The sequence below is a fragment of the Xenorhabdus poinarii G6 genome (assembly GCF_000968175.1).
Taxonomy (GTDB): domain Bacteria; phylum Pseudomonadota; class Gammaproteobacteria; order Enterobacterales; family Enterobacteriaceae; genus Xenorhabdus; species Xenorhabdus poinarii.
Genome location: NZ_FO704551.1, coordinates 1,903,160 through 2,133,845 on the forward strand (window position 1 = coordinate 1,903,160; position 230,686 = coordinate 2,133,845).

The 230,686-nt window shown below is 43.7% G+C and carries 217 protein-coding genes, 8 tRNA genes and 17 pseudogenes (1 of these 242 only partly in view); 91 read left to right on the plus strand and 151 right to left on the minus strand.

Annotated features, from left to right (window positions below; genetic code table 11):
* Window positions 1-117: 117 nt before the first annotated feature.
* Window positions 118-642: a hypothetical protein gene (locus XPG1_RS08735; RefSeq protein WP_045958749.1), complete on the plus strand. Its 525-nt coding sequence runs from the start codon at window positions 118-120 to the stop codon at window positions 640-642.
* An 89-nt stretch (window positions 643-731) separates the two neighbouring features.
* Complete coding sequence (gene hppD / locus XPG1_RS08740) at window positions 732-1,805, plus strand: 4-hydroxyphenylpyruvate dioxygenase (RefSeq protein WP_045958750.1); 1,074 nt, start codon at window positions 732-734, stop codon at window positions 1,803-1,805.
* Between the two features lie 315 nt (window positions 1,806-2,120).
* Here hppD and XPG1_RS18425 read toward each other — a convergent pair whose 3' ends face one another.
* The 5 genes and pseudogenes from XPG1_RS18425 to XPG1_RS08755 form a co-directional block, all read right to left on the minus strand.
* Entirely contained in the window at window positions 2,121-2,267 is a 147-nt protein-coding gene (locus XPG1_RS18425; protein ID WP_157879467.1) for a hypothetical protein, read from the minus strand.
* Window positions 2,268-2,278: 11 nt separating this feature from the next.
* Window positions 2,279-3,262 carry a zinc-binding dehydrogenase gene (locus XPG1_RS08745; protein WP_045958751.1) on the minus strand — a complete coding sequence of 328 codons (984 nt, stop codon included), beginning with the start codon at window positions 3,260-3,262 and terminating at the stop codon, window positions 2,279-2,281.
* Between the two features lie 413 nt (window positions 3,263-3,675).
* Window positions 3,676-4,042: pseudogene (locus tag XPG1_RS18955) on the minus strand (DDE-type integrase/transposase/recombinase); the annotation flags it as partial.
* Between the two features lie 37 nt (window positions 4,043-4,079).
* Window positions 4,080-4,853, minus strand: coding sequence for a meso-2,3-butanediol dehydrogenase (gene budC, locus XPG1_RS08750; protein ID WP_045958752.1), 774 nt, complete (start codon window positions 4,851-4,853; stop codon window positions 4,080-4,082).
* 79 nt (window positions 4,854-4,932) lie between these two features.
* Entirely contained in the window at window positions 4,933-6,138 is a 1,206-nt protein-coding gene (locus XPG1_RS08755) for an MFS transporter (protein WP_045958753.1), read from the minus strand.
* Window positions 6,139-6,263: 125 nt separating this feature from the next.
* Here XPG1_RS08755 and XPG1_RS08760 point away from each other — a divergent pair, with 125 nt between their 5' ends.
* Window positions 6,264-6,905: a TetR/AcrR family transcriptional regulator gene (locus XPG1_RS08760; protein ID WP_045958754.1), complete on the plus strand. Its 642-nt coding sequence runs from the start codon at window positions 6,264-6,266 to the stop codon at window positions 6,903-6,905.
* Here XPG1_RS08760 and XPG1_RS18960 read toward each other — a convergent pair.
* Window positions 6,888-7,074 (minus strand): annotated as a pseudogene (locus XPG1_RS18960) (IS110 family transposase); the annotation flags it as partial. The gene XPG1_RS08760 and the pseudogene XPG1_RS18960 sit on opposite strands and share 18 nt — an antisense overlap.
* Before the next feature lie 61 nt (window positions 7,075-7,135).
* Between XPG1_RS18960 and XPG1_RS18430 the strand changes: the two are divergent.
* Window positions 7,136-7,246 (plus strand): annotated as a pseudogene (locus tag XPG1_RS18430) (IS6 family transposase); the annotation flags it as partial.
* A gap of 36 nt (window positions 7,247-7,282) precedes the next feature.
* Window positions 7,283-7,629: pseudogene (locus XPG1_RS17570) on the plus strand (Tn3 family transposase); the annotation flags it as partial.
* A gap of 6 nt (window positions 7,630-7,635) precedes the next feature.
* Here XPG1_RS17570 and tyrP read toward each other — a convergent pair.
* The 11 genes and pseudogenes from tyrP to XPG1_RS08810 all read right to left on the minus strand — a co-directional run bounded on the left by tyrP (window position 7,636) and on the right by XPG1_RS08810 (window position 15,106).
* A complete protein-coding gene (gene tyrP / locus XPG1_RS08765; protein ID WP_045958755.1) occupies window positions 7,636-8,865 on the minus strand; it encodes a tyrosine transporter TyrP in 1,230 nt (409 codons plus the stop codon).
* Window positions 8,866-9,102: 237 nt separating this feature from the next.
* Window positions 9,103-9,312, minus strand: a pseudogene (locus XPG1_RS08770) (transposase); the annotation flags it as partial.
* Window positions 9,313-9,419: 107 nt separating this feature from the next.
* Window positions 9,420-9,578 carry a hypothetical protein gene (locus XPG1_RS18755; RefSeq protein WP_197541097.1) on the minus strand — a complete coding sequence of 53 codons (159 nt, stop codon included), beginning with the start codon at window positions 9,576-9,578 and terminating at the stop codon, window positions 9,420-9,422.
* Between the two features lie 21 nt (window positions 9,579-9,599).
* Entirely contained in the window at window positions 9,600-9,803 is a 204-nt protein-coding gene (locus XPG1_RS18760; RefSeq protein WP_197541098.1) for a hypothetical protein, read from the minus strand.
* A 150-nt stretch (window positions 9,804-9,953) separates the two neighbouring features.
* The gene (locus XPG1_RS08780) at window positions 9,954-10,334 is read right to left on the minus strand and encodes a structural protein (RefSeq protein ID WP_045958756.1); all 381 of its coding nucleotides are present in this window, start codon (window positions 10,332-10,334) and stop codon (window positions 9,954-9,956) included.
* Window positions 10,334-10,597: pseudogene (locus XPG1_RS08785) on the minus strand (phage holin family protein); the annotation flags it as partial. The pseudogene XPG1_RS08785 and the gene XPG1_RS08780, both read right to left, overlap by 1 nt.
* A 94-nt stretch (window positions 10,598-10,691) precedes the next feature.
* Window positions 10,692-11,414 carry a Thoeris anti-defense Tad2 family protein gene (locus tag XPG1_RS08790; protein ID WP_045958757.1) on the minus strand — a complete coding sequence of 241 codons (723 nt, stop codon included), beginning with the start codon at window positions 11,412-11,414 and terminating at the stop codon, window positions 10,692-10,694.
* 417 nt (window positions 11,415-11,831) lie between these two features.
* Window positions 11,832-12,287 carry an IS200/IS605 family transposase gene (gene tnpA / locus XPG1_RS08795; protein ID WP_045958758.1) on the minus strand — a complete coding sequence of 152 codons (456 nt, stop codon included), beginning with the start codon at window positions 12,285-12,287 and terminating at the stop codon, window positions 11,832-11,834.
* Window positions 12,288-12,493: 206 nt separating this feature from the next.
* The gene (locus tag XPG1_RS17055) at window positions 12,494-13,279 is read right to left on the minus strand and encodes a DUF2829 domain-containing protein (protein WP_052708281.1); all 786 of its coding nucleotides are present in this window, start codon (window positions 13,277-13,279) and stop codon (window positions 12,494-12,496) included.
* Window positions 13,280-13,630: 351 nt separating this feature from the next.
* A complete protein-coding gene (locus tag XPG1_RS17060; RefSeq protein WP_052708282.1) occupies window positions 13,631-14,380 on the minus strand; it encodes a Thoeris anti-defense Tad2 family protein in 750 nt (249 codons plus the stop codon).
* A gap of 285 nt (window positions 14,381-14,665) precedes the next feature.
* Window positions 14,666-15,106 carry a GNAT family N-acetyltransferase gene (locus XPG1_RS08810; protein WP_045958759.1) on the minus strand — a complete coding sequence of 147 codons (441 nt, stop codon included), beginning with the start codon at window positions 15,104-15,106 and terminating at the stop codon, window positions 14,666-14,668.
* 217 nt (window positions 15,107-15,323) lie between these two features.
* On the opposite strand from XPG1_RS08810, the pseudogene XPG1_RS08815 reads away from it, so the two are divergent.
* Window positions 15,324-16,692: pseudogene (locus XPG1_RS08815) on the plus strand (IS4 family transposase); the annotation flags it as partial.
* Between the two features lie 278 nt (window positions 16,693-16,970).
* Window positions 16,971-17,746: pseudogene (locus tag XPG1_RS08820) on the plus strand (IS110 family RNA-guided transposase); the annotation flags it as partial.
* Window positions 17,747-17,758: 12 nt separating this feature from the next.
* Here the strand turns inward: XPG1_RS08820 and XPG1_RS08825 are convergent.
* The gene (locus XPG1_RS08825) at window positions 17,759-17,989 is read right to left on the minus strand and encodes a hypothetical protein (protein ID WP_045958760.1); all 231 of its coding nucleotides are present in this window, start codon (window positions 17,987-17,989) and stop codon (window positions 17,759-17,761) included.
* Window positions 17,990-18,101: 112 nt separating this feature from the next.
* On the opposite strand from XPG1_RS08825, the gene XPG1_RS18015 reads away from it, so the two are divergent.
* A protein-coding gene (locus XPG1_RS18015; RefSeq protein WP_157879552.1) for an IS5 family transposase occupies window positions 18,102-18,943 on the plus strand; the annotation gives its coding sequence in 2 pieces (ribosomal slippage) (window positions 18,102-18,444 and window positions 18,444-18,943; 843 coding nt in all).
* Here the strand turns inward: XPG1_RS18015 and sbnA are convergent.
* The 8 genes and pseudogenes from sbnA to XPG1_RS08875 all read right to left on the minus strand — a co-directional run bounded on the left by sbnA (window position 18,932) and on the right by XPG1_RS08875 (window position 24,853).
* Window positions 18,932-19,771: a 2,3-diaminopropionate biosynthesis protein SbnA gene (sbnA, locus tag XPG1_RS08840; RefSeq protein WP_231852987.1), complete on the minus strand. Its 840-nt coding sequence runs from the start codon at window positions 19,769-19,771 to the stop codon at window positions 18,932-18,934. The genes XPG1_RS18015 and sbnA overlap by 12 nt on opposite strands.
* A 195-nt stretch (window positions 19,772-19,966) precedes the next feature.
* Window positions 19,967-20,298 (minus strand): annotated as a pseudogene (locus XPG1_RS08845) (IS1 family transposase); the annotation flags it as partial.
* Window positions 20,299-20,390: 92 nt separating this feature from the next.
* Window positions 20,391-21,776, minus strand: a complete 1,386-nt coding sequence (locus XPG1_RS08850; RefSeq protein ID WP_045958763.1) for an MATE family efflux transporter — start codon at window positions 21,774-21,776, stop codon at window positions 20,391-20,393.
* Between the two features lie 622 nt (window positions 21,777-22,398).
* On the minus strand, window positions 22,399-22,743 hold the full coding sequence (locus tag XPG1_RS19160) for an enoyl-CoA hydratase-related protein (protein ID WP_084717285.1): 345 nt from the start codon (window positions 22,741-22,743) through the stop codon (window positions 22,399-22,401).
* A complete protein-coding gene (locus XPG1_RS08860) occupies window positions 22,673-23,215 on the minus strand; it encodes an N-acetyltransferase (protein ID WP_197541099.1) in 543 nt (180 codons plus the stop codon). Before XPG1_RS08860 ends, XPG1_RS19160 begins: the two co-directional genes overlap by 71 nt.
* 350 nt (window positions 23,216-23,565) lie before the next feature.
* Window positions 23,566-23,751 (minus strand): hypothetical protein, encoded by a 186-nt coding sequence (locus XPG1_RS08865; protein ID WP_045958764.1) that lies wholly within the window; start codon window positions 23,749-23,751, stop codon window positions 23,566-23,568.
* A gap of 75 nt (window positions 23,752-23,826) precedes the next feature.
* Window positions 23,827-24,366 carry a hypothetical protein gene (locus tag XPG1_RS08870; RefSeq protein WP_045958765.1) on the minus strand — a complete coding sequence of 180 codons (540 nt, stop codon included), beginning with the start codon at window positions 24,364-24,366 and terminating at the stop codon, window positions 23,827-23,829.
* Window positions 24,367-24,574: 208 nt separating this feature from the next.
* The gene (locus XPG1_RS08875; protein WP_045958766.1) at window positions 24,575-24,853 is read right to left on the minus strand and encodes a hypothetical protein; all 279 of its coding nucleotides are present in this window, start codon (window positions 24,851-24,853) and stop codon (window positions 24,575-24,577) included.
* Between the two features lie 758 nt (window positions 24,854-25,611).
* Here XPG1_RS08875 and XPG1_RS18440 point away from each other — a divergent pair.
* Window positions 25,612-26,010 (plus strand): hypothetical protein, encoded by a 399-nt coding sequence (locus XPG1_RS18440; protein ID WP_157879470.1) that lies wholly within the window; start codon window positions 25,612-25,614, stop codon window positions 26,008-26,010.
* Here the strand turns inward: XPG1_RS18440 and XPG1_RS08885 are convergent.
* The 5 genes and pseudogenes from XPG1_RS08885 to XPG1_RS08900 form a co-directional block, all read right to left on the minus strand.
* Complete coding sequence (locus XPG1_RS08885; RefSeq protein ID WP_084717286.1) at window positions 26,007-26,912, minus strand: IS481 family transposase; 906 nt, start codon at window positions 26,910-26,912, stop codon at window positions 26,007-26,009. The two genes, XPG1_RS18440 and XPG1_RS08885, sit on opposite strands and share 4 nt — an antisense overlap.
* Window positions 26,913-27,604: 692 nt before the next feature.
* Window positions 27,605-27,865, minus strand: a complete 261-nt coding sequence (gene lysC, locus XPG1_RS19285) for an Rz1-like lysis system protein LysC (RefSeq protein ID WP_071825361.1) — start codon at window positions 27,863-27,865, stop codon at window positions 27,605-27,607.
* Entirely contained in the window at window positions 27,753-28,133 is a 381-nt protein-coding gene (locus XPG1_RS08890; RefSeq protein ID WP_045960611.1) for a DUF2570 family protein, read from the minus strand. Before XPG1_RS08890 ends, lysC begins: the two co-directional genes overlap by 113 nt.
* An 8-nt stretch (window positions 28,134-28,141) precedes the next feature.
* Window positions 28,142-28,537: pseudogene (locus XPG1_RS08895) on the minus strand (structural protein).
* Window positions 28,534-28,863 carry a phage holin, lambda family gene (locus XPG1_RS08900; protein ID WP_045960613.1) on the minus strand — a complete coding sequence of 110 codons (330 nt, stop codon included), beginning with the start codon at window positions 28,861-28,863 and terminating at the stop codon, window positions 28,534-28,536. The pseudogene XPG1_RS08895 and the gene XPG1_RS08900 overlap by 4 nt, the downstream one beginning before the upstream one ends.
* Window positions 28,864-29,129: 266 nt before the next feature.
* Here XPG1_RS08900 and XPG1_RS08905 point away from each other — a divergent pair, with 266 nt between their 5' ends.
* Window positions 29,130-29,324: a hypothetical protein gene (locus XPG1_RS08905; RefSeq protein ID WP_045958769.1), complete on the plus strand. Its 195-nt coding sequence runs from the start codon at window positions 29,130-29,132 to the stop codon at window positions 29,322-29,324.
* A 134-nt stretch (window positions 29,325-29,458) separates the two neighbouring features.
* Here XPG1_RS08905 and XPG1_RS08910 read toward each other — a convergent pair whose 3' ends face one another.
* Window positions 29,459-30,178 carry a Thoeris anti-defense Tad2 family protein gene (locus tag XPG1_RS08910; RefSeq protein WP_045958770.1) on the minus strand — a complete coding sequence of 240 codons (720 nt, stop codon included), beginning with the start codon at window positions 30,176-30,178 and terminating at the stop codon, window positions 29,459-29,461.
* 360 nt (window positions 30,179-30,538) lie between these two features.
* Window positions 30,539-30,934 carry an antitermination protein Q gene (locus tag XPG1_RS17585; protein WP_071825362.1) on the minus strand — a complete coding sequence of 132 codons (396 nt, stop codon included), beginning with the start codon at window positions 30,932-30,934 and terminating at the stop codon, window positions 30,539-30,541.
* 62 nt (window positions 30,935-30,996) lie between these two features.
* On the opposite strand from XPG1_RS17585, the gene XPG1_RS17590 reads away from it, so the two are divergent.
* Both XPG1_RS17590 and XPG1_RS19165 read left to right on the plus strand, forming a co-directional pair.
* The gene (locus XPG1_RS17590) at window positions 30,997-31,827 is read left to right on the plus strand and encodes an IS630 family transposase (protein WP_071825363.1); all 831 of its coding nucleotides are present in this window, start codon (window positions 30,997-30,999) and stop codon (window positions 31,825-31,827) included.
* Window positions 31,820-32,005 carry a transposase gene (locus XPG1_RS19165; protein WP_052708285.1) on the plus strand — a complete coding sequence of 62 codons (186 nt, stop codon included), beginning with the start codon at window positions 31,820-31,822 and terminating at the stop codon, window positions 32,003-32,005. The genes XPG1_RS17590 and XPG1_RS19165 overlap by 8 nt, the downstream gene beginning before the upstream one ends.
* A gap of 516 nt (window positions 32,006-32,521) precedes the next feature.
* Here XPG1_RS19165 and XPG1_RS08935 read toward each other — a convergent pair.
* From XPG1_RS08935 to XPG1_RS08980, 11 genes and pseudogenes are all read right to left on the minus strand, one after another.
* Window positions 32,522-33,428: pseudogene (locus XPG1_RS08935) on the minus strand (DNA primase family protein); the annotation flags it as partial.
* 309 nt (window positions 33,429-33,737) lie between these two features.
* A complete protein-coding gene (locus XPG1_RS18445; protein ID WP_071825364.1) occupies window positions 33,738-34,007 on the minus strand; it encodes a hypothetical protein in 270 nt (89 codons plus the stop codon).
* A gap of 561 nt (window positions 34,008-34,568) precedes the next feature.
* Window positions 34,569-34,832 carry a helix-turn-helix domain-containing protein gene (locus XPG1_RS08940; protein ID WP_045958771.1) on the minus strand — a complete coding sequence of 88 codons (264 nt, stop codon included), beginning with the start codon at window positions 34,830-34,832 and terminating at the stop codon, window positions 34,569-34,571.
* Window positions 34,833-35,109: 277 nt separating this feature from the next.
* Window positions 35,110-36,771: a terminase large subunit gene (locus tag XPG1_RS08945; protein ID WP_045958772.1), complete on the minus strand. Its 1,662-nt coding sequence runs from the start codon at window positions 36,769-36,771 to the stop codon at window positions 35,110-35,112.
* Window positions 36,772-36,782: 11 nt separating this feature from the next.
* A complete protein-coding gene (locus XPG1_RS08950; RefSeq protein WP_038262351.1) occupies window positions 36,783-37,142 on the minus strand; it encodes a phage terminase small subunit P27 family in 360 nt (119 codons plus the stop codon).
* A 277-nt stretch (window positions 37,143-37,419) separates the two neighbouring features.
* Window positions 37,420-37,854, minus strand: coding sequence for an HNH endonuclease signature motif containing protein (locus XPG1_RS08955; protein WP_045958773.1), 435 nt, complete (start codon window positions 37,852-37,854; stop codon window positions 37,420-37,422).
* Between the two features lie 79 nt (window positions 37,855-37,933).
* On the minus strand, window positions 37,934-38,482 hold the full coding sequence (locus XPG1_RS08960; protein ID WP_045958774.1) for an HK97 family phage prohead protease: 549 nt from the start codon (window positions 38,480-38,482) through the stop codon (window positions 37,934-37,936).
* A gap of 44 nt (window positions 38,483-38,526) precedes the next feature.
* Entirely contained in the window at window positions 38,527-39,678 is a 1,152-nt protein-coding gene (locus XPG1_RS08965) for a phage major capsid protein (RefSeq protein ID WP_045958775.1), read from the minus strand.
* Between the two features lie 124 nt (window positions 39,679-39,802).
* Entirely contained in the window at window positions 39,803-40,198 is a 396-nt protein-coding gene (locus XPG1_RS08970; protein WP_045958776.1) for a DUF1240 domain-containing protein, read from the minus strand.
* The gene (locus tag XPG1_RS08975; protein WP_084717288.1) at window positions 40,195-41,160 is read right to left on the minus strand and encodes a hypothetical protein; all 966 of its coding nucleotides are present in this window, start codon (window positions 41,158-41,160) and stop codon (window positions 40,195-40,197) included. The genes XPG1_RS08970 and XPG1_RS08975 overlap by 4 nt, the downstream gene beginning before the upstream one ends.
* 505 nt (window positions 41,161-41,665) lie before the next feature.
* Window positions 41,666-42,106, minus strand: a pseudogene (locus XPG1_RS08980) (primase-like DNA-binding domain-containing protein); the annotation flags it as partial.
* Between XPG1_RS08980 and XPG1_RS08985 the strand changes: the two are divergent.
* The 3 genes and pseudogenes from XPG1_RS08985 to XPG1_RS08995 form a co-directional block, all read left to right on the plus strand.
* Window positions 42,107-43,171, plus strand: a pseudogene (locus XPG1_RS08985) (DUF2800 domain-containing protein); the annotation flags it as partial.
* A gap of 22 nt (window positions 43,172-43,193) precedes the next feature.
* The gene (locus XPG1_RS08990; RefSeq protein WP_045958779.1) at window positions 43,194-43,751 is read left to right on the plus strand and encodes a DUF2815 family protein; all 558 of its coding nucleotides are present in this window, start codon (window positions 43,194-43,196) and stop codon (window positions 43,749-43,751) included.
* 49 nt (window positions 43,752-43,800) lie between these two features.
* Entirely contained in the window at window positions 43,801-44,427 is a 627-nt protein-coding gene (locus tag XPG1_RS08995) for an Nmad5 family putative nucleotide modification protein (RefSeq protein WP_045958780.1), read from the plus strand.
* A gap of 43 nt (window positions 44,428-44,470) precedes the next feature.
* Here the strand turns inward: XPG1_RS08995 and XPG1_RS09000 are convergent, their stop codons facing one another.
* On the minus strand, window positions 44,471-45,091 hold the full coding sequence (locus XPG1_RS09000; protein WP_045958781.1) for a hypothetical protein: 621 nt from the start codon (window positions 45,089-45,091) through the stop codon (window positions 44,471-44,473).
* A 179-nt stretch (window positions 45,092-45,270) separates the two neighbouring features.
* Here XPG1_RS09000 and XPG1_RS09005 point away from each other — a divergent pair.
* The 12 genes and pseudogenes from XPG1_RS09005 (at window position 45,271) to XPG1_RS09055 (ending at window position 52,982) form a co-directional block, all read left to right on the plus strand.
* Window positions 45,271-47,336 (plus strand): annotated as a pseudogene (locus XPG1_RS09005) (DNA polymerase).
* Between the two features lie 5 nt (window positions 47,337-47,341).
* Window positions 47,342-47,614, plus strand: a complete 273-nt coding sequence (locus XPG1_RS18635) for a hypothetical protein (protein ID WP_162197111.1) — start codon at window positions 47,342-47,344, stop codon at window positions 47,612-47,614.
* A 10-nt stretch (window positions 47,615-47,624) separates the two neighbouring features.
* Complete coding sequence (locus tag XPG1_RS09010; protein WP_045960622.1) at window positions 47,625-47,876, plus strand: ANR family transcriptional regulator; 252 nt, start codon at window positions 47,625-47,627, stop codon at window positions 47,874-47,876.
* On the plus strand, window positions 47,827-48,093 hold the full coding sequence (locus XPG1_RS09015) for a PDDEXK family nuclease (protein WP_045958782.1): 267 nt from the start codon (window positions 47,827-47,829) through the stop codon (window positions 48,091-48,093). The genes XPG1_RS09010 and XPG1_RS09015 overlap by 50 nt, the downstream gene beginning before the upstream one ends.
* Window positions 48,090-48,284 carry a PerC family transcriptional regulator gene (locus XPG1_RS09020; RefSeq protein ID WP_045958783.1) on the plus strand — a complete coding sequence of 65 codons (195 nt, stop codon included), beginning with the start codon at window positions 48,090-48,092 and terminating at the stop codon, window positions 48,282-48,284. Before XPG1_RS09015 ends, XPG1_RS09020 begins: the two co-directional genes overlap by 4 nt.
* 32 nt (window positions 48,285-48,316) lie before the next feature.
* A pseudogene (locus XPG1_RS09025) lies at window positions 48,317-49,318 on the plus strand (DNA cytosine methyltransferase); the annotation flags it as partial.
* Between the two features lie 18 nt (window positions 49,319-49,336).
* Window positions 49,337-49,810: a class I SAM-dependent methyltransferase gene (locus XPG1_RS09030; protein ID WP_045958784.1), complete on the plus strand. Its 474-nt coding sequence runs from the start codon at window positions 49,337-49,339 to the stop codon at window positions 49,808-49,810.
* Window positions 49,811-49,812: 2 nt separating this feature from the next.
* On the plus strand, window positions 49,813-50,049 hold the full coding sequence (locus tag XPG1_RS09035; RefSeq protein ID WP_045958785.1) for a hypothetical protein: 237 nt from the start codon (window positions 49,813-49,815) through the stop codon (window positions 50,047-50,049).
* Entirely contained in the window at window positions 50,046-51,428 is a 1,383-nt protein-coding gene (locus tag XPG1_RS09040) for a DEAD/DEAH box helicase (RefSeq protein ID WP_045958786.1), read from the plus strand. The genes XPG1_RS09035 and XPG1_RS09040 overlap by 4 nt, the downstream gene beginning before the upstream one ends.
* A 5-nt stretch (window positions 51,429-51,433) precedes the next feature.
* Window positions 51,434-51,667, plus strand: a complete 234-nt coding sequence (locus tag XPG1_RS09045) for a hypothetical protein (protein ID WP_045958787.1) — start codon at window positions 51,434-51,436, stop codon at window positions 51,665-51,667.
* Between the two features lie 75 nt (window positions 51,668-51,742).
* Window positions 51,743-51,973 carry a DUF4224 domain-containing protein gene (locus XPG1_RS09050; RefSeq protein WP_045958788.1) on the plus strand — a complete coding sequence of 77 codons (231 nt, stop codon included), beginning with the start codon at window positions 51,743-51,745 and terminating at the stop codon, window positions 51,971-51,973.
* Window positions 51,966-52,982 (plus strand): tyrosine-type recombinase/integrase, encoded by a 1,017-nt coding sequence (locus XPG1_RS09055; protein WP_045958789.1) that lies wholly within the window; start codon window positions 51,966-51,968, stop codon window positions 52,980-52,982. The genes XPG1_RS09050 and XPG1_RS09055 overlap by 8 nt, the downstream gene beginning before the upstream one ends.
* Window positions 52,983-53,115: 133 nt before the next feature.
* Here XPG1_RS09055 and XPG1_RS09060 read toward each other — a convergent pair.
* The 11 genes from XPG1_RS09060 to putP form a co-directional block, all read right to left on the minus strand.
* A tRNA-Leu gene (locus tag XPG1_RS09060) sits at window positions 53,116-53,202 on the minus strand.
* A gap of 6 nt (window positions 53,203-53,208) precedes the next feature.
* Window positions 53,209-53,282, minus strand: a tRNA-Cys gene (locus XPG1_RS09065).
* A 4-nt stretch (window positions 53,283-53,286) separates the two neighbouring features.
* Window positions 53,287-53,362 (minus strand) — tRNA-Gly (locus XPG1_RS09070).
* Window positions 53,363-53,506: 144 nt separating this feature from the next.
* Window positions 53,507-54,055, minus strand: a complete 549-nt coding sequence (gene pgsA / locus XPG1_RS09075; RefSeq protein WP_045958790.1) for a CDP-diacylglycerol--glycerol-3-phosphate 3-phosphatidyltransferase — start codon at window positions 54,053-54,055, stop codon at window positions 53,507-53,509.
* A gap of 55 nt (window positions 54,056-54,110) precedes the next feature.
* Window positions 54,111-55,943, minus strand: a complete 1,833-nt coding sequence (gene uvrC, locus XPG1_RS09080) for an excinuclease ABC subunit UvrC (protein WP_045958791.1) — start codon at window positions 55,941-55,943, stop codon at window positions 54,111-54,113.
* Between the two features lie 17 nt (window positions 55,944-55,960).
* A complete protein-coding gene (gene uvrY, locus XPG1_RS09085; protein WP_045958792.1) occupies window positions 55,961-56,623 on the minus strand; it encodes a UvrY/SirA/GacA family response regulator transcription factor in 663 nt (220 codons plus the stop codon).
* A gap of 365 nt (window positions 56,624-56,988) precedes the next feature.
* Complete coding sequence (locus XPG1_RS09090) at window positions 56,989-57,390, minus strand: GFA family protein (protein WP_045958793.1); 402 nt, start codon at window positions 57,388-57,390, stop codon at window positions 56,989-56,991.
* A complete protein-coding gene (locus XPG1_RS09095; protein ID WP_045958794.1) occupies window positions 57,390-57,755 on the minus strand; it encodes a hypothetical protein in 366 nt (121 codons plus the stop codon). Before XPG1_RS09095 ends, XPG1_RS09090 begins: the two co-directional genes overlap by 1 nt.
* A gap of 289 nt (window positions 57,756-58,044) precedes the next feature.
* Window positions 58,045-58,458, minus strand: a complete 414-nt coding sequence (locus XPG1_RS09100; protein WP_045958795.1) for a hypothetical protein — start codon at window positions 58,456-58,458, stop codon at window positions 58,045-58,047.
* A gap of 449 nt (window positions 58,459-58,907) precedes the next feature.
* Window positions 58,908-60,314: a D-serine/D-alanine/glycine transporter gene (cycA, locus tag XPG1_RS09105; protein ID WP_045958796.1), complete on the minus strand. Its 1,407-nt coding sequence runs from the start codon at window positions 60,312-60,314 to the stop codon at window positions 58,908-58,910.
* A gap of 233 nt (window positions 60,315-60,547) precedes the next feature.
* The gene (gene putP / locus XPG1_RS09110; protein WP_045958797.1) at window positions 60,548-62,032 is read right to left on the minus strand and encodes a sodium/proline symporter PutP; all 1,485 of its coding nucleotides are present in this window, start codon (window positions 62,030-62,032) and stop codon (window positions 60,548-60,550) included.
* A gap of 505 nt (window positions 62,033-62,537) precedes the next feature.
* Between putP and putA the strand changes: the two genes are divergently transcribed.
* Window positions 62,538-66,518: a trifunctional transcriptional regulator/proline dehydrogenase/L-glutamate gamma-semialdehyde dehydrogenase gene (putA, locus tag XPG1_RS09115; protein WP_045958798.1), complete on the plus strand. Its 3,981-nt coding sequence runs from the start codon at window positions 62,538-62,540 to the stop codon at window positions 66,516-66,518.
* Between the two features lie 134 nt (window positions 66,519-66,652).
* Here putA and fliZ read toward each other — a convergent pair whose 3' ends face one another.
* From fliZ to XPG1_RS09130, 3 genes are all read right to left on the minus strand, one after another.
* The gene (gene fliZ, locus XPG1_RS09120) at window positions 66,653-67,165 is read right to left on the minus strand and encodes a flagella biosynthesis regulatory protein FliZ (protein WP_045958799.1); all 513 of its coding nucleotides are present in this window, start codon (window positions 67,163-67,165) and stop codon (window positions 66,653-66,655) included.
* 54 nt (window positions 67,166-67,219) lie between these two features.
* A complete protein-coding gene (locus XPG1_RS09125; protein WP_045958800.1) occupies window positions 67,220-67,942 on the minus strand; it encodes an RNA polymerase sigma factor FliA in 723 nt (240 codons plus the stop codon).
* A gap of 254 nt (window positions 67,943-68,196) precedes the next feature.
* Complete coding sequence (locus tag XPG1_RS09130; RefSeq protein WP_045960626.1) at window positions 68,197-69,279, minus strand: flagellin FliC; 1,083 nt, start codon at window positions 69,277-69,279, stop codon at window positions 68,197-68,199.
* Window positions 69,280-69,555: 276 nt separating this feature from the next.
* On the opposite strand from XPG1_RS09130, the gene fliD reads away from it, so the two are divergent.
* From fliD to fliT, 3 genes are read left to right on the plus strand one after another with little or no spacing between them, the layout of a single operon-like run.
* Entirely contained in the window at window positions 69,556-71,028 is a 1,473-nt protein-coding gene (gene fliD, locus XPG1_RS09135; protein WP_045958801.1) for a flagellar filament capping protein FliD, read from the plus strand.
* An 11-nt stretch (window positions 71,029-71,039) separates the two neighbouring features.
* Entirely contained in the window at window positions 71,040-71,450 is a 411-nt protein-coding gene (gene fliS / locus XPG1_RS09140) for a flagellar export chaperone FliS (protein ID WP_045958802.1), read from the plus strand.
* Window positions 71,450-71,824: a flagella biosynthesis regulatory protein FliT gene (gene fliT, locus XPG1_RS09145; protein WP_045958803.1), complete on the plus strand. Its 375-nt coding sequence runs from the start codon at window positions 71,450-71,452 to the stop codon at window positions 71,822-71,824. The genes fliS and fliT overlap by 1 nt, the downstream gene beginning before the upstream one ends.
* A 219-nt stretch (window positions 71,825-72,043) precedes the next feature.
* On the opposite strand, the gene XPG1_RS09150 is transcribed toward fliT, so the two are convergent.
* The 3 genes from XPG1_RS09150 to fliE all read right to left on the minus strand — a co-directional run bounded on the left by XPG1_RS09150 (window position 72,044) and on the right by fliE (window position 74,139).
* On the minus strand, window positions 72,044-72,586 hold the full coding sequence (locus tag XPG1_RS09150) for an Ail/Lom family outer membrane beta-barrel protein (protein ID WP_045958804.1): 543 nt from the start codon (window positions 72,584-72,586) through the stop codon (window positions 72,044-72,046).
* A 172-nt stretch (window positions 72,587-72,758) separates the two neighbouring features.
* Window positions 72,759-73,481: a Thoeris anti-defense Tad2 family protein gene (locus XPG1_RS17065; RefSeq protein WP_052708287.1), complete on the minus strand. Its 723-nt coding sequence runs from the start codon at window positions 73,479-73,481 to the stop codon at window positions 72,759-72,761.
* A 346-nt stretch (window positions 73,482-73,827) separates the two neighbouring features.
* Window positions 73,828-74,139, minus strand: coding sequence for a flagellar hook-basal body complex protein FliE (fliE, locus tag XPG1_RS09160; RefSeq protein WP_045958805.1), 312 nt, complete (start codon window positions 74,137-74,139; stop codon window positions 73,828-73,830).
* A 283-nt stretch (window positions 74,140-74,422) separates the two neighbouring features.
* On the opposite strand from fliE, the gene fliF reads away from it, so the two are divergent.
* From fliF to fliR, 13 genes are all read left to right on the plus strand, one after another.
* Complete coding sequence (fliF, locus tag XPG1_RS09165) at window positions 74,423-76,135, plus strand: flagellar basal-body MS-ring/collar protein FliF (protein ID WP_045958806.1); 1,713 nt, start codon at window positions 74,423-74,425, stop codon at window positions 76,133-76,135.
* Window positions 76,132-77,124, plus strand: coding sequence for a flagellar motor switch protein FliG (gene fliG, locus XPG1_RS09170; protein WP_045958807.1), 993 nt, complete (start codon window positions 76,132-76,134; stop codon window positions 77,122-77,124). Before fliF ends, fliG begins: the two co-directional genes overlap by 4 nt.
* Window positions 77,117-77,821, plus strand: coding sequence for a flagellar assembly protein FliH (gene fliH / locus XPG1_RS09175; protein ID WP_045958808.1), 705 nt, complete (start codon window positions 77,117-77,119; stop codon window positions 77,819-77,821). Before fliG ends, fliH begins: the two co-directional genes overlap by 8 nt.
* The gene (gene fliI / locus XPG1_RS09180) at window positions 77,821-79,185 is read left to right on the plus strand and encodes a flagellar protein export ATPase FliI (RefSeq protein WP_045958809.1); all 1,365 of its coding nucleotides are present in this window, start codon (window positions 77,821-77,823) and stop codon (window positions 79,183-79,185) included. The genes fliH and fliI overlap by 1 nt, the downstream gene beginning before the upstream one ends.
* A 121-nt stretch (window positions 79,186-79,306) precedes the next feature.
* The gene (gene fliJ / locus XPG1_RS09185; RefSeq protein ID WP_045958810.1) at window positions 79,307-79,753 is read left to right on the plus strand and encodes a flagellar export protein FliJ; all 447 of its coding nucleotides are present in this window, start codon (window positions 79,307-79,309) and stop codon (window positions 79,751-79,753) included.
* Entirely contained in the window at window positions 79,750-81,201 is a 1,452-nt protein-coding gene (locus tag XPG1_RS09190) for a flagellar hook-length control protein FliK (protein WP_045958811.1), read from the plus strand. The genes fliJ and XPG1_RS09190 overlap by 4 nt, the downstream gene beginning before the upstream one ends.
* 204 nt (window positions 81,202-81,405) lie before the next feature.
* Window positions 81,406-81,882 (plus strand): flagellar basal body-associated protein FliL, encoded by a 477-nt coding sequence (gene fliL / locus XPG1_RS09200; RefSeq protein ID WP_045958813.1) that lies wholly within the window; start codon window positions 81,406-81,408, stop codon window positions 81,880-81,882.
* Window positions 81,883-81,887: 5 nt separating this feature from the next.
* Complete coding sequence (gene fliM, locus XPG1_RS09205) at window positions 81,888-82,895, plus strand: flagellar motor switch protein FliM (protein WP_045958814.1); 1,008 nt, start codon at window positions 81,888-81,890, stop codon at window positions 82,893-82,895.
* Window positions 82,888-83,295 carry a flagellar motor switch protein FliN gene (gene fliN / locus XPG1_RS09210; RefSeq protein WP_045958815.1) on the plus strand — a complete coding sequence of 136 codons (408 nt, stop codon included), beginning with the start codon at window positions 82,888-82,890 and terminating at the stop codon, window positions 83,293-83,295. Before fliM ends, fliN begins: the two co-directional genes overlap by 8 nt.
* Window positions 83,296-83,297: 2 nt before the next feature.
* A complete protein-coding gene (gene fliO, locus XPG1_RS09215; RefSeq protein ID WP_045958816.1) occupies window positions 83,298-83,792 on the plus strand; it encodes a flagellar biosynthetic protein FliO in 495 nt (164 codons plus the stop codon).
* 76 nt (window positions 83,793-83,868) lie between these two features.
* Window positions 83,869-84,585: a flagellar type III secretion system pore protein FliP gene (gene fliP, locus XPG1_RS09220; RefSeq protein ID WP_157879554.1), complete on the plus strand. Its 717-nt coding sequence runs from the start codon at window positions 83,869-83,871 to the stop codon at window positions 84,583-84,585.
* A gap of 72 nt (window positions 84,586-84,657) precedes the next feature.
* Window positions 84,658-84,927, plus strand: coding sequence for a flagellar biosynthesis protein FliQ (gene fliQ / locus XPG1_RS09225; RefSeq protein ID WP_045958817.1), 270 nt, complete (start codon window positions 84,658-84,660; stop codon window positions 84,925-84,927).
* A gap of 2 nt (window positions 84,928-84,929) precedes the next feature.
* Window positions 84,930-85,718 carry a flagellar biosynthetic protein FliR gene (gene fliR, locus XPG1_RS09230; protein ID WP_045958818.1) on the plus strand — a complete coding sequence of 263 codons (789 nt, stop codon included), beginning with the start codon at window positions 84,930-84,932 and terminating at the stop codon, window positions 85,716-85,718.
* Here the strand turns inward: fliR and XPG1_RS09235 are convergent.
* The 12 genes from XPG1_RS09235 to flgB form a co-directional block, all read right to left on the minus strand.
* Complete coding sequence (locus XPG1_RS09235) at window positions 85,710-85,889, minus strand: hypothetical protein (RefSeq protein ID WP_045958819.1); 180 nt, start codon at window positions 85,887-85,889, stop codon at window positions 85,710-85,712. The genes fliR and XPG1_RS09235 overlap by 9 nt on opposite strands.
* Window positions 85,890-85,908: 19 nt before the next feature.
* Window positions 85,909-86,874: a flagellar hook-associated protein FlgL gene (gene flgL / locus XPG1_RS09240; RefSeq protein ID WP_045958820.1), complete on the minus strand. Its 966-nt coding sequence runs from the start codon at window positions 86,872-86,874 to the stop codon at window positions 85,909-85,911.
* A 36-nt stretch (window positions 86,875-86,910) separates the two neighbouring features.
* Window positions 86,911-88,551 carry a flagellar hook-associated protein FlgK gene (flgK, locus tag XPG1_RS09245; protein ID WP_045958821.1) on the minus strand — a complete coding sequence of 547 codons (1,641 nt, stop codon included), beginning with the start codon at window positions 88,549-88,551 and terminating at the stop codon, window positions 86,911-86,913.
* 135 nt (window positions 88,552-88,686) lie between these two features.
* A complete protein-coding gene (gene flgJ / locus XPG1_RS09250) occupies window positions 88,687-89,673 on the minus strand; it encodes a flagellar assembly peptidoglycan hydrolase FlgJ (protein ID WP_045958822.1) in 987 nt (328 codons plus the stop codon).
* Window positions 89,673-90,791, minus strand: coding sequence for a flagellar basal body P-ring protein FlgI (locus tag XPG1_RS09255; RefSeq protein WP_045958823.1), 1,119 nt, complete (start codon window positions 90,789-90,791; stop codon window positions 89,673-89,675). Before XPG1_RS09255 ends, flgJ begins: the two co-directional genes overlap by 1 nt.
* Before the next feature lie 15 nt (window positions 90,792-90,806).
* Window positions 90,807-91,586, minus strand: a complete 780-nt coding sequence (locus XPG1_RS09260) for a flagellar basal body L-ring protein FlgH (protein WP_045958824.1) — start codon at window positions 91,584-91,586, stop codon at window positions 90,807-90,809.
* 85 nt (window positions 91,587-91,671) lie between these two features.
* Window positions 91,672-92,454: a flagellar basal-body rod protein FlgG gene (flgG, locus tag XPG1_RS09265; RefSeq protein WP_045958825.1), complete on the minus strand. Its 783-nt coding sequence runs from the start codon at window positions 92,452-92,454 to the stop codon at window positions 91,672-91,674.
* A gap of 21 nt (window positions 92,455-92,475) precedes the next feature.
* Window positions 92,476-93,231 carry a flagellar basal body rod protein FlgF gene (locus XPG1_RS09270; RefSeq protein WP_045958826.1) on the minus strand — a complete coding sequence of 252 codons (756 nt, stop codon included), beginning with the start codon at window positions 93,229-93,231 and terminating at the stop codon, window positions 92,476-92,478.
* A gap of 21 nt (window positions 93,232-93,252) precedes the next feature.
* Window positions 93,253-94,449, minus strand: coding sequence for a flagellar hook protein FlgE (gene flgE, locus XPG1_RS09275; RefSeq protein WP_045958827.1), 1,197 nt, complete (start codon window positions 94,447-94,449; stop codon window positions 93,253-93,255).
* A gap of 15 nt (window positions 94,450-94,464) precedes the next feature.
* Window positions 94,465-95,160: a flagellar hook assembly protein FlgD gene (locus XPG1_RS09280; RefSeq protein WP_045958828.1), complete on the minus strand. Its 696-nt coding sequence runs from the start codon at window positions 95,158-95,160 to the stop codon at window positions 94,465-94,467.
* Between the two features lie 13 nt (window positions 95,161-95,173).
* Complete coding sequence (flgC, locus tag XPG1_RS09285) at window positions 95,174-95,578, minus strand: flagellar basal body rod protein FlgC (protein ID WP_045958829.1); 405 nt, start codon at window positions 95,576-95,578, stop codon at window positions 95,174-95,176.
* A 5-nt stretch (window positions 95,579-95,583) separates the two neighbouring features.
* The gene (gene flgB / locus XPG1_RS09290) at window positions 95,584-96,000 is read right to left on the minus strand and encodes a flagellar basal body rod protein FlgB (RefSeq protein ID WP_045958830.1); all 417 of its coding nucleotides are present in this window, start codon (window positions 95,998-96,000) and stop codon (window positions 95,584-95,586) included.
* 216 nt (window positions 96,001-96,216) lie between these two features.
* Here flgB and flgA point away from each other — a divergent pair, with 216 nt between their 5' ends.
* The 7 genes from flgA to XPG1_RS17070 all read left to right on the plus strand — a co-directional run bounded on the left by flgA (window position 96,217) and on the right by XPG1_RS17070 (window position 103,189).
* Entirely contained in the window at window positions 96,217-96,888 is a 672-nt protein-coding gene (gene flgA / locus XPG1_RS09295) for a flagellar basal body P-ring formation chaperone FlgA (RefSeq protein WP_045958831.1), read from the plus strand.
* A 121-nt stretch (window positions 96,889-97,009) separates the two neighbouring features.
* The gene (gene flgM / locus XPG1_RS09300; RefSeq protein ID WP_045958832.1) at window positions 97,010-97,309 is read left to right on the plus strand and encodes a flagellar biosynthesis anti-sigma factor FlgM; all 300 of its coding nucleotides are present in this window, start codon (window positions 97,010-97,012) and stop codon (window positions 97,307-97,309) included.
* A 26-nt stretch (window positions 97,310-97,335) separates the two neighbouring features.
* Window positions 97,336-97,776: a flagella synthesis protein FlgN gene (locus tag XPG1_RS09305; RefSeq protein WP_045958833.1), complete on the plus strand. Its 441-nt coding sequence runs from the start codon at window positions 97,336-97,338 to the stop codon at window positions 97,774-97,776.
* Window positions 97,777-98,284: 508 nt separating this feature from the next.
* The gene (locus XPG1_RS09310) at window positions 98,285-98,851 is read left to right on the plus strand and encodes a fimbrial protein (RefSeq protein WP_045958834.1); all 567 of its coding nucleotides are present in this window, start codon (window positions 98,285-98,287) and stop codon (window positions 98,849-98,851) included.
* A 124-nt stretch (window positions 98,852-98,975) separates the two neighbouring features.
* Complete coding sequence (locus XPG1_RS09315; protein ID WP_045960633.1) at window positions 98,976-99,647, plus strand: fimbrial biogenesis chaperone; 672 nt, start codon at window positions 98,976-98,978, stop codon at window positions 99,645-99,647.
* Window positions 99,648-99,721: 74 nt separating this feature from the next.
* Window positions 99,722-102,205: a fimbria/pilus outer membrane usher protein gene (locus XPG1_RS09320; RefSeq protein ID WP_045958835.1), complete on the plus strand. Its 2,484-nt coding sequence runs from the start codon at window positions 99,722-99,724 to the stop codon at window positions 102,203-102,205.
* A 9-nt stretch (window positions 102,206-102,214) separates the two neighbouring features.
* Window positions 102,215-103,189, plus strand: a complete 975-nt coding sequence (locus XPG1_RS17070) for a fimbrial protein (protein ID WP_084717291.1) — start codon at window positions 102,215-102,217, stop codon at window positions 103,187-103,189.
* A 97-nt stretch (window positions 103,190-103,286) separates the two neighbouring features.
* Here XPG1_RS17070 and flhA read toward each other — a convergent pair whose 3' ends face one another.
* The 20 genes from flhA to cspE all read right to left on the minus strand — a co-directional run bounded on the left by flhA (window position 103,287) and on the right by cspE (window position 126,545).
* A complete protein-coding gene (flhA, locus tag XPG1_RS09330; RefSeq protein WP_045958836.1) occupies window positions 103,287-105,374 on the minus strand; it encodes a flagellar biosynthesis protein FlhA in 2,088 nt (695 codons plus the stop codon).
* Entirely contained in the window at window positions 105,367-106,518 is a 1,152-nt protein-coding gene (gene flhB / locus XPG1_RS09335) for a flagellar biosynthesis protein FlhB (protein ID WP_045958837.1), read from the minus strand. Before flhB ends, flhA begins: the two co-directional genes overlap by 8 nt.
* A gap of 270 nt (window positions 106,519-106,788) precedes the next feature.
* Window positions 106,789-108,165, minus strand: coding sequence for an alanine/glycine:cation symporter family protein (locus XPG1_RS09340; protein WP_045958838.1), 1,377 nt, complete (start codon window positions 108,163-108,165; stop codon window positions 106,789-106,791).
* A 210-nt stretch (window positions 108,166-108,375) separates the two neighbouring features.
* Window positions 108,376-109,200, minus strand: a complete 825-nt coding sequence (locus XPG1_RS09345) for an alpha/beta fold hydrolase (protein ID WP_157879471.1) — start codon at window positions 109,198-109,200, stop codon at window positions 108,376-108,378.
* A 194-nt stretch (window positions 109,201-109,394) separates the two neighbouring features.
* Complete coding sequence (cheZ, locus tag XPG1_RS09350; RefSeq protein ID WP_045958839.1) at window positions 109,395-110,051, minus strand: protein phosphatase CheZ; 657 nt, start codon at window positions 110,049-110,051, stop codon at window positions 109,395-109,397.
* A gap of 9 nt (window positions 110,052-110,060) precedes the next feature.
* Window positions 110,061-110,450 (minus strand): chemotaxis response regulator CheY, encoded by a 390-nt coding sequence (gene cheY / locus XPG1_RS09355; protein ID WP_045958840.1) that lies wholly within the window; start codon window positions 110,448-110,450, stop codon window positions 110,061-110,063.
* 66 nt (window positions 110,451-110,516) lie between these two features.
* The gene (locus XPG1_RS09360) at window positions 110,517-111,569 is read right to left on the minus strand and encodes a protein-glutamate methylesterase/protein-glutamine glutaminase (protein ID WP_045958841.1); all 1,053 of its coding nucleotides are present in this window, start codon (window positions 111,567-111,569) and stop codon (window positions 110,517-110,519) included.
* Window positions 111,562-112,449, minus strand: coding sequence for a protein-glutamate O-methyltransferase CheR (gene cheR / locus XPG1_RS09365; RefSeq protein ID WP_045958842.1), 888 nt, complete (start codon window positions 112,447-112,449; stop codon window positions 111,562-111,564). The genes XPG1_RS09360 and cheR overlap by 8 nt, the downstream gene beginning before the upstream one ends.
* 6 nt (window positions 112,450-112,455) lie before the next feature.
* Window positions 112,456-114,087, minus strand: coding sequence for a methyl-accepting chemotaxis protein (locus tag XPG1_RS09370; RefSeq protein WP_045958843.1), 1,632 nt, complete (start codon window positions 114,085-114,087; stop codon window positions 112,456-112,458).
* A 56-nt stretch (window positions 114,088-114,143) separates the two neighbouring features.
* Window positions 114,144-115,847: a methyl-accepting chemotaxis protein gene (locus tag XPG1_RS09375; protein WP_045958844.1), complete on the minus strand. Its 1,704-nt coding sequence runs from the start codon at window positions 115,845-115,847 to the stop codon at window positions 114,144-114,146.
* A gap of 147 nt (window positions 115,848-115,994) precedes the next feature.
* Window positions 115,995-116,492 carry a chemotaxis protein CheW gene (gene cheW / locus XPG1_RS09380; RefSeq protein ID WP_045958845.1) on the minus strand — a complete coding sequence of 166 codons (498 nt, stop codon included), beginning with the start codon at window positions 116,490-116,492 and terminating at the stop codon, window positions 115,995-115,997.
* A gap of 92 nt (window positions 116,493-116,584) precedes the next feature.
* Window positions 116,585-118,813: a chemotaxis protein CheA gene (gene cheA / locus XPG1_RS09385; protein WP_045958846.1), complete on the minus strand. Its 2,229-nt coding sequence runs from the start codon at window positions 118,811-118,813 to the stop codon at window positions 116,585-116,587.
* A 6-nt stretch (window positions 118,814-118,819) separates the two neighbouring features.
* On the minus strand, window positions 118,820-119,833 hold the full coding sequence (gene motB / locus XPG1_RS09390; RefSeq protein WP_045958847.1) for a flagellar motor protein MotB: 1,014 nt from the start codon (window positions 119,831-119,833) through the stop codon (window positions 118,820-118,822).
* A gap of 2 nt (window positions 119,834-119,835) precedes the next feature.
* Entirely contained in the window at window positions 119,836-120,717 is an 882-nt protein-coding gene (motA, locus tag XPG1_RS09395) for a flagellar motor stator protein MotA (RefSeq protein ID WP_045958848.1), read from the minus strand.
* Between the two features lie 130 nt (window positions 120,718-120,847).
* Window positions 120,848-121,429 (minus strand): flagellar transcriptional regulator FlhC, encoded by a 582-nt coding sequence (gene flhC, locus XPG1_RS09400; RefSeq protein WP_045958849.1) that lies wholly within the window; start codon window positions 121,427-121,429, stop codon window positions 120,848-120,850.
* Between the two features lie 2 nt (window positions 121,430-121,431).
* Window positions 121,432-121,785 (minus strand): flagellar transcriptional regulator FlhD, encoded by a 354-nt coding sequence (gene flhD, locus XPG1_RS09405; RefSeq protein WP_045958850.1) that lies wholly within the window; start codon window positions 121,783-121,785, stop codon window positions 121,432-121,434.
* 2,345 nt (window positions 121,786-124,130) lie between these two features.
* The gene (locus XPG1_RS09410) at window positions 124,131-124,352 is read right to left on the minus strand and encodes a hypothetical protein (RefSeq protein WP_071825365.1); all 222 of its coding nucleotides are present in this window, start codon (window positions 124,350-124,352) and stop codon (window positions 124,131-124,133) included.
* Between the two features lie 128 nt (window positions 124,353-124,480).
* Window positions 124,481-124,624 (minus strand): hypothetical protein, encoded by a 144-nt coding sequence (locus XPG1_RS18450; protein WP_157879472.1) that lies wholly within the window; start codon window positions 124,622-124,624, stop codon window positions 124,481-124,483.
* A gap of 74 nt (window positions 124,625-124,698) precedes the next feature.
* Window positions 124,699-125,397, minus strand: coding sequence for an MgtC family protein (locus XPG1_RS09415; RefSeq protein ID WP_045958851.1), 699 nt, complete (start codon window positions 125,395-125,397; stop codon window positions 124,699-124,701).
* A gap of 935 nt (window positions 125,398-126,332) precedes the next feature.
* The gene (cspE, locus tag XPG1_RS09420) at window positions 126,333-126,545 is read right to left on the minus strand and encodes a transcription antiterminator/RNA stability regulator CspE (protein WP_045958852.1); all 213 of its coding nucleotides are present in this window, start codon (window positions 126,543-126,545) and stop codon (window positions 126,333-126,335) included.
* 511 nt (window positions 126,546-127,056) lie between these two features.
* On the opposite strand from cspE, the gene XPG1_RS09425 reads away from it, so the two are divergent.
* The 7 genes from XPG1_RS09425 (at window position 127,057) to bssS (ending at window position 130,606) form a co-directional block, all read left to right on the plus strand.
* On the plus strand, window positions 127,057-127,566 hold the full coding sequence (locus XPG1_RS09425; RefSeq protein WP_045958853.1) for a YlaC family protein: 510 nt from the start codon (window positions 127,057-127,059) through the stop codon (window positions 127,564-127,566).
* Between the two features lie 131 nt (window positions 127,567-127,697).
* Window positions 127,698-127,773 (plus strand) — tRNA-Asn (locus XPG1_RS09430).
* Window positions 127,774-128,197: 424 nt separating this feature from the next.
* Window positions 128,198-128,273 (plus strand) — tRNA-Asn (locus tag XPG1_RS09440).
* Window positions 128,274-128,540: 267 nt separating this feature from the next.
* Window positions 128,541-128,616 (plus strand) — tRNA-Asn (locus XPG1_RS09445).
* A 154-nt stretch (window positions 128,617-128,770) separates the two neighbouring features.
* Window positions 128,771-128,846 (plus strand) — tRNA-Asn (locus XPG1_RS09450).
* Window positions 128,847-129,066: 220 nt separating this feature from the next.
* Window positions 129,067-130,119: a dihydroorotase gene (pyrC, locus tag XPG1_RS09455; RefSeq protein ID WP_045958855.1), complete on the plus strand. Its 1,053-nt coding sequence runs from the start codon at window positions 129,067-129,069 to the stop codon at window positions 130,117-130,119.
* Between the two features lie 235 nt (window positions 130,120-130,354).
* A complete protein-coding gene (gene bssS / locus XPG1_RS09460; RefSeq protein WP_045958856.1) occupies window positions 130,355-130,606 on the plus strand; it encodes a biofilm formation regulator BssS in 252 nt (83 codons plus the stop codon).
* A gap of 123 nt (window positions 130,607-130,729) precedes the next feature.
* Here bssS and trhO read toward each other — a convergent pair whose 3' ends face one another.
* On the minus strand, window positions 130,730-131,788 hold the full coding sequence (gene trhO, locus XPG1_RS09465) for an oxygen-dependent tRNA uridine(34) hydroxylase TrhO (RefSeq protein WP_045958857.1): 1,059 nt from the start codon (window positions 131,786-131,788) through the stop codon (window positions 130,730-130,732).
* A gap of 442 nt (window positions 131,789-132,230) precedes the next feature.
* Here trhO and XPG1_RS09470 point away from each other — a divergent pair, with 442 nt between their 5' ends.
* The 3 genes from XPG1_RS09470 (at window position 132,231) to XPG1_RS17600 (ending at window position 135,034) form a co-directional block, all read left to right on the plus strand.
* Complete coding sequence (locus tag XPG1_RS09470; RefSeq protein ID WP_045958858.1) at window positions 132,231-133,175, plus strand: Kdo(2)-lipid IV(A) acyltransferase; 945 nt, start codon at window positions 132,231-132,233, stop codon at window positions 133,173-133,175.
* 94 nt (window positions 133,176-133,269) lie between these two features.
* Entirely contained in the window at window positions 133,270-134,244 is a 975-nt protein-coding gene (locus XPG1_RS09475; protein ID WP_231852990.1) for a LysR family transcriptional regulator, read from the plus strand.
* A 163-nt stretch (window positions 134,245-134,407) separates the two neighbouring features.
* Window positions 134,408-135,034, plus strand: coding sequence for a LysE family translocator (locus XPG1_RS17600; RefSeq protein ID WP_045958859.1), 627 nt, complete (start codon window positions 134,408-134,410; stop codon window positions 135,032-135,034).
* Between the two features lie 254 nt (window positions 135,035-135,288).
* Here the strand turns inward: XPG1_RS17600 and XPG1_RS09485 are convergent, their stop codons facing one another.
* Window positions 135,289-135,723 carry a hypothetical protein gene (locus XPG1_RS09485; RefSeq protein WP_231852991.1) on the minus strand — a complete coding sequence of 145 codons (435 nt, stop codon included), beginning with the start codon at window positions 135,721-135,723 and terminating at the stop codon, window positions 135,289-135,291.
* A gap of 181 nt (window positions 135,724-135,904) precedes the next feature.
* Between XPG1_RS09485 and XPG1_RS09490 the strand changes: the two genes are divergently transcribed.
* Window positions 135,905-136,693, plus strand: a complete 789-nt coding sequence (locus XPG1_RS09490; RefSeq protein ID WP_045958861.1) for a PhzF family phenazine biosynthesis protein — start codon at window positions 135,905-135,907, stop codon at window positions 136,691-136,693.
* A gap of 75 nt (window positions 136,694-136,768) precedes the next feature.
* Here XPG1_RS09490 and lldD read toward each other — a convergent pair whose 3' ends face one another.
* The 8 genes from lldD to XPG1_RS09530 form a co-directional block, all read right to left on the minus strand.
* Window positions 136,769-137,911 carry an FMN-dependent L-lactate dehydrogenase LldD gene (gene lldD / locus XPG1_RS09495; RefSeq protein ID WP_045958862.1) on the minus strand — a complete coding sequence of 381 codons (1,143 nt, stop codon included), beginning with the start codon at window positions 137,909-137,911 and terminating at the stop codon, window positions 136,769-136,771.
* Between the two features lie 39 nt (window positions 137,912-137,950).
* Window positions 137,951-139,543: an L-lactate permease gene (locus tag XPG1_RS09500; protein WP_045958863.1), complete on the minus strand. Its 1,593-nt coding sequence runs from the start codon at window positions 139,541-139,543 to the stop codon at window positions 137,951-137,953.
* Window positions 139,544-139,963: 420 nt separating this feature from the next.
* Window positions 139,964-140,884: a LysR family transcriptional regulator gene (locus XPG1_RS09505; protein ID WP_045958864.1), complete on the minus strand. Its 921-nt coding sequence runs from the start codon at window positions 140,882-140,884 to the stop codon at window positions 139,964-139,966.
* Window positions 140,885-141,163: 279 nt separating this feature from the next.
* Window positions 141,164-141,775: an RBBP9/YdeN family alpha/beta hydrolase gene (locus XPG1_RS09510; RefSeq protein WP_045960644.1), complete on the minus strand. Its 612-nt coding sequence runs from the start codon at window positions 141,773-141,775 to the stop codon at window positions 141,164-141,166.
* Between the two features lie 114 nt (window positions 141,776-141,889).
* Window positions 141,890-142,315, minus strand: coding sequence for a riboflavin biosynthesis intermediates N-glycosidase (gene ybiA, locus XPG1_RS09515; RefSeq protein WP_084717294.1), 426 nt, complete (start codon window positions 142,313-142,315; stop codon window positions 141,890-141,892).
* Window positions 142,305-143,435 carry an ISAs1 family transposase gene (locus tag XPG1_RS09520; protein WP_045958865.1) on the minus strand — a complete coding sequence of 377 codons (1,131 nt, stop codon included), beginning with the start codon at window positions 143,433-143,435 and terminating at the stop codon, window positions 142,305-142,307. Before XPG1_RS09520 ends, ybiA begins: the two co-directional genes overlap by 11 nt.
* A 474-nt stretch (window positions 143,436-143,909) precedes the next feature.
* Complete coding sequence (locus XPG1_RS09525) at window positions 143,910-144,362, minus strand: DUF2335 domain-containing protein (RefSeq protein WP_045958866.1); 453 nt, start codon at window positions 144,360-144,362, stop codon at window positions 143,910-143,912.
* Between the two features lie 86 nt (window positions 144,363-144,448).
* Entirely contained in the window at window positions 144,449-144,670 is a 222-nt protein-coding gene (locus tag XPG1_RS09530) for a Cro/CI family transcriptional regulator (protein WP_045958867.1), read from the minus strand.
* Window positions 144,671-144,769: 99 nt separating this feature from the next.
* Here XPG1_RS09530 and XPG1_RS09535 point away from each other — a divergent pair, with 99 nt between their 5' ends.
* Window positions 144,770-145,483 carry a LexA family protein gene (locus XPG1_RS09535; protein WP_045958868.1) on the plus strand — a complete coding sequence of 238 codons (714 nt, stop codon included), beginning with the start codon at window positions 144,770-144,772 and terminating at the stop codon, window positions 145,481-145,483.
* Window positions 145,484-145,726: 243 nt separating this feature from the next.
* Here the strand turns inward: XPG1_RS09535 and XPG1_RS09540 are convergent, their stop codons facing one another.
* The 3 genes from XPG1_RS09540 to XPG1_RS09550 all read right to left on the minus strand — a co-directional run bounded on the left by XPG1_RS09540 (window position 145,727) and on the right by XPG1_RS09550 (window position 148,558).
* Entirely contained in the window at window positions 145,727-146,281 is a 555-nt protein-coding gene (locus XPG1_RS09540; protein ID WP_045960648.1) for an Ail/Lom family outer membrane beta-barrel protein, read from the minus strand.
* A gap of 445 nt (window positions 146,282-146,726) precedes the next feature.
* Window positions 146,727-147,056 carry a winged helix-turn-helix transcriptional regulator gene (locus XPG1_RS09545; RefSeq protein WP_045958869.1) on the minus strand — a complete coding sequence of 110 codons (330 nt, stop codon included), beginning with the start codon at window positions 147,054-147,056 and terminating at the stop codon, window positions 146,727-146,729.
* A gap of 287 nt (window positions 147,057-147,343) precedes the next feature.
* Window positions 147,344-148,558 (minus strand): MFS transporter, encoded by a 1,215-nt coding sequence (locus XPG1_RS09550; protein ID WP_269450567.1) that lies wholly within the window; start codon window positions 148,556-148,558, stop codon window positions 147,344-147,346.
* A 269-nt stretch (window positions 148,559-148,827) separates the two neighbouring features.
* On the opposite strand from XPG1_RS09550, the gene XPG1_RS09555 reads away from it, so the two are divergent.
* Complete coding sequence (locus XPG1_RS09555; protein WP_045958870.1) at window positions 148,828-149,712, plus strand: LysR family transcriptional regulator; 885 nt, start codon at window positions 148,828-148,830, stop codon at window positions 149,710-149,712.
* A 46-nt stretch (window positions 149,713-149,758) separates the two neighbouring features.
* Here the strand turns inward: XPG1_RS09555 and XPG1_RS09560 are convergent.
* A pseudogene (locus XPG1_RS09560) lies at window positions 149,759-150,064 on the minus strand (transposase); the annotation flags it as partial.
* Window positions 150,065-150,175: 111 nt separating this feature from the next.
* Here XPG1_RS09560 and XPG1_RS09565 point away from each other — a divergent pair.
* The gene (locus tag XPG1_RS09565; protein ID WP_045958871.1) at window positions 150,176-150,415 is read left to right on the plus strand and encodes a hypothetical protein; all 240 of its coding nucleotides are present in this window, start codon (window positions 150,176-150,178) and stop codon (window positions 150,413-150,415) included.
* A 45-nt stretch (window positions 150,416-150,460) separates the two neighbouring features.
* Here the strand turns inward: XPG1_RS09565 and XPG1_RS09570 are convergent, their stop codons facing one another.
* The 3 genes from XPG1_RS09570 to XPG1_RS09580 all read right to left on the minus strand — a co-directional run bounded on the left by XPG1_RS09570 (window position 150,461) and on the right by XPG1_RS09580 (window position 151,926).
* Complete coding sequence (locus XPG1_RS09570) at window positions 150,461-150,937, minus strand: DUF2846 domain-containing protein (RefSeq protein WP_197541100.1); 477 nt, start codon at window positions 150,935-150,937, stop codon at window positions 150,461-150,463.
* Window positions 150,938-151,078: 141 nt separating this feature from the next.
* A complete protein-coding gene (locus XPG1_RS09575) occupies window positions 151,079-151,438 on the minus strand; it encodes a hypothetical protein (RefSeq protein WP_045958872.1) in 360 nt (119 codons plus the stop codon).
* Between the two features lie 400 nt (window positions 151,439-151,838).
* Window positions 151,839-151,926 (minus strand) — tRNA-Ser (locus tag XPG1_RS09580).
* Window positions 151,927-152,108: 182 nt separating this feature from the next.
* Here XPG1_RS09580 and tusE point away from each other — a divergent pair.
* Window positions 152,109-152,438, plus strand: a complete 330-nt coding sequence (gene tusE, locus XPG1_RS09585; RefSeq protein WP_045960657.1) for a sulfurtransferase TusE — start codon at window positions 152,109-152,111, stop codon at window positions 152,436-152,438.
* 15 nt (window positions 152,439-152,453) lie between these two features.
* Here tusE and yccX read toward each other — a convergent pair whose 3' ends face one another.
* Window positions 152,454-152,732: an acylphosphatase gene (gene yccX, locus XPG1_RS09590; RefSeq protein ID WP_045958873.1), complete on the minus strand. Its 279-nt coding sequence runs from the start codon at window positions 152,730-152,732 to the stop codon at window positions 152,454-152,456.
* Between the two features lie 224 nt (window positions 152,733-152,956).
* Between yccX and hspQ the strand changes: the two genes are divergently transcribed.
* A complete protein-coding gene (gene hspQ, locus XPG1_RS09595; RefSeq protein WP_173425870.1) occupies window positions 152,957-153,277 on the plus strand; it encodes a heat shock protein HspQ in 321 nt (106 codons plus the stop codon).
* A 60-nt stretch (window positions 153,278-153,337) separates the two neighbouring features.
* Here the strand turns inward: hspQ and XPG1_RS09600 are convergent, their stop codons facing one another.
* Both XPG1_RS09600 and helD read right to left on the minus strand, forming a co-directional pair.
* Entirely contained in the window at window positions 153,338-153,751 is a 414-nt protein-coding gene (locus XPG1_RS09600) for a CoA-binding protein (RefSeq protein ID WP_045958874.1), read from the minus strand.
* A 47-nt stretch (window positions 153,752-153,798) separates the two neighbouring features.
* Window positions 153,799-155,853, minus strand: a complete 2,055-nt coding sequence (gene helD, locus XPG1_RS09605) for a DNA helicase IV (protein WP_045958875.1) — start codon at window positions 155,851-155,853, stop codon at window positions 153,799-153,801.
* A 67-nt stretch (window positions 155,854-155,920) separates the two neighbouring features.
* Between helD and yccS the strand changes: the two genes are divergently transcribed.
* The 3 genes from yccS to XPG1_RS17080 all read left to right on the plus strand — a co-directional run bounded on the left by yccS (window position 155,921) and on the right by XPG1_RS17080 (window position 159,447).
* Entirely contained in the window at window positions 155,921-158,116 is a 2,196-nt protein-coding gene (gene yccS, locus XPG1_RS09610) for a YccS family putative transporter (protein WP_045958876.1), read from the plus strand.
* A 240-nt stretch (window positions 158,117-158,356) separates the two neighbouring features.
* Window positions 158,357-158,779, plus strand: a complete 423-nt coding sequence (locus tag XPG1_RS09615; protein WP_052708290.1) for a GNAT family N-acetyltransferase — start codon at window positions 158,357-158,359, stop codon at window positions 158,777-158,779.
* A 50-nt stretch (window positions 158,780-158,829) separates the two neighbouring features.
* A complete protein-coding gene (locus XPG1_RS17080; RefSeq protein ID WP_071825368.1) occupies window positions 158,830-159,447 on the plus strand; it encodes a histidine phosphatase family protein in 618 nt (205 codons plus the stop codon).
* Window positions 159,448-159,691: 244 nt separating this feature from the next.
* Here the strand turns inward: XPG1_RS17080 and XPG1_RS09620 are convergent, their stop codons facing one another.
* On the minus strand, window positions 159,692-160,315 hold the full coding sequence (locus XPG1_RS09620; RefSeq protein WP_045958877.1) for a TfoX/Sxy family DNA transformation protein: 624 nt from the start codon (window positions 160,313-160,315) through the stop codon (window positions 159,692-159,694).
* Between the two features lie 239 nt (window positions 160,316-160,554).
* Between XPG1_RS09620 and sulA the strand changes: the two genes are divergently transcribed.
* Together sulA and ompA are read left to right on the plus strand one after the other, a co-directional pair.
* The gene (sulA, locus tag XPG1_RS09625) at window positions 160,555-161,130 is read left to right on the plus strand and encodes an SOS-induced cell division inhibitor SulA (protein ID WP_231852993.1); all 576 of its coding nucleotides are present in this window, start codon (window positions 160,555-160,557) and stop codon (window positions 161,128-161,130) included.
* Between the two features lie 372 nt (window positions 161,131-161,502).
* The gene (ompA, locus tag XPG1_RS09630) at window positions 161,503-162,609 is read left to right on the plus strand and encodes a porin OmpA (RefSeq protein WP_045958879.1); all 1,107 of its coding nucleotides are present in this window, start codon (window positions 161,503-161,505) and stop codon (window positions 162,607-162,609) included.
* A gap of 76 nt (window positions 162,610-162,685) precedes the next feature.
* On the opposite strand, the gene matP is transcribed toward ompA, so the two are convergent.
* Window positions 162,686-163,135, minus strand: a complete 450-nt coding sequence (matP, locus tag XPG1_RS09635) for a macrodomain Ter protein MatP (protein ID WP_045958880.1) — start codon at window positions 163,133-163,135, stop codon at window positions 162,686-162,688.
* A gap of 375 nt (window positions 163,136-163,510) precedes the next feature.
* On the opposite strand from matP, the gene XPG1_RS09640 reads away from it, so the two are divergent.
* Together XPG1_RS09640 and fabA are read left to right on the plus strand one after the other, a co-directional pair.
* A complete protein-coding gene (locus XPG1_RS09640) occupies window positions 163,511-165,250 on the plus strand; it encodes an AAA family ATPase (protein WP_045958881.1) in 1,740 nt (579 codons plus the stop codon).
* Window positions 165,251-165,335: 85 nt separating this feature from the next.
* Window positions 165,336-165,854, plus strand: coding sequence for a bifunctional 3-hydroxydecanoyl-ACP dehydratase/trans-2-decenoyl-ACP isomerase (gene fabA, locus XPG1_RS09645; protein ID WP_045958882.1), 519 nt, complete (start codon window positions 165,336-165,338; stop codon window positions 165,852-165,854).
* Window positions 165,855-165,962: 108 nt separating this feature from the next.
* Here fabA and pqiC read toward each other — a convergent pair whose 3' ends face one another.
* From pqiC to rlmKL, 5 genes are read right to left on the minus strand one after another with little or no spacing between them, the layout of a single operon-like run.
* Complete coding sequence (gene pqiC, locus XPG1_RS09650; protein ID WP_045958883.1) at window positions 165,963-166,583, minus strand: membrane integrity-associated transporter subunit PqiC; 621 nt, start codon at window positions 166,581-166,583, stop codon at window positions 165,963-165,965.
* Window positions 166,583-168,232 (minus strand): intermembrane transport protein PqiB, encoded by a 1,650-nt coding sequence (gene pqiB, locus XPG1_RS09655; RefSeq protein ID WP_045958884.1) that lies wholly within the window; start codon window positions 168,230-168,232, stop codon window positions 166,583-166,585. Before pqiB ends, pqiC begins: the two co-directional genes overlap by 1 nt.
* A 1-nt stretch (window position 168,233) precedes the next feature.
* Window positions 168,234-169,502: a membrane integrity-associated transporter subunit PqiA gene (pqiA, locus tag XPG1_RS09660; protein ID WP_045958885.1), complete on the minus strand. Its 1,269-nt coding sequence runs from the start codon at window positions 169,500-169,502 to the stop codon at window positions 168,234-168,236.
* 49 nt (window positions 169,503-169,551) lie between these two features.
* Complete coding sequence (locus tag XPG1_RS09665) at window positions 169,552-171,462, minus strand: ABC transporter ATP-binding protein (RefSeq protein WP_045958886.1); 1,911 nt, start codon at window positions 171,460-171,462, stop codon at window positions 169,552-169,554.
* Window positions 171,463-171,466: 4 nt separating this feature from the next.
* Window positions 171,467-173,602: a bifunctional 23S rRNA (guanine(2069)-N(7))-methyltransferase RlmK/23S rRNA (guanine(2445)-N(2))-methyltransferase RlmL gene (gene rlmKL, locus XPG1_RS09670; RefSeq protein ID WP_045958887.1), complete on the minus strand. Its 2,136-nt coding sequence runs from the start codon at window positions 173,600-173,602 to the stop codon at window positions 171,467-171,469.
* 123 nt (window positions 173,603-173,725) lie between these two features.
* Here rlmKL and XPG1_RS09675 point away from each other — a divergent pair, with 123 nt between their 5' ends.
* Window positions 173,726-174,838 carry a YcbX family protein gene (locus XPG1_RS09675; protein ID WP_045958888.1) on the plus strand — a complete coding sequence of 371 codons (1,113 nt, stop codon included), beginning with the start codon at window positions 173,726-173,728 and terminating at the stop codon, window positions 174,836-174,838.
* A 9-nt stretch (window positions 174,839-174,847) separates the two neighbouring features.
* On the opposite strand, the gene XPG1_RS09680 is transcribed toward XPG1_RS09675, so the two are convergent.
* The 3 genes and pseudogenes from XPG1_RS09680 to XPG1_RS19170 form a co-directional block, all read right to left on the minus strand.
* A complete protein-coding gene (locus XPG1_RS09680) occupies window positions 174,848-175,405 on the minus strand; it encodes a cell division protein ZapC (protein ID WP_045958889.1) in 558 nt (185 codons plus the stop codon).
* A 158-nt stretch (window positions 175,406-175,563) separates the two neighbouring features.
* Window positions 175,564-176,574, minus strand: a complete 1,011-nt coding sequence (pyrD, locus tag XPG1_RS09685) for a quinone-dependent dihydroorotate dehydrogenase (protein ID WP_045958890.1) — start codon at window positions 176,572-176,574, stop codon at window positions 175,564-175,566.
* Between the two features lie 165 nt (window positions 176,575-176,739).
* Window positions 176,740-176,850: pseudogene (locus XPG1_RS19170) on the minus strand (integrase core domain-containing protein); the annotation flags it as partial.
* Between XPG1_RS19170 and XPG1_RS19175 the strand changes: the two are divergent.
* Window positions 176,823-177,035, plus strand: coding sequence for a hypothetical protein (locus XPG1_RS19175; RefSeq protein ID WP_173425871.1), 213 nt, complete (start codon window positions 176,823-176,825; stop codon window positions 177,033-177,035). The pseudogene XPG1_RS19170 and the gene XPG1_RS19175 overlap by 28 nt on opposite strands.
* A 562-nt stretch (window positions 177,036-177,597) precedes the next feature.
* On the opposite strand, the gene XPG1_RS09695 is transcribed toward XPG1_RS19175, so the two are convergent.
* Complete coding sequence (locus XPG1_RS09695) at window positions 177,598-178,815, minus strand: YbfB/YjiJ family MFS transporter (protein ID WP_045958891.1); 1,218 nt, start codon at window positions 178,813-178,815, stop codon at window positions 177,598-177,600.
* 107 nt (window positions 178,816-178,922) lie between these two features.
* Here XPG1_RS09695 and XPG1_RS09700 point away from each other — a divergent pair, with 107 nt between their 5' ends.
* Window positions 178,923-179,798 carry a LysR family transcriptional regulator gene (locus XPG1_RS09700; RefSeq protein WP_045958892.1) on the plus strand — a complete coding sequence of 292 codons (876 nt, stop codon included), beginning with the start codon at window positions 178,923-178,925 and terminating at the stop codon, window positions 179,796-179,798.
* Window positions 179,799-180,163: 365 nt separating this feature from the next.
* Here XPG1_RS09700 and XPG1_RS09705 read toward each other — a convergent pair whose 3' ends face one another.
* Window positions 180,164-181,162, minus strand: a complete 999-nt coding sequence (locus XPG1_RS09705) for an MBL fold metallo-hydrolase (RefSeq protein ID WP_045958893.1) — start codon at window positions 181,160-181,162, stop codon at window positions 180,164-180,166.
* A gap of 439 nt (window positions 181,163-181,601) precedes the next feature.
* Between XPG1_RS09705 and XPG1_RS09710 the strand changes: the two genes are divergently transcribed.
* Window positions 181,602-182,240 (plus strand): DsbA family oxidoreductase, encoded by a 639-nt coding sequence (locus XPG1_RS09710; protein ID WP_045958894.1) that lies wholly within the window; start codon window positions 181,602-181,604, stop codon window positions 182,238-182,240.
* Window positions 182,241-182,348: 108 nt separating this feature from the next.
* Here the strand turns inward: XPG1_RS09710 and XPG1_RS18020 are convergent.
* A protein-coding gene (locus tag XPG1_RS18020) for an IS3 family transposase (protein WP_436286809.1) occupies window positions 182,349-183,559 on the minus strand; the annotation gives its coding sequence in 2 pieces (ribosomal slippage) (window positions 182,349-183,217 and window positions 183,217-183,559; 1,212 coding nt in all).
* A gap of 598 nt (window positions 183,560-184,157) precedes the next feature.
* On the opposite strand from XPG1_RS18020, the gene XPG1_RS09725 reads away from it, so the two are divergent.
* Genes XPG1_RS09725 through XPG1_RS09745 form a run of 5 tightly spaced genes read left to right on the plus strand, consistent with a single transcriptional unit; the run spans window position 184,158 to window position 188,846 of the window.
* On the plus strand, window positions 184,158-184,856 hold the full coding sequence (locus XPG1_RS09725) for a FadR/GntR family transcriptional regulator (protein ID WP_045958897.1): 699 nt from the start codon (window positions 184,158-184,160) through the stop codon (window positions 184,854-184,856).
* Window positions 184,853-185,737 (plus strand): 2-dehydro-3-deoxygalactonokinase, encoded by an 885-nt coding sequence (locus XPG1_RS09730; protein ID WP_045958898.1) that lies wholly within the window; start codon window positions 184,853-184,855, stop codon window positions 185,735-185,737. Before XPG1_RS09725 ends, XPG1_RS09730 begins: the two co-directional genes overlap by 4 nt.
* Window positions 185,721-186,338 carry a 2-dehydro-3-deoxy-6-phosphogalactonate aldolase gene (locus XPG1_RS09735; protein ID WP_045958899.1) on the plus strand — a complete coding sequence of 206 codons (618 nt, stop codon included), beginning with the start codon at window positions 185,721-185,723 and terminating at the stop codon, window positions 186,336-186,338. The genes XPG1_RS09730 and XPG1_RS09735 overlap by 17 nt, the downstream gene beginning before the upstream one ends.
* Complete coding sequence (gene dgoD / locus XPG1_RS09740; RefSeq protein WP_045958900.1) at window positions 186,335-187,483, plus strand: galactonate dehydratase; 1,149 nt, start codon at window positions 186,335-186,337, stop codon at window positions 187,481-187,483. The genes XPG1_RS09735 and dgoD overlap by 4 nt, the downstream gene beginning before the upstream one ends.
* 52 nt (window positions 187,484-187,535) lie before the next feature.
* A complete protein-coding gene (locus XPG1_RS09745; RefSeq protein ID WP_045958901.1) occupies window positions 187,536-188,846 on the plus strand; it encodes an MFS transporter in 1,311 nt (436 codons plus the stop codon).
* Between the two features lie 119 nt (window positions 188,847-188,965).
* Here the strand turns inward: XPG1_RS09745 and pepN are convergent, their stop codons facing one another.
* Window positions 188,966-191,584: an aminopeptidase N gene (gene pepN, locus XPG1_RS09750; protein ID WP_045958902.1), complete on the minus strand. Its 2,619-nt coding sequence runs from the start codon at window positions 191,582-191,584 to the stop codon at window positions 188,966-188,968.
* Window positions 191,585-192,028: 444 nt separating this feature from the next.
* Here pepN and pncB point away from each other — a divergent pair, with 444 nt between their 5' ends.
* Together pncB and asnS are read left to right on the plus strand one after the other, a co-directional pair.
* Window positions 192,029-193,243, plus strand: coding sequence for a nicotinate phosphoribosyltransferase (gene pncB, locus XPG1_RS09755; RefSeq protein WP_045958903.1), 1,215 nt, complete (start codon window positions 192,029-192,031; stop codon window positions 193,241-193,243).
* A gap of 209 nt (window positions 193,244-193,452) precedes the next feature.
* Window positions 193,453-194,853: an asparagine--tRNA ligase gene (gene asnS, locus XPG1_RS09760; RefSeq protein ID WP_045958904.1), complete on the plus strand. Its 1,401-nt coding sequence runs from the start codon at window positions 193,453-193,455 to the stop codon at window positions 194,851-194,853.
* Window positions 194,854-194,948: 95 nt separating this feature from the next.
* On the opposite strand, the gene XPG1_RS09765 is transcribed toward asnS, so the two are convergent.
* Both XPG1_RS09765 and XPG1_RS09770 read right to left on the minus strand, forming a co-directional pair.
* Entirely contained in the window at window positions 194,949-195,881 is a 933-nt protein-coding gene (locus XPG1_RS09765) for an IS3 family transposase (protein ID WP_157879560.1), read from the minus strand.
* Window positions 195,791-196,297: a helix-turn-helix domain-containing protein gene (locus XPG1_RS09770; protein ID WP_045959034.1), complete on the minus strand. Its 507-nt coding sequence runs from the start codon at window positions 196,295-196,297 to the stop codon at window positions 195,791-195,793. The genes XPG1_RS09765 and XPG1_RS09770 overlap by 91 nt, the downstream gene beginning before the upstream one ends.
* 305 nt (window positions 196,298-196,602) lie before the next feature.
* Here XPG1_RS09770 and XPG1_RS09775 point away from each other — a divergent pair, with 305 nt between their 5' ends.
* Together XPG1_RS09775 and XPG1_RS09780 are read left to right on the plus strand one after the other, a co-directional pair.
* Entirely contained in the window at window positions 196,603-197,718 is a 1,116-nt protein-coding gene (locus XPG1_RS09775; protein ID WP_045958905.1) for a porin, read from the plus strand.
* A gap of 242 nt (window positions 197,719-197,960) precedes the next feature.
* Window positions 197,961-199,151 carry an amino acid aminotransferase gene (locus tag XPG1_RS09780; RefSeq protein WP_045958906.1) on the plus strand — a complete coding sequence of 397 codons (1,191 nt, stop codon included), beginning with the start codon at window positions 197,961-197,963 and terminating at the stop codon, window positions 199,149-199,151.
* Between the two features lie 74 nt (window positions 199,152-199,225).
* On the opposite strand, the gene XPG1_RS09785 is transcribed toward XPG1_RS09780, so the two are convergent.
* The 9 genes from XPG1_RS09785 to cmoM form a co-directional block, all read right to left on the minus strand.
* Window positions 199,226-200,158 carry an IS3 family transposase gene (locus tag XPG1_RS09785; RefSeq protein ID WP_157879533.1) on the minus strand — a complete coding sequence of 311 codons (933 nt, stop codon included), beginning with the start codon at window positions 200,156-200,158 and terminating at the stop codon, window positions 199,226-199,228.
* Window positions 200,068-200,574 (minus strand): helix-turn-helix domain-containing protein, encoded by a 507-nt coding sequence (locus XPG1_RS09790; protein ID WP_045957803.1) that lies wholly within the window; start codon window positions 200,572-200,574, stop codon window positions 200,068-200,070. The genes XPG1_RS09785 and XPG1_RS09790 overlap by 91 nt, the downstream gene beginning before the upstream one ends.
* 103 nt (window positions 200,575-200,677) lie before the next feature.
* Window positions 200,678-201,310 (minus strand): MBL fold metallo-hydrolase, encoded by a 633-nt coding sequence (locus XPG1_RS09795; RefSeq protein WP_045958907.1) that lies wholly within the window; start codon window positions 201,308-201,310, stop codon window positions 200,678-200,680.
* Window positions 201,311-201,355: 45 nt separating this feature from the next.
* Entirely contained in the window at window positions 201,356-201,904 is a 549-nt protein-coding gene (gene mepK, locus XPG1_RS09800) for a peptidoglycan L,D-endopeptidase MepK (protein WP_045958908.1), read from the minus strand.
* 406 nt (window positions 201,905-202,310) lie between these two features.
* The gene (gene ldtD, locus XPG1_RS09805; RefSeq protein WP_045958909.1) at window positions 202,311-204,011 is read right to left on the minus strand and encodes a L,D-transpeptidase; all 1,701 of its coding nucleotides are present in this window, start codon (window positions 204,009-204,011) and stop codon (window positions 202,311-202,313) included.
* A 261-nt stretch (window positions 204,012-204,272) separates the two neighbouring features.
* Window positions 204,273-208,736 (minus strand): chromosome partition protein MukB, encoded by a 4,464-nt coding sequence (mukB, locus tag XPG1_RS09810; protein ID WP_045958910.1) that lies wholly within the window; start codon window positions 208,734-208,736, stop codon window positions 204,273-204,275.
* On the minus strand, window positions 208,733-209,455 hold the full coding sequence (mukE, locus tag XPG1_RS09815; protein ID WP_045958911.1) for a chromosome partition protein MukE: 723 nt from the start codon (window positions 209,453-209,455) through the stop codon (window positions 208,733-208,735). Before mukE ends, mukB begins: the two co-directional genes overlap by 4 nt.
* On the minus strand, window positions 209,436-210,758 hold the full coding sequence (gene mukF, locus XPG1_RS09820; RefSeq protein WP_045958912.1) for a chromosome partition protein MukF: 1,323 nt from the start codon (window positions 210,756-210,758) through the stop codon (window positions 209,436-209,438). Before mukF ends, mukE begins: the two co-directional genes overlap by 20 nt.
* Window positions 210,759-210,768: 10 nt before the next feature.
* Window positions 210,769-211,539 (minus strand): tRNA uridine 5-oxyacetic acid(34) methyltransferase CmoM, encoded by a 771-nt coding sequence (cmoM, locus tag XPG1_RS09825; RefSeq protein WP_045958913.1) that lies wholly within the window; start codon window positions 211,537-211,539, stop codon window positions 210,769-210,771.
* 169 nt (window positions 211,540-211,708) lie between these two features.
* Here cmoM and elyC point away from each other — a divergent pair, with 169 nt between their 5' ends.
* The gene (elyC, locus tag XPG1_RS09830; RefSeq protein ID WP_045958914.1) at window positions 211,709-212,575 is read left to right on the plus strand and encodes an envelope biogenesis factor ElyC; all 867 of its coding nucleotides are present in this window, start codon (window positions 211,709-211,711) and stop codon (window positions 212,573-212,575) included.
* Here elyC and XPG1_RS09835 read toward each other — a convergent pair.
* The 12 genes from XPG1_RS09835 to ansB all read right to left on the minus strand — a co-directional run bounded on the left by XPG1_RS09835 (window position 212,572) and on the right by ansB (window position 226,945).
* The gene (locus tag XPG1_RS09835) at window positions 212,572-213,456 is read right to left on the minus strand and encodes an IS982 family transposase (protein ID WP_045960131.1); all 885 of its coding nucleotides are present in this window, start codon (window positions 213,454-213,456) and stop codon (window positions 212,572-212,574) included. The two genes, elyC and XPG1_RS09835, sit on opposite strands and share 4 nt — an antisense overlap.
* A 232-nt stretch (window positions 213,457-213,688) precedes the next feature.
* The gene (kdsB, locus tag XPG1_RS09840; protein WP_045958915.1) at window positions 213,689-214,447 is read right to left on the minus strand and encodes a 3-deoxy-manno-octulosonate cytidylyltransferase; all 759 of its coding nucleotides are present in this window, start codon (window positions 214,445-214,447) and stop codon (window positions 213,689-213,691) included.
* 3 nt (window positions 214,448-214,450) lie between these two features.
* Window positions 214,451-214,630 carry a Trm112 family protein gene (locus XPG1_RS09845; protein ID WP_045958916.1) on the minus strand — a complete coding sequence of 60 codons (180 nt, stop codon included), beginning with the start codon at window positions 214,628-214,630 and terminating at the stop codon, window positions 214,451-214,453.
* 127 nt (window positions 214,631-214,757) lie between these two features.
* Window positions 214,758-215,753, minus strand: coding sequence for a tetraacyldisaccharide 4'-kinase (gene lpxK, locus XPG1_RS09850; protein WP_045958917.1), 996 nt, complete (start codon window positions 215,751-215,753; stop codon window positions 214,758-214,760).
* Window positions 215,750-217,498, minus strand: coding sequence for a lipid A ABC transporter ATP-binding protein/permease MsbA (gene msbA / locus XPG1_RS09855; RefSeq protein ID WP_045958918.1), 1,749 nt, complete (start codon window positions 217,496-217,498; stop codon window positions 215,750-215,752). The genes lpxK and msbA overlap by 4 nt, the downstream gene beginning before the upstream one ends.
* Window positions 217,499-217,533: 35 nt before the next feature.
* Window positions 217,534-219,879, minus strand: a complete 2,346-nt coding sequence (locus tag XPG1_RS09860) for a ComEC family protein (protein WP_045958919.1) — start codon at window positions 219,877-219,879, stop codon at window positions 217,534-217,536.
* Window positions 219,880-220,115: 236 nt separating this feature from the next.
* A complete protein-coding gene (gene ihfB / locus XPG1_RS09865) occupies window positions 220,116-220,406 on the minus strand; it encodes an integration host factor subunit beta (RefSeq protein ID WP_045958920.1) in 291 nt (96 codons plus the stop codon).
* 74 nt (window positions 220,407-220,480) lie between these two features.
* A complete protein-coding gene (gene rpsA, locus XPG1_RS09870) occupies window positions 220,481-222,154 on the minus strand; it encodes a 30S ribosomal protein S1 (protein ID WP_045958921.1) in 1,674 nt (557 codons plus the stop codon).
* A gap of 191 nt (window positions 222,155-222,345) precedes the next feature.
* Window positions 222,346-223,032 carry a (d)CMP kinase gene (gene cmk / locus XPG1_RS09875; RefSeq protein ID WP_045958922.1) on the minus strand — a complete coding sequence of 229 codons (687 nt, stop codon included), beginning with the start codon at window positions 223,030-223,032 and terminating at the stop codon, window positions 222,346-222,348.
* 165 nt (window positions 223,033-223,197) lie between these two features.
* The gene (gene aroA, locus XPG1_RS09880) at window positions 223,198-224,484 is read right to left on the minus strand and encodes a 3-phosphoshikimate 1-carboxyvinyltransferase (protein ID WP_045958923.1); all 1,287 of its coding nucleotides are present in this window, start codon (window positions 224,482-224,484) and stop codon (window positions 223,198-223,200) included.
* A gap of 108 nt (window positions 224,485-224,592) precedes the next feature.
* Window positions 224,593-225,681, minus strand: a complete 1,089-nt coding sequence (gene serC, locus XPG1_RS09885) for a 3-phosphoserine/phosphohydroxythreonine transaminase (protein ID WP_045958924.1) — start codon at window positions 225,679-225,681, stop codon at window positions 224,593-224,595.
* A 220-nt stretch (window positions 225,682-225,901) separates the two neighbouring features.
* Entirely contained in the window at window positions 225,902-226,945 is a 1,044-nt protein-coding gene (ansB, locus tag XPG1_RS09890) for an L-asparaginase 2 (RefSeq protein ID WP_045958925.1), read from the minus strand.
* A gap of 146 nt (window positions 226,946-227,091) precedes the next feature.
* Here ansB and ycaO point away from each other — a divergent pair, with 146 nt between their 5' ends.
* The 3 genes from ycaO to pflB all read left to right on the plus strand — a co-directional run.
* On the plus strand, window positions 227,092-228,855 hold the full coding sequence (gene ycaO / locus XPG1_RS09895; RefSeq protein WP_045958926.1) for a 30S ribosomal protein S12 methylthiotransferase accessory factor YcaO: 1,764 nt from the start codon (window positions 227,092-227,094) through the stop codon (window positions 228,853-228,855).
* Between the two features lie 343 nt (window positions 228,856-229,198).
* Window positions 229,199-230,059 carry a formate transporter FocA gene (focA, locus tag XPG1_RS09900; RefSeq protein ID WP_045958927.1) on the plus strand — a complete coding sequence of 287 codons (861 nt, stop codon included), beginning with the start codon at window positions 229,199-229,201 and terminating at the stop codon, window positions 230,057-230,059.
* 50 nt (window positions 230,060-230,109) lie between these two features.
* Window positions 230,110-230,686, plus strand: partial view of a formate C-acetyltransferase gene (gene pflB / locus XPG1_RS09905; RefSeq protein WP_045958928.1) — the 5' end (the start) only. It continues 1,706 nt past the right edge of the window; the window shows 577 of its 2,283 coding nt (coding positions 1-577); its start codon is at window positions 230,110-230,112; its stop codon lies beyond the right edge, outside the window.

A 230,686-nucleotide genomic window follows, 5' to 3' on the forward strand; every position in this document is an offset into this window, starting at 1 on the left:
GAACAATATAATAACTAAAAATACCACTTCTTCTTTGGTATATGTGAGCACGGTATCTGAATTGCAACAAGCAATATCTAACCCCTCTGCTCATATTATTATTGAAAAATCTCTTTTTTGATTCAGAAACCTATTGGAAGAATAACCATCAAAGGTAATATTGAAACATTTGGTAATGAAGCAGAGTCATTATCATCGGGTAGGATGTATCTACAACCATCAGCAGGTATTCGTTTTAAAGGAGGCTCTGCTAAAAGCAGCATCGTTGACGGTAATATTGTTACCCGAGGTAAAGCAAGTGCAGCAGTTGAATTAATAAACTCCGAAATCGAGTCATTTCGTGTTTCCGGAAAAATATGGACAAATGGTGAAGAATCAAAGGCATTGATAATATCTAATAGCAGAATTCCCTTAGTAAATATTGATGCCAGTTCTTATCTTGCTGAGTCAGTTTTTCTCGACGATTTCACTATCACACAATTAGTTAAGGTCAAATTATTCGGGAAAACAGGGGGAATGTTCATCGAAACCGATTCAAAAGTAATAACTACAGCAAAAAATATTGAACAGTTATCTACTCTATTTGGTAATCATTTCTCTATATCGAATAGTGAAAAAATAACTCTAAAAAACTCTATTTAATCTTACCAGAGGAGTTAATATACTTTCTTATAATTATCAATAACAACTTTAAACTTATAGATATCCAATTTTCTATTTAGGAAAAGGCAATGACTGATATTTTTGAAAATCCAATGGGGTTAGATGGATTTGAATTTATTGAGTTTTCATCACCCAAACCAAATTTACTCGAACATACTTTCGAATTATTGGGGTTCACCGAAATAGCACGACATCGCTCTAAAAATGTCTCTTTATACCGCCAAGGAGATATTAATTTCATTATCAATAGGGAACCTCAAAGTGCTGCTGCCTATTTTGCTGCCGAACACGGACCAGGTGTCTGTGGCTTAGCTTTCCGCGTTAAAGATGCCAAGCAAGCTTTTAATAGAGCTATAGAATTAGGAGCACAGCCCGTCGAAATTCCGATTGGTCCTATGGAACTTCGCCTACCCGCTATTCGGGGTATTGGTGGTACAATATTATATTTAATTGATAAATCTCAAAATAAAACATCAATATATGACATTGATTTTCAATATCTAGATGATATTGATCTCCATCCCAAAGGTCATGGTTTCACCGTAGTCGACCATCTTACTCATAATGTTTATCGTGGTCGCATGACCTTTTGGGCAAATTTTTACGAGAATTTATTTAATTTTCGTGAAATTAGGTACTTCGATATCAAAGGCGAGTATACTGGCCTAGTGTCCAAAGCCATGACTGCACCTGATGGTAAGATCAGAATCCCTCTTAATGAAGAATCAGATAAAGGAGCAGGTCAGATAGAAGAGTTTTTGATGCAATTCAATGGAGAAGGTATCCAACATATAGCCTTGCTTACTGATGATATTTTTCATAGTGTGGATAAACTAATTGAAGCAGGGGTGCCACTCATGAAAGCACCTCCAGAAAGTTATTATCAAATGCTTGAGGAACGTATACCCGGTAACGGTGAAGACCCCAATCAACTTCAAACTAGAGGAATTCTACTTGATGGTTCAGCTGAAAATGGAACCCCTCGCCTATTATTACAAATATTCTCCGCCAATTTATTAGGTCCAGTGTTTTTTGAATTTATCCAACGCAAAGGGGATCAAGGATTCGGTGAGGGTAATTTCAAAGCCTTATTTGAATCTATCGAAAGAGACCAGATTGAGCGTGGTGTTTTAACTACTTAATGTTCAAAATATCCTACTAATCTTAATTCTTGGCCAATTTAGATTGGCCACTATTGTTATTCTATTATCTATAACTTAATTTACAAGGAAATACCTTCTCGCACATTTTGTCATGGCGATATTCTGCTGTACTTAGAAATCAACCTTGTGGCGTTTGTAAGTAAAATCTATAGATATCATTCGCCCCCACCGGGGAGATATTTAATTACCGGTATGATAACAGCAAATACTGAACGCAAACTCACAGATATTGTTCTTTCAAAATCTTCCAGGATGAGATTTTCTATAGTATTCACTAGAAAATTTCCGGCATTATTAAATATCTAAGCGACCAAACACATTCGCAGTTTGTTTCACCGCTGAAATCACTTGAGTAACATCAGACACATCCGCCACTATTGCCGCCCCAGTACTACGGTGGCCTCCCGTAATCAACACCACTTTTCCTGCCAACGAACTCACAATATAACGCCTTAAAGGCGTACAACTATTTTTCCAACTGCCTGATTGCTAGACATTAACTCATGGGCTTGAATAATTTGGTCAAAATCAAAGGAGTGGGCACGGATAGAGGGAATGGCCCCCATTGCCCTTTGTTGAGCTATGTGTGCCAAAGGTGCTTTATCTAGTCGTAGCTCCGGGGTGCCAAGCATCTGAGTTGAAAAAAAACGTAATCCGACGGCATTGGGCAGATCACTCAGTAGATCTAATTGTTCAATCACTCTTCCACTTAACAGACCAATTACAACTACTTCTCCAAACGCTCTGACAGATTGGAGAGAATCGCGCACAGTCTCTCCTCCTGTGATTTCAAGAACTGCATCAACTCCTTGAGGATATTGTTGACGTACTTGTTCTGCTATTGTTCCTGTATCAACGAGAACAGAATCTGCACCTAATTCAATTAACCTTTCGCATTGAGAATGTCTGCGAGTAGTTGCTATTACCTTCGCTCCTCGATATTTTGCATAAACAATTGCTGCTTGACCAACCGAAGACGTTGCTCCTCGAATTAGTAATCTCTGACCTTCACTTAATCCCAATGTAGGGGTCAATGCTCCCCATGCGGTCAAAAAAGCTTCAGGCAATGCGGCTAATTCTTCCCAATCTAAGTTAACATCACCAAATGGAATAACATTATCACGCCGTACAACCACTTGTTCAGCATAGCTGCCAGTTCTATCAAACCCCAATCCCCCCATTGCAGTGGCAACACGTTGACCAGGAAAGAAAGCACCTGAATTATCCTCAATAACTTCTCCTACCGCCTCGATACCCAACACAGTGGGAGCCGCTAGAGGGCCATAAGAACCAGAACGGATATCAACCTCTAACCGATTAATACCAAAAGCGTGTACGCGGATACGCACTTCTCCCTCGCGGGTAATGGGTTCAGGAATATCTTGCAATTTCATAACGCCGGGAGCACCAGTATTATTAATAACGTATGCTTTCATGACTATGTCTCTTTTTTATATAAATAACGTATATGCTGATAAAACTATTTTTTTGAAAATAGCTAATAATTTAATATAACCATACCAATTGATACAATTGTAAGTATTAAACCCAGATGTTGTCAATAATTTTTATATCAATTAGTACATATATTTTTAATTAAAGAAATCAGATATGACTAGAAGGTTCTATTACATTAATGGAGAGATCGCGAGCAAAATTATTTTGAGTGATTTTATGCAGAAAGTTGATTGAAAAAATCGGCAGATGAAATTGGGTATTCCGATTCTTGAGGGGATTATCTTCTACGTAAGATACTAACCAATATAACCTCATCTAACAGGGTCTGAGTCGTCTGAAGTTTTTGAACCTCAGCGTAGGACATATCCTGTTTAACGTATTCATCGCGGCTTTCGGGTTGTTCGTGCTGGCATATTGCTTTCCTAAAGAAACGTAATGTTGCTTTTTTATCCCGATGAATTGTCAACGAAAAATCAACCGTATGCCGTCTGAATCCACAGCACGGTAAGGATAACGCTATTGTCCTTTGATTTTGATAGTGGTTTCGTCCATTCGACATTGACATCCAACCGCAGGCTGACTCCGCCGATAGCGTTTGACCATCAACGGGTCAGATGAACCCAGCGGGAAAGAGTGGATGCTCGACGGTTATCCCCGCCTACGCTCGGACACAACGCGTAGGCTAGATAACAGCGAATACGCAAGGCAATAATATCAACAGGACATCGTCGGGGTGAACAAATGATGTAACAACCTATTGTAACTACATAACATTAACACCACTAACATTTCCAATTATACTCCTAATAAGTTAGGCTGCCCGCTGGATGCAGTGACACCACCGTCTACAGGAAGATTCACACCGGTAATAAAACGGGCATCTTGGCTGGCGAGGAAAATAATAACATCAGCGACTTCTTGTGGTGTTCCACCGCGTTTCAGCGGGATGCGTTCGGCAAATTTTGCTACTAGATCTGGATTGGCTGTAACGAACTGTGACATGTCTGAAACAATATATGTTGGGCATACTGCATTCACTCGAATACCTTGGCTACCATAGTCTAGAGCTAAAGCTCGAGTCAAGTTGGATACTGCCCCCTTAGAGGCATTGTAAATACTCATTCCCCAATCCCCTCCCAGCCCTGTGACCGACGAAACGTTAACAATTGCGCCACGAGTTTTGCTCAGGTGGGGTATTGCGGCACGGCAAGCATAGAATACGCCATTAGCATTTGTTGCAAAAACATTTTGCCAATCACTCAACGCGCTTTCATCTGTAATTTGGCCTTCCCAACCTACCCCAGCGTTATTCACTAAGACGTCCAGACGACCAAAGTGTACGATTGTAATTGAGATAAGTTTTTCAACATCAGCCCATTGAGAGACGTCAGTTGGTACAATCAGTATGCGTTGAGGATCTAATTTCTGAGCAGAGTGTTCGAGTTTTTCCTTATTACGGCCAGAAAGGACAATCATTGCACCTTCCTCATAGAAACGTTGTACCGTTGCAGCACCTATACCAGAACCCGCACCTGTGACAATTACAACTTTTGAGTTAAAACGATTCATTTCATGACTCCTACAATGCAGTCTCCAATAAAACTATATTTTTATTTCACCTAATATAAATTTATCCAACTAAGAGCACTCAGCGTGATGAGACTTGCCGGCTATGAGGAAAACCATGTTTTTTTGCCTGCCAAGCCACAAATAATCCGATCAACAGCAAAATACATATAGCCCAAGGGAATGAGGATACCCCATTGGTTTCCAGTAGTATTCCCCCAATAATACCCCCGCCAGCAATAGCAAGGTTCCAGGCTGTAACAACCATAGACTGTGCCACATCAGCACCATCCCCAGCCGCATCTGCGGACGCGGTTTGCAGTAATGTAGCTGCACCACCAAAAGTTAACCCCCACAGAGCAACACTCAGATAGATAACAGCTGAGACTTTTCCGCCAAAACCAAGCATGATTGCAATTAAGGCGAATACGCTGAGGCTGAGCAATACCAGCCTTCGTAGATAACGATCAACCAGCAGACCGATTATCCAAATACCAAGCAACGCCGCTACTCCAAATACCAGTAGAATAAAATCAACACGATCCGACAGTCCTGCGGGTACGAGGAAAGGTGCGATATAGGTATAAAGAATGTTGTGTGCCAACATCCAAAGCAGGATGACAAACAAGACCGGACGTACACCTGCTGTAGTAAAGACTTTATGAACAGGGATTCGACGATCTGAATTTTGGCCAGGAAAATCAGGCAATTTAAGCATGACCCACACCACCAGCATCAACGTCAAGCCAGACATAATCGCGAAGGTTCCTCTCCAACCAATGAGATTACCGATCCAAGTTCCGACAGGAACCCCCAGCGACAGTGCAATTGGTGTTCCTACCATCGCTACCGCCATCGCACGACCCTGCAATGAGACAGATACCATCCGGCGTGCGTAACCTGCCAAAAGTCCCCAGGCAAGACCCGCAGCAACGCCAGCCAGAAAACGCGCAATCAACGTCAGAAAATAATTGGTAGACAATGCGGTGATGGTGTTGAAAATTAGGAAGCCGCCGATAGCGAGTAATAAGACTGGTCGCCGGCGCCAACCACGTGTTGCTGCCGTAAGGGGAATTGCAGCCAATAGAGAGCCCAGAGCATAAAGTGTGACTAGCTGGCCAGCTAATGCTTCTGAAACACCAAGACCCATACCAATTTGTGGTAACAGACCTGCGGGAAGCGTCTCCGTCAGAATGGCGATAAAACCCGTCATTGCAAGTGCCAATAGTCCAGAAATCGGTAAGCGCTCACTCTCCGCTCCAAGTGCCTTAGAAGTTTTTTCGTTCATCAAAATAGCCCCTTTAATATATCGATTGATACATAACTTAATGGTGATGAGGACATCTTGTCAATAACTTTTATATTGACTAGTATATAAATTTGTTTTAAACGAAGAAATGCGAGGAAATGATCATGGCTAAGCTGGGGCGCCCACGTAGTTTCGATCGTGACGAAGCGATCAATCAAGCAATGCTGCTGTTCTGGGAGCATGGCTATGAATCAACGTCTCTAAACCTACTCAAGTCTGGAATGGGAGATATTTCCGCCCCTAGTTTCTATGCTGCCTTTGGTTCCAAAGAGATATTATTTAAAGAAGTAGTCACCCGTTATCTCAATACGTATGGCCAAGTAACTGCTAGCCTTTGGGATCAAACCCTACCCCCCAAAGAGGCTATTGAGTTAGCTCTACGTTGTTCAGCAAAAATGCAAACGGAATGTAACCATCCTCCAGGCTGCTTGCTGGTACTATCAGCTAGCGTCTGTTCTCCGGAGCACGCCCACATTCAAAAACTGCTGATCGATGCCAGAAGACGAGTACGAAAAGGTTTCACGTCCTGTATCCAGCGCGCTATAGATAATGGTGAATTGGCTGGAGAAAGCGATCCTACAGTAATGGCAGCAATGTTTGACAGCTTCTTGTTGGGATTTTCAACTTTGGCTAGGAATGGAGTTCCTCTAAAGGTTTTTGAGTCATCCATTACACAAATAATGAAAGTTTGGGATACTAGGGGCTGTAATGAGCAACCGTCTTCCACTTTAAACTGTATGGAATGATTCGCCCCATGGTTTATTTGTTTTTATCATTACATTGGGAATGACCAGTAATTTACGCATACAAGCAAGCAACGGTGATGGCTTTGTTTGGCTTGCCTGTTGTCGTCAATCTCCTGTAGAAAGCACGGAGAACGGAATTAAATCTAATTGCCGCTAATGTGGTCATATAGGGTTCTGTCTCATTAAGCGGTCATCAAGTAATCCCCCTGTTTTTGAGCAAATCCAGAGCAATGTCCTTTATCCGAAAAGCGTTCAAACGTCTGCACTATCCCGTTGATATTATTGCCTTGTGTGTTCACTGCTATCTAGCTTACACGCTGAGCCTGCGTAATTCGGAAGAACATGATCCTCACTCGTACTTTATTTGTTAATGTGACAGAACCCATGCAGGGTTGAATAAAGGTGAAGCCCGCAATGCGCTGGCGCGGGCTGTGTTTTTCAATCGTCTCGAGAAAATTCATGACAGAATTTTTGAGCAGTAACGCTATCGAGCCAGTGGTTTAAATCTTGTTACAACAGCAATAGTGTTATGGAACACGGTTTACTTGGAACAGGCAATAAAGAGTCTGCGGGAGCATGGATACCGTGTGATGAATCATTACTTGAAGACCTGTCCACTCTCGGTTGGGAACATATCAATTTAATCGGCGAGTATGTGCGGAGCTGTCGAACCAGAATTGGAGATGGAAAATTCAGGCCGTTGCGACAACTCAAATTATCTTAGTGTGCTTTAAATTCTGTTTTCTGAGGCACCCCCTATTTCAGGAAAAATACCAACCATAACCCCTAGTTGAATAAAAATGATAAAAATACCTAAAAGGAAAACTGAAACCAACATAGGAGTACCACCAATAACCCGATACTGACCTGTATTTTTTTTGCGTGCTTTGAATGCTAAAAGACTCGGTAATAATAGGGCTAAGATAGATAATGCCACTGCTGCATAGCTTAAAGCTATTACAAAACCGTTCGGGTAGAAGCATGAAAAAGATAACGGAGGTAAAAATGTCAGAAATCCGGTTTGTAAACGACCCGATATACTATCGTGACGTTTGAATAAATCCGCCAAAAAGTCGAATAACCCTAATGCTACTCCTAAAAAAGAAGTTATCAAAGCTAAGTTAGCGAACATTTGTATAAAAAACTCTGATTCAGGCGATATAACTACATCATGGATGGAGCGCAATAATCCCTCCAAACCAGATTTCTCAATCAAAATACCAGAAAGAACTCTTGATTCAAGGCTTCCTAACATTGCAAGCTGCCACATAATATATGATATTAACGGAATTGAGCTACCTATTATAAATATACGCCTCAATTTTTTTATATCTCCATTCATATATCGCACAATGCTAGGAACACATCCATGAAAACCAAATGATGTAAAAATTACTGGAATGGATGAAATAATGATTCCTTGCCCTATCGGCATAGATAATAAATTTACATGATCTATGTGGGGTGTTATCATTGCCAACATTAAAATAAAAAAAATAAATTTGATACTAAATACAATTCGGTTTATAAAATCTACTGCATTCGTTCCAACACAAACAATACACCCGGTAATCAAAGTAAATAAAACACTTCCTAATGAAATAGGAAATGACAGATTTAACCATTTATTTAGATTACTCACTAGTAACTCACCGGCCCCACTAATATAAGCTGCAATTAAAGCATACATAAGAAAGATCATACTTCCGCCTGCAACAATCTTTCCGGAATGACCTAAGTATTTTGAAACAAGTGTTCCAAATCCAATATTGGAAGTACTGTATTGATAAACTTCAACTAATAACAATGCTGTGTAATTCGTTAATCCCCATAACCCGATCAAAATAATCATGCTCGTAAAGAAACCAACACCCATTGTAGCTAACGGCATCGCTAACATCCCTGCTCCAATTGTTGTACCAGCAACAATAAAAACACTTCCAAAAGTTCGATTTTTCACCAAGATTATCCTTTAAAAGAGAACGCCTCTTTAACATATATCAATATATATATATTATTTTCAATAAAAAATTAACAAAAAATTTATGTTTCCACATCATTCTAGAAACAATAACCAAATACAACTATATTTAATTAATTAATTGACGAAAAATTATTCCCATAGAAAGTGACATTAGGTTAGCACTAAAATCATTTAAAAAATTCTTGTATTCACATAGTAAGTACAACACAGTTATTAACAAAGTAAACAAGTTCGTATATCCTTGAATAATTCATTAGGTGTTTTGTCATCATGCGTTTTTCTAGGATGTTTATTTAAGAGATTGACCACAATATTTATCTCCAGATCTGATACCTTATTAATATCTGTCTCTTTTGGAAAGTAGTCTCTAATTAATCTATTTGTATTCTCATTTATTCCTTTTTTCTGAGGAGAGTAAAAGTGGGGTAAATTACCTAAGTGAAAATCAATCGCTTTTTCTTCACTCGTACTTTCTTTGTTAATGAGAAAAAACCGTTTTTCTACCTGTCTAATTTGTTCATTGATTTCGTTCAAACGGTAATGTAATAATACTCTTCAAGAAGTCCAAGCAGGAACGGATCCCGTTTTTCCCTTAATCGCTCAAACACCTCCGACATCGCTTTATTCAGTGAGGCTCTTCCCTTATGCTCGCCTTTCACTAAATCCCAGTAGCAAATCATGCAACGCATTGATTTGCTAGGTACTGAATTTCACAACGAGTCGCGCATCCGGTGTAATGACAAAATAGCCTGTTGTTCTTCGTTTTTGGCGGCAACAGATTTACCCGGCTGTTGAACTACCAGGCCAATGATCCGGGCATCCTGAACATCGTTTTTGTTTCCTATCTGGAATGCCCTAATAAACCGGATTTGAAGCAAACACACCTCATTGCTCCAGGCTAAAAGTTTTAGCATTGACGTCAGAATGCTGGCCCAGATGGGAGAAGTTCTTAATCACCATCCAGACAGAGAACAATTTATTCGCCCCCTACCGGAGCGGTTCCGGTTTTCGCTATTAATTCGTGATCAGCCCTATACCAACAATCGCAGCTATCAATTTCAATTTCATAGCAACTCAAATGCCCGCGTGAAAACATCATCAGAATACGGTTGTTGACCGTTTTCCATCCAGATCATCGCCGTAATCAGTACTGTCATGGTGCGTTGATGGTTCACACCAATCACTGCATCACTGGCAATACCAACCAACCTGCTCACATAATTAATGTATGCCTCAGTGTCGTTTTCAACTGGTGGCGCCCAGCGGGAAATAAACTGACGGATCGTATTATCGCCATATTTGCGTTCATAATTACACAGAATTTTCAGCATGGCCCGTATGCCATATTCTGGTGATACAAACTGACAAAATGATTTATCTGTTTGTGTATCTCTCAACCCCAGCCATTTATCACCGTGGCGAATGTTGCGTATGCCTCTACGCATCAGTTCACCCCAAATTTATTTTTGAGAAAAATGAATACAGATTCGATAATCGCCCCAATTTTTTTGGTGCCTAAAAATCCAATGAACACACCAAAAAACTGCGCCAGACTGAGCGGCAGATTCGCATATTCCAGCGCGGTAATAATCCCGATACTGATAAACGAACAAATCGCCGCTTCAGCCAATGACGCCATCCAACCCGCACCGTCTCGTTTCTCACGCGTAAATGCGGTTACCGCCGCTAGCAGCATTCCCGCAATGCGTGGATACGGATGTACTGGAAGTGATTGTGGTGGTAAATATAAAAAAGGCCACGCCGGAGAGCAGCCTTAGATTTTGTGTATAAATTTAACTGACCTAATTATTATCCCATTTGACACAGAAACGTTTAGTTTTACCTGTTTGCTTCAATATTTCACTCAATTTTTGAGCGTCATCATTTTGATAATTAATAGAAAGACCATATTTATCAAAGGAGCTAAAATACGTACCTAGACCGAGCTTGTATTTCACATTGTCGACTATTACTTGAAGATTTTTGTTTTCAAATAATTCCTTTATTTTTTGAAGACTTTCACTATTTTCAGATGTGACTACATCAAACATAAATTCACTACCATTCCAAAAAAAACCTTCTATTTTTTGTATTTCCATCTCATTATTTTTGATTAGATTTAATTCTCCGTAAGAGATACTAACATCACTTGAATATCCCCAATTTGATCCATACCTCCCTAAAACAATATCAAAAACTAGCACGCTATCTTCTGGGCATCCTGATACTGATTTAATCAACTCCCAATCACACGCCATCAAGTCTTCCGGCGTTGGTTCCCAGGACTCCGAAATGCCATCTTTATTATGCTTTTCAATGTGGATAGGACCACTTCCATCGTTTTTAGTCGAGAGGTGTATATATTCAGCAAGTGAATTCCATTCAGTACGACCTACTGCTTTCCCTTCATATACCTGAATGATTGCCCATGGAACAGAACCTACAGGAGCCACCACATCATTACTTTTGTATTTACTGAGATCAAACGGGCATTTTTTATTATCCAGCTTATTAACGTCAGACACAAATCCCTCACTTTATTATTCGTTAAAGGTCATTTCGTCCTACTGCCAACTAGTCAGTTAATATTACTTAGGTTATGTTTTTATCTCAATTTAATATCCGCTAACAGAATTAATACGCATTAAAATAGGGTTTCGTATTATAAAGTATGACTATTAGTCGAGTGCGTAATTCAGTGAGTTGTAAATTCAAAATTTACTGCTAACTCTGAATACGGCTTTACCCAGCACCGTTTTTAAGGCGTCAAAATCGATTTTTCCCTCAGAAAATACTTCCGGGAAAAGCTGTTTTAGTTGGTTGAAATCATCACCACCCGCATAGCGGGTGGTTTGCTCTAGCCCTATAAGGGCGTGTTACCGACCGCGCCTAAATGACGCTGCTTTCTCTTCGTTCAAGCTAAGTGTCTTTGCTACTTTAGCTCACCCCTTGAAGGGGTCCACATGTTCCTTCGTACTTAACTTATCTTCGATTAAATCTGATTTTTCTTGCTCTCTGATATATTTCTGAATGGTTGCTTCATTCAGCCCTACCGTACTCACGTAATACCCTTCTGACCAAAACTTCCTATTGCCAAATTTGTATTTTAAGTTTGCATGCTTATCAAAGATCATCAGCGAACTTTTGCCTTTCAAATATCCCATAAAACTTGAAACACTTAATTTTGGAGGAATACTCACTAACCTATGAACGTGATCTGGCATCAGATGTCCTTCGATTATTTCAACACCTTTATACTTACAAAGATCTCGTAAAATCTCACCAACACTTGAACGAATACCATTAAAAATCACTTTCCGTCTATATTTCGGCGAAAAGACGATAGGGTATTTGCACAGCCACTTTGTATGCGCTGAGCTTTGTGCTTTAATGCCCATAAACACCTTTCCTTATTCGAGTTACGACAATTAGCTTGAACATCTATATCGTAACGGAAAGGTGTTTTTCTTGGTATAACCCTTTGACTCCACCCGCAAAGCGGGTGGTTTTATGTTTAAGACGCTAATGCGACTTAAACTGGCTAAAGCCATAATAAAAAAGGCCGCGCCACGCGCAGCCTTGAATTTAGGGGGGTAGATTGGGATTATTTCCAGTTGAAGCAAAAATGCACTGTTTTACCTACGTTTTGTTTCAATAGAGCACCTAGTTGTTTTGAATCAGTGTTAGTGTACATCCCAACGAATTCGTATGGTTTTTGACCGGTTTTATTTCCTTCTGTAGCCTGCCCAAGAAAATAAGATACACCATTGGAAGTTACAGTGAGGTTTTTCCCAAATAATTCTTTCATCTTCTGATAACCATCTTGAGTCTTATCAGAGGAAACTCTAATGTCAAGCTCTGGATGATTAGCCCACCATACAAATAATGAGAATTCCTTAATATCTGTTTTATTTTGGAAGTTAGTTAAATCACCAAAAGAATACTCACCGATAGAAGTCCATTCCTCGTCAGCAAGGTATCCCCAATTTTGCCTGCCATCATCAAACTTGCCAGTTCCTATCGTAAGATCAAAAGACAACATACCATTATCTATCTTTGGCTCCCCATTATCTGTCTTTGGCACCGACTTTAACAGCGTCCAATCATGGGCCATCATGTCGTCTTGCGCAGGCTGCCATGATATCAGTATGCCGTGTTTATCACGCATTTTAACTTCGGGTGCAATATCATTACCATCACCAGCTACAAGGTATATATATTCACCAGAAGCAGACCAATCCTTGCGATATACTTGCCCTCCTGAATACACTTTTATTATTGCCCACGGGAAAGAACCGGCGGGTGCTATATTATCAATTGCAATATTTTTTCTATATTGCTCAGGATCAAACAGAAATTGTTTATTATCCAGCTTATTAACGTCAGACATAAATCCCTCACTTTATTATTCGTTAGTGGTCATTTCATCCTACTGCCAACTCGTCAGCCAATATTACTTAGATTGTATTTTTATCTCAATTTAATGTCCATTAGCAAAATTAATACACATTAAAATAGGGTTTCGCATTATAAAGTATGACTATTAGTCGAGTGCGTGATTCAGTGAGTTGTAAATTCAAAATTTACTGCTAACTCTGAATACGGCTTCACCCTGCACCGCTTTTAAGGCGTTAAAATCGATTTTTCCCTCAGAAAATACTTCCGGGAAAAGCTGTTTTAGTTGGTTGAAATAAAAAAGGCCACACCATGCGCAGCCTTGAATTTAGGGGGTAGATTGGGATTATTTCCAGTTGAAGCAAAAATGCACTGCTCTACCTACGTTTTGTTTCAATAAGTCGCCTAGTTTTGTTGCATCAGTGTTAGCGTAGCTCCCAGCGAATTCGTATTGTTTTGCACCATTTTGTTGACTTCCTTCACTAATTTGCCCAAGAGAATAAGATACGCCATTGGAAGTTACAGTGAGGTTTTTCCCAAATAATTCTTTCATCTTCTGATAACCATCTTGAGTCCTATCAGAGGAAACTCTAATGTCAATCGCATTCACATGATCCCACCATATGAATAATGAGAATTCCTTAATATCTGTTTTAGTTTGGAAGTTAGTTAAATCACCAAAAGAATTCTCACCGAGAAATGCCAATTCCTCGTCAGCAAGGTATCCCCAGTTGTACCCACTATTACCATAATTCCTGACAACTTCTATCTTAAGATAAAAAGACAACATGCAATCCATTGCAATCCAATCACAGGCCATCATGTCGTCTTGCGTAGGCTGCCATGATGTCAGTATGCCGTGTTTATCACGCATTTTAACTTCGGGTGCAATATGATCACCATCACCAGCTACAAAGTATATATATTCACCAGAAGCAGACCAATCCTTGCGATATAATTGCCCTCCTAAATACATTTTTATCATTGCCCACGGGAAAGAACCGGCAGGTGCTATATCATCAATTTCAAACTTTTCCTTATATTGCTCAGGATCAAACGGGCATTGTTTATTATCCAGCTTATTAACGTCAGACATAAATCCCTCACTTTATTATTCGTTAGTGGTCATTTCGTCCTACTGCCAACTAGTCAGTTAATATTACTTAGGTTATGTTTTTATCTCAATTTAATATCCGCTAATAGAATTAATACGCATTAAAATAGGGTTTCGTATTATAAAGTATGACTATTAGTCGAGTGCGTAATTCAGTGAGTTGTAAATTCAAAATTTACTGCTAACTCTGAATATCCGTGTTGGACATAGGACAATAAAAAGCCCTGCATTGGCGAAACTTTAAATTAACGGACAAATGAATTTACACTATACCTTTATAACCGCTAGCATTTCTTGAGCTTCTTCATCTATACCTGTTTCAATAAACCCACAACTAGCATAAAAATTTTTCACAGCAAGATTACTTGGATCATAACTGATTTCTATTTCTTCCAATTGCTCTGTGCGTCTTATTTCCTCGATGGCCAACATTAACGCCTTACGCCCAATACCCTTATTTTGGTGGCTCTTATCCACCATAAAACGCCAAATAGTTGTTTTTTCCCCAGTATCAGAGGGGACCCACATAAAAAAACCAACAGGTGTACCATCCAAATAAATCGCACGAGTTTCATATGATGGAAAAAACTTGGATTGAGCAAGAGAAAACACATTTTCCGCAATATATTCTAGCTGTTCATCAGTTACAGATAGATCGCAAACGGCTTCATAATTGTCCTTATTTATATCAACTAGCGCAATTAACATACCACACCCCAAATGGATACATATCAATAACACCAAGATACTACGAATGTAATTCTAACCAAAGAGATCGGCAACTCTTATCTGTTTTTTAGGCAATAAAAAGCCCTGCGAGTGCCTGTCTCTACTACACAAATCCCTCAATAATAACGAGGGATTTTTATTGAACTTTTTTAGTTAACATTGATCTGATCCTAAAAGTCTGTTTTAGGATAATTTTATGTTTTCTATTGATACCTCTGTCTGGGCGCAAGCAACATTCCAACAAGCTAAATTAGGCGATGCACGTCGAACGAAAAGACTTATTCTGCTTGCTAGCCAACTGGCGGCTAATACGGGAAAATCCATTGTGCAATCTCATTCTTCAAGCGCTGATATTGAAGCAGCTTATCGTTTTGTTCGTAACGATGATATTGACGCCCAAGCCATTGCTGAAGCCGGTTTTGCGGCAACGGTTGATGCCTGTATGGCGCACAATTGTTTATTCGCGTTGGAAGACAGCACTTCTTTGGAGTTTAAGCATCCAACAGCAGCCTGTGAGCTAGGTCATACAACATCTCACAAAAATTCATCCGGTTTGCAAGTTCATTCTGTTTTACTCTTTTCACCAGAGGAGCAGCAGGTTATTGGCTTAATTGAACAACATCGTTGGACTCGGGATAGTGCTTCTTATGGGCAACGTAAAGACCGAAACCGGCGCGCTTATGAAGATAAAGAGAGTTATCAATGGCAACGCGCCTCGCAAGCGATGTCATTGAGACTCGGCGAACAAATGAACAACGTCATCTCTGTTTGTGACAGAAAAGCGGATATCATTGAATATCTTCGATATAAAACACAACAACAACAGCGGTTTGTTGTTCGCTCCATGCAAAGTCGATGCATTGAGCAAGCTGATGATAGACTTCACCCATTTAGTGCATCGCTATGCCGTGCTGGGGAACGGAGCGTTCATGTTCAACAAAAAGGCGGTCGTCAATCAAGAGATGCCATCTGTAATAGTCGATTTGCGCCGATTTCAATAAAAATCCCCTCAAATAAAACGGGTCATTCCCTCTCACTTTTTTATGTTGGTTGTCAGAAACAAGGTGATAATGAAGGATTATGTTGGCACCTTTTAACCAGTGAACCTGTTACAACAGCTGAGCAAGCACAGAAAATCCTTGAGTATTATGAGAAGCGTTGGTTAATCGAGGATTTTCATAAATCATGGAAAACAGGGGGAACCCAAGTCGAAGAACTTCGTATGCAAAGCAAAAACAATTTGGAACGAATGATCGTTGTATTAGCGTTTATTGCGGTTCGTATCCAGCAGTTGCGCTATCTTAGTTTACAAACAGAGCGTGCAAAAAAATAGAGTGTGAAAGTTTATTGAGCTCGGTCGCGTGGAAATTACTGTGGCTGAAAACGGAGTCAAGGCACCTCCCCACAAAAGTACCCAGCCTACATTGGGCCTATTTAAAATTAGGGAAGCTCTCAGGTTGGATGACAGTAAGCGAACCGGAATAGTTGGCTGGCAGAGGCGATGGGAAGGCTGGTTCAAACTACAAACCTTGCTTGAAGGCTACCAACTTGCACTGTCTCTTGACGGGGATAATATCCCGTTTGTCTGTGAAATGATTCGGTTTTATTGTACGGATGATTATGTGGTGTATGAAGGAAAACCTACTCCAATAATTTACTCATTCCATAGAATTATCATTATCTCTGATTAGAATCTCTCCACCATTAGCTCCCATAAATGTAGTTTTGATCCTGAATACATTTATTGAGTTAGGCTTGACATTGACTACTAAATAAAATTTCAAAATAATCCCTTGAAGGGAACTTGTATCTTTCCTGGTGCGGTGATTAGCTACCATCACATATGGGGATTCTGACATCCGTAATAAATCCCTGCCGCAGTCGCGAATTTGCCAAAGCAATGGGGATCTTCACAAAAACAGATGCGGTAGACGCTTATGTTCTGGCATCTTATGGTTGCCTGAAGCAACCTGAGGCCTGGGCGCCCCCGGCAGAAGAAATTCGGAAGCTGAGAGCGTTGCTGCAACACAGAAATAGCCTGCTAAATGATAAACTACGAATTGATAATCACCTGAATACATTGAAATCTACTGAGGAAGTTCAGGAGGTTATGGATTCATTGTCGTTAGTTAATCAATACCTGAAGGGCGAAATTGCCAAAATAGAACGTCTGATATCCAGCCATATAGCGCAACATCCTGGACTAAAAAGTGACCTTAAACTTCTCATGTCTATCGATGGGATAGGGAAACAAATTGGCTGGAATATGCTGGCTGTGTTACGAGGAAATAATTTTAAGAGCGCAGAGCAACTGGCCGCTTATCTCGGCGTTGTTCCGGTCGAACGCCGCTCAGGAACTTCCGTCCATGGACGAGCACGGCTATCAAAGATAGGTTCATCAAATATCAGAGCAAAATTGTATATGGGAGCACTGACAGCAATCAGTAAAAATAGCCATATTAAAGCGCTCTATGAACGTCTGTTAGCAAAGGGAAAGTGAAGATGTCGGCATTAGGTGCGGCAATGAGAAAGTTGGTGCATCTTTGTTATGGTGTACTGCATACGCAGCAACCTTACGATGAAAAATATAAAGCAAAAATAATTAACTTCAGCTCTTGACGTTTAAGACGGTTACTTAATGCCAGAAACGGAGATGTCAGTGGCCGCTGGCAGCGCGATTATCCTTGCTTCTGGCTTATTTTTAAAATGCAGAAAACAACTGTCAGGGTTTTCAGTTTTATCTTGGTGATGGATCAGATAGCTCTGGCGAATCAGATCGATAATATTTCGTCGAGAATCGGAGATAACCTTACTGATAAAATCACCAGTAATCACTTCAAAACACATTTGTTGGTCAGGCATATTTTATTCCTTTTATATAAATATTTTTTCAATCATTTTCCAACTAGGCCGTGTCCCTTAATGTAAATTGGTAGTATTATCATCTAAACGGTTTTCAATATAGGAAAAGATGATGGCACGCTACGACATTCCTGATGACGCATGGATATTGATAGAATCTTGTTTGCCCCTGGTTCATTCAGAACGGGCAGGACGTCCCTATGTTGAACACCGTCGTGTGATGAATGGGATGTTCTGGGTATTGTGCTCTGGAGCACCGTGGCGCGACTTACCGGAACGCTATGGGCCTTGGAAAACGGTCTATAACCGATTTAATCGTTGGTCAAAATCGGGCATTATCAACAAGATATTTAATCGGTTACTGTCCGTTCTGGATGAAAAAGGTTTGATTGACTGGACTGAAATTTGCCTAGATGGCAGCCATATTCGCGCCAGTAAAGAGGCCGCCGGCGCGAAAAAAAACAGCCCGATATCGCTGACGATCATGCGCTGGGTCGCTCACGCGGTGGTTATGGCACCAAAATCCACCTGGCAACAGACCGAAAGGGTTTTCCCCTCAACCTAATATTGACCGCAGGGCAAGCCCATGAAAGTCAATCCGCCATTCCGTTGCTCGATGGCATTGGCGTCCAACGCAAAAATGGTTTCATGAAACGACGTGGCAAAGCCGTGCTGGCCGATAAAGGTTATTCGGGCGGAAAACTGCGCGGTTATCTGCGTAAATTGAGGGTCAAGAGCATTATTCCGTATAAAATCAATGAAAAAGGCAGTACTGATGGCCGCACAAAATTTGATAAACAGGCTTATCGTGACCGGAATGTGGTCGAACGCTGTTTCGGTTTTCTGAAAGGGAATCGGCGTATCGCAACCCGTTACGAAAAAACCGCCCGGAACTATTTATCGATGGTGAAATTAGGCTGTATTCGACTCTTTTACAAGCGGTTATATAATTAAGGGACACAACCTAGTACCAAAAGTGAGATCGCACCATTCATCGTTGTAGATAGTATCGACATAATTGCCACCCATATCGGGTGAAATCGCCACCACAATGGCATCTTTTCTAATTTGAGGTTGTACGCGTTTCACGGCTGCTAACACGGTGCCAGTTGAAGCTCCGGCCAGATAACCGAAACGACGTGCGATATCTCGGCAACTGATCACGGTTTCCTCTTCAGGAATTTGGATCATCATATCAACCTGACTCTTATCAAAAAAATATGATTTTACGCTAGAGCCTAACCCCGGCAGGTAGCGGGTCTGACCAGAAGTACCAAAAGTAACGGAACCTATAGAATCAACGGCAATCAACTGAGTTTGAGGGGAGTAACGGCGAAAGAAATTCGCGCACCCCATCAAAGTGCCCGTAGTACCAGCTCCAATGAACAGATAATCAACTTTATTGAACTCGGTCAGAATAGATCTAGCCGTCATTTCGAAATGCACTGCCGGATTAGCCATGTTTTGGTACTGATTTAGCCAAATTAGACCGGGATCACTTTCGATAGCGGAGCGGATATGAGCCAAACGATTAGCTAGATAACCGCCTTGTTCGTCTTTTTGTTCAATAATGATCACATGTGTACCTAACGCGCGCATCATTTTAATGTTCTGTGCGGAAGTATTTTTATCGACTACACAGGTAAAATGCAATCCTTTTGAAGCGGCTATAATGCTCAATGCCAAACCAAGATTGCCAGAGCTCGACTCAATAAATTGTTTTGTTTTATATAATTCTTTTTTTTCAATAGCATCAGTGATCAATGAAATAGCCGTTTTCATTTTGATGGATCCACCGGCATTCCTTCCACTTTGACAAAGAGGTCAGTGTGGTTACAGAACTTATTAAATTTAATGAATATATTATCATTAATTAGTTTATCCACTGAGTTAAACCGCATAATTCCTCTTTATTATAAGTTGAGTATACATGACCAGAATAATTAGTCGTGTATTAAATAATTGAGTCGGGTATTCAAGATAATGTTTATATTCAATAAAGGTTCCTATCACTTTATCGTGCATCTCTTCAGATTTTGAATAACCGATGGTTTTTCTGTTCAGCCTTTTGATTCGGGTACGATGCGTTAAATCCTTTCTCTCTATACGTTGAGTAAACGTCTTTCCAGTCAGGCGCTTTTCCTCGGGAAGGCTGTCATAAACAGCATAATTGTCCGTGCAGTAAAACCGAAGATTAAGGGGCGATAAAAGGGCAAGGAGCTTGTCTAACGTCTTTCGACTACGATCACCAAAACATGGGCTACAATGCGTTTCAGACGGGATTCCCAAGCATACCATAGCCAGCGCTGATAATGAGATGCTCTCCCTCACCCTGATGTCTTACCCTCTATGAGAAATATAAGAATTTCACTGTTATGATATGACAAGGCATTTGATAAGTTTAATTATTAATCGATTTGCCAGATATTTTGCCATGCTCCATATCGGCAGTTTTACGAAAAAACCGCACCATCATCAGGATTGCCCCGAGTAAAAATGTAATAAGGAAGCCAATATTGATACCTTGCTGACCTTGTTTTAAAGGAAAAGACAGTAAATAAGAAACAGGAAGGCCGAATGTCCAGAGCAATCCCATATTAACCCACATCGGATACCAGACGTCACTCAAACCACGTAACACTGCTATCAGTAAGTTACGCACAGCATCAGCAACTTGAGAAAAAGCAACGATAGCCAACATGACCTTTGCCAGCTCGATCAGAGCCGCATTTTCTTCTGCCCCCAGGTTGATATACAAACCGATAATCGTAAGTGGATTTAGCAAATATACAACTGCGATAGCTATCATGCAGCTGAATACTAGTATCAGACCGACATGACCAATCTTTCTTATCAGACTATATTCACCATTGCCAACCGCATAACTGACTAAAATCGTGCACGCCTGACCGATTCCCATAGGGATCATTAGAGCTACGGTAGAACACTGGATCAATATCTGTTGAACACTCAAAGCACCCACTCCGAGCCAACCGACCATAATGTTAATCGTACTAAAAATCAGCAATTCACTGGCAAACTGTATTGTAATAGGGAAACTAATCTGAAAAAAAGCCACCAATCGTGCTGGATCCCATAGCACCTTGAAATCAAACAAGTGGTAATTAGTGAAATTTTTGGAAAAGTATAAATAAATAAAAACACTAATCGCGAGAGTCCAGTTAGCAATTGATATGCCATAGGCCCAGCCAGCCATACCCAATGTAGGCAAACCAGCGTAACCATGAATTAAAACATAGCCAAGCAATATTGTGAAACCCAGGTTCAGTGCACTTAATACCACGACAAAATATCCCTTCTTAAGAGGAAAAAACATTTGATGACAACTTGCCAATAGTAAAGAAGGAATTACACTCCATGCCATTGCACGAAAATAAGGGTCAATCAGCGGCACTAGCTCAATAGGCTGATGCAGCCATACCAACAATTTCGTTAAGTTCCAGAATACCAACGAACCAATAACACCGAGAACGATACTAACCAACCAAGCCTGCCGGATTTCCATGCCAATTTCGCGAAGCTCATTCTGTCCATAATAACGACTAACAGTGATACCGACAGCTAGCAACGGCGACATGGTAACAACCATTATAGTGTTACTCAATGCAGCTACTAATGCACTAGCAGCCAGCTCTTGCTTGCCAAGATGAGCAATAAATAACATACCGATAAAACCCACAGCGATATAGAGAATGCGTACACTTAAGATTGGTGTAGCTAGTTTTACAATTTCTTTAAAGTAAAAAAAATTATTATTTGTTTGCATACTTACTCCTAGGTAACCATTCACTGACATACCATTGACCAATAAAAATTGGTTTGTTAGCCGTTTTTTCACATGTCAACACTCTTTAATTATAAAATAGACAAAAAAATAAGCGTGTTACGCTAATATAAGTGAAAACTCAGTCTTAACATCACATGTCAAGTAGGAGCTGGTTAATGGTTACCTTTTTTGGTCACGCATTAAAACGTACAAAGGCCATATTCCATCGCTCAACCCGTTGAGCTTAAACTCAACGGAATATTAGCGTTTGGCTGGTTTCAATTTCATGATCATACCTCATTGTTGTGTTAAATAAGGTTAATAATCTTTTGAAGTGTCTAGATTCAATATACCACTATAACTTTTTGTGGATTGAGCCGAGTTATCACATCGTTAAAGGTATTATGACTTAGGGGAAATCCAGAAATTGTCTGAACCAATCTTTTTTTTCTTCAATAATGGCATCACCCCCTTTACAGCCAAAGATAACCGCACAAATCGATACAATGATAATGCTGATAAGCGGGAAATATGATAGAATTTTAAACCTATATGGATTCATGATATTAAATCCTTGCCAAGGAATTTTAGGTTCGATTGCCCTGGTGATTCATATAACCATTTAGCTCCAGGGGGGAGGGCGTTTCTCAAGGAAAGCTCGTAGCCCCATTTGGCCTTCGGAAGAAGTACGAGTTTCAGACATGAGTCGAATGTTTGCTTTTTGTTCGTTATGCAAACCATCCTGTGTACTCAATCGTGTGAGCATGGACTTGATCTTTCGTGATGCATGCGGAGCGGTCTTTTGTATCAACTTTATCCAATTATCTCGGAGTTCGTTCAGATTGGACTCGGAAGCTTGTTGGTGAACTAGACCCAATTCTATGGCTTGTTGAACATCAAAAACTTCTGCGGTGATCATATAGCGACGGGCTAGGGTAGTCACATAATATATCTCCGGTTGACTCATCAAATGAAAGTTCCTTTAATAACACAATTTCATTACCATTAGATGTTTCTTTTAAAGCACATTCATGGAAACCATATTTCTTGAAAAGCCTAATTAGATAATCATGCTTTTCAAAAACAGTGACATATATATCATCAACTCCAAATGAAATAGCATTGTCAAAAATTTTCTTTAGGAATCTTTGTCCACGTAATGTTCCTTTAGGGTTAAATTTAAATGTTCCTATCTTTAAATGTTTACCATCTTTTATTGGTGATAAAACATCATCAATAATTCCATTTTCTATTTTTAAATATAAAAAACCATCTATACGTTCATTGCCTTCATATAACACATATGCTTTTTCATTTGATTTTATAGATTTACTTTCAAACCAATCGATAAAACCATGTTTATAATCCAATTTAAGGAATGAGAAAAAAGTATCATCTAAATTAATTTCACCAAAAGCTTGATATCGTAAATTATCCATTGCCATCACCTTTTGTAAGTTACTACGCAAATTGAAGTATAGAATTCATTCAGTTTTCTTATAGTATCAATGTACATAACAACTCGATATCTGGTTATTTAGCCAGTGTTTCATATGCCTGTATCCGAATAAGAAAAATACAGACCGGCAGTTCGTTAGGTCAACTCAAAACGCCTTATAGCGTGGACGTGTCGATGCGTGTGCGTGTTTACAGAAAAATGGGCTTTGGTTATCTACCTGTCTACCTAATTGCTCTCAGCCCTTGCACCACAAGGCTTTCAGTGGGTAGACAGTACCATTTTTGCTGTCTACCCATTTTTTACCCGTCCGGGGTCATCTACTTACCTAAATTACCATTTCAGTCCGGGCTTTGCTGGCACATTGTTAAACCTGATATCGATAACCCGTTGATATTTTGGGAGAACGCCACCGGCGGTTTCCGGTAAATATGGTAACTGATTGATAATTCCGGAAACCTCAATTTGAGGAAGCCAGACACTAACGGTCATGGTTGAAATGATCCAAATCTGGATCATCACTTTTACCCCACTGGGGAGAAAGGGGTATCTGTGATGCGGAGGACATAACGCAAATTTGCGTCATGATAAAAATCAATCTGATACGCTTTCAGGTACCGGATATTTTAATTCTACTGGTGGCGAATCAGGTAAGTGTCGATTGGCTTTTTTCATTAAATAAGCAGCCATCTCTTCCGGTGATAAATCATCCACTTCTTCGTTATTGAACCATAAATTAGGCCAGTATATTAAATCTGAAGGATTCGCATCAAAATTCACTTCAAGTAAATCAAGCGTATATGAATGCTCGGATTCTTTACCTTCTGCATTACATATAAAATCAATGACAGATACCAATTCACTATAGGTTAGATCACTAATGTACTTTACCTGGTTAAAGGCTGAGCGGGTAAACTCTTTCGCGCTTATCCATGAACTATAATCACGAAAATCAGAAAATTCATGAGGGATTACCACTTGGGCATTCCAATTCATCATCATAGAGTTAAGTTCAGCATCACTTTCTGTTGCTCCGCTATCAATTTTCTTAGTGATTCGTTGCAACAATTCAGTCATTTCGCTGATTTTAGCGCGATTGACTTTCATGGGTTTTAAGCGTTCGGGTAAAGGCATAACACCTCCGCATCAGATAGTTGATACAAAATATTTAATCAAATACTTTATACCCCATCGTTATTTTTTGCTTTAATTTTCTTTTCACTTCGTATATCCGGCACCATTAAAGATACTTAACCGCTATTTTTATCTGCAGATCAGGTAACTTCATGCAGATAATGCAGAGGATATGACTCAGGCTTTAGTCATTATACATATCAGCAAATTATGCATTTATAGTCACCCCAGTAAGCTGATAACCGTTATACCAGTGAGGCCAGCCAGTGGCGGTAATCCTGTTTCCTTTCTGGCAGGTCATCAGTGGCAGCGCATCGTCATCATAGGCCACCAGCGTTAACGGATAAGGGCTGCGGCGTTCGCTCTCTGCCTGAATAGTCATTGTTGTCATTACCTTACCGGTTGCCGTCTTAACTCGCTGAGACGATTTGGTGACAATTCCGGTTACTGTGGCTGTGACGGGCTTTGTTTTTCGGTATGTGCGCATGGATCACCTGCTGGCTGCTGAGATTACGGATAGTATAACGCATTGATAACGCTTAATTCCCGCACAGAGACGGAATAACTTCTGCCATTGGTCATTGACTTAGTGACCAACGGTGCCGCGGGAAAATCCCGTATATAAAACCTTACCGTTCAGCCTTGCCGTAATCTTGCCGTTAATCCTTGCCCCATGCCTTGTTGTAATCTTGTTGTTCTCCGAGACCGTCACTTTGCCCCGCAAAGCTATACATCACAATTTAAATTCTGCACTGATAGTGAAATTATTTAATAATATCAATTTAATGATGGATTATTACCGCTAGCGATATATCAAATTATGATAAATGGACATATCAAAACCCTCACCGTAATCTCACCGTCCTGCTACATAATCAGGACCGTAATGGGACCGTGCTATCGAGATGATATATTTCCCTCATTGGTGAGGACGACACAGTTTAACGTACTAGTACTACAGCCGTATTCACTCTTCTCGATAGGGAATAATCCCATAGAACAGCTTGAATTGATGTTATTTCTTTGTTTTTTGAGTATCAGATAATGCATTGGTTTTACTATTGTTACGGCTGTAGTACTAGTAAATAGCGTCATTCAGACGCTTAAAAAACCATTTCGTTTTGGCTCTTTCGTAATGAAAAATCAACGTTAATTTTGATTGATTTTCTGTAGTAAGTGACAGGCATTATTTTTTTAAAAATGTATGATATAGGTTCTATTTTTAGGTTTTTGGAGAAAAATAACATGGCAGACACGGAAAATACCGCAGTTACCAACCGAACAACTAGAAGAAAGATAAAGCCGAAGTCTTACGCATCAGTATCTTTTACTTTGCATGTTGACACAGAAATTGTTAAATCCCTTACAAGCAGAAGGTTGTTTAAATGCAGCCGTGAGGCGTTCACGCTTTCAAAAAGTCTTCAAAAATATCTCACCATACCAGAAGACCACATGAGATCCCGCGCTGTTGCCATCAATACCACGCTGGAATCTGTTATCGGGATGGCACAAACTGATTTGCAGAATATTGATATTCACATCACTAGCATCATTGAAGGCGTCAGAAAAGAGCGATTAGAAAAAATGGGTAAAGACAATCTGTTACCTGTGAGATCCCTGACTTCGACTGACAGATCATTTTAAGCTTTCATTTTCTCAACAAGAGTCTCATAAGGCGTTTTACCTTTCAAGCCACCATGTGGTCTGTCATAGTTGTAAAACGCCTCCCATTCTGCCAACTTAGCCTCTAAATCTACGTCTCCTTTATAGTTCAGTATTTGGTAAAACTCTTGTTTATCGGTAAGATGAGAACGTTCAACTTTCCCATTAAGATTGGGGCTGGCTGGTCTGATATACACATGTTCAAGTCCCAGGTCTTCACAATGCCAATGGAATTTGGACTGAAATTCGTGTCCATTATCTGTGCGGATCATTTTTATTCTGAAAGGGAATTTCGCTACGACATAATCAATAAAATCAATGGCACAAGCCTGATTATGTTTTTCATAAACTTTCAGTGCCCTGATACGCGTAGCATCATCAATGGCTGTATACTGGAATCTGCGTACTTTATTTCCATTTTCATCTTTGAAGTTTAAGAATTTAACATCAACCTGAACATGGTGCCCTGGGGTTTTCTTTTCGTACCGTTTAATCGATTTGACCTGACGCTTTCTGAGATTTTGAGGAAGTCGGTTAAGGCCATGACGGCACAGAACACTGTAAACGCCTGACAAAGAAACTTTCAGGTCATGATATCGGGCCAAATACCACGCTATTTTGGCACTCCCAAAATGATAATTTTTGCGTAGATATAAGATCTTCTCTTCAATGATAGGGGCAACACGGATAGCCGGATTTTCCGGGCAGGGTTTGCTATTAATTAACCCTTTTTCCCCCTTGGCCTCATAATCCTTTTTCCAGCGGTAAAAAGTATCCCGGGATATTCCCCAATAACGGCATGTTTTACTGACGTTACTTCCTTCTGCTGCATGAGCTAATATTTTGAGCTTTCTTCTGACTTCCTGTTCTTCTTTCTTGTTCATATTAACCTCAACTATTACCTGTTAAATATACATAAAACTGTCAGTTGAGGTCTAAAAATTCACAATTATCAGTGATTGGGATATAGCCATCATCACCAACCCGAACAGGAGTATTAAAAACCGATAGTTCTCTCACGATGCTTATCCTTACTTAGGTAATGAACCTTTGCCGCAATAGGAGATCAGCCCATCGAGTAGCATCAGTTTTAGCTGATCCCTCAAAGGCTCATTCCTAAATAAAGGCTCGATGTTGAGATTAGCGCTGCGGTGCGCGGTGAAATGCAGATACAAAAATGCCACCAGCGTTAACTGATGGCATGGGTATTCCTTTAACCACTCAAGGGAGTGGGTAAAAAAATATTCTGTTTAGTTTCAAATGTTAATCAATTGTTAAGAATTATTCGCTTGTTTTTGAGTGGAGATAGGGTTATTAGGTCTATCGTTCGTTGGTGTAGTCAGTGATATATGGTGAGTAAAATGAAAAAATATCTTCTTCTTTGCCTAGTAGCAGGCTCGACTCTTTTAGCTTCGATGCAGACTTATGCTAATCTCTGCTTACCCTTTGCTTGGTCACCCATAGGATATGCAGAGTGTATAGCTACCTGTATTGTGGTAAATCCGGATCAACCGTTGAGTTACTGTGCATAATAACAATCAAGCAGGAGACAGGATGGCTCCTGCTTCCCCCAGTATCATTCCTGAGGTTGCAGTCTGTTTTTGTCTATTTCCCTTATTGCCTGTTTATCCAGATTGCACTGTTCAATCACTGTCAGTAACTGTTCATTCAGTAACAAACTGTCACGCCATGTCATTGCATCGGGTATCACGGGCGGTAGGCAGTCAGTGAGCAGAGGCGCCGGAATGAGTATCAGTGGCAGCGGAACGTATTCGGTTCGCGTGTTGTTGCAACCGGATAGCAACCCCATCAGGCACAATGCGATTGGCGCAATCATGATTGGCAACCACGGTTTTGATGGCCGTTTGTCTCTGTTCAGAATCCACGGCTGACCGGTTCCGGTTTTCGCTATTAATTCGTGAGATGTCATTGAATAACCTGATGGATTGATAGGTGTTATCGGTGATGAGTTGCTGGCGTTGGTTTTGCTGTTTCAGTGAGGCATTTTGCTGATTTAGGTGCTCGTTCTCTGCATACACTGAGTAGATGGCATGGACGACCATGCCTATCAGCCCGATACCAACTATCGCAGCCATCAATTTCATTTTCATTTTCATAGCAATTCAAATGCCCGCGTGAAAACATTATCGGAATACGGCTGCTGACCGTTTTCCATCCGTATCATTGCCTTGACTAATGCAGTCATCGTTTCCTGATGGTTGACATCAATCACTGCATCACTGGCAATACCGACCGCCTGACTCACATAATTAATGTATGCCTCAGTGTCGTTTTCTATTTTTGGTGCCTAGCGGGAAATAAACTGACGGATCGTATTATCGCCATATTTGCGTTCGTAATTACGCAGAATTTTCAGCATCGCCCTGATGCCCCACGCCGGCGCCGTAAATTGACAAAAATCATCGTCTGTCTGGTGCGCACGCAGCCCCTGCCATTTATCACCGTGGCGAATGTTGCCCGGATTGTGATTACGTACGCCTCTACTCATCGGTTCGCCCCAAATTTATTTTTGAGAAAAATAAATACGGATTCGATAATCGCCCCAATTTTTTTGGTGCCTAAAAATCCGATGAACACACCAAAAAACTGCGCCAGACTGAGCGGCAAATTCGCATATTCCAGTGCGGTAATAATCCCAATACTGATAAACGAACAAATCGCCGCTTCAGCCAATGACGCCATCCAACCCGCACCATTTCGTTTCTCACGCGTGAATGCGGTTACCGCCGCCAGCAGCATTCCCGCAATGAGCGGGGCATTTATCATTATCCAGTCCCAGGCATACGCCCAAAACTCTGTGTTTTTTTCAGTCATGCGCATATTCCACCCCATCTGAACAATGGGCGTCCGTGGGGTGAGATAGTCGCCCCTGTGAGTTGAGTTAATAGGTTGCTAGAAGAAATGCGTGGATACGGAGGTACTGAGAGTGATTGCGGTGGCAAATTAGGTAACAAAAAAGGCCACTCCATGCGCAGCCTTGAATTTGAACTAGTCGGTCTCACCGACAGGTTGAGTTGTTCGGAATGACCGAACATGTGATACTCATGCTAGATTTTAACATTTAATACAAAAGGATTTTTATGCAACCGAACGATAAAAACCCACTCAAACAAAAGTCATTTAAATTCATTCTTGCCGGTGTGATATTACTTTTTATGGCGAGTATTAGATTTATTCAATATGATGATTTTTTACTGGGTACCGTCGAAAGCTTATTGGCTATTGGGCTTGTTCTCTTTGGGCTTAAATTGAAAAAAGGCGAAAATAAAAAGTAGACTACTAGATTCCCTCGAATTCGGGGGAATTATGTTGACCTGCCCCCGATCGGATTCAGCCATACCCATTGTTGATTACGGGTAGAAATGAAAAAGCCCCGCGAGTGCGAGGCCTTGAGATTCAGGGTGTAGATTTATTTCCAGTTGAAGAAAAAATGCAGCGTATTACCTACGTTTTGTTTCAGTAGGTCGCCTAGTTGTTTTGCGCCGTCAGAGGTATAGACGAAATCAGTTGTAGACTTTGAGGTTGAGCCAAGATTATACGTTAAACCATTCGCCGTTACTTCAAGAGCTTTACTCCCTAAGTCTGGTTGGTTTTGGGTGTCAACTAGCAATACTATATTATCAAAAGTACCGATAGTGCTTTCATATAACCTGAAATCTGAGATACCCCCAACACCTATGGTGCTTTGAAGATTGGTCAGAACACCAAAAGTAGATTCACCCGAACTTAAATCCCCCGCTTTGGTCATATACCCCCAATCTTGACTCTCACCATTACCATACTTGCTAGTCCCTATCTCAAGATCAAAAGACAGCATACAACCCATCTTTGTCCAATCACAAGCCAGCATGTCTTGTTGCTCAGGATTCCAAGCAAAAGTTCCCTCTTTATTTCCCTGTTTAACAGCCTGGTCATCTTTTCCAATATTATCGCCGTAAATGTAGGTATTAGCATCCCAGACATTACGACGTACATTATTCCCCAAATACACTTGAATCATTGCCCAAGGGAAAGAACCGACTGGCGCAGATACATCATTGTCAATTTTATAACTGACAGTAACATGAGCTTTATATTGCTCAGGATCAAACGGGCATTGTTTATTATCCAGCTTATTAACCTCAGACATAAATCCCTCACTTTATTATTCGTTAGTGGTCATTTCATCCTACTGCTAAGCCAGTTAATATTACTTAGGTTGTGTTTTTATCTCAATTTAACATCCGTTAACAGAATTAATACGCATTAAAATAGGGTTTCGTATTATAAAATATTCCTATTAGTCGAGTACGTGATTCTGTGAGTTGTAAATTCAAATTTTACTGCTAATTCTGAATATCCCGTGTTGGATATAGAGCAATAAAAAAACTCCGCCGAGGCGAGGCCTGATAATTCTATTCTGTTTCAATGAGAGGCAATAACCCATCGTTAGAGTAACGATGGGTTATTTTATTCAACAAATCAACATTAAAGTTCCACAAAAATTTTATTAAGAGAAATTAATTTCTCTTTTTGTGATTTTTGATAGAACAAAATCAGCAACAGCCTCCTCTGTAAAACACTCCTCTATCAGCGATTCATAGAAGGGCTTAAAATTTCGTGACCATGTTGGCTGGCTTATTTCTATCACCGAGTCGCAAATGGCCCTTCTAACTTCTTCGGCTGGCAACCGAGAGTAACCGCGTCCTGAGCATTTAGGGCAGGTTTTATAAACCGGAATACCGATCAACTCAGTTTGTGTTTTATCCAATACCTCTCCGCGACCGTTGCAACGGCAGGAATGGCGAACAGTCGATTTTCCCTTACATGTCGGGCAGACTACTTTTACAACCTCACGTATCTCTCGCAACTTCTCATATGATGATGGGGTAATTTTCAACCCCATATAGCAGAATCATAATACTATGTCATAATGTCTGTGACTTCCAATAACAAGGCAGAATTGAGATGGGTTACAGTCTGGATTTCCGAAAAAGAGTACGGGCATACAAAGACAAACATTCATTGACATTCGAGCAAACAAGCAACCACTTTGAGGTTTCTATCCGCACCTTGTTTCGGTGGAGTCACAAAATAGCGCCCTGTATGACGCGTGATAAACCGCCCACTAAAATTAGTGACGAGGCACTTATCGCCGATGTCCGAAATGACCCCGATGACTATCAATGGGAAAGGGCAAAACGGCTGGGCGTCTCACAATCAGCTATCCATTACGCCTTGAAACGGCTGAATATCACCGTCAAAAAAAAGCTAAAACACCCCAAAGCTGACGCACAGGCTCGTCAGGCGTTTGTCGAGCGTATCCGCCACTATGAACACGCGGGCAAATCGATTGTTTATCTGGATGAAAGCGGTTTTGCGCAGTCTATGCCACGCACACACGGTTATTCGGCGAAAGGGCTGCGGTGTTTCGGCACACACGACTGGCACGCTAAAAGTCGCATTAATGCCATTGGCGCCATCATCAAAAAGACCTTCATCACCTTAAGCTTGTTTGCAGAGAGCATTAATGCGGATGTTTTTCATGCCTGGATGACCCAAGATTTATTGCCAAAGCTCCCAAGCCGGACAGTAATTGTCATGGATAATGCCTCATTCCATAAACGAAATGACACGATAAAAGCGATAGCAGACCACGGATGCCAATTGGAGTGGTTACCTGCTTACAGTCCGGATTTGAATCCCATCGAACACAAATGGGCCGAAGTAAAAGCGATAAGAAGACGTGAAAGATGTTCAATTGATGAGTTGTTTATGGAACATGTGGAGCATGCCTAATTATATTGATTTAGCTATAGCAGACAGCAGATGTCAACTGGAATGGCTTCCCGCTTATAGTCCGGATTTAAACCCTATAGAACACAAATGGGGCGGAGCAAAAGCGATAAGGAGGCAAAAAAGAGGTTCAGTTGATGAGTTGTTTACGGAGCATATTAAATATGTCAGGTTATGTTGATTCTGCTATATGACCTGCTCCCCGTTGATTAACACACGGCAATGTTAGTAATGCACCCTCGGCGGTGAAAACAGTTTCGTACTTCCGCTTTTCGCTCATAACCGCCCAAATACCTTCCTGTAGAAGGCACAAAGCCAGAAGAGAACGTTCTCTACTATGTCTTATTTACTGTATTTACATCCTTTTCTGTTTGAGGGGGCGTACTGCCAGAGCAAGTGATGGCTAATACAACGAAGGTTTAGATAAAAACTTTTATTTCCTACCCCTTAAAAATCTTTTTCACCCTCTCAGTTATCCACCCTCTGCACAATACCCTGAAAGCCTTGCTACATCTGGGTTTGATACAATTAATATGATATTCACTAACTGTATCATCTGTTCACCCATTTTTTACACTAATGAAGAGAATGTATAGTTGATGTATAGTTAAAAAATAACTATACATCTATTATTTTATTTTAAATACAGTAGGATAATTAAAATGGTGTATAGAATGCAGACCTAAAACCAAAAGTTTTATGCAGGTGATTTAAAGTCTCGACACTCAGGCACAGAAGGTAGCCATTCTTCTGCTTCTTCCGATAACTCGACGTTATAAGAGTAACCTTTCTTGGTACGCATTTTCCGATACTCTTTCCGGTATTCCAGCATAATTTTGGGAAGTGATTCACCAAACTTAGTCAGTGTTAACGGACGTTCAAAGCCGTGCGCTTCCATAAAAGAAAGATAAGCATGATATAAATACATTCTCGGTGCCCGTGGGCTGATATTCTTATTGCCCATCTTCATACCGGTAACATCATTGGCGGATACCAAATAACCACAAAAGCGATACAATGGATCGGAATGACTCTTTACCGTTAACGCTTCGTTCGAGTCACGTTGCATCTGTAGCAGTTTTTTAGCCTTATCCTGGTCGGCAAATTCGTTTAATAAATGACGGATAATCACCGGCAGTTCCCGACTGATTTTCTCCGGCAACTGCGGGTCTTTCTCGGATTCTTTGACCGGAATATTAAACGGGGAATATCACCCGCCGCCGTGCAATGCCGCCATTGCGCTCTGTAAAGCTCATGGGTTCGTTATTGGTGGCTAATATTACGGCTTTAATGATGGTAGAAAATTGCTTCTCATATTTTCCGTCAACTTCAATCAGATCGCCGCCGGTAATGGCCTTAATGCCTGCGCCTTCACCAACATATTTAACCTGATCGGGCAGCGTAATTAAGCTCTTGCCGACAAACTGATAACGGCCTCTGGCCTCATCCAGCGCTCTCATATTGCCACTGGCGGTATTGTGCTCTCCCGCCAGTAAGGTGGCGATATATGTAAATACGCTTTTACCGCTGCCAATCTGCTGCCAATTTTGAATTTTCGTGCAGTTTAAAACCAAGAAAAAAGCCACCTTACGGTGGCTCTTTTTATCCCCTAACTCACTGTATTATCAGTGAATTTTATATTTCCAAGGCGGGACTAGTAAGTTAAGTTAGTTAATTGAATTAGTTGGATTTATTTGGATTTATTTTTACTTATTTATTTTATGCCCCTTTTTGTGCCCCTGCTTGATGCTACTTTGCAAATTCAACTTAGAGAGTCATACTTATTATGTTTATGTGAACTCCAGCTTGATTTATACCTAGAGTTAATAAGTAATCATATCAATGGTAACTTAAATCAGACCATCAACTGGCTCTGTTTTGAGATACTCCGCTGCTTACGGCGTGGTTGTTCATTATCTAACGTAAGAATTACGAAGCGTTCCTAGCAAAGTTAGTCCATGTACATTAGCATTCCCATCACCACTGACTAAGACAAATTGTGTATTACTGCCAGATAAAGAAGGGTAAATTCTGTTAGTTAAAAACTCACTAACAGTTGTAGAGTCAGAAGCTCGGCGTTGATATGGATAATCAGGTAAAGTTAAATTACCATTTCCTCTTATAACAAGTCGAACTCCTTCAATACCAAAAACTTGACGTTCAAAATCATATACAGATGCCATTTTGCTCTCCATTTTATTGATTTTAAGGCAATACTAATCCCGTAATTGCTTGTGGTTGTTACCCTAGATCTTAAAAGCGAATGAGCACTAGATCTAAGCGTAATCTAAACAATCACTCAATTCAGTTTGTACTTACTGAGCATTAAAATCAATGGCTATTCACTGTTTATTTTACATTAATAATGGCATTATTTTTGGTTTATTTTAAGGTTATTGTGGTTTTTTTCATCTCATTGCACTCGATTTATGAATTTTTTTTGCAGAAAATAGCCACATTATCGTGATAATTTACAGATTTTAAGTATTAATTTGAAGGTATTAATTTTTATGATAAGAATGATTTTTTATCTTAAAAGAGCTATCTATGTATTTACAACAAAATTACGCTGGTTTATTAATGTAACTTATTGAAAATAAGTTACATTAAAGACCTAAAATTACAATAAAAACAAAAATTATTTAATGGATTAAATTGTGACTCGGCTCACAACTATAAGTTAGATGATGATGCGTGAAATGGTGGAATTATTTTTCTCAAATGTGAGGCTTATATATAAAAAATTACTCTAAAGCTTTGCTGCGAATTTTGCGCTCGATGAACTGACCGTTCATATCAAAATACCGACTAGGCCAGATTTCTGAGGGATGAATTCCGAGATAATTTGCAATAATCCATTCGCCTTTAGGCCACGGACGAGAAAGTGTATTTGCTAATGTCGATGAACTGAGTCCTGCTTCACGAGAGACTGCCGCTAAAGTTGTACCGCGCTTACGTAATGCAGCAATAATATCGGCTTGATGCCAGTCATTTTTAACGTTATTCATTCCTGCTACCCCTTCCATTAATTAATCATTGATGGTGGCAATCCAGACAGGGTTCGCAGTACCGGAGAATACCCAACCGGCGAGGCCAAAGCCTCCCCTGTCTGAACCGCCATTGAAAGGGCGATAGCAAGCACGCTGGTAGTATATTTCTACCAGCGGGGTATTTTCTCAAGGCTGCGAAACCTTACCACCGGATTTTGCCGATGGCAGGGCTACTTTAACGAATTGTTTTATCTGGTTCAATAAGCGAATCAGTAAAACAGCTTAACTTTTTACGTTATATCCCATTGAACGCGTTCAGGCGCAGTTGCTGCTCTTTACTTAAGCTAAACGCAAAATCTTCATGCTCTATCTGCCATGTGCCAAAACTCATCAAAAACGCAATCGCAGGATCTATCTTATTCGCGGATTTCTTCTTATTCGGCTTGATATTGGCGTTCGCGTCCGTTTCCATCACCACATTGGACACTGCCCACGCAAGTACCGGATCGCCGTTGTGTCGAATGACCTTGCGATTCACGAATACCTCTGCCGATTTAGCTACGGGACTAAAGCGCATATAAGTTTGCGGGAACGGCTCAACGTCCAACCCCGCACCCTGTAGCTGAGTTCTCAGGTGCGTGGCGTTCCATGTGTCAAAGCCGACCAGCTTGATATCAAACTGCTGGCTGTCTTTAAGAATATCATCGCGGATACGGTCATAATCAATGCAATCGCCTGTTGTGGTACGTATCCAGCCTGCTTGTACCCATTGGCGATACACCGCCCGATTCTTGTTAGCAGGGTTCTGCAATTGTGCTTCGGGCAGGTAATGACGGGTCAGTAATAACAGTTCGTTATCCACCGGGAAGGTGTAACAGATACTGGTGATATCGCCTGTTGAAGACAAATCCAGTCCGGCGTAGCACTCCAGTCCTTTGAGGTCATTTTCATCATAATCTTGCTGGCAGGCTTTCCATGCGCCTTCACCCATCCACGGCGTTTCGCCCTGGCACCAGATATTAAAGCGTTTGGTTAACATCTCTGTCCATTGTGAGGGAATGCCGCGGGCTTTCTGGATAGTGTCATGCAGGGCGGCACTGTCTACCGAGACATCCAGATTGGGATTGGCCTTGATCCAAAGTGCTTCATCATCAATCTCACTCTCATCGTCCAGTTCGTAAATCAGGGCGAACAGCGATTCGTTTTGTTCTTCGCCATCCAGTATCTGACAGCAATAATCATAGTGCTGTTTACAGGCCGATATCACGTTACTGCCTGCGGTGGTAATGGCGAACAGGAGTCCTTCGGGACGGGCACCCATCCCCAATTCAAGCGCAGAGTACACGGCGTTATCGGGGTGTAAATGGTACTCATCGACAATGGCCAGACTAGGATTTGTCCCCTCAATCGTGGCGGCTTTGGAAGCCAGTGGCTTTAACAGGCTGTTGCTCTTTGGGTAGGTAACTTTATGTTGCTGGATAGCGACCCGTTTTTTCAGGGGCTTGGATAACAGGCACATCTGGCGGGCATCATCAAAGACAATCCGCGCCTGATCCCGGCTCACGGCGGCGGTGTAGATATCCTGCTGGCCTTGCTCCATCACCAAAAACCAGTTAGCCAGTATGGCGGCCACTGTGGATTTGGCATTTTTGCGCGGCACCTGAATATACGCGCTGCGGTATTTTCGGCGTCCGGTCGCTTTGACTTTGAAGCCGAACAGGTTAGCAAAGGCAAACTGCTGCCACGGTTCAAGCATGATGGGTTGACCACGTAAGTGGCCTTTGACGTGCGGGCAGAGACGGGAAAAGCCGATAAAACGCTCGACGACTTCGCTATCGAACGTATAAAGCGGGTTATGCAGGTCGCTATAATAGCGTTTCACGGCCTGTTTTACCCGCTGACAGGCCGGAATGGTGCCGTTTTCGATAGCAAAAGCATACTGTTCCCATGCGTTCATCGTGGTATGACTCAGGCTATCAGTGCGTCTAAATCATCAGGTTCGTCACTTTCTATCGGATTCCGGCGCCGGGATACGGGATCAAAACCGAGCAACGACGACATTTTTATCATGATTTTTTCGGCATCCGCTTTCGCTTTCAGTGACGGATTGCTGGTCGCTGCGCCGCGTGAACCTTCCACCGCGAACCCGCGCACTTCAATGTCTTCAACGGCTTTACGGTAAATCGCATAGTTGACGCAATACAGTTCTAAGTTGTTCCAGTCCGCCGGACTGAGATCTTCCCGTTCATTGAGAATTTTGGCTTTTGATTTCCATTGCTCGGCGGCGATGTCGTTCAAATAAACCGGGGGTTTGGGTGCTCTTGCCATAATATTCTGATTCCTATGAAGTTACTGCTATTGAAAAAAGTGCCGTGCGTAAAAATTGGAGGGGGCGGCGGTGCCATGAGGCAGGGCATTTGTCATGTTTGACTCCCCTACCCCCTCTGTACGCTCTCCTAACGATCCCTGAAACATTCCATTAGCTCCCCTGTCACGTTGTGTCTTGCGCTTCGTTGTGAGCTTATCAGGCGCAATCTGTTTCGATTGTCGATAGCGTTCACAGTGCTTTAATAGCCTTTAACTCATTGATTTGTTTCTTGTTCGTTCATGATTGATACATCCAGTCATGACGCGGCACCGCGCTTTCTTCCTGTTCCCGATATTCACCGCGCTTGCGTTTCTGCTTGGTTATCGGGTCTTGGGTAAACGTCTTGGTGTTATGGCAGCGATGGCATACGGATTGATGATTGAAGTCAGGCCAGAACAACACATCACTGTCACCGTCTATCGGGATAATGTGATCAACAATGGTTGCCGGGGTGTAGGTATTGGCTTTCAGACACATCACACATAAAGGGTTCGCTTTAAGGTACATCAGCCGATACTTACCCCATTGATTGCTATAGCCGCGTTGGGTTCGGGGGCCTCGTTGCTTATCCTGCTGACGTCTGGTTTCCCGTTGGTGTTGTTCACATCGGCCTGATTTCACCCTCTCGCGGCAGTTCGGGTAGCTACAACGTTTTAAGGGTTGCCACGGCATCAGTAAACTCCCACATCACGATAGACAGACCACAGCGATTTAATGGTGAACGTGTCTTTTCGCTTAAACGGCCACATAGTTACACCTCGGACAGTTGCAGCCAGTAATGACGCAAATCGGCATCACGGGGTTTAGCGGCATTCAGTGAACGCCTGGCAATCTCGACCCCACTTTCAGGATAGGCGGGTAAGCTAGTGATGGTGATTTCCCGTAATTCGGCTTCTAAGACGGTTCTGACGTAAGGTTCCTGACCCACATCCCACTGATCCTTCAATGCCCTGAACCCGAAGGACATCCCGGAAATATCGCCACGTTCAACCAGCGTTAACACATCGCGCCCTAATTGCGTATCAGGCGGGGTTAACTCAAAGCGTAGTCCGGTGGCATCTTCACTCAACTGCAACGTACCGGAGGTGGTGCGGCCTAACAGGTTCATATGATCATGTTCATACAATGCCCGAACATCAGTCTTTGCCGTCAAGCTGGCACGAAAGGCATTCGGGGCGAATTGTTCAACAAATTCATCCCATAGGATTTGGGATCGGCTGTTCCACTTAATCACATAGCCGGTCAGTTTTTTATCACTGGCAGACAGTGAGGCAGTGCGGATTTCAAAATCGTTATTCATCTTATGGACTCCAAGACTGAAAAGGGGCTTTTCGCCCCTCTCGCTTATTTACTGGCTGCTTTCACTTCCAGCACCTTGATGGCGTTGGAGTCCACCAGACCGCCGCCCAGATATTTATCGGTATGTACCTTATAGAAGCCCGGTTCGGTAATATTGTCAGGGCGGGTACGGGTGCCTGTCTCATGGTCAACGATGAAATAGCCGCGCTTGAAGTCACCCAGACCAATCACGCCATCCGGCATAAATTCAAGGTAATGGACAGACAAGCCCAGCAGCAGATCCGGATCACCGGCCTGTAAACGCTCACGCCAGATATAATCGCCGTTGCCGTTTTTTAGCTTCTGCACCTGCGCGGCGGTCGTGGAGTTCATTACCCACACCGCATTTTTACGGTATTTATTTTTGAGTAAGAATTTCAGGTCAATCAGGCTATCGGCGGAAAGCGTGGCAGCGTCCAGCTTCTGTAACGTGCCAAATGCACGTACCTTATCGGCTTGAGTGTCACGGGGATAAGACAAGAAGCCTTTCGCTTTTTTGCTGCCGTCACCGCTCACAAGGTCAGTTTCTTCGGTATCAACGAAGGTGTCGGCAATTTCTGACGTCAGCCAGCCCAAGATATCCACATCGCTAAAATCGATAATCTCTTGGGTGGTTTTAGGATAGGCGTAAATCGGGAACAGCTTGATGCTGACTTCTTCCATCTTCGGCGTGCCCGTCTCACCGCGTGCCTTACCTTCTTCGCCGTGTGTCACGGCTGCCCCACCGACTGAAACCAACTGTTTATATTCGTTGCTGCGGGTGGTCTTAATGGTACAAATCCGGCGCATGACCGACTCATCAGCCAGTTGCTGCATGATTTGTTTATTCAGTTCCGGGATAACGGTATAGCCGCCCCCTGAGGGGACGCCTGTAGACAGGGTACGGGTTTCGCCGGTCAGAATATAGTGGCGCAGTTCGTCATTGCTGAGTGTTTCACTGGCAGGCTGATTCTTGACCTGACTGCGTTCTTCATCAGCAATTGACTCATAACGGGCGATTTCCGTATTCAGCGTGTCGGACTGGTTGCGCAGTTCGTCAAACTGCTTCGCTTCATCTTCGGTCAGGGAACGCTTTTCACCTTCGGCCTTGGTGAGCAGGGTGCGCATTTGTTCGGTAAGAGTGGCCTTTTGCTGGCGTAATTCGAGTAATTTTTTCATGGTGTTTTGTGGTTGGTTATTCTGCTTAAAACACTATTTAACATCATGAAAAATGATAAAAAAGCCCCTGACATTCAGAGGCTAAACTTGCGAAAACATGAGGACGGAATATTTACAAAATTTTTCAATTACATAACTTAATATCTTTAACATAAGTAGTAGGTGACATCCATGAAATTTTATCGCATGTCAGATAACCATCACGTTTTAACTTATAGCTAACATAAAAAGAGACAGGTAAGCTGATGATAAATGATAAAATTGCTAATCTAACCAGATAGTTAACAATTATCTTGTTAAATTTTGGTAACCTATCAAAGATAAAGAAAAAAACAAAGCCTGAAAACGCGTAAAATAATAGAGGTGAAGACATAACAACCATGACAACAGTGGCAGAAAATGTTATTTCATCTTTCATTAATATTAATGAAACAGCATCATCAATGATGACACCAATCATAAATGTTACTAACAATAATAATATTATCGCACCTAATACTTTAAAGTATTTACTATTCACCTAAACCTTCCTAATCCATTAAAAAAATATTGTAAGTCTGCTTCCGGTGTTCTTGGTTTTCTTTTCATTTCTTCTTTCAAAAGTGCTATTAATTTTTCACTTAGCCCATATTTCTTATCAAGAAAATCTAAAATATAAGCTACTGAAAAACCAGCAAGTAGAACTATTACCGCAGCAGCAATAATACTTCCACCTACCAAAGCAGTGGCAGTTACAAGTGAACCGACAGCCCAAGAGGAAACAGCAACAATAGCTGTTTTAGCCATATCCATTGTTATGTTTCCGATAAAATCAGCTAGCGTATATTCATCCTTAAAAATACTTTCTATCAATCTATAGGCAATCGAAAATACAATACAGAATCTAACACCTTTAACAACGCTTGCATTAAGCCCCTGCTGCCCTATTCCCATTCCAAGCATTTTGGGGTTTTTGGCACGATAGCGTGTCCCCATAATACGACTCCTAAGACCTGCATGCCCCGACAGGTGAATATACTTTTCCCCATTTTTTCCTACATGTTCTGTAGCTTTAATGCCCAAGCTCTTAAACTCTCTGCAAACTTCAGAAAACCCATGCGCATCATAGATATTTCCCGCATAAGTGGAAATAGGATCAGTGACGGAAAATACAGGTGCCATCGGATTTTTTATCTTGTTGCCTGCGTCCGTACCTCTTGCAAATGCTTCTTCATAACTTAGATGTTTTTCGTCCATACCTCTTGCAAATGCATATCCATAACTTGGACTTTGTGGACGGCGGTGGCTGATATCCTCAATAATACTTTTGGCTTCCGCTAATGTGAGGACAAAGTGATATTGGGTATTATCCCTCAATACTTTTTCTAGCCCAATAGCATCAAAAAATTCATGTTGAGGCGTTAACTGGTTAATGCCCACTTTCCCATTTAAGTAATCGCCAAGATATCCATCCCAAGTAGGATTATATTTCTTATGTGTCATTCCTCAATTCTCCGTAACATCCCCTATCAATCAGGCAGAATATAACAATAATACTTATCAATTCCAGTGTATATAAAAGTACACCAGTAAATTTGTGATGAACTTCCATTCTTAAATGAAATCAGATAATTACCCAATCTAAATTTCAGGTAATGCCACAATAAAAAACGCATTGATGTACTCAATTTATCTTTCCAGATTCACCCGCCTTTTATTTACCTGCCAGAGGAAACCCCCTGAAAATCTTTTTGAACCTCTCAACTATGCACCCTGTGCACTTTCCATATAATACATTGATAATATGTAATTTTTAATGGTGAATACGGTGTGCACCAACTGTTCACACTGTGCCCCCCTAAATTATTCAGGAAAAGGTGAACAGGGTGCATAGTTGGTGCATAGTTAAATAACAACTGTACACCTTACTTTTTCATTGTAATTCAATATATTATATTAATTAGTGCATAGGGTGCACAGTTAACATCAAAACTTTATATAAGGGGGGTTACTTGTTCAAGTGTTCAGGAACAGCCGGAAGCCATTCGTTAGCATCATCCGTTAAATTCACATTGTAGTAATAACCCTTTTTAGTTTTAAATTTGCGATAGTCCTTTTTATATTCCTGCATCACTTTAGGCAAGGAATCCCCGAATTTAGTCAATGTCAGCGGTCTTTCAAACCCATACGCTTCCATAAAGGACAAATAGGCGTGATACAAATAGATTCTCGGTGCCCTGGGGTAAATATTCTTGGTTCCCATTTTCATTCCTAATTCTTCCCCCAGCGAGACTAAGTAAGCACAGAAATTATACAGGGGATCGGAATGGCATTTTACCGATAATGCTTCGTTAGAGTCGCGTTGCGCCTGTAGCAGCTTCTTAGCCTTGTTCTGGTCGGCAAATTCGTTTAATAAATGACGGATAATCACCGGTAATTCCCGACTGATTATTTGGGACAGTACATACTGCTCAAACCCAATACACCACAGGTCAATGACGAAATGGTGGAGGCGGTAGGACAATATGTCGAGACGGTTTGGGGGCTGGCTCAGGGTAACGAGTTATTGATCGAACAGCGCGTTGATTTTTCCGAGGTGATTGGCGTCGAAAACTCGTTTGGCACTGCCGATGCCATCATCATTAACGGCGGTGAACTGCAAATTCATGACCTGAAATACGGTCGCGGCGTGCGGGTCGATGCCGAGAAAAACGAGCAACTGATGTTGTACGCGCTAGGCGCTCTCGACCAGTTTGATATGTTGTACGAGTTTGAAACGGTACGGCTGTTCATTCACCAGCCCCGATTAAATCACGTATCAGAATGGGTGCTGGGTGTAGATGAATTGCGCCAGTTCGGGGAACGAGCCAAAGACGCGGCGGCATCGGTCATTACGATATTTGGGATTGCACGGTGTGAAGGGGTGGACACATTACCACAAGACACGTTCACACCGGGCGAAAAACAGTGCCGGTTTTGTAAAGCCAAGGCGGATTGCCCCGCACTGGCCGCTCACATCTGGAGCACTATTGTGGAGGATTTTGACGACCTGACACAACCGTTAGAGCCTCAGATAGCGAAGGAACAAATCCCTAAATATGACAACCAAACCCTCGCAGCCAAATACGAGCAAGTTGATTTTATCGAAAGCTGGTGCAAGGCGGTGCGGGGCCGTGTCAGTGATGAACTCAATGCCGGGCACCCTATCCCCGGATTTAAATTAGTCGAGGGTAAACAGGGTAACCGATCATGGAGTGTTGAGACAGACGCCGAAGTGATGTTGAAAACGCTCAAGCTCAGGCAAGATCAAATCTACACCAAGAAGATTATCAGCCCTACCCAAGCGGAAAAAGTGCTCAAAAAAGAGTACCCGAAAAAATGGGCTAAGTTAGAGTCCCTGATTACCCGGCCTGACGGTAAACCTACCGTTGTCCCGGAATCCGATCCGCGTCCAGCACTGGACATTAATCCTATCAACGATTTTGACGACATATCTGACGATATGTTCTCGTAATAACCTCTAAAGAGATAACAAAATGAAAATTAGTTTAAAACAAGTGCGTCTGGCATTCCCTGATTTATTTGAAGCAACTCAGGTTAATGGGCAAGGCGATTTTAAATTCCGTTCCACGTTCCTAATTCCAAAAGAGCGCAAAGATTTAATTGCCGAAATTGAGGTTGCAATTAAGAAAGTGGCTACCGAAAAATGGGGAGCTAGAGCTGAGGGTATTATTAAAAGCATTCGCGGAAACAACATGCGATTTAATTTCCGTGATGGCGATGATAAACCGGATTACGACGGTTACGCGGGTAATATGTATATTTCCGCCAGTAACAAATCGCGGCCACTGGTTATTGATCGCGACCGTTCGCCACTCACGGCACAGGATGGTAAACCGTATTCCGGCTGCTATGTTAACGCCACTATCAGTATTTTTGCGTATGAAAATAACGGCAAAGGCATTTCGGCATCGCTCTCAGGGGTTCAGTTCTTCCGAGATGGTGACGCATTCGCAGGTGGCGGCGTCGCCTCAGTAGACGATTTTGACGATATCAGCGAAGGGGCTGACGCCGAAGCCGACGTTTTTAATTGAATATATTTTACGCCCCGCTTCATGCGGGGTACTTATTAGGATAAAAACCATGACACAAAAAGTATTAACCAAAGATATAAAAAGCGAAATTGTTAAAAACGCACTGATTAAAGCGGGTATTTTCGAGAAAGACGAACAATTATATAAAGACCGCGCGAATTGGGCTGAGAAAATACGAATTGAAGCCATCGGTGGCGAAAACATGGAACAGGACATCCAAAATGTTTTATCCGAAATAAAAACGTTGGCGGCTAAAATTCCCGAAGCAGTGCGTGAAAATGATATGCCTGTTCGTGACACATATTATATAGCAATTAACTTGGCGGGCAGTCGTGTTGTTGCCTATTTTAACGGCGCACGTGCACGTTTCGATAATCGGGATTGCATATTCAAAATAACACCAAAGGGAACCACATTATTAGCCGATAATCCGCTGGTGAATGAATTCTATGCCCTCGAAAAACGGTACAAAGAATTAGAAATTCAACGCGAAACTATTACACATAATGTCGAAGCCGCGTTATTAAAAGTTCGCTCCGTAAAACGGTTATTGGAAGAATGGCCGGAGGCTGCCGAATTATTGCCTAAAAGCGCGGCGAAAGCCGCACCAGTTCCCGCCGTTCGCCGTGAAGCACTTAATACATTAATTGGATTACCGACCGAAGTAGTTAGTTGATTATAAAAAAAATGCCCCTTACCTTTAAGGGGCAAGAGCACGTTTATTTATGTTCAGTTAAGTATCGCGTAACTTCGGCAGAAGTATGAGGGTCTAAGGCTGAAATTAATACATATAAATCACGCTCAAATTCGCATGCTAATTTAGGATGTTTAGCCAATTCATTTATATCTTCGACATCAACCGAATTCAAAAGATCTTCATGCCTTTCTACCAATTTAACGAGGGTATTAGTCAGTGCTTCTTTCACTTTTTCAACCGGCAATCTATTCACCTCAACATGCTGTTGTATCGAATGAGTAATAGCCTCCATATATTTTCTCTGACCTGCACTATTTTCCCCCAGCTGCTTGCCAATCCTGTCTAAATCTGGATTCCCAAGTACACCAGGATGTATGGAATTGAAACATTCAATACCAGAGGGGTCCATAGCTAAAATGTCATTAAAAAATTTGGCGCGATACCTGGTATAGCCGTTAACAGCATCATCTGAAGCGGAATTCAACATTTTTGATAAGTTATTAGCAGACCATTCCCGCAGTGATAACACGTTTTTCACAATGAAATCATTCTGAGATGATTTATCCTTAATAAGATAGGAATCTCTAACTAACGAGTAGAATTCATCAAACCGCTCAGGTTCAACAATACGTATAACATCCAAAATGGGCCATGTTTTTAATATTTCGTCCTGTGGAGGGCCATTAAATTCTTTTGCTTTATCATTTACAAGACCATATCCCGCAGCAAAAAAATTGCCATAACACTAATGGCGATAACTAAATTCTTAATACTAATTTTAGAACTTCCCATGTATCCCTCACCAATTTAAAACAAATTATTATGAATAATACAACACTCTGGCTCGACCTCGAAACCTATAGTGAGATCCCGATTAGAAACGGTACTCACGCCTACGCCGAACATGCCGAAATTATGTTGTTTGCCTGGGCGGTTAACAATAACCCGGTTCAGGTATGGGATATTACCAGCAATATTCCCATACCAACCGAATTACGTAACCGTTTATTTGACCCGAACGTTATTTTGTTCGCCCATAACAGCCACTTCGACCGAACGGTACTGAACCACACGGGGTATAAAACGGATATTTCCCGCTGACGCGACACGATGGTGCAAGCGCTGGCTCACGGTTTACCGGGGGCGTTAGGTGCGTTATGTGACGTTTTAGGCATTCCCGCGGACAAAGCGAAAGATAAAGACGGTAAGTCGCTCATTCAACTCTTCTGTAAACCCCGCCCGAAAACCAGCAAAATAAGACGAGCCACCCGCCAAACACACCCTGACGAATGGGCGCGTTTTGTTGCGTATGCCGGGTTGGATATTGAGGCCATGCGCGCGGTGCATACGCGCCTGCCCAAATGGAACTATCAGGGGGCTGAACTGGCGCTCTGGCACCGTGACCAACAAATTAATGATCGTGGTGTGTGCATGGATATTGAGCTGGCGAAATCCGCGATTGATGCGGTAGAGCAAGAACAGCAGCGATTGGCAACGCGTACGCAGGAAATGACCGAGGGTGAGGTTCAGGCCGCCACGCAACGCGATGCGATGCGATGCTGCGACATATCGCCTCCGCGTTCGATGTCACCCTGCCCGATTTGCAAAAAAGCACACTGGAGCGCCGAATAGCGGACCCGGGTATCCCATCGGCGTTGCGTGAACTGTTAGCTATCCGGTTACAATCCAGTACCACCAGCACCAGTAAGTACAAGGCGCTGATGAATGGCGTTAACGCGGACGGGCGTTTACGGGGAACCCTGCAATTTTGTGGCGCATCCCGTACCGGACGGTGGGCGGGCCGCCTGTTTCAGCCGCAAAACCTACCCCGCCCCACACTACCCCAAGATGTGATCGACACCGGTATCGAGGCATTGAAAGCGGGCTGTGCCGACCTGCTCTATGACGACATCATGCAGTTAACCAGCTCGGCAGTCCGTGGCGTTATCATCGCGCCGGCGGGTAAAAAATTGGTGGTGTCTGACCTGTCCAACATCGAAGGGCGCATGCTGGCATGGCTGGCAGGGGAACACTGGAAAATCACCGCATTCAGTGAATTCGATAAGGGTATCGGTGCAGACCTCTACAAACTGGCCTATGCCCGTGCATTCAACATCCAGCCTGACGAGGTGACAAAAGATCAGCGTCAGATCGGTAAGGTCATGGAACTCGGATTGGGTTATGGCGGCGGTGTTTCTGCTTTTTTGACGTTCGCGTTGACCTACAATATGGATCTGGACGCACTCGCCGCAGCGGCGTTACCCAACATACCCGCCTCCGTCCAGCGGGACGCCATGAGCTGGTACAAAAAATCAGTTGAACAGAAACAAACCCACGGACTGAGCGAACGGGTTTTTATCACCTGTGATTCACTCAAACGCATGTGGCGCAACGCCCACCCTAAGACCGTGTCATTCTGGTATGAACTGGAAGAGGCAGTAAAGCGGGCCATCAGCTCATCCAATGTTACTATCACCTGCCGGAAACTCAGAATACGCCGCGACGGTGCTTGGCTCCGAGTGGTTTTACCGTCCGGGCGTGCAGTCTGCTACCCCGCCCCGCGTGTCGATGACGGGCAGATCAGTTATATGGGGACCAACCCCTACAGCCGTAAATGGCAACGGCTCAAAACCTACGGCGGAAAACTGGTCGAAAACGTCACCCAAGCCGCCGCCCGCGATGTGCTGGCGGGGAACATGCCACGTATAGAAGAAGCGGGGTATGACATTGTGTTAACGGTGCATGATGAGGTTTTGACTGAGGCACCGGACACACTCAATTACTCCCATGAACATCTCAGCACACTACTCGCCACTAATCCCGACTGGGCACCGGATTTACCTCTGAGTGCCGGCGGGTTTGAGGCGTACCGATATAAGAAGGATTAATAATTATGGAACGTTGTAAAACATGCCTCGGCTATTACGGTGAACCTAAACCTGTCGCTGTTGGCGAAAAATGCTGTTTTACCCTAACCACTACACGCAATGGATTCTCGTTTAATTCCCGCTCAGTAACAGGAAAATTAATACAGGTTAATGACGATGGTGGTTACTCAATCGCCTACCGGAAGAAAATATATCACGCTCTCAATATTGCCCACCCTGATGACCCGTCGCCGCTCACGCTGGCGTTTTGTGGAAGTTGCAATTGCTCTCTTAAGTAAGGCTCGCTCTATGTCATTTAAATACCGAGACAGCCCGTTATATTTTCGCACTGCGCGCGAAGCTGCGCAAATTGAACGCAAGGGCGATTATTTACGGGCATCGAAAGTTTGGAATAAAGCCGCCCGACATTCACGTAATACCGTAAATATTGAATGGGCGGAAATACGTTCTGATTTTTGTTTAAAACAAATTGAACGGGATAAATATATCAATGAACATTCGAGAAAGTGTAATCGAAAATCACTTAGTCAAAGAAATTAAAAAAGCTGGGGGAATTGCCTACAAATTTGTTTCCCCCGGTCGCCGTTCTGTCCCTGACCGAATTTGTGTATTACCCGGTGGGCGCGTGGTTTTTGTTGAATGCAAAGCACCCGGTGAAAAACCCCGACCCGACCAAATACGCGAACATGAAAGGTTACGTGCATTAGGTTGCGAAGTCGTGGTTTTGGATAATAAGAATGTGGAAGAAATATTATGACGCAAGAATTTAGTACATTAATGAAAAAAGCCTCTGAGCTAGAAAAAAAAGGCCTCCCACGTCGGGCAGCGGAAATATACAACAAAGCATTTTTAGCCGCGAAATCTAATAAAGATGAAAAAGAAGCGCTATTAGGTAATAAACGCTGCATTCGAATTTCTGCAATTAAAATACCCGAAAATATGTTGTGAGAAAAACAATGGATAAACCCATATTAAGTATGATGCGTTTCGGTTCGGTTTGTTCCGGCATTGACGCGGCCAGTGTGGCATGGGAACCACTGGGACTGTCGCCAGCATGGTTCAGTGAAATCGAAAAATTTCCCAGTGAGGTACTGCGCCATCACTGGCCGTCTGTCCGCAATCTGGGGGATATGACCCAAATCCCCACCCTGATTGCCGAAAATCAGGTTGAGGCACCGGATATTTTGGTCGGCGGCACACCCTGTCAGGCGTTCAGCATTGCAGGTTTACGCAATGGGCTGGGCGATGAAAGGGGGAAATTAACACTATCATTCGTGGAGTTGGCCAATGTCATTGATTCAGTCAGAGCAGCAAATGGAAAACCGCCCGCCATTATCGTCTGGGAAAATGTCCCCGGCACCCTGTCCAGCAGAGACAACGCATTTGGCCACCTGCTGGCAGGGCTGGCCGGTGAAAACGAACCGTTGCAGCCGTCAGGGAAACGGTGGACGAACGCGGGTTATGTGTCTGGCCCCCAAAGAGCCATCGCCTGGCGAATTCTCGACGCTCAATATTTCGGAGTGGCCCAACGACGCCGCCGTGTGTTTGTTGTCGCAAGTGCTCGAACAGACTTCTGTCCCGCCACGGTACTTTTTGAGCCAGACAGCCTGTGCAGGAATACTCCGCCGGGCAGAACGGCGGGGGAAACAATTACCATCCATGCTGGAGTCCGCGCTGTTATCGGTAGTCACGGGGAGTTAAACATTTACCGGTTGGTTTCGTTCGGGGAGTACCGAACAGATGATATTTCGTCAACGTTGCGCTCACGGGATGATAAAAGCGCCGCTGATCTGATAACAACACGCGGTGCAGTGCGCCGTTTAACCCCTGTGGAGTGCGAGCGGTTACAGGGTTTTCCTGATAATCACACACAAATCCCCTGGAATGGTAAATCCGCCTCAGATTGTCCCGACGGCCATCGTTACCGGGCAATCGGCAACTCAATGGCTGTGCCTGTGATGGCATGGATTGGAAAACGAATTTTAATGCAGGAGTAAGTAATGGATAAACCCATTTTGGATATGTGTTGTGGCTCCAGAATGTTTTATTTCGACAAATCCAATCCGGATGTTTTATTTTGTGACATTCGTAGAGAGCAATATATTTTATGTGATGGCAGGAAATTAAAAATCAATCCTGATTTAATAGCTGATTTTAGAAACCTGCCATTCGAAAATGAGGCGTTTAATTTGGTAGTATTTGATCCACCACATCTCATTCGCGCGGGTAAAAATGGCTGGCAGCGCAAGAAATACGGCGCATTGGATAAAACAACATGGCGCGATGATTTATCACGGGGATTTAGGGAGGCATTCAGGGTACTACGTCCAACGGGGACGCTGATTTTTAAATGGAATGAAACGCAAATTAAAACCAGTGAAATATTGGCACTGATAGATATTCAGCCTGTTATCGGTCATATATCTGGCAAACAAGGATACACTCACTGGATGACATTTTATAAGAGAGGCTAGTAATGACGACCAACAAAAATAATTCGCCAACATATACCGCGGAAATAGAATTAACGGATTTCGCAGAGAGTAATGATAGCGGGGTAGCATTTGGGAAAATATTCAATGACCGTCGTAAACGATTTGATGATGGGGTGGAAATAATGACATCACCGGTATTAAATCATAAAACCTACAAAACAGATGGATATATAAGAACCAAAAATTCAGTTTATAAAATCAGGGGGCATTCCGCATGAAACCATTCACCCCCCGCCCCTATCAAAACCTCATTATCAACCACCAGCTCGATATCCCCCGCTCAAATATATGGGCGGGCATGGGCATGGGCAAAACCGTAGCTACGCTAACAGCCATGAACGATCTCTATATGGCCGGCAATGAGACACAACCCACTCTGGTATTAGCGCCCCTGCGGGTGGCTCGCTCCACATGGCCCGATGAGGCGAATAAATGGGATCATCTGAATAATATCGACGTACAGCCCATAGTGGGTAGTGTCAAAGAGCGCAAGGACGCGCTCAAAAATACCAATGCCAGTGTCTTTACCACTAACTATGACAACCTCGTCTGGCTGGTGGAAACGTTGGGGGATAAATGGCCGTTCGCCACCATCATCGCTGACGAGAGCACCCGGTTAAAATCGTTCCGATTACGCAGAGGAGGGAAACGAGCGGCGGCGCTGGCAAAAGTTGCTCACAAACATGTCAAGCGTTGGGCTAATCTCACCGGCACGCCTGCCCCTAACGGATTACTGGATTTATGGGGGCAAGCGTGGTTCGTCGATCAGGGCGAGCGGTTAGGTCGGACGTTCGGGGCATTCACCAGCCGCTGGTTTGATAATTTCCAGCGGCCTGGTCAACACTGGCCGGATTTAAAACCCAAGGACTTCGCTCAGGCGCAAATCCAGCGGGCCTTGAACGATGTCACTATCTCATTAGACGCGGCGGACTGGTTCGACATTGAAGAACCTATACCCAATATTATTCGTGTTGATATGCCGCCCAAAGTTCGCCAGCAGTATACGGCGATGGAAAAAGAAATGTTTCTGGAACTGGAGGGGGTCGGTGTTGAAGCCCCTAATGCTGCAGCCAAGACGGTTAAGTGTTTACAGATCGCCAGCGGCGCTTTGTACACCGACGAGAACGGCACATGGCAGGAATTACACGACGCTAAATTACAGGCACTGGACAGCATCCTCGCCGAATCGGGCGGAATGCCCGTGCTGGTGGCCTATCATTGGAAACATGATCTGGAGCGACTACTACAGGCATTCCCAAAGGGGCGGCATCTAGACTCAGACCCTCAGACGATACGCGACTGGAATGCCGGAAAAATCCCCGTTTTGTTCTCACACCCCGCCAGCGCCGGGCACGGCCTGAACTTACAGGACGGCGGAAATATTCTGGTATTTTTTTCGCATTGGTGGGATCTGGAGCAGTACCAGCAAATCATTGAACGTATCGGCCCTACCCGACAGGCACAAGCCGGTTATCACCGTCCGGTCTTCATCCACCACATTATCGCTGCTAACACCATGGACGAAATGGTCATGGAACGACGTAATTCTAAGCGGGAAGTTCAGGACATTTTACTGGAAGCAATGAAGAGGAAGTGAGAAATATGAACGCGAGATTAATTACCCCTTGTGGTGAAAACTCAGTCAGTCTGGGACAGCCGAATATTAAGGACTACCTAAGACTGATAGCTTTAAATATTGAAGAATCTATGCTGGAAGCCGGGGCAACTCCCGGAAAAGATTATACCTTCATTGATATTTACAAAATGGCTATGCAGTACGTTAGTGTTAATAGCGTTGTTGGGGGAGAGCCAATCAGTTTTCAAAACATGTTTTAAAGAGGTAAATATTTAACATCGTTTATATAACGGTGATGTTTACCCCGAACGGTTAATTGATAATCGAGGTCAAATATGGGTGTAAAAACCGGCATCATTAGCGACGCTGATATTGCCGAACTGACGGGCTATCAAATCCCGTCCAAGCAGTGCGAAATACTCAAAGACGCCGGTATATTTTTTATCACCCGGCGGGACGGGAAACCTAGAACCACATGGGAGCATTTTAACAATCCCATATCACAGCGGGTTAGAAATTATGCGCCCGTCCCCCAAGAACCAAATTTTGGAGCGTTAGATGGGTAGGAAACGCATGAACCCCGCAGATAATTGGATGCCTCCGCGCGTTCGGCGGGGGCGCTCTGCGTATGAGTTTCAAACATATGACAATCGAACCGTCCGTTTATGTGATTTTTCAGCGACACAAGCGGAAGTTTGGGTTGCGTATGAAAAAATGATCGCTGATCAGAAGAGTGAAAACAATTTAAATGGACTGATTCAGGAATTTTTTCTGTCCGCCGATTTTTCCGTATTAGCCACCGAAACCCAAAAAGATTATCGAAAATACGCCAATAAAATACTCTCTGTATTTGGCAAAATGCTACCGGATAATATCAAACCGCAACATGTTCGTCAGTACATGGATAAACGCGGATCAAAAGCAAAAACACAGGCCAATAGAGAGAAAAATTTCTTATCTCGTGTTTTTGGATGGGGATATGAGAGAGGAATAGTGCATAGCAACCCCTGTAAAGGGGTGCGGCAGTTCAAAGAAAAAGCGCGGGAACGGTATATCACCGATGCAGAATATAATGCCCTCTATTCTGTATCCCCCACGATAGTTCAGATTGCTATGGAACTGGCGTATCTGTGCCTGGCGCGGCAAGCGGATGTTCTGTCTCTTACCTTTGCGCAGGTACAAGACGCGGGCATCTTCATCAAACAGGGTAAAACCGGCGTTGCTCAAATAAAGGCATGGACGAACCGGTTAGATAACGCCGTGGCTTTGAGCCAAACATTGCCGATTGATACAGGCGTTAGCAGTATCTACGTACTCCACCAACGTAGCGGTTCCAGATATACCCGTGACGGATTTAACAGCCGCTGGCAGAAAGCGAAAGATATAGCGAAAAACACCTTTCCAGAACTGGACTTTAACTTTACGTTTCATGATTTGAAGGCAAAAGGCGTTTCAGACCTGGATGGCTCGTTATCGGAAAAACAACAAATATCGGGTCATAGAAATATTACCCAGACGGCGAGATATGATCGAAAAGTGAATATCGTCCCGGTTGTCGGGGGTCAGAAAAAGTAAACGCGGGAACTAAAAAATATAGTGAAAAAATATAGTGAACAAATAGTGAAATGTGATTTTCGTCAAAGAAAAAAGCCACCGCAAGGTGGCTCTTTTTATTCCCTAACTCACTGTATTATCAGTGAATTTTATATGGTGCCCAGGGCGGGACTTGAACCCGCACAGCCTTAAGGCCGAGGGATTTTAAATCCCTTGTGTCTACCGATTTCACCACCTGGGCTAAATTTGGAGGCGCGTCCCGGAGTCGAACCGAGGTTGACGGATTTGCAATCCGCTGCATGGCCACTCTGCCAACGCGCCTTTTTGGAGCGGGAAACGAGACTCGAACTCGCGACCCCGACCTTGGCAAGGTCGTGCTCTACCAACTGAGCTATTCCCGCCCTTCTTCGAACTGCTTGATTTACTTAATTTGTTTCGTAAACCTCATGTGCCGTTCGATGCGTTGCATTCTACTTACTTCACGAAATGAGTCAACACAATTATTGATGAAATGCGTTCGTTCGATGATTTTTGCGCCACTTCGATCATCCTTCGCGCAAATCAACCCACGCAGTGCTCAAATATTGAAACATTGACCAAAACGTCAAGACCGCAGCAGCATAGAGTAAGATAACCCCCCCCACTTCAAATTCAATACAAGGGCGCCATAATAAAGCAACCAATGCCGCCATTTGTGCTGTTGTTTTTATTTTTCCCATCCAGGAAACGGCTACATTACTGCGTTTTCCCAACTCCGCCATCCACTCGCGCAGAGAGGATATGATAATCTCTCGTGCAATCATCGTCGCGGTAGGCAAAGTGATCCACCATGTGTGATAGTGTTCTGCAATCAGTACCAGCGCAGTAGCAACCATCACTTTATCCGCCACCGGATCAAGAAATGCACCAAAACGCGTTGTCTGTTTCCACAAACGGGCAAGAAAACCATCAAACCAGTCTGTTGCAGCAGCGATAACGAAAATGCTGGCACACAACATCGGTGACCATTGGAATGGCAGGTAAAATGCCAATACAAAAAATGGGATCAAGGCAATACGGAACAGAGTAAGCCATGTTGGAATATTTAATTGCATAATGCTAGTAACTATCTGGCCATGTAAAGTTTATTAGTATGGTGCATCAATACTCTTAGTGTTTCAATGCATTATAGATTTTTTCTGCCAGTGCATAAGAAATAGAAGGCACTTTTGCGATCTCCTCTACACTTGCATTGCGCAAAGGTTGTAATCCACCCATATATTTCAATAACATTTGTCTACGTTTCGGCCCAATACCGTCTATCGATTCCAGTATACTGGTTTTTTTCACTTTTTCTCGACGCTGACGATGCCCGGTAATGGCATGGTTATGAGATTCATCACGAATATGTTGAATAACGTGTAACGCAGGTGAATCAGGAGGCAGTGCCATGCCTTCTCCTTCTGCTTCAAAAAACAATGTCTCTAATCCCGCCTTACGATCACTGCCTTTTGCGACGCCAATTAATTTGGGCTGATTTTTATTCCATTCAACTTCCAGCGAAGCAAAAACCTCAAGCGCACGGCCAAGTTGGCCTTTGCCCCCATCAATAAAGATAATATCTGGAATTTTCGTCTGATCAATCGCTTTACTATATCGACGGCGTAAAACTTGGTTCATCGCAGCGTAATCATCTCCCGGCGTAATGCCCGCAATGTTATAGCGGCGATACTCTGCCCGAACCGGGCCATTACCGTCAAAAACCACGCAAGATGCAACGGTCTGCTCCCCCATCGTATGGCTAATGTCAAAACATTCCATACGTTGAATTTTTTTAAGTCCCATCAAAGTAGCCAGTGATTCTAATCGCTGGTGAATGGTTGCTTGTTGGGAAAGTTTTGTGAGCAAAGCGGTTGATGCATTAGTACGCGCTAATTTTAGGTAACGTGCCCTATCGCCTCTTGGTCGTGCCTGGATAGGAATTTTTCTGCCCGATAATTCAGAAAGTGATGCTTCCAACAACACCTTTTCAGGTAAGGCGAAATCTAACAAAATTTCTGTCGGCAGTGCCCTGTTTTGGCTGCCTTGAAGATAGAATTGACCAAGAAAAGTTTGTACTACTTCATCTAATTGTGTATCCGCCGGAATTTTAGGATAGTAGCTTCGACTACCCAATATTTTCCCCTGACGGATAAATAAGACATGCACACAAGCTATCCCCGCTTCAAAAGCGACACTGATCACATCCAGATCATCGCCGTCGCCGAAAACAAATTGCCGCTCAGTCACTTGCCGTACTGCCTGGATTTGATCACGATAGCGAGCAGCCTCTTCAAACTTCTGCTGTTGACTTGCGTTTTCCATTTTCTTCACTAATCCCGCCAGAACTTGCTGATCTTTTCCCATCAAAAACAGACGAACATATTCGACTTGTTGCTGATAATCTTCATCTGTGACAAGACCTTTAACGCAAGGCGCAAGGCAGCGCCCTATCTGATATTGCAAACACGGTCTGGAACGATTGCGATAGACACTGTCTTCACATTGGCGAATAGGAAATAGTTTCTGTAATAAAGCCAACGTGTCACGTACTGCATGAGAATTGGGAAATGGGCCGAAATATTCGCCCTTCGCATGTTTGGTTCCACGATATACGCTTAGACGAGGGTGGATATCCTGACTCAGAAAAATGTAGGGATACGATTTATCGTCTCTCAACAAGACATTGTAACGTGGCTGATAGCGCTTAATGTAGTTATGTTCGAGCAGAAGCGCCTCTGTTTCCGTGTGAGTAACGGTGACATCTATCTGCGCAATATTTTTCACCAGAGATTCCGTTTTGCGGCTACTGACTTGCCCCCGAAAATAGCTAGATAACCTTTTTTTTAGATCCTTGGCTTTCCCCACATAAAGCACCGTACCAGTCGTATCGTACATGCGGTAGACACCCGGCTGGCGGGTAACGGTTTTTAAAAATGCCTGATAATTAAATAGCGCCGCCACAATTTATCACCCACGTTTTATGACTCACAGCGAGTGGCCATATTCTGCGCGTCAAGTAATCCACAGCGTATCGCCATATGAGTCAATTCTACATCACCGTTGATATTGAGTTTACTGAACATCCTATAACGGTAGCTATTCACTGTTTTTGGACTCAGATTCAGTAAGACAGAAATCTCATTAACTTTACGCCCCTGAGTTATCATTGTCATGATCTGTAATTCCCGCTCCGAAAGTTGATCCAACGGGTTTTCTTTTGAGGGAGATAACTGATCGAGTGCCATCTGCTGAGCAATATCAGGAGAAATATAACGTTGCCCGGCATAAACAACCCGAATGGCGTTAATCATCTCCTGAGGTGTTGAAGCTTTGCTTAAATACCCCCTGATCCCTGCCTGCATCACTTTCGTTGATAAAGAACTTTCAGTATGGATAGTCAGCATAATCACCCGCGTGTCCGGTGAATAACGGATGATTTTTTTAGCGGCTTCCAGCCCTCCTATGCCTGGCATTCCCATATCCATAATGACAACATCCGTGTTGTTTGATCTACACCATCTGACCGCATCTTCTCCACTACTGGCTTCTCCTACGACTTTAATTCCCTTTACATTATCCAGGATGCCTTTCACGCCAATGCGAACCAGTTCATGGTCATCAACTAACAAAACACTAATCAAACAACATCTCCACTAACGTCATACTCACTCAAATAATGATAAATTAATAAGCGCCAAAGCCAAGCGGATACGCTGAGTTTATCTTTATAATTTCATAAGATAAATTGAAAGAAGACAACATTCTCTTTTGAGTGAGATCAAAAATTCTTGGGTGAGGTAACCGATTATACAAACATTAATGTCAAACAGAAAGAAAATTGTTACATATCAACATAATAAATAAACTTAATTATTTCCTATTATTAAATATGTCGCCCAAAAATTCCATTTAATATTATCTCAAACAGCATAGGCTTTTGTTATCCATACCAATCTCTTTTAATCTGAAACAATATGAGAGACATGTTACTCGCATATTGCAGCAACTATTTAAATAAGTTAAGCAGATCTTCTTGAGTCAGCATGGGGGTGTCTTCAACAAAATTATAATATGCGGGTTTACTGTCCACATAAATCTGACGAGATAATTTACTTTTTTGATTATGATCAAACAAAGCAATTGGGAGATAGTAAGTACTAGGATGATGTAAATGGTAAAAAAGATGGGTGCCACATTTTTTACAGAACGCGCGCTCTGCCCATTCGGATGAGGCATATGTTGAAATAAATTCAGCCCCCTCTATTTTCAGATCATCCTGACAGTCTACGGCTAAAAATGGCCCTCCGCCCCATTTTTGACATGTTTTACAATGGCATACATTAATTTCTTCAATACTTTGACTGGTTATGAATCCCACCGCACCACATAAACAACGACCTTGATTCATCATTTCACCTCGTCTTCGTTATCCTCTTCATCATCATCAATATGCCAATTGTGCAATATTCGATGAACAAAAGGGGTTACAACCATCCCTACAGCGATAAAAAATATCGCCTGAAGGAATAATCCATAAATAGCCGCAAAATATTTTCCCAGCATACTGACCGGTTCAATATGCAGGTTTTGTGTTCCAATCATTGACACAGAATTCAGTATAGCATCAGGAATAGCATGGCTTTCGATCAAGAAAAACCCCAGTACGCCAGGAATAATACCGATCAGAAAGATAATGAATGCATGCAAGAGAAAGCGCAATATACGTAAAATAAAGCGATCAAGGCTAATTAATTTATCAGTAAATTTTTCCATACCCAATCTCCACTAATAAATTAGTTACTCTATTGATGGTATGTTAAGTTTTATTTTTTATCAATGATCGCTCAATATCACGCCATCAACCAGGTAGTCATCCCTTTTTTCTTTAAAGCGGACTATCCTGAATTTTAGAACGTATAGAAGTCGTTGCTCGGGGGAAAATATCAGATAGATATTGCAAATATATCAGGGTTAACAACGTTATATTGAGATGACGAATCCACAACGCTTTTTATTTTAATTAAGAAACCCCATCAACAATGATAGGGTCACTGATTGGAAACTATTTAGCTTCAGGCAATGTGGCGTCTGCTTCTTTTGGATGCAATGTATACATACCACCATTAAATGGATCAACAATCAACCAACCAATCAAACCACCAAAAATGAAATTTCCTCCCACATACCAGCCATTGGCTTTTGAAATCAATGGCAGCGTGACTGGTTGGAAATGTTCTTTTGCAAAAGTAATCTGATAATGTTTACCACCGAAATAACTACCATTCGATTTGGCAAGCATAACACTGTGTGGCGTCTTACCCTGTGCAACGACTTTGCCATCTTCATCTTTAATTGAAAATTCTGCGCCAGAAGGTTGGCTATTCACTCGGACAAGCTGAGTTTTTTCACCAACAATAGTCGCACAGCCGCTACAAAGCATAACGGCAAAGAATAATAACGCACAAATTTTATTCATATACATTCCATGAAAGAAAAATTATTACAAAATCCATTTTTTTATAATACTAAAAACAGGCATCCTGGCGCAATAAATTAAACTGACCGAATAAATCATCCTATTAAAAAACCATAATGGCGAAATAATCATAAAAAATATTAATTTTTTTAATCATATAATCACTGGCTTTATGTACTGCAAGATAAATAACCTCTGCTGAATAATATTGCCATTTCTCAGTTCCTATCACAAAAGAATATGATTTTATCGCCAACCACAATAAAATAATTAATCCTCAGAAATCAACCTATCCCCATCACACCACAATATTACCAAGCTCTTTAATGCCGTTTTAAGCGTTCCCGCTACATTGCACGCGAAAGACATGGACGTTGCGAGGTACGGGAATAAAAAAAATGGCCCAGAATCTGAGCCATTGATATTTAATTCACCGGGTGTGTATGAGCTCACTCAGTAAGACGCGCTTTACGTCTTTTCACAACCTGAAACCCAATCGCCAAAATAATAAACCAAGCGGGTGTCGCGATTAAGGCTTGACGAGTATCCGGCTGCAAAGAAAGCAGTAGCAAAACAAACGCAAAAAAAGCCAGACATACCCAAGGCATCACATTACTGAATGGCATTTTGTACGTCGAAGCCTGATGTAACGCCGGACGACGTTTTCTATACACCAGATAGGAACACAAAATCATGCTCCAAATAAACATAAACAAAATAGCAGAAACAGTGGTTACTAGAGTAAAAACCCGCATCACATCAGGGATCAAATAGATCAAAATGACCCCACAAGAGAGACACAAACACGTAAAAATTAACCCCGATGCCGGAACTGAACGGCGAGAAAGGCGACTAAACTGTTTTGGTGCATCGCCCTCTTTCGATAAGCCAAACAACATCCGACTGGTCGAAAACACACCGCTGTTTGCCGAAGATGCGGCAGAAGTCAGCACCACAAAATTCACAATGCTGGCAGCAGCCGGTAAGCCGATCAAAATGAATAACTCGACAAAAGGGCTTTTATCCGCAATGATAGTTCGCCACGGCGTCACTGACATGATCACAATCAGCGCCAAAACATAAAATGTAATAATACGAATGGGAATAGCATTAATGGCTTTTGGTAAAGATTTCAAGGGGTTTTTGGTTTCTGCCGCTGCCGTTCCCACGAGTTCAATCCCGACAAACGCAAATATCGCTATCTGGAATCCGGCAAAAAAGCCACTTAATCCCATGGGGAACATACCGCCATCATTCCAGACATTAGAAAGTGCAGCAACGTGTCCGCCCGGAGATTGAAAATGGATGCCAATCAGACATCCCCCCGTGACAATCAGGGCGACAATCGCAATAATTTTAATGATGGCAAACCAGAACTCCAGTTCCCCAAACAGTTTTACTGTCGCAAGATTGAGTGTTAACAGAACCAGAATGCACAGCAGTGAGGTTCCCCATTCTGGAAAGTGAGGTACCCAGTATCCGACATAAGCCGTGATAGCCACAATATCTGCGATACCCGTAATCACCCAACAGAACCAATATGTCCAGCCCACAAAAAAACCCGCCCACGGCCCCAGTAAATCAGCGGAAAAATCACTAAACGACTTATAGTGCAAATTAGAAAGTAATAACTCTCCCATTGCCCGCATAACGAAAAACAGCATAAATCCGATGATCATATAAACAAATATGATCGATGGCCCTGCCAGAGAAATAGTTTTGCCTGATCCCATAAACAGGCCAGTCCCAATAGCACCGCCAATGGCGATTAGCTGTATATGTCGATTGGTGAGTCCCCGCTGCAAGTGTGAATCTTCAGCTTCAGGCGTATGAGTGGGTTGTATTTTTTCTTCCATAGTTATATCCAATTTATTCTCACAGCATGGCCTTAATACCTCAAGCTGTGCTTAAGAGAACATTGTGACATAGACAACTACGGTATTAACAGAAGGATTTCAAAAATTCAGGGGCAAGTTTAGACAAAAGAGAAACACCCGGCTTTTGTGACAGCCGTTCACCAGACAGGATTGACGGTATATGGACTCAACTGACAAGCCCCTGAGGATCAGAGGCTTGTTAATTTATTAAATTATTTGGTCTTATAATGCGCTTCGGCGTCAACAAAACGCTGTTGGACCGATTGACTTGGGGCTTTCCCCAATAAACTTACCACAATAATCGCCATTGTCGCGAAAATAAAGCCGGGGATGATTTCGTAAAGCGCAAACCAACGGAATTCCATCCAAACCAGAACGGTGATAGCACCCACCAACATGCCCGCCAATGCACCATTGCGGGTCATTCGCTTCCAGAGTACGGAGATCAGAACTACAGGGCCAAACGCCGCACCAAATCCTGCCCAGGCATTACTGACCAGTGACAAGACTTTATTGTTTGGGTTAGTTGCGATCACAATCGCAATGATGGCCACCAGCAAGACCATCATACGACCCACCCATACCAATTCTTTCTGGCTGGCTTTCGTTCGTATAAATGCTTTATAGAAATCTTCGGTCAGCGCACTGGAGCAAACCAACAACTGACAACTTAACGTACTCATCACCGCCGCCAGCACCGCAGATAACAACACACCAGTGACCCACGGGTTGAATAAGATGACCCCCAGTTCAATAAAGATACGTTCGCGATTCTGTAATACTGCCCCCGCCTGCCCCGGATTTAACTGAAAATAGGCAATCCCCAAGAAGCCAACCGCAACCGTTCCGCCTAAACACAACAGCATCCACGTCATACTAATACGGCGTGCTTTGTGAATCGTCTGGTGTGAATCTGCCGCCATAAAACGTGCTAAAATATGGGGCTGGCCAAAATAACCAAACCCCCAGCCCAGCAGGGAAATAATCGCAATGATATTCAGCCCCTTGAACATATCCAAATAGGCCGGATTTTTGGCTTCAATAATATTGATGGCAGTATCGAGGCCACCCACTTTGAATAGGATAAGCACCGGTACCAGAATCAATGCAAAGATCATCAAAGATGCCTGAACGGTGTCCGTCCAACTTACCGCTAAAAAACCACCAAGGAACGTGTAGGCAATCGTTGCTAATGCACCAAGCCAAATCGCTTTTTCATAGCTGATACCAAAGGTATTTTCAAATAGCAAGCCACCCGCAACGACACCTGAAGCACAATAAATCGTAAAGAAAATCAGAATAACCAGTGCGGAAATAATACGCAGAATTTTGTTTTTGTCTTCAAAGCGATGAGTGAAATAGTCTGGTAACGTTAATGCGTTATTATTGACCTCAGTATGCACGCGCAACCGGCCAGCGACCCATCGCCAATTCAAATATGCACCCAGCAACAGACCTAACGCGATCCAGCTTTCTGATATACCTGAGAAAAAAATTGCCCCTGGCAACCCCATCAATAACCAGCCACTCATATCAGAAGCGCCAGCAGATAATGCTGTTACCACACTGCCTAATCGTCGACCACCCAATATATAGTCATCAAAATTTTTGGTGGAGCGATACGCGATAAATCCTATCAGCAACATCGCGGCGATGTAGATAATGAAAGTAATGAGCATTGGTGAATTTACTGTCATGCAGGTTCTTCTCCATAGTGTTTTTATAAATCATGTATCTGCAAATGCGTTATTTGCGTAAATAATGTCATCTGTCCTGAAAGTAAGCCTAAGTAACACCTCACTTTTTTATCAGACTGTCACAAAGTGCGCCTGATGATGACATTAGTTTCTATAAGTACTATTTACACTTGTAATTATTTTAAAATTACATTCTATCCTAATTTAGTTAAAACATTTTTAACAACCAATTAACTGGCTTTTTATAAAAAACGTTTACTAAATCACATTTACGCTTCCAGAAGTTGCACCTTTATTTAAATAACTAGTTATACCCCGAAACACCCTGATAAAAATAAAATCAATAAATATCATATATATATAAAATTTACATTCTTAAGAAAATAATAAAAACAAGATTAATTTCACAAAATCAGAACAATTGCTTTTACAAAGTTGCACAAAGTTGCAACATGAAAGATATTGTTATGTTCCTTGGTTTAGTCGTACCTATTAAGGAGTGAAAATGGGTAGCACCACTATGGGCGTGAAGCTCGATGAAGCAACGCGTAATCGAATTAAAACGGCCGCACAACGCATTGAACGCACACCACACTGGCTCATTAAACAAGCCATTTTTAATTATCTTGAACGTCTGGAAAATGCGGAAAATATTCCAGAAATATCAGCAGGTCAGGATAACAAAGAAGAAAAGATTTCCGAAGTAGAATCACCGATAGAAGTGCCTTATCAGCCATTTTTAGATTTTGCCGAACATATTTTACCCCAATCGGTGAAACGTTCTGCAATTACTGCGGCTTATCGTCTACCCGAAACTCAGGCCGTGCCAATGCTACTGCAACGTGCACAATTATCTGAAGAGCAGACCCAAGCAACCCATCAGCTCGCCTATGCCATCGCCGAAAAACTGCGCCAGCAAAAACCGGGCATGGGCCGTTCAGGTTTAGTGCAGGGATTATTGCAAGAATTTTCACTCTCTTCGCAGGAAGGTGTCGCGCTGATGTGCCTTGCCGAAGCCCTGCTACGTATCCCCGATAAAGCCACCCGTGATGCGTTGATCCGCGATAAAATCAGTAACGGCAACTGGCATTCCCATCTCGGCCAGAGTCCTTCCCTGTTTGTGAATGCGGCAACATGGGGATTGCTGTTCACTGGCAAGCTGGTGTCTACCCATAATGAAGCCAAGTTATCTAAATCATTAAATCGTATCATCGGCAAAAGCGGCGAGCCATTAGTGCGTAAAGGGGTAGATATGGCCATGCGCTTAATGGGGGAACAATTTGTTACCGGAGAAACCATCGCGCAAGCACTTGCCAATGCCCGCAAACTGGAGGAAAAAGGCTTCCGTTATTCCTATGACATGCTCGGCGAAGCGGCATTGACGGAAAAAGATGCCCAGGATTATCTGGTTTCCTATCAACAAGCGATTCACGCTATTGGAAAAGCATCGAATGGTCGGGGAATTTATGAAGGGCCGGGAATTTCCATCAAACTTTCAGCCCTGCATCCTCGTTACAGCCGTGCCCAATATGAACGAGTTATGGATGAACTCTATCCTCGCCTGCTGGCTCTGACGCTACAGGCGCGTCAATATGACATCGGTATTAATATTGATGCCGAAGAAGCTGATCGCCTGGAAATCTCCCTCGATTTGCTGGAAAAACTGTGTTTCGAACCCAAACTGGCCGGCTGGAATGGCATTGGTTTTGTCATTCAGGCTTACCAGAAACGTTGTCCTTTTGTCATTGACAGCATCATTGATTTGGCACAACGCAGCCGTCACCGCTTGATGATCCGTCTGGTGAAAGGCGCTTATTGGGATAGCGAAATCAAACGTGCCCAGGTTGATGGGCTGGAAGGTTATCCGGTGTATACCCGCAAAGTCTATACCGATGTTTCTTACCTCGCCTGCGCCCGCAAATTGCTTGCTGTGCCTAATTTAATATACCCCCAATTTGCAACCCATAACGCCCATACCTTATCGGCCATTTATCATCTGGCCGGACAAAACTACTATCCGGGGCAATATGAATTCCAGTGTCTGCATGGCATGGGTGAGCCACTTTATGAGCAAGTTGTCGGTAAGATCGCAGAAGGCAAACTCAACCGTCCATGTCGTATCTACGCGCCTGTGGGGACACACGAAACGCTGCTGGCTTATCTGGTACGCCGTCTGCTGGAAAATGGGGCCAATACTTCATTTGTCAACCGAATCGCAGACACATCCCTGCCAATTGATGAACTGGTCGCGGATCCGGTCAATATCGTCCAGCAATTAGCTCAGACCGAAGGGCAAATCGGCTTGCCACATCCGAAGATCCCGCTACCCCGTGATTTATACGGCAAACACCGGGTGAACTCATCCGGGCTGGATCTTTCCAATGAGCACCGTCTGGCTTCTCTTTCCAGCGCCCTGCTCAGCTCGTCAATGGAAATATGGCACTGTGAGCCGCTGTTGGGGGGGAATATCCAACCCACCGGGGATCTGCCCGCTGCTAAGCCGGTTAATAACCCGGCCAGATCTACCGATATCGTGGGTTATGTCCGTGAAACCACTGAAGCGGAAATCAGCCATGCGCTGGATACGGCTACAGAGGCCAGTACCATCTGGTTCGCCACCCCTCCCGCCGAACGAGCGGCAATTTTAGTGCGTGCGGCAGAGTTGATGGAAAATAATCTGCAAGCGTTGCTCGGCATTCTGGTCCGTGAAGCCGGTAAAACATTCAACAATGCCATTGCTGAAGTCCGTGAAACCGTGGATTTTCTCCATTATTACGCGGCACAAGTGCGTCAGGATTTCGCCAATGATACCCATCGCCCACTAGGGCCTGTCGTGTGTATCAGCCCGTGGAACTTTCCTCTGGCCATTTTCACCGGTCAAATCGCCGCTGCATTGGCAGCCGGCAATAGTGTACTGGCAAAACCGGCGGAACAAACGCCACTGATTGCTGCCGTTGCGGTGAAAATGTTGCATCAGGCAGGTATTCCGCGTGATGTATTGCAATTATTGCCCGGACAAGGCGAAACAGTGGGCGCATCCCTGATCGGTGATGAACGTGTACGCGGTGTCATGTTTACAGGCTCTACCGACGTTGCCAGCTTGTTGCAACGCAATATTGCCGGGCGCCTTGATGCTCAAGGGCGTCCAACACCGCTGATCGCCGAAACCGGTGGCTTGAATGCGATGATTGTCGATTCTTCCGCGTTGACGGAACAGGTTGTCACCGATGTTATCGCCTCCGCCTTTGATAGTGCGGGTCAGCGTTGCTCTGCCCTGCGCATCCTGTGTATTCAAGAAGATGTGGCTGAACGCACCATGACCATGCTAAAAGGCGCAATGGCGGAGTGCCGGATGGGAAATCCTGAACACTTAGCGACGGATATTGGCCCGGTCATCGATGCCGAGGCCAAAGCCGGGATTGAGCGCCATATCCAAACTATGCGCACCAAAGGCCGAACCATTTATCAGGCGGCCTACGAAAATGCAGCGGACAGCCAGGGATCATCACAAGGCACTTTCGTTAAACCCACGCTGATTGAGCTGGAAAGTTTTGATGAATTGCAGAAAGAAATTTTTGGCCCGGTTCTGCATGTCGTCCGCTTCAAGCGCCGTGAGTTAGATAAGCTGCTGGATCAGATTAACGCTTCGGGTTATGGCTTAACGTTGGGTGTTCACACGCGCATCGATGAGACGATTGCTCAAGTCACCAGTAAAGCGAAAGTCGGCAACTTATATGTCAACCGTAATATGGTTGGCGCGGTTGTTGGTGTGCAGCCATTTGGGGGCGAAGGTCTGTCAGGCACCGGGCCGAAAGCCGGAGGGCCACTGTATCTGTATCGTTTACTGTCACAGCGCCCTCTTCAGGCCGCCGCTCAGACACTGGAAAGGCAGGATACAGAATATGAGCTTGATACCCGGGTCCGTACCGCTTTACATTCACCGCTTTGCAAACTGGCTGATTGGGCCAATGAGCAAAATAATGCAGCATTACATCAGGTCATTCAGGAATACCGTTTACTGGCACAAGGCGGAACAGTACGCGTACTGCCCGGCCCAACCGGAGAACGCAATAGCTATACCCTTTTGCCGCGCGGTCATGTTCTGTGCCTTGCCGATAACGAACAAGATGTCTTAGTGCAATTAGCGGCGGTACTGTCTGTCGGCTGTCAGGCTATTTGGGAACAAGATGAACTACACCAGGAGCTGCAACGCCAGTTACCGGCTGAAATTCGTCAGCATATCCGTTGGGTTAACAATTGGCAGAATGAAGAGACAGCAATAGAAGCAGTTATTTATCATGGCGATGGCGATCAGTTACGTCAGGTCTGTGAAGCGATTGCACAACGTCAGGGGCCAATTATTTCCGTTCAGGGATTTGCCCGGGGTGAAACCAACTTACTACTGGAGCGGTTACTGCATGAACGATCATTAAGTGTGAATACGGCAGCCGCAGGCGGTAATGCCAGTTTAATGACGATCGGTTAATCTCATTTTAACCTCACTTGATGTGAAAGCCGATAAGGAGAGGGAAATGCGTAATAATCGCATTCCCCTCTGAAATCTTTTCAACCCAATCACATGATATATCGGTATTATTAATCAATAATGGGTATCGTTAATCAATAACCGTTTTGCTGCCAGCTCAGATATTGCTCATATTTACGCAGGGCAATATTGTAATTACTGAAAGCAGATTGAGATAACTTCTCGCTGAGTTTTTCCTGAATGGCTTCCGGCTTAAACTCACCCGTCGGATAATTACTGGATGTCAGCAATTCATCTAAACGCCTTAAACGAACCACATACTCACGCACAGTACTATGACTCATTTCGGTTTGCTCAAACAGGTATTGCTTAAATGCCATAATGTCAAAATGATCCGTCTGGCTATTGCAATAGATTTCACTACAAAAGCGGCACAGCGCGACAAATTTACCCTGTAACTCACTCCAGGTTTTGTCATCCACCAATTCAGTCATCTCAGAAATGGCTTCTTTATTGACGACCTGACCATTAAAAACAAGTGAAATACGATCAAGTGTTTTATGACAGTGCAGACAATGAGTCTGACTATGTTTATAGTCTTTGATATAACGGCTAAGAGGCCGTTTCTTTTGTGTTGTAACAGACATAAGAGATAAAGCCCTGTGTATAGTCTTAACAAAAAAAAACAAACATGCAAAAAGTTACTTTTCTGGTTCCAGACGCGCTTTCAGCCTTTTTATTGCCTGACTGTGAAGCTGGCTTACACGAGATTCCCCCACATTAAGCACTGCGCCGATCTCTTTAAGATTTAGCTCTTCCTGATAGTACAGCGTCAGCACGACCTTTTCCCGTTCAGGCAATGATTCAATCACCTCAATGACCCGCTGACGAAGATCGCCTTCCAGTAATTGTTGGAGAGGATTGGTTTCATGCTCTTCCCCCATCACGGGTTCACAATTTTCACCATGAATTTCGCGCCATTCGTCATAAGAGAACAGTTGACTGTTATTGGTATCTAACAGTATTTGCCGATATTCTATCAGATTTATCTTTAATTCTTTAGCAACTTCCTGCTCACTGGCCGGACGACCTAACGCTTGCTCAAGTTTACGGATGGTCTGCGTGACTTCACGTGCGTTACGCCGCACACTACGCGGAGCCCAATCGCGACTCCTCAACTCATCCAACATTGCACCTCTGATGCGCTGCACCGCATAGGTGGTAAAAGCCGTTCCCTGCAAGGAATCAAACCGCTCCACCGCATTCAGTAAGCCGATACCACCGGCCTGAAGCAAATCATCGAGTTCGACACTGGCGGGTAACCTGACCTGTAGCCTCAATGCTTCATGGCGAACCAGTGGTACATAGCGCTTCCAGAGGCTATTTTTGTCCATCACGCCTTCGGCGGTATACAAATCGCTCACAACAACAGACACCTTTGGATAAGAGACTGGCTACCATTATCCAATCCCCTAATCGGTACAATCGTTTGAACAGTGAAGTAAAAGCACTTCTTTTTCACCTATGCGAAATTTTTTATGTTCGCCCGAATGCATTGCATGTTTCAGGCTGTCCCTGATAACAACCAAAAAAAATAAGGATCGGTAAACCGATCCTTATTTTATCAGCGCTCGTTATGCAGGTTGCCCTGCATAGCTGCTCAGCCGGAAAACCGAAATTAACGCAGCAGAGACATCACGGTTTGTGGGATTTGGTTTGCCTGAGCCAGCACAGAAGTACCTGCTTGTTGCAGGATCTGGCCACGGCTCATGTTGGACACTTCGGTTGCGTAGTCAGCGTCTTCGATACGGCTTTTCGCCGCACTCAGGTTGGTCACAGTATTGCTCAGGTTGTTAACGGTGGATTCCAGACGGTTTTGGACTGCACCCAAAGAGCTGCGCAGGTCGTCGACTTTGGCAAGCGCATTATCCAGCGTTTTCAGTGGACTTTTGTCCTCAATAGCAGCACCAGCTACTACCTTACCATCCGTTCCAATTGTTGCTGCGTATTGTTTGATTTCGCCTTTATCGTCTTTACCTTCCAACACATACTGACCAGCTACAGGCTTACCTGTCTTCTCATTCATACGTTGATATGCTTGAGTATCTGTTAGTTTCAAGGCTGTTTTAGCATCGTCATAATCCACATCAACCTTAGGAGCATTACCAGAAGCAGGTTTTACCCCATCAACTTGGGTAACCTTATCGCCCGTAATTGAATGTTGTGCCACATCAGTCACATCAAATTTGCCCAATTTCAATTCGCTGCTATTAATTTTTTTCAGATCGATTTCGATAATTTCTCTATCATTAGCACCGACCTGAATTTTTATTTTAGCATCTTTGCTCAATACTTTTACACCATTGAACTGAGTCTGTTCTGAAATACGATCAATCTCCTCCAAACGTTGTTTAACTTCGTTCTGAATAGAATTCAGATCGCTATCAGAGTTGCTGCCGTTTTGTGCCTGAACAGCCAGTTCACGAACACGTTGCAGGTTGTTATTAATTTCGTTCAGCGCACCTTCGGTAGTCTGAGCAATGGAGATACCGTCGTTTGCATTACGGGAAGCCTGAGACAGACCTTTGATGTTAGCCGTGAAACGGTTGGCAATCGCTTGACCAGCAGCGTCATCCTTCGCGCTGTTAATACGTAAACCCGAGGACAGACGCTCAATAGCAGAATTTAACGTGCCTTGAGAACGGGTCAGGTTGTTCTGAGCCAACAGAGATGAATAGTTAGTATTAATGACTGATGCCATAGTAGCGTTCCTTTTAAAATCAAGTCGATGTAATGAGTTTGAGCCTATTTGCCCACGGTGTTCATGACCGCCAACAGTTTTATCGACCCCACAGAAAAAACCTTTAATCTTTCTTGCAAAAAGTTTTGCCGTTTTTGCCCGCTTTTTTCCCGATAAACCAAACAACACCGCTTCTCATCAATTATTCAATCCATTAAAAAAAACATTTTGTCAGTAAACTTTTCGCCAATGAAACCGATAACCCATCCAGTGATGCTTTACTAAAAAGGAGTTAACATGGCGAGAATTTCCGCATTAGGGGCCGGAGGGATGAGTAATCTGGCATCGGTACTGGATCAGCTTCAGGCCGCAGAAAAAACCCGTTTAGAACCACCAAAACAACAACAAACCAGCTATAAAGCCAAACTCACCGGTTTTGGCACATTAAAAGGCAGTCTGGAAAAATTAAAGAGCGCCTCTGAAGAATTAAAAAAATTCGATAAGCTCAATACCACCAAAACCAGTGCAGATCATAAAACCTTTACCCCCAGTACGGATTCTAAAGCCAGCCCGGGTAACTATGAGATTGAAGTCCAGCAGCTGGCAAAGGCGCAGTCGCTGCAATCCCCACCCGTGGCTGATGTCAAATCGCTGCAGGGTGCAACATTGGGCGAGGGGAAAACCCGTACCATCGTTATCACGCAACCGGGTAAAGACCCGGGTAAAGACAAAGAGCCGATGCGTATCACGCTGAAAGATCATGAAACGTCTCTGGTTGAGATCCGTGAAGCCATCAATAGGCAAGAAGGCAACGTTAACGCCAGCATTTTTAAAGCAAACGATAATAAAAACTATCTGCTGCTGACGGCGAGAAAAGCCGGTACTGAATCCGTCATGACCATCACCGTTGAAGGTGACAGTCAACTGGCCAATCTGCTGAGCTATCCACCTGATGGCAAAGGTGGCGGCTCGGGTGCAATGACTCAATCGGTGGCCGCAGCCAACGCGAAATTAACCGTGAATGGTCTCGCGATTGAACGCCAAACCAATGAGATAAAAGATGCCCCCGAAGGGGTTACGCTCAATCTGAACAAGGTTTCAGAAAAAGCAGAAATTGAAATTGATGGCAAAACCGTCAAACAAACCAAAGCAGAGACGCTGGTCGTTTCCCGCGATATCGAGCCAATGAAAGAGGCGATTAAAAAGTGGGTCGATGCGTATAATGCAACACAGGGCACCTTTGATTCACTGACCAAATTTAAACCCGTTGCCAAAGGTGAAGACGCTTCAAAAGACAATGGTGTCCTGCTCGGTGACAACACATTAAGAGGCATAGAGAATCAGTTGAGACACCAACTGCTCTCCGCCCAAAATGTGACGGGTATTGCCACCTTGAACAAATTGGGGATCAAGCAAAAATTGGATGGCACTCTTGAAATCAGCAATGAAAAACTGGAAAAAATGCTGAAAGAAAAACCAGCCAACGTTAAAGCTTTCTTTATGGGAGATGGTGAAAAAACCGGTTTCGCGACCCAGACCTATAATATGTTGAAGAAAACGCTGGATAGCCATGAAGGGACTATTGCCACCGCCACCGAAGGGATCAACAAGAGTCTGAAAACCATTGAGAGGCAGATGGAACAGATAAACAGAAGTATTGATACAACCGTAGAACGCTATAAACGACAGTTTACCGAATTAGACAAAGCGGTTAATGCCTTGAATAATTCAGGTGGCTCCCTATTATCCCTATTCCAGCATTTAAAATAAAAAAGGATATTATGTATCAACGTTCGGCAAGCCAGTTATACGCTCAAGTAGATCTTGAAAGCGAAATTATGAATGCCTCTCCCTACCAGTTGATTCAGATATTGTTCAATGGGGCGCTCAGCGCCCTACGTCGTGCAATGATTCTGATGCAACAGGGTAATATTCCAGAGAAAGGATTAGCGATTTCGAAAGCGATCAATATCATTGATAATGGTCTTAAAGACGGTTTAGATCTCGAAAAAGGCGGTGAGATTGCTCAGAATCTTTTTAATTTATATGATTATATGAGCCGTCGTTTACTCCATGCCAATTTACGCAATGATGAGAAGGCCATAACTGAAGTGATCGATTTACTCACAACGATTTCAGATTCTTGGCGGCAAATAGGTCCTCATTACAACGCCAGCCAGGATATTGTTTAATGAAAAATGATATGGATCTTTTGTCAGCTTACCAGCGGACGCTGAGTTTAAGTGAGCAGCTGCTTGATTTAGCGACACATGAAAAGTGGAATGAGCTTATTGAGATGGAAATCACCTATGTGAAGGCAGTCGAAGTGGTGACCTTAATGACAACACACTCAGATGTCCCTATTTCATTACAGCAACAATTGACCAAAATTTTGCAAACTATTCTGGATAATGAAAAAGAAACTAAGCAATTATTGCAAAAAAGATTACATGAACTCAGTGAGCTGATTAAACAGGATAGTTGTAAACAACTTTTACATGATACCTATGGGCAGTTCCCCATCAACAACTATGAAATGGAGTTGACTTCGACGGACATTAATTAAATACAACAACGGAACCGGTGTATTGATTCAATAATCACACTGATTCATCGTGAATTTATTTTCTTCCTTTTAGGTGGTGTCAATTCGTCACCATCGCTTTTTTAATTAACCTTATTTAATACTTTATTTTATTCTCTTCAGGTTATTCACAGGAGGCATGAGTTCCCATGCATACGATAAACCCGCCGAAGCGGGTTGAATTAGAATAGAAGGCATGGGTCAGAAGCGATACCCAACACCGACCATCCACGTTCCCACTTTGAATTCCCCAATTTTTGAATATTCATATGCTGTATCAATCGCCACATTCGGAATTGGGTTAATCTGTACACCAGCAGCATAAGCCAGTTCGGTTTTACTTTCGCTGTTTGAAACGCCCTGGATCCTATCTTTGCCTTCCACTTTACCATGAGCCGGGCCAATTAAACCATAAGCGCTCACATAATCATTAATACGGTATACAGGGCCAGCAGTCAGTGCATAGTAATCCAGATCAATCGTCGCCGTTTTATGCCCACCATGATAATATTCATAGCCCTGATGGGTATATGTGAACGAGCCAATCACCCCCCAGTGATCATCAAATTCATAACGATATTTGACATTAAAACCTTTTGGATTTTCTTTTAATTTATCACCATCAAACTTCACATGACTCTGTGCATATCCGGCAGAAATCGTACTTTCCCCCGCAGCATTAGCACTTATGGATACAAAGGCTATTCCGGTAGAAATCAATGATATTAAAACTAACTTTTTCATAATTTAATTAATCCATTAGATGACAAAGACAGAGCAAGTATAGTACAGAAAATTTTTTTTAAGTTTATTATGGATAAATATGACGAAGAGCTGCAAAAGATATTGACTGTAGCAAATTAGGTAATAAAAAAGGCCACAGAATCGCAGCCTTGAATTCAGAGTGTAGATTGGGTTATTTCCAGTTGAAGCAAAAATACAGTGTTTTATCTACGTTTTGTGTCAATAGGTCGCCTAGTTGTTTTGCGCCGTCAGAGGTATATTCGAAATCAGTTGTAGAATGGCTGGAACTAGAACCCAGATTATAAGTTGAACCCTTCACCACTACTTCAAGGTTCTTATTCCATAAGTCTGGTTGGTTCTGGGTGTCAACTTGCAATTCGATAAGACCAAAAACACCGTCGTGGGTTCCTTCAGAGTAGAACGTTAAGATATTTCCAATACCTATCGTGCTTTGAAGATTAGTCAGAGTGCCAAAAGTAGATTGATCTGTACTTAAATGCCCATCCTTGGTCAGATATCCCCAATCCTGACCATCATCATATTGACTAGTCCCTACCTTAAGATCAAAAGACAGCATGCAATCAGCTGGCTTTACTTCTATCTTTACTAACGCCCAATCACACGCCATCAAGTCTTCCGGTGTTGGTTCCCAGGCCTCAGAAATGCCATCTTTATTATGCTTTTCAATGTAGATAGGCGCACTTCCATCGTTTTTAGTCGAGAGGTGTATATATTCAGCAAGTGAATTCCATTCAGTACGACCTACTGCTTTCCCTTCATATACCTGAATGATTGCCCATGGAACAGAACCCACAGGAGCTACCACATCATTACTTTTGTATTTACTGAGATCAAACGGACATTGTTTATTATCCAGCTTATTAACGTCAGACATAAATCCCTCACTTTATTATTCGTTAGTGGTCATTTCATCCTACTGCTAAGCCAGTTAATATTACTTAAGTTGTATTTTTATCTCAATTTAATATCCATTTTCAAAATTAATACGAATTAAAATAGGGTTTCGCATTATAAAATATGCCTGTTAGTCGAGTGTGTGATTCAGTGAGTTGTAAATTCAAATTTTACTGCTAATGCTGAATATTCCGTGTTGAATATAGAATAATAAAAACCCCGCGAATACGAGGTTATGGACAATATCGGGCACGTTTCATCGAAAATATGTCCGAAGCGAGTTATAAAAAAGTGATTTAATCATATATATCAATATATTAATAGCATCACACCTGCATATTCATAATTTCATGATAGGCACTCACCAGCTTATTTCTTACCTGGATCCCCATTTGCAGTGAAATACTCGCTTTTTGTATATTCACCATCACATCATTCAGTTCCACTCCCGGAACGCCCAAAGTGAAATCTTGTGCCTGTTTCGCCGCATCTAACCGATTTTTATTTATTTTTTCTACTGCCGAGGTGAGTTGACTAGCAAAACCGTCTTGGATCGGCATGGGTTTGGCCATGTTTTCTGCCTGTAATACCTGAACCTGCATCTGTTGCAGTACACCTTCAATTGCCTGAATTGACATAAAAACCTCGCGTTAAATCACCCTATTGATGACGTGATTAAGTGCCCTATTCACCGTGAACGGATTGGCAGTTTTCCACGCAATCACCGTACCATAGCCCTTGCAAACTAAAGCGAGTAATTAAGGTAAAAATTCGAGGCTTATTCTGCCATTAAAAGAGGGGTGAACAGCGAATAATGGAGGGATTAATAATAGGAAGAATCTTTTCGCTTGCGTATGGGGAGTCTGTTTTGTTACGCCACGCTTTTAGTATTCATATTAACCAGCAAGGCAAGGATCGTCTATGAGTGCAGCAGCCACTGACGTTGGAAACCACAAAAAAGGGTTCAACGCTATCATCAGCAGGATAAAAGCTGATCCAAAAGTGCCGTTATTAGTTGCTGGTTCCGCTGCCATCGCTATCGTTGTTGCCCTGTTTCTCTGGTTGCGCAGCCCCGATTATCGGGTGCTTTACAGCAACCTGAGCGATAAGGATGGTGGTGAAATCGTTACGCAATTAACCCAAATGAATGTCCCTTACCGCTTTGCCGAGAATGGCTCGGCACTCATGATACCTGCCGACAAGGTGCATGAAACCCGCCTGAAACTGGCACAACAAGGGTTACCTAAAGGGGGAGCCGCAGGTTTCGAGCTATTGGATCAAGAAAAATTCGGTATCAGCCAGTTTAGTGAGCAGGTCAATTACCAGCGCGCGCTGGAAGGTGAATTGGCTCGCACGGTGGAATCCCTCGGCCCCGTTCAGAGTGCCCGGGTTCATCTGGCGTTGCCTAAGCCGTCCTTGTTTGTTCGTGAGCAAAAATCGCCATCAGCCTCAGTAACAGTAGGATTATTGCAGGGACGAGCTCTGGATGAAGGGCAAATCAACGCTATCGTGCATATGGTTTCAAGCAGCGTGGCCGGATTGCCAGCAGGGAATGTCACGATTGTCGATCAATCAGGGCGTCTGCTGACACAGAGCAATACAACCGGGCGTGATTTGAACACAACGCAGCTGAAATATACCCAAGAAGTGGAGAATCGTTTCCAGCATCGCATTGAAACCATTCTGGCACCGGTGGTTGGTCGTGGTAATGTTCATGCGCAAGTCACCGCTCAAATTGATTTCTCTCGCCGTGAAGAAACCGAGGAAGAATATAAACCTAACCAGCCACCAAATCAGGCCGCTGTCCGTTCCAGACAAAGTAGTAGCGGCGAGCAAAACGGCGGTTCATCGGTTGGCGGTGTGCCAGGCGCCTTGTCAAATCAACCAAGCGCTGCACCCAATGCGCCCATTGAAAAACCGAACGCAAATGCCAAAGGTAACGGTGACGAAAAACCTAACCCACAGCGCAATAATGCCAACCGGAATAATAGCAATGAGCGACTGGTGAATAACAGCCGCAACAACCATCATGACGAAACCATCAACTATGAAGTGGATCGCACCATTCGCCATACGCAATTGCAGGCGGGTGAAGTAAAGCGTCTTTCGGTCGCCGTGGTGGTCAACCATGTCACTGTTCAGGGAGAAAATGGCCTTGAAACACAAGCGTTGACACCAGAACAACTATCAAAGATCGAAGCATTAACCCGTGAAGCGATGGGCTTTTCAGTTGACCGTGGTGACAGTCTGAATGTGGTTAACACCCTGTTCAATGACACCGGAGAAGTGATTGAACCGCTGCCATTCTGGCAACATCCACTGCTGCTGGAAAAATTGTTGGAAGCTGGTCGCTGGTTACTGCTGATTCTGGTTGCCTGGCTGCTGTGGCGTAAAATGATCGTGCCACAAATCGCCAGAAAACAAGCAGCGGAAAAAGCCGTACTGGAAGCGCAGAAAAAACAGCAGAAACAGCAAACAGAAACCAACACGGAAATGGATGGAAAAGTGCGTCGTAATCTGGCTAACCAACGTGTCAGTGCTGAGCTCCAAAGCCAGCGTGTCCGTGAGCTTGCAGAAAAAGATCCTCGCGTTGTCGCGCTGGTGATCCGTCAATGGATGAGTAACGAACAATGAGCCTGTCAGGAACAGAAAAAAGTGCCGTTATGTTAATGACCCTGGGGGAAGATCAGGCGGCCGAGGTGTTCAAGCACCTGAATTCCAGGGAATTACAACAACTCAGCATTGCGATGGCGGGAATGAAACAAGTCTCGAATCAGCAACTGGTTGAGGTGCTGGCACAGTTTGAAGAAGATGCGGAGCAGTTCACGGCACTGAGTATCAATGCTAACGACTATCTGCGCAGCGTACTGATCAAAGCCTTAGGTGAAGAACGGGCATCCAGTTTGCTTGAGGATATTTTTGAGTCCCGAGATACCACGACGGGCATCGAAACCCTCAACTTTATGGAACCGCAGATGGCGGCCGATATGATCCGCGATGAGCATCCGCAGATCATTGCCACCATTTTGGTTCACCTGAACCGTGGTCAGGCTGCCGATATTCTTGCCCTGTTTGATGATCGCCTGCGCAACGATGTCATGCTGCGTATCGCCACTTTTGGTGGTGTACAACCCTCTGCCCTGGCGGAATTGACGGAAGTGCTGAACAACCTGCTGGATGGCCAGAACCTGAAACGCAGCAAAATGGGCGGTGTTCGTACTGCGGCTGAAATCATTAACCTGATGAAAAGCCAACAGGAAGAAGGGGTCATTGATGCAGTTCGTTCCTACGATGGCGAACTGGCACAGAAAATTATCGATGAGATGTTCCTGTTCGAAAACCTTATCAATGTGGACGATCGCAGCATCCAACGCTTGTTGCAGGAAATTTCAACCGACGCCTTGCTGGTGGCATTGAAAGGTTGCGATCAGGCATTACGCGATCACTTCCTCAACAATATGTCCCAACGTGCGGCTGAAATTATGCGTGACGATTTGGCAACCCGTGGCCCTGTCCGTATGTCCCAGGTGGAAGCTGAGCAGAAGGCCATCCTGCTGATTGTTCGTCGTCTGGCAGAAAGTGGTGAGATGCTCCTGAACGGAGGTGACGATACCTATGTCTGATAATGCGAATAATAGAAACTGGCAGCCGTGGCTGCCGGGCGAATTAACGCAGTGGGAAACGCTGCGGGCAAAACTGGAACCGATAGACGAAGAACAGGCGCCAAGCGAACAGGATCGATTACTGGAACAGGCGCGAAAACTGGATGAGCTGAAAGAGCAGGCGCGTCAGGCGGGTCATGCTCAGGGATTTGCCGAAGGCCGGACACAAGGCTATGAACAGGGGATTCAGGAAGGCCGACAGGCCGGGCTGGAGCAAGGTTTGCAAGAAGCCGAACAGCAACAACAAATTGTTATCGATCAATGGAAAGCCCTATTAACGGAGTTTAGCCATTCAATCGATGGGCTGGATACCGTGATTGCGTCTCGTCTAATGCAGCTTGCATTAACCGCGGCCCATCATATTTTAGGGCAGCCCGCGGTCTGTGACGGCACTGCCCTGCTGAGCCAGATCCGCGAATTTATTCAGCAAGAACCTATGTTCAGTGGCAAACCCCAATTGCGAATTCATCCACAAAACATGCCACTGGTTGAGCAACAACTGGGGGATGTTCTGGCACTGCACGGCTGGCGCTTAATTGCAGATAACAAACTCCATCCGGGGGGCTGTAAGATCACTGCCGATGAAGGGGATCTGGACGCCAGTTTAGCCACTCGCTGGCAGGAAATGTGCCGCCTGGCCGCACCGGGAGAATTGTGATGACGGCAAGACTAGGGCGCTGGCTGGCAACATTAGATTCACTGGAAAAGCGTCTGGAGAAAACCCCGAAAATACGCCGCTATGGCCGTCTGACTCGCGCCACGGGTCTGGTATTGGAAGCCACGGGTTTACATATGCCTCTCGGCGCTACCTGTCTGATCGAACGTCAGAACGGCAGCATCATTGAAGAAGTTGAAAGTGAAGTTGTCGGCTTCAATGGCGAAAAACTGTTATTGATGCCACTGGAAGAACTGGAAGGTATTGTGCCGGGGGCTCGCGTCTATGCCCGTGCTTATGGTGACGATGCCGGCGGCGGACGTCGCCTGCCACTGGGACCTGAATTGCTTGGCCGGGTTCTGGATGGCGCTGGTCGCCCCCTTGATGGCTTACCTGCCCCTGATACCGGGCTACGCGCCCCGCTAACAACAACCCCATTAAACCCACTGCAAAGAACACCGATCAGTCATGTATTGGATGTTGGCGTCCGGGCCATTAATGCCCTGCTGACAGTCGGACGCGGACAACGCATGGGGTTATTTGCCGGCTCTGGGGTCGGTAAAAGTGTCCTGCTCGGCATGATGGCTCGCTATACCCAGGCAGACGTCATCGTTGTGGGATTGATTGGTGAACGTGGTCGTGAAGTTAAAGACTTTATCGAAAACATTCTGGGCACAGAAGGATTGTCACGCTCTGTCGTTGTCGCCGCGCCCGCAGATGTTTCGCCATTATTGAGAATGCAGGGGGCTTCTTATGCCACCCGCATTGCGGAAGATTTTCGCGATCGTGGTAAACATGTGTTGTTGATCATGGATTCTTTGACCCGTTATAGCATGGCACAGCGCGAAATTGCACTGGCTATCGGTGAACCGCCAGCAACAAAAGGCTATCCCCCTTCGGTGTTTGCAAAGTTACCGGCTCTGGTAGAAAGAGCGGGTAATGGCGTCAGTGATGGCGGTTCTATTACTGCATTTTACACCGTACTGACCGAAGGTGATGACCAGCAAGATCCGATTGCTGATGCGGCACGTGCCATTCTGGATGGTCATATCGTGCTATCACGTGCCCTGGCAGAGTCAGGACACTATCCGGCGATTGATATCGAAGCCTCTATCAGTCGGGCTATGACCGCACTGATTGACAATACCCATTACCGGCGGGTGCAACATTTCAAACAGTTACTTTCCGGCTATCAACGTAACCGAGATTTGATTAACGTGGGCGCCTATGCGGCGGGCAGTGATCCTCTGTTGGATCGGGCAATTGAGCTTTATCCGCATATGGCGCAATTCCTGCAACAAGGCATTGATGAACGCAGCGAATACGATACGGCCTGTACTCAACTTCAACAGTTACTGCCAACATAATATTTTGCTTATGGAGATTCAGCCGAAGAGTATTTGGCCAGAATGGGGAAGGTTTCCCGATACCATGCCGATATCCCCTTATTACGGTTGATGCGATTCAGTCATTAAAACGAGGAAATACATGCGACAACACTCCCCTCTCGTGACTTTGCGTGAACTGGCTCAGGATGCAGCCGAAAAAGCGGCATTACAACTCGCCCAGATCCGGCAAAACCACCTGCAAATGGCGCAACAACTGACAGCATTAATGGATTATCAGGATGAATATCGCAGCCGTTTGAATAACACGCTCAGTAATGGTATGTCCTGCTCGACCTGGCAAAATTATCAGCAATTTATGAAAACGCTGGAAATAGCAATTGAACAGCATAAATTACAGCTCAATCAATGGGACAAACGTCTTGAGCAGGCGATATCACATTGGCAGGAAAAACAACAGCGTTTGAACGCCTTCGATACATTGCAACAGCGGGCTGAACAAAATTTGCAGTCACAGCAGAATCGCATGGAGCAAAAACAAATGGACGAGTATGCACAACGTGGCGCACAACGGAGAATGACACCATGAATCTCACTCTTTTGCCGACTGATTTAAAACCCACAAATAAAGGCAGCGACAAAAGTTTATCGCGTTTGGATCGTGCCGTGGACGGTAACCCTGCTTCTCAATTTGGGCAACTGCTCGATGCAGAAACAGCCGCAATGCGAAAGCCCTCCGCCCAGGCGGGTAAAAACAGCCTGCAAGGAGGCACCCCGACTACCGCAGATAAAACTGCGGGAAACCACTCACCCTTGACAACGACATCAAATCACACCGTGGTTGAGGATAAGCCACAAGCCACAACCACGCCGCAAAAAAACCCAAAAACCCGCGCTGAATTGACGGTCTTGAAAGAAGAAAATCCCCTGTCAGCCGAAGCATTAAGCGCAGCCATTCCCATCCAGCTTGCCGGGCTGCTTGCCCCACTGACCAATCCTACGGACGTTTCGGAAACCGCAGATGAATTAACGGGCAATGAATCATCGGAAGATGGATTGCTGGATGATGGATTACTGATCACTGGATTAGCGGCCAATGTGTTAGCGGAAAACCGTTTATCCGCTAACACATTGCAGAAAGGCCACCACAGCGCGGTAAACGCAATGCCAGCTCAACGCATCACTGACAGTCAATTAATCGATACTGAACAGCAAGATGACGCGTTACAGCTCGCTGCCAGACAGGAGACATCGCTGAACAATGCGTTCCTGAATAATAAGACCGCAAGCGTTGCCAATCGCCAATCGGGTCAGACACCGCTTACCGAGCCAGTCAAACTGGCCACGACCAGTAACAGCAAAACCGTGTCTATTAATGCTCTCCTCAAACCAGCCATTCCGGTTAGTCAAGAACCAGAACTGTTCCAAATAGCCGTTCAGGCTGCACTTGCATTAAACGCAACGGAGTCCGCGTCGATTGATTCACCCACACTATTGGCTACCCCTACCCCACTCTCAGCCGGACACCACCCGACCGGGCAATTTCAGCTGACCAATCCATCAGCCCCTTTATTGAATGCGCATCTTGGCAGCGAAGAATGGCAACAACAACTCAATCAACATGTACTGTTTTTTAACCGTCATGGTTTGCAACAGGCAGAACTTCGTTTACATCCCCAGGAATTGGGGGCGTTGCATATTCGCATGAGCGTTGAAGATAATCAGGCACAGTTGCATTTTGTTTCCGCTCATCAGCATGTGCGTGTGGCGCTGGAGGCGGCACTACCGGGATTACGCCATGCGCTGGCTGAAAATGGGATTCAATTGGCACAAAGCAGTATCCACAGTGATAATCCGGGAAATGACCAATCCGCATTCTCTGCCAATCACCAAGCCAATCACTCGGACGGCCAATCCGGCGCCCATGCTGAGCGTCAAAATCATCGTTTAGCGACAGTCACAGAGGCGACACCCTCACCGGTATCAGCACCTCAACGCCTTGCTTCAACGCGAGGGGGAATTGATACCTTTGCCTGATTATTCGCCGAATTTCAGGATACACGACCATAAAGTGGAAAAAGGTCGATAACAAACGCGTGAGTTAATCGTTTTTTCTCTGTTTGTTCCGGCCATTGCCGAAACAAAGACGCGGGATAATTGATACTGAATATGATGAATAAGCGTTTCGCCATGGAATGTGCGGAAACTTGTTCGCAACGGAAAACAGGAATTTGTCTGTCCATGTCTGATTATAATTACGAGCGTAAACGCAAAAATCCAATTTGGATGATTCTGTTAATACTGATTGCTGTTCTTGGTGCTGCCATTGGCGGGTATAGTTGGTGGAAAATGAACCAATCAACCAATCAGAATACAGATAAAACCAAAGTCACTAATTTACCCGTATTTATGACTCTGGAACCTTTTACCGTCAATCTGATCGACAACGAAGAGCACTTGGATCGTGTTTTGTATGTTGGCATCACATTGCGTCTGCCTAACGAGAAGACCCGCCAGCGCTTCCATGACTACCTGCCTGAAGTGCGGAGTCGCCTGTTGCTGTTATTATCTCGCCAGCAAGCCGACAATCTGGCAAAAAATGATGGCAAGATGAATTTGATGGCCGCTATCAAACAGACACTAAATCCGACATTAATACCCAGTGAACCCGATCAGGAAATCACCGATGTATTATTTACCACGTTTATTCTGCGATAATCACAATGAGTGACAATATTCTTTCACAAGCAGAGATTGATGCTTTGCTCAATGGTGACAGTACCTCTGCGGATGACGTTGAACAAACTGCGTCTGGAGAAAATGAGGTTCGCCCATACGATCCCAATACACAACGCCGTGTTGTACGCGAACGTTTGCAGTCACTGGAAATCATCAATGAACGTTTTGCCCGCCAATTCAGAATGGGGCTGTTTAACATGCTACGCCGGAGCCCGGATATTACGGTCGGCGCCATCAAAGTTCAGCCCTACCACGAATTTGCCCGCAATCTGGCTGTACCGACTAACCTCAATCTGGTTCACCTAAAACCTTTGAGAGGGGTCGCGCTATTTGCTTTTGAACCTAGCCTGGTTTATATCGCTGTGGATAACCTGTTCGGTGGGGATGGGCGTTTTCCAACCAAAGTGGAAGGCCGTGAATTCACCTATACCGAACAGCGTATCATTAACCGGATGCTGAAACTGGCGCTGGATGCCTATCGCGACTCATGGGATTCCATTTTTAAACTTGAAGTGGAATATGTGCGTTCTGAAACACAAATAAAGTTCACTAATATCACCACGTCACCCAATGATATTGTCGTGACGACCCCGTTTCAGGTCGAAATCGGCGCCTTAACCGGGGAATTCAATATTTGTATTCCCTTCGCCATGATTGAACCCCTGCGTGAACGTCTGACCAATCCCCCGGTGGAAAATGTGCGTCAGGAAGATAGCCAGTGGCGTGAAAGTCTGGTGAAACAAGTTCAACACTCAGAATTAGAGCTGGTGGCGAACTTCGTTGATATTCCGCTGCGATTGTCAAAGATCCTGGAACTGAAAAAAGGCGATATCTTGCCGATTGAAAAACCTGAACGCCTGATCGTTCACGTTGATGGTGTGCCGGTGCTCACCAGTCAATATGGAACACTGAACGGGCAATATGCCCTGCGTGTTGAACACTTGATTAATCCTGTTTTAACTGCTCTGGATGAGGAAAAGCCCAATGAGTGATGCTAAACACCCCACTGAGACCAGATTAGCTGAAGAGATGTGGGCAGAAGCGCTGGAACAACAGGCCGCACAGCAAACCTCTGACAGCGGCGCGTCAATATTTGAGAATCTGGAAGCACAGGATGCGTTGGCCCAACTCTCTGATATTGATTTGATCATGGATATTCCCGTTAAACTCTCTGTCGAGCTGGGGCGTACCAAAATGACCATTAAGCAACTGTTGAAGCTGTCGCAAGGCTCAGTGGTTTCCCTTGACGGGCTGGCGGGAGAACCGTTAGATATTCTGATTAACGGTTATTTGATTGCACAGGGAGAAGTGGTTGTCGTATCCGATAAATACGGTATCCGTATCACCGATATCATTACGCCTTCTGAGCGTATGCGCCGCTTGAGTCGTTAACGATGATGGCGAATCGGCCTTCCGTGCATACTGCTTTTCAACCGGGTGTGGCATCCGATGCTGCACCTGTTAACACCACCGCCAGCAATCCCCTCGCGAATAACGTACACCTCGTCAATAATGAACCCCTTCCCGCCAGCCAACTGCTGACACAGGTCAGTAGTGCGCTAGGGGGAATTTTATTGCTGATTTTCTTCATAACGTGGCTCATTCGCCGTTTAGGCTTTGCGCCGGCCAAAAGCAAAAATCATCGGTTACTGAACGTCAAGGCCAGTTGCGCCCTCGGCGCGAAAGAGCGGGTCGTTATCGTAGAGGTCGAAGATAACTGGTTGGTTTTGGGCGTGACATCTCAACAGATTAATATGCTGCACCAAATGCCGGCCCCTTCTGACAACGAGAAAAAAGAAAACGCGATGAAGTCGTTGTCATTTGGCCAAATGCTAAAAAATGTGCGCCAGCGAAAAAGCAAGAATAACAAGGATGATAATGAAAAATAGCGTTTGTTTGATGCTGAAAATAATGGGTAAGCGATGTGTCTCCTGGCGTTATCAAATACGGTTAACCCCCTTTTTTATGGCGCTCTTGCTACCACTGTTCCCAATGAACGCGGCGGCTGAGCTACCCGGTATCATCAGTCAGCCCTTAGCCAATGGCGGACAAAGTTGGTCGTTGCCTGTCCAAACCCTGATTTTCATCACCGCATTAGGGTTTGTGCCTGCCGCGCTACTGATGATGACCAGTTTTACTCGCATCATCATTGTTCTTGGCTTGCTGCGTAATGCATTGGGGACACCTTCCGCACCACCTAACCAAGTGATGCTAGGTTTAGCGCTGTTTATGACTTTTTTCATCATGGCGCCGGCATTCGATGAGGTCTATAAAAATGCCTATCTGCCCTATAGCAAAGATAGCATCACGCTGGAAACCGCATTGGAAAACGGCGCTAAACCGCTGCGTCAGTTTATGCTGCGCCAGACAAGGGAAAATGATCTGGCACTGTTCGCCCGCCTTGCAGACCAAAAAGCCTTTGAAACGGCGGATGCTGTCCCCATGCGTGTACTTGTTCCTGCCTTTATCACCAGTGAATTGAAAACGGCGTTCCAGATTGGCTTTACCCTCTTCATTCCGTTTTTGATCATCGATCTGGTTGTTGCCAGCGTTCTGATGGCGCTGGGGATGATGATGGTTCCGCCAGCCACCATATCACTACCGTTCAAACTGATGTTATTTGTTCTGGTCGATGGCTGGCAATTATTGCTTGGCTCGCTGGCACAAAGTTTTTATATCTAACCAACAACCTGATACCAGTGCCTGGTGTGACATCGTATTAGCATAGAAATCAAAAGGCGGCTTGAGAAAATTATGACTCCAGAATCGATAATGGGCCTTGGTGTTGAGGCAATGAAAGTCGCATTAGCCCTGGCGGCTCCCCTGCTTTTATCTGCCTTAATTTGTGGTTTGATCATCAGCTTATTGCAGGCGGCTACGCAGGTAAACGAAATGACCTTATCGTTTATTCCGAAAATTCTGGCTGTCGTCATGACCATCGTTATTGCCGGTCCCTGGATGCTCAACCTGCTACTGGATTACATGCGCACGTTGTTTACTAACATCCCGTATATTATCGGTTAATTATGATCCCGTTTGATAGCGAAACACTTTCCCGCCTTGTTAATGATTTTTTCTGGCCGTTGGTACGCCTGTTAGCTCTGTTCAGTACCGCACCCATTTTCAGTGAAAAACAGATACCGATAAAAGTAAAAATTGGCCTGGCATTAGTGATCACCGCCGTACTGGTTCCCACTTTCCCTTCCGCCCAAATTCCGATTTTTTCTGTTGCTGGCATTTGGGTCTTAATACAACAAGTCTTGATTGGGATGGCTTTGGGGCTGACCATGCAAATCGCATTTGCTGTGGTACGCCATGCCGGTGAAGTGCTCGGCTTGCAGATGGGGCTTTCATTCGCCACGTTTTTTGATCCTACCGGTGGCCCGAATATGCCGATTTTAGCCCGCATTCTCAATATGATGATGTTGTTGCTGTTTTTAGCCTTTGACGGCCATTTATGGCTATTATCGATTCTGGCGGATACTTTTCATTCCATCCCTATCCAATCCGTGCAGTTGAATCCAAAAGGTTTTTTATTGTTATCCCAAAGCGCTAACCTCATTTTTGTCAATGGGATGATGCTGGCAATGCCAATGATCACCCTGCTGCTGGTCATGAATTTTTCTCTGGGTATATTAAACCGTATGACACCACAACTGTCTGTCTTTGTGATCGGTTTTCCCCTGACGCTGACCGTCGGTATTTTTACCCTTTCCCTGCTGTTCCCGATGCTCGTGCCATTTACCGAACGGTTATTTGGCGAGATGTTCGATCGTCTGGCGATCATTATTCGTGAATTGATGCTATTAACCTAATGTTCGCACAGATGTCAAAATCACCATCCTACGAATACCGTGTGAACCATCATTCAGCGCTATCGCTCCGGTTAAATTAACCACGTCATCTTTGCCGCACAATAAATACGACAAAGCGAGGGGTAACAGGAAAAAATAAGCCCCTGTCTTTCCAGACAAGGGCTGGCTCATGCTGCATATCCAATCTTAATTAGCGATGCATCTCAAACAAAGACATGCCATTTAAGTCAGAAAACGCTTTGAAAGCCGCTTGCAGTGCAGCGCCTTGCTGAGCGTAATCGCTAATCGCGGAGACAAAGTTGACATCCATCAACTCTCCCATACTCACTTTGTTCGCGATGCTGCGCTCTTGACTCAGGGAATCCAGTTGTTCCAGTTCCTGGAGCTGCAAACCGAGAGCCGTTTCCACAGATAAAAAATTATTCAGACTATTACGAGTACCACGGTTGGCTTTATTGATCAGCGCCATCGCATCTTCTTTTTCTTTTTCACTGGCCGTGCTGTAGGGTTTTTTTAATGCCTCGATCGCCATATCAATGGAGGCAAAAATATCAGACTCACTGGTCGTTTTGCCATCAGGCTCCATGATCGGATTGCTCGACTGAGCTAAAAACACCTGCTGCCCGGTATGAGCAATGATCATCGAACGGTTATCATCGACTTTTTGCATGATGGCTTCATTACCACCGACATAGCCTACCTTTCCGCTGGCATCAGCAACGAAAGGAGGTTTATTCGTTTTGTAGCCGGCAAAAATATAACGGCCATTACCATCCGTTTTGTTCCCTAAATTCAGCAATTGTTGCTTTAAACCGTCCAACTGCTGTGCATAAGATTCACGATCATGATCAGTATACCCATTTGCCGCGGCGACCAACGTTTCAAAAACGTTGTGTGTCACTTTCACAATGTCTGAGGTCAGGCTCAATTGGGCAGACATGGTATTTTTGGCAACAATGCGGGCAGTGGCAAATTGTTGGTTCTTTGATTCCGCCTGAGAAACCAGGATGTTTTGGGACGCCGCCAACGGATCATCAGACGGATTAATCACCCGGCGACCACTTGACAATTGTTCGCCCGATTTCATCCACTTTGATTGAGCATCAAAGATCCCATTCATTTTTTGAGTGTATAATTGATTTGTACTGACACGCACAATATCACTTCCTTCTTATCTTCAACCAAACAGTGATTAACGAATAGCCAAAATTGCATCGAACAATGTGGTTGCGGTCTGGATCACACGGGCGTTTGCCAGATAATAATGTTGCAAACGTTGTAACTCACCATATTCTTCGTCCATATTGACACCAGAAATGGATTGGCGATTCGCATGCAGCTTATCAACAATATGCCCCTGCGTTTCGACACTGATCTTCACTTTATTCGCATCGCTGCCCACTTTACTGACCAGCGAAGCATAAGCCCCCGCAAAAGAAGATTTTTTGTCAACCAGACGCTCATCCTGCAACTGAAGGAATTTTTTCATATTGCGGTTATCGCTTGGACCAGCACCTTTTTCACCGGCCGCCGCCAGTTGGGAAGAATCGGTCAGATTGAGTTGCAAATTTGCTACAACGTCACTAACAGTTTTCAACGTATAGCTATCGTATTCTTTTGACAACGTGGCATCGATACTGACTTCCAGCCCATCGAACGCCAGCGTATTCCCCGCTTTTGTCGCCTCAATCATCTTGCTGTCAGAAAGACGCTGAACTTCCCACGCCCCACCCTTAAATTTCAGGGTATAGTCACTGGCTTTGACTTCGCTGGTATTGGTATATTTCACTGTCATGACGGCTGTACCGGTGTTGTTGCTATCAGTAACAACATGAGGATCAGTGACCTTAAAAAAATCAATACCTTCGTCGTTATTCAGGTCAAAACCACCTTTCTGTACCTGATTGAATTGATCAGCCATAACCAGCGCAAGTTGATTCAATTCATGACGAATTGGATCCACCGCTTCTTTACGCACTTTTAAAGCGCCGCCTAATGCGCCCTGAGAGATAAAGCGTTCATCAATCTCTCTGGTTTCGACGATACCATTGTTGTAGCCTAACGTAATACGATGATTATCGGTGCTGGATGTGATCGCTTCCAACTGATAGGACTTACCGCCTGATACCAACATCATGCCACCACCGAATGAGACGTTATAAACGCCACCATCCTGCTGAACGACACTGACTTCGACCAGTTGGTTTAATTGACTAATCGCTTCATCCCGCTTATCCAACAACGCGAGTGGTTCGCCACCACCTGTACCACGCATATACGTAATTTCATTATTCAGACTGGCGATTTTTTCTGCATATTGGTTGATATCTTTCGCATTTTGTTCAATCTGGGCATTGATGCCGAGATCTATATTGCGCAAAAAATCATCGGTTTCTTTGAATCGGCTGATAAGACCTTCCGCTTTCCCCAACACAGACGTTCTGGCAGCGCTATCTTCCGAATTACTCTCAACGGTTCCCAAACTTTTGAAAAAATCGCCCATGGCGTTAGACAGACTGGTATCTTTGTCCGCTAACAAATTATTAATTTTAGCGATTTGATGGTCATAAGACTTCAGGGCGGCATGTTTAGTCTGGGCGGCATTGTGTTGCTGACTCAGAAATTCATTGTATTCACGGTTAATAGCACTCGCGACTACGCCGTTACCGACAAATCCCACTGACGACATGCTGCCACTATTTGGTGTCATCACCGTAGTCTGGCGGTTATAGTCCTCATTTTTGGAGTTGGCAATGTTATTGCTCACTACATTCATTGCCACTTGCGCGGCATTAATACCACTCATGGCAGTATTCAGTAGACTATGAGACATGTGTAGATCCTTGTACGTTTTCTTTACACCTCCACTGAGAGGAGGTCATTCACTGTTACAATTATCGGCAACGCGCCCTGTTCCTTGAACGAAAATGCGCTGAATGTTGATATCCAATGCTGACGACTGGATGGCCTAAAACAAATTATCGACATCATAGGTATAGGCTTTTGCCATTTGATGACCCGTATTTTTTAACTGCTGGATCAGTGACACTAATTTTTTAGCGTAGCCGGGGTCGGTCGCATATCCCGCATCCTGCAAAGAGTATGCGCCCTGCTCTGGGGTTGCTGATTGCGCCACTTTGGCGTAACGGGGATTTTCCGTCAGCAATGTGACGTAATCCGTTATCGCTTCCACGTAAGAGCCATAGACACGAAAACTGTCCTGTATTTTCGTCGGTTCACCATCAATATATTCCGTCGTCATGATATTGGTGACCGGTCCCTTCCACGTTTTCCCTGCTTTAATCCCAAACAGGTTGTAGCTTGGCTGACCGTCTGCGGTCAGAATTTCACGTTGACCCCAGCCAGACTCCAGTGCCGCCTGTGCAATAATCAACAAATGGGGAATGCCGCTTTTCCGGCTTGCTAACTGTGCCGGAACGGAAAGCATGGCAACGAAGCCGGCACTGTGCATTGGCAACGATTTCGACCAAACGGTGCCACAAGTGTCATTGGTAAAAGACGCTGACGGGTTTTCAGACCGTTGCGCCGGTATGATCCGGCGCATAACTTGCTCTAATGCTTGCTTCGGCAATGTTTGCAGAATTTCGTTATCCAGCGGCATCGGCTGTGTGCCCGCCAGTTCACTGGGCATATGATTTGCATTAGAGAACTGCTTCACAATCATATCGGCAAAACCCAGGCCTTTTTGGGAAAGATCCTGGGCAATTTGCTGATCGTACATCGATGTATAAAAACGTGTCTGGTCACTGCTCAACAAGCCATCCTGTGGCAATGAAGCTCGCATACTTTTCAGCATCATCTGAACAAAGACGCCTTCCAGTTGTTGAGCGACTTGCCGTAGCCCTTGTTGTGGCTCCTGTGACAGCTTTGCTTTCAGGGAATGCAATGAATTAACATCATAAGCCGCATTGGACATCGTCAGAACATCACTCATCAGATAATCTCCAACTTCGCACGCAAACAGCCAGCACTCTCCATTGCCTGCAAAATCGACATTAAATCCGTTGGTGTTGCACCAAGTGCATTTAATGCCCGCACAACCTGAGTCAGGTTTGCACTGGCATTCACTTGTTGTAACGCGCCACCCTGCTCCTGAATGCCAATCCCGGTATTACGGGTGACAACGGTATTGCCACCTGCCAATGGTGTATTAGGCTGACTCACCGCGGTTTGACGTTCAACCGTTACAGCGAGGCTACCGTGTGCAATCGCGCAACTATCCAAGGTAACATTGCGGTTCATGACCACCGATCCAGTACGGGAGTTAAAAATGACTTTGGCATCCCCGGCATTAACACGAAGATTTAAATTCTGTATTTGAGACAGAAAATAAACCTGTTCGCTCTTTTCAATCGGCAGACGCAGTTGAACGGTACGAGAATCCAAAGCTGTCGCCGTGCCTGTTCCTTTCAGGCGGTTTACCGCATCACTAATCTGTTGAGCCAGACTAAAATCATCATCATTCAATTGCAGGTTCAACGTTCCTTTCTGACCAAATAGCGTCGGCAATTCCCGTTCAACCACGGCACCATTGGAAATCCGGCCACCTGCAAGCTGATTGATTTTGATGCTGTTCCCCCCCGCACTTGCCCCTGCACCTCCGACAAGAATATTGCCCTGAGCTAATGCATACACCTGGTTATCCACCCCTTTTAGCGGTGTCATCAGTAATGTCCCGCCACGCAGACTCTTCGCATTCCCCAGCGAGGACACCACGACGTCAATGTTCTGCCCTGAACGAACAAAAGGTGGGAGTTTGGCTGTCACCATCACGGCAGCAACGTTCTTAAGTTGCATATTCGTGCCAGACGGCACGGTGATACCCAACTGTGACAACATATTGCTTAAACTTTGCGTGGTAAAAGGCGTCTGCATAGTCTGGTCACCCGTTCCATCCAGCCCAACCACCAAACCATAACCAATCAGGGCGTTATCCCTGACGCCCTCAATGGTCGTCAAGTCACGAATACGCTCTGCAAAAACAGAGGTAGACATCAACGAACCAGACAACACCAACAAAGTTGTAAAAAGGCTGGCGACTAATTTTCTCATCCTGACCATCCTCTTTTAAAACGGTGAGATATTCATAAAGAAACGTTGCAACCAGCCCATATTCTGCGCTTCGTTGATATAGCCATCACCAACATACTCAATGCGGGCATCTGCAACCTGGTTGGAACTCACTGTATTGTTACCCGTGATCGTCCTCGGGTTCACCACGCCAGAGAAACGAATAAATTCCGTTCCCTGATTGATAGCAATCTGCTTTTCTCCCACCACATGCAGGTTGCCGTTTGCCAGCAGCTTATTCACGGTCACGGTGATCGTGCCCTTGAAGGTATTGTTGGCATTCGCTCCACCTTTACCGCCAAACTCATTATTGCCTTCCATGCCTAAATCCGTTTTGCTCCCCCCTATCAGTCCCTGCAAGAAACGCGGGGTCAACGTAGCGGTAAAACCGGTTGTTCCATTGCGGCTGGCATTAGCTGAGGAGTTTTTGCTCGCACTGACGTTCTCTTGCAAGATAATGGTCAGCGTATCACCAATATTGCGCGGACGGCGGTCTTCAAACAGCGGTTGATAACCGTAATAGACTGGCTGGACAACTTGAAAAATAGAACCGTTTGGCATCGGCGTAGACGCTTCGGCAGGTTTTGCCGTTGTCTGCCCTTGCACCAGCGGTTTGTGCGGTATATAAGCACACCCCCCGAGTGTCAGTGTCGATAATGCGAGTACCGCCACAGATATACTGATACGCCACTTCTTTCTCTGGTTTTTCCGTAAACCAGTGGAGCCATAAACTACATGGTTTTTAGCATGGCTTTCGGCAACGGGCATGGTATCCATCTTCTATGCTCTTAAGTTTATCGTAGAGAATAGCGGAGGCGCGTTTTCCTCCACTATTTATGGTTAGGTTATAATGATGATTAGGTTATAACTGAGTCAGTTTTTGTAGCATCTGATCAGAGGTCGATACAGCTTTACTGTTGATTTCATAAGCTCGCTGAACCTGGATCATATTGACCAGTTCTTCGGCCACGTTCACGTTAGATGTCTCAACATAACCTTGATAGAGTAGCCCGGCACCATTGATGCCCGGTGCGTTTTCCACCGGAACGCCGGAACTGTTGGTTTCCAGATACAGGTTTTCACCAACGCTTTCTAAACCGCTTTCGTTAATGAATGTCGTCAGTGTCAATTGCCCCACCTGCTGAGGTGCACTTTGCCCCTGGATGTTCACGCTGACGATCCCGTCACGGGCAATGTTTATTTTGGTCGCATTGTCTGGAATGATGATCGCAGGGGCGACCTGAAACCCTCCGGCAGTGACCATCTGACCATTTTGATCTACCTGGAATGAACCATCACGGGTATAGCCCATAGTGCCATCAGGCATCTGGATTTGGAAAAAGCCCTGCCCTTTGATCGCCATATCTTTAACATTGTTGGTCTGTGCCAGATTACCCTGACTATGCAGACGCTCAGTCGCAACCGGACGAACCCCCGTTCCCACCTGCAAACCTGATGGCAAATTAGTCTGTTCAGACGACATGGCCCCCGGCTGGCGTTCCGTCTGATAGAGTAAATCTTCAAATACTGCACGCTGGCGTTTAAAACCATTGGTATTGACGTTTGCCAGATTGTTGGCAATCACATCCATATTTGTTTGCTGGGCATCCAGCCCAGTCTTGGCAATCCATAAAGATCGGATCATGAATTTATCCCCCGTCCCCGATTAGCTCATCGCCAGTATCTGATTAGCCCGCTGGGCATTTTCATCAGAACTGTGTATGACTTTCATCTGCATCTCAAAACGACGCGCGTTAGCGATCATATTCACCATGCTTTCCACCGGATTAACATTACTGCCTTCCAGTACCCCCGGCATGATTTTCACTTCTGGGCTGGCCGCCAGCTCATTGCCTACCTGTTCCTGCGCCTGTGGCGTCAGATGAAACAGGCCATCATCCCCCCGCACCACTTGGTTGGCTTCCGGTTTGACAATTTTCAATTTGCCAACCTGCCCTAACAAGGTTGGGGGATCACTGGCAATCAGGGCAGAGATAGCACCATCGGCAGCCAGCGTCAGCTCGGCCTGTGGCGGAACATCAATCGGCCCGTTTTCCCCCATCAACAGGCGCCCCTGCACCATGAGTTGCCCTTCGGGTGAGATCTGAATGCTGCCGTTGCGGGTATAAGCTTCTGCCCCGTCGTCAAGCTGGACCGCCAAAAAGCCGCCTTGCCCGACGGCTACATCCAACGGGCGGGCGGTATAATTCATCGGTCCCTGACGGCTATCCATACCAGGAGTTGAAGCCACTGTCAGTGTTCGCGTTGGCAGGGTTTCACCTGCAATCGGTACGGCACGCAATGCCGCAAGCTGTGCCTTGAAGCCCGGGGTTGACGCATTCGCCAGATTGTTGGCTGTCACCGCCTGCTGTTCCAGCGTTTGGCGCGCAGCCCCCATTGCGGTATAAATGACGTGATCCATAAAGCTATCCGCCTGAAGCTATTAACGCATACTGACCAGCGTTTGCAGAATTTGATCCTGCGTCTTGATGGTCTGAGCGTTGGATTGATAGTTACGCTGAGCAACAATCATGCTGACCAGCTCTTGGCTCATATCGACGTTTGATGATTCCAGTGCACCGCTGTACAACTTACCTAAATTGCCTGAACCTGCGAGACCTATAACCGGGCTACCAGAAGCACCGGATTCTGTCCAAGTATTATCACCTTGTGCAACCAAGCCTTCAGGATTAGAGAAGTTTGCCAGTACAACCTGACCCAGGGCCAGTGTCTGACTGTTAGAATAAATGCCGTAAATTTTGCCATCATTATCGACACGATACTTGGTGAAATGACCAGTCCCATAACCATCTTGTTTTGGCGGAGAGATAGCGCTTTGAGCAATATTCTGCTGTTTGCTACCATTGAGTTCAATATTGATTGTCGCAGGGTCTGAGCCATTTAAAGCGGGTACATTAAATTTAAATGGTAGAATATTTGCCATTTGACCACTGGAACTGAAAGTTATCTCGCCCAATTCCTCAGGTGTCGCACCCGCAACAGACCTATCCAGCGCATGAGCTTTCCATTTGTTATTGTCTGTTTTAACAAAAAACACATTGATATCATGCTGATTCCCCAAGCTATCAAATACCTGAAGCGGAGCACTAAAGTTAAATGTCTCTTTCTTCTCTGGATTAAATGCTGCGGTGATAGCTGTCTCCATTGAATTCAGATTAGCTTTCAGTTTGATTTCCGTCGTTGCTTTTGCATCCAACATATCGGTTGGAATCGAAATCGGCCCGACTGATCCGCCCTGCTGAATTTCACCGTTCACTGCCGGATAACCTGTCAGCTTCATATTCTGCATATTGATCAGGTTACGATCTGCATCCATCTGGAACTGACCGTTACGGGAATAGGCGATATTGCCGTTGGAATCCTGCATGCGGAAAAAACCGCCTTGCGTGATAGCGATGTCCAATTGGCGGTTAGTTGTAGTCGTTGAGCCATCTTTAAAGTTATTAACCAGACCAGAAACCTTAACACCCAAGCCCACATCTGACCCACTGAAAACGTCCGCAAAAGCAACTGAACTGGATTTAAAACCAAATGTCGCTGAGTTAGCAATGTTATTACCGATAACATCTAAGTTGCTCGCTGCGGCATTCAAGCCACTGACTGCTTGTGAAAAAGACATATGTCCTCCGTTTAATTAAAGAATCTGACGAACTTGATCCATGGTTACCGTGCCCGCCAGCCCTAAATCTAATTTAGTGCCATCCTCACCCCGCGTAACACCCTCCACCACGGCATAAACCAGCGGAACTGTCACGATAGCTTGATTCTGATAACTTGCGGAAACCGTGAAATAATAGGCACCGTCTGCCACGTCTTTGCCATCTGTGTCTTTGCCATCCCATTTGAAACTCTGGACTCCCGGATTAAACTGACCAAGATCCAGTTCCCGCACGACCATGCCACTCTTATCTTTGACGGTAACTTTCACTTGATCGGCGGGTCGGGTCAATTCAAAGCCAAATGACGTGATACTGATCGCTTTTTCTTCGTTAGTGCCCACTAAAATTTTATCGCCGGGGATCATGACACCGTGGTTAATCAGCAAGGTTGTCTGCATGGCTTGATTGTGCTCCATCTGCCCGACAACCGTGCCCAGTGTTTTATTGAGTTTTTCAATCCCTTCAACGGTACTAATCTGGGCAATTTGCGAGGTTAACTCATTGTTTTGCATTGGATTGGTGGGATCTTGATTCTTCAGTTGGGCGACCAATATATTCAGAAAGTTACCTTTAATATCGTCACTGCTTTGGGGCTTCATTTTCGTTGCGGAAGCAAGCTCGCCTACCGTGGTATTATCCAACGATTCATTGATTGAAGTGGTCACTGCCATAATGAAATTCCTGCTACTGACCCAGCGTCAGCGTTTTTAACATAATGGACTTCGTTGTATTCAATACTTCAACGTTCGCCTGATAACTGCGTGAAGCAGAGATGGTGTTGACCATTTCCCCGACAACATCCACATTCGGCATACGCACATACCCTTTTTCATCGGCTAAGGGATTACCCGGCTGATATTCAAGACGGAAAGGGGTAGGGTCATCGACCACTTCGCTGACACGAACGCCGCCAATTTCCTGCCCTGCGGGGGCAGCAACACGGAAAACCACTTGCTTGGCGCGGTAAGGTTCTCCATCCGGCCCGACAAGGCTATCGGCATTCGCCATATTGCTGGCGCTGACGTTCAGTCGCTGTGACTGAGCAGAAAGCGCAGAGCTGGCAATATCAAAAATACTGAGTAGAGACATTTCCGTTATCCTTGTGACTGTAGAACCGACATCATGCTTTTGATCTGCGTATTCGTCATCGTCAGTTCGGCCTGGTACTTCAAGCTGTTATCTGCAAAATTGCTGCGTTCTATATCCATGTCAACGGTGTTTCCATCCATCGCAGTCTGATACGGCACCCGATACAGCAAATCCACTTCCAGACGTTTCTGAGGCTGGACAGGAATATGCCGATCAGAAGTCAGAGTTAGCCCAATTCCATTTCCCGTTACACGACCCTGTGCCATGACTTTTTTCAGTTGAGCCGCAAAATCGATATCTCGCGCCTGATAACCAGGGGTATCCGCATTGGCAATGTTAGCAGACAAAATTTCCTGTCGCTGGTTGCGGAGTGCCAGTGCTTCTTGTCGAAATTGAAAAGCGGCATCTAATTTATCGAGCATATTCCTCCCTCGAATTTGTTCATGAAATTGGCTGGGTATAAGCTCCAGGCAGCTAACAGAATAAACGCAGAAAAAAAAGGTGATTCGAAGAATAGAAACAAATTGAATTGCTATTTATCCCATTAACGAATAATCAATCGCGCTAGACTATTCACATCCAATAGGTGCTGACTATTTTTTGAAATCATGCTTTGCTGACCGGAGTAAGGAAGTAACATGCCGACGTTAAAATTTATCGGGTTATTGGCTTTTTTCCTTAATCTCTTCTTTAGCAGTTCTCTGGCATGGGGGAACCCATTACCGCCATTGATCACCGACTATTTCAAGCAAATCCATCACGCCGCGGAGCATAAAGTCTTCGTGGAAATCAAAACACCAGAACGACAATGGCCGACGTGTGAATTGCCCGAAATACAACCCTTAATGGGTAACAAAAATTGGGGTAATCTTTCTGTCCCTGTCACTTGCGGTCAACAACGCCGTTTTATTCAGGTTTACGTGAATGTTATCGGTCCTTACCTGGTTTCTAAACGCGCTATTCACCGTCATTCGCTGCTGACAGAACAAGATATTCAAGTAAAAACCGGGGCGTTAGATAAATTGCCAAACAACCTCATCCGTAACAGACAGGCCATACAAAATGGCATTGCGGTTCGCAATATCTCTGCCGGACAATTCATCACACGCAACCTGATCCGACGACCATGGGTGATTACCGCGGGACAAAAAGTGGTCGTCACCGTTGATGGACACCATTTTCAGGTTCATTATGAAGGAAAAGCGATCAACAACGCCGCCAGTTTTGATAATATCCGTGTCCGTCTGAATTCCGGGCAAGTTATTACTGGTGAAGCCCAAGAAAACGGCAGTGTAAAAATGGTGTTATAGATGGCTAAAGTTTTATGCCTGTACGCCGATATAACAAACAGACCATGATTTACAGGCATGCCAGCAGTAATCGCCTGCTACCCAAGACTAATAAACAATGCCTGATTAAAGGATTACGATTATGAGTATTGAACGCACTCAACCTCTACTGGCTATTGCCGCGTTACAACAACGCAATGCCAATGAAGGTGCTCAAAGCACTCGCAGGACTGTAGCGGTCGCTGAAAAAAGCGCGGATACACAAGTCAAGCTGAGCGAAGCGCAGAAAAAGCTCGTTCAGCCAAGCAGTCAGGATATTAATATCCAGAAAATACAACAATTAAGAGAAGCCATTGCAAAGGGAACCCTGACGATGGACAGCGGTAAAATTGCTGATGCCCTATTCAGGGAGGCCCTTGAAAACATGGAATATGATAAATAAACCATTAAAATCATAAAGAGCCATAGATGAAAGAACTTCAATTCGTACTGGAACAACAAAGTGCGCACTTAAATTCGCTTTCGCAAACGATGGCAGAAGAGCAGCGCATATTAAGCGGCGGCGTTATAGAAGCGAACCATTTAAATACACGTGACGGAAAAAAAACGTTTCTGCTTTCAGCCCTGGATCACGCAGAAAGAAAACGCCTGCAATTAAATGAAACGCTAAAAATAAATACACCCTATGCTGACCATAAAAGACTGGCGGTATTATGGGAGCAAGTTAGTCAGTCTATTGAGCGTATCCGTGATTTAAATTCACATAACGGACTTTTACTGGATCAGCATATTGAATTGAACAGTAAAGCCATTGCTTTTCTAAAAAGTCACCACAGCCCTTCTCTTTATGGTGCAGACGGCCAGGCCCGTCATCATTCAGCGCTATCAGGCCACAAAATCAGCGTTTGAATATTCACTTACTGCTTAAGCAGCGATCTTTACAGACCTCTTGGTTTATCCATGATGATAAGGGGTCTGTTTCTGGGTATTGATATTTCTCTCACCCTGATAAAAATAAACCAAACGGCTACGTAGGCATGGAAATAGGTAACATCAAGACAAAAAACTGACGAAAATGTCACGCTTATTTACGCGTTGGATAAACAATGGTCTTTTATCGGCAACCAAAAACAACCCTACAGTCTTTGATATTCTTTTGATACAAAAAGAAAACGAATCATCATTCATGTAAAAATGCTTCCCTTTAATTCTTCATATCTGCTTAATTGATAAATCCTATCAATATATTGTTGATCGATCGTTAATGCCGATAATCTTATTGATCTTTTTTGATTCATAAGGTAAATTTTTTTCTGCGCACAGAAAACTGTGTCCGAAATTTTTTTGGTATAACGCTTTATTATCTTGCGTTATATATAATAAGTAGTTTTATATTATGATTATTATGGATATGTAAATGATTGTTATGGATATGCAAATAAAAAATATTTTGGTTTCATCTTTTATTGCTGCAATATTGGTTTCAGTAAGTAGTATTTCTTATGCGGTCTCTTCGCCAACAACGGGGACAGTAGAATTCTCAGGGAGAATTATAGAATCCACCTGCACTGTTAATAGTTCTGGCAACACGGTGGACATGGGGACATATCTCAAAAGCGAGATACAAAAATCGGGAGATCAACTGGCAGGAAGCAAAAGAGATTTTAAAATCAAATTAACCGGGTGCCCTGTTGATAACTCTTCCCCTATTATGATGGACGTGACATTTTCCGGGAGTAGTAAGGATGCCAGGAATCAAAAGTTATTGGCATTAGATACATCTTCAAGTTCAAAAGGGATTGGGATCGGTATTTATGACAAAAGTGATGTACCGATAGATTTATCTTCCAAGTACTCATTCCCTGATGCAATTACATCATCTGATATAGAAATCCCTTTAAAAGCGGCTTATGTATCTAATGGCGAAACAGCTCAGGCCGGAACGGCCAATGCCACACTGAGTTTTGAGATAAATTACAAATAAAAATTAATTAGTTATAAATATTTGTGCCGCAGAGATATATTTATGTCTGCGGCCAGGCACTATTAACATCATAAATAGTCATGTAATAATGAAAGATAAAATAAAAAAGATATTTACATCACATATGTTAACAAAAAAAACAATACTGATATTTTTATTGTTTTTTATATTTCCGTCCTGGGCGGGTGTAACTATTGGTGGAACCCGTGTGATTTATCAGGGAAATAAAAAAGAAACTTCAATTTCAGTGAAAAACTCTGACGAAAACCGGCCTTATTTGATTCAGTCTTTTATCAGCACGGATTCGAAAGGAGAAAAAGCCCCTTTTATTGTGACGCCGCCACTATTTCGCCTGGATGCTGGCAAAGAAAATATTCTTCGTATTGTTCGTATCGGCGGTCATTTACCTGAGGATAGGGAATCAGTTTTTTACCTTAATGTGAAGTCTATTCCTTCCGTACAAGAAAACGAACAGAATACTTTATTGATTGCGGTGAAAACCCGAATCAAATTGTTTTATCGGCCTGAAGGTATTGAAGGGGATTCTGAAGAAGCTTATAAGACGCTGACATTTCGTCGCATCGGTCACCAACTTGAGGTCAGAAACCCCAGTCATTATTATGTAACCATCGGGCAGCTCAAAGTGGCCGGGCAAGTCCTGACAGGTACTGACATGATCCCGCCACAGGGTGTAGCGTATTTTGTCCTGCCATCTGCATCATCAGGTTTAATCAGCTGGAATAGCATTAACAGTCATGGTGGCGTAAGCAAAGAAGTTGTTAAAAATCTGCCTTAAAAAGAAAATAAAAAATTAAGCATTAAGGACAAAAAATCATATTTATTAAATATAGAATGAGTAGTGGTACAATTATGCCAACATATTTTATTTCAATCTTTATTTTATGTTTCTCCGTATTGTTATCATTACCCGTTACAGCCAAAAATTATTTCCGGTTATCTGCATTAGAATTAGATGATACTCAATCAGCGATTGATTTAAGCGTATTTTCACTCCCCGGCGGTCAATTACCGGGTCAGTATCAGGTGGACATATTTCTTAATGGGAAAGAGAAAGAGACAAAAAAGATTAATTTTATTAAACGTAAAAATGGGAAACTGTTTCCACAACTAACGGTCAATAATTTAAAACAGTTTGGCGTAAAAATGTCAGCTTTCCCTGCGCTGATGAAACTCTCTCCTGAACAAGTTATTGATGATATTAGCGAATATATTTCACAGGCTTCGACTTCATTTGATTTCTATAAACAACGTCTGGATATCAGTATTCCACAAGCAGCTTTGGATACTCAAGCCAGAGATACTGTGGCATCACATTTATGGCAACATGGAGAGACAGCCTTTTTAATGAGCTATAATTTTAGTGGTTCGGAGAATGATAGTAATCATACCAAAAATCAAAATTATTTTTTAAATTTACAAAGCGGAATAAATATCGGTGCCTGGCGTATAAGGAATCAATCCGTTTATGACGATGGTTCTGAGAAAAACAAAGATGAGAATCGTTTTTCATCCATTAACAGCGACATTCAACGGGACATTCCAGCACTGAAAAGCCGACTAATCCTTGGCGAAACCTTTACTAACGGAGATATATTTGAAAGCGTACCGTTTATCGGTGCTTCTATGACATCCGATAACTTGATGTTGCCCAGCAGCCAGCGTGGATTTGCGCCAATTATCCGTGGTATTGCCCAAACCAATGCGCGCGTAACGATTCGCCAAAATAATTACGTCATCTATGAAAGCTATGTTCCGCCGGGACCTTTTGTCATTACGGATCTCTATTCAATCTCCGGCTCCGGTGATTTGGCTGTCACGATCACTGAAAAGGACGGGCGGCAGCGTAAATTTGTGCAACCATTTTCATCAGTGCCAATGATGCAGCGAGAAGGACAATTAAAATATCAGCTTACCCTTGGGCGTTACCGTTATTACCATGCTAACGCTGATAAACCTTATTTTAGCGAAGCGACTTTTATCTATGGGCTCTCCAATCGGTTAAGTCTGCTCTCTGGTATTCAGATAGCAGAAAACTACCGGGCGTTTAACGCTGGTCTGGGGATGGGTTTAGGTCGTTTTGGGGCGATTTCTCTGGATATGACACAAGCAGATGCCTGGTTGCAGGGAAATGAACATCGACAAGGGCAGTCATATCGAATTCAATATACGAAATCTATTGAGGCAACGGGGACATCCCTGACTTTCGCCGGGTATCGCTATTCCACACCAGAATACTATTCATTTGCAGAGATGAATGAATATTCAGTAAGAAAAGAAACCCGCTATGCGCAAAATAAGCGTAGCCAGTTGCAGCTAACCCTGAACCAGGGAATGGGGGATTTTGGCAGTCTGTATGTCTCTGCCTATCAGCAGGATTACTGGGGGAAAAAAGGCACCGACCAGTCATTATCTGCGGGTTATAACATTAACCTTGCCGGGATCAGCTATGGACTGAATCTTTCCTATAGTGCCAATCATGAATCCATTAAGAGTAAGGATATGCAGGCATCGTTTAACCTCTCTATTCCACTGGATAAGTGGTTGTCTAATGGCTGGGTCAGTTACAGCATGAATAGAAATGGCCACAGTCGAAGAAGCCAACAATTGATGATTAGAGGCAGCGCATTGGACGATCATGCCTTGTCATATAGTATCCACGGAGAACACAGCAATAATATAGAAGGGACGAGCGGCGGGGCCTCGCTGGAATATCGCCATTCTTCTGGTCGTGTGAATCTGGGCTATAGCTACAGCGAAAAGAGCCGATCGCTTAACTATGGGTTGTCTGGCGGTCTTGTTGCCCATCAAGATGGCATTACATTTTCCCAATCATTGGGTGAGACCGTGGCACTGGTTAAAGCGGCGGGGGCAGCAGAAACAAAAATTTTGAATCACAGTGGGATTAAAACGGATTCACGTGGCTATGCCGTCATCCCATCGGTTGAACCCTATACTTACAACCGGGTTGCCCTGGATACTGAAATGTTGGCTGATGGCGTTGACCTTGACAACGCAGTGCAACACATTGTACCGACTCGCGGTGCCGTAGTTGCTGCCGATTTTCGCGTCCGTCAGGGACACCGGATATTGGTGACATTACGTTACAACGGCAAACCCGTACCTTTTGGTGCCAGCGCAACGTTAATAAACAGTGACAGTAGCGGGATTGTTGGTAATGACGGTGAGCTGTATTTGAATGCTGTCCCTGAGCAGGCAGAAATAAAAGTACAGTGGGGAAAAAATAAAGGTCAACAATGTGATGCAAAAACAGATTTATCAATGCTGACCGAAAAGACCGGCGTATTACAGCTGGCGGCTGACTGCCGCAGATAAAAGGAATTTATGATGTTTAATTTTGAATGTAATAATCACTTGCAGATTAAAGTTAGTCACTTTTTATTGGTCTTATTCATTGTCATTATCGCGAGTAGTTATGCAACACAGGTGACAGCGGCAAACTCAGTATGTACAGCCAATAATAAGATTCAGACAGTCACATTTGGTGATATTTCTGTTGACTCTAATAAAACAGCTTTTCCATACAAGGAAGAAAAAATCGGGGGAGAGGTGTATGTCGAATGCCAGAAAAAAATATTCGGCCAAAATATATATGTACACTCTATCAGCGGAACAGTCGGTCATCCCAGCAATGATGGCTTTTATCATACCAGTCTTTCTGGTGTCAGATTTAAATGGATCCTCACCGTGCTAGGTTTGGCAGAGCAGTTCATGGTACAGGGTAGTGTAAGAGGGATCGGCAATAAAAAAACGTTTGGCAGTAAATTTATAATAGCGATCGATAATAAAGTTCAATCCGGAACAGTTGAAGACATAATCATAAAGATGGCTCGTCTAGATGAGAATAAAAAATATACCGGAGAGATTTTGTACGAATATATCATCCCTAAATTTAATATCACGGCAAGATCTTGTGAAATAACCACCCCAGCTATTAATATTCCGATGGGAACCGTATTAAAAAGTCATTTTAAAAACATAGGTGATACCGCTGGTGGACGCTCTTTCGAGATTGGTGTGCAATGCAAAGGAGCTCCGAACGCGAATATTACCTGGGAGCCGGGAAAGGCGAATATAAATGGCGTAATAAATGCTGATGCCACCTCATCAGCAACAGGGATTGGCATTCAAATTTTAGATGACAAAAGCAATCCTGTGGAATTTGGTAATAAGCAAGATCTCGGCACGATAAATACTTCGAAGACATTATCATATATGGCAAAGTATTATCAAACCAGTCACCCCGTCACTGCCGGTAGCGTTAATGCCACGGCCACCTTTACTATCGATTATAAGTGATGGAGAGATAGCCATTCATCTGTATTTGTGCATATTAATCCATAATAAGGTGATCATCTAAATGATCACCTTATCTTCATTATGTTACTTATCAGGACTATCTCGCACCGCCAATCGTCGCTGTCATTCTGATCTGACGATTATCAGTGATTTCAAGATTAGACAGAACAACCAACTGAGGCAATATACGCCGCAAGAAACGAGATAACAGAGGACGCAGTGCGTGATTGACCAACAAGACCGGAGGCGCTCCCAACATTTCCTGACGTTCCAATGCCTCCGCGGCCTGACGCTCCAAACTTTCTGCCAGACCCGGCTCCAATCCGCCGCCATTTTGCAGTGCTTGAAGCAGCAACCTTTCCAGCCCTGCATCCAGACCAATAACTTTGATTTCATCTGCACCGGGAAACCATTGTTGCGCAATGGCCCGGCCAAGTGCGATTCGGATCATCGCCGTCAATTCATAAGGATCTTTCTGTATTGGTGCGTGTTCTGCCAGTGTTTCGATAATGGTACGCATATCGCGAATCGGTACTTTCTCCGCCAGTAAATTTTGCAGGACTTTATGCAACGTTGTCAGGCTAACAATATCAGGAATAAAATCTGCCGTCAGTTTCGGCATTTCCTGACTGACGCGCTCAAACAATTGCTGCGCTTCCTGTCTGCCAAAGAGTTCACTGGAATGCTGTGAGAGTAAATGGTTTAAGTGAGTTGCAACAACCGTGCTGGATGCCACAACGGTAAAGCCCTGCACTTGTGCTTGTTCCCTTAAACTGTCATCAATCCAGACAGCAGACAAACCAAAAGCCGGATCTGTCGTTAAGTCACCTTGTAATTCGCCGACAGCCCCACCCGGATTAATCGCTAACCAACGTCCCGGATGTGCTTCGCCACGACCAATTTCGACCCCTTTCATCATGATCCGATAACTGGAAGGCGCCAATTCAAGGTTGTCCCGGATATGTACGACGGGTGGCAGGTAACCCACTTCTTGCGCAAACTTTTTACGGATACCGCTGATACGTCCCAGCAATTCTCCGTTCTGACGAAAATCAACCATCGGGATCAGGCGATAACCAACTTCCATTCCCAGAGGATCTTCCAGTTGAACATCAGACCATGAAGCTTCTGCGGTTTGTTGCTGATCTTCGACCTTTTTCATTTCTTCGTGTTGTGCAACCAGCGGATTTTTATCTTTACGTAATAAAAAATACCCTACGCCCGCCAAGGCGGCCGTAAACAACAAAAAGACAAAATTGGGCATTCCCGGTACTAACCCCAAAAGACCGAGTACTCCCGCACTCAACATCATGACTTTTGGGTTATTGAAAAGTTGAGTCACCATTTGTTGACCCACATCTTCATCCGTCGCCACTCGGGTGACAATCACACCCGCCGCAGTAGAGATGATTAATGCCGGTAACTGAGCAACCAAACCATCACCAATGGTCAGCAATGTGTAAGCTTCTGCGGCCTCCCCCAAAGCCAACCCATGTTGAGCAACACCGACGATCAATCCGCCAATCACGTTGATCACCAGTATCATCAATCCGGCGATGGCATCACCGCGCACGAATTTACTCGCCCCATCCATTGAACCGTAGAAATCCGCTTCCTGTGTCACTTCAGCACGACGCTTTTTGGCGTCATCTTCACCAATCAATCCGGCATTCAGGTCAGCATCAATCGCCATCTGTTTACCGGGCATACCATCCAGGACAAAGCGCGCGCCAACTTCCGCAATACGCCCGGCACCTTTGGTAATGACCATAAAGTTAATCAGGATCAGGATAACGAAAACGACAATACCAATGGCAAAATTACCACCGACAAGAAAATGTCCAAAGGCTTCCACTACCTGCCCTGCTGCCTCTGAACCAGTATGGCCTTCCATCAGAATGATCCGTGTGGAAGCCACGTTCAGAGACAAACGCAATAAAGTTGAAAAGAGCAAAATCGTCGGAAAGGCAGCGAAATCCAGTGTCCGGCGAGTAAACATCGCCACCAGCAACACCATGATGGAAAGTGCGATATTAAACGTGAAGAGTAAATCGAGCAAAAATGGTGGCAAAGGCAACACCATCATCGACAAGATCATAAGGATCAGGACAGGCCCCGCAAGCATCTGCCACTGAGCGCCTTTTATGTTTCCCGATAAACGTAGTAATGAGGCCAGATTAGCCATGACGATTATTTTCTCCAGCAAAATCCAGTGCTGGCGGCACTGGCAGATTTTCAGGTGTTTTCGGTTTTAGGCCACCTTCCTGTTTCCAACGTCTCAATTGGTAAACCCAGGCGAGCACTTCAGCGACAGCAGCATAGAGCGTCGCAGGAACAAAGCCACCGACTTCGGCATGGCGAAATAGTGCCCTTGCCAAAGGTGGCGCTTCCAGTGACGGAATCCGATTTTCCGCACCAATTTCTTTAATGCGCAAGGCAATAAGCCCGGCCCCTTTTGCCAATACTTTCGGGGCGCTCATTTTTTTGCTGTCATATTGCAAGGCAACAGCGTAATGAGTTGGGTTGGTGACAATGACATCTGCCTTTGGCACGTCCACCATCATACGTTTACGTGCAGCCGCACGTTGTTGCTGACGTATCCGCGCCTTTACATGTGGGTCCCCTTCTTGTTCCTTAAATTCATCCTTGATCTCCTGACGGGTCATTCGCAATTTTTTCAAATGGCTGCGGATTTGATAAAACACATCGAATGCTACCATCGGTATCAACATAAATAAGACGATATAGCTGGCAGACACCAGCATCATCATCGCATCACTCAACGCCATCAATGGCGGCTGAGCCGTCAAATTAAGCATCGTGGGCCAATTAAGCCAGATAAACAGGGCCGCAGCGCCACCTACCAACGACGCTTTCAAGATAGCTTTGAACAGTTCTGCCAGGGCATTCATGGAGAAGATTTTCTTCAAACCAGAAACAGGATCCAGCTTGGTCAGATCAAATTTGATCGATTTTGCACTGAATATCAGCCCTCCCATCAGTGCCGGCGCACTGAGCGCAATCAATACCAACCCGATAAATACCGGTAACAATGCCCAGGCTGCCTGTTTCAGCAATCGACCCACTTGCTGCACCATCTGTTTGTCATTACTGACTATGTGATGGTCGAAATTAAATCCTTCAAATACCATCAATGACAGTTCATGAGTGATCGAATTTCCGCTCATCCAGAGCAGGCTGACGCCGCCTGCTAACATCAATATGGAAGTGAGTTCCCTGGAACGCGCAATTTGCCCATCTTTACGGGCTTTTTCCCGTTTATGGGGGGTGGGTTCTTCGGTTTTTTCGAGATCGCTATCTTCAGCCACAGCTTTCCTTGGTGAGCGTTCGTGGTTACATGCCGATCATCTGCCTTTGGTAAAGGGCAAATAAAATTATGCTAAGCATGACAAAAGCCAAGAAATTCAATGGCGGGAACACTGCAAAATTTGCGAGGGTATTTGGGGAATTATGACGACAGATGCGAAAAATATGACGATTTTATCGCAATTTTGCACCTTCAGCGCGATTTTTTGTGAAAATTAGAGATGGCGGGTCTCAGCCATCTCTCTATTTTTTCACTTTATACTCATCATTTTTCAATCTGTTTTAATCAGTGTCTTGATATCCATACGTTCCGCGTTAACATCACGGATATGGTCTTTCGTTAAGCGGTAGACCACCGGACTGAGTAATGCAATGGCGATTAAGTTAGGGATCGCCATCATGGCATTGAGGGTATCTGCCAGCAACCAGACAAAGCTCAACGACTGAGTAGCGCCAATCGGTAAAGCGATAATCCAGGCAATGCGAAATGGTACGATAGCTTTTGATCCCAATAAATATTGGATGCATTTTTCACCATAGAAACTCCAGCCCAAAATGGTTGTAAAGGCGAAAATAGCCAGGGCAATGGCAACAACATAGTTACCTCCCGGGAGGACTGACGAGAAAGAAGCCGCCGTCAGTGTTGCGCCGGTTTGCCCCGTCAGCCAGCCACCGGTAATCACAATAGTTAAGCCTGTTACTGAACAAACGATGATCGTATCGATAAAGGTTCCTAACATGGCGATCAACCCCTGACGAATCGGGTTTTGCGTTTTTGCTGTCGCGTGAGCAATCGGCGCACTTCCCATCCCCGCTTCGTTAGAGAATACACCACGGGCAATACCAAAGCGGATCGCCGCCCAAACGGCTGCACCAGCAAATCCCCCCTGTGCTGCTACTGGCGTGAAAGCGGATTTGATGATTAAAACAAAGGCCTCGGGGATCATAGTAATATTGAGTGCCAGAACGATAACGCCCGCCCCAAAGTAACCGACTGTCATCACCGGCACCAGTTTACCAGCAACATCAGAAATACGTTTGATGCCACCAATCAACACGGCACCCACTAAAATGACCAGAATTCCTGCGGTGATGGTTTTTTCAATGCCGAAGTTACTTTGCAGGACGTCAGCAACGGAGTTGGCCTGTACCGTATTGCCAATACCAAACCCGGCGATACTCCCGAAGAAAGCGAACAGCGTTCCCAACCAAACCCATTTTTTCCCCAGGCCATTTTTGATGTAATACATCGGACCGCCAATGTAATTCCCGTTTTTGTCCGTCTCGCGGAAACGCACTGCCAGTACGGCTTCTGAATATTTCGTCGCCATACCCACCAATGCAGTCATCCACATCCAGAACAACGCCCCAGGGCCCCCCATCACAATCGCTGTCGCAACACCGGCAATATTTCCCGTTCCTATCGTCGCTGACAAGGCGGTCATTAGTGCATTGAAAGGTGAAATTTGCCCTTCACCTTGTTGCTGGTTTTTTTGGAAAAGGAGTCTGAACCCCATTCCCAATTTACGAATAGGTAAAAAGGACAAGCGGATCTGCATAAAGATCCCAATGCCCAAAAGCCCAATCAGCATAGGAACGCCCCACACTATCCCATTTATTGCTCCGAGCCATTGTGTAATCAGTTCCATATACACCCTCAGTCGTTTAAGTAACAAGTTGGCAACAAAATTATTTCAATTAAATAAAGAGCATTTTGGAAAAATAATCGAGTGATATTTGGCTATTGACCGTAAGAAAAAATTGATACTGTGAGTTCAATCACTCGTTTTAGTTATTTTGTATCCATAAGTATTTACCTGCGGGAAAAGTTGCCAATCTTCCATTCCATGATGAGTAAATTACTGTGAATGCAAGGATGTTGGCAGCGTAAAGTTTTTGATTAAGTCGATCCACTCTGTCGGCTTTTCAATGTGTACCGCATGACCACTATCAATCTCTTTATACGTGCTGTTTTTCACATTGTTATGTACTTCACGTACTAAATAAGGCGGAATTAACGTATCTCTGCTTAATCCAATGATTAAGGTGTGTTTATCTATTTGATTAAGATAGTCTTTTATATTGATGGATAATCCCAAAGCAATCCGTCTTTCTATCCCTTTTTCTGCCGGTTGGGCGCAGATCCCTTGTATGGTTTGATGCCCCAAAGATGAGAGAAATTCTGAACTGAGCGCATGTGATAGACCAAAAGCCATCGCTGATGTTTTATCACTCCGTTCCAGATGCAACCAAGTATTGAATATCAATTGATGGCGAGGATCATGATTTGTTGCCCAGGGCGCTGTTAATATTAATTTATTGATCAGATTCGGATAGTTAGCAGCCACAACAGCCGCAACCACTGCGCCCAGGGAAACGCCGACTAAATCAACCGGGGTGTCACTGCTCGCTCTGATCACAGCCGCTATTTGCTCTGCTAAGTGCTCAATTGTGACTGTTTCCAGCGGTAGTTCAGAGTGTCCACATCCTGCATAATCAGGGATGATAACGGTTCGCTCACCGTTAAAAGCCTTTTTTATCTCTCTAAAGCTACTGTTGCCATTACTGTTTGTACCATGCAGGAAAACGATGGGGGTTTTGTTACATGCCTGATCTTCGTGGAATTCCTGACGGTAAGAAACAACGGAATCTTTTAACTTAATGACTTTATCAACCGACTTCACAATGTTTTCCTCTGTATGGTTTGAATGCATGTATGTTTATACACCCAATTGCAGGAGCCACACTGTGATCTGTACTTCTTTCTAAAATACTCGATTTCTGAAATACCAAGGCGGGCGTTTGGGTCAGCTATCCCGCTTACCCAAACGCACCTAAAAGATAAAAACGCGGTTCGTTAAAGTAATAACTCTCGTTATCAAAAGCCTAAACTATCCAATAAATCATCAACCTGTGCCTGGTTAGCAATAACACCAGCATTATTCTGGTTCACTTGAGGGCCGTTAAGAAGACTGTCGTTCTCTTTTTTTGCTTTAGCCATCTGATCAGAAGGGATATTTTCCATCAATACCATCACCAACTGCTTTTCCAGTTCCTGAATGACTTCCATCATTCGCTTGATAACCTGTCCGGTCAGATCCTGAAAATCTTGCGCCATCATGATCTCGAGCAATTGGGCATTGGTAAATGAGGCATAATCGGGCACGATATTCAGGTAATTTCTCGTGTCTGTGACCAATGAACGGGCATCACTCAACTCGACAGTGTGCGGGTTTGCAAACCATTCATCCCAACGTTGGCTTAACGCTTTAGCTGACGTTTCTAATTCGTTCTGACGGGGCTGCGCAACTTCAACGCAATTCAGTACCCTTTCAGCCGCCTGTGCCGTCATTTGAACCACATAATTTAATCGCTCTCTCGCATCCGGGATCGCCTCGGCTGCCTGCGCGATGGTTTGATCCAATCCCAGTTCGCGTAAACTATCACGCAGCATTCTTGTTAACTGCCCAATACGACTGATTATTTCACTGGTCGAGATCGCCTCATCTCTCGGCATGATTGGATTTTCACTCATTTTGTCTCCTTAGAGCCCCAATTTTTCAAATATTTTATTGAGTTTCTCTTCCAAGATGGCCGCGGTAAACGGTTTCACAACATAGCCACTGGCACCGGCCTGGGCTGCTGCAATAATGTTCTCTTTTTTCGCTTCTGCCGTTACCATCAGGACCGGTAAGGCAGCCAGTTTTTCTTCACCGCGAATCGTTTTCAGTAATTCAAGACCATCAATATTTGGCATGTTCCAGTCAGAAATAACGAAATCAAATTCGGCAGTACGCAGTTTAGTCAATGCTTCGGCTCCATCCTGCGCTTCATCTACGTTATTAAAGCCCAATTCTTTCAGTAGATTACGCACAATTCGACGCATAGTTGAAAAATCATCAACTACCAGAAATCTCAGATCCTTACTTGCCATAAAAACTCCTTGGAATTTCACTTACTCAGCAGCACAGCGCTGCAAAAATTAACATCAAAATAACGACTAAATACGAATCGATTGCCCCGCGCTGATTTTAGCCAGCATCGTCTTACTGATTTTTTGCAGATCCATGACTTCATCCACGGCGCCTAGCTGGATCGCCGCACGTGGCATTCCAAATACCACACAACTTTTTTCGCTTTGCGCCAGGGTATAAGCCCCTGCCTGTTTCATTTCCAGCAATCCCGCCGCGCCATCACTTCCCATACCGGTTAAAATGACACCAACGGCATTACGCCCCGCATGTTTGGCAACCGAACGAAATAAAACATCAACCGAAGGGCGATGGCGGTTCACTGGCAATGCATTCGTTATCATGATTTGATAATTGGCACCGCTGCGGCAAAGCTCCATATGACGATCGCCCGGCGCAATGTAAGCATGCCCCGGCAGGACACGTTCTCCATCCTCAGCTTCTTTTACCCGAATCTGGCTAAGTTTATTGAGCCTTTCTGCAAAAGAGTGTGTGAACCCCGGAGGCATATGTTGGGTGATTAATAAAGCGGGACTGGTGACCGGCAGGGGTTGCAGCAAATTCTTGATTGCTTCTGTTCCCCCGGTAGAGGCACCGACGGCGATCAACTTTTCACTGGAGAGGAGTGGCTTGAACGTTAATGGGGCGGCACTCACCGATGTGGAGCCTCCGGTACTGATTTTGGCCTGCGCCGCAGTGCGAATTTTTTCAGCAATTAATTCGCTATAAGCCAGCATGCCTTCACGAATACCCAGTTGTGGCTTGGTCACAAAATCCACCGCCCCCAGTTCGAGAGCCTTTAATGTGATTTCCGAGCCTTTTGCTGTCAGAGAAGATACCATCACAACCGGCATGGGGCGTAATCGCATTAGTTTTTCAAGAAAATCAATGCCATCCATGCGAGGCATTTCAACATCCAATGTTAATACTTGTGGATTATGCTTTTTAATTAAATCCCGGGCGACAAAGGGATCGGGTGCACAATCCACAACTTCCATATCAGGGTGACTATTGATAATTTCCCGCATGATTTGACGCATCAGCGCCGAATCATCCACACAAAGAACAGTTATTTTATTCATGACCCCTCCTTGCCCGACTGACACCGTAAACGGTCTGTCCCTGCAAGTAGAACTCTCGGCTGATTTGAGTGACGTTTTCGGAATGCCCTGCAAAGAGCAAACCATCCGGTTTTAAGAGATTAACAAAACGGCGCAAGATCCTTTCCTGCGTCTTTTTATCAAAATAAATCATGACATTACGGCAGAATATCGCATCAAACTTACCCTCAAGTGCCCAATCAGAATCCAATAGATTCAAGTGTTGGAAATGCACCAATCCAGAAAGTACCGGGCGCACTCGGGCATACCCTTCAAAGAGATCCACCCCTTTGAAAAAATATTTTTTCTTTTGGCTTTCACTCAGAGACTGTAATTCTTCCAGTCGATAAACACCCTGCCGGGCTTTTTCCAGCACACTGGTATCAATATCACTACCAATGATTTTTATCCGATTTGACCGATGCCCCAGTGCATCACACAAGGTCATTGCAATAGAATACGGCTCCTCCCCCGTTGAAGCAGCTGCACTCCAAACGCGGTATATTCCTCCCTTTTTCCGACTGGCATCTGCTGCCAGAATAGGAAAATGGTGGGCTTCCCTGAAAAATGCCGTGAGATTGGTCGTCAATGCATTAACAAACAGTTCCCATTCTTTACTGTGACTATCTTGTTCCAGAATGGACAGGTATTGACCAAAATCATTCAACCCCAATACACGAAGCCGCCTGACTAAGCGGTTGTAGACCATCTCACGTTTATTTTTTGCCAGTACAATGCCAGCTCGTTGATAGATAAACTGGCAGATGCGCTCAAATTGCGCATCCGACAAAGCGTGCCGCTGAAACATAAAGTTCAGCGATGCGGTAGCATCAGTATCTGAAGCTATTAAGTTAGATTTCATCTGATCTCAGCGCATTTGGCTTACAACATGCTCATTAGTCATGTTTGACGCAGAGGATGTTGGGTCATCGTGCTCATACTCCACACTTTTAGGCAACTCAAACTGAGCCACGGTTTTCACTAAAATATCTGCCTTATCTTCAAGAGCAGAAGCCGCAGCAGCAGATTGTTCCACCAATGCCGCATTTTGTTGTGTCACTTGATCCATTTGGCTGACGGCCTGGGCAACTTGGTGAATACCGCGACTTTGTTCATCAGAAGCAGCAGCGATTTCCGCCATTAAGTCAGTGACTTGATTTACCGATCTAACCAGCTCATCCATCGTTTTCCCTGCATTGTTAACCAGCGCTGAACCCTGATTAACACGATGGACAGATTCATCAATTAAGGTTTTGATCTCTTTCGCGGCTTCAGCACTACGCTGAGCTAGATCGCGTACTTCACCGGCGACCACAGAGAATCCTCGCCCCTGCTCACCCGCACGCGCCGCTTCGACAGCCGCATTCAGTGCCAAGATGTTGGTCTGGAAGGCGATGCCATCAATAACGCTGATGATCGCACTGATTTTTTTCGAGCTGTTGGCAATTTCATCCATCGTTGCCACCACACTGGTGGTCAATTCCCCACCTTTTGATGCGGTCTGAGAAGCTGAGACGGCCAATTCACTGGCCTGACGCGCATTTTCTGCGTTCTGTTTAACCGTCACCGTCAACTCTTCCATACTGGCCGCAGTTTCTTCCAGTGATGCGGCTTGTTGTTCTGTACGTGAAGATAAATCCGTATTGCCCTGTGTGATTTCCTGAATACCAGAATACATTTGATGCGTGTTCTCACGCACAGACGCAATGGATTTGATTAATGATGTCTGCATATCACGCAGTTTTCGGAAAATGTCACCAATTTCATCATGGGTGGTGACAGCAACCTCTTTATCCAGGCGGCCTTCTGCAACATCCTGAAAGCAGACGCTCATATTCGAAAACGGTCTCAGCAGGTGACGCCTCAACCACCAATGTGCCGCGGCTGAAACCACGAACACCATCAAGATCGAGCCAAAGAACATGGCAATGGACACATCGTAGTAAAATTCGCCATCAGAAACCGCTTTTCCAATGTTATAGGCGAGGTATTGCATATAGTTGTTATAGGCAATCTCCATCTTACGCTGGTAATCTTCTGTAGGTTGATCAAGGAAAGCCTGAAAATCACCGTCATAGAGGTACATTTTTATTTCTTGTAATGCATTGATATATTCTTGGTAAGCCTGTTTAACCTCAGACAATAAAGCCGCACTCTTGTCATTTTTCTCTATCTGAGGCAATGCACTAAATTCGGCAAAACTTCGGCTCGCTTCATTCAGTGAACTTTTAAGCAATGCTTCCATCACCTCTATTTGTGACTGCGGCTGTCCTACTTTCTGAGCAATGGCGATTTTGTTCAGAGTATTACGCGTTTGTAACAATGCCGCCCAACTCAAGCCAAGGGTATCTCTCCGCTGAGTTCCCAGATCAATTCTTTCAATATATGACTGATCTGTATGAATTATTCCCAGAGATAAACCACTCGAAATAATTTGCATAACACAAAACATCATCAGTAACAGATACAAACTGGTTGATATGCGAAGCCTGCTTAACATGTAATCACCTCGTTTAACGGCTGCGTTATGCAGCCGTGGTTATCGCTATTATTTTTTTAGAATGTTTCCCAATTGGATGGGTCTTCCACACTACTGTTTTTTTTCAGCGCGGGAGTATTCGTTTTATTAGCTGGCGGGGTTGACGATTTACTCATCAATAAAACTTCATGTTTTTTATTTTCAGAGGGTATCCTTTCTGCCTGCTCCGGGAGCTGAAATAACGCGACAGCTTTGGTCAATATCTTAGCTTGCTCTTCTAAAGCCGCCGCCGCCGCCGCAGATTGTTCAACCAGTGACGCGTTTTGTTGGGTCACTTTGTCCATTTCAGAAATAGCTACGCCAACCTGGGTAATTCCCCGACTTTGCTCATCAGATGCCGAGGCTATTTCTCCCATGATGTCAGTCACGCGGGTCACAGAATCGACTATCTTATGCATGGTTTCACCCGCACTGCCGACCAGTTCGGAGCCTGTATCTGTACGGCTAACCGAGTCTTCAATCAATGTTTTGATCTCTTTGGCCGCTTCTGCACTGCGTTGAGCCAAATTGCGGACTTCACCGGCAACCACAGCAAAACCACGTCCATGCTCGCCAGCACGGGCTGCTTCGACAGCCGCATTCAGTGCAAGAATGTTGGTTTGGAAAGCAATGGCATCAATCACGCCGGTGATATCGGAGATTTTGCGAGAGCTGTCTGCAATTTCATGCATTGTCTGAACGACATTGGCGACGACTTTGCCTCCCTGGCGAGCGATCTCGGACGCATTGTCAGCCAGGTTACTGGCTTGACGAGCATTGTCAGCATTCTGTTTGACGGTGGCCGTCAACTGTTCCATGCTGGCAGCGGTTTCTTCCAAAGAAGCCACCTGCTGCTCAGTACGAGAAGAAAGATCGTTGTTACCCGCAGCAATTTCACTCGTACCGGTATAGATGGTTTCGGTGCTCTGATGGACGCTTTTGACCGTATTGATCAACTCGATTTGCATGTGTTTAAGACCAATAGCCAACATGCCCATTTCATTACGACCGGAGACGGTGATTGTTTGGGTCAGATCCCCTCTTGAGAAAGCTTTAATGTTGTCCAGCAGTTTGTGCAATGGATCAATCAATGCCTTGCGCAAGCCAATCCAGCTGATAGTCATCACACCCAACAACAACACAAATAAAAAGATCAAGCTGATGATAATGTTACGATAAGCAGTATCGGCTGCATGAGATATTTCGTCATACAACTTGTCATTCTGGTTCAGATAAAATGTGTATTCCGTCGCGAACGCATTCTGTAAGCCGGTCGTGGGTTGCTCAAAAAAGCTTTTATAATCTTTTTTGAGCAACATGGTTTCCAGCTCTTTCAACGCATGGAGGTAGTCTTGGTGAGTTTGGACTAATTTTTGAAAATGCGCTGCATTATGTGACACCAACTTTGGCAATTGCTCAAGCTGTTCAAAACCGCGCTCCCCACGGGAGAGGTTAACCTTAGCTTCCTCCCAGATATCATCAAGGGAATACTCACTATCAATATTACGATCTTTCATTATCAGCACTAAACCAATACGGTTCAGGTTATTACGAGCCTGAAGCAGGTTAATCCAGCTTTCGTCCAATAATTTTTGCCGCACACGCAATTGATCCATCAGGTCAAACGCTTCTGTATCCTTCTTCAACCCATTAAAGAACAGACCCCCTGATATAAATTGCAGAGCACCAAACAATATGATGACTGAGATAAGCCCCGTCACTATCTTCATTCGGTTAAACATGACTTCCCTTTTTTAATAAATTGCTATGCCAGAGTTATCGGCATAATTAAAGGGAACTTTACGGGTAATTCTAAAAATTGATTTTTTACAGCATTTCTTTGATCTCAAACAAAAGGGCTGCTGTTTTCTATTTCAGCAGCCGCAAAATTACCCTTTGGCGACGGTATCAACTAGCGCCATTTCTTCACTGTTGAGCAGTTTTTCAATATCAACCAAAATCAACATCCGCTCATCAAGAGAACCCAGTCCCGTCAGGTATTCCGTTGATAAAGTGACCGCAAATTCTGGTGCAGGGCAAATCTGATTGTCTTTCAGGGACAACACGTCAGACACACCGTCAACCACAATGCCAACAACACGATTAACTAAGTTCAGGACAATCACTACGGTATTATCGTTATATGTGACATTTTCCTGCGAGAATTTGATGCGCAAATCGATGATAGGCACAATGACTCCGCGCAGGTTGGTGATCCCTTTAATAAAAGCAGGCGTATTCGCAATACGGGTCACTTGGTCATAACCCCGGATTTCCTGTACTTTTAATATTTCAATTCCATACTCTTCGTCACCCAAGGTGAAAACCAGATATTCCTTTCCGGTTGTTTCGCCCGATAATTTACTGAGTTCTTCTATGGCTGACATGATGTTACCTTTTAGTGTGAGATGACTTTAGCCTTCGTCCTTCAAGCGGCTCATTGGTGATGAAACCGCAATTTGAAATCAATTGGATATACTTATTTGTTGTTCACCAAGTCCACTTTGCGTTCAGCCAACTGTTCATGGTTAAGCTTCTGCAAAGCAGGAATATCAATGATAAGCGCGACACTGCCATCGCCCATAATGGTGGCTGCCGAAATACCCGGTACTTTGCGGTAATTACTTTCAATATTTTTAACGACCACTTGATGCTGGCCGACCAGTTTATCCACCAGCAATGCATAGCGACGTCCGGCGCTCTGCACGATGACCGCAATGCCTTTCGTGGGATCAGTCACGCCATTTGGAATATCGAATATGCGATACAATTCAAGCAGCGGTAAATATTCACCACGTACCTGCAAGAGTTTTTCATCCCCGGCCAACGGATAGATATCTTCATCTTGTGGCTGCAATGAACTGACCACGGCACTTAATGGCAGAATGAAAACTTCACCATTAACTTTGACTGACATTCCATCCAGTATCGCTAATGTCAGGGGCAGTAAAATGCGAATGATGGTCCCCTTCCCTTCCTGGAAACTAATCTGGATTTGCCCGCCCATATCCTGAATATTGCGCTTGACCACATCCATACCGACCCCACGGCCAGAAACATCTGTGACCACTTCTGCGGTCGAGAAACCGGGAGCAAAAATCAGCATCGCTACTTCTTCGTTGCTCATATTTTCACTCACGTTCAGACCCTGAGATTGTGCTTTTGTCAAGATCTTCTCACGATTTAGCCCTGCGCCATCATCAATCACTTCAATACAGATGTTTCCACCCTGATGTTCAGCAGCCAGCGTCAAATTGCCCGTTTCTGATTTTCCAGCCGCCAGACGTTTTTCCGGGCTTTCGATACCGTGGTCAAGGCTGTTACGTACCAGATGTGTCAGAGGATCGATAATCCGCTCAATCAAACTCTTATCCAGCTCTGTCGAACTGCCAATCAGGGTCAATTCTACTTTCTTATTGAGTTTCCCGGCCAAATCCCGGACTAAACGCGGATAACGGCTAAAAACGTACTCCATCGGCATCATGCGGATCGACATAACGGATTCTTGCAAATCGCGGGAATTTCGTTGCAATTGGGCCATACAACTCAGTAATTCACTGTGTTTTGTTGGTTCCAAACCGTTACAGTGTTGCGCCAACATCGATTGGGTAATGACCAGCTCTCCCACCAAGTTGATGAGCTGATCAACTTTTTCAACCGCAACACGGATACTGGAGGATTCTGCCCGTTGGCGCGGCGATCCCGCCGCCGGACGGGGAGCCGGACGGCCAATTTCATGCACATCTATTTTTTTCGGCGTATTCAGCGATTGTGGCTTATTTGTATTGACTGCTGTGGTAATCTCTACTGCCGCATTTTTTACTGGATGATCGGTGACAACCTGATTATCTGCGATATTATTTTCTGGCGCGGTTTTTGCTATCTCACTTTCAGCTACCGTGTCTTGTTCTGTTTCAGTGTGCGTACTTTCCGGCTCAGATTCATTCGTGGGTAAAAACGTGATTTGCTCAGGTTCAACCACAAAGCACAATACAGCCGTGATATCATCTTCGGTTGCAGAAGTGAGCAATGATGCTTCCAGACTGTTTGTGGTCTGCTCGACATCATAAATCTCACCAAGATGCCCCAGCTCCTCCTTCATTAAACTGACTTCACGTTCTTTTAATCCAGATAAATGAATACGGATCCGACCATGATCGGATTTGTTTGCCGAAGCGGGTTTTTCTTTCGTCAGGTTTTCTTCAGACGGCGCTAATGCGACGACTTGTTTTTCCACAGATTCGTTTACAACGTCTTCCGTGGCACCTTCAGCCTGGCTTCCCGATGTTGCGGCAAAAAACTCTTCTTCCTGCCGCTCTTGCTGGAGTTCTGATGCAAGCTGACGCAGTGTCTCGCAGATATAATTGAATGTATCTTCATCCGGCTCCTGAGAACTTTTATAGGCATCCAATTGTTGCTGCATAATATCTTTCGCTTCTAAAAACAGGTTGATAATGTCAATAGTCAAACGTATTTCGTCACGTCTGGCACTATCGAGCAGATTTTCTAAAACGTGCGTAGTCTGTTGCAGTTTAGTAAAACCAAAAGTCGCAGCACCTCCCTTAATGGAATGGGCGCTGCGAAATATTGCATTTAACTGCTCAGAATCAGGTTCGTCGGCATTGAGCAGTAATAAATGCTGCTCCATATCGTCTAATAGTTCATCTGCTTCATCGAAGAAAGTTTGATAAAACGCGGTAATATCCATCGTTCTTTACTCTGTCATCTTAGTATCACTCGGCGAATCAGCCGGTAGCTGTTTCGATTTTGTGATATCATGTTTTATGATCACATGGGATTGCTCGGTAGGTTGCTGAGCAGTCGCTCCCTGATTCGAATCCATTCTGATGACGTCTTGCATATCCATACTATTGTTCGCGGTCATAGCGTTACCACCACTGTTCTCCTGCTCAATCCTCTTTTCTGCCTCTTTGTTCAGTACAACAATACTGATACGACGGTTAACCGGCGCATTAGGATCGATATCCTTCTGCATACTGACAGTCGATGCCATACCGACAACCCGTAACACTTTAGCCTCATCCAGACCGCCTATCAGCAATTCCCGCCTTGACGCATTGGCACGATCAGAAGAAAGCTCCCAGTTACTGTAACCTCGCTGACCATTGGCATACGGTAAACTATCGGTATGACCAGAAAGGCTAATTTTGTTTGGAATATCGTTCAAAATCGGTGCAATTGCCCGCAAAATGTTACTCATATAACTTTCAACTTTGGCACTGCCAATCATGAACATCGGGCGATTTTCCCGATCAATAATCTGAATGCGCAAACCTTCATCCATCATGTCAATCAAGAGATGGGGACGCAGCTCTTTAAGGCGAGGATCAGTAATGATTAATTGATCAAGCTGCTGGCGTAACCGATTCAGGCGATGCTTTTCTTGATTACGTTCAACAACCTTTAATTGGTGGAAAACTTCCCCATCCTGCTGGAAAATGTCACTTCCTCCCCCCGGAATAGGGTTGCTATTATCACTACTTTTTTGTCCCTTATTGAAGGCTACCTGTAAGGGAGTACGGAAATATTCTGCAATCGTCGTTAATTCCTGAGGGCTGGCAATGGATATCAACCACATCACCAAAAAGAACGCCATCATTGCCGTCATAAAATCAGCATAAGCAATTTTCCATGATCCTCCACTATGGCCTGGAGCATGTTTTTTGCGCTTTTTTATTCTGACAACGGAAACATTATTCGTTCTCATCGTTATTCTTCTACTTCTTGTTGTACAGGAGATTTAACCCGACGAACATGTTCCTCAAGTTCAGTGAATGAGGGGCGATCGGTAAGGAATAATGTTTTCCGACCAAATTCAACCGCAATTTGTGGTGCATAACCATGTAAACTGGAAAGCAAAGTCACCTTGATGCATTGCATCATTTTGATCTGTTCGCTACTGCGTTGACGAAGTAAGGTCGCCAATGGAGAAACAAAACCATAAGCTAACAAGATCCCCAGAAATGTTCCCACCATCGCATGTGCGATCAATGCCCCCAGTTCTCCTGCCGGACGATCCGCTGCTCCGAGTGCATTAACAACGCCCATCACAGCAGCCACAATCCCGAAAGCAGGCAGTGAATCCCCGACCATCGCCAGACTGGTTGCTGGTATCTCACTTTCCTGCTCGTAAGTTTCAATTTCTTCATCCATCAAGGCCTCGATTTCATGAGGATTCATGTTACCGCTGATAATCAGGCGCATATAGTCAGTGAGGAAATCCATCAGATACTGATCTTTCAACAAACGGGGATACTGTGAAAAGATGTCGCTTTGCCGTGGATTTTCAATATCTCGCTCCAAAGCCAGTAGCCCTTGTTGGCGAGATTTGAACAACAGGCGGAATTGCAACGCCATGAGATCCATATACATCGCCTTATTGTATTTTGATCTGCGCAATACTTTTGGTAAAACACGCAGTGTTGCCTTTATCGCCTTGCCATTATTGCCTACGATAAAAGCGCCAATTCCAGCACCTGCAATAATTAAAAATTCCGCCGGCTGATAAAGTGCGCCCATATGACCACCGACAAGCAGGTAGCCACCGAGTACCGCACTAAAAACCACGATATATCCTAAAAGTACTAACACGCGATATCCTTTAGCTTAGTTGGTGAGCAGATAGGATTTAAACAGGCAAATTGACAAATGAAGAAGGGTGAGATAACAGGTTACAGAGTCTGTGATCAAGCCTGTAACCTGCACTTTACTTCCTCATTATTCACATAGCTTGCTGAGCAAATCCATCCAGCAGTTGTGAATTAGTATCGGCAGGTTGAGAGGAAAGTTTACGTTTTTTTACTGCCCGTGAAGGCGGCTGGCAAAGACTACAAACAAAGCTATTGACTGGTTGGTGAGCGTGCGTAATGAATGTCCCGCCACAGCAACGACATTGCGTTGGCTGTAGCATGCCACTGTCAACAAAACGCACCAATGTCCAGGCTCTGGTTAATGCCAGAACAGGCCCTCCCTCACTACTCGGAGGACATTGTTCAAGGTACAGCCGATAGGCTTTGACAACCACCTCTACACCTTCACAATGTCCACTTTTCAACAGAAAACGGTAAGCATTGTAGAACATTGACGAATGGATATTCTGTTCCCAAGTCATAAACCAATCCGTCGAAAAAGGTAGCATCCCCTTAGGAGGAGGACTTCCCCGCAATTCTTTATACAACCGGATCAAGCGACCTCTGCTCAGCTGAGTTTCACTTTCAAGCATCTGCAATCGCGCACCTAATGTGATGAGTTCCATTGCCAGCTGAATATCTTTCGCTTCCTGAACAATACTTTTCTCAACCATCTTTACGCTCTTTTTTTCTTGATTGAAGTGTCATCCTGGGAAGATAACTGCTGAAAAAGGTGAGTCGATAGCAAGATACCTGTATGAATTTGTTGCAGATCGTCTACCCGCGATTCCTTAGTTAACTGCTGTACGGTTTCGTGGTCTTCAAACCGAAAGTGGCAAATCAGTTGGTTTGTTTCGGCCAATTTTACTAACTGAGGTAATGTTAGCTCGGCCAATGTATCAGCCATCGATTCACTAATACCTAAACGGAACATCGCAGATGCTTTCTCATGGTTTATTAGCCGTTGTGCTAAAAGCAAATACGATAAATTTATGTCATAAATATGTTTGAGCAATTCAACCGTACTCATTTCTATATATCCCGTCCGATTATATGAAAAAATCAAATTAAGTGATCAAAGAATCACTCACGACAAAATTACCAGTAGCATGAGATTCAATAATCTCCGACATAACTTAAATATACATCTTTAGCCAGAGCAGTAACTGTCCTTTGTATTACTCTTGGGATCGCCCAATTTCTAAAATATTTCGGTAATGGGTTGTAAAAGAATTATTACGTCATCTGGGTAATGCACTTGCCAAAATTGATTAAGAATATTCTTAATGCTAATTAACTTTACTCCTGAATCATCAACTTATACAACGGAGAATATATGTCATTTTAAAAATTATGTGATCAGTATCACAAAAACAACTCTTTTTATTATGATTCTAGCTCATTAACTATTCAAGCTGTAAGAAATGGGAAATAGTCCACAATTAATAAATTAAATTATCTAAATAAAAATATTAGAGATAGTTTTTTGTTTTATACGATCTATTAAACTTATAAATAGAAAATCACGACAAAAAATCTTTCCTTTAGTGAAATTTTCAGGAAATTAATAAAATTCGCCTGTAAATAATGTGGATTGACACTCATCTTCTACTGTAACTTGACTTAGATCATACTTATGCCTAATTTATTAATTATATGTGAATACTAGTTATTGAAAAGCTATCAGTCTGATCATTTTTAGTTTATGATTACCCCCCTTCCCAGGCAAGATACAGAGCCGCATAGCGCTTACTTTGAACTCAAATAGTTAGCAAATAAAAAAACAAGATAAAATACAGTATGATATTGAATTAGAAAAACATCTCCTACCCTCATCTCAGACAAACACAACCAGAAAAATTTTACAAACTTGCCAAAAATCAAGCCTTCAAAATGTCATTGCAACCCTTCTGCTTGCTTAAAATAAATAAATTTATCTAAACAAAAAAACACTACACAAAGCCTATCTCTAGCATAAATTTAATGACACCTCCTTGCTGATTATTTCTTCTTACTGTTTATCTTACACCCAAGAAACATAAATAAAATTTATTATTTAATTTTTCAGTTACGCCAAAAATGATAAGCGCAACGAATGTTTTTTTAGCGTTTCCCGCCTCGTCAAAACAAGCTGTAAAATGCAAAGAAAGATGACTGATTGACTGAAAATGAATTCACATAAATAACGGGAAATTTAAACATAAAATAATTAATAAATGTAAATTTACTAATAAAACATTATTACATAAATCCAAATTAAAATAGGAATAAAAAAACAGATAAAAAAAATACAACAAACGATATTAAGAGGTTATTTATCCTATTTATCTTTAGAGTAAAACAAAAAAAACAGATTAAAACGGGCATTTCAAATAAAAAAAATAACCGATAAATATAACGTTATTACCGCCTTTAGTTCATTGGTAATGTGATAGACACGTTATGTTCAAAAAATAACATCCAGACCTATTCTAACTATCTGAAAAAAATTCACTATGATGAGCGCCATAATGGCATACATTTAGTATGGATTATGCCCTTAACCTAAACAGAATAGACATCAAGTAATGAGAATTATTTACAATCATCCATGAAACCAATGAATGATAATCCATTTAATCATTTGGGAAATGATACGATCACTTATTAGTGTTCCGATTAGCCGTGGACAATATTCCCACGGTAGTCGCTGTCACTCAATTAGGAGGCCGAATGCAGAGAAGAGAATGGAATGTAAATACCTGGCTCTTATGATTAACTTCATTAATAAAACGGAAAGTGTAACCGTATTTTTCACAAAAGGCATTTTCTGCGTGTTCAACATATAGACACAACAATTCCCCTTCAACAAGCTACCAGAATGTAAATAATTCATTATTTTTTAATAAGTTAAAGGAAATACATGCCACATCACAACATAAGCAATGGTATCAAAGATAGACGAAATCAGCATCAAACACCTTATATTCTTTGCATCCATTTATGACGCTTTTTCGGAAACTTTTTATCCATTTTTCCCATCGCAAAGACAATTGTTAAATATTGTACATTAGGTTTTGCACAAAAGAATGAATGGCCAACATCAGTAAAAATAGGATAAATGCACTAGCAACCAAGACAAAAAAATACGTTTCCAATATTTGAGCTGATGGGCATATTTAAATACTTGATGATATTCCCAAACGTTTGCCCTCCCTTAATTGTACCCGCTGCTAATAGCATTAAATCTTTTTCATCCAGAATGATTTTGCTGGCGCTTTCGGGATATCCTCCCCGGTATCAACTGAAATTACAACATCAGTATTCCGTAATGCCGGCGCATCATTTATTCCATTACTAAAAAACCAGCAGTATGGCCATTATTTTGTAATAATTTTAAAATGTGTGATTTTTGTCAAAGGGACACTGACAAAAGACAGCTCTTAATTCCACTTCTTTTGAAAGGTTTTTTTCGCTCATTAGTTCAATATCAGGGTCAATAAGAATATTTACAGAATCTAAATCCATATCTCGACAAATTTGGGCTATAATAATAGGATTATCTCTGGTAAGTTCCTTAGTCGACATATTGCTTTCTCTTAATGCGGGAATTGCCATTACAGCACTTTCTTTTGATAAATCGAAAAATCGTGTAATACCATTTCCTTTTCGTCAGCAACAGACTGTGGGTATTTCACTTCATCATGGCTGAGCATCCTTGTCGCTAAGATTAACACCCTGAAACCTTATGCATTATAGCGGCTCATGGGTTTCACAATATTGTTGCGACTTTCTTGAGTAAGCGCCGCCACTTTCCCTTCTATACTTATAGAAGAGCAATCTGATAGCATTTTTTCAGCAGCCCCCTTAGCTGAATAAATAGCCAACATGCTTCCCTGCAAGAAATAATTTCCCTATGGCATAAGGTGCGATGCCTATCTAAATGACACCATCAACAATCGGTCTAAGCCGGCAGCTCAGTGGCTATTTTCCAATTAACGGAGGTCACACTTTTTTCCAAACTGACTCGACAAACAATCGATTCTATTTCTTTTTGATCCGCAGGCGTTGCCAATATTTCTGCACAAACCTCAAGCCGGCCTGGTTGAATGACATCTGCGCTGCTTAATGATTGCAACCTAACCCCTAATCCATTGAGCGCTTGTAAAATCAACGTTCTTACCAGGATTTCATCGTTAATATCGCAGATAATATGGATCTTATAGCACTGCTCTAAATCCAAAGCTTGTTGCTGAGGTTGCGTATTAATTCGTTGCGCAATTTCTCTCAATAAAATATTTGCACAGAGAATAATGGCAGTGGCAATACCTGCCGCCCAATATTGCCCTATACCACATAACTCCCCTATTCCCGCTGAACACCATAATGTTGCTGCGGTATTTAAACCACGCACATTCATGCCTTGACGCATGATCACGCCTGCACCAAGAAAACCAACACCGGATATAATTTGTGCTGCAATACGATCATAACTTTCATTAGGGGTACTCATCGCTGTCATCATAAAAAGGGCAGCTCCCGTGGATACTAAGGCGTTGGTTCTTAATCCTGCCATGCGTTGACGCCACTGACGTTCAGCACCAATCAAGGCCCCAAAACACAGCGCAAAAAGTAAATGAGTTGCAATAGATGTTAATAACATGACACTCTCCATAACATCAAATGGATAAATACACTCTAATTTCTTCAACCTATTGATTATGCACTTGATTAATTTTTACATGACCCAAAATTGATTAGAGATAGATAATCATGTACACAGAGGCTGGTTCAGTGAATTTCATTTGCTCAGCTTTTATGGGTTGAGTTTTTGCAATGATTCCGACATATGAAACCGTTGTTACATACAGAATGATTGCTACACAACAAAACGTTTTTCTCTCTTCGTTATATGTGTAAAATTCAACGACTAAAAACCATTCGTTATAAAATGAACACGCAGGGAACAGTCCGAAGAGAATCTCTCTTCATCGTACATGGAACATTCGGATGACGAATATTGATTTCGATTATTCGTATGATCCCGGAGGGAATAAGGAGTGAGTATATAGCCGCATCATGTATACCCTAATATATCTTCAGTTAACATCCGATTAAAAATTCAACTTAGTCGATCTCTAATATCAGATGGTTTCTTTTCGGGTGAGTACAGTTTATGAAGCCAAAATAGTACCGCCCACCATGTCAGGTAAGCAGCAAATCGGAAGGGAAATGAATAGCTTACCGGATTATTTTTTATTTAAACTATAACGTTGACTGTCCAATGAATCGTTCTCCAATAGGATTTCGGGCGAGTATAAACAGTAAAAATTAACAAGTAAAGACTTTAATCAGAGTGAATTTTTGCAAAAAAATGGGGGCTGACTGTGTAACTGAGTAGAAACAATAGTATGCTGATGATTAACATACTACTATTTTTATGAGGTTATCTTTTTTTTAAAACAAATAAACCTGATGGGCTTGATGATCGAATGCAATAAGATAAAGTTCAAGAAATAAACTTCATGACACAGAAAAGCAAAAAGCCCGCCAAGGCATGTTGCATAGGCGAGCTTAAAATAAGGTATAAAGGCAAGATTAGATAGCAGTTACGTTTGCTGCTGCTGGGCCTTTGGCACCACTTTCAATGGTGAACTCCACATCCTGGCCTTCTGCCAGTGTTTTGAAGCCGTTACCTTGGATAGCAGAGAAATGTACGAATACATCTTTGCTACCATCGGCTGGAGTGATGAAACCAAAGCCTTTAGATTCGTTGAACCACTTCACTTGACCTTTCATTTTGTCAGACATTTGACTTTCCTATATATCAAAAAAAACTCGCCACCTCGGGCATGTGTTGGCCAGTATCAGCTATTACTTATGGAGGCACTAAGAAGGAAACGGTCAACAAAGGCTACAGGGATAGCACTTACACATAACTCATTAACTCAAGATGTCGTACATAAAGTAGGTCTGTTAATCAGGCCAAGCGCATTAACGCATGACCGAACACGAATAGCAACCTTTTTATGTATTATCGTTTTAAAAAAACCTCAGACGCTCAATATTAGAACAGAATAACATAATAAAAAGGTGTTTTTATAATTTTATTTGATTTATTCAATTTTTGTCTCAACAAAAAATACGGGAATGTCCAACAATAACAATTTGCCAAATAAATTAAAGCAATTGCTATACGGACGCAGGTTCATAACATGTTAGCCTTGACAAAGCTATAATGTTCAATTCACTCACGATTTTTACAGCATCTTTTTACAACACTATTTCTACAAATGAGTCTATAGATAAGCGAGTTAGTATTATGAAAATCATAGAACAGATATTGATTGAGGACATTAAGCGGATCAATCTTCAAGAGCATCGTGATGGCAAGGTACATTTTAACAGCATTTTTATTCGCCACCATCCCTATCTGTGTTTGGCGATGATTGTCGCTTATGCTTTTCTTGCTATGCTCATATGGCATACGCCCTATTTTGGCACTTGGTCCCTTTTTACCCTTACTCTGGCTTTTATCATTATGGCCGCTGTTCTGCTATTTGATATCAAGCCAGTCTATCATTTCGAAGATATTGACGTACTCGATTTACGTGTATGTTATAACGGTGAATGGTTCGTCAACGAGCTCGTTTCTGAAAAAGCGATCAATGAGATACTCTCTCATCCCCAAGTCCCGAATGAGATCAAAAATGACATTAAGCGTATCATGCAGAAAAAACAGGGGATTTACTTTTATGATGTGTTTATGCTCGCTTGTTCAGAACAGTCACCCTATTTGAACACTATTAACATGGTTAATAAAAGTGCATAAATTCAATCAAGTAGTACAATCATAAATCAATCAGTTTATATGACGAGCGAACAGTAAGAAAAAAGAATTTTTGCGTTGACACCATTCCAGTTCATCGCTAATATTCGCCCCGTTCTCAGGAACAACCCAATTCCTCCATAGTTCAGTCGGTAGAACGGCGGACTGTTAATCCGTATGTCGCTGGTTCGAGTCCAGCTGGAGGAGCCAAATTTAAATATCATGCCGAATGAACCAAGCATGGTATTAAGGCTAAAAAAATCAGCCTATCAGATCAAACGGCTTCCTATCGGGAAGCCGTTTTTTATCTCTTTTTCTTGTTACCCCTTTAAAAACCCATTCGTCATCGACTTGCCCTTGGCAGATTTTGTATTTGTTTACGCGATACGTATAAAAATCAGAGATAATAGCAGCAATAATAAAATAAAATTAATTTCCACTGAATAAACAATGAGTAAATAAAAAAGATACAACTAACAAAATATAAAAATATCCGATAAATTATCATCAAAAACAACGAAAAATTGCCATCATGATGGCAATTTAACCAATCAATCCAGTTTCTATCTTTTTTTGCTTTACAACATTAAGTCGTTCACTGTATCATTCGCTCCGTTCACAGGAACAACCCAATTCCTCCATAGTTCAGTCGGTAGAACGGCGGACTGTTAATCCGTATGTCGCTGGTTCGAGTCCAGCTGGAGGAGCCAGATTCTGAAAATCCCGATTAGCTCTGCTGGTCGGGATTTTTGTTTTAAGAAACCTGCCATCTCCCCCTCCCTCTTTTTGCTGTAGAGGATAATCGATAACTATTTTTTCCAAGTTACCTTACCAATATCGATTCCCCTTGCAAAAACACCAATAAGATCGAAAAACACTCAATACGAACATATTGCAGGCAATCAATCACTTATTGTTATATTCGGCTTTGACAAACATAAAAAGTCCCGTTAATATGCGCCCCGTCTTGAAGGAGTTCCTCCATAGTTCAGTCGGTAGAACGGCGGACTGTTAATCCGTATGTCGCTGGTTCGAGTCCAGCTGGAGGAGCCAAGTATTCTGAAGAACCTGATTAGTTTTGCTAATCAGGTTTTTTTACACCCCAAAGAAAGAAAAGGACAAATTATCAGCAATCAAACGATTATTGTCATTTTCGGCTTTGACAAACTAAAAAGTCCCGTTAATATGCGCCCCGTCTTGAAGGAGTTCCTCCATAGTTCAGTCGGTAGAACGGCGGACTGTTAATCCGTATGTCGCTGGTTCGAGTCCAGCTGGAGGAGCCAAATTCAATTCACCCTCGTGTTGTTATTTCCTTTTTTGATATGATGATTCCCTCTGAATACCCTAGCCAAAACAGACTTAATGTTCTAATTTTTCAAAACTAAAAGAATATTATCATTCAATAATAGCTATTTAGCTGTTTTCGCTTTATCATCCTCCTCCGGCTTAAGGAATGCTGAATCAGCATCCATCGTTTTCCACCTCTATTCTGGAGCCGGTTTCATGACCACTAAATCATACACTATTAAAATCCGCCGTCCTGACGACTGGCATGTCCATTTCCGTGATGGGGAGATGCTAAAAACCGTTGTTCCCCATACCAGCCGTTTTTTTGGCCGAGCTATCGTCATGCCTAACCTTGTCCCTCCAGTGACAGATATTGCCAGCGCCAAAGCCTATAGAGATCGGATAATGGCAGCAATCCCGTCAGATCATCACTTCCAACCGCTCATGACCTGCTATCTGACAGACTCAACAACCCGTGATCAAATTGAGATAGGCTATAAAGAAGGGATTTTCACCGCCTGCAAACTTTATCCGGCGAATGCCACCACGAACTCCAGCCACGGTGTTTCTGACGTCAAGAAAATTTACCCATTATTAGAGACCATGGAAAAAATGGGCATGCCATTGCTGATCCATGGGGAAGTCACCGACTCTCAGATTGATATTTTTGACCGGGAAGCGCGTTTTATCGACCAGGTCATGAAACCATTGCATCAGCAGTTCCCTGGATTAAAAGTTGTTTTTGAACATATCACCACCAAAGAAGCCGCGGAATATGTTCTTGCAGGCAACGATAAATTAGGTGCGACACTCACACCACAGCACTTAATGTTTAATCGTAACCATATGCTGGTTGGTGGTATTCGCCCTCACCTTTACTGCTTACCCGTACTCAAACGCAACATTCATCAGGAAGCACTCCGGGCAGCCGTGGCCAGTGGCTGTAAGCGTTTTTTCTTAGGGACAGATTCCGCGCCTCATGGACAACACCGCAAAGAATCTGCTTGTGGCTGTGCCGGTGTTTTCAACGCACCAACAGCCCTGGCGGCCTATGCGACCGTTTTTGAAAAAATCGGGGCAATGGAACATTTTGAGTCCTTCTGTTCCTTAAATGGTCCTGCTTTTTATGGTTTACCCATTAATGATGGCTTTATCGAACTCACACGCAAACCGACCCCCGTCGATGAATATATCGAATGTGGTGATGAAAAATTAATTCCATTTCTCGCCGGAGAAGATGCCGGATGGGATGTAAAGGTATGTGAATAACCTAATCACGCCAGTTTGTGCGGAAACAATGCGTCATTTCCGCACAATCTCACCCTTATCATCAATTGAAATAACTTACAATAACGCCTGTCAGTTTGAATACAAAAAATCCTGCTCTTTTCACTTCTTAGCTCGCACAAAAAGTTTATACTGCTGGAGACTTATCTTCAATGAGCCTTCTTGCTCTTAGTCAATGATATCAATAATGATGCTGTGGTCTGATTAGGAGATTATTATGGAAAAAAATGAAATAATTCAGACGCATCCTGTTGTCGGTTGGGAGATCAGCACCGTCGATGCCTATGATGCCATCATGATACGTCTTCATTGCGTATCCACCCAAGATCAAGCCGCAGAAAATATCTGCGTTGATAAAACGTTATGGTTAACAACAAGTGTAGCGAAACAGCTTATCCTCATTTTACAAGCCGGAATTGAGAAAATAGAAGGCTCAGTCTATAACCAACTCGATCACACTAAACATTAACACGAAATTCAAATGATTACCCATTCACCTGGACACCCAATATCGTGGGTGTCCTCTCTCCCTCGTTTTGTGAGGGAGAATAAATGCAGGCGGATAAACCGACGATTTAAACGGTGAAAATGGCTACTTAATCGATTGCAGCGATGTTATATCCAAACCGCCATTTAGCCGATAGCGGGATTTATTGAAAATCTTAGCCCCGTTTTCTCTTCCTGCTCGACGAATACGTTGTTCATCGTCAGGCAGTTTCATCTCTTCACGACAAGCGTCGCTACAACAACCGTCGAAACGCGCGGCACAGGAAGGACACTGGATAAACAACAAATGGCAACCATCGTTCTGACAATTGGTATGGCTATCACATGTGGTTCCGCATTGATGACAGTGAGCAATAACGTCTTCAGAAATACGTTCGCCCATACGCTCATCAAAGACAAAGTTCTTACCGATAAACCGGACGGGTAATCCCTGTTCTTTCGCCTTACGCGCATATTCAATAATGCCACCCTCTACGTGGTAGACTTTATTAAAACCGTTATGCAACATATAAGCACTCGCTTTTTCACAACGAATCCCGCCAGTACAATACATAACAATATTTTTATCCCTATTCTCCTTCAGCATTTCTACCGCCATTGGCAGTTGTTCACGAAACGTATCTGATGGAATTTCAATCGCGTTCTCGAAATGCCCGACTTCATATTCATAATGGTTGCGCATATCGACAAAAACGGTTTCAGGATCATCCAGCATTTGGTTAACCTGCTCCGCTTTCAGGTATTCGCCTGTTTTAGACGGATCAAACGTGTCGTCGTCAATACCGTCAGCAACAATCAGTTCACGCACTTTCATCCGCAACACCCAAAATGACTTACCATCATCTTCCAGCGCAATGTTAAGACGCAAATTCAATAAGGCCGGATCCGCCTCTTCTAACAATGTTTTCAATGCATCAACATTTTTGGAAGGTACGCTAATCTGCGCATTGATACCTTCTTTAGCAATGTAAACCCGGCCAAAAACAGAGAGTTCAGTAAATTTTTGATACAGACTGTCACGAAAAACTTGTGGTTCAGCGATGGTAAAATACTTATAAAAAGAGATCGTCGTGCGCGGCTCAGTTTCCGCCAACATGCGCTCTTTCAACTCTTTATTAGAAATACGGTTATGTAACACTGGCATGGTGCTCAAAATATCCTTGTAGTTTATGGGGATTGATACATTTATGTCTATTGATGTCCACAGCATGGACACACGAGACTATTAGCGACAATTTTTAATCAAAAACCTTTTTGGGTCACACTTGGGCTTTTTATTTTCTACAATATTACTTTTTCCTGTGACCGAGATCTATCAATCCCTGCCCTGAATCGACTGCCCTGCCCAAAAACCCCCTATGAACCGGCTCATTCCGGTAAATAATAAAGGGGGGCAACAACAGGAGGATCTTGACCAATCAATGCATCAATCGCATGAATTATCGACAAACTAAGTTTTTAGTGCCTCAATGTTTCGATATTCCACTAAAAAATGTCACAATACGCCAATATAACGTTTAGAGCCTATCTCATTTAGGTATCGATGATTACCGACAGATTGAATACTAACTACATACTGAAAACATATGATACAAGCACCTCCTTTTCGTCGTTCATTATTACACCCCCGCTACTGGCTGACCTGGCTAGGTATCGGCATACTTTATTTACTGGTTTTACTGCCTTATCCCGTGATTTACTGGATAGGAACCCGATTGGGCCGATTATCACAGCGTATTTTGAAAAAACGCGCCAAAGTGGCAGAACGCAACCTGACACTTTGTTTCCCTGATATGCCCGCAGAGAAACGGCATGCATTGTTAGTCAAAAATTTCGAATCGGTCGGAATGGGCGTGTTTGAGACCGGGATGGCCTGGTTTTGGCCAGACTGGAGAATCAAGCGCTGGTTTAACGTCACCGGGCGCGAACATATCCAAAAAGTACAAGCTACAGGTCAAGGCATTATTGTCATTGGGATTCATTTTCTGACACTGGAATTAGGCGCCCGGATCTTTGGTATGTTAAACCCAGGCATTGGCGTTTATCGCCCGAATGACAATCCGGTTATGGATTGGTTACAAACCTGGGGTCGGCTCCGTTCCAATAAATACATGCTGGACAGGAAAGATGTTAAGGGCATGGTGCGATGCCTGAAAAACGGTGAAATTGTTTGGTATGCCCCAGATCATGATTATGGCCCACGTAACAGTGTTTTTGCGCCATTATTCGCCGTTGAACATGCTGCAACGACGACAGGAACGTCAATTCTCGTCCGTTTGGCTAAACCTGCCCTGATCCCTTTTACCCCTCGCCGATTACCCAATGGAGAGGGTTATGAATTGATTATTCAACCCGCAGCAGAGAACTTTCCTCTGGAAAATGAGGTAGAAGCAGCAACCTTCATGAATAAAGTGATCGAACAGGAAATTATGCAGGCACCTGACCAATATATGTGGTTGCATCGCCGTTTCAAAACCCGACCTGAAGGGATGCCATCCCTGTATGGTGATAACGATAATATTCACAGATAAACACAATCTGGCTGTTATTTTTAAATAACAGCCAATACTTTTTCCAATCATTGGATTTAATTTTTAGCCGAAATTCACTTAAATTATCCATACCGTGATCATCATCAGACCATTTATATATGGACAACCTATTTTGAATAATTACAAATTATTGCCCGCGTTGATATCAATATTACAAACACTTAATCTCACCGAGTCGTCAAAGAGATTAGGTGTTACGCAGTCAGCAATGAGTAAAACATTACATCAGCTGCGTGAAGATTTTCATGACAAACTTATCGTAAGGGAAGCCAATCAATTTATTCTCACCCCAAAAGGCGAAAAACTAAAAGAATTACTGCCCGTATTGATGCAGCAATTAGATGATCTCTATGCCCCCACATTAATGGAACCAAGCCGTTGCAAAAGAAAATTCATTTTCGCATCGAGTGATTACGTCGCCCAGGCTATTTTACCATCCATTGTTTCCAAGATGGAAATGGATGCACCTGACGTCAGTGTTGAATATAAATTGTGGCATAAAGACAATCTCAACAAATTTGCAGAACAACATGTTGATTTGGTCGCGACGATTGCCGACGCTGTGCCGGATAATTTATACGGCAAAATGATGGCAGAAGATCAGCTTGTCGTTGTATTGAGAAAGACTCACGCCAAATCTTATCGCCCTATCACGGTTAACGACTATATTGCAGCCCGACATATTTTGATTAGCGGTGGCGGAGATAAAAATAGCCCTGTCGATCACACGCTGGCAATGATGAATCTCAATCGTCGTATTTTCGCTATCGTTCCTTTTTTTCAGGCAGCCATTGAACTACTGTTGAAAACAGACACCCTGTTAACCATACCACTGCATATTGCGGCTGACTTTGCCCAACGATATGATTTACAAATAAAAAAACTTCCTATTGATATCAAAAAACAGCAATACTATTTGCTATGGCATGCTAAAAATCACCAGGATTCAGAGCACAAATGGTTCAGAGATATCTGTTTTCCTCTTATCAAAACCCATCTTGAAAGCACTATCGAACACGGTATGACATTAATTCATACCCGCAAGTAGATTTCTCACCTTTTGTCAGTCACTTTCTTACATTAAGATAATCTGCACGGATTGATATCAGCGTCTCTTTACAAGCAACTGTTTTATCGCATAGACCATAACGTAAAAACGGTGGAAAAGTGATTTCACCACAAAATCAATGAATACAACAACGGTAATCAATATGTTTCCGATAGAAACACTCATTACATTTATCTGTATTTCAACCTGCCTGTGCTTCTTACCAGGCCCTGATAATCTTTTCGTTTTAAGTCAATCGGCAATAAATGGGCGTCAATCAGGCATATTTATTACCATCGGCCTGTGTGCCGGATTAATCATACATACTTCACTAATTTCACTCGGGGTTGCCACAATAATAAAAAATAATACAATCGCCTTCGAAACGATCAGGGTATTTGGAATACTTTACCTCAGCTATCTGGCCTGGTCAGTTTTCAAGGCCAAGCCGATACCACTTAATCGCAATACCATCAATTTTAGTAATACAAGGAAACTCATAAAAAGAGGATTGATAATGAATTTATCCAATCCAAAAGTGATTATCTTCTTTTTAGCGTTCTTACCTCAGTTTACTGACAACAAAATAATTGCCCTATCGTTCTCAATGCAATTATTATTTTTGGGGTTATTATTTGTGATTATTGCTTTTATTGCATTGACATTTATATCCTATTTATCTGGATTTTTAAACAAGGTGATCACCAATAAACCCTCAATACAAACTGCACTGAATAAAATCACCTGTTTAATATTGATAATATTAGCCATTAACCTGGCGATTAATTAATTTCACATTCTGACGGCGAACATCCCAAACCTCAATACGACATTGTATTGAATAGTTAGACAGAAAAATTGACATGCCGATACTGAACATCATGCATCAACATGAAAAAATAAACGATGGCTGATTTACATCCGTTACGGCTAAGTTTGCGAATCCTTTCGCCATTTCAGCCAGTTGCATACCTGATTTCAGCGTTTCCATCGCCAGTTTCAACAATGTATTGAAATGATGTTTATGACCCGCGAATTCAGAAATTAAAAATGAGAGCAAGCATCACTAATATCAGTATAGGAATACCCGTTTCCCTGCTCTCTCTCTAATCTCTGCCTTGTTGCTCGATAGCAATGACGTTTGGATTGCTCTCCGAAATGCTGGAGAGCATGATTATGCGAGCCGGGAGACGTCTTAAATTGCCCTTCGTTCCAGTCATAAGAAAACGACAAATTCTTTTCCCGCTCAAACTTGTCCAGGTACTCTTGACGTTCATTCTCTCCCTTCTCAGCTAAGGCATTAGCTTCAGCCAGTTTCTCCGACTTCCAGTTTTCATGACTGAGTTTATTTCTTTTCTGCAGGTAGTCTTCTGAAGGTTTATTATCCGTAGGGATATCGCTTTTGTAACTAAAATCCAACGCCAGCGCTTGGGAAAACCACACTGACAAAGCCAAAAATAGGCAATAAGATCCTTTCATTTTCATCTCTTTCCTTAGGGGAACTGTAACAACAAATTATTATTTAATGATCATTATCACCTGAGGTCAATACGCCAATTTTTGTACATTTTACATTCAGACAAGATAATTCTTTACAAATCAATGTCATTTCAACATTCTGTATTTGGTTTTTTTATTATAAAAAATAAGTGAGATTCTGATGCATTCATATCCTATCTTCCATGTTGATGCCTTCACTGAAAGCGTGTTTTCTGGTAATCCTGCCGCCGTTGTTTTGTTAGACCAATGGCCATCAGATGAAACGCTGATTTCTATCGCCGCTGAAATAGGTCTTTCGGAAACGGCTTTTCTGGTCAACAATCATCTACGCTGGTTTACCCCAAAAGTCGAAGTGAATTTATGTGGGCATGCAACCTTGGCAACTGCATTTGTTCTCGTGACATATTATCACTATCAAGATCAACCAATCACCTTCAAAAGCCGTGCCGGTGGACTCCGCGTTTCACATCAACAGGGTGTTTTTACATTAGATTTTCCTACCGCTGATTACCATAAAGAAAACGCACTCCTTCCGGTGATACTAGATGTTCTACGACAAAATGTTTCCGCCGTGTACACTTCGCATGATCGTTATATTTGTGTGCTGGATGGTGTAGAACAGATCATCAATACCCAACCAAATTTCGATAAAATGGCTGCCCTGCCCCTGCCGGGACTGATCATAACTGCGCTTGGCGATTCATCGGCTGATTTTGTCTCACGTTATTTTGCCCCTGCCAAAGGCATCAACGAAGATCCCGTCACTGGCTCCAGCCATTGTGTCCTCGCTCCTTTTTGGGGGAAACGCCTTAATAAAACCGAGCTTCATGCTCGTCAATTATCCGAACGCGGGGGTGAACTGTCATGTCGGATAGAGGGAGATCGTGTTTACCTGACGGGTAAAGCAAAACTTTTTTCACGAGGTGAAATACTGTTCGAAAATATATAATGTCTTATTTTTAATCATTATGGTCAGTAGCGTGTACTCTGCTGACCATAATGGCTGGTTCACCATGAAAATGGGTTAAACGTGATGACGTACCAACAAATCCGAATTAATGTCTGCGATGGTTTTCGCCCCCGTTAACGTCATGGCCACCCGCATCTCTTTATCGATCAGATCCAGCAAATTGGAAACACCTGCTTCACCTGCGGCGGCCAGCGCATAAACAAAAGCACGCCCCAGTAAAACACTATCAGCGCCCAGAGCAAGCATTCTCACGACATCTAACCCTGTTCGAATACCAGAATCGGTAAGAATGGTAATATCATTCTTGACAGCATCGGCTATCGCAGGTAACGCGCGGGCTGTTGATAAAACACCGTCAAGCTGACGCCCGCCATGATTTGACACCACAATGCCATCAGCCCCAAAACGCACCGCATCTTTGGCGTCTTCCGGATCCAATATGCCTTTGATAATCATCGGCCCTTTCCAGAAATCACGGATCCACTCCAAATCTTTCCATGAAATGGATGGATCAAAGTTATTCCCCAACCAGCCAATATAATCTTCCAATTTCGTCGGTTTGCCGCGATATACGGAGATATTGCCAAGATCATGAGGTCGCCCCCACAACCCTACATCCCATGCCCATTGAGGATGGGTTATTGCCTGCAAAATACGACGCATCGCCGCATTTGGGCCACTCATACCAGAGTGAGCATCACGATAACGGGCGCCCGGTACTGGCATGTCAACGGTAAATACCAGGTTTTTGACGCCTGCCGCCTGTGCTCTTTCCAGGACATTGCGCATAAAGCCACGATCTTTCAATACATAGAGCTGAAACCATATTGGACGATCTATGGCAGAAGCAACTTCTTCAATCGGGCATACGGATACCGTCGACAGGGTAAGCGGAATGCCTTTTTTAGCCGCAGCACGAGCTGCCTGTACCTCACCACGACGAGCATACATGCCCGATAGTCCCACCGGCGCAAGCGCGACCGGCATCGACATTTTTTCTCCGAACAAGTGGGTTTCCAGGCTTAATTCGGACATATCTTTCAACACACGCTGACGTAATTCAATATTGGCTAAATCTGCGGTATTACGTTGAAGGGTATGCTCTGCATAGGCTCCGCCATCAATATAGTGGAACAGAAAAGGCGGTAACTTGGCCTGTGCTGCAACCCGATAATCAGTTGAAGCGGAAATAATCATAATATATACCTTAATGTTAAAAAGTGATTCGCACATGTCTCACGATGCCAGAATCAAAGCCATCACAGCCGCAATTCCCCCATAGACCAGCATAGGCAAAATGGTTTTTTTCATAATCTGGCCTTCTGCATGGGTGATCCCTAAAATAGAGCAAACCGCAATAATGTTATTCAAACAAATCATATTGCCCATCGCTCCACCAACGGATTGCAGAGCCAACATCAAATTGACATTCATGCCATTGTTCAGCGCGATGGAATATTGTATTCCACCAAATGTCAGGTTAGACACGGTATTAGAACCGGAGAAAAAGGAACCCAATGCGCCCAAAAACGAAGAGAACAATAACCAACTTTCACCTGTCATTGCGGCTAAAGCCTTACCTATTATTATTACCGGTGCATTTTCATTGCCTAACATCATCATGTTCACCATCACTAATGCACCCAATAACGCAATAAATGGCTTAGAAATACGCGCGCCTGTCTCACGGAACATTTGCTTTACCTGATGGCGGTTCAGTTGAAACAAGGGAATGCATACCAATACCACCAGAAGAAACGGGATAATGGCCGGCACATATAGTGTCTTGTAGCTGGCAGAAGCGGTTGTCCCCAAAACTTGCTGCAAACTGATCACGAAAGATTTGCTAACACTCAAATTACCCAACCAGCCCAAATGCCATTGCCAGTTGATCTCAGCACTATTCAGCCATGCCTTGATACCCAGTTGATGAATTCGGGTGACAATCAAGATCCCAATCAATAACAAGGTCGGGAGCATGGCCTTAATCACGTGGTGAAAAGGGACAACCTGCCCGGAATTTGTTCTTTCTTCGTGGTTTTCTTCGCGTTTTATGCCAATCCGCAGGCGAGCAAGGAGGACGGATAAAGCCAGCCCAATAGCACCGCCGACCAACGCCGGAAATTCATAATTGATCTGAGCTAATAGGAGATAAGGCACGCTACAACTCAATATGCTTAAGAAGATAAACAAGATGTTTTGACGAATTTCTTGCCATGAGACAATAAAACGTAACGCCAACAGGGGAATAACAAAACCGGCAATAAAGTGGATTAACGCACTCAGTCGCCCGATGTCTAATAAACTGTCATCCGATAAGCCAAGGTTGGTAAAACCAAACCAGGTCGGCGTGCCGACTGCACCGAAAGAGACGGGAACCGAGTTCATCACCAAAGCTAACAAAGCAACTCGTAAAGGATTAAATCCTAAACCGACCAGGATCGGCGCGGCTATCGCGGCCGGTGTGCCAAAACCACTGGCACCTTCAATCATAAAAGCAAACGCCCAACCAATGATCATCAATTGAGCCACGGGATTTGGGCTGATATTTTCTAACCAATTGCGCACAACATTTTCAGACCCACTGATTTGCATCAATTTATTCAGTAATATTGCGCCTAAAATAATCGTAATAGGTGTAAAAACGGAAATCAGCGCGGTAACAATATTGGCATGTAATAATGTGAGTTGAGTGCCAAACCAAAATAATTGGATGAAATACACCATGGCGGCGGTTAACGGCAAAGCAATAAAGGATGGAATACCATGACGTTTAGTCATCATCCAAATCAGCAGGACAATCGGAGCAATGCTGAAAAATAAGGGCATAGATTCCTCAAAGTGGCTATTTTTATATAGAGTAAGAAATGTAACTAAAAAGTTAATTCAAAACAGCGCCATTATAATCACAATTATTCCGAAGCTCCTACGTTGTGATTTTTAATCAAGGGGAATAATACCCATTGACGCGGACTAGCCCACTTAATCGTTAACAATATAATTTATTAAAAAATCAAATAGATAAAATAATTTATTCAATTGAAATAATAGGTAACTCACATTAATTAGACATGAATTTTCAATAGACTATCGCCAAAAATGAGATAATCTCTGCCGATGATGCTTAACAAATTCTGGCCTGCATTGTGGCGAACGAGCATACACCTTATCCTCTCCTTCGTTAGGCGAGGAAGAATAAAGGCATCTTGAAATATAATGAGGATATTGCTATTCCGGCAGCGAAAAAGATTAGAAATAATGACTGATATTGTTGTAAGAAATCATGATATGCTCAATCAGCATTCGGATTTTCAAGGGTAGATTCCGGGTATAAGGATAAACAGCATAGACACCTAATACTTTGCCGCTGCATCCTGTCAGGATTTCCAGCAACTTCCCCGCCTGCAAATCTTCATACACCATAACACGCGGAACCATCGCAATACCAAATCCACCTAATACAGCTTTACGAATTGCCAAGGCATTATTGGAAGAAAAATTGCCGTTTACCTGTAATTCATAAATATCACCACTGTCTGGCCGCTTCATTAACCAGTTGGCTGTGCCACTTTCCTGATGGATATAAGTCAGGCAATTATGCATGAGAAGATCTTCCGCCAATTGTGGCTGCGGATGTTTCTCCAAATAACCGGGAGAACAGACAATGACCCAACGCGAATTTAATATCGGCCTGGCGATCAAACTGGAATCTGGCATTGTGCCGGTACGAATGGCTAAATCAATGCCTTCATTAACCAAATCAACAAAATGATTTTCCAACCGTATTTCAACTTTTAATTTTGGGTGAAGGCTACAGAATTCAGCTACTTTCTCACTCAAAAGTAATTCACCTGATACGGTGGGTACAGACATCCGAATCACACCAGCGAGTTCGTCACTTTTTTCACTGACAACATGTAATGCATCCTGGATCCGTATACTGATTTCTTTGGCATGTTGATAAAGTTCCCGTCCATTCTCCGTTAAAGTAAGACTGCGGGTAGTACGATATAATAGACGAGCGCCAAGCGATTTTTCCAAACGCCCGATACGTTTACTGATAACTGAACTCGTGATACCCGCACTTTCTGCCGCTTTACTGAAAGACCCACAGTCGACAATCAAGGCAAACAAGATCAAATCGTTTGCATATTCATGGGTAAATAACATCACTTTATCTACTTAATTTGTGTACTTCAATGTGCATTCAAGGCAGACAGTTTAAACGCTGTCAGTCATAAATCAATAATATACTTATGTCACGATATCGTGACATTATGTCCAACATCCAGATAAACCAAGCGATTATTTTTATCATCAATAAGCAAAGTACCCATCCGATACATCATGCATTTCTTAGAAAATGACATTTAACTTCCTCATCGAATATCAGATAGCATAAAACAGCGTTTAAAATAATCATTTCACCTTACCACCGACAGGCGCTATTTAAGCGCCTTTTTCTGTTAACATACTTTTCAAAATATCATAGACAGGTAACAGATGAGTAAAGCCATCTCTATCAAGAAAATGTCCACTATTAGCAACATTAATCACTTCAGTTTGTAAAGAGTGCGCCAATTTCAGGGAAGATTGCGGGGAAACAATATCGTCATTAGCAGAAATGAGTGAAATACGGTGTTCAGTGATCTCACGTAAGAAAGCATAATCTAACGGTTCAACAGTAAAAGTATTTAACTCTGGTAACGTGCGTTGAGGAGAATCAAACCCAGCCACCAAAACATATCCACCAAGATGACGATACCGAGAACGTATCGATTCGAGATGTCGTAATACAGCAATACAACCGAGGCTATGACCAATAAAAATCGAGTTTTTATCGACTTCAGGCACGATATCCATCAACATATCTGCCCATGCTTCAGGTTCAGGCGCCGAGGATTCAGGCATTGTCGGGACAATCACTTCTGCACCTTGTTGCTGCAGTTTTTCTTTTAACCAGGGAAACCAATGTGATGAAGATGAAGCCATATACCCATGAACAATAATGATTTTTTTGCCTGAAAACAGACCGTGACGACTTATTTTTTCTGATGTCATTGATTTTATCCCACGTAATAATTCATCCATTTAAGGAGGTAAACCACCTGAGTATTAATCACTTATGACTGATATAAGTCAAGGAATTATAGATAATCGCAGTCTGGATTTTACTTATGTCTTTTTTGGTGCCGCTAACTTATCGCGCACCGCCATTAGTGCAATCCCTAATAAATTCAAACCATTCCATGTCAACGGATTATGGATATTCACAGTATCTTCTGCCAACCCGATCCCCCAAATGCGATCGACCGGACTAGCCTCAACTAATATTTTATCCCCCGTGTTCAATAAAAATTCTGCTAATGATTTATTTTGAGAAAACTTTGCTAAGTTTCCTTCAATCACTATTTTTAACCGGTGTTCATCCCAAACTGATTGGTCAAAACCTTGTATTTCACGCCCATAGGCTTTTGCTGCCCCTGAAGTTTTTGCATTGATAATTTTTATCAGTGCTTCGGCATCATTAAACAAACGCGCTTTCTCTGCCATCATATAATGTTCCGCACTAGGGCAACCGCATGAATGTTCAAATATCATCCAAACCGGAAAACCCTGCTTGTAATACCTGCTCCAAAAAGCCGATTTTCATCCAGGCTCGTTTACGTTTCATTCTGATACTTAATTTAGTCGTTTCTTTTTTTAACATATTTAACGCGACCCGTCTCAATATCGCGATGTTTTCCGCTGCATTTTTACGGTAAATTTTGCAGTCATCTTCCCGAAAGGAGACATCCAGTATCCAGTGAAGATTATTTTCGATCTGCCAGTGGCTACGTATGGCCTGAGCAAACTGTTCTTCTGTTAACTCTGCTGAACTGATGGCGTAACGGTATTCCAGGCTGGCGGATTTTCCTTTTTCTTGCCGGTATCCGACTGTCACGCCAACTGTTTTTAATTCAGGCCATTCCGGGAAATGGGCGACTAATGAACTCGCATCCATGACATGACTTTGCCTAATTTCAATACGTCCATGCCCCTGTTCTATGTGTACTTTTTCTCTTGTCAATGACCCGGAGAGTTGTCCCGCCAGTGCCTCCCTGACTACACGGTGGAGATTTTTCTGATTGTCTTTCACACTCAGCAAATAATCAGCGCCCGCCTCAATAATGTCCCGGGCTATCTGGGTTTGACATCCCATTGCATCAATGGAAATGAGGGCGCCTTTCAGTTCCAATAACTTAATCAGTTCAGGGATGGCAGTGATCTCATTTGACTTACTTTGTGTTCTGACCTGACCAATGACGAGTTGGTTTGCAGCGGCGTAAGCACTCACCATGTGGAGAGTTGAATAACGATCTTCACGATGATAAGAGCCACGCAATACTTTACCGTCGATCGCCACTAATTCCCCTTTGGTGAGTTGGTGAACAGAACGCATCCAGTTGATAAAACAGAGATTAAATTGTTCTGGTTTGATGCGAGAAAGGACCCGGGCAATGGTGTCATCAACAGGAACGCCTTCTTTGAACATACCTTGTTTAAGAAACCAGTCATGATGGCCTTCAGTATATTCCTGAATATCACTCCAGCCCTCCGCCCCCGCAATAATCGCGCAAAGGGTGGCAAACAAAATGTCAAATAAAGGATAGGCCACTTTGGCCGTCTGACGTGGGTCTTCGATATCGGAGAAATGGTCAGTGAAACTGTCAAGGTACATGGTATTGACTCTCAAAAGAGAGTATAAGATCACAGCTATTTACTCGAATCAACTTAATTTACCGTTGGCTAAAAAACATTCGCGATCTTGCCCTGTGTTCCGCACTGGTATATTTTACATCATCAATAATAAATGGAGCCAGATACCACTGACTTAGACAAGATTTAGTGATTTGGTTGGAATGATTGGTCTTATGTCCCCAGAAAAAAAGATATTTCAGTTTTTTTCCTGATTGATGCAAACAACACAAGGTCTTAACATCCATATTAATTCTCCATAACACAATAAATTAGCTTTAATAAATAACAACCACTATCATACAATTTTTTTTATGTTTGTCGATAAATATCACACCCATTTCATTGAAATAAATAAGAATACCAAAGTAAACTTAAACAAAAATAACTTATGTCAACGATAGTCAGTGCCAGCAATGGCCTATTTTTTTGAATAAATTTTCATATTATCCTTAAGTTATTTCATCGTTAATTTACGACCGAGAACAAATACCGCCGCCAACCCCACCAAATCAATCGTGATTAAAGTCCCAGCAAATAACATTTCGCCTCGGAAAGCAAAAATCGTCGCCACAATGAGGATAAAGATCGCAATAAAAAAGCCCATCCATTGCCCTCTTCTATCCCTGTTTATTAATCCATTCAATGCCTTATTTTGCTTTTCATGTTGAAAAACCTGCTCTTTTTCTCTCAGAGAAAACACCCTCTCGGTGTACCCTGGTAAAATTGATTCATAATTTTTTAACTCATCAGGAGATGGAAATGAACCAACACAATAGGAAATTTCCTTGTTTTCAGCCAAATATTTATTGAGTGAATGCGTTTCTAAAGCATCATGGTAATCATTTGTGGGCATAATATCGAGAATGCTCCCTATCGCTCTGAAGTAATGACTAATATTCGCGTTCACGTCTTCTCCATCAGTAATATACAGCAAAAATACGTTAATAAAATCAGTAGATTAATTAAGTTCAACCCATAATAGATATCAATTAATTATACTTCTGATATTTTTCCTGATCGCGATATGCTTTGTTTTTGACTTGGGAACGGACGGCATTCTTCCGCCTTGTAGGTGCCATCTTTTTGACGAATCAAAAATATTTGACGCCCTGAACGCAATGCCTTACTGATCGCAGTTTGATGAACGCCCACCAAACGCGCTGCATTCGCTTGACCATTCAACTTCACATATTCTGACAATGGGATCTTTTCCATACACTTTCTCCTTCGCTCACAAAATAATATCCAAAGTAATAAATATTTCAATACTTTTAGTATTTATCATTTTAATAGCGTTGGTATTAAAATGAGTCTATGAAAAAGAAACTCACAGCAGAACAACTTGCCGAAGCAGCACGCTTAAAAGCGCTATTTGAATCCAGGAAAAAACAGCTCGGTATTTCTCAGGAAATACTTGCAGAGGAAATTGGCAAGACACAAAGTGCAATTTCACACTATCTCAATGGGATAAATGCCCTTAATTTGGAGATGGCGGCTTTTTTTGCCCAAAAACTGAACGTTCGAATTGCAGATTTCAGCCCATCACTGGATAAACAAGCCAGAAAACTTGTCGCCATTCTCTATGGTGATAATGTTGAATTTGCCAGTTATCTGTTCTCCCGCAAACAGTACCCACTACTCGATTGGGTCAATGCAGGTCACTGGTGTGAAGATCCCGCGCCTAAATACCAGACAAACCACATTGCAACAATATATGAAAGCACGATTGAGTGTTCACAACGTGCTTTTTGGCTGGAAGTCAAAGGCAATTCAATGGTATCACCGAATGGACTCAGCATACCGCAAGGTATGATCATTTTAGTTGATCCAGAAGTGAAACCTGCTCCCAATAACTTAGTCGTCGCAAAACTCGATGGCGAGAAAGAACTAACTTTCAAGCAACTGATTACAGAAGGATATGATAAATATTTAAAACCGTTGAATCCCCAATACAATATGATTCCCGTCAACGATCATGTACAGATTGTCGGGGTGGTTATGGAAGCGAAAGTGGGGAAATTGCCTTAAATTAGCACCTAAAATGACTGACTCCATCGAAAAAACAATTTTGTCAAAATATCGAGCCCGTATCGCCACACCAAACCACTCATACAACAGGTATCCTGGTGCTAAATTTGACGAATGGGCGTTGAATGTCTTGTTTATCCGTCAACAGGAGAAGACAAAACAAAAAGAAAAGCACCCTTCACGTTAGACGAAAGATCCAACTTTCGGGGTGCAGTGCAGAATGAGGACTATGATATTTGCATATTAGAAACGATAGCCAACACCCACGACAAATGTTCCTACTTTAGCATTATCCAAACCAGAGTATTCGTAGGTAACATCAACAGCGACATTTGAGATAGGGTTAAATTGTAATCCCGCACCATAGGCAACAGCGGTTTTTTCTTCATTGTGAAGTGAATATGTTCCAAAACCAGATCCAGTCCGAAAATCGCTCATTTTAGCCGCACCGATCAAGGCATAGGTGCTGACATATTCATTAAAACGATATGCCGGGCCAGCCATCCATGATCTATAAGTGATTTCTTGGTTCAGTTTTGCAATATTACCTAAGTAAAGCGTTTCATCTACCCTGGTCAACGTGAACGAGCCTATAACGCCCCAATGATCATTAACTTCATAACGATATTTCAAGTTTAAACCTCTTGGATCTTTACCCAGCAGTCTTTCTCCTTCCTCCATCTTCACATCGCTTTGCGCGAAGCCTACTGAAATAGTGTGTTCCCCACTTGCGTTTGCTGTAAATGAAGTCATGCATAATCCAGCAACAATAGCTGAGCTCAATAGCGTTTTTTTTATTATTAATATCTCGTTCGTTGTATAAATCGGGCGCAAATATACAGTAACGCCTCAAAAACGCAATAAAAAAATAACTCTAAAAAATTAGTTTATATAAAGAAGTTAACATAAGTTATTTTTAATAAAATATTTTTATTTCCAAGCAAGCGTCATAAAACATTAGCAGCTAATGTACCAAAATCAGCAGCATTTCCTGCCCGCCCAACCGTTTTCGTTAAGCTGATATTTAATAAAACTAATTAATTACATGATGCCCGTGATCAATAGAGCAAAATTGGTCGTTACCGGAGGGTTGCGGGCAGACAATCAGGCTATCGGCAAAAAGTGTGAGGCTTCCAGCTTTTGCAATATGCCAGTCGCGCATACTTTGTCAGCTTGGGAATCAATAATTTCTTGGGTGGTTTTAGGCTAAGCTATCCACAATTTCAAATATATCGATTGGTATCTAGATTTTGTTCGCCTCTCCCCACTCACACATCATGTTTAAAACAGGCACTAAAGATAAGCCTCTTTCTGATAATTGATATTCCACTTTTGGCGGAATTTGGGGGTACTCGGTTCGAATAACAAGATCACTCTTCTCTAACTCTTTAAGTGTAAGGCTTAATGTTTTATAGGAAATTGAACCTATACAGCGTTGTAATTCATTAAACCGTAATACCGGCTTATATTGTGCCAGCCAGTACAAAATAATCATTTTGTACTTACCGTTGAGTACAGAAAGTGTGTACCCATAACCTGTATCACCGATGTTAATTCCAGTTGGACTACAGATGTTTTTTTACTCAATATATCCATTTTTTATCCGCACTCAGTAACGAAACTTTGTAGTTATACTGCATATCTCGTCCATCGATATACTTAATAGTAAGGCTACTTTAGTGCTAATCCATTAAACTGATTGGCACTTTTAGCGTTCTATCAAAGAAATATTCCATCGGGGAGGCATTACTTATCTGAAGTGTATCTCTGGGACTGTCTACAACGGTAATCATGATATATCTCTGTACTATCGTAGTGAATTTGAACGCCCTAAAATTCTTAGCAAACTTTACCGGTACTTCAGTTCTTTTTTGACAGTTCTTTATTCATAGCGAAGACTGTACCTGATAACGAAATAGCTAGAATTCCGATAACAACCCAAGCAAAGGAAGTGGTTCCTACCCTATCAAGTAAAATGCCGCCAACGACACCGCCACAAGCAACTGCAGTATTCCAGCCCGTTGTATACATGGCTTGAGCAACATCAACTGAGTTACCTGCAAAACGAGATAATGCTGTTTGGGTAATAGTCGCGAAGCCGCCAAAGGAGAGACCCCATATCAAGACAGAGGGATAAACCATCTGCGCAAAATTACCCCATAAACCAAGAAACAAAGCAGAAAGAGCAAAAACCATAATGTTTGCTACGGCAAGAAATTGCAGCTTACGATCGACCATTACACCAACGAACCATAGCCCAATGACAGAGCCGAAACCAAAGACTAGGAGAACAATATCGACATTAGCTGACAAATTCGACATCGTCAGGAATGGTTCGATGTATATGTAGAGAACGTTGTGGGCGACAACGAATGACATGACCACAAAAAGGACTGAGCGAATGCCACTCTTCATAAAAACACCAATCAACGGCTGACGCTGCTCTTTGGATTGGCCAAGGAAATCAGGAACGATAACGATTACCCATAGGATGAGTAAGATTGCCACAGCACTCATCATCCCAAAAGCGCCTTGCCAACCAAATGCCCGCCCCAATAATGAACCAAGCGGCACGCCAAGCACTAATGCTATCGTCGCGCCTGCAGTCGCGATTGCTATAGCTCGCCCACTTAACTGAGATGGTGACATGCGTACTGCATAGCCAGCCAGCAGCGACCAGACGATACCACCGAAAACGCCAGCAAAGAATCGTGCAACGATAGAGAGAGTATAGCTGTCAGAAATCGCAGTAATAAGGTTGACCAGTGCAAACCCTAAGATCGCAGTCAATAGCAGTGGTCGCCGACGTATTCCTTGCGTAAGTGCAGTTACAGGAATAGCTGCAATAAGAGCCCCCACCGCGTAAGCTGTGATGAACTGACCCGCTAGGCTTTCAGAGACATCTAGCCCTTCGGCAATAGACGTGAGCAGTCCTGCTGGCATGATCTCAGTTAATAGCGTCAAAAATGCTGCCATCGAAAGCGCTAAAAGCGCCGCCAGCGGTAAATCTTGACTATTGACAAGTGAATCTGAAGTTTTAGTATTAGGCATATTATGCTTGTCTCTTGATGTCATTCGTTTTTCCCCTCAAATTTCCGATATTAAATGCTCAACTCATGCCATAAAAGCGTCGGTATTTTCATGTATATAATCACTTATCACTGCCTCCCCGAACGAACTTTTACTTACTTTAAGACTATCTACATGGCTTTTTGCGAACGTCTATAACCTATCGCTTAGCTGCACGAATGCAAAAACAAGATTATGGCTCTAGGAGAATGGAGGAAAAATAGGTTAAATTTCACAACATATATGACGAAAATATCATCAATAAAGGAGATACTATGGCGAGTATGGGCGTGCTTGATATGTTTGTACGCGTTGGGGAAACGAGAAGTTTCACTGCAACTGGGCGGCAGTTGGGAATATCGGCTTCGGCAGTAAGTAAGGCGATTGGCCGTTTGGAAGAAAGATTACATGTGCGCCTACTACATAGATCTACTCGCACTGTGAACCTGACGCCTGAAGGTGCGCAGTTTCTTGAACGTTGCCGACGTATTCTGTGCGAGGTAGAAGCCGCAGAAAACGAAATATCTCAATCGTTGTCTATTCCTTCTGGGAAATTAAGAATGAGTATCCCTTCAGTCGGGATGTTCTTTATGCCCAAGCTTGCGATCTTCAAAAAAGAATATCCAGATATAGAGTTAGATATTGACTGCTCTGACCGGCTAGTCGATGTCATAGAGGAAGGTTTTGATGTCGTCATACGCACGGGAGAATTAACCGATTCACGACTAACATCCCGGAAAGTCGGTAGTTACAGAAGGGTTATTGTCGGCTCTCCTGAATATTTCCAACGCACTGGCTTACCTCAAAAACCAGACGATTTAAAAGGGCGTGATGGTTTGTTATATCGTTATCTTAGCACCGGCAAGACCGGTAATTGGCCATTGGGCTTGACTCAAAAAGCCAATTTCGAATTACGAACAAGTATGGTGACTAACACTCTTGGTCCGCTAGTCACATTTGCCGAAGAAGGGCTCGGCGTAGCATGTATACCGGATATTGCTATCAAAAGGCAATTAGAATCTGGGAAATTAATTTCTGTACTTGACGAATTCAATGATGAAATAACGACCTTTAGAGTTGTATGGCCTTCAGGTCCCTTTCTCACACCTAAATTAAGAACCTTCGTTGACTTTGTAGTTGAAAAATTATTTCCTATATAATGAAATTTATTTTCGCCAAAATGAAATTTTATGCGGCTCCTGCCATTAAATTATAGGAGCCGAAATATGCCATGAATTCGGCATCCTTGAGGTGGTTCGCTACACCGTCAAAAACTTTATGGCGTGGAATACGAATATTGTGGCAAACACAGAGATGAGTAAAATCGATAACAAAGAGTCCCGTGGGTTTTCCTTTTAGATGGGTCAAATAGCTACAAAAAGGAACTAAAACAGAGGAAGCTATCCCGATAAAACGGATGTAACTGAGTAAAATCGGAAAATCGTTGCGGTGGTACTGCCAAATGAATCCCAAATAAAATGTTTTGAAATGACGGTGATTTGACATATGAAAAAAATCAAAATTGGAACAGGCACTTAGTTCAATTTTTTATCCAGAATTCAGGTTTATTACGATTTATCCCCGTTCATGCGGGGAACTCACCACATCGATATATCATTACAAATGGAGAAAATTATTGCGCCTGCTCCACCGTCATCCGGCGATACTTATATACGAATAGCTAAAGTGCTGAGATTAGAAAAAGAAGTAGAAAGAAAAGATAAAAAGATTGAAAAACTAACAATGCAAGTCAGCTTATTGGCTGAATCAACCAAAATTTCTGACATGGCAAAAATCGAGTATCCTTTTCATAACATCCTTACATTTTTTGCGGTAATCAAAACAATTGATTGTTTAAAATAATCACAAGGGAAGCCCGTTGGGACTTCCCTTGGTTTTCAGAAAAAATCAATTATCACAATCCCCTTCCTTTGCAAGACGAACATCCGCCTTAGATACTACCCTTTTTCCTTCTTCCTCTGTTGATGCACTCAAACCAGCACCACCAACAAAAACGCCCATTTTTATGTATTGCCTTATGAAGTAATTTTTTCCAGATTCGGTGAAAATTACTAAGTCATTAGGAGAGAACTCTGATTCGGTTGATATTTTGTGGTTTTGGTCACCTGATACTTGTGTGTAGAAAAATGTTTTATCTGCTGTTTCTCCAATACACTTCCCATCAACATAAATCTCTTTTTTTAGAGCCTTACCGACAAAGCTGTCGCGGTAGATATATAAGCCAGATTTGCTTTCCTCTGGGGCAGAAAAGCTTTTAGCTTTTGCTGATTCTTGTTCAGTTGCAAGAGGTACGCTGGCACAACCACTGAGAAACAAAGCGCCTAAAAGAGAAGTTGATAAAAGTAATTTTTTAGTATTCATCATAAAAAAACAACACCTTTTGTATAAAAGTAAAAACACTAACCTCGTAACTGAAGTTACTTGGATAGAGTTTATGTGATGGATGTCCAGTTAAAATCTCTCTTTAAGCCACGGACGGTTTTAATGCCCGCCTGGGACTGTTTTCTAATGCTCAATGACGTATAAATCGGATTTATTTATTTCCATTCTAATATGAGCTACCCCATTAACTATCAATGCGTTCGGAGGACGAGGTGTATCGCTTATATCAATCATAGCTTCGACTTTACCGCAAAATACTTTATCTCTCCCCTCTGATAGGATGTTCGAGGGATTTGCATTGGCATCAATATCAAATGTAACCAAACACGTTTTCTCAATCCCTTTATCCTGATCCATTATAATAATGTTAGACAAAGATTTTATAACTAAATCCGAATATGTTTGCTCAGGCGTCTTTTGTTCTTTTTCGCCACACCCTGCCAATGCTATTAATGACAACAATAAACAAACTGACTTTTTCATCACATTCTCATTATTAAATATTTTCCACATTTAATCACTGAGCGAATGATAAGTGTTACTGATTTTTTGATCAGCACATTCCAAAAGTGTGAAGAGAGTAACAAAAGTCTCACTAAGCCACGGATGGCGTTCCATCCCCGCACGTGTGGGGAACTTAGATCTATCAATAATCAAAGCCCGTTCCCATCAGATAGCGTGTAAGATTTTATTTCTGGCTTAGCTCTCTTAATTGCCACGTCTGTTAGCTTTATCATTTCACCCATGTGTATAGGAAAAACCATACACAATTTCATGTCGCTTTCAGCGAGATGTTAAGAGATGTCAGGAGACTTGTGATTATCGGTATGTATTGATTTTGCTAGGAACAGTAGACTTTAGGAGACGTTGCGAGAAGTGTATATGGCGGAGGAGGAGAGATTCGAACTCTCGGATGGTTTCCCATCGGCGGTTTTCAAGACCGCTGCCTTCAGCCGCTCGGCCACCCCTCCGCAATGCCGAGCACTATAAACATCACTGTTTCCAATGTAAAGTATTTATCCGTCCAATTGCCGCTAATTTACCCATAACACTATCTATTAGTTTATTTATTCAGCATGTTGGGTAATCTTTCTTGGGAATAGCAGTGATTTTTGCTAAATTGCAATCATCATTATTGGATGGTAAGAACGTTATGTTGGTATTTGAAGGTCGTGAGATCGAAACTGATGCGCAAGGGTATCTCAAGAATAGCAGTGATTGGCAAGAAGCAATGGCGGTTATTATTGCCGAGCAGGAAGCAATTACGTTAACCGAACAGCATTGGGAAGTTGTCCGTTTTGTGCGTGAATTCTATGAAGAATTTAATACTTCTCCCGCTATTCGTATGTTAGTCAAAGCGATCGCTCAAAAATATGGCGAAGAAAAAGGGAACAGCCGTTATCTCTATCGCCTTTTTCCCAAAGGGCCTGCAAAACAAGCCACAAAAATTGCAGGCCTACCTAAGCCAGTTAAATGTATTTGATTTATTCATCCGTCACTAATGGCGGATGCTAAAATCACTCATCTCTTCTACTTCACAAAACTGAGATTGAACATGTTCTATTTTGGCACTTGGCGGCCCTCCCTGCGCCAACCAATGTGTCAACATTTTGATTTGAGCATCATTGCCGCACGCGACAATTTTGACACTGCCATCATTCATATTGCGGACATATCCCACTAACTTATTTTTCTTTGCCCAACGGTAGGTGTGATAACGGAATCCAACACCCTGTACCCTTCCGTAAACATAAATAGTGATGCTATGTTGAGTCATTGTTGCATTCCTCCCAGATAAAATGGTAAGCGCTTTAAAACATTAAACCTACTTTTGGTATTGTATTTTATATACGCAACAGCTAACCTAAAATTATGAGGGGGTGATCACATGCCACCTTGGTTTAAAATCATGCAAAAATTCCGGTCGCCGGGTGTGCGCTTGAAATTTACCTTACTACCCCTATATAAAAGAATCATTGCAAGGTTTCTTTGGAGGTGACTATGATGATCGCCAGCAAATTCGGTATCGGCCAGCAAGTACGACATAGGTTGTTGGGTTATTTGGGTGTTATTGTCGACATTGATGCTGAATATTCTCTAGAACAGCCGCAGGAAAATGATATTGCATCTAATGCGACTTTACGTTCAGCGCCTTGGTATCACGTTGTGATGGAAGGCGACGATGGACAGCCTGTTCAAACCTATTTGGCAGAAGCGCAATTAACTTATGAAACAATAGATTATCATCCAGAGCAATCGTCTCTGGATGAGTTAGCTGAAGTTATCCGCGATCAATTTCGAACCCCGCGGCGGCGAAATTAAGTGATTTGCTTACCACGATCCTAACACACAGTGAGGTGGTGCATAAAAACACCGCCTTATTTATTTTTCTATTCCCAAACGCGGAATTTCGATTTTAGGGCAGCGATCCATCACAACCGCTAAGCCTGCCTGTTCTGCCAACAATTTGGCTGCTTGGTTAAAGATACCTTTTTGTAACCAAAGCACTTTAGCACCAATGGCAATAGCTTCCTCCGCGACACCATAGGCCGCCTCTGCATTGCGAAACACTTCTACCATATCAATAGGTTGTTTAATATCTGACAATTGGCTCACAACAAGCTGGTTCAATAATGTTTCGCCCGCCAGTTTAGGACTGACAGGGATAACGTTATACCCTTGATTCAGTAAATATTTCATTACCTGATAACTTGGACGATCGGTTTTTTCGCTCGCGCCGACTAACGCGATAGTTTGCACCTTTCCTAGTATATCTGCGATATCTTGATCACGCATTGAATCTTCTAAGCCTCCTGCTACATCTGTTTTTCAATCTGGTTTTTTTAAGGAGTACGCTGAATCGGCACGCCTAATTGTGCCAACTGATGAATAAAAGCCGACGGATCTTTCGGTGACTGCATTAACCAGACCTGCTTTTTCGCCCGCGTCAACGCGACATATAGCAAACGACGCTCTTCTGCATCCGGGAAATCTTCAGATCGGGGCAATAAAACCTGTTCGATCATCGTTTCCCTGTCTGATGCCGGAAAACCATCGATACCCTGCTGCAACCCCAAAATAATGACATAATCCGCCTGCTGCCCTTGAGATGCATGAATTGTCATAAAAGCAATCGTCAAATTTGGCCAACGGGTAGGTGCTTTTCTCAATACTTCTGGTTTAAGATGGTGGTAACGTGCCAATAATAAGATAGTTTCCTGCCTGGTAACATACCCACTCATTTTATTCAGCAATGATTCCAGCTGCCCTTCTGGTAAAATGACGACCGATTTTTTATTGCCTTTTGTCAGGCTACGGAGTGGCTTGGTTAACGGGTGAGGATTTTGCTGCATAAATCGGTTGGCAATGTCACCAATACGGTCATTGAAACGATAAGCCGTATCCAATGTACATTCAACCCCTTGACCAAAGTAGGTTGAAAATACGGTTGTTGCTGTTAATTCAGCACCATTAGCACAATAAATTGCCTGCCAATCATCACCCACAGCAAATACATGGCCTTGCTTATTTTGCGCTTTCAATGCCGCCAGTAATTTTATCGCCAAAGGGGAAATATCTTGAAATTCATCCACCAGGATATGTTTCCATGGGCTGATAAAACGACCTTTCTGTAGGATATCCACTGCCTGATGGATTAAGCCATAAAAGTCGATCGCACCTTCAGATTTTAATGCCGATTTCCAGGCTTTCAGCAAAGGCGCCATCAGCCGTAGCTGTTTTTGAAATACACCAAGATAAGCTGCAGGCGCCTGTTCAATCATCTCTTTTTGACGACCACCATGCATACGCATTAGCCCTAGCCAGTGATCCAGACGAATCGATAAACGAGCCGTCAATAACTTATCATGCCAATATTCGCCTTCCGGTAGTGGCCAATCCAGTTCTTCGGTCAACCATTCTCGCCAGCCTTTAGCCTGTGCTTTCTTGTCTCTGCACTGTTTTTGCCATTCTTGAATAAGGAAATTCCGACGCTTTTGGCTATCCATTTCCATCTTACTGATTTTTAATAACTTACTACTACCTTGTTGAATGATATGCAATGCCAGGTCATGCCATGTTTTCGCTTTTATTTCTTTTGTTCCCAAACGAACCTGAATACGTTCATTCATCTCATCAGCAGACTGACGATCAAAAGCCAGCAACAACATTTGCTCAGGAAGGGCTTGCTGACGTAACAATAACCATCCAGCGCGAGCCACTAAAACCGCCGTTTTTCCACTGCCCGCCCCGCCTAATACCAGAACATGTTGTTCACCATTAAGTACTGCCTGGCATTGAGCGTGATTGAGAGGAGATGTTTCTATTGTCTGAAAAAATTGCTCATACTGTGCCAATGTGTGCGCCATCCATTGTTGGTTCAGGCTTTGCCGGATTTTTTCCCCATTATCCAACCAATCCAGACAAGTTTTATAATCATCACGGCAATTTTCAAATTGTGTCATTCGCTGTAATGGCACCGGTAACGCCTGAAATGTTTCCCGGATTTGCTGCTGCACCAACGCTAAATCGGCTGTTTTTAACCAGCGATTTTCCTTTTTTATTTTAATAATTTCATTAAGTTGAGCTGCCAAAGCATCAGCGCTGACATTGCTCATGTCTCGACTCCATTCTTGCCATTTCTTGAGTAAGAAATGATAAAAATGTTGTGTCTGCTGCCATGCCGTACCATGCAGACGGATCACGTTTCCTTCCGGTAATTCAAATTCCAATTCCCCCCAAACAATCCCTCGCTTACACTGAATAGCAATCAATTGATTAAATGGAATAAGGTACTGGTGTTTTTCACCGCTGACTTCAATACCCGCATTAAGTAAACGCACCCGGTTATAAGGGTGCTGAGCGAGGCGTTGGCCGATTTGCGTTGATTTTAGTTCCATTGTCGTGGCACCTGTACCTGAAAATTGTTGAACGACTTCATCACGTAAACGTTGTTAGGGGTAATTTGTGCTAACGGTTTTATCCAGTTCCCGCCATTTTCTGTATCACAGTCACGTCTTCTATTATATCCGTATATTCATTGCACTGACAGGAACTACCCTGATCCCTTGGTTATTCGGAGCAGAACCTAAAATAACCATTCCACTGCTGTTAGGTGTCGTTGCGGCCGCATTAACAGATTTGGATGACCGCCTGGTCGGACGATTACGTAATCTGACCATTACCTTAGTTTCTTTCTTTGTCGCTTCCGCTTCGATTACCCTATTGTTTCCCTATCCATGGCTTTTTATGCCCGGACTGGCAGTCTCCACGTGTGGATTTATTCTGCTTGGGGCGTTGGGGCAACGTTACGCCACCATTGCCTTTGGCGCTTTATTGATAGCCATTTATACTATGCTTGGTTCATCCATCTTCCCTATCTGGTATCAACAGCCCTTATTACTGCTGATTGGGGCAATATGGTATAATTTGCTGACATTAACCGGTCATTTACTATTCCCGATCCTCCCCTTGCAAGAAAATTTAGCGCACTGTTATCAACAACTTTCACTCTATCTCTATGCCAAAACCAGCCTGTTTGATCCCGACGCTGAAAGCGAGGAATATAAACAATCGGTGTTTGATGTTGCCATGGCAAACAGTGCGCTGGTTGCAACGCTCAATCAGGCGAAGAGTTCCTTGTTGAGTCGTTTAAAAGGCGACAGGGGTCAACGAGGAACGCGTCATACATTACATTATTATTTTGTCGCTCAAGATATCCATGAACGCGCCAGTTCGTCCCATATTCAATATCAAAAACTCAGAGCAATATTTCGCCACAGTGATATTATGTTTCGCGTACAAAGGTTACTTTCTATGCAAGCCAGAGCCTGTGAGCAAGTTGCACAATCTATCCTCCTGCGTAAGCAATATCAGCATAATCCACGTTTTGAAAACGCACTCAACTATCTTGAAAGCTCCATTGAGCGTTTAAAAAATCCGCAAGGAATGGATAGCGAGATAATGGCATTTGATAATTTACTGAAAAATTTGCGTGCCATTGACGCTCAATTAGCCGGGATCAGTTCGGATCAATATCTGCTTTCACAACCTCTTCTTTCCTTACATGCGCTGCCAAAAGAGAAACAAGAAGACACACAATTATCCGAGGAAAATTTAACCGGCTGGCGTGATATTGGATTCAGAATCAAAAGTAACTTAACACCAAAATCGGTGCTGTTCCGCCACGCTATTCGCATGTCAGTCTTACTGTGTACTGGTTATGCCATTATTCAGTTATTTGATTTGCAGCGCGGGTATTGGATCTTGTTAACCAGTTTATTTGTCTGCCAGCCAAACTATAGTGCCACGCGTCGCCGCCTCGCTTTGCGTGTTATTGGTACATTGGCCGGCATTTTGATCGGCCTGCCTATTCTCTATTTTGTTCCTACTCTTGAAGGTCAGTTAGTATTAATTGTTATTTCCGGCATGTTATTTTTTGCCTTTCGTAATAGCCAATATGCACACGCAACGCTATTTATCACTTTGCTAGTATTACTGAGTTTCAATTTATTAGGGGAAGGCTTTGACGTCGCACTGCCTAGGATTATTGACACACTCATAGGCTGTGGTATTGCCTTGCTTGCTGTCAGTTTCATTTGGCCAGACTGGAAATTCCGTCAATTGCCGCAGGTAATGACCCGAACCATGAATGCCAATTACCGCTATTTCAGCGCGATCGTCACGCAATATCACCAAGGCAGAAATAACAGCCTGAATTATCGAATTGCCCGTCGTGATGCGCATAATTGTGATGCTGAATTGGCATCTGTGATCGCCAATATGGCATCAGATCCCAAAAATTACCGTCTTTCTCAAGACGCTGCTTTTCGTTTACTGTGCCTGAATCATACGATGCTAAGTTATATTTCTGCATTGGGCGCCCATCGCGAAAAGCTGAATGATCCCGCTATACTGGATATTCTTAATGATGTAATTTGCCATGTTGAAATAGCATTAAAACAAGGCCAGATTGACTCTGATACACAGCAAACCATGAAGAATGATTTAATTAGTAGAATCAATTTATTACCATCAGATAGTTATCATTCAGACAATAATAGCAAAGCCCAACTTGTGCTACAGCAAATAGGGTTATTGATAGCGCTATTACCCGAGTTAATGCGTTTAACAACACAAATTAACGAGCAAGAACCACACTGATACAATAAGTGACTAGGGGCTAAATACCCTTAGCGGTCAAGTTAAACTGTCAGCTCTAATCACGGCTAATACATATCAGGATCATATCAAGATGACTCACTATGATAGTTTTTCCAACGATACCATGAACGATAGTCGTTCAATCCGAGAATTCTTTTTTGAAAATCTGAACGCCTTATCTCAACATAGATATTGCCTGATACCTGAGTGGATATACCAAAGTACGGGGGAGTCTGTAAAATGTTAGCACTCAAACAAGTTACCCCACAATCTCCCCTATGGAATGCATTTCTTCATCTTTACGGCGAATATTTTCAGCGCCATTGGCCAAACGTTTTCGGAAACCAATCTGAAGATGCAATAGCGAAAGCACAGCATGTAGCACTTGAACAACGGCTCCAACAAGGTGATAGAGGGCTATTTTTGTTGTTGAATGCAGACCAATTAGCCGGATTGGCGAATGTGTATCTTGAGCGAGAAGAAGCCATCACGCTGAATATTGCTGAATTTTATATCAGGGATGAATACCAGCACCAAAAGTTGGGTTATGGTTTATGGCATGCCATGTTGCAGTGGGGGCGAAATCAGGGCGCAACACATGTCCATTTAGAAACCGATGTCGGTAAGGTGGCCAATCTTTTTTTGGTCAATCCCAAAAACTAACCGCTCATCAGGTCGGTGACCGGATACATTATACGAGTGTCATACCGCCTTTGAAGATACTCTGGATCAGACATGGGCAAATTGGACCTCTTGATCACCTTGATTATTGTCCTGAAGACCATATGACTGCCCTTGATGCTAACTCTATCAAACAAGCTGAAGAAATAGGAACACGGATATTAGGTGAATATCCATGGCAACGTGTTTACAGTTCTCCCCAACGCCAGGCACTGGAAACAGCCAAGGCTTTATTGGGTTCAACACATGAGTCTTGTTCAATACAAGAAGACAGTGCACTTTGTGAATTCTTTCCTGAAGAACTCATTGGCATGAAACTGGCTGATATTCCGCGCCGTTATGGTGAAGATTATACCCACCGCTTATTGCATACGCCTCTTGATACCCCTTTCAAAAACTCAGAACATGTACTCGATGTCGCTAACAGAATCAATCACTTTATCATGCAAATCGGTGATGAAATTTCAATGTCGCCCATGCGGATGATTATTTCCCATCAAAATCTGCACAATATCTTTGTAGCAAATTTGATGGCAAACAGCCTCAATTTTTCTGGTCGATTACACCTTCATAACCTGCATGGCAGTACTTTTTTATATTTTCCCCAAACGAAACAATTTCATATAGAAAATATAAATATCCCTTTATGAGAAAATAATATGTTAAAAAATAACCCATACATTATTTTTGACGCCGAGCCTTTCTGCTTTGGCCCAATATCCACCACATTAAATGTGGTGGAACAATTAAAATATCGAAATAAATTAAAACCAGAAACTAAATTTATTTTGTTAGGGATGCTTACCTCTTCAATACAAACGCTTACTCAATCAGTTTTATTGTTATCTAAGGAACACCGATTATCTATATTGATACTCGATAAAATATCATGCGTCATGAATGATCATCTGCATTCTGTTGAACCAGTTCACTGTGCCAGTTAATTAATTCGTCGCGTATATTTTCGGGTAATACTGCCACATGGCATCCTTCGATCGCCCCTGCCAAAGCAAGCAACACATTGACATTTGACTTTTTTCTATGCTGCTGGAGCTTAAGATAAGCTACTTTTGCCCCCAATATGCGTAATTCTTCTACTTTAGAAATACCCACTTTCCATAATTGTCTTTCTAAAGCGATACCCAAATTGGGAAGATCTTTAAGCCTGGGTGGCATTTTCAGCCGATCAAGCATTTCTTTCATTGCGTATTGATAGGCTAAATTTACATATTCAAACAACTGTTTTTGATCCTGCCAAAGCGATTCATTAACACGGTAATACCGTAAGAGTACCGGGATTCCCCTTTTTGAATAAATGAATTTCTCCATTCCTCTGGCCTTAAATAATACCTCGGCGTGACTGTTTCCTCGTAAATAAAGTTCCCCATCAGAACTGATAGCAAATAAAATGCCATCAATTAACAGCCCAATACCGCCAAATTGAGATTTTTTCTTAAGTCTCCCCAGTGAAGATACACCTTGTTGCAATTGGGCAAAACGAGCTCCGGATAAAAACATTTTTTATCACTCCATGAATCACTTTCCAACGTAATGTTTAATCACGCCTGCTATTAATGAAATAGATAACAAGAACAATTAATTAAAACCATACGCAATCTGTTTCCAACTGCCAATCGTTAAGTCAGAAAAATCCCAATTTCTGTAAATTTTTGCGAAGCGCTTTGAAAAAAAGAGACTTGCTTTTAATCAAATAGCGTTATACTGTATAAATATACAGGTTTGTTATGGTAAGGAAAATGATGAGCATTCAATCCACGTGGAAAAATCTCACTGAGAAAAAGACAACCGTTGCCAGCACAACAGTAAACGAACACAAAACAGACAAAGAAACGCTTGGGATGACCGCGAAAAGACGATCTTTTATGGAATCACCTCAATCCACTTCACACAGCGAAACTGGGATGGTCAGTGAGCTGCTCTACAGCGAACATCAATCGGTCATTAATCACATTCTGCTACCTTTATTGCGTCAGTCAGGACAAGAAGAGCGATGGCTGCTTTGGGTCAATCCCAATAAACGGTTAAGCCGTCAGTGGTTAATCAATGCCGGGCTTCCTCTGGATAAAATCATTCAATTAAATCAAATCCGCCCGACGGCTTCGATTGCGGCAATGGAAAAAGCGCTGGCAAGTGGCAATTACAGCATCATATTGGGCTGGTTACCCGAATTATCTGCATATCAATTAAATAGGCTGCAAATGGCTGCCCAACAAGGCACGACCCTCGGCTTTATCATGCGTCCACAAAATCGATTACATCGTTTGATTTCGCCACCTAATAAATTACACATTCACTCCAATTACTATCATTGACTTAAATTAGCATTGACTTAAATTAGAACTAATCTGGCTTTTTTATAAAAAAATGCGCTAGAGACTGATAACTATTATTGTTTGTAATGAAAATCAATATATTAATTTCGTAAATATTGTAAATATCTGTCAGTAATGTTCAGATCAATCAATTAGCACTTAAAATTTTTTGTGCCATAAGTCACACTGTACTTGTAACTTTTTAACTTCGTTGTAGACTTTAGACAGTTTAGAGCGTTGTGCTCACCAATCTTATATTTCAGAACATATCTTCTGGTGAAAGCACAATTACCTAACAGAACATTTTAACCAATGGCTAACAATAAGGCTTTTAAGGCCAATTGCCTATATTGGATGATAACGAGGCGTAAGATGAAGAAGACAGCTATCGCAGTAGCAGTGGCAGTGGCAGCTTTCGCAACTGCTGCTCAAGCAGCCCCAAAGGACAATACCTGGTATACCGGTGCTAAATTGGGTTGGTCGCAATACCATGACGTGAATTTCTACGGCAATGGTTATAATGACCAGATTGGTAACGGCCCTACCCGCAAAAACCAACCAGGTGTAGGTGCCTATGTCGGTTATCAAGCAAACCCCTATTTAGGCTTTGAACTGGGTTATGATTGGTTAGGACGCATGAATTACAACGGGAGTATCAACAATGGTTCTTTCCGTGCACAGGGCGTTCAGCTCACGACTAAGCTAAGCTATCCAGTACTGAGTGACCTGGATGTGTATACGCGTCTTGGTGGTATGATATGGCGTGCAGACTCCTCCGCCACTTACAACGCCAATACTGTAAATCAGTCCAGTCTGAAAAACCATGATACCGGTGTTTCTCCACTGGCGGCAGTTGGTGTTGAGTACGCTCTGACCAAAAATCTGGCAACCCGCCTTGATTATCAGTGGGTGAATAACATTGGTGATGCTAACAGTGTTGGCGCCCGCCCGGATAACGGTCTGCTGAGTGTCGGTGTCTCTTACCGCTTTGGTCAAGATGAAGTCGCCCCAATTGCAGCCCCCGTCGCGCCTCCCGTTGCACCAGCACCAACGCCTATCGTTGAAAACAAGAGCTTTACCCTGCGCTCCGATGTTCTGTTTAACTTCAACAAATCAACATTGAAAGCAGAAGGTCAACAGGAACTGGATAATCTGTACAATCAATTAGCCAAAATCGACCCAGAACAGGGTAAGGTGCTGGTTGTCGGCTACACTGACCGCATTGGCAGCCAAAATTACAACCTGCCTTTGTCTCAGAAGCGTGCTCAATCCGTTGTCGATTATTTGGTTGCTAAAGGCGTCCCAGCAAATAGCATCCAGGCAGAAGGCCGTGGTAAAGAGAACCCCGTCACTGGCTCAACCTGTGATAAAATTAAGGTTCGCTCTAAACTGATTGATTGCCTGGCACCAGATCGTCGTGTAATTATCAATATTCAGGGCGTTACTCAAGTGGTTACTCATCCACAAGCAGCTAAGTAATCGCGCCTTATCCATTAAAACCCCATGTAAAAATGGGGTTTTACGTTTTGGTGTATTTTCCTATTAATTACCGACGTTATTTTCCCAGTATTGCTTCTAAATCCTGCTTCAAACTCGATATTTGATGGGTATATTTTTCCCGATATTCAGCATCTTCCAATAACTGTATAATCGTTTCTGACAGCGTATTGCTACGGCGCCGGGAGAGCGCGGAAAGCCGTTGCCAAACATGAAAATCCAAATCAATCGATTTTTTGCGTGAATGTTGATGTTCAGCATTAAAATGACGTTTACGTCGTGCCCGAACCGTTTGCTTCATGCGGTTGGATAGCTCCGGATTCATATGCAAGGAGATCCATTTCAGTACCTTGACTGGCTCTCGTTCTAACTTCATTAATTCATTGACAGCATCCTGTGCCGCACTTTTTTCAAGATATTTAGTGATCGGCTCGCCTTCACGGTGTTTTTTTGCCAGATATGCCCATTTCCAGCCACATTCCAGATTTTCCAATTGTTGATATTTCATTTTATCTCTCAGTGACAGCGTAACTTAAATTAAGCATAGCAACTATTTCTTCGACTTGCATTGCACGGGGAAGAATAATGCATCTTGATGTACGATGGGGTATACCCTATGGATTTCAAGATGATGGATTTCAAGATGCCGCGTTGATCTCTTGGGAGCAATCCCCCGAAGCAGCAATGAAGCAGCAATAATGGAGTCACGGGGAAGCGTGTACCGTCAACAAAACGGCAAATTGCAAGACAACGAGGATGAGCCTACTTTACCAATCATAAAAGGGCTGGCTCAAATCCCATTTCTTTTAACATTATAGCGTGTTGGTTCATTGCCTAATCTTGTATAATAAATGTTTCCCTTTTACTTAATGTAGCTATCATTTTGACGAATATAAAACTAGACTGGCAGGCATTACAGCCAAACAATGCGCCTTATCAGGCTCTCTTTAATTCTGTTGCCGAATTGTCCCCCATCACTATCGATGTTGTTCAACCCCGGCTGCACAGTGGATTATCCCTTTTTTGCCAAGCCTCTCTGCGTCAACCTTTTATGCTGCTGAAAGCAGAAGAGAGTGATACTTATCTATCTCTTTTATCTGATACGGTTTCCTCTTTGTTGCCGACGTTACCGGAAAACCATTCAAGTATGGGTGGCTATTATCAGGTAGAGCACCAAACTATTACCTGGCATCCGTCAGGAAAAGGGCTTTTTGCCCCCACTGAACGCGTTGCTTACCGCGAGTGGATTGAACCAGAACAATTATTTGGCAATATCTATATACATCAAGGTGTTATTCAACTACAACCTGGTCTTATCCATCAGGTTAATGGCGGTGTCTTGATTTTGCCTCTGCGCGCCCTACTCTCCCAGCCATTGATGTGGATGCGCCTGAAACAGATGATTATCCAGCGCCGTTTTGACTGGCTGTCGCACGATGAAAACCGTTCTCTTCCATTGCCGGTACCTTCAATGGCGCTGGATCTGAGGCTGCTTTTAGTCGGTGACCGGCTTAGTCTTGAAGAACTGCAATCTATTGAGCCTGAGCTAGCAAGCAGTGCATTGTATGGTGAATTTGAGCTGGAGATGACCTTCCATGAAGAAAATGATCTCACTGTATGGTGTCAGTATGTTAATGGCCTTATCCAGCAACACAACTTACCTTCATTAAGTGCTGATGCCTGGCCTGAACTGATTAAACTCGCGGTTCGTTATACCGGGGATAAATCCCAGTTACCTTTAGATATTCAATGGATACAACAAAAACTGGAAGCCGCAGCTGGTTACCATCAGGAAAATCAGATTACCCAGTATTCCCTGCAACAAGCAGAAGATAACCGTATCTGGCGCCATAGTTATTTGTCTGAACGCAGTATGGATGAGATTCTGAAAGGTCAGGTCTTGATTCGCACACAAGGCGCAGTGATTGGCCAAATTAATGGGTTGTCGGTACTTGAATATCCCGGACATCCTGATCCCATCGGTGAACCCTCCCGAATCAGTTGTGTTGCACACTTAGGCGATGGGGAATTTATTGACGTGGAACGCAAAGTCGAGCTAGGTGGCAATCTTCATGCGAAAGGTATGATGATTATGCAGGCTTATTTAATTTCTGAATTGAAATTAGATCAACCACAACCCTTCTCTGCTTCTATTGTATTTGAACAATCCTATGGTGAAGTAGACGGAGACAGTGCTTCACTCGCTGAATTATGCGCCCTGATCAGCGCCTTGTCACAACAGCCCATCGATCAGCAAATTGCGGTTACTGGTGCGGTGGATCAGTTTGGTTATGTTCAGGCGATTGGGGGGGTTAATGAAAAAATTGAGGGCTTCTTCCGCATATGTCGCTACCGCGGGCTAACGGGACATCAAGGTGTCATTATTCCCGCGACCAATGTTCAACATTTGTGCCTCAATGAAGAGGTGATTAATGCGGTCAAAAAGGGGCAATTTCATATTTGGGCAGTCGAGCATGTCTGTGAAGCGGCATCGTTATTAACAGGCATTCCCTATTACGATCCACAAAAAGAACACTTGTTAGCTCTAATACAGGAACGTATAGCACAGGCTCATATTCAAGAAAGACCCCGTTTCCCCTGGTTTCTCCGCTGGCTAGGGTAATTTCATTATTATCTGATCGGAGTTGTTGGGCGTACAAGTGTACGCTATTCTCTAGCCTTACACAATAATAAGGCTATCTGAGAATATGTTTATAAAACAAGCGTCCTACACGAAGGAAGAACTTCAAGCCTCTGGACAAGGTAAATTGTTTGGTGAGAATGGACCACCGCTACCTTCTGGCAATATGTTAATGATGGATCGCATCACGAAAATGTCAGAAACCGGCGGTAGTTACGACAAAGGGTATGTTGAGGCTGAATTCGACATCAATCCTGAGCTGTGGTTTTTCGATTGTCATTTTGTCAACGATCCTGTCATGCCTGGCTGTCTCGGACTTGATGCAATGTGGCAGCTTGTCGGTTTCTACCTGGGTTGGCTCGGTGGAGAAGGTAAAGGCCGTGCGCTCGGCGTTGGAGAAGTCAAATTCACTGGTCAAATATTACCAACAGCCAAAAAAGTGACCTATCGCATTAATTTCAAGCGTGTGATTAATCGCAAATTAATTATGGGACTGGCTGACGGCGAAGTTCTGGTCGATGGCAAATTGATTTATACGGCGACTGACTTGAAAGTCGGCTTATTCAAAGATACCAGCGCGTTTTAATCAACGACAAATCAATTCACATTGGCGACTAACCTGCTCTCCGATGCTAAACACCTCCGCGATAGCAGAGGTGTTTTTCCTGTTTAATGACCCCAATATTTCGCTCGGTTAAGGTTGCAAATAAAGTTGCCGGGCAATGGATTTGGCTAACTGACGGTAACCTTTCGATAAAGTTAGCACTAAATCAGCATAGCCATCTTTTTCCTGTTTCAGCGTCATATCAAACGGCTGCTTAATCACCCTATCTGAGTTAGCCAATATCCAATAACCGCCAATCAACACCTGACCATCATAGCGGCCGTGAAAAGCGGTTATTGTCATATTCAGCGCATCTGCCTCTTTTTCCAGTTGCTGATCAGCAACCAAACGATTCGGAAATGCGGCACTAAGCTCAGCGATCAACGCCTGTTGTAACTGCTGCTGTAACGGGCTGGCCCATAAGTGGTTTGATGCATTGACATAACTGACCTTGCCTGTTTGATACACGATCCCAGGGGCAGCCAGGTAATCAGAAAGGTCAACACTTTTTATCCACAACTGCGGTTCATGTTTCGCCCCCAGTTGACTTTCCAGGGTTACCGGCTTTTCCACTGCTCTATCCACCGACACGGGTAACTGGTAATAGGTTTTTTGTGGTTGTCCACGACTGCATCCCGCAATAAGCAAACTTCCAACCACTAAAACGCCAATGGAGATCAAAAATGGCAATCTTGAAATTAACTTTTTCATTATTGAGGTGCCTTTTTCGGTTCTGGATCGTTTGTCGCTTCAGCTTCGAAAACGAGTGCATTACTCTTATTGTTAAGGGTTTTCAAAACAGGTTGTAATTCACGTAATACCTGATCCAACCGCTGCATATTGTTCATCAGTTGACGATAAGCGGGTGAGCCTGGCTGAATACCCTGCATACTGCGATTCAGCTCGTGTAATGTCGTTTGTATCTCTTTCGGAAGTGTCTGGGCTTCTTTACTCTCAAGGATACGATTGAGTTCATCCATCATTTTATGGGCTGCTTTAATCGTCTTCTGGCTTTCTTCAAGCGCCTGCCTTGCCTGAACAAATACCGGCTCAATCTGCATATTATTGATTTTATCCAACATTGTTATCACTTTTTGTTGAATTTGCGCTAAACCACCGCTGATGGTTGGTAACGTTGCATAACCTGCAATTTTCGTCGGGCCTTTCCAGGGTTTCTCATCAGGGTAAAAATCCAGATCAATAAACAGTGCGCCAGTCAGTAAATTGCCGGATTTCAGCGTCGCTCTTAACCCTTGTGTAATGACCAGCTTTAATTCTTTGTCTGTATCGAATCCGCTACCCAATTCTTTCTCAAGGCGCTCAGGCTCGATATGGATTAATACCGGGATGCGGAAGTCATTATCGAGACGTTGCCTAATTCCTTCTGTATAAAAAGGCACTTTTGCAACCGTTCCCAATCGGATACCGCGAAATTCAACGGGGGCGCCCACCTGTAATCCCCGTACAGAATCAGAGAAAAATAATAAAAAGTCTTTATGCTGAGTATAAAGTGAGCTTTGAATGCTTTTCTCACTATCATAAAGTTTGAATACGGCTTTTTCTTTGACGGGATTGCCCAAAGCCCAACCTTCCGGAACATCAAAACTCACCCCACCCGCAAACAGGGTTGATAATGAAGCCACATCAACCCGTAAACCTTGCGATGACATATCGAAAGAGACACCGCTGTCTTTCCAGAATCTGGCGTTGGTTGTTAATAAACTATCGTAAGGCGCATTCACGAAAATTTGGTAGTGAACTTGTCTGGAGAGTGGATCGAAGAAGCCTGTTTCAACCGAGCCTACCCGATATCCCCGGAATAACACCGGATCACCCGGCGTTAATCGTCCTGCTGTTTCACTGGTCAAAACAATACGAATGCCTTTTGCATCAGGGGAAGCCAAGGGAGGAGAGTCCAGCAGTGAAAAAGTCTGTTCTTTCTCTTCTTGTGTGCCGGGCTGTAATTCGATAAATGCCCCGGACAGTAACGTACTCAGGCCAGAAACCCCTTCACGGCCAATCTGAGGTTTTACCACCCAAAATGCGGTATCTTTGCGCAATAGATGCGCCATACCATCATTAAGGCGAGCTTTAATAATCACCTTATCCAGACTATCACTCAGTGATACAGTTTCAACAATACCTACATTGACACTGCGGCTTTTGATTTTGGTTTTTCCTGCTTCAATCCCCTCCGCGCCCGTTGTGATTAACGTGACTTGCGGCCCCTGGTGACTGAAATGATAGAATAATATCCACGCCCCAATCAGCACTGTGACAATGGGGACGATCCATACAGGTGACCAACTCTTCAGCTTACTGATTCGAGCTTGAGTCAGATCCTCTTCTTTCTCCGTCACCTTACAACTCCTCACTTTTATGTAATACAAATTGACTGTTAGATTTATCCCAAGTTAAACGTGGATCAAATGTCATTGAGGCAAACATGGTTAAGATCACGACCAAAGCAAACAATGTAGCGCCCATTGCCGGGTAGATGCTCATCAGTTGTCCCATTTGCACCAACGACGATAATACCGCAATCACAAACACATCAATCATTGACCAACGCCCCACAAATTCCACGATTTCATAAATAAAATGCATCGTTTCAGAACCATGTCTACCCTGAATTTTTGCATTCCAACACAACCAACTGATAGCCAGCATTTTCAGCAAAGGCACCATGATGCTGGCAATAAAAATAATCATCGCAACAGGATAAGAACCGGCGCGCCAAAGTAAGATGATGCCCTCTAAAATGGTGGAGTTAATATGGCTTCCGAGTGCCTGCGTGACCATTATGGGTAAAATATTTGCCGGAATATAAAGTATGACCGAAGTTATCAGGAGTGCCATTGTGTATTGAAGGCTGTGATAACGACGGGCATGACCTTTTGTATAGCAACGGGGGCATTGCAACTGGTGAACAGGCAGAATGGCGGTACAACACTGGCACAACCTGACACCTTGCACTAAACCAGGGATCCCTGCCTGTAATTGATGAGCGATTTCAGGTGCCGGTTCTATGTCATTCCAAAACCAATGTCGATCAAGGCATTGAAATGCCCTGATCTGAAACAAACAAAATAAACAATAGGGCAAAAAGCTCAAACCAACACTGATTTCACCATATGCCATGAGCTTTACAAAGCTCACCAGAACGCCCGCCAGAAAAATTTCTGCCATACACCAGGTTTTCATCTTAAACAAAATACGCGCCAGCGCCATTTTGAAGCGGCGCGCCATTTTAACGTTCTGGCATAACAGGATGATGGCAACCATACAAAATGTTGGCACAAGCTGCACAAAGATCAGGAAGAACACCGCCATACTGGAGTAGTCTTCACTGAACATGGCTTGGGGGATTTGAATCAACGTGATTTCACTCACTATCCCCGCAACGTTCATGCTAACAAAAGGAAACAGGCTAGCAATAAAGAGCATGATTAATGCGCTTAATGCATAACCGGTTGGCTGGTAGCGCGGTTCTCTCCACTTTGCGGTCAGTAAAGTATTGCATCGTGGGCAAACCGCTTTTTTTCCTTGTTCTAAATCAGGCACAGCCGCCAGCATGTCACACTGGGGGCAAAGAACCAGCCTGTCGTGCTGATGGTTATGGGAACACAAAGTGTTTCTCCTTTAGAAAAAACCACAAACTTCTTTTATACGGTAGCTATCATCCGTTTTTCATCATTTCCAGTTCCTGCCAACGATCAAATGCTTTTTCCAGCTCTTGTTCTTTGCTTGCCAATTCATTCAGAACATTTTGGGTCACGTCATGAGATTGATTAAAAAATTCCGGATCACTGACCTGAGATTGTAACTTATCCAATGCTTCTTCTAGCTTTTCTAATAATGAAGGGAGTTGTTCTAATTCACGTCGTAAATGGTAACTTAATTTGTTGTTCGCCCGTTTAGGTGTTTCTTTCGGTTTTACGGCTTTGTCGTCCGCATTCGCCTTTTTCTCTGAAGGCTGGCGCAGGGAAACCGTTTGTGCCCGTTGTTGCTGAGCATCGTAATATCCCCCCACATAATGGTTGATTTCACCATTACCTTCAAAAATCCAGCATTCAGTCACCGAGTTATCCACAAATTGACGATCATGGCTAACTAAAATCACCGTCCCAGTATAACTATCAACCAATTCTTCTAATAGTTCTAGTGTTTCAACATCAAGGTCATTCGTCGGTTCATCAAGAATAAGCAAATTACTTGGTTTCAAGAATAGACGAGCCAACAGCAGGCGGTTGCGCTCACCACCGGAAAGCGCACGGACAGGCGTCATGGCGCGTTTAGGATGGAACAGAAAATCCTGTAAATATCCCAGTACATGGCGGGAGCGTCCATTGACCATGACTTCCTGTTTACCTTCAGCGAGGTTATCCATGACGGTTTTATCGGGGTCCAGTGCGGCACGATGCTGATCAAAGTAAGCAACTTCAAGCTTTGTTCCACAATGAATGCGCCCACTGTCAGCGGACAAATCGCCTAACATTAGCTTCAATAGTGTCGTCTTACCGCAGCCATTTGGCCCGACTAACGCAATTTTGTCACCACGCTGAACTTGCGAGGAAAAGTTTTTAACTAATGTCTTATCACCAATCCGGTAATTGACATTTTCCATTTCAAAAACAATCTTGCCGGAACGTGTCGCTTCTTCGACCTGCATCTTTGCCGTTCCCATCACATTGCGACGTTCAGAATGTTCTGCGCGTAATGCTTTCAGGGCTCTTACCCGACCTTCATTACGGGTACGTCGTGCTTTAATGCCCTGACGGATCCAAACTTCTTCCTGCGCCAGTTTTTTATCAAATTCGGCATTTTGTAACTCTTCTACCCGCAGAGCTTCTTCTTTTGCCACCAGATACTTATCGTAATTCCCTGGCCATGAAGTCAATTTCCCTCGATCCAGATCAACGATACGTGTCGCCATACTGCGAATAAAAGAGCGGTCATGCGAAATAAACACCAGACTGCCATTAAAATCTTTCAGGAAACTCTCTAACCATTCGATGGTATTAATGTCCAGATGGTTGGTTGGCTCATCAAGGAACAGCACCTTTGGAGAACAAACCAGCGCCCTGCCTAATGCGGCTTTGCGCAGCCATCCCCCGGAGAGTGAAGAGAGTTTTGCTTCTGCTGGCAAAGCAAGCTGTTTCAGGACATCGTTTATACGGCTATCCAACGACCAAAGGCCGCGGATATCCAGTATTTCCTGTAATTCTGCCAGACGGTTAAGGTTCTTTTCGCCGGGATCAGTTTCCACCAAACGGGAAACCTGGTGAAAAGCTTTAATGTATTCCGCCTGTTCTTTTACCCCTTCGGCAACGAAATCAAAGACGGTGCCTTCTACATCACGGGGCGGATCTTGCTGTAAGCGCGCGACAACCAGATCTTGCTCATAAATCACCTGGCCATCATCCAAGGGCTGCTCTTTTGCCAACACGCGCAATAATGTGGATTTCCCTGCGCCATTTCGCCCAACTAAACACACTCTTTCGTTTTCTTCAATATGCAGTTCAGCATTATCCAACAGCGGTGCATCACTGAATGATAACCAAGCACCGGATAGATTAATCAATGACATAATATTATTTTTCCTCGCCAGCGTGACGCAGTAGCCAGCAGTTATGAATCTGACGATTGCGGGCAAAATCCTGAGATAACGTTTTTTCTGTTATCTCATTTGCAACCAGCCCTAACTTACTCAATTCAGCGAGATCCATTTTAAAACCCCGTTTATTATTGGAGAACATTAACGTTCCGCCGGGACGTAACAGGCATTTCAGTTGTTTCATTAATTCAATGTGATCGCGCTGAACATCAAACGTGTTTTCCATTCGCTTGGAGTTAGAGAATGTGGGTGGATCAATAAAGATGACATCGAATTGTTCACGAGCCTGCGCCAACCATCCCAGGCAATCCGCCTGAATCAAGCGGTGCTGACGCCCTGTTAAGCCGTTCGCCTGTAGATTTTTTTCTGCCCATTCCAGATAAGTGCGGGACATATCTACCGTTGTTGTCGAACGTGCGCCACCCAATCCCGCATGAACGGTCGCCGAACCGGTATAAGCAAACAAGTTAAGAAAATCTTTACCCCGGCTCATTTCACCCAATTTTTTTCGGACGATACGGTGGTCAAGGAATAATCCGGTGTCTAAATAATCGGTCAGGTTAACCCAGAATTTCGCACCATATTCGTTGACCAAAAAGAATTCTTTCTTCTCGGCCATTTTTTCATACTGGTTTTTACCCTTCTGACGCTGGCGGGTTTTCAGGATCAATTGACTGGATGATAAACCGAGCACATTCATTGTCGCACTGATGACATCAAACAGGCGTTGACGGGCTTTATTGACATCGACTGATTTCGGAGGCGCATACTCTTGCACAATCACCTTATCAGCATAGCGATCAACCGCAACATTGTATTCTGGTAGATCCGCATCGTATAAACGATAGCAATCAATACCTTGTTGTTTGGCCCATTTACTGAGTTTCTTCTCATTTTTACGCAACCGGTTGGCATAATCTTCAGCAATTCCGCCATCCAATGACTGCGTTTTATCCGATAGTTTTTCGCTCTTTTGAATGAAATAGTTCTTTTGAATACAATCCAGCGGGCCATTTTTGGCCTTGAACTCACGCTCAGCGCGTAATTGCAGACAACTTAACAGCTCCGGTGAAGCACTGAACAAGGATAAACGCCAGTCAGAGAAGCGGGCTTTCATCACGCGCCCAACGATGCTGTGCAGCGCTATCAACGCAGGTTCACTTTCAAGACGTTCACCATAAGGCGGGTTACATAATACGGTTCCCGTCGTCCCTTCCGGCTGTGGATTTTCCAGCTTGCTTGCATCCCCCTGCTGGAACTGGATCAGTTGTGCCACCCCTGCTCTGCGCGCATTTGAACGCGCCATATCCATGACCCGGCGATCAATATCGCTGCCGAAAAAGCGCGAGGACGTTTCCTGTAACCCTTTACGGAATCGTACCTGTGCTTCTGTCAGCACTTCACGCCAGCTTGTTTCATTGAATTTCAACCATGAGGTGAATCCCCAATGCTGACGATGCAAGCCAGGCGCACAATCGGCGGCCATCATGGCGGCTTCTATTAACAGCGTCCCTGAACCACACATAGGATCAACCATTGGCGTTCCTGTCTGCCAGCCAGAACGCAACACAATCGCTGCGGCAAGGTTTTCTTTCAGTGGGGCTTGTCCGGCCAAATCACGGTAGCCACGAATGTGCAGGCTATCGCCACTCAAATCGAGTGACACGATGGCTTTTTCTTTATTCAGAAAAACATGAACACGGATATCTGGCTGTTGTTTAGCAACATCTGGACGTTGCTTTATTTTGCGCATAAAACTATCGACAATCGCATCTTTCACTTTTAATGCGCCATATTGTGTATTTCTGATCTCCTCATTCGTACCGCTGAAATGCACCGAGAACGTGCGGTCAACTGAGAAAATCTCACTCCAGTCAATGGACTGGACACCAAGATAGAGATCCAAATCACTATAAACTTTGAATTCGTTAAGCGGCATCATGATACGGGAAGCCAGTCTGCTCCATAGCAGGCTTTTATACATCACCCGATCATCCGCCTGAAAATGAACCCCACCTTGGGCAATCTTACAAGATTGTGCTCCCAGCGTTTCTAATTCGTTCTTTAACAGTTCTTCTAGTCCACGTGCCGTGCTGGCAAAGAGAGCATTCATCGTATTTATCACCACAAAAAGTCCACCACCAAAAAAAATCGTTGCACATTATAGCCAATACCAACGACATGTCATAAAGTTGCTGACACGATCAAAAAAATAAAAATATACTGGAGATAATGAATGATAGTCTTGTCACGCCTCTATACCCATCCCGTCAAATCCATGCGCGGAGTGCAACTCTCTCACTCCCTTGTCAATGAAAGTGGCCTGACATTTGATCGTAACTTTATGATAACGACAACCGATGGGACGTTTATTTCTGCCCGTCAATATCCACAGATGCTGCTCTTTACCCCAACCATGCTCCATAATGGCCTCTATTTGCAGGCGCCAAACGGGGAAAGCGCGACTGTACTGTACGATGATTTTCAAGAGGAACGTTTCCCTACCGAAGTTTGGGGAAACCATTTCACCGCGCTGGTTGCCCCTGAATGGGTCAATCATTGGCTGAGTGGTTTTTTTGATACACCAGTACAACTGCGCTGGTTAAGTGAAGAACTCACACGACGAGTCAAAAGATTCCCCGATATTTCGTTATCATTTGCAGATGGTTTTCCCTATTTAATTATCAATGAAGCCTCTTTTCACGCTCTGCAACAACGTTGCCCTGCCAGTATTAAAATAGAGCAGTTTCGTGCCAACATTATTGTCACCGGGGCCGCACCTTTTGAAGAAGATAGCTGGCAGGTGATCCAAATTGGCGATATCGTTTTCGATCTGCCAAAACCGTGCAGCCGCTGTATTCTGACAACCGTCAGTCCGGAAAAAGGCCGTAAAAATCCGCAAAGTGAGCCACTGGCTACACTCCAATCTTTCAGAACAGCCAAAGAAAATGGCGCGGTTGATTTTGGGCAGAATGCGATTGCCCGTCATAGTGGTATCATCCGGGTCGGAGATCGTGTCACTATTCTGGAGAAGAAAACCCCACGCGAATATGGCAGTGGTGAGCAAGCGATTGATTTAACGATAAAGGAAACGGCGGAACAGGCTGTTTCGATTGAATTTAATGGGCAGCATTTTAGCGGAAACAATCAGCAAATTATTTTAGAACAGCTTGAAAATCAAGGTATTCGCATTCCTTATTCATGCCGTGCCGGCATTTGCGGCGCCTGTAAGATATCCCTGGTTAAAGGTGATGTATTACCATTAAAATCCACTGCCATCAAAAATAATGGCAAGATTCTGGCATGTAGTTGTATTCCTAAAAATAATTTAGTTATTGAATTAAACTAATCAACAGCGCTAAATCGCTCGGTCATACAGGGATGACTGAACGGGTTTGGTGTAAAGTGCCATGCGATCATTCATCACCTTAATGGGATCACAAAAATGCATGACACGATCATTCAATGCCAGTTTTTGCTGTGCCAACAAGCATAAACTGGCATTGTCGCCAACGTCCACAGCCATAAACAGGGCAGCGGCAGCGGCAGCATCAGCCTGTAATTGAAGCTGAACAATTTGGCCAAGCTCCGGTTTTGCTATTAAAGAAAAAGGCGAAAAATACCAGCTTTTAGGCATTTGTGGTTTCATAAAACGTAACGCAACCACCGCATTCAGAGCCAGTTCAGCTTTAAATGCGGGAGCAAGTGGAATAAAACGTGCATTTTCTTCAAAGGTATAAAATAACGCAGCATCATCAACTGAAAATGACACGGCTTCCAGTGTCATGGCATAGTCAGTCAACATTTTGGCAGAGAAGCGAGAACGAAAAACCATGCCATTAGCGAGATCGAGCATAACACGGTTATGCTCGGGATCAAAATACCAGCGCCACTGATCATCAGGCCTAATTTTCATTGTTTACCCTTTTATGCTCAAAATCGCTTTTTGGTTAAAAATAAGCATGACTACCCAAATAGGAAGTTTAAAATAAATAATAAAATGTAATCTATTAAGCAAAATATAGACGAGTTGAGGGTAGAAATAAACCTCCGCCCTCAAATTGCGATAAATATTCAGAGATGATTAATAATATCTTTGATGAGTTTTGGCCCTTTGTAGATAAAACCAGAATATATCTGAATTAATGAAGCTCCTGCTGCCATTTTTTCTCTGGCCGCAACCAGTGAATCAATTCCACCAACACCAATAATTGGTATTTCACCTTTTAATTCTTGTGAAAGACGACGGATAATATTTGTGCTACACAATTGAACAGGACGTCCACTTAATCCCCCGGCTTGCTGGCAGTGATTCAAACCGGCGATAAGCTTTCTATCCAAAGTCGTATTCGTTGCAATAACCCCATCAATATGATGGCGCATTAAACTATCAGCAATCTTTATTAATTCTTCTTCTGAAAGATCGGGCGAGATTTTAACAGCAACAGGAACATATTTTTGGTATTTTTGCTGAAGTTCACTTTGCTTATTTTTAATCGCAGATAAAAGGTCATCCAATGCGTCACCGTACTGGAGTGTCCGCAAACCGGGCGTATTAGGCGAGGAAATATTGATCGTGATATAACCCGCATGAGGATAAATTTTATCTATGCAAATTAAATAATCATCTTTTCCATTTTCGACCGGCGTATCTTTATTTTTGCCAATATTGATGCCGATAATCCCATCATATTTTGCTTGCTTAACATTCTCAACCAGATTATCTACCCCAAGGTTATTAAAGCCCATCCGATTGATGATCCCCTCCGCTTCAACGACACGGAATAATCTTGGTTTATCGTTTCCAGCTTGTGGCCGGGGTGTGACGGTGCCAATTTCAACAAACCCAAAGCCCATCGCACCAAACGCATCAATGCACTCCCCGTTTTTATCAAGGCCAGCGGCTAAACCAAGTGGATTTTTGAAGGATAATCCCATACAAGTCACGGGCTTAGTGGCAACTGACTGGCGGACGATAAATTCGAAAGGCGTACCGGCGATGCGTTTGAGCTGGTGGAAAGTCAGTTCATGTGCCTGTTCAGGATCAAGCTGGAACAATGCCTTCCGTACTAGAGAATAATACATTTAGATTAACCTACTGTTTTTTATGATTTTTGTATCAGAATTGTCAGTTATACATTTTAAATTATGCACAATTCTATACATATAGTTGCTACGTTGTCATAACAGGAAGAGGGCACTAATTTACCATTATATGAGTGACTAGTCCTGATATAAGTTGACAACTTTTCAGGCATACAACGCCCGATGAACCTCATCGGGTGTTTTATAATTCAGAGACAAATGCAGTCGTTTTTCATTATAAAGCTGTATTGATTCTTGTATTAACTTTCTTGCCTGTATTCGCTTATTGTCTTAAGCGTCAACGGGTCGTTCTTCAGTGGCCCGAGGATCGCGTCCAACAAGCCAGGAAAGCGAGCATTGAGATCCTCGCGACGCAACGACAACCTGTACTCTTGTCCAATCCTACGTTGCCACACGATGCCGCTGTCACGCAAGATCCGGAAGTGGTGAGTCATCGTTGATTTTCCCACCGTTGGTAGAACTGCACAGCACGGGTGCTCGCCCCCTTCGGCGATCATTCGAACGGCAGCAAGGCGCAATGGGTTGGAGAGCGCACTCATGACGCTCTCCAATCGTATTTCATTAGACTGTGGATGATTTGCAAGTTTCATGAGCCCAATGGTACACAAATCCATGTATCCTGTCGATGCATTTAAGTGTTTTGCGAGTCGGCACGCGGCGTATGAGAATTACCGACAGAGCCGCCTGTTCTAGCTAGAAGCGAGGTTATCCTGACTTGGCTCGTTACCCCAGCAAGGAGATGTTGCTGTGTTGACGGTAAATTCGGGACTATGGCCACAAATGCCAAGTTTGCACCTTAGTAACTCTCCACTAGCACAATTCCGCGAGGTCTTGCTCTGTAAGCTTGATGGAGCGCGCTGCAATGTTCTCCACCAAATGTGCAATCAAACCAGTACAAGGAATGGAGTATAAAACAGGTTGCCCACCTTCTTTTAAACAATGAAAAAGGCTTTGGATTTTATACCCATTAATTCAACTTAAATTGGGGTTATTATCATAGCATCAGCCAGCCTGCCTGCATGGAGTTGCGTCGGATACCAGACGGCTACCTTGATCAAGGAGAAGAGCAAGAACTATGGCCCCGCATGCGAACATGAACAGCACCGCGTGATAGCCTCCACTTGCATCGAACAACGCCGAATAGGCAAATCCTGCCAAGGCTTGAGCAGATGCGAACGATGCCGTTGCACGGCTCCACGCGATCTGCTGCTGGTGATGGCTGGGGAGCAGCTCATGTACCCGTGCCAATGTCAGTGGGACGATGCCTGGAGGGAATGAGCCAATGATCACGGACAGAAAAGCCAGCACTGGAAGTGAGGTTGTGAAAGGTATGAAGGCTAAGGCAATTGCCTGCGCTGTCAGCACTAGGCGAATGCCGGTCTGAGCGCCGAGTTTGTCGGCGACGAACCCATAGGTCACTGGGCCAATGATAGCGCCTAGTCCGTACATGATCCAGACGATCGCACCTGCATGTGCGTCTGCACCGATTCCTCTGGCAACATAGTCGACCAGGAACATCATAGCGGGAACAAGGCCAATCGCCATGAGCCCATATTGCGCATAGACCAGATAAACACCGCTGTTACGAACTGGCGCTGGTGTGACAAAGTGCGCTGGAGCTACACTGTGGTTTGTCGGTATTGGCCACCCGAACCAACTGGCCGCCAACAGAATCAACGAGATGATGCCAAGTCCGAACCATGTCTGTTGAAGGCCGAGCTCTAGCAGAGGCGGAATAATGGTTCCTGAGCCAGCAATGCCTAGGCCAATACCTAAGAAGATCGCGCCACTGGCAAGGCCCCTGCTTGACGGGTGTACGTGCGGCAACACCGTCGCGGCCACGAGGACCATGACGGTTCCGCCGGCGATGCCAGAGAGCAGACGCCACACAAAAAACCAACCGAAGGAAATTGGGAAGCCGCAGGCAAAGAATGAGAGGGTCACTACAACCATCATGAGGCGCAGTGTGCTCTTATTGCTTAAGCGGCGGGCCAGCGGATGGCCGAGCAGTGCGCCAATGAGGTAGCCGACCAGGTTAGCCGCTCCGAGGTAGACCACATCGCTGGCCGCGAACCAGTGCGCCTGGATCAATGGTGGAATAAGGGGGGTATATGCGAAACGCGCAAGACCAATACTGACAAGACAGGCGCAAAAACCAGCAAAGATTGTTATCCTGGCATTGGGGTAGTTTGGTGGAGCAGGCAGTTCTATTTTTGACATTCTCGGTATTCCAAAAGGTTGACTACCACTAGCATATCGACGAGTATTGCTGCAGTCTTGCAGCAATTGTGAATCTGAGAGATGCATTTTTGCATCAGGTGGGGTATATGGATTGGAGTGACGCTCGCATATTTTTGGCACTTTGCCGATGCTCGACCCTACGAGCAGCGGCACGGTCACTGGGGATCGATCAGGCCACCGTTGGGCGGCGGGTTGTTGCCTTGGAGAAGTCTTTGAATGCCACGCTCTTCCTGCGAACCTCCGGTGGCTATGCGTTGACGGCGATAGGGGAAGTGGCGTTCAGCAATGCCGAGAAGATGGAACACGCTGCACTCGAGCTCGAACGGCAAGTTCAGGGATTGGATGAACGGTTGACTGGTGTGGTACGGGTGAGCACTACCGATTCTTTCGCCATTGACTTTTTGATCCCTGCCATCGCCCGCCTGCATGACAAGCACCCTGATATCTTAGTGCAGTTGGACGCGTCCACACGCATGCTCAACCTCTCCAAGCGCGAAGTCGACATAGCAGTGCGCAATGCACGTCCAGATAACCCTGATCTGATAGCACGTTGTTTGGCTCGCTGGCCTGTAGGCTTGTTTGCCTCAAAGGCTTATGTGAAAGCGCGAGGCAAGCCTGAGCTTGGGCAGCATTTCCAGGGACACGATCTGGTGCTGTTTCAGCCCCACTTTGAGTGTGTCAAAGACCTGACGTTGGTCGGCGAATCAGTGTGCAATGGCCGTGTTGTGTCGACACTGAGCTCCAGTTTGCTTGTTCGTCAATCCATTGCGGCAGGTATAGGGCTGGGAGAGCTCCCGATCTACATAGGCAAGCGCGATGGGCTGATTCAATTATGGCCTGAGCGGACGGGGGCGGTGCTTTACGAGGTATGGATGGTCATCCACGCTGATCTGCGGCATACCGTGAAGATTAGGGCTGTCATTGATGAGATCGTCGAAGCATTTGCTGGTCCTGAAATGTGAGCGCAGGCAGCCAGAGCGACCACCTGCAACGATTGATGGAGTGCCATGTCACTAACCTGATGACGTCAGATGTTATTCAATGCTTCGATAAGCATGAATAGCGTTAGCTGGGTTCAACATCATTAGATCGAGCTCAAGGCATGGAAAATGACTGATGTGGTCTGCCAACCCCGATCGCTATCCTTAATCAACGCGGTCTATAAAGGACAGATGATTTATCGCCGTGCTCAGTTATCCTAGTTCAATCCAGTGAGCGTGCTCGAAGTCATCATCCGTATCTCACTGGCAGAAGCCGAGGCTAACGCCTTCTGCCAGCACACCTACCACGGACACTGCGGGGGTGGTCAAAAATCATTTAAGGGCATTTAGCGGACTGCGCTATATTCCGCAGGGACCCAGCGATATGCTTCTCCGTCGGCTATCACACGACCTAATCCAGGAAACGGCAAATGTGCAGCGGCAATCCATAGCTTTCCTTGTACCGCATAGTTAAAGATACGTTTACGCGTTTCAATTGCTGTTTTAGGGTCGTGATCAAAGACAACGGATACTTCGGGATGCTTGAACTGTACCGCGTGGCTGTGAACCACATCACCCCACACCAGCAGTTTTTTTTCACCACCGTCGATCAAGTAACCCGCCATGCCAGGTGAGTGCCCAGCTTCGTCAATGCTATTAATGCCTGGTACTGGAGATTCACCTTTTACAAACGTACGGAAGCGCCCAGCAGCTTTATACGGTGCAACAGTTCGCTGTGCTGCCTTGAAAAACATGCGGTCGCTCTCTGGCGCTGAGTTTTCGGCAGTGTCACTTAGCCAGTAATCAGCATCTACTTTTGGAGCGATGAACTCGGCATTCTTGAACACCATTGAACCATCGGGATTTGTCGCGCCGCACGCATGATCCGGATGCATGTGAGTCACAATGACAGCATCTACGTCGTCCGGGTTAATTCCCGAGGCGTTAATATTTTTTTCCAGCTTACCTAGCGTCTCACCAAAGCAGTCCGATGCACCTGCATCGATTAACGTCAGGTGGCCCTTTTGCTGAACTAAATAAGCATTTACAGATGTTTGTACGCCATCCTTGTTAGTTGGGACCGACATTGCCTCCAGCATGCCCTCAAGGTCTAAACCGCTAGTGCCTTGGAGCACGGATTCTTTCAAGTAGACCGGGCCATCATGAAATGCAGTAACTGTTACTTGTTCGCCCAATGCCATGCGATAGTAACCAGGGACCTGGACATTAGCTGCTGCAGTATTTTGCGATGTTTCCGACGCCATTACCGCTGATGCAGACAATGCAAGGAGAACACTGGCGGTTGCGGCTCGTTGCGAATGGAATCTAATGTTTTTGAAGTTCATATTTTCGTTATCTCACGTCTTGATTAATATGGTTTAACAGTTAACACTTCGTATAAAGGTACGAGAGTACGCGTAGCATATCACCAATTATGTTCGACGCCTAATAAAAAAATCGGACAATAGTGGTTGGTCTCGAAAATCAATATCCAGAGTGGCTTCCTTCCTCTAAATACAAAGGCCCATTTATTTGGTGCCGAGCCAACTGGTTCCAGTTTTAGCTGATAGCTTCTCAAGCCTAGACGTCGCTGCCGCCTTAGGAGCTTGGAATTAATGCAAAGAGTGACAAAGAGTAAGCTTTGAAAGCACCCGTTCGTCATTAGAGGTACGGCGATGAGCGTGGGCATTTACATGGATTAGTGCTACTTGAGGGCGCTTGCGTTGTTGCTAAGGTTTTATGATACCAGTATTATCGTATCATTAATCACATCAGGAGCTCACTATGCTATTGGAAATTTGGTCCGACTACGCCTGCCCATATTGCTACATCGGTAAGCGACACCTCGAACAGGCACTCGCTGAATTCGAGCAGGCAGGCGATGTTCAAATCGTCTTTAGAACATTCGAACTTGATCGCACTGCCAGTCGAAAAGTGGTAAACACAACGCAGCAACGCATTGAATCTAAGTACCGCAAGGACCCGCTGGGCGCTAAGGACATGATCAACCACATCGTTTCCTTAGCTGAAAGATCCGGGCTGGAAATGAACTACTCCACCGTGCAATACAGCAACACATTTGATGCGCATCGCCTGACCCACTATGCAGAGACGAAGGGGGCTGCGGCAGAGATGACAGAGCGGCTGTTCCGAGCCTACTTCACTGAGAACTCAGTGCTGGCTGATCACGTGCTCCTGCTCCAGATTGCAACAGAGCTAGGGCTGGATCCGGTCGAAACGAAGGATGTTCTCGATTCTGACCAGTTTGCCGATGTCGCTCGGGGGGATGAAACACAGGCAGAACTCCAAGGGGTTCGTGGTGTCCCTTTCTTCCTTCTTGAAGACGGAACGCAGTTGTCCGGTGCGCAGCCCAAGGAAGCACTCTTGAACGCGCTTCGCACCAGTTGGATCAGCACCCGATAGTTCCATACATCGACTATTCCGTCTTGCAATGACAAGATCTGTAAGCTATCGGGTCGGTAAGACGATAGATGATCATGATGACTAGTCTTGATATAGGTTGACAACTTTTCAGGCATAAAACGCTCGATGAACCTCATCGGGCGTTTTATAGTTTAATGATAAATGGGGGCGCCTTTCATTATAAATCTGTATTGATTCTTCAACCAACCTCCGAGCTTGCTTTAAATTGCTCGGTTTTATCAATAAGTATTCCATTTTTAATATCCCATTGACTCGCTCTGCCAATGCATTTTGATAACAGTCATAGCCATCCGTCATAGGACATTGAATATTATGTTTTTTATGGATTTCCTGATACTCCGACGAACAATATTGTAAGCCTCGATCTGAATGATGGATCAACGGGGTTGTTGAACTTCGTTTTTTTAATGCTTCCACTAATGATTTCTTGACGGCCTTTGTTTTCATATTGTCATCAAGATGATAACCCACTATTTTTCGTGAATAAGCATCCGTGATTAGACTTAAATAAGTATCGCCTTCGTGAGTAGATAAATACGTAATATCAGCAACCCACAGTTGCTCTGGCAGTGAAGGGATAAACCCTGATTTAATTAAATTTGGATGTCGATGAAAACGATGATGACTCAGTGTTGTTCGATGATAAGCCCGTTTATTAGGCACTAATAAGCGATGTTCTTTCAATAAAGAAAATAATCGGTCACGCCCAATAATTAATTGTTTTTGTTTCAAAAGGAAGTGTAACTTTCTAACCCCCAGTCTGGGCTGAACAGTCCGTTCCGATTTCACCGCACAAACAATAATAGCCTCTGACCTTTTTCGTTTATCAGACGTATCTTGACGTTTGTAGTAGGCTTGTCGAGTAATTTTCATAAAACGACAAGCTTTGGTTACGGTGAGTTTTTCAATCGTCTTTTCCTTAACAACTCGGCTTTGCGCTTTTTTGATAGGCGAACTCCAAAATCCCTATCCATCACTTTGACAACGGCTTCAAAAAAATCGGCCTTGAGTTGCATGTCCTCAAGTTCTTTTTCAAGTGCTTTAATGCGTTGTTCTGGAGTTTGTTGCTCTGAAGTTTGAATCATAGCAGCACCTTTATAAAGAGTGTTGGGCGTACCTTTCGACCAATCTAATCTACCATGCTTACGTAACCAAACCAAAACGGTTGAACGGCCCTGTATGCCATATTGATATTGAGCTTGTTTATAGGTGAGCTCGCCTTTTTCTACTTGGTCAACAACCGCCAATTTAAAGGCAAGGGAATAATCACGTTGAGTTCGTTTAGCTATTGGTTTCATTACATTCTCCAATTTTAGATTGGAAAAGTGTCAACCTTATTTAGGACGGGTCAGAGTCAACAAAAAAGCCCTTCTATCAACAGACAAAAAGTCTGTTCTTCGGGCCTTTTTCTCTTAGAAGCACTGTGTGGCAAAATATCCCTGCGAAGGTGGCATTCCATCCTGGACTATAGCAAGAACACCTGATGGTACGGCGTCACACCCGTAATCCTGTACCAGTCCTTTATACTGCGGTTCGCTGTGGGGGAGACACGGGCCGCAAGGAAGTTCCAGTATAAGATGATAACCGGCACATATGCGTGTCCGGCGATTGTTGTTCTCCCTTCTCCTCTTTCCGTCTCCGACGAAAAACCTCTATCCATAAATTACATACCTCATTGTTAATTTTGATATTAAATGCTCGTTAAATTTTTGGGTTTCCTATGTAACAAAATCCAGCAATTGTATTTTTTGTGATCTTCATTGTATAACCAATGATCAATAGTTGTACTACAATCATGCATAATGGTACTACTTTCAAAACCAACTTTTAATCGGTTTTGTTTTCCCTTACAAAAGCAAATAGGTGCAAATATCAGACAGACATATTGAGGAAAACATGACAGACGGCAACGTGAGCAAAACGGAACGTATCATCATCCAGCTTGGGGAACAGATTGTTTCTGGTAAATATCAACCCGGTGCGCCACTTTCGACGGAAGCGGAACTTTGTGATGAATTTGAGACATCACGCAACATTATCCGGGAAGTTTTCAGAGCCCTGGTGGCGAAAGGACTCATCGAAATGAAACGTTATCGGGGGGCATTTGTCGCGGTAAGAAGCCAGTGGAACTATCTGGACTCAGATGTTCTGAAATGGGTTCTGGCGAGCGATCACGATACTTCACTGATTGCATCAATGAGTGAGGTCAGACAGTTGATTGAACCGACCATTGCACGCTGGGCAGCAGAACGGGCGACCTCCGGAGATCTGGTTCAGATTGAGCGGGCACTGAATGATATGCGTGTCAATCACCAGGACAAAGAAGCATTCAGTGAAGCTGATATCCGTTATCACGAGGCAGTGTTGGGAGCCGTGCATAACCCTTTATTACAGCAGCTTTCTGTTGCAATAAGTTCATTACAACGTGTCGTTTTTGAAAGAACTTATAGGGGGGACAACGACAACATGCCGCAGACGTTATTACAGCACCAGGTCTTATTTGAGGCAATCAGACGTCAGGACAGTGAAGGGGCAGAACATGCCGCACTGGACATGATTGCCAGTGCGACAAAACGACTGAAGGACATTACATGAAAGGTGATTATATTGCGATTGACTGGGGGTCTACAAACCTGCGCGCCTGGTTATATCGCGATGGCGTTGCGACCGAATATCGTCACTCTGCGTCAGGTATTACACGTCTGGGAAATCAAACTCCTCAGCAGGTGTTTGACGATATCACCAGAGGCTGGCGTGACTCAGGAAATCCGGTCGTCATGGCCGGTATGGTCGGAAGCAATGCAGGCTGGATATCTGTTCCTTATCTGTCGTGCCCGACACGTCTTGACGATTTGGCTATACATCTGACTCCGGTTGATGACGCTGTTTGGATTGTCCCGGGGCTCAGTGTGAATCGGGATGGTAACTGTAATGTTATGCGCGGTGAAGAAACTCAGTTGCTGGGTGCCTGGCGGGAAATGCCTGCATCGGTTTTCATTATGCCAGGGACACACAGTAAATGGGTACTGATGAAGGGTGATTCCGTGCAGGACTTTCGCACTGTAATGACGGGAGAGTTGCATTATCTCCTGATGAACCATTCACTTATCGGCTCAGGATTACCGAAGCAAATACCTGATGAATCCGCCTTTACCCGCGGTTTACACTTAGGGCTCAATGATGCAGCAGTGCTGGTCCGACTGTTTGAAGTCCGGGCAGCCCATGTTCTCGGGAAATTACCCCGGGAATATGTCAGCGACTGGCTGTCGGGGATATTGATCGGGGCTGAGGTGGCAGAAATGAAATCCCTTTATGACAACGGAGTGACTGATAAAGCGACAGTAATCGCAAATCCCGAACTGGCAAAACGCTATGTCATTGCGCTGAAGCAGGCGGGTATACCATCAGAAGTGATGGAGGGGGAATATGCATTTCAGACAGGAATAAGGAGCATTATTCATGAATTGGCAAGATAATATCCCGTTAATCGCGATCTTACGCGGGATTACCCCGGAAGAAACGTTTGCACATGTCAGTGCTCTGGTGGAGGAGGGATTCACCGCGGTCGAGATCCCTCTGAACTCACCAGACTGGCGTCAGAGCATTACCGACATGGTGAAAACCTTTGGCGACAAAATTCTTGTTGGCGCAGGCACAGTTCTCCGAACAACAGAAGTTGAGGAACTGGCCGCCATCGGCAGCAGGCTTATCGTCACGCCCAATACAGATCGTACTGTTATTCGGCGTGCTGCGGAACATGGCATGACAATTTGTGCGGGTTGCGCGACAGCCACTGAAGCCTTCACGGCACTGGAGGCCGGAGCTCATACGTTAAAAATCTTCCCCTCCTCGGTTTTCGGACCCGCTTACATTAAGGCGCTGAAATCCGTGTTACCCCCACAGATTCCTGTGTTTGCCGTTGGTGGCATTACCCCTGACAATCTCGCAGATTACCTTAATGCTGGCTGCGCCGGTGCTGGACTGGGCAGTGACCTTTACCGTGCCGGTCAGCCAGCAGAGCAGACACGTGAACAGGCCAGGAAATTTATTCGCGTTTACAGGGATGCCGTCAAATGAAAATAACCAGATTAACCACATATCGCCTTCCGCCTCGCTGGCTGTTTTTAAAAGTAGAAACGGATGAAGGGGTTATCGGGTGGGGAGAACCTGTCGTCGAAGGACATGCACGCAGCGTTGAGACCGCTGTGCATGAAATGAGCCATTATCTTATTGGTCAGGATCCCTCGCGTATCAATGACCTCTGGCAGACATTATACCGAGGTGGGTTTTATCGAGGTGGCGCGACAATAATGAGTGCCATTGCAGGCATCGACCAAGCCTTGTGGGATATCAAGGGAAAAGTACTGGGCGTGCCTGTTTACCAGCTACTGGGCGGACTGGTACGTGACCAAATAAAAACGTACAGCTGGGTCGGTGGCGATCGCCCGGCTGATATCATAGAAGGTATCAATAAACTCCGTAAGGCGGGCTTTGACACCTTTAAACTGAATGGCTGTGAAGAGATGGGTATTCTTGATAATACCCGTAAAGTGGATGCAACGGTGGCCGTGGTCGCCAGTATTCGCGAAACTTTCGGAACCGCGATTGATTTTGGTCTGGACTTCCACGGGCGTGTCAGTGCCCCCATGGCAAAAATCCTCATTAAAGAATTGGAACCCTATCGCCCGTTGTTTATTGAAGAACCGGTGCTGGCAGAACAGGCTGAGTATTACCCTAAACTGGCTGCACAAACACCTATTCCACTGGCCGCAGGCGAGCGAATGTATTCGCGCTTCGAATTTAAACATATTCTTGAAGCCGGAGGTATTGCAATTTTGCAACCGGATTTGTCCCACGCGGGTGGAATTACGGAATGTTATAAAATTGCGGCCATGGCAGAAGCCTATGATGTCTCTTTGGCACCACACTGTCCTCTTGGCCCCATTGCACTTGCATCCTGTCTGCATATTGATTTTGTGTCCAGAAATGCCGTGTTGCAGGAGCAAAGTATGGGCATTCACTATAACAAAGGCGCTGAACTACTGGATTATGTCAAAAATAAAGACGACTTCAGGGTGGTCGAGGGTTATTTTTCCCCATTAACGAAACCAGGACTCGGGGTTGAAATCGATGAAGAGATTGTAAAGGAGAAAAGTAAACTTGCACCGGACTGGACGAATCCCCTCTGGCGATATTATGACGGTGCGGTTGCTGAATGGTAAATTTTTCATTTTAATCACATCACCCTGAATTCTCCTACAGGACATAAAATTTATGCAAATCTCTGAGCGCCCCACCCGGCGGCGGTATTTTGTCGTCTTCATGTTATTTGTAATCGTCATCATTAACTATATAGATCGTGCCAACCTAGCGATAGCATCGCCTCATATTGAAGCTGAATTTGGTTTATCCTCTGTACAGATGGGATATATTTTCTCAGCATTTGGCTGGACATATGCTTTGTTCCAGATCCCGGGAGGACAGTTTCTGGATTTAATTGGCTCAAAAATCACTTATTTTATCGCTATATTGGGCTGGTCGACGGCAACATTATTTCAAGGTTTTGCTAATGGTTTTATCTCATTACTTACCCTTCGTGCCATTACCGGGGTATTTGAAGCTCCTTCATTCCCAACGAATAACCGGGTCATCAGTAGCTGGTACCCGGAGCAGGAACGTGCCGGGGCAATCGCTATCTATACTTCCGGTCAGTATGTCGGATTGGCCTTCTTTACCCCGGTACTTATCTGGGTGCAGCATGTTCTGAGCTGGCACTGGGTATTTATCATGACGGGTACCGTGGGTATTTTCTGGTCATTTTTCTGGTTAATGAAATATAAGAGCGTTAATCAGGATCAAAAAGTGAATGAAGCAGAACGACAGCATATACTAAGCGGCGGTGCGATTTCTGATGATGAAGATATTCAGGGCGAAAATAAAACGAAGGCCCGTCACAAACTGACACTGACTGACTGGAAACTGGTATTCCACCCTAAATTACTCGGGGTTTATATTGTTCAGTTTGCACTTGCCACCACGGTCTGGTTTTTCCTGACATGGTTCCCGACTTACCTGAGTAAAGGACGGGATATTGACCTGTCCACCACAGAGTTAATGACCGCAATACCTTTTATTGCCGCCTTTCTCGGTGTGATTTCTGGGGGGTTCCTGGCTGATAAACTTGTCAGAATGGGGAAAAGTATCGGCATCGCAAGAAAAACACCGATTCTGATTGGTCTGGTATTATCAATGTCGATTGTCCTGGCTAATTACACGACAAACATCAATATTATTGTGTGCTTGCTGGCGATTGCTTTTTTCGGCAATGGTTTTGCTTCACAGGCATGGTCACTGGTTTCCTCTATGGCGCCGGTGCATTTAATCGGTACGAGTGGTGGTTGCTTCAATTTCTTCGGCGCATTAGGTGGTGTTTCGGTACCTATCATTGTCGGATACCTTGCTCAATATTATGGGTTTGTACCGGCGCTGGTCTATATTGCCCTCGTGGTGTTACTGAGTATTATTTCTTTCCTCTTCCTTATTGGAAAAGTTGAACGAATAAAACATGCAGGGCTTGCGTATTAAAATGGACTTGCAATAACCGATGAAAAGAAACGCCAGGATGATATCAACAAACTCCGTTGACGGTAACGGAGTTTGTCAGTAGATAGCGATCCTCCGGTAAAACCGGAGCATATGGCCTATCAGCTTTCAAGTGCCTTAGTGATTTTTTCGTACAAATCACCGGACAAGTTTTCCAGCGCTTTCAATTGTTCCAGTGCCTCACGCATTAAAGCCTGACGTTTCTCACCGTAACGTTTCAGACGGAGCAATGGATTAATCAAGCTTGATGCGACCTGCGGATTCCGGCTATTCAGATCGGTTAACACTTCCACCAAGAATTGATAACCACGGCCATCTTCAGTATGGAAAGCAACTGCATTGCTGGTGAAAAACGTTCTTAATAGCGCATAAACACGGTTTGGATTACTCAGGCTGAAAGCACGATGCTTCATTAAGTCACGCACCTTATCAAGTGCATCAAAGGCAGGATTGGTTGCTTGTAACCGGAACCATTTATCCATCACCAAACCATCCTGATGCCAGCGCTGATCAAATTCATCCATCAATTGATAACTGCAAGGTAATTCAGCAGCGACTGCCGCAGACAAAGCCGCAACACTGTCAGTCATATTATCAGCCTGATAATATTGTGCTGCCACTAATTTATCAGCCAGCGCGGTATTCTCAATAAAGGCTAAATAATAGAGGCAGGTATTACGCAAATCGCGTTTCGCAATATCCTGATGATCCACCCGGTATGCACCTGTATGAAGGCTATGATAAACCGCCGAGAATTCATCAACCATGTCATTCGCCAGCACCTTCGTCATCGCACAAATGACATCATGAATAGCGTCAGGATCGACGACCGTAAACTGTTCCGCGATTTCATTTTCCGATGGCAGAGTCAGGATCAAGGCGGCCAACGCCGGATCGATCTCTTTATCCAGTAATACAGCGCGGAAAGCATCAATGATCGCTGTCGGGAGTTCCAGGGGCTGGGATTTTTGCTTGCGGGCAACATTCAGCTTCACATAATGGGTCAGCAATGTCTGCGCGGCATCCCAACGAGAGAACTCATTACGCGCATGTTTCATCAAGAATGAAAGCTGCTCATCACTGTATGGATAATCCAATTTCACTGGCGCAGAAAATTCACGCAATAAAGAAGGCACCGGCCGTGATGAAACATCATCAAACACAAATGTTTGTTCTGCATGAATGATGTTCAAAACATGATGCACAGGCTGACCATGACGACGCAACGGGATGACGTTTCCTTGTTCATCATAAAGCTCAATATCCAGAGGAATGTGCAGCGGGAGCTTCTCTTTCTGGTCTGCGGTTGACGGCGTCATTTGATTGACGTGCAAAATATATTGCTGTTTTTCTGCATCATATTCATCACGCACCGTCAACACCGGCGTCCCGGATTGGCTATACCAGCGACGGAAAAGCGTCAAATCAACGTTTGAAGCATCTTCCATTGCCTGAACAAAATCATCACAAGTGGCTGCGCTGCCATCATGGCGGTGAATATAAAGTTGCATGCCTGCCTGAAATTGCGTTTCACCCAGTAACGTGTGGATCATCCGAATAACTTCTGCCCCTTTTTCATAGACAGTTAAGGTATAAAAGTTATTCATCTCCATCACCTGATCAGGGCGAATAGGATGCGCCATCGGACTGGCATCTTCAGCAAATTGAGCCGCACGCATAACGCGCACGTTATTGATGCGGTTAACAGAACGTGATCCCAGATCAGAACTGAATTCTTGATCACGGAATACGGTCAACCCCTCTTTCAGACTTAACTGAAACCAGTCACGGCATGTAATCCGGTTTCCTGTCCAGTTATGGAAATATTCATGGCCAATCACCGCTTCAATAGCAAGATAGTCTTTGTCTGTCGCGGTTTCCGTTTTTGCCAGAACATATTTGGAATTGAAAACATTCAGCCCCTTGTTCTCCATCGCCCCCATGTTAAAGAAATCCACGGCGACGATCATATAGATATCAAGGTCATACTCCAAACCAAAGCGAGTTTCATCCCATTTCATCGAGTTTTTCAACGATGTCATGGCCCAATCCGCACGATCCAAATTGCCCCGATCAACAAACAGCGCCAGTGCAACTTCACGACCACTGCGAGTCACAAATGTGTCACGCAAAACATCAAAGTCACCCGCTACCAATGCGAACAAATAAGCAGGTTTTGGGAATGGATCTTGCCATTTCACCCAATGACGTCCATCTTCCAGCTCGCCTTGCCCAATACAGTTACCATTGGAAAGTAGGGATGGATACTTGGATTTATCCGCCGTAATACGTGTTGTAAAACACGCCAGAACATCTGGACGATCCAAATAATACGTAATATGGCGGAACCCTTCCGCTTCACATTGGGTACACAGGGCATCTCCAGACACATATAGCCCTTCAAGGGCGGTATTTGCTGAGGGGTTAATGTCATTCACTATTTTCAGGGTAAACTGAGCCGGGATCTGCTCAATCCGCAGTTTTCCATCCTGTTCCTGATAATGTTCCCACGCTTTATCATCTATATAGAGAGCTTTTAATGTGAGATTTTCTCCATCCAAAACCAGTGAGGTCATATCATTAGTCAGACGTTTTACCTGACTAATTGCCGTCACCGTTGTTTTCTCAGCACTCAATTCAAAATCGAGATCAATATCAGTAATCGTGTATTCTGGTGCTTGATAGTCCAGACGGTGTTTAACAAGTCGCTGTTGTGTCATAGGGAACCTTTTCCATTACGTTTTAACAGGCATATTGCACAGATATTTTTTTACAGGTACAGTCTCACATCAATATCGCCGGTATCACGATATCATCTTAATGACAAAGCGCCTGACAAGCTGCGTTTCTATCAAAACAGGCAAAACGCTAACGCTGCCACAGAGTCAACGTCCTTTCAATCAATAAGTCTCTTTTTTCACATGTTAATAACTTATTAAATAAAATGGTATGCTATGTAGCGATATATTGGTGCTTTCGTGCTAATTGTCATTTCATCGCTCATTTAACATGATATTATCTCTAAATGGATTAACCTTAATCTTTAGATTCGGGAAAATATATGCCGCGATATGGCTTTAATAACGCAATAATCACGGTATACTCTCCCGACTTTTATCGATTTAGCTGACACGAATACGCTCCGCGAGGATGCCTGACGCGCCATGACCTTAGACGCTACCCCGATTATTAAATCGCTGCTTGATACTGATGCCTATAAATTTCACATGCAGCAAGCAGTGTACCACCACTACAGCAAGATTCCTGTTGTTGCCGAATTTCGTTGCCGTGGTGATGAACTGCTCGGAGAATACGCCGAGACTTTACGCCATCAGATTGACTTGATGGCAGACTTAGCATTGACAGAACGCGAATTCGATTATCTTTCTCGCCTCCCGTTTTTTAAACAGGATTATCTGGACTGGTGCAAAACATTCCGCTTTAATCCTAAACAAGTCGACGTATCTGTTACTCATCAGGGACAGTTGGCCATCCGTATTTCCGGTTTATGGCATGAAGTGATCTTGTGGGAAGTGCCTCTGCTTGCCCTGATCAGCGAATTAGTTCATCGCCATCGCTCACCTGAAATAACACCGGAAGAGGCGGTTATTCAGCTAAGAAAATTAATTGAGCTGTTTTATCAAGAAGCGGCGGAAGAAAATGTCGATTTGTCCGGCTTCAAGTTAATGGATTTTGGTACTCGTCGGCGTTTCTCACACGCAGTTCAATACGCCATTATTAATGAACTAAAAAGCAGTTTTCCCTATTTGATCGGAACCAGCAATTATCAACTGGCGAAACAGCTTGATCTTCCGCCCCTTGGTACCCAAGCGCACGAATGGTTTCAGGCTCATCAACAAATTACTCCAGAATTGGCCAACAGCCAGCGGGCGGCTCTGCAAACATGGCTGGATGAATATCCAAACCAGCTGGGTATTGCTCTGACTGATTGCATCACCATGGATGCTTTCCTGCGCGATTTTGACAAACCATTGGCAACGGCTTACCAGGGTCTGCGCCATGATTCTGGCGATCCTGTTGAGTGGGGTGAAAAAGCGATAGCCCACTATCAATCGCTAGGTATCGACCCAATGACGAAAACATTAGTGTTCTCCGATAGTTTGGATCTGCAAAAAGCCCTGACGTTATACCGCCATTTCTATCAGAGAATTAATGTTATTTTCGGTATTGGCACGCGGTTAACCTGCAATATTCCGGGGATCAAGCCACTGAATATTGTTATTAAGCTCATTGAATGCAATGGTCAGCCGGTAGCAAAACTGTCGGATAGTCCCGGAAAAACGATCTGTGAAGATGATGAGTTTGTCGATAGATTACGTCGTGCGTTTGACATTCCTTATATCGAGAAAGCAGTATAATCCGACCAATTGCCCTTTGCGTAACCTACTTTATGTGGGTTACGCAACTCAAAAAACCATTTTTCCCTCTGTTTCCTCATGAAGACCCGCAATTTCCTCTTGTTTCCTGAGAGATGACAAGTAAGATAGCAGTGCTACTCCCCAATGAGGGGGTATTTAGCGTAAATCTATCTAGTTATTAATCCACTATATCAAAAAGAGAGAAATTTATGAGCGTAGCGCCTGTGGTCGATGTACTGCAAGGTCGTGTTCCGGTTGACAGCGAAGTCACCGTTCGCGGTTGGGTACGTACAAGGAGAGATTCTAAAGCTGGTATCTCATTCCTCGCCGTCTATGACGGTTCCTGCTTTAATCCATTACAGGCCGTCGTTAATAATGATTTACCTAATTATCAGGATGAAGTCTTACATTTAACCACGGGCTGTTCTGTCGAAATTACGGGTATCGTGGTGGAATCACAGGGAAAAGGCCAGTCTTTTGAGCTACAAGCCACTAAAGTCGTTGTAGTTGGCGCGGTTGAAGATCCAGATACCTACCCGATGGCGGCTAAACGTCACAGTATTGAATACCTGCGTGAAGTGGCCCACCTTCGCCCACGTACCAACTTAATCGGTGCCGTTGCCCGTGTTCGCCATACATTGGCTCAGGCTCTGCACCGTTTCTTCCATGAAAACGGCTTCTTCTGGATGTCATCCCCCCTGATCACCGCATCAGATACAGAAGGTGCCGGTGAAATGTTCCGCGTTTCCACGTTGGATCTGCAAAACTTACCACGTACAGATAAGGGCGACGTGGATTTCAGCCAGGATTTCTTCGGCCGTGAAGCTTTCCTGACCGTATCTGGTCAGTTGAACGGGGAAGCCTATGCGTGTGCCTTGAGCAAAATTTACACCTTCGGACCAACCTTCCGTGCAGAGAATTCCAATACCAGCCGACACTTGGCCGAGTTCTGGATGGTTGAACCAGAAGTGGCTTTTGCCGATCTAAATGATATCGCCAAACTTTCCGAAGACATGCTGAAATATGTTTTCAAAGCAGCCTTAGCAGAGCGCGCCGACGATCTGGCTTTCTTTGCAGAACGTGTTGATAGTGACGTTATCACCCGTTTGGAAAAATTTGTCGATTCTGACTTCATCCAATTGGATTACACCGATGCAATAGAAATTCTGGAAAATTGCGGTCAGAAATTTGAGAATCCGGTTTTCTGGGGCGTAGATTTATCATCAGAACATGAGCGCTATTTGGCAGAAAAACATTTCAATGCGCCAGTGATCATGAAGAACTATCCAAAAGATATCAAAGCATTCTACATGCGCATGAACGAAGATGGTAAAACGGTTGCCGCGATGGATGTTCTGGCACCAGGCATCGGCGAAATCATCGGTGGTTCTCAGCGTGAAGAGCGTCTGGATGTGTTGGATCAGCGTATGGAAGAGATGGGACTGAATAAAGAAGATTACTGGTGGTATCGTGATCTGCGCCGTTACGGCACCGTTCCCCATGCCGGCTTTGGTTTGGGCTTCGAACGTCTGGTGGCTTATGTCACTGGCGTATCCAATGTCCGTGACGTTATCCCATTCCCTCGGACACCAAGAAACGCAAGTTTCTAATGAATTAGCTCAAAAAACAATCTATAAATAGATTGAAAATCAATTTATTAAAAAGCCAGCTTTTTGAACTGACCCCAGAAAGTTGGACATTTTAGTTAAACGGCGTGTAAGGCCTGATTTCGATATGCTATCGGAGTTAGGCCTTTTAATTTCACCTTGATCCGTTTTGTATTGTAATATTCAATGTATTCTTCTATTTTTTCAATCAGTTCATCCGCACTTTTAAAGTGCTGCTGGTGATACATTTCTGTTTTGAGTAAGGCAAAAAAGTTTTCTGCCATCGCATTATCCAAACAGTTCCCTTTCCTCGACATACTTTGTTTAATATCTTTATCAGCAAGTTGCTTTTGATAAGCCTTATGCCGATATTGCCAACCTTGATCACTGTGAATGAGTGGCTTAGCGTGAGCATCTAGCCCATCTAATGCCTCTTTTAGCATCTCTGTCACTAAAGGCAGACTCGCCTTTTTCGCCACGTTGTAAGCGATAACCTCTTGATTAAATAAGTCAATAATAGGTGATAGATAGACTTTTTGTTCATTCACTTTAAATTCCGTCACATCCGTTACCCATTTCTCATTAGGTTTTGTCGCGCGAAAATCTCTTGCCAACCAATTCGGTGCTGTTTTTCCAACTTCCCCACGATAAGAACGATATTTCTTCGGCCTTACCGTGGATTTTAGGTTTAATTGCCCCATTAATCGTTGTACTGTTTTATGATTGATTTTAAAGCCATTTTTTCTCAATGCTAAATGAATGCGGCGATAACCATAACGACCTTTATGCTCATGATAGATAGTTTTAATCATCTCTATTTCTTGTTCATAAGCACGCGTTTTTTTAAGCGCCTGGCATTGATAGTAAAACACGCTTCTTGCAAGATTAATGGCACAAAGTAAGTGCTTTAATGGATATTTCTTTTTAAGAGCTAAAACAATTAACGCTTTTTCTTTGCTCGTGGGCGTTTCTTCTGTTCCAGCTCTGCTAACTTTTTTAGGACCGCATTTTCTGCCCGCAAATAAGCTAATTCTTCTTTAAGTTCCTCAACTGTCATTTCGTCATCAGATTTCGGCGGGGTTTTAGGTCGGGATTTCATTGGGGGTCTTCCTCGCTGAGGACTTTCGAGTCCTTTGATACCGGTTTCATTATACTTATCAAGCCAGACTGATAAGGTACCTGGAGTCGTTAAATTGAGAACTGCACTAGTGTGAGTGAGGGACCAATCATGTGTCCACATTAATTTTAAAGCTTGGAGTTTTGTGACAGTACAAAGAGAGTGAGACGTTGGCAAAAAGGCGTTATCGCCATGAATGGCAACAACTTGAGCCCAGTATCGAATTTGTCGAGAAGAGATTGAATATTCCGCTGATAGCTTATCCGATGTGTTACCTGCCAGACATCGTTTAGCAATAATGATTTTTAGTTCACGACTATATTTAGACATAAAAAACCCCCAGTAATTAGTTGTCCAACTATTGGGGGTCACTTCATTTTGCTGGCTTTTTTCATATAATGAAAAAAAGTGCATGAAAAAAGTTCCCTAATATTTACATTTTGAAACATCTATTTTCATTTTGTTACGGATTTTGTGCTTTTGTAGCATTTTGAGGGTAGATAAAATTTATCACCAATGGAACACTGGTCGCCGACTAATAAGACACTCGAGACTCACAAATAGTTCCAAAAATTTTTAGTGTTCTATTTCTGGCAGTGGCAGGTGTCTAAATAACACCAATGAGGGTAATAATAATGAAACGCAATATTCTTGCAGTGGTAATCCCAGCTCTGCTGGTTGCTGGTACAGCAAACGCAGCTGAAATCTTTAACAAAGATGGCAACAAACTGGATCTGTACGGTAAAATCGATGTTCGTCATCAGATCGCAGATGAAAGAAGCGGCGAAGATGGTGATGCTTCTTACGCTCGTATCGGCATTAAAGGCGAAACTCAGATCTCTGACCAACTGACGGGTTTTGGCCGTTGGGAATACAACCTGAGAGCGCATCAAGAAGAAGGTAAAGGTACACAAGATATCTATACTCGCCTGGCTTACGCTGGTTTGAAGTTCGCTAACTACGGCTCACTGGATTACGGCCGTAACTACGGCGTAAACTACGACGTCAACGTATGGACTGACGTACTGCCAATCTTTGGTGCTGATGCCATGTCTCATACTGATAACTACATGACTGGCCGTGCTACAGGTCTGTTGACTTACCGTAACACTGACTTCTTCGGTCTGGTTGATGGCCTGAACTTTGCGCTGCAATACCAAGGTCAAAACAGCGAGCGCACCAAAAATAATCGTAAAGGATCTACAGCTAATGGTGATGGCTACGGCTTATCCACTACCTACAACGTAGGTTACGGTATCACTGTGGGTGGTTCTTACGCTAACTCTACTCGTGCAAACGGTGACTGGGATCAGACTGCTGCTCACGGTGAACGTGCTGAAGCATGGAACATCGGTGCTAAATACGATGCTAACAACGTATACCTGGCTGCAATGTACGGTGAAACCCGTAATATGACCTCAGGTTCAGTCATGGTTGATGGCACAAAATACTCAAATATTGCTAATAAAACTCAAAACATCGAACTGACTGCACAATATCTGTTCGCTGACTTGGGTCTGAAACCTTCTCTGGGTTACGTTCAGTCCAAAGGTAAAGATCTGGGGCGTAACGACGGTTACAAAGGTTTTGACGCAGATCTGGTTAAATATGTTTCTGTAGGTACTTACTACTACTTTAACAAAAACCTGTCTACCTACATCGATTACAAAATCAACCTGCTGGACAAAAACGAAGGCGGCGATGCAAACGCTCGTAACGTATTAGGTCTTGGTCTGACTTATCAGTTCTAATCACTGTAGATAAATTGTTTAACGAAATGCTAAACACATTGATCGCAGAAAAAGCAGCGCTTCGGCGCTGCTTTTTACATTTTACCTCACTGTTTTTTCAGACTATTTTTTCACTCCGTAGACGACTTCACAAGATTTTATTCTTTTTGCTACAAGTGGTTGGCAAATGGATTCCTTAAGGTTACCCTGAGCGGTGTATCACTTACTTTGGGCTTAATTCTCCGAGTCTTGGAATCAAAAAAATGTTTGAAAAAATCACAGCAGCACCTGCCGATCCTATTCTTGGTTTAGCTGATAGCTTTAAAGCTGACCCCCGTGAAAATAAAATCAACCTGGGCATCGGAGTCTACAAAGACGAAACCGGTAAAACGCCTGTTCTGACTACCGTTAAAAAAGCAGAGACACTCCTGCTGGAAAATGAAACCACCAAAAATTATCTGGCAATCAGTGGATTACCTGAATTTGGCCGCGTCACTCAGGCTCTGCTCTTTGGTAAAACCAGTTCTATCGTCACTGATAACCGCGCCCGTACGGTACAAAGCCCAGGCGGCACCGGTGCATTGCGTATTGCCGCTGACTTTATTGCTAAGCAAACCAATGCAAAACGTGTCTGGATCAGCAACCCAACCTGGCCAAACCACAAAGGTGTTTTCGCCAGTGCAGGCTTAGCGATCCGCGAATACAACTATTATGATGCACAAACTCATGCTTTAGATTTTGAAGGTATGCTGGCAAGCCTGTCTGAAGCACAAGCAGGCGATGTTGTTCTGCTGCACGGCTGCTGTCATAACCCAACGGGTATCGATCCAACGGCTGAACAGTGGCAGGCATTAGCAAATTTATCCGCTAAAAATGGCTGGTTACCCGTATTTGACTTTGCTTACCAGGGTTTTGCTAAAGGACTGGATGAAGATGCAGAGGGCCTGCGTATTTTCACCAGAAACCACAATGAATTGATCGTAGCCAGCTCTTATTCTAAAAACTTTGGCCTGTACAATGAACGTGTGGGTGCTTGTACCATTGTCGCCGCAGACAGTGATACCGCTGAAAAAGCATTCAGCCAAGCGAAGTCCATTGTGCGTACCAATTACTCTAACCCACCCGCACACGGGGCTTCTGTCGTGACGACAATTCTGTCCAATGACGATCTGAAAGCAGAATGGGTTCAGGAATTAGCCACAATGCGCGAACGCATTCAGCGTATGCGCCAACTGTTAGTGAACACCTTACAAGAAAAAGGTGCAAAACAGGATTTCAGCTTTATTAGCACGCAAAATGGCATGTTCTCATTCAGTGGCCTGACCAAAGAACAAGTTGAACGTCTGCGTGAAGAATATGGCATTTATGCAGTCAGTTCTGGACGCATCAACGTCGCCGGTTTAACACTGGAGAATATGGTTCCTCTGTGTGAGGCCATTGTTGCAGTACTCTAATTTTATCTAACTGCTTAATATCTTATTGCAAAAAAGCCGCAAATGAACTGACCCCAGAAAGTTGGACATTTTAGTTAAACGGCGTGTAAGGCCTGGTTTCGATATGCTATCGGAGTTAGGCCTTTTAATTTCACCTTGATCCGTTTTGTATTGTAATATTCAATGTATTCTTCTATTTTTTCAATCAGTTCATCCGCACTTTTAAAGTGCTGCTGGTGATACATTTCTGTTTTGAGTAAGGCAAAAAAGTTTTCTGCCATCGCATTATCCAAACAGTTCCCTTTCCTCGACATACTTTGTTTAATATCTTTATCAGCAAGTTGCTTTTGATAAGCCTTATGCCGATATTGCCAACCTTGATCACTGTGAATGAGTGGCTTAGCGTGAGCATCTAGCCCATCTAATGCCTCTTTTAGCATCTCTGTCACTAAAGGCAGACTCGCCTTTTTCGCCACGTTGTAAGCGATAACCTCTTGATTAAATAAGTCAATAATAGGTGATAGATAGACTTTTTGTTCATTCACTTTAAATTCTGTCACATCCGTTACCCATTTCTCATTAGGTTTTGTCGCGCGAAAATCTCTTGCCAACCAATTCGGTGCTGTTTTTCCAACTTCCCCACGATAAGAACGATATTTCTTCGGCCTTACCGTGGATTTTAGGTTTAATTGCCTCATTAATCGTTGTACTGTTTTATGATTGATTTTAAAGCCATTTTTTCTCAATGCTAAATGAATGCGGCGATAACCATAACGACCTTTATGCTCATGATAGATAGTTTTAATCATCTCTATTTCTTGTTCATAAGCACGCGTTTTTTTAAGCGCCTGGCATTGATAGTAAAACACGCTTCTTGCAAGATTAATGGCACAAAGTAAGTGCTTTAATGGATATTTCTTTTTAAGAGCTAAAACAATTAACGCTTTTTCTTTGCTCGTGGGCGTTTCTTCTGTTCCAGCTCTGCTAACTTTTTTAGGACCGCATTTTCTGCACGCAAATAAGCTAATTCTTCTTTAAGTTCCTTAACTGTCATTTCGTCATCAGATTTCGGCGGGGTTTTAGATCGGGATTTCATTGGGGGTCTTCCTCGCTGAGGACTTTCGAGTCCTTTGATACCGGTTTCATTATACTTATCAAGCCAGACTGATAAGGTACCTGGAGTCGTTAAATTGAGAACTGCACTAGTGTGAGTGAGGGACCAATCATGTGTCCACATTAATTTTAAAGCCTGGAGTTTTGTGACAGCACAAAGAGAGTGAGACGTTGGCAAAAAGGCGTTATCGCCATGAATGGCAACAACTTGAGCCCAGTATCGAATTTGTCGAGAAGAGATTGAATATTCCGCTGATAGCTTATCCGATGTGTTACCTGCCAGACATCGTTTAGCAATAATGATTTTTAGCTCACGACTATATTTAGACATAAAAAACCCCCCAGTAATTAGTTGTCCAACTATTGGGGGTCACTTCAGAATGCGGCTTTTATCTTTCACACACAATATTCTTGTACAAGAAAAACATTTCCAATCAATCTTGCAGGAATGGATTCGTTTTCCGTTCGTGTCCCAAGGTTGACATCGGCCCATGACCGGGAATGAATTGATATTCATCGCCTAAAGGAAGCACTTTTTCTTTAATCGATTGAATCAATTCATCATAATCCCCGCCAGGAAAATCCGTGCGGCCAATGCTGCCCTTAAACAAAACATCCCCCATTGAGATCAATTTTTCAGCGTGGTTAGCAAGGATAATATGCCCTGGGGTATGCCCCGGACAATGCAAAACCGATAATTCAATATGACCAATTTGCACTGTATCTCCCTCATCCAACCAACGATCTGGCGTAAAAGAGGGGCAGGGTTCAACACCAAACATTTGGCACTGAATTTCCAGACCTTCTATCCAAAAAGCATCGCCTTGATGCGGCCCATGAACAGGCACATCAAAATGCTTTGCAACTTCAACAGTCGCGCCAACGTGGTCGTAATGACCATGTGTCAGCAAAATTTGTGTAAGTTTCAGTTCACGGCGTTCAATTTCAGCAATAAGTTGCTCGGCATTACCCCCCGGATCAACAATTGCAGCTTCCTGCGTTTCTTCACACCAAATCAATGTACAATTTTGCCTTGCCATCGTGACAGGGATAATATGGTATTTCATTATATTGTCTAACTCCACAATCAAAACTCATTGTTGGTAGTAAGATTACCACGTCCTGACCGGGCCTGTATCAATATGAATGAAATTACTTCTTGGATAAAAACCAACCCCCCCTGCCCGCATTTTTAGTGCCGCTTTACGGACATGGGCAAGCTGAACACCATCAATGTGGAAATCCATCGCTTGCCCACGGGTATGGTAGCTATGCTTCGCTACTCCGCCACTAATCTGACGTAACCTATTATTTGTCGTCAATGAACGATAACCAGAAATTAATTGAACAGGTTTATTTATTCCCATCATTATTTGTAATAAATAAATTTGATCAAACAACTTTGGATCAATCATTTTGATCTTATTTTGACGAAAATCGCGAAAGAAATAATTCAGGCGTGCTAACTCTGAACTATTATACCGATGACCATCAAAGAATTCAGTTTTTAGCGTTTCTCCCGTATGCAGGTTATCAAAACGTAAGACTCTAGGTCGAGGCTTGGTCAATATGGCCAAAGCGGGTTGAGGTAATAAACTTAATCCGCAGGCGACTATACCTACGCCAAGCCATTTTCGGCGATCGTGGTCAATGTCATTCATAAATAATGCCCTGCTATTCTCTGATATCTTAATAATGTCTAAACTCATTAATATGTCAGCTTCAATCACTGACACGATACCAGCAAATAAAAATCATTTTTAATTATTTTTGTATAAAATTGTAAAATCATCAACCTATTATTGTGACTCAGATAACATAACTCCCCTAATATTAAACTTTTAATGACATCCTATCATAAGAAAACACCTGACAAATGAATCATAAAAATCCTATCGAAACAAGAAAGTAACTCATTAATCGATTTATACAGCAAGAAAAAATGCTGAAAAAAAGAATCAACAATACAAAACAACGATGAAGAAAGAATTCATTTCATCGCTGTTTATAATATCTCGATTGATACCGTCAAACATGCTTATATTAGATGTACTTATTCCCCCTCACTCACAAAATCTTTGACAACGACGCTGAATGTTGTCTTGCATTGACATCATAATCATAGATATCTGCTCGATATTGTGGTTTCCCTTCCTCATCAACCCAGGCAGTTTGATAATAGAGAAATACCGGGATTTTTTTAGGGATATTAACATATTTTGTTGACCATGTTTTCAATGAACCACTCACCTTAGCTTTATCCCATCCCGCATCGCCTAATAACATATTAGCCAGCTCAGGTGCTTTATTGACACGTACACAACCAGAGCTAACCGCTCGCATTTCCCGGCTAAAGGATGCTTGATTGGGAGTATCATGTAAATAAATGGCTTCTGAATTTGGCATGTTAAACTTAAAACGCCCCAATGAATTTGTTGGCCCAGGTGCTTGCCTGATACGATAAGGGAAACGACTCGGCGTTATGATATTCCAGTCAATCGATGAAGGATGAATCACTTTGGCATCGGAACGCCAACTGGAAAAAACCGTATAACCACGCGTACTAAAATAACTGGGATCACGCATTGCTCTTGGGGCAATATCTTTTCGCGTCATACTGGTAGGCACATTCCACGGCGGGTTGATAACGACATTATTCAACTCATTACTCATGATAGGAGTTTTTCGTCCAGGCCGCCCCACGACAACTTTAGACCTTAATGCTTCTTTGCCATCTAAATAATAGAAAAGTGAGTAATTAGGAATATTCACTAAAATCCCGGTAAGAATATCTCCAGGGATAATTCGTAATCGTTGAATATTTAATGCCATAATACGGGCACGGGTTTGCGGTGTCATATTTAACCATACTTTAGTTGCTTTACCGATGACGCCATCGGCTGATAGTCCATGCAAAGCTTGAAAGCGTTTTACGGCCACAATTAATTCTTTGTCATAAACCTTACTATCGGATTTAGCAACCGATGATGCCCCCCCATCTGAGCGAGCCAATATTTTCCTTAATGTGATAACATGTTCACTACGTTGTCCAGGTCTTAACGTCCCTTGAAAAGTAAATTCAGGCCATGGGCTTTTATTCGCTAATTGATTCAACATCTCCTTTCGCATATTTTCATACATGAAGTGATCCGGCAATAAATTCGTCACATGAGATAAGGTATTATTATTACTGATATGCTGTTGCCATGTATTGATTAAAGGAGAAGGTGGCAACTCAATTTTATAAGGCGATTTAGCATATAGCCACAACGTTCCTTTTTGATTAACGTGACTGATAAAATGGAGATAACCTAACATGGCATCAGATAAAATAACATCACGCCCCATATCACTTAATTCAGGAGAGTGTAGTTGTACCAACCAATTTTCAAATTGGGGCTGAAAACCCGCCAGTGCCATTTCAACCAACTGATTCTCAAACTGTTTAATGGCTTTTTCATCTGACCATAATGGTTTCATTTTATTGTCAGTATACAAAGCAACTAAGCGCTCAAAGAATATCGGTTTTATTTGTTGCGGCAGCCAAGATTGCAACTTTTTCCTATTTTCATCCACAGAAAATACTGGAGAACCCGGTAGCGTCTTATCCAACGAAATAAGGGGGTTTTCTTTTTTTTGTTCTGCTGATAATAGTTGCGTATCGTTTGTTGGTAGCCCCGTTTTTGGATTTGCAAAAACGCCTTCTGATACGACTAACGCGCTACTGATGAAAGAAACTTTCAGTAATCTGACCGTATTCTTCGCCATAAGAGCTCACCTCACTTAATTAGTATGCCGCTATCTAATGACTTATTCTAATTATCAGTAAAGCTATTTATCAGAAAACCTATTTATCAGAAAAGAATAGTAGTAATTATATATATAATTTCCCATTCAGGCAGAAAATCAGCAATGATATCTCATCCTACCGAACGCAAAAACTTCACGTGCATGAATCCACCTCAATGCAAAAAAGCCATATATGCTATGACCTTTTTGCAACAAAAGTGACATTATCCAACGAGGGAATTAGTCCTGTAATATCGCCAGGGATTGTGTGTGCGTCTGTTCAGACGCCGGAATATCTTGCCCAAAACCCCGTAATCCCACAACGTGTACATGTTCCTGATTATTGAAAATCTTACGTACCAATTTATAGGTAGTCCCTTTCTCCGGGCTGATATTTTCCGGTGCCGCAATAATTAACTGCATCTGTAAGCGTTCACATAACTCAAACAATGTTGCAATTGATTTTGCATCTAATCGGGCAGCTTCATCAAGGAACAGCAATCGACAAGGTGAAATATCTTTACCACGCAAACGACGCGATTCTTCTTCCCAGCTCTGCACGACCATAACCAGAATAGACATCCCCGTACCAATCGCTTCCCCTGTCGACAACGCGCCACTTTCTGCTTTCAGCCAACCATCTGAACCTCGGTTAACTTCAACCTCCAGCTCAAGGTAATTACGGTAATCCAGTAATTCTTCGCCAATCGTCTGAGGCAAACGCTGTCCCATGTCGATTTGTGGATTCAGGCGCTGATACAGCTTCGCCATCGCTTCTGAGAAGGTCAAGCGCTGGCTGTTGAACAGATCCTGATGCTGTTCCTGTTGCTCAGAAAGGACATCCAGCATAAGAGCGTGACTTTCGCGCACATTGACATTCAGACGAACACCACCAACCTGTCCAAAAGAAACCACCTGTAGCCCCTGATTCAGCATACGAATACGGTTCTGTTCACGCTGAATGGTTTTACGGATGATATTCGCCACACTCTTGGAACTAATTGCCAGTTTTTGCTCACGGGCAGTCAATTCTTCCGTCAAACGTGCCAGCTCAATTTCCATCTGTTCAATCGCATCGACCGGATCATCGGTACGGATAATATCCTGACGAATACGCTCACGCAGATGTTGGTAAACGGCAACGAAAAATTGAATTTTACGCTCTGGACGTTTCGGATCTTCAGATAAACGTAACGCATCGCGCAGGTGTTCATTATCGGCCACCGCCAGACGCAACGCCCCCAGTGCCTTATCTGACATTGAACGCAGATCATCGCCCCCCATATAGGCCAGTTCGCGACGATGTAAGCGACGCTCGACACCGTTGTCTTTTACCATACGCATGACGGCACACCAGCCGGCTTTAGAAGAAACCACCTGCTCACGTTTCTGGTAATAGTCACGCTCAGATTTACGCAACCTCTTCTGGAGGTTTTCCATTTCCGCTTCACAAAATGCGATCTGTTTCTCAAGCTGATTGATGCGGGAACGGTTAGTGTTTACAGCGGCATGAAGCTGATCACGACGTTCACGGGCACGGCTTTCTGCGTTGGCATCTGCCTGGACACCGATATCGCTCATCTCCTGCTTAAGTTCTTGCAACATATCCTGCTTAGTGTCATAAGAACTTTTTAGTGATGCCAGTACCTGATTGAACTGTGCATATTGAGCCTGCTGCTGACGCAACTGTTCTCGGGCACGACGGCGATCAGCTTCTGCGTATTCAAGACGCTGGCGCAGTTTGTCGTTCAAATCACTATTTTCACTGAGCATGCCCGCAGAATCGCTGTAACTGAAATGCGCGCGACGTTGTACCACTTCCATTAAAGCAAAGGCTTGTTGCTTCGCTTTATTTTGACTGTGTTTCGCTGCTTCATAATCTTTCTGCAACTGTTCATGTTGCTGCGGATCATTTTGTAAAACAGACACCAATGGTTCAAGTTTGGTCAGTGCATGACTGTGTTGTTGCAGGAAGCGCGCAGCGTCCTGAGCTTCACTCATTTCTTCACGAACAGTTTCGACGCGATCCAACAGGGTTTCATCCAATAAAATCGGGATTTGTGGGATCAGACGATTTAATACTGTCAGGCTCTCTTTCACCTGAACAAGCTTCTGCTGATGCTGCTGAGCCTGAGCGTCAAATTGAGATAGCTCACGTTCCAATTCAGTGCGACGCTGACTCAAACGGCGAATGTCTACTTCAGGATCATCATCAAATGCAACAGAAAGATGTTTACCCACAAAACGACTGAAAGCCTGATGCGCACGCTGAATTTTCTGAACATCGAATGAAAGTGTTGCATAACGCTCTGCCAGCGTATCACGCTCAAGACTGAGTGCTTCCTGACGATTTTCTCTGGCCGCCCGTCCAAACAATGGCACTTCAGGATAACGGGAATAACGCCATTGGCGATCAGATGATTTCACCAGCACCGCCCTTTCCTGCTCTTCGAAATGGAATACGCTATCGTCGAACGATTGCGGATCTCCCTCAATCAAATAGAGATCGTCGGGACAGTCTTCCAATGCGTCCAGATGAGGGCGAATCAGTGAGAGATCGGGGACGACGATTGCGTGACGGGCTGGCCCATACAATGCCGAGAAATAAGGCGCATCATCAAGGGTAATGTCATCATAAATTTCAGACAATAACACACCACCAAAGCGCTCCGCTAATCCAAGTAAACGGCCATCTTCGGCACCACTCGGCTGACTCAGGCGCTCAATCTGTTTTTCCAACTCACGTTTTTGTGTCGCAACATCATCACGTTCAACCGTAATTTCGCGCTCTTGTTCAAGCAATTGTTGCATGTATTCAGTCACATCGTGACTACTTTCAAACGTCTCATTACACTGCTCACAAAGCTGGTTTAAAGCCTCCTGTGCCGCCAACCACACTGGTGCCCGCGTTGTCAGCTCCTGAATTTTTTGCTTGAGCTGTTCGAACTCCTGACGTATTTGTATACGGCGTTCACCACTTTCGTTAGCGCTTAAACTCAATTCTTCCAACCGAGCTTCCAATTCACCCTGCAATGCGTCTAACTCTTCTGCCTGATATTGCTGGTTGTGACGTTTACAGAATTCTGCCAGCAAACGTTCTGCATTTTGCTGGCTATTCAGACGTTGCTCTAATTCAGCCAACTGGATACGTAACGGTTGAACTCGCTCAGCTAAATGGCGCTGAGACGACCATTCACGCAAAACGTCACGAGCCGCTTGCCACGCTTCACTGCGGCTGACTTCACCCACAATATTTTTTACCAGTTGGTAAGCCAGCTCAAATTGACTATGAGCCGCATCAGCAACACTCAACTTCTGCTCCAGCGCCAGTAAAGTTTCTGTCGCCTGCTGTGCTTTAGCCTGATAGGTTTCCTGCCATTCGTCAGCATTTTCTATCGACAGATCCGGCAGCTGACACAGTTCACGGGCACGTGCTAATGCTTGTAGCGCTTGCTGATACTGAATAGCACGGGTTTGCTGTACGTCCAGTGCTTGTTGGTAATCTGCAAGCTGGCTTTTCAGTTCATCAACTTCTTGTTCTGCTACCTCAGATAAAGCTTCATATTCTGCCTGGCGCTCTTTCGCCTCTTCTACAACTTCGCTCTGCTCTTCCAGCCGATAAGTCAACTCTTCAATATCAGCTTGATAACGATCAATTTTCTCCTGCTGACGCATCGCTGTTTGAACCAGATTCAGGTGATCACTGGCCGCCTGATAATCCATTTCTAAGTCAGAAGAGGCTTCGCTTTGTTCTGCCAGCTCTCTCGCCATATCAACATGGCGATATTGTTCAGCCACTAATTGACGACGGCTACCCAATAATTCACTGCGCAAAGCCAATGCTTCATCCAGATGAACGCGGCGTTCGTTGGTATGGCGCATATAGTCCGCAGAAACATAAGCTGTGGCTTCAGTAATGAGATGTTTGAAAAGATCACGGTCAGACTGCGTAACCCGAATAGCTTCCAGCGTAATACGGTTTTCACGCAACGCTGCTTCCATATCCTGAAAGGCTTTTCTGACACCGCTATTTTCCGGCAGTAAATAATCACGCAATGAGCGGGTAATCGCACTGGAAATCCCCCCGTACAGCGATGCTTCTATCAGACGATAAAACTTGCTACGGTCGCTCGCTGAACGTAAGCGTTTTGGGATCACGCCCAAATCAAACATTAAGGCATGGTAATCCGCAATCGAGTTAAATTGTTTGAACTGAACACCGTCCATCTCATCAAGACGTTCTCTCAGTTCGTTCAACGGCAGAACCCGAGCCTGACGTCCGTTGATATTTTCAGTCAGTAACTGTGTTGGCTGAATGGATGCAGGAACGCCCTGAATCATAAATGGCTTAATATCAACTTTGCGATCCCGTCCGGCGACTTGTTGTAAGCGTACGCCCGTGATAATCCGTTGATGACGAGAATTCACAATATCCAGCGTGGAATAACAGACACCTGCGCGCAGCTTACCGTGAAGCCCTTTATCGCGCGAGCCACTGGTTGCCCCTGCTTCTGTTGTATTGCGGAAATGGAGTAGCGTTAAATCAGGGATCAAGGCGGTCACAAATGCCGCCATAGTGGTTGATTTACCCGCACCGTTACCGCCGGATAAGGTTGTCACGAGTTCGTCAAGGTCAAACGTTCTGGCAAAAAAACCATTCCAATTAACTAACGTCAGTGAGCGAAATTTACCGCGTTCAATCATGACTGCTCATCCCCCACACCTTCTGCTGAATGCCCTGATACTTCTTCATGTTCATTACCTTCCTGCGATGTTTCCCCTTCTACCAGCATGGCTTCACCATCACGGATCATCCGTAATTGTGCTTCACGTGGGTCATCACCGCTGCGTACATCCGCACCGAAGCGAAATACAGCTTCGGTAATCATAAATTTGTTACTGTCGTTTTGCAGAAAATAAACCATCCCCAGACGACGCAAACGGTTTAACGATGTGCGTGCTTTTTCCTGCACTTTCTGTTTATCTAAATCTGAACCTGTCGACCGTTGGTTAACTAATTTCACTAGCTTATTTTCGTCTGCTAATGACAGGAGTTCTTCGTACAGTTCCTGAAAGGTAAATATTCCCTGATTGGACAGGCGTTCAGGGCTAAGGTAGAGGTAACACAGGATCTTACCCACCATCATATCCAATTCGGACAAAACAGAGCGTGGGATCAGCGTCGTTGCACGGGGACGCAGATAGAAAAAACCTTCTGGTGCACGGATTAACTCGACGTTATAACGCGCATAAAATATTTCCAACTCTTCCTGAAAATCCATCAGAAAAGCATGATTATCAAGATTATCCAGACTAATATGACGCCCGGCACGTAGCTGGCTATCTAATTCAGGAAAAAGCGTATTGGATAATGCCTGAGCCAGTTTCACTGGCATAAACTGTTCAATATGTGTCGATGACATGTGCCTGCACCTTGGCTCCGTAATCATTAATCGCTAACCATTCCGCTGGTAACCCAGAGAAATCCGCTTCTGCAACGCCCAACCTTACCGCCTGATCCACCAAAATACGTGCCACATCAAAATGACGTTTGCGTGGATACTGAATAAGGTAATCGCGCAGGACAGCCCCTAAATCCAAAGGACGTTTTGCCTGTTGATAAACCGCCAGCGCCTGTTCTATCATTTCAGCCAGCCGCTCATTGATTTCACTAAACTCTTCATATTCCATTTCGGGTGGTAATTCTCCCATTACCTCTTCATTACGCAGAGTCAGTTCTTCATCACGCATATCCAGAAAACGTTCTGCATTCGCGACGGTCAACGCCCATGGATTATCAAAATAGTGTTGGATGGATTGACGAAGGCGCTGGGCAAAAATGCGGTTTTTGTCCATATCAATCGCGGTTCGGATAAATTTGTGAACGTGACGGTCATAACCTATCCATAAATCAATGGCCTGTTGCCCCCAACTGATAATACGATCCAACTTATTTTGTAAGTCAAAGATCAGATTATCCACCAGTTCAGATCCACCACTGTCCATATTCGCAGCTTGAATGCGCAGTAGGTTGGCCTGCAATTTATCCCCGGCGGCTTCCAGGGTATCCTGGAGTTCCCGTAATGTGCCGGAAGTTTCAGACAGCAGTTGTTCACAATTAGCGATAGCAGCTTGCCAGTCTTGATTCAGTAGCGCAGCAATATCCGCTTTTACGCTATTTTGCTGTTCATCCATTAAGCGCTGCGACATATCAATGCTATCGAAAATTTCAGCGACAGAATATTTGAGAGGGGCAAAAACATTGCGATGCCAATGGAATTCATCACCACCTTCTTCGGCTGCCTCAGCCGCCCGATGTAATTCATTGGCAACGATGGATAACTGCATGGAAAGGCGCAACGTGGAAAATTCACGCTGACGAATATAGTAATCGCTGATACCGATTCCCAATGGTGTCAGGCGATAGATAGCATTACCTTCCGCCAATTCACTGGTAAAACGGTTAAGTAATTTCTGGCGAACCATATCATTGATAGCATTATTCGCCCTGACGGATACCGTTTCAGCCGTCTGCTCAAAACCTTTACACACTTCACGGAAAGCATCCACCAGCTCTCCTTCACTCATTTCACCATCGAACCGTTCACCATTCAGCACCGCAATAGCCAACAAAAAAGCTAACCGCTCCGGGGGTAATGAAATTGAAAAGTCATTTTTTCTGGCCCAGGACACAAGTTCAGGAACAGTCTGGGAATATTCACTCATAATTCGCTCTTTAAGGTAGCTTGCGTGCCATCACATGAATGTAGCGCCCCAGGCTGATATAGGGCTCCTGTCTACAATAACGTTGTTCAAGTTCAAGCAACGCTGGAAAATCGGCGTTTTGTAATTGGCGACTTTGCAGGTAATCGTGAAAAACCCTCACGCCTGTTTTACCTGTGATTTCCATCTTGAATTCAGTCAACCACTGATATACCTGTTCTGGTACTAGTGGATTCTGTGGCGTCAGAGAACGTTTCCGACGACGCTGAATATCAGGTGTTGCCAGATGAAAATTCCCCAGGATGGCATTACGCATAACCAATCCATTAGCATTATAAAACATTAATGAAAGTGCCCCACCGGGCGTTATTCTATTTCCCAATGTTTCTATTGCCTCTTTTTGATCCGTTATCCATTCTAATACAGCGTGAAATAGTATCAGATCCACGGGCTGTTCAATATGCTGGTGAATTTCTTGTACTGAGCTTTGGATAAATTGCATCTGATGGAGAACACCTCGCTCTTTGGCGTTATGTTCTGCTCGCTGGATCATTTCTTCTGAGAGGTCACAAAGTATGACTTGATGCCCCAATTCTGCTAATTGGCAAGCCATATTCCCTTCACCGCCCCCGGCATCTAAAATGCGTAAAGGACGTTGAGGCAAATGGTTCAGCAATTCATTAAGATCCTGCCAGACAACGGCCTGCCTGATTTTACCCTTAGTTGTGCCGTAAATATTACGCGAAAATTTGTCTGCAATATCATCGAAATTGCGATCCCGCATGAAAAACTGCCCCACTTATTCAGCTAAGTTTAATTTATCTATTGAGCAGTGAAGTTATCTACTGCTATTTTTACTACTGTTATTTTGGCACAGTAATCATTTAATTAACTACTTTTAGCCTTAAATTTGCCCCTGTGCGATGACTATTTAACCAAATCAAGGCCCATCAATGTTATTTCTGCTAAAAAAATATATCGGCTCACTATTAATGCCTTTGCCGTTGATTATTATCGTCTCTTTTACAGCACTGCTATTATTGTGGTTCACCCGTTGGCAAAAAACAGGGAAAGCCCTGCTATCACTCAGTTGGCTTGCATTGCTTTTATTGAGTCTACAACCTATCGCGGATAAGCTCTTACTGCCTGTCGAGGGAAAATATGTTCAACGCTATGAGCCAGAGACTCCATTTATACCTGCCCCCATAACGCCACTGACAACGGCATCTATCATTAACACTGTCGCTTCCAAACCGATAACATCAGGATCTAAAATTCCCGTAAAATATATTGTCGTTCTCGGAGGCGGTTTTACTTATAACCCTCATTGGGCTCCCAGTGCCAACCTTATGAATAACAGCTTGCCCAGAGTCGCTGAGGGTATCCGGCTATATCATCTTATCCCCGGAGCTAAAATAATTTTCACCGGAGGGAAAGGCGTTAATGCCATCAGCAGTGCCGAAATTGCTGCTATGGTAGCACAATCGATGGGAATTCCTGTAGAAGACACCCTCGCATTAAAAAACCCCGTAGATACAGAAGAAGAAGCGGCTGAAGTTGCAAAAGTCATCGGGACACAACCTTTTATTCTGGTGACTTCTGCTAATCATATGGAAAGAGCCATCTCGTTTTTTGAACAACACGGTTTACACCCCATTGCAGGCCCGGCCAATCAATTAGCTATCACAACCCCTTTGTATTCATGGGAAAAATATATTCCTTCTTCCTACTATTTATCCCACACGGAACGCGCTTGGTATGAAACATTAGGGCGCGTCTGGCAAGCGATTAAGCCAATAAATAACCCGAATTCCGTTTAAGCCGTCATTGGAAAATCTTCTTCTGAGTAGAAAACTTTCAGTGACGGTTTCTTCCATTTTAGGCAGTAAGCAATGACACCACCTAAAACGGTCAATAGAAATCCTTTTATACTTCGGTGCCGGGAATGCTCTATTTGAGAAATGGTTTTTAATTGCCCATTAATTGTTTCAATAATAAAACGCTTTGATAACATTATATTATCCCATTCAGCCAGCACTTGCGCTTTCATGTGACGGCGCTTTTTTGTCATGAACGTTACACCCGCTTGCGCTAAAGCACCTGCCAGTTCTTGACTAAGATAGCCTTTGTCACCATAAAGAGAACCCGTTAATGCTTTTGCTAATTCGCGAACCGGTTCCCGATCATCCACATTACCGGCGGTGATTTTGAGTGCCAGAATTTCGCCCTGATGGTTAACAATCAAGTGTAATTTGAAACCGTAAAACCACCCTATCGAGGTTTTTCCTCGCTGTGCCACCCCCTCAAACACCTTATGGCGGGGAATACGAATGTTATGGCACACGCGTAAACTCGTGGAATCAATAAAAGCGATCCCCGTGGGCTTTCCTTTTAACTGAGTCAGATAACTGCACAGCGGCACTAAAACGGAAGGGGAAACACTGACAAAACGGGTATAACTGAGCAAAGTTGGAAAATCGTGATGATGATATTTCCAAATATGCTCCAGATAAAAATGTTTAAAATCACGGTAATGCGACATGTGAAAGCGGATCAGGATGGTCATCATTTCACTGGGATACATGTGACCTTGCCTGCGGCGTAGACGATGCCCCTTATTAAGACAAAACTGTTCCCATTGAGGAATGAAAAAACGACAAAAGTCATCGACATCGCAGAAAATTTCAACTAGTTTGTTCATTGCCTGTTCCTTCTTAGAGCGGTTTTTGGTGTGCACCAAAACTTTGCTCTTGGAACAGGCACTTCGCCAATTTTTTATCCAGAATTCGGGTAATAAATAGGGATATGAAAACCGAGAAACCAGAAGATGCTCAGCCAAAAGACGATAAGAAATAACGCCTGTTTGCAAGAAAAAAGAGAACGGGGTATACATTCCCTCATTCTCTTTTAAATCCGGCTGATATTTATCTCACCTAAGAAGAACAGCGTGCAATAAACGCTTTTCTCACTGCGACCAGATCTTCTGGTGTATCAACACCTGCGCCGGGGACTTGCAGTGCTTTGGCTACATGAATTTTTTCACCGTACCAAAGCACTCTTAATTGCTCAAGCATTTCAATATGTTCCAATGGACTCGGCGCCCACTGAACATAGCGCCGGATAAATCCTGCCCGATACGCATAAATGCCAATATGACGCAGGAAATTATCGCCCACCGTCTCTTTTGACTGCATAAAACGATCACGTTCCCACGGGATTGTCGCGCGAGAAAAATAGAGCGCATAACCTTTCGAGTCCATCACAACTTTGACCGCATTAGGATTGAATGCCTCTTCCGCATCTTGTATCGGCACGGCAAGTGTTGCCATTCCAGCACCACTGCCCGCTAAATTATCCGCAACCTGTTGAATAATCTGTTCTGGAATAAGTGGTTCATCACCCTGTACATTGACGATAATTTCATCATCAGCAAATTGATATTTATCGATAACCTCAGCCAAACGCTCTGTGCCTGAATGATGATTTTCACTGGTTATACAAGCTTCCCCCCCTGCGGCAATCACAGCATCAAAAACGTCTTGATGATCTGTTGCCACAATCACCCGATCAGCGCCAGAACGGGCAGCACGCTCCATAACATGCACAATCATGGGCTTGCCATGAATATCAGCCAATGGCTTGCCAGGTAAACGTGTGGAAGCAAAACGAGCCGGAATAATAACGGTAAACATGAACTATTTATTTTCCTCTGCGGGCAAGAGACGAGCTTCATTTTCCAGCAACACTGGAATGCCATCACGGAAAGGAAAAGCGAGACGATCAAGTTTGCAAATCAGTTCAAGGTTTTCTTTATCATAACTGAGTTTGCCATGACATACCGGGCAAGCAATGATTTCGAGTAAACGGTGATCCATATATCCCCCCAAGTAACGGGTTTTCAATTTAATGCGGCTCAGAATACCATAAGCAATGTATCACCGTTAACTTTGTTGCTTTGTTTCGTTTTCCTTATTTTGTTTCATTGGCAGGAATGGTCCGATTTTATCGGCGAGGGTTTCTTTCTGGCAGTAAAGCACAAATATCATCCACGACTTTTTGCCCTTTTTCCGCTGGTAAATCGACGTGTACAGGTAAATACCACCAGTTAGGTTGCGCAAATTGGAAACATTTCACCGCGTCTTTTTCTGTCATCAACAAATTTTGGGTGCTATTTGCCAAAGCCAGTAGCTGATCTTTCTCGTAAGCGTGATGATCAGCAAAAGCGTGTGTTTTCTGCAAAACTGCCCCCAATTGCTGCAATGTTGCAAAAAAGCGCGGGGGATGGCCAATTCCGGCCATTGCAATACCGTTGGGAATATCAGTCACTTTTCGTGTTTCCCCCGTCAACAAATTGACTGCCAAATTTCCTTTTAGGGTCATTGGTAATTCACCTGCTTCCGGGGTGCCACCATTGACAATAATTGCATTAACGCTATTGAGGCGCCCTGCTAGCTCTCGCATGGGACCAGCAGGCAACCAGCAACCGTTACCAAAACGACGAACGCCATCAATCACGACAATCTCATAATCACGTTGCAAGGCATAATGCTGAAGGCCATCATCGGTAATGATGATATCAACCACAGCATGCACCAATAATGCCTGAATAGCCTCAGCGCGTTTGGGTGCCACCGCAACCGGCACACCAGTACGGCGACGAATTAAAACGGGCTCATCGCCGGCTTGTGCCGTTGTCACTTCATCGGTAACCCATAGCGGATAATGTTCTGACTTCCCACCATAGCCACGCGAAACAACACCAACCTGATAGCCTCTTTGCTGCAACTGTTCAACGAGCCAGATAACAACCGGGGTTTTACCATTGCCCCCTGCCGTCAAATTACCGACAACGACGACAGGCAGCGGCGCTTTCCAGGCACGACGCAATCCCAGTTTATAACTTAAACGACGTAAACCGCTTATCAGCCCATAAAGGGCTGATAATGGTAATAATACGATATACAGCCATGAGCGGCCTGACCATATGCGTTCAATCATAGGCCAAACTGCATCCTGTGTAACTGTGCATATGCACCTTCTTGTCCCACCAACGTGGTATGATTACCCCTTTCTATGATATTTCCATCTTCAATGACAATAATTTCATCGGCATTTTCAATAGTAGACAGACGGTGAGCAATGACCAGTGACGTTCTGTTTTTCTGCAATTCATCCAATGCAGCCTGAATTGCCCGTTCAGATTCCGTATCTAACGCAGAAGTGGCTTCATCCAAAATCAAAATAGGGGAATCACGCAATAAAGCACGAGCAATAGCAATACGCTGGCGCTGTCCGCCTGAAAGCAAGACGCCATTTTCACCGATCATCGTATCGAGACCCTTATCCAGTTTTTCAATAAAGTCCATGGCATAAGCCATTTCTGCCGCTCTTTCTATTTCTGCACGGCTAAACTTCTTTTCGCTGGCATAAGCAATGTTATTGGCAACCGTATCATTAAATAGATGCACATTTTGCGAAACCAACGCAATTTGGCTACGTAGAGAAGCCAGCGTATATTCACGCAGATCGTGACCGTCCAATATAATTCCACCTTCATTCACGTCATAAAAACGCGTGAGAAGATTAGCAATGGTCGATTTACCTGATCCTGAGCGGCCAACTAATGCAATCGTTTTGCCCGCTGGGATCGTCATGGAAATACGTTTCAGTGCCGGACACTCTTTGGTTGGATAACAGAAAGTGACATCACGGAATTCAATATTGCCTGTTGCTTTTTTGATTTCCCGTTTACCGTCATCTTTTTCCTGCTCCATATCCAAAATAGTAAATAACGTCTGACACGCCGCCATCCCTCGTTGGAATTGAGCATTAACGTTAGTCAGCGATTTCAATGGACGCATCAGGGCAATCATGGATGAAAACACCACGGTAATTTTCCCTGCGGTTAACGCCCCCATAATTTCCGGAAAGCTGGCCGCATACAAAATAAATGCCAATGCAAAAGAAGCAATCAACTGAATAATCGGGTCTGAAATGGAATCAGCCGATACCATTTTCATCCCTTGTTGGCGCATATGGTTGCTGACTTTGTCGAAGCGTTCAGTTTCGATTTTTTGACCACCAAAAATTAACACTTCTTTATGCCCTTTCAGCATCTGTTCAGCACTGGTTGTTACCATCCCCATGCTGTTTTGCATATTTTTACTGATATTACGAAAACGCACGGAAACAAGACGAATTACGCCCGCAACGATGGGAGCGATGACAATCAATATGAGGGAAAGCTCCCAACTGTAGTAAAACATCAGGATAAACAGGCCAATAATTGATGCCCCTTCCCTAACAACCGTGACTAATGCCCCAGAGGAAGAGGACGCAACCTGTTCTGAATCGTATGTAATACGAGAAAGCAACGTTCCCGTGGATTGCTGGTCAAAGAAGGAAACAGGCATCCCCATCATATGATTGAACAGACGACGACGCATCTGCATGACCACCTTGCCTGATACCCAAGATATACAATAACTTGATACAAAACCAGATATGCCACGCAACAACATCAACCCGATAACAACCAGTGGCATCCACTTCAATACGCTCATGTCTGCCTTACCAAAACCCTCATCAAGCAAGGGCTTCAACAAGGAAAGCATCAATGTATCACCGGCAGCATTCATAACAAGTGCAACCGCCGCGACTAACAGGCCAACTTTAAAGGGAGTAATGATCGGCCACAATCGGCGAAAGGTCTGCCAGGTAGAAAGGTCTTTATCATTCATTATTGAGTTACCAAAACCAAAAGAAATAGCGAATCATTCTACTCATGATTGCTACGAATACCAAACCACTGATGATACCACCGTGACATTATTTGTTGTCGATAACCTTTTAACCGAATGTCTTCATCATAAAAATAGCCGGTTATCTGACCAGAAACGGCGGTGCTATGCCATTCAATGCCTACATCTTCATAACGCTGCTTCACCTTGATTGAAGGCAATCGCCACGGACTGTAGCGTGCAACTGAAGCTAAGGCATACTGCGGTTTAACTTTACGTATAAATACCGAAGTAGAAGATGTATTACTTCCATGATGAGGAACTTGCAAGATGGTGGCATGTAGCTGATCCTTCTCAAGCGCCGATAAGCGATATTCACCCTGCCTCTCCAAATCCCCCGTTAATAATAAACTATGTTTACCATCATCAATACGGATCACGCAAGATTGATTATTTCCGACACTCGCCACTTTTTCTGGTGGCCAGAGAACCTTAAAATTTAACCCTTGCCATAACCATTGTTCACCACGAATACAAGGCAAGTGATCATGATTCAATGAAGGGCTTCTGATTTTTATACCCTTATATTTTTCAACAAGGTATCCTACTCCTCCTGTATGATCTGAATGTTCATGACTAAGGATGATTTGTTCCGGCATTAGCCGATGCCAACGCAAATAAGGCTCAATGACTTTTTCTGCCATACTCCCCGTATCCCAACGATTACCTGTATCAAAAACGATCGCCTTTCCGCCTTTATCAATCACTAAAGCCAATCCATGCCCCACATCCAGCATCGAAAAACGCCATTGTTCATCATTGGAACGCTTGGAATAACACGCCATAATGCCAATGCAAACACCCAATAGACATTGATAAGATTTCCACCAACCTAAGCGCCAAATGACAACAGAAAACCATCCGGCTAACGTAATCATGATGGGATAATTACCTGTGTCAATCCATGAATGTGCCAAGATCGGCAAGGGCGCCAATGCAAATAAAATAATGTAATCAACAAGTTGCCATAAAAAGGGTTGGATAACCGGAAAAAAGAGACACATAATCCCCAGCATCACTAAGGGTACAGATAAAAAAGAGATAACCGGAACAGCCCATAGGTTAGCGACCAATGAGGCAATATTTATGCCTTGAAATAATAAAAGCTGCAACGGTAACAGCATTAACATCATACCTAGTTGCATATGCAATCCACGCAACCATATCCATCGCCACCCATAACGTATTCTTTCAGGTAAGGGTACCCAGTAAAACCAAAATAACAGCGCCATAACCGCCGTGAAAGAAAGCCAGAAGCTATCGGAAAGTATGGCTAAGGGATCAAAGAGCAAAATCAGTGCAGCACTCCATAATGCCCATTGCCATGAAAAACAGAGCCTGCTTTTACATCGTAAATAAATCCACAATGTCAGCCATAATATTGCCCGGACTGCCGGAACGCCCCAGCCAGACAACCACCCATACAGTATTGCAGTTAGCCAGCCCATTAATAACGGGAAACGAAATCCAATCCATTTTGTAGGAAAGAAAAACTGCATGATTCTTGCCAGACTCCAGCCAAATAAGCTGGCCATTGCAATATGTAAGCCTGAAATTGCCATCAAATGAGCAATTCCTGTTTGTTGTAATAGCAAACGCGTGGGTTTATCTAACCACGCTCTTTCACCGAATGAAAGCGCTAATGCAATACCCGCTTGTTGTATTGGCTTAATCTCTGGCAATAATTTCGTTATTATTTCTTGTCGAAGATTACATGTTTTATCGAGCGGTTTTGCCTCAATAATTTTTCCATTCAACGGCTGACGTATAGAAAGCAAATATCGTTGACTATCATAACTACCCTGATTTAATTGAGCATGAACAGGCCGGAGTTTCATGGTCACCAGCCATTTTTGACCAGCGCACAACGATTCCTGAGCGTTCCATGAAACTGATGCGTATAAAGCCGGAAAAATAGATTTTCCGTCACTTTCCATTAACTTAATACGATAACGTGCTTTTCTATCACTATCCTGTGTTTTATTTTCCAACAAGACACTATCAACCCGAACCGTTGCAGTGCGAGACGTTTCACTGAAATAAGTCAATTGGGCCAATATTTGATGACCATGCCAGCAGCCAAAAATAAATGCCCATAAACCTAATGAAATTATTCGTATGATTTTATAGGGCAAAAATAGCAGGAAAAATGCAAGAAAAATCAGATAGTGAATGACTTTTTGCGGAGGAAGTTCGGCAAGAAAGAGTAAAGGTAACATGCCAAGTACAATGGCTAATGCAGCCATATTCAGGCTGATAATCGGCTTTAGTTTTCGCCAAAAGATAAATAAATCGGTAAAAGGAAGAAATATTATAGACTGCATCCATTATGCCTCTGCATGACATTCCATTCACATCGGCAAGCCTATTACATCACCGGCCTGCCTGCCAGGCAGAGAAATTCTATTGTGGAATAACGTCGCAAATGATTTTTCAAGCAAACAATGAGTTGCAAAATGATTCAATCATCATCACAAAAATCAGATATACAGAAGCGGGATGAATAAAAAACGGCACCAACAAGGTGCCGTTAGTTTAATTAAGTAATAACTGATATCTTTTAGCTATTGCTATAGATATTTACGCGGTCACGTAACTCTTTACCAGGTTTAAAGTGAGGAACATATTTACCTTCCAATTCCACTTTTTCACCTGTTTTGGGGTTACGTCCCACACGCGGAGCGCGGTAGTGAAGAGAAAAACTGCCGAAGCCGCGAACTTCGATACGTTCACCCGCGGCTAACGTTTCTGCCATATGATCAAGCATCTCTTTCACTGCATCTTCAACGGTTTTAGCCGGCATGTGAGATTGTTGCTCTGCAAGCCTTTCGATTAATTCAGACTTGGTCATGGTACCTCCCTAAACTACCGTATTCGGGTAATATTATCATGTTAGAAAATATTACCCGCCGTTATTGACTTAGATTATTCGCCTTTAGCGGCTTTGAAAGCTTCAGCCATTGCGTTGTTCGCGAAGTTTGTATCTTCTTGTTTGTTCACAGTAGCGATAGCGTCTTTTTCATCAGCTTCGTCTTTTGCGCGAACAGACAGGTTGATTACGCGGTTTTTGCGATCAACGCCAACATATTTAGCTTCAACTTCATCGCCAACGTTCAGAACTTGAGTTGCATCTTCAACGCGGTCACGAGAAGCTTCTGATGCACGCAGGTAACCTTCAACGCCGTTAGCTAATTCAACTGTAGCACCTTTTGTGTCAACCGCAGTAACTTTACCAGTCACAATGATACCTTTCTTGTTGACAGACAGGTAATTGTTGAATGGATCTTCTGCCAGTTGTTTGATGCCCAGAGAGATACGCTCACGTTCTGCATCTACTTGCAGAACGACAGCCGCGATTTCGTCGCCTTTCTTGTATTCACGAACTGCTTCTTCACCTGTCACGTTCCAGGAGATATCAGACAGGTGAACCAGACCATCGATGCCGCCGTCCAGACCAATGAAGATACCGAAGTCAGTGATAGACTTGATCTTACCTTCAACGCGGTCGTTTTTGTTGTGAGTCTCAGCGAATTGCTGCCAAGGGTTAGCTTTACACTGTTTCAGACCCAGGGAGATACGACGGCGTTCTTCGTCGATATCCAGAACCATCACTTCTACAACATCACCAACGTTAACAACTTTGGATGGGTGGATGTTTTTGTTGGTCCAATCCATTTCTGAAACGTGTACCAGACCTTCAACACCTTCTTCGATTTCAACGAAGCAACCGTAGTCAGTCAGGTTAGTTACGCGACCAGTCAGTTTCGTACTTTCTGGATAACGCTTAGCGATTGCGACCCATGGATCTTCGCCCAGTTGTTTCAGACCCAGCGATACGCGGGTACGCTCACGGTCAAATTTCAGTACTTTAACGGTGATTTCATCGCCCACATTAACGATTTCACTTGGGTGTTTAACACGTTTCCAAGCCATATCAGTAATGTGCAGCAGGCCATCAACGCCGCCCAGATCAACGAATGCACCGTAGTCAGTCAGGTTCTTAACGATACCTTTAACTTCCATGCCTTCTTGCAGGTTTTCCAGCAACTGATCACGCTCTGCGCTATTTTCAGATTCGATAACAGCACGACGAGAAACGACTACGTTATTACGCTTCTGATCCAGCTTGATGACTTTGAACTCAAGCTCTTTGCCTTCAAGGTGAGTAGTATCACGAACTGGACGAACGTCAACCAGTGAACCAGGCAGGAATGCACGGATTCCGTTCAGTTCTACCGTGAAGCCGCCTTTAACTTTGCCATTGATAACACCAGTGACAGTTTCAGCTTCTTCGTATGCTTTTTCCAGCATCAGCCATGCTTCATGACGTTTCGCTTTCTCACGGGACAGGATAGTTTCACCGAAACCATCTTCTACCGCATCCAGAGCTACGTCGATTTCATCGCCAACTTGGATTTCCAGCTCGCCTTGAGCGTTTTTGAATTGTTCTACAGGAATTGCAGATTCTGATTTCAGACCCGCGTCAACCAATACAACGTCTTTATCGATAGCAACGACGATACCACGAACGATAGCGCCTGGACGAGTTTCGATAACCTGTAGGGATTCTTCAAAGAGTTGAGCAAAAGATTCTGTCATGTTAATGATCTTCAAGGTTTTTAATTAACGTCCATTTAGCTTCCAGCCGAATGGGGTTGTTTTACATACCTCGCAACGTTTCCCTGTTACAAGGTGTTTTGGTGTACCAGCATATTTCACTACCAATACACCAGAATGCTATATACATCTCTTTATACACTATCGCAATAGTCTATTTGAGAAAGTTAAGATTATGCGGGTATTTCCAGCGTGTTTTTCGCATAGGCTAGTGCTTTATCAATCACTTCTTCGATAGACATGCTGGTCGAGTCCAAGATCAATGCATCTTGTGCAGGCACTAACGGCGCAACTGCCCGATGACGGTCACGAAAATCTCGCTCCTGTATTTCGGACAAAAGCCGTCCAAAGTTAACACTAAAACCTTTCTCCTGCAACTGCAACATGCGCCTACGGGCACGTTCTTCCGCACTGGCATCAAGAAATATTTTTACTGGTGCGTCAGGAAATACGACGGTGCCCATATCACGGCCATCTGCAATAAGCCCCGGTGCAATGCGGAAAGCCCTCTGCCGACGCAAGAGCGCTTCCCGAACGCGTGGGAATGTTGCCGTCTGGGAAGCTGTGTTGCCAACGGTTTCGGTACGAATTTCATTACTGACATCTTCGCCTTCCAGAATGACCAGAAGCTGCCCCTGTGCAGGCACAAAACGAACATCCAGATTTGCGGCCAGAGGAACCAGAGCATCTTCAGATCGGATATCCACCTGATGATGAATGGCAGCCAGTGCCAATACTCGATAAATAGCGCCCGAATCAAGCAATTGCCAATCTAATGCTTCAGCCAGAGCCTGACATAATGTTCCCTTGCCAGCACCACTTGGCCCATCAACGGTTATTACTGGGGCTATCGCCGCCATCATTATCCTCCTCTTCGCGTAACATTCGTATAACAGACAGGTCATTTACCGAATGTAGAAAATTGCTTAATTAATAAGCAATAAAAAACTTGCCTTATTATACGCACTCAGCCAGTGAGAGAAACAGACGCAGCATAATTATCTCTAAATTTCTATTCCAACATGTCAAGATTGACTGAGTTTTTCAAGCTGGTGAAAATAGTCCGGGAATGTTTTTGCTGTACAACCTGGATCAAGAATGGTGACCGGGGTATCCGATAAAGCGACCAGTGAGAAACACATCGCAATGCGATGATCATTGTAGGTTTCAATTTCAGCGTGCCTGAGCTTTTCCGGCGGAGAAACCCGAATATAGTCATGTCCCTCTTCCACTACGGCGCCTATTTTCCGTAATTCTGTCGCCATGGCACTGAGTCTGTCAGTTTCCTTGACCCGCCAATTATAAATATTGCGAATCACTGTCTCGCCCTGAGCAAACAGCGCAGTTGTTGCTATAGTCATGGCCGCATCAGGGATCGCGTTCATATCCATATCAATACCGTTCAATGTGCCGCGTTCACATTCGACAAAATCATCTCCCCAGCGAATAGTCGCCCCCATCTGTTCCAAAACATGGGCAAATTGGGTATCCCCTTGCAGGCTGTTTCTACCGATGCCAGTTACACGGACAGTACCACCTTTAATGGCGGCGGCAGCCAGAAAATAAGAGGCTGATGAAGCATCGCCTTCAACCAGATACTCTCCCGGCGATAAGTACTGCTGCTGTCCCTTGATATAAAAAGCCTGATATTGTTCATTTTCTACCATTACACCAAAGCTTTTCATCAACGCCAGGGTAATATCAATATAAGGCCTGGAAACCAAATCACCTTGTATGCGGATTTCTGTATCGTTGGCTGCCAAAGGTGCCGCCATTAACAACGCTGTCAGAAATTGGCTGGAAACACGGCCATCAACGGTCACCTTTCCACCGGAAAATCCGCCTTTGATATGTAAAGGTGGATAGTTTTCCTGTTCAAGATAATCAATTTCTGCTCCCCCCTGACGCAATGCATCGACCAAATGACCAATCGGCCGCTCTTTCATACGGGGTTCACCGGTCAATACCACACTCATTCCGCTTTCTCCCAAACATAATGCGGCAGCCAGCGGACGCATTGCTGTCCCCGCATTCCCCAGAAAGAGTTCGATTCCGCTTTTGCCCGTTATGCAACCTCCAATACCTTCTACATCACAGACAGTGCGATCAGCAGATAAACGGTAGGAAATACCTAATGCCGTCAACGCAGTTAACATATGACGAATATCATCACTATCTAATAAATTCGTTAGCCGGGTTGTCCCTTTAGCCATCGCAGCGAGTAACAAAGCGCGGTTAGAAACGCTTTTGGAACCCGGTAAATTCATCGTGCCATTAATACGGGAAATAGGTTGTAACGTCAGGGATTGCATAACGAGAGGCGTCTCCGGTTTTTAAATTGGAATCTATTTTTAATTTTTAGGAAAAATCGGGAAGTTTGCGATCGGGAGGCTTTATTTCCTCCCGACGATGATAAAAAATTATGCGTTGCGGCGTTCAAAATCAGCCATAAATTCAACTAATGTCTTGACACCCTCATAAGGCATCGCGTTATAAATAGACGCGCGAGCACCTCCTGCAACTTTATGCCCTTTCAACGCATGGAGTCCGTGTTCATAAGCTTCTGCCAAAAACTGGTCATCTAACATTGGGTTAGCCAACTGGAATGGGACATTCATAAGAGAACGATTTTGGGGAGCAACGCGGTTGATATATAACTGACTGTTATCAACTGCGTGATAAAGCAGTTCTGCTTTGGCATGATTACGTTTGCTGATTTCTTGTAACCCGCCCTGTTCTTTCAACCACTTGAATACCATGCCGGATAGATACCAGGCAAATGTCGGCGGTGTGTTGTACATTGAGTCATATTGCGCGAGTACCGTGTAGTCCAGAATCGACGGCGTATGCGGGTGTGCTTTACCCAGCAAATCTTCACGAATAATGACGACGGTCAGCCCTGCCGGCCCGATATTCTTTTGTGCGCCGGCATAAATCACACCATAACGGCTGACATCAATAGGTGCAGAGAGAATAGCTGATGAGTAATCGGCAATCACAATCTTATCATCACCGAAATCAGGTTCTTCAAAGATGGCAATGCCTTCAATGGTTTCATTCGGGCAATAATGCACATAAGCAGCCTCACTGCTTACGTCCCATTCACTCATCGGTTTCACACGAGTGATACCCTCTGTTTCTACTCGGATATCAATGACGTTTGGTGTGCAATATTTTTTTGCTTCTTTCGCTGCACATTCAGACCAGTAGCCACTCACGATATAATCTGCGGTTGATTTATCACCCAATAAATTCTGTGGTAATGCCGCAAATTGCCCGCGAGCGCCACCATGACAAAACAGCACCTTATAATTTTCAGGTATGGATAATAAATCCCGGAGATCTTTTTCTGCTTCTGCCGCAACAGCCACAAACTCCTGACTACGATGGCTGATCTCCATCACAGATGTCCCCAGACCATGCCAGTTGCAAAGTTCTTGTTCTGCACGTCGTAATACTTCTATTGGCAACATAGCTGGACCAGCGCTGAAATTATATACCTGACTCATTAACCTTACCTTATCTAATGGATACAAATACAATCGGATGTATTGTTTTTATCACTCCCGCACTGCCGCTGCAATGGTTATTCGTGGTGGGATAAATCGGAATAAGATCTCAAACTGAGCAGATATCATGATTTAATCTTTATTTTGGTAAAAAAAAGAGGAAAAGACGTTATGTCTTTTCCTCTTTTGCTATATCAGCGATTAAAGATTAAATCAGAAATTAATACTTATTGAACATGTTCTGAATTTCTTCGACATTAGACGTCTGTGTCAGCGCCAATTGCAGAAGAACACGCGCTTTCTGTGGGTTCAACCGTTCTGAAGCCACGAAACCATATTGACTGTCGTTAACTTCAGCATTCTGAGTGGTGTAACCAAAAGGAATGCGGCTGGAACGAACCACCACCACACCATCTTTAGCCGCTTGCGTCAGTGTGTCAAAAATAGACTTATAGATGTTACCGTTACCGACACCTGCGCTGACAATACCCTGATAGCCGTTTTCAACAAAAGCTTTTGCTGGCAGATCAGAGGCATTGGCGTAGTTATAAACGATACCAACTTTTGGCAGTTGCTCCAATTTACTCACGTCAAAGAATGCCTTGTGAGCTTTGACCGGCGCAGCAGAATAGTAGTTCACTTTGCCGTTGTGAATAAAGCCCTGAGCGCCAGAGTTTACTGGCTGAAACGCTTGAACGTCTGTTGTGCTCAGCTTACTAATGTCACGACCATGAATCACAGTGTCATTCATCGCCAGCAGAACGCCACGATTTGCAGAGCTATCATTCGCAGCGACAACAACGGCGTTATACAGGTTCAGTGGGCCATCAGCACCCAGCGCAGTGGACGGACGCATTGCGCCGACCATCACAATCGGTTTCTGGCACTGAGTGGTCAGATCGAGGAAATAAGCCGTTTCTTCCATGGTATCAGTACCATGAGTGATAACGAAACCGTCGGTTTTATCACAATCTGCGTTAATTTTTTTCGCCAGCGTCAACCAGACTTGATCGTTCATGTCCTGAGAACCGATGCTGACAACTTGCTCGCCTTTCAAATTGGCAATGTTTTTAATTGCCGGCACTGCATTCAGCAAAGAATCAATACCTACTTTACCCGCGGTGTAATTAGATTGAGTTGCAGATTCACCACCCCCAGCAATGGTGCCCCCCGTTGCCAAAACAGTAATGTTTGGTAACGCGAAAGCAGAACCACTGATTAATGCCAGAAAACCGGCAATTGCTGTTATTTTAGTCTTTTTCATTATTTAACCTCTTGTAAAAAAGCTATTTTATTATGTAAACACCGAATAAATAAACTCTAATTAACATTAATTTTTGGGAAGTCATAGAGCGGATGAAAAAAACGCCGTATGATATGGGCCTTTAACATATATTGAAGTGACTCACGATGACGCAAACCTATATTCCAGGCAAAGATGCCGCATTGGAAGACTCCATTAATCGTTTTCAACATAAGCTGGAGTCCCTTGGTTTTAATATTGAAGAAGCCTCTTGGCTGAATCCTGTCCCGAATGTCTGGTCGGTTCATATCCGCGATCGCGACTGCCCTTTGTGCTTTACCAATGGTAAGGGAGCCAGCAAAAAAGCGGCCTTGGCTTCTGCATTGGGCGAATATTTTGAGCGTCTATCGACAAATTATTTCTTTGCTGATTTTTACCTCGGTCATTCCGTTGCCAACGGTGAATTTGTTCATTACCCAAATGAAAAATGGTTTCCATTGCCAGAAGATGATGCTCTGCCAGACGGTATTTTAGACGAACGTCTGCATCATTTTTACAACCCGGACAAAGCGCTCTGTGCCAGTCAGTTGGTTGATCTGCAATCGGGTCATGAAGAACGGGGGATTTGCGCCCTGCCATTTACTCGTCAGTCAGATAATCAAACGATTTATATTCCAATGAATATTGTCGGCAATCTGTATGTTTCCAACGGCATGTCAGCCGGCAATACCATGAATGAAGCGCGGGTTCAGGGGTTATCTGAAGTGTTCGAGCGCTATGTGAAAAATCGCATTATTGCCGAATGCATCAGTTTGCCTGAAATTCCACACGCGGTGATGAACCGCTACCCAAGTGTGGTTGAATCTGTCAATAAATTGCAGGAAGAAGGTTTCCCACTCTATTGCTACGATGCTTCACTTGGCGGACAGTTCCCGGTCATCTGCGTTGTCCTGCTTAATCCGGCTAATGGCACTTGTTTTGCCTCTTTCGGAGCACACCCTGATTTTGGTGTTGCGCTGGAACGCACGGTCACCGAACTGCTACAAGGCCGCAGTCTGAAAGACCTGGATGTCTTTACACCACCCAGTTTTGACAATGAAGAAGTTGCTGAGCATACCAATCTGGAAACTCACTTTATTGATTCAAGCGGTACCATCAGTTGGGATCTGTTTAAGCAGGATGCTGATTATCCGTTTGCTGACTGGTGTTTCAGCGGAACAACAGAAGAAGAGTTTGCGACTCTGATGGGGATCTTTAATAAACTGGATGCTGAAGTGTATATTACCGATTATGAGCATCTCGGCGTTTACGCCTGCCGCATTCTGGTTCCCGGCATGTCAGATATTTATCCGGTCGAAGATCTGCATATTGCCAATAACACAATGGGCACTCATCTGCGTAACACCATTCTGGCATTGCCGGACAGCCAATGGCAACCAGAAGAATATCTGGCTTTCCTCGAACAGTTGGATGATGAAGGTCTGGACGATTTTACCCGTGTCCGTGAGTTATTGGGGATCGCTGTGGGTAAAGATAACGGCTGGAGTAATCTCCGTATTGGTGAACTGAAATCGATGCTGGCATTGGCCGGTAATGATTTGGAGCAGGCACTAACTTGGGTTGAATGGACACAGGATTTCAATGCTTCTGTTTTCACCGCTGAACGCGCTAATTATTACCGCTGCCTGCAAACCCTGTTGTTGTTAACTCAAGAAGAAGAACGCAACCCTGCACAATATTACCCGGCATTTGTGAAAATGTACGGTCAAAACACCGTCGATGCGGCTTCTGCTGCGATTGCCGGCGAAAACTGTTTTTATGGCCTATGGTCTATTGATTCAGAATTAAACGCATTGCCAGCTCATCAAGCATTATTGAATGCTTATGAGAAATTGCAAAAAGCGAAACGTGAATTTTGGGCCAATGAATAATCTATTCACTTAACGTAAATTAATCATTAAAAGTAAAATCCAGGTTAAATATCATTTATTTCAACATAACAAATCAATGACAATTTAGCCTGTCATTTTACTTTTAACGCCAAAAATGCAAAAGTCATATCTCAAAAACAACGTTCTTATATAAAATATTTTTATAAATTTTAAAAAATATTTTTTCATTATAAATCATTATATTAAGTTTAAAACACCCCATTTAGATCGCCCTGTTACGTCATCCTTTCAGTCTAACATGATCCATATCAAATTCAGACCAGTACCCGTTTGTTACCATCAATACGTGCTATCATTCATTAAGGATAAAGCGAGTGTTAGGATGAAAACTGACAACCCTTTTAATTTATTTCCACCTGCTGTAATGGCACAAATCGCTGATGATAGCGGTGTCTATAAAGTCAATAAACATCCTGCGGTGACTTATTTATCAGCAATCATGGCAGGTATATTTATTTCCATTGCTTTTGTTTTTTATATTACGGCAACCACCGGAAGTTCTTCCATTCCTTATGGATTGGCTAAGTTAACAGGGGGGATCTGTTTTTCCCTTGGTCTGATGTTGGTCGTGGTGTGTGGTGTCGATCTCTTCACGTCCACCGTATTGACGATCATTTCAAAAGCAACAGGGCGCATTACCTGGTCTCAAATGTTCAAAAACTGGATTAACGTTTATCTCGGTAATCTCATTGGTGCACTGTTCTTCATGGCTTTGATTTGGTATTCCGGTCAACATGCTGTTGCTAACGGCGACTGGGGTCTGAATGTCTTACAGACAGCAAACCATAAAATGCATCACTCTTTTATTGAGGCCGTATGCCTGGGTATTTTAGCCAACCTGATGGTCTGCCTTGCTGTCTGGATGAGCTATGCCGGTCGCAGTCTAATCGATAAATTGTTCGTATTGATACTCCCAATAGGTATGTTTGTCGCCAGCGGCTTCGAACACAGTATTGCGAATATGTTTTTAATTCCGTTCGGAATTGTTATCAAAAATTTTGCTCCTGATGAATTTTGGCTAAAAGTGGGCACAACCCCGGAACAGTTTCCACAACTCAACGTTTCGAGCTTTATTACCGACAATTTAGTGCCCGTCACAATCGGTAACATTATTGGTGGTACGGTATTGGTTGGGTTGGCTTATTGGTTGATTTATTTACGTGGTAGTAAAAACACTCAGTGACTTCCGCGTCAGATTTCTTAAAAATTCCACTGTTAAAAGGTAAAAGTATCATGTCCGAGTTAAACGAAAAATTTTCTGTAGCATGGCAAGGCTTTAACGAGGGTAGTTGGCAGACTGAAGTCAACGTGCGTGATTTCATCCAGAAAAACTATACTCCGTATGAAGGTGATGAATCATTCCTTGCAGGCGCCACAAATGCAACCAATGTTTTGTGGGAGAAAGTGATGGAAGGCATCAAAATCGAAAACCGTACCCATGCGCCGGTCGATTTTGATACTGACATTGCGTCAACAATTACGTCTCATGATGCTGGTTATATCGAAAAAGATCTGGAAAAAATCGTTGGCCTGCAAACTGAAGCCCCTTTGAAACGTGCCATTATTCCATTTGGTGGCATTAAAATGGTCGAAGGCTCTTGTAAAGCCTATCAGCGCGAGCTTAACCCGAAACTGAAACAGATTTTCACTGAATATCGGAAAACGCATAACCAAGGCGTATTCGATGTTTACACGCCTGATATCCTGAAATGCCGTAAATCTGGTGTATTAACGGGTTTGCCTGATGCCTACGGTCGTGGCCGGATTATCGGCGATTATCGTCGCGTAGCACTGTATGGTATCGATTTTC

Coding starts and splice junctions, on each gene's coding strand:
- XPG1_RS09835 (WP_045960131.1), bottom strand. CDS start 213,456: ATGAACAAACTAGTTGAAATTTTCTGCGATGTCGATGACTTTTGTCGT.
- XPG1_RS09705 (WP_045958893.1), bottom strand. CDS start 181,162: ATGAACTTCAAAAACATTAGATTCCATTCGCAACGAGCCGCAACCGCC.
- XPG1_RS08860 (WP_197541099.1), bottom strand. CDS start 23,215: ATGGATAATTTACGATATCAAGCTTTTGGTGAAATTAATTTAGATGAT.
- cspE (WP_045958852.1), bottom strand. CDS start 126,545: ATGTCTGACAAAATGAAAGGTCAAGTGAAGTGGTTCAACGAATCTAAA.
- kdsB (WP_045958915.1), bottom strand. CDS start 214,447: ATGTTTACCGTTATTATTCCGGCTCGTTTTGCTTCCACACGTTTACCT.
- XPG1_RS18635 (WP_162197111.1), top strand. CDS start 47,342: ATGGAACGTTGTAAAACATGCCTCGGCTATTACGGTGAACCTAAACCT.
- XPG1_RS09695 (WP_045958891.1), bottom strand. CDS start 178,815: ATGTCAAAAATAGAACTGCCTGCTCCACCAAACTACCCCAATGCCAGG.
- XPG1_RS17600 (WP_045958859.1), top strand. CDS start 134,408: ATGTTTCCGATAGAAACACTCATTACATTTATCTGTATTTCAACCTGC.
- XPG1_RS09500 (WP_045958863.1), bottom strand. CDS start 139,543: ATGCCCTTATTTTTCAGCATTGCTCCGATTGTCCTGCTGATTTGGATG.
- fliE (WP_045958805.1), bottom strand. CDS start 74,139: ATGTCAATTCAGGCAATTGAAGGTGTACTGCAACAGATGCAGGTTCAG.
- XPG1_RS09305 (WP_045958833.1), top strand. CDS start 97,336: ATGAAAGAACTTCAATTCGTACTGGAACAACAAAGTGCGCACTTAAAT.
- XPG1_RS09485 (WP_231852991.1), bottom strand. CDS start 135,723: ATGAAAGGATCTTATTGCCTATTTTTGGCTTTGTCAGTGTGGTTTTCC.
- budC (WP_045958752.1), bottom strand. CDS start 4,853: ATGAATCGTTTTAACTCAAAAGTTGTAATTGTCACAGGTGCGGGTTCT.
- XPG1_RS09575 (WP_045958872.1), bottom strand. CDS start 151,438: ATGAAAAAGTCAGTTTGTTTATTGTTGTCATTAATAGCATTGGCAGGG.
- fliJ (WP_045958810.1), top strand. CDS start 79,307: ATGCGACAACACTCCCCTCTCGTGACTTTGCGTGAACTGGCTCAGGAT.
- fliD (WP_045958801.1), top strand. CDS start 69,556: ATGGCGAGAATTTCCGCATTAGGGGCCGGAGGGATGAGTAATCTGGCA.
- XPG1_RS09010 (WP_045960622.1), top strand. CDS start 47,625: ATGTCATTTAAATACCGAGACAGCCCGTTATATTTTCGCACTGCGCGC.
- XPG1_RS09795 (WP_045958907.1), bottom strand. CDS start 201,310: ATGAAATACCATATTATCCCTGTCACGATGGCAAGGCAAAATTGTACA.
- XPG1_RS09310 (WP_045958834.1), top strand. CDS start 98,285: ATGATTGTTATGGATATGCAAATAAAAAATATTTTGGTTTCATCTTTT.
- XPG1_RS18440 (WP_157879470.1), top strand. CDS start 25,612: ATGGCAGACACGGAAAATACCGCAGTTACCAACCGAACAACTAGAAGA.
- XPG1_RS09700 (WP_045958892.1), top strand. CDS start 178,923: ATGGATTGGAGTGACGCTCGCATATTTTTGGCACTTTGCCGATGCTCG.
- XPG1_RS08760 (WP_045958754.1), top strand. CDS start 6,264: ATGGCTAAGCTGGGGCGCCCACGTAGTTTCGATCGTGACGAAGCGATC.
- XPG1_RS19165 (WP_052708285.1), top strand. CDS start 31,820: ATGCCTAATTATATTGATTTAGCTATAGCAGACAGCAGATGTCAACTG.
- fliH (WP_045958808.1), top strand. CDS start 77,117: ATGTCTGATAATGCGAATAATAGAAACTGGCAGCCGTGGCTGCCGGGC.
- rlmKL (WP_045958887.1), bottom strand. CDS start 173,602: ATGAATGCTCTCTTTGCCAGCACGGCACGTGGACTAGAAGAACTGTTA.
- XPG1_RS09415 (WP_045958851.1), bottom strand. CDS start 125,397: ATGTTATTAACATCTATTGCAACTCATTTACTTTTTGCGCTGTGTTTT.
- XPG1_RS18450 (WP_157879472.1), bottom strand. CDS start 124,624: ATGTTGGCTATTTATTCAGCTAAGGGGGCTGCTGAAAAAATGCTATCA.
- XPG1_RS09050 (WP_045958788.1), top strand. CDS start 51,743: ATGGGTGTAAAAACCGGCATCATTAGCGACGCTGATATTGCCGAACTG.
- dgoD (WP_045958900.1), top strand. CDS start 186,335: ATGAAAATAACCAGATTAACCACATATCGCCTTCCGCCTCGCTGGCTG.
- XPG1_RS09780 (WP_045958906.1), top strand. CDS start 197,961: ATGTTTGAAAAAATCACAGCAGCACCTGCCGATCCTATTCTTGGTTTA.
- aroA (WP_045958923.1), bottom strand. CDS start 224,484: ATGCAATCCCTGACGTTACAACCTATTTCCCGTATTAATGGCACGATG.
- fliG (WP_045958807.1), top strand. CDS start 76,132: ATGAGCCTGTCAGGAACAGAAAAAAGTGCCGTTATGTTAATGACCCTG.
- XPG1_RS08870 (WP_045958765.1), bottom strand. CDS start 24,366: ATGCCTTTACCCGAACGCTTAAAACCCATGAAAGTCAATCGCGCTAAA.
- XPG1_RS09315 (WP_045960633.1), top strand. CDS start 98,976: ATGTTAACAAAAAAAACAATACTGATATTTTTATTGTTTTTTATATTT.
- XPG1_RS08810 (WP_045958759.1), bottom strand. CDS start 15,106: ATGTTAATTGCGCTAGTTGATATAAATAAGGACAATTATGAAGCCGTT.
- mepK (WP_045958908.1), bottom strand. CDS start 201,904: ATGAATGACATTGACCACGATCGCCGAAAATGGCTTGGCGTAGGTATA.
- XPG1_RS09615 (WP_052708290.1), top strand. CDS start 158,357: ATGTTAGCACTCAAACAAGTTACCCCACAATCTCCCCTATGGAATGCA.
- yccX (WP_045958873.1), bottom strand. CDS start 152,732: ATGACTCAACATAGCATCACTATTTATGTTTACGGAAGGGTACAGGGT.
- XPG1_RS09710 (WP_045958894.1), top strand. CDS start 181,602: ATGCTATTGGAAATTTGGTCCGACTACGCCTGCCCATATTGCTACATC.
- XPG1_RS17055 (WP_052708281.1), bottom strand. CDS start 13,279: ATGTCTGACGTTAATAAGCTGGATAATAAACAATTTCTGTTTGATCCT.
- fabA (WP_045958882.1), top strand. CDS start 165,336: ATGTTTATAAAACAAGCGTCCTACACGAAGGAAGAACTTCAAGCCTCT.
- XPG1_RS09555 (WP_045958870.1), top strand. CDS start 148,828: ATGGCGAGTATGGGCGTGCTTGATATGTTTGTACGCGTTGGGGAAACG.
- fliN (WP_045958815.1), top strand. CDS start 82,888: ATGAGTGATGCTAAACACCCCACTGAGACCAGATTAGCTGAAGAGATG.
- XPG1_RS19160 (WP_084717285.1), bottom strand. CDS start 22,743: ATGAGTCAACCGGAGATATATTATGTGACTACCCTAGCCCGTCGCTAT.
- XPG1_RS08780 (WP_045958756.1), bottom strand. CDS start 10,334: ATGCGTAGAGGCATACGCAACATTCGCCACGGTGATAAATGGCTGGGG.
- XPG1_RS08945 (WP_045958772.1), bottom strand. CDS start 36,771: ATGAACGCATGGGAACAGTATGCTTTTGCTATCGAAAACGGCACCATT.
- XPG1_RS18755 (WP_197541097.1), bottom strand. CDS start 9,578: ATGCGTTGCATGATTTGCTACTGGGATTTAGTGAAAGGCGAGCATAAG.
- XPG1_RS09490 (WP_045958861.1), top strand. CDS start 135,905: ATGCATTCATATCCTATCTTCCATGTTGATGCCTTCACTGAAAGCGTG.
- fliF (WP_045958806.1), top strand. CDS start 74,423: ATGAGTGCAGCAGCCACTGACGTTGGAAACCACAAAAAAGGGTTCAAC.
- flhD (WP_045958850.1), bottom strand. CDS start 121,785: ATGAGTACGGTTGAATTGCTCAAACATATTTATGACATAAATTTATCG.
- lpxK (WP_045958917.1), bottom strand. CDS start 215,753: ATGATTGAACGCATATGGTCAGGCCGCTCATGGCTGTATATCGTATTA.
- XPG1_RS09260 (WP_045958824.1), bottom strand. CDS start 91,586: ATGGATACCATGCCCGTTGCCGAAAGCCATGCTAAAAACCATGTAGTT.
- XPG1_RS09570 (WP_197541100.1), bottom strand. CDS start 150,937: ATGATGAATACTAAAAAATTACTTTTATCAACTTCTCTTTTAGGCGCT.
- serC (WP_045958924.1), bottom strand. CDS start 225,681: ATGAGTCAGGTATATAATTTCAGCGCTGGTCCAGCTATGTTGCCAATA.
- pgsA (WP_045958790.1), bottom strand. CDS start 54,055: ATGCAATTAAATATTCCAACATGGCTTACTCTGTTCCGTATTGCCTTG.
- cheZ (WP_045958839.1), bottom strand. CDS start 110,051: ATGAGTGAAAATCCAATCATGCCGAGAGATGAGGCGATCTCGACCAGT.
- flgB (WP_045958830.1), bottom strand. CDS start 96,000: ATGCTCGATAAATTAGATGCCGCTTTTCAATTTCGACAAGAAGCACTG.
- ycaO (WP_045958926.1), top strand. CDS start 227,092: ATGACGCAAACCTATATTCCAGGCAAAGATGCCGCATTGGAAGACTCC.
- hppD (WP_045958750.1), top strand. CDS start 732: ATGACTGATATTTTTGAAAATCCAATGGGGTTAGATGGATTTGAATTT.
- XPG1_RS09790 (WP_045957803.1), bottom strand. CDS start 200,574: ATGTCTAAATATAGTCGTGAGCTAAAAATCATTATTGCTAAACGATGT.
- flgK (WP_045958821.1), bottom strand. CDS start 88,551: ATGTCTCATAGTCTACTGAATACTGCCATGAGTGGTATTAATGCCGCG.
- cheY (WP_045958840.1), bottom strand. CDS start 110,450: ATGGCAAGTAAGGATCTGAGATTTCTGGTAGTTGATGATTTTTCAACT.
- putA (WP_045958798.1), top strand. CDS start 62,538: ATGGGTAGCACCACTATGGGCGTGAAGCTCGATGAAGCAACGCGTAAT.
- XPG1_RS09680 (WP_045958889.1), bottom strand. CDS start 175,405: ATGAAAATTAGGCCTGATGATCAGTGGCGCTGGTATTTTGATCCCGAG.
- lldD (WP_045958862.1), bottom strand. CDS start 137,911: ATGATTATTTCCGCTTCAACTGATTATCGGGTTGCAGCACAGGCCAAG.
- cheW (WP_045958845.1), bottom strand. CDS start 116,492: ATGTCAGCCATAGAAGAACTCAGTAAATTATCGGGCGAAACAACCGGA.
- XPG1_RS09150 (WP_045958804.1), bottom strand. CDS start 72,586: ATGAAAAAGTTAGTTTTAATATCATTGATTTCTACCGGAATAGCCTTT.
- fliQ (WP_045958817.1), top strand. CDS start 84,658: ATGACTCCAGAATCGATAATGGGCCTTGGTGTTGAGGCAATGAAAGTC.
- XPG1_RS08885 (WP_084717286.1), bottom strand. CDS start 26,912: ATGAACAAGAAAGAAGAACAGGAAGTCAGAAGAAAGCTCAAAATATTA.
- XPG1_RS09535 (WP_045958868.1), top strand. CDS start 144,770: ATGAAAAAGAAACTCACAGCAGAACAACTTGCCGAAGCAGCACGCTTA.
- XPG1_RS09190 (WP_045958811.1), top strand. CDS start 79,750: ATGAATCTCACTCTTTTGCCGACTGATTTAAAACCCACAAATAAAGGC.
- ihfB (WP_045958920.1), bottom strand. CDS start 220,406: ATGACCAAGTCTGAATTAATCGAAAGGCTTGCAGAGCAACAATCTCAC.
- XPG1_RS09470 (WP_045958858.1), top strand. CDS start 132,231: ATGATACAAGCACCTCCTTTTCGTCGTTCATTATTACACCCCCGCTAC.
- XPG1_RS09620 (WP_045958877.1), bottom strand. CDS start 160,315: ATGTTTTTATCCGGAGCTCGTTTTGCCCAATTGCAACAAGGTGTATCT.
- cmoM (WP_045958913.1), bottom strand. CDS start 211,539: ATGCGGGATCGCAATTTCGATGATATTGCAGACAAATTTTCGCGTAAT.
- elyC (WP_045958914.1), top strand. CDS start 211,709: ATGTTATTTCTGCTAAAAAAATATATCGGCTCACTATTAATGCCTTTG.
- flgG (WP_045958825.1), bottom strand. CDS start 92,454: ATGATCCGATCTTTATGGATTGCCAAGACTGGGCTGGATGCCCAGCAA.
- matP (WP_045958880.1), bottom strand. CDS start 163,135: ATGAAATATCAACAATTGGAAAATCTGGAATGTGGCTGGAAATGGGCA.
- XPG1_RS08965 (WP_045958775.1), bottom strand. CDS start 39,678: ATGAAAAAATTACTCGAATTACGCCAGCAAAAGGCCACTCTTACCGAA.
- XPG1_RS09565 (WP_045958871.1), top strand. CDS start 150,176: ATGGAGAAAATTATTGCGCCTGCTCCACCGTCATCCGGCGATACTTAT.
- XPG1_RS09040 (WP_045958786.1), top strand. CDS start 50,046: ATGAAACCATTCACCCCCCGCCCCTATCAAAACCTCATTATCAACCAC.
- fliS (WP_045958802.1), top strand. CDS start 71,040: ATGTATCAACGTTCGGCAAGCCAGTTATACGCTCAAGTAGATCTTGAA.
- fliM (WP_045958814.1), top strand. CDS start 81,888: ATGAGTGACAATATTCTTTCACAAGCAGAGATTGATGCTTTGCTCAAT.
- XPG1_RS09520 (WP_045958865.1), bottom strand. CDS start 143,435: ATGTACCTTGACAGTTTCACTGACCATTTCTCCGATATCGAAGACCCA.
- trhO (WP_045958857.1), bottom strand. CDS start 131,788: ATGCCAGTGTTACATAACCGTATTTCTAATAAAGAGTTGAAAGAGCGC.
- flgC (WP_045958829.1), bottom strand. CDS start 95,578: ATGTCTCTACTCAGTATTTTTGATATTGCCAGCTCTGCGCTTTCTGCT.
- XPG1_RS09860 (WP_045958919.1), bottom strand. CDS start 219,879: ATGCAGTCTATAATATTTCTTCCTTTTACCGATTTATTTATCTTTTGG.
- ansB (WP_045958925.1), bottom strand. CDS start 226,945: ATGAAAAAGACTAAAATAACAGCAATTGCCGGTTTTCTGGCATTAATC.
- XPG1_RS09775 (WP_045958905.1), top strand. CDS start 196,603: ATGAAACGCAATATTCTTGCAGTGGTAATCCCAGCTCTGCTGGTTGCT.
- XPG1_RS09770 (WP_045959034.1), bottom strand. CDS start 196,297: ATGTCTAAATATAGTCGTGAACTAAAAATCATTATTGCTAAACGATGT.
- XPG1_RS17060 (WP_052708282.1), bottom strand. CDS start 14,380: ATGTCTGACGTTAATAAGCTGGATAATAAACAATGCCCGTTTGATCCT.
- XPG1_RS18445 (WP_071825364.1), bottom strand. CDS start 34,007: ATGGCATCTGTATATGATTTTGAACGTCAAGTTTTTGGTATTGAAGGA.
- helD (WP_045958875.1), bottom strand. CDS start 155,853: ATGGAACTAAAATCAACGCAAATCGGCCAACGCCTCGCTCAGCACCCT.
- XPG1_RS09530 (WP_045958867.1), bottom strand. CDS start 144,670: ATGGAAAAGATCCCATTGTCAGAATATGTGAAGTTGAATGGTCAAGCG.
- XPG1_RS08905 (WP_045958769.1), top strand. CDS start 29,130: ATGCAACCGAACGATAAAAACCCACTCAAACAAAAGTCATTTAAATTC.
- XPG1_RS09055 (WP_045958789.1), top strand. CDS start 51,966: ATGGGTAGGAAACGCATGAACCCCGCAGATAATTGGATGCCTCCGCGC.
- XPG1_RS09735 (WP_045958899.1), top strand. CDS start 185,721: ATGAATTGGCAAGATAATATCCCGTTAATCGCGATCTTACGCGGGATT.
- XPG1_RS09550 (WP_269450567.1), bottom strand. CDS start 148,558: ATGACATCAAGAGACAAGCATAATATGCCTAATACTAAAACTTCAGAT.
- XPG1_RS18760 (WP_197541098.1), bottom strand. CDS start 9,803: ATGCTAAAACTTTTAGCCTGGAGCAATGAGGTGTGTTTGCTTCAAATC.
- XPG1_RS09360 (WP_045958841.1), bottom strand. CDS start 111,569: ATGAATAAAATAACTGTTCTTTGTGTGGATGATTCGGCGCTGATGCGT.
- ybiA (WP_084717294.1), bottom strand. CDS start 142,315: ATGATATTTGAACATTCATGCGGTTGCCCTAGTGCGGAACATTATATG.
- XPG1_RS09280 (WP_045958828.1), bottom strand. CDS start 95,160: ATGGCAGTGACCACTTCAATCAATGAATCGTTGGATAATACCACGGTA.
- focA (WP_045958927.1), top strand. CDS start 229,199: ATGAAAACTGACAACCCTTTTAATTTATTTCCACCTGCTGTAATGGCA.
- XPG1_RS09340 (WP_045958838.1), bottom strand. CDS start 108,165: ATGGAACTGATTACACAATGGCTCGGAGCAATAAATGGGATAGTGTGG.
- XPG1_RS09600 (WP_045958874.1), bottom strand. CDS start 153,751: ATGCGTGATCAAGATATCGCAGATATACTAGGAAAGGTGCAAACTATC.
- XPG1_RS08890 (WP_045960611.1), bottom strand. CDS start 28,133: ATGAAATTGATGGCTGCGATAGTTGGTATCGGGCTGATAGGCATGGTC.
- pepN (WP_045958902.1), bottom strand. CDS start 191,584: ATGACACAACAGCGACTTGTTAAACACCGTCTGGACTATCAAGCACCA.
- XPG1_RS08900 (WP_045960613.1), bottom strand. CDS start 28,863: ATGACTGAAAAAAACACAGAGTTTTGGGCGTATGCCTGGGACTGGATA.
- XPG1_RS09410 (WP_071825365.1), bottom strand. CDS start 124,352: ATGGCAATTCCCGCATTAAGAGAAAGCAATATGTCGACTAAGGAACTT.
- fliL (WP_045958813.1), top strand. CDS start 81,406: ATGTCTGATTATAATTACGAGCGTAAACGCAAAAATCCAATTTGGATG.
- XPG1_RS09505 (WP_045958864.1), bottom strand. CDS start 140,884: ATGTTATTTACCCATGAATATGCAAACGATTTGATCTTGTTTGCCTTG.
- XPG1_RS08990 (WP_045958779.1), top strand. CDS start 43,194: ATGAAAATTAGTTTAAAACAAGTGCGTCTGGCATTCCCTGATTTATTT.
- XPG1_RS09095 (WP_045958794.1), bottom strand. CDS start 57,755: ATGGAAAAATTTACTGATAAATTAATTAGCCTTGATCGCTTTATTTTA.
- ldtD (WP_045958909.1), bottom strand. CDS start 204,011: ATGGCGAAGAATACGGTCAGATTACTGAAAGTTTCTTTCATCAGTAGC.
- flgA (WP_045958831.1), top strand. CDS start 96,217: ATGCCGACGTTAAAATTTATCGGGTTATTGGCTTTTTTCCTTAATCTC.
- cycA (WP_045958796.1), bottom strand. CDS start 60,314: ATGGAAGAAAAAATACAACCCACTCATACGCCTGAAGCTGAAGATTCA.
- XPG1_RS09725 (WP_045958897.1), top strand. CDS start 184,158: ATGACAGACGGCAACGTGAGCAAAACGGAACGTATCATCATCCAGCTT.
- XPG1_RS09130 (WP_045960626.1), bottom strand. CDS start 69,279: ATGGCATCAGTCATTAATACTAACTATTCATCTCTGTTGGCTCAGAAC.
- XPG1_RS09035 (WP_045958785.1), top strand. CDS start 49,813: ATGACGACCAACAAAAATAATTCGCCAACATATACCGCGGAAATAGAA.
- XPG1_RS09030 (WP_045958784.1), top strand. CDS start 49,337: ATGGATAAACCCATTTTGGATATGTGTTGTGGCTCCAGAATGTTTTAT.
- XPG1_RS09320 (WP_045958835.1), top strand. CDS start 99,722: ATGCCAACATATTTTATTTCAATCTTTATTTTATGTTTCTCCGTATTG.
- sbnA (WP_231852987.1), bottom strand. CDS start 19,771: ATGAAAACGGCTATTTCATTGATCACTGATGCTATTGAAAAAAAAGAA.
- pqiC (WP_045958883.1), bottom strand. CDS start 166,583: ATGAAAAAGTTAATTTCAAGATTGCCATTTTTGATCTCCATTGGCGTT.
- XPG1_RS08755 (WP_045958753.1), bottom strand. CDS start 6,138: ATGAACGAAAAAACTTCTAAGGCACTTGGAGCGGAGAGTGAGCGCTTA.
- rpsA (WP_045958921.1), bottom strand. CDS start 222,154: ATGACAGAATCTTTTGCTCAACTCTTTGAAGAATCCCTACAGGTTATC.
- XPG1_RS09235 (WP_045958819.1), bottom strand. CDS start 85,889: ATGAGCCAGCCCTTGTCTGGAAAGACAGGGGCTTATTTTTTCCTGTTA.
- pncB (WP_045958903.1), top strand. CDS start 192,029: ATGACCTTAGACGCTACCCCGATTATTAAATCGCTGCTTGATACTGAT.
- XPG1_RS17585 (WP_071825362.1), bottom strand. CDS start 30,934: ATGGGGTTGAAAATTACCCCATCATCATATGAGAAGTTGCGAGAGATA.
- flgJ (WP_045958822.1), bottom strand. CDS start 89,673: ATGAGTGATGTTCTGACGATGTCCAATGCGGCTTATGATGTTAATTCA.
- putP (WP_045958797.1), bottom strand. CDS start 62,032: ATGACAGTAAATTCACCAATGCTCATTACTTTCATTATCTACATCGCC.
- fliZ (WP_045958799.1), bottom strand. CDS start 67,165: ATGTCTGTTACAACACAAAAGAAACGGCCTCTTAGCCGTTATATCAAA.
- sulA (WP_231852993.1), top strand. CDS start 160,555: ATGATGAGCATTCAATCCACGTGGAAAAATCTCACTGAGAAAAAGACA.
- asnS (WP_045958904.1), top strand. CDS start 193,453: ATGAGCGTAGCGCCTGTGGTCGATGTACTGCAAGGTCGTGTTCCGGTT.
- XPG1_RS08940 (WP_045958771.1), bottom strand. CDS start 34,832: ATGAATAACGTTAAAAATGACTGGCATCAAGCCGATATTATTGCTGCA.
- XPG1_RS08745 (WP_045958751.1), bottom strand. CDS start 3,262: ATGAAAGCATACGTTATTAATAATACTGGTGCTCCCGGCGTTATGAAA.
- XPG1_RS08850 (WP_045958763.1), bottom strand. CDS start 21,776: ATGCAAACAAATAATAATTTTTTTTACTTTAAAGAAATTGTAAAACTA.
- motB (WP_045958847.1), bottom strand. CDS start 119,833: ATGAGAACGAATAATGTTTCCGTTGTCAGAATAAAAAAGCGCAAAAAA.
- XPG1_RS08825 (WP_045958760.1), bottom strand. CDS start 17,989: ATGCCTGACCAACAAATGTGTTTTGAAGTGATTACTGGTGATTTTATC.
- tnpA (WP_045958758.1), bottom strand. CDS start 12,287: ATGGGCATTAAAGCACAAAGCTCAGCGCATACAAAGTGGCTGTGCAAA.
- XPG1_RS09015 (WP_045958782.1), top strand. CDS start 47,827: ATGAACATTCGAGAAAGTGTAATCGAAAATCACTTAGTCAAAGAAATT.
- cheR (WP_045958842.1), bottom strand. CDS start 112,449: ATGAAATCTAACTTAATAGCTTCAGATACTGATGCTACCGCATCGCTG.
- fliP (WP_157879554.1), top strand. CDS start 83,869: ATGGCGCTCTTGCTACCACTGTTCCCAATGAACGCGGCGGCTGAGCTA.
- XPG1_RS09045 (WP_045958787.1), top strand. CDS start 51,434: ATGAACGCGAGATTAATTACCCCTTGTGGTGAAAACTCAGTCAGTCTG.
- fliT (WP_045958803.1), top strand. CDS start 71,450: ATGAAAAATGATATGGATCTTTTGTCAGCTTACCAGCGGACGCTGAGT.
- XPG1_RS08950 (WP_038262351.1), bottom strand. CDS start 37,142: ATGGCAAGAGCACCCAAACCCCCGGTTTATTTGAACGACATCGCCGCC.
- mukB (WP_045958910.1), bottom strand. CDS start 208,736: ATGATTGAACGCGGTAAATTTCGCTCACTGACGTTAGTTAATTGGAAT.
- pyrC (WP_045958855.1), top strand. CDS start 129,067: ATGACCACTAAATCATACACTATTAAAATCCGCCGTCCTGACGACTGG.
- XPG1_RS09255 (WP_045958823.1), bottom strand. CDS start 90,791: ATGAGAAAATTAGTCGCCAGCCTTTTTACAACTTTGTTGGTGTTGTCT.
- XPG1_RS09090 (WP_045958793.1), bottom strand. CDS start 57,390: ATGAATCAAGGTCGTTGTTTATGTGGTGCGGTGGGATTCATAACCAGT.
- hspQ (WP_173425870.1), top strand. CDS start 152,957: ATGATGATCGCCAGCAAATTCGGTATCGGCCAGCAAGTACGACATAGG.
- XPG1_RS09020 (WP_045958783.1), top strand. CDS start 48,090: ATGACGCAAGAATTTAGTACATTAATGAAAAAAGCCTCTGAGCTAGAA.
- XPG1_RS09375 (WP_045958844.1), bottom strand. CDS start 115,847: ATGTTTAACCGAATGAAGATAGTGACGGGGCTTATCTCAGTCATCATA.
- fliI (WP_045958809.1), top strand. CDS start 77,821: ATGACGGCAAGACTAGGGCGCTGGCTGGCAACATTAGATTCACTGGAA.
- XPG1_RS09665 (WP_045958886.1), bottom strand. CDS start 171,462: ATGTCATTGATTAATCTATCCGGTGCTTGGTTATCATTCAGTGATGCA.
- mukF (WP_045958912.1), bottom strand. CDS start 210,758: ATGAGTGAATATTCCCAGACTGTTCCTGAACTTGTGTCCTGGGCCAGA.
- XPG1_RS08960 (WP_045958774.1), bottom strand. CDS start 38,482: ATGAATAACGATTTTGAAATCCGCACTGCCTCACTGTCTGCCAGTGAT.
- mukE (WP_045958911.1), bottom strand. CDS start 209,455: ATGTCATCGACACATATTGAACAGTTTATGCCAGTGAAACTGGCTCAG.
- cheA (WP_045958846.1), bottom strand. CDS start 118,813: ATGGATATTACCGCGTTTTATCAAACTTTCTTCGATGAAGCAGATGAA.
- XPG1_RS09845 (WP_045958916.1), bottom strand. CDS start 214,630: ATGGATCACCGTTTACTCGAAATCATTGCTTGCCCGGTATGTCATGGC.
- XPG1_RS09425 (WP_045958853.1), top strand. CDS start 127,057: ATGAAAATCATAGAACAGATATTGATTGAGGACATTAAGCGGATCAAT.
- lysC (WP_071825361.1), bottom strand. CDS start 27,865: ATGATTGCGCCAATCGCATTGTGCCTGATGGGGTTGCTATCCGGTTGC.
- XPG1_RS17065 (WP_052708287.1), bottom strand. CDS start 73,481: ATGTCTGACGTTAATAAGCTGGATAATAAACAATGTCCGTTTGATCTC.
- bssS (WP_045958856.1), top strand. CDS start 130,355: ATGGAAAAAAATGAAATAATTCAGACGCATCCTGTTGTCGGTTGGGAG.
- XPG1_RS09675 (WP_045958888.1), top strand. CDS start 173,726: ATGATAGTCTTGTCACGCCTCTATACCCATCCCGTCAAATCCATGCGC.
- XPG1_RS17070 (WP_084717291.1), top strand. CDS start 102,215: ATGATGTTTAATTTTGAATGTAATAATCACTTGCAGATTAAAGTTAGT.
- XPG1_RS17590 (WP_071825363.1), top strand. CDS start 30,997: ATGGGTTACAGTCTGGATTTCCGAAAAAGAGTACGGGCATACAAAGAC.
- XPG1_RS08875 (WP_045958766.1), bottom strand. CDS start 24,853: ATGCGCACATACCGAAAAACAAAGCCCGTCACAGCCACAGTAACCGGA.
- flgM (WP_045958832.1), top strand. CDS start 97,010: ATGAGTATTGAACGCACTCAACCTCTACTGGCTATTGCCGCGTTACAA.
- fliR (WP_045958818.1), top strand. CDS start 84,930: ATGATCCCGTTTGATAGCGAAACACTTTCCCGCCTTGTTAATGATTTT.
- XPG1_RS08910 (WP_045958770.1), bottom strand. CDS start 30,178: ATGTCTGAGGTTAATAAGCTGGATAATAAACAATGCCCGTTTGATCCT.
- XPG1_RS09270 (WP_045958826.1), bottom strand. CDS start 93,231: ATGGATCACGTCATTTATACCGCAATGGGGGCTGCGCGCCAAACGCTG.
- flhC (WP_045958849.1), bottom strand. CDS start 121,429: ATGGTTGAGAAAAGTATTGTTCAGGAAGCGAAAGATATTCAGCTGGCA.
- XPG1_RS09730 (WP_045958898.1), top strand. CDS start 184,853: ATGAAAGGTGATTATATTGCGATTGACTGGGGGTCTACAAACCTGCGC.
- tusE (WP_045960657.1), top strand. CDS start 152,109: ATGTTGGTATTTGAAGGTCGTGAGATCGAAACTGATGCGCAAGGGTAT.
- XPG1_RS08865 (WP_045958764.1), bottom strand. CDS start 23,751: ATGATCCAGATTTGGATCATTTCAACCATGACCGTTAGTGTCTGGCTT.
- XPG1_RS08955 (WP_045958773.1), bottom strand. CDS start 37,854: ATGCCGTGGCAACCCTTAAAACGTTGTAGCTACCCGAACTGCCGCGAG.
- pyrD (WP_045958890.1), bottom strand. CDS start 176,574: ATGTATTATTCTCTAGTACGGAAGGCATTGTTCCAGCTTGATCCTGAA.
- fliO (WP_045958816.1), top strand. CDS start 83,298: ATGATGGCGAATCGGCCTTCCGTGCATACTGCTTTTCAACCGGGTGTG.
- XPG1_RS08975 (WP_084717288.1), bottom strand. CDS start 41,160: ATGACACATAAGAAATATAATCCTACTTGGGATGGATATCTTGGCGAT.
- ompA (WP_045958879.1), top strand. CDS start 161,503: ATGAAGAAGACAGCTATCGCAGTAGCAGTGGCAGTGGCAGCTTTCGCA.
- XPG1_RS08995 (WP_045958780.1), top strand. CDS start 43,801: ATGACACAAAAAGTATTAACCAAAGATATAAAAAGCGAAATTGTTAAA.
- flhA (WP_045958836.1), bottom strand. CDS start 105,374: ATGGCTAATCTGGCCTCATTACTACGTTTATCGGGAAACATAAAAGGC.
- XPG1_RS09370 (WP_045958843.1), bottom strand. CDS start 114,087: ATGTTAAGCAGGCTTCGCATATCAACCAGTTTGTATCTGTTACTGATG.
- flgE (WP_045958827.1), bottom strand. CDS start 94,449: ATGTCTTTTTCACAAGCAGTCAGTGGCTTGAATGCCGCAGCGAGCAAC.
- XPG1_RS09510 (WP_045960644.1), bottom strand. CDS start 141,775: ATGACATCAGAAAAAATAAGTCGTCACGGTCTGTTTTCAGGCAAAAAA.
- XPG1_RS09100 (WP_045958795.1), bottom strand. CDS start 58,458: ATGAATAAAATTTGTGCGTTATTATTCTTTGCCGTTATGCTTTGTAGC.
- XPG1_RS09745 (WP_045958901.1), top strand. CDS start 187,536: ATGCAAATCTCTGAGCGCCCCACCCGGCGGCGGTATTTTGTCGTCTTC.
- cmk (WP_045958922.1), bottom strand. CDS start 223,032: ATGGCGGCGATAGCCCCAGTAATAACCGTTGATGGGCCAAGTGGTGCT.